This window comes from Phycicoccus sp. Soil748 (genome assembly GCF_001428025.1).
Lineage (GTDB): Bacteria > Actinomycetota > Actinomycetes > Actinomycetales > Dermatophilaceae > Pedococcus.
The window spans coordinates 94,987-322,180 of sequence record NZ_LMSC01000009.1 but is presented as its reverse complement, the minus strand read 5'-3'; the positions used below and the strand labels follow the sequence as shown (position 1 = coordinate 322,180).

Sequence of the window (227,194 nt, the reverse complement as noted above, 5' to 3'; positions counted from 1 at the left end):
GGGGCATCTTCGACCCGGCGGACCTCGTGGGCGTCGACCCGACCACCTACCCGGACACCAACCCGCTGCTGCGCGCCGACCACCCGATCGGCCCGACCGCCGCGGAGGTCGCCGCGGGTGCACTGGGCGGCGACAAGGGCACGTCGACGACGACGAGCTCGCCCTCCGCCACCAGCACGGCGACGCCGAGCACCGTCGCCGCAGCACCGGGGCAGTCGGCACCGCAGGGTTCCGGGCAGGGTTCCGGGCAGGGTTCAGGGCTCCCCGCATGGGTGTGGGCCCTGGTCGCCGTGGTCGTCATCGCCGCCGCAGGTGGCGCACTAGCAGTCAGTCGCAGGGGTGCCGGGACGAGTCCGGCGACCACAACAGGGGAGGGAAGCTGATGGGCGCCAAGGAGTCCGAGCTCAGGAAGATCAACCAGGCGGCAGGCAACATCGAGGCCCAGGCGAAGGAGTGGGACCTGGCAGCCGACGACATCGACCGCCTGGTCGACAGCATCAAGACGACGAAGAACGACCTCTCGGTGGACTGGGAGGGCGAGGGGGCTTCGGCTGCCTACGCGGCCATGGACACCCTGGTGACCAACCTCAAGGACCACGCCAAGGCCCTGCGGGAGGTCAACACCGCCCTGACGTCGGCCAACACCGCGGTCCAGACGGCGCAGACCGCCCTGGCCACCCAGGTGGAGTCGGTCGACACCTCCCCGGACCGCCAGGCCTTCGTGCGGCAGGAGGGGCTCGACGGTTCCGGGCCCATCGGCAAGACCTTCGACCAGGACGCCTACGACGCCGCGGTCGCCGGCCAGGAGGCTGCTCGCGAGGCGGCCGCCGAGAAGGCCCTCCAGAAGCTCAAGGTGGACATGGCCGTCGCCACGCAGGCGCTGCCCGTCGACGCCAAGGACGACTACAACCGCGACCAGACGGCCCTGCCCCCGAGCGGGGGCGGCGGGGGCACTGGTGGTGGGGGTGGCGGCATCCCCTCGGGCGGTGGCACGTCCGGCACCGGGTACTCCGGCAGCAACAGCGGTCCCGTCCCGACCATCGGCACCACGGGCTTCTCGCCGACCGTCACCTGCACCGGCTACCAGCCCGTTGCGCAGGACCCGACGCTGCCGCAGATCATCCCCGACGACGGCACGACGGGGAGCAACGGCACCGTCGACTACGACTTCTCCACGAGCGTCGACGGCACGGTGACAGGCTCTGTCCCGTCCGGTGGCGTCAACGGCACCACCTCGGCCAGCGGCCTCGGCGGCCAGGGCGGCGTCGGCGGCGGCTCCGGCCTCGCGGGCACGGTGGGCGGCCTCGGCATGGTCGCCGGCGGTGCCGGCGTGGGCGGCGCCCTGCGCGGTGGTGTGGGCGGACTGTCCTCGGCCACGCGGGCTGCGGGCGGTGCCGCACGCGGCGCGCTCGGCGGCCTCGGTGGCACCTCGGCCGTGCCCGGCGGTTCGGGCGGCGGGGCTGGTGTCGCCGGCGGCGGAGCCGGTGGCCGTGGCGGTGGCATGGTCCCCGCCGGTGGTGGTGGCGCCTCCGGTGCCGGTGGCCGTGGCTCCTCGTCCCTGACGGGTGCCTCGGGATCGGGCAAGTACGGCGTGCCCAAGTTCGACGGCGCGCAGGGCGGCCGCGCAGGCTCCTCGGTCGTCGGCGGGGGCCAGGGCTCCGGCGCGGGTGGCCGTGGCTCGGGCGCCGGTGCCTCCGGGCGCGGCGGCCGGGGCGGCGCCGTCGGCTCAGGTGGGTCGGCGGGCCGTGGCGGCTCCTCGGAGGAGGAGAAGCAGGACCGCGAGTTCCTCACCCACGAGGACCAGGAGAACTGGTACGACGAGGCCGAGGCGAGCGACTCCGTCTGGGAGTAGGTCGACGAGAACGAGGGGGAGGAACCATGGCACCGAGGATCAAGGTCGAGATCGCCCAGATGGACCTCATCGGGCAGGTCTTCGACAGGCAGCAGACCCACATGCAGGGGGTCGGGCAGTTCGTCCGCGCCAACTGCGGGGCGCAGGGCGCCTTCACCGGCGTGCTCGGGCTGCTCGAGGGCCACTACCGGGGGGCGTACGACGCCGGCACGCGGGGCATGTCCAACGGCGCGACCATCGCCGGGGTCTGCTCGGAGAAGACGGCGGCCACGCGCAGCACCTTCGTGGCCCGGGACCAGGCCGCCTACGAGCGCATCGCCGCGAAGCAGGGCATCAACGCGCCGTACGAGGCCCCTCGCGGGGGCACCGTGCAGCCCGGGGCGCCGATCGGCGGCCCGGGGGCGGGTGGCAAGAGCAGTGGCCCGTTCGACTTCATGAAGCAGTTCAAGGACTGGGTGGGTCTCGGCGACAAGGTGACCCAGCCGTTGCACAGCAACGTCAAGAACCTCTGGAAGGTCAAGGACCGCGACCACGACCTGTCCGACATGACCGACCCCAAGTACTGGATCCAGCGCAAGATCACGCAGCGTTTCAACGACTGGAGCCACGGGATGGACGGCATGACGCCGACGGAGCGGGGCAACGAGCTGCGCCGCCGCCAGCGCGAGGCCTACGAGAACGGCCAGGACTGGTCCCGCGACCACGTCCCGGGGCGCGAGGACGACCGCGGCTCGCGCAGTCCCGCCGGCGGAGCCATGACCGACAAGGACGCCGGCCGGTTCAACACCGCGACGAAGGTGCTGCAGCTGCCGGGGGCGGTGGTCGGTGAGGGTGAGGGCCTGCACGACACCTGGGACCGGCTCCACGACATCGAGGACCAGCAGACGGCCGTGCGCCAGGCAGAGGCTGGACCCAAGAACGACGGCGCCATCAAGTGGGCCACCAAGGACAAGGGAGGCACGTGGTGAGCGTCGTCGAGAAGGTCGACCCGTCGTCGTTGATGTGCACGCCGACCGTGCCGACGGGTGACGACTTCGTCGAGGAGTTCGAGTCCAGCTGCGGCTTCCTGATCGGGCACCTGCTCGGGTTCTGCCGGTCCGCGTTCGACGTCGACCCGGTCTACGAGCTGGTCAAGCCGCTGTGCGGTGACTGGGGCCTGATGGGCAAGGCGCAGACCGGCTGGGGCATCGCCGGCAAGATGTGCACCGGCGTGGGCGAGAACTTCACCGCGCTGAGCACCAACACCCTCGACGTCTGGGAGGGAGAGGCGGCCGACGCGTTCCGGACCCAGATGGTCTCGCTGGGCAAGAACTACTCGACCTACTCCGAGGGCTGCGACCTCATCGGCGAGCTCACCGGCAGCCTCATCGAGGTGGCCAAGTCGGCGGCCCTCGGCATCGCGACGCTCATCTCGTTCCTCAGCGACATCCTGGAACGACTCGTGGTGGAGGCCTCCGTGCCGGTCGTGGGCTGGCTCGTCGGGGCTGCCGACATCGCCATCCACATCCGCAGCTTCTGGTCGAAGTTCGACCGCGCGATCACGCTGCTGCGCAAGGTGCTCGACGCGATCGAGAAGGCCGTCGACGCGATCTACGCCGTCATCAACATCATGCACGCCATCAAGGTCGCGCTCGCCACCATCGCGGGCAGCGCCGCCGCCATCAACGCCACGCACATGGACGGCGCGGCCAGGAACCAGTTCGGGGTGTGAGCAGGTGAGCGAAGCAGACCGCATGATCGCCCAGGTCAGGGCCATGCTCGGTGAGATCCAGAGCATCTCCGACGACATCCAGAAGGAGACCCGCGAGGCGATCAAGGAGCACCAGGACTACCTCAGCAAGGCGGAGGACAGCGACGAGGAGCGGGCCAAGAAGGCCCGGGCAGGGGAGCTGGGGCCGGACTGGCAGAAGATCCAGCGTCGCATCGACCTCGGGGAGACCTCGCCCGGCGCGGTCGCCCTCGCCGCCGACGACTCGACCGCCGCGCAGAACCTGCGCCGCACCGCGGCGGAGCACACGGACGCCATCGCCACCTACCAGCGCGAGCAGCTCGACAGCACCGACGACTCGGCGCAGGACCTGCAGGTCGCGTACGGCGCCGCGCAGGCCCACCTGCGGGAGATCCGCGAGCAGGTGGCCCGGATCCAGGCCCGCCCACTCCCGATCCTCGACTGACCGGCCGCCCGCAGCGACAGGTTCGGCGGCCGGCTCAGGCGCGACGGCGCCGGGTCGGCTTGTCGTCCATGGCCTCGAGCTGGCTGCGGCGCCGCGTCAGGGCCGAGACGCAGGCGGCCTCGGTGACCAGCACCGGCAGTGCCGCGAGGGCGGACCAGCGCCAGGCGTCGTCGCGGTGGTCGGCCGGGTCGTAGCCGAGCGGCTGGAGCATCGGCACCTGCAGCCCGGTGGGGTCGGTGGTCAGCAGGTATCGGTCGCCGACCGCGATCGTCGCGAACGAGTAGTCGTTCACGTTGCGCCGGCCGAGCGTCGACCACGCTGTCGTCCCGACACCGTGGTCGTCGCGCACCCGGACCCGGCTGGAGCCGTTGAAGAGCCGGTCCGACTGGGTGACGACGACCTCGCCACGGGTCTGGACCACCTCCGTGGTCCACAGCCGGAACCCGGCGTACTGGACGAGGAACGTCGCAAAGGGCACGAGGGCGAACACGGCGCACAGGGCCTTGAACGGCACCCTGGCGCTCACCTGCATCACCACGGCCCAGAACACGAGGGTCGCAGCGGCCGTGAGCAGGAGGTTGACCCGTCCCGGCACGGTGTTGCCATCGCCCACCCGGGGGTGCAGCGACCACCAGATGGCGGCGAAGAGTGTCGCGTGCGCAGCGAGGACCAGCAGCACCCGGCCCCAGAGCCGCATCCCCCGGTAGGACTTCTCGGCCGGGTCGACGGCGGGGGCGGCACCCGAGCTGGTGTCCGGGGTGGCGCGGGTGGGCTCCTGGCTGCTCATCGAGCCGTCACCCCGAGGTCATCCGGCGCATGGCCTCGAACCCGTCGGCGGCCAGGGCGGCGGCCGGAAGGCTGAGCACGACCGCGAGCCCCTGGAGCATGTCCGCCAGCCGCGAGAGGCGCGTCGAGTGCCAGCCCCGGGCCAGGGCGATGGCCGAGACGATGGCCACCACCCCGAGGACCACGGCGACGCCGACCACGCCGAAGCCGGGGCCGGCGCCCAGCCGCTGGCCCGCTGCATACGTGCCGAGCAGGGCGGAGAGGGCTGCTGCGGTGAGCAGGGCGAAGCGGGGGAGGCGGTCACGAACGGTCCGCGACTGGAACCCCAGTGCCGTCGTCACGGTGGCGCACAGGCCGACCGTGCCCCACGCCGACCAGGCGGAGCGGCCGGGCGTGGCCACGAGCACGGCCAGGCCGACGGGGGCCACCAGGCACGCCCACACGGTGCCGGCGGCGACCGCCTCGCGGGCGGCGAGGAAGACGCCGTCGATCTCGGTGGGGCGCAGGCGGCGGAACCGGCGGCGTCGCTGCTCGCGGGCGGTCCAGATGGTGGTGGACAGGCGCTCCACGTCGACGAGCTGCTCGTCGGGCACCTCGAAACCCATGGACGGCAGCAGCCGGGTCGCCGCCGGGACGAGTCCGGCCGCGACGGCGGCGACCGCGAACGCCGGCCAGCCCAGGACGATCCCGGCCACGCCGAGCGCCCCGAGCCCCGCGAGGGTGGTCAGGGCAGCGCGGGACGCCCGGTCCACGGGGCCGCCGGTGATGCGGGCGACGCCCGCGAGCGTGGTGGCGAGGGTGCAGGCCGCGATGACGGCGATGCGACCGGAGCTGGGGGACTGGGCCACCGGGAGGGCGAGCCCGGCCCCGAAGCCGAACACGGGGGCAACCAGCCGGGACAGGCGCGCCGCGGACGACTCGGCCGCGTCGGTCGCCAGGGCGAGGCCGGCGAGGAAGAGCGCGCCGGCGGTGACCGCGGCCAGCGCGACGTCGGGCGTGGTGTGGTCGCGGAAGGCGCCGGTGCCGAGGACGACGACCGCGACAGCGGCGAGCCCGGCGCCGGACCAGCGCAGGAGGGTGTCGGTGGAGACCGCGGCCGTGGTCGGGGTCGTCGTGGGGACCACCACGACCGTGCCGCCCGGCTCGACCGGCAGTGCCAGCTCGTCGCGGCGGCGGGTGACCTCGCTGAGCTCACGGCGGGCGATGGTCGCCTCGGACGGCGGGGTGTAGCGGCCGCCCTGGCCCTCGGGGGAGCGGGCGCCACCGGCCACGGCCGAGCGGTCGAGGTTGAGCACGTCGCGCGTCACCTCGTGCGTCGTCGCCCGGATGACCGTGAGCAGCGTGCCCTCGGGCACCGCGTCGCCGAGCACCTCGCCGAGGGCGATGACCCGACCTGCCGGGGTGGCCACGGCATACGGGCTGTTGCGGGGTGCGATGCCGAGGGCTGCCAGCAGGTCTCCGACCTGCGCGTTCGCCGGGGCGACGAGGTCGTATCGTCGGTCGTCGGCGAGCAGTGAGATGCGGTGCGACGACTCGTCGTTCACCTCGGTCCTCCCCTTCTGACGACGCTCCCCAGCGGACTCCCCGCGAACAATAGTGCCTGATTGTCCCGTGAGTACGCGCCTGCGCCCTTCGTCCCGGTCGGACACGGTACGTTGGGGCCCGCTGTGGACGGGAACCGGCCGACTTCGGGGGAGGCCGGCGACGCGGCGCGACGGGCTCGAACGCCGAGGAGGGCGCACACCACCATGTCAGTGACCTTGCGGAGGGGACCTCGCGAAGAGGCGCCCGAAGTACCTTCCGGCCGCATCGTGCTCCAGCCTCCGCCGGAGATCACCCCGAGCGAGGGCGCCGGCGGCCTGCTGCTCAACGCCGTGCCCATGCTCGGCAGCGTCGGCTCGATCGCCTTCGTCGCGCTCTCCCAGCCCGGCGTCAAGGGCTACATCGCCGGCGGCATGTTCCTCATCGCGTCCCTCGGGTTCGTGGGCGTCAACGGCTACCGGCAGCGCCAGCAGCACGCCGCAGGGATCAGCGAGGCGCGGCGGGAGTACCTGGCCTACCTCGGCGAGGTGCGCCAGACCGTCCGCGAGGCGGCCAACCGCCAGCGCGCCGCCGCGCTGTGGAACAACCCCTCGCCGGACGCCCTGGCGGCCCTCTGCGAGGAGCGCACCCGCGTCTGGGAGCGCTCGGCGAGCGACGACGACTTCCTGCGGGTCCGGTTCGGCCGCACCAACCAGCCGCTGTGCATCACCCTCGAGGCCCCCGACACCCCGCCCATGGCGCAGCTCGACCCCGTGGCCGCCTCGGCGCTGCACCGCCTCATGTCCACCCACCGGGTGCAGCCGGACCTGCCGGCCTCGGTCTCCCTGTCCTACTTCTCCCGCCTCGAGGTGACCGGCGACGCCGAGCCCGCGCGGTCCCTGGCACGCGCCATCGTGACCGCCGCGGCGGCCCAGCACGCCCCCGACCAGCTCCAGGTGGCCGTGGTCTCGGCGAGCGACTCGCTGCCGGAGTGGGAGTGGGTCAAGTGGCTGCCCCACGCCCACAGCCAGCGCGAGCGCGACGGCGTCGGCCCCGCGCGCATGGTCGCCACCTCCCTGGCCGACCTCGAGCCGATGCTGCCCGCCGACCTCGTCGAGCGCCCGCGCTTCGGACGCGCCGACCAGCGGACCCTGCCCCACGTGCTCCTCGTCGTCGACGGCGGCGAGGTCCCCCCGGGCAACGCCATCGTCACCGACGAGGGCGTCATGGGCATCACCGTCCTCCACCTCCCCGAGCGGTGGGACGAGCTCAGCCACGAGGGCCGCATGCGCCTGGCCCTCGGCCAGCCGCAACGCTCCGGTCCCTACGAGGGCCGCGTCCCGATGCAGATCATCACCCTGACCACCGAGCCGGCCCAGGGCTTCGCCGACACCCTCTCGATCGTGCAGGCGGAGGCGGCCGCGCGACGGCTCGCCCCCCTGTATGCCGGCGCGGAGCCGGAGCGCCGCGACGCCATGACGAGCTCGACCGAGCTCGTCGACCTCCTCGGGCTCGGCGACGTCCGCGACTACGACCCGGAAGCGGCGTGGCGCCCGCGCCTGCAGCGAGACCGCCTGCGCGTGCCCATCGGTCTCGGCGCTCAGGGGCAGGTCGTCTCGCTCGACATCAAGGAGTCCGCCCAGCAGGGCATGGGTCCGCACGGGCTGGTGATCGGCGCCACCGGCTCCGGCAAGTCCGAGGTGCTGCGCACCCTCGTGCTCGCGCTCGCGATGACCCACTCGTCCGAGGCGCTCAACTTCGTCCTCGTCGACTTCAAGGGTGGTGCGACCTTCGCGGGCATGGCCGACATGCCGCACGTGTCGGCGGTCATCACCAACCTCGGCCAGGAGCTCAGCCTCGTCGACCGCATGCAGGACGCCCTGCACGGTGAGATGGTGCGCCGCCAGGAGCTGCTGCGCTCGGCCGGCAACTTCGCCAACGTCACCGACTACGAGAAGGCGCGCCTCGCCGGCGCCGACCTCGAGCCACTGCCCGCGCTGGTCATCGTCGCCGACGAGTTCAGCGAGCTGCTCAACGCACGGCCCGAGTTCGTCGAGCTGTTCGTGGCCATCGGCCGGCTCGGCCGGTCGCTGTCGATGCACCTGCTGCTCGCCTCGCAGCGGCTGGAGGAGGGGCGCCTGCGCGGCCTGGAGTCGCACCTGTCCTACCGCCTCGGCCTGCGCACCTTCTCGGCCGCCGAGTCCCGCACCGTCATCGGGGTGCCGGACGCCTACGAGCTGCCGGCCGTCCCCGGCCTCGGCTACCTCAAGCCCGACCAGACCACGCTCATCAAGTTCAAGGCCGCCTACGTCTCCGGGCCGCCGCCGGCTCGTCGCCGCATCGCCAGCGACCGCACCAGCGCGACCAACGACATCGTGCCCTTCTCCGCGGCCCCGGTCCTGCGCCTCAACGACACCCCCGAGCCCCAGGTCGTGGACGCCGGGCCGCGCGAGGAGCGGGCGACGTTCGACATCGCCGTGTCCAAGATGCGCGGCAAGGGTCGCCCGGCCCACCAGGTCTGGCTGCCCCCGCTCGACGTGCCGGACGCGCTCGACACGCTGATGGGCGACCTCGCGCCGGACCCCGAGCTCGGCCTCGTGTCGCGCCGCTGGCGGGACGCCGGCTCGCTCGTCGTGCCGATCGGCATCGTCGACCGGCCGCTCGAGCAGCGCCGCGACACCCTCAGCGTCGGCCTCGGCGGAGCGGCCGGGCACGTCGCGATCGTCGGCGGCCCGCGCAGCGGCAAGAGCACGCTGGCCCGCACCCTGGTCACCTCGCTCGCCCTCACGACCACCCCGCTCGAGACCCAGTTCTACGTCCTGGACTTCGGTGGTGGCACGTTCTCGCCGATGGTCAAGCTCGCGCACGTCGCGGGTGTCGCCAGCCGCAACGAGCCCGACGTCGTGCGCCGCACGCTCGCCGAGCTGCGCGGGATCGTCGACAAGCGCGAGGCCTACTTCCGTGCGGAGGGGATCGACTCGATCGAGACCTACCGGCGCCGCCGCGCCGAGGGGCGTGCCGACGACGGGTACGGCGACGTGTTCCTCGTCGTCGACGGCTGGCCGACCATCCGCGCCGAGTTCGACGAGCTGGAGATGCAGATCCAGGAACTCGCGGGACGCGGCCTGACGTTCGGCCTGCACCTCGTGGCCACCACCAACCGCTGGATGGACTTCCGCAGTGCCGTCAAGGACGTCTTCGGCACCCGGCTGGAGCTGCGCCTCGGCGACCCGAGCGACTCCGAGATCGACCGCAAGGTCGCCGCCAACGTGCCCAAGGGACGCCCCGGCCGAGGCATCGAGGCGACCCGGCACCACTTCCTGTCCGCCATCCCGCGCATCGACGGCAGCGGCGACGTCGGCAGCCTCGGCTCCGGTGTCGACGACATGGTCGACCGGGTCAACGCCGCCTGGCAGGGCCCGTCCGGTCCCAAGCTGCGGCTGCTGCCCGACGAGATCCGCATCGACCGGGTCCGGGAGATGGCAGGTCCGGGCGACCGCCGGATCCTGCTCGGCATCGACGAGAGCAACCTCGCGCCCATCGGCCTCGACGTCGTGGAGGAGCCGCACCTCTACCTCTTCGGTGACAGCGACTCGGGCAAGACCGGCATGCTGCGCACGGTCGCCCACGAAATCATGCGCCTCTACACGCCGGAGCAGGCCCAGATCTTCGCCGTCGACTACCGGCGGTCCCTGCTCGGGGAGATCCCGGACGAGTACCTGCGGGACTACTTCACCACCGAGGAGCAGGCGACCCAGAACATCGCCGAGCTCGCGACCTACCTGCGCAGCCGTCTGCCGGGGCCGGACGTGACGCCCGAGCAGCTGCGCAACCGGTCGTGGTGGACCGGCGCCGAGGTGTTCGTCCTCGTCGACGACTACGACCTCGTGGTCACGTCGGCGGGCAGCCCGCTCGCGGCCCTCGTCCCGCTGCTCGCGCAGGCCGGCGACGTGGGACTGCACCTCGTTCTCACCCGGCGTTCCGGTGGTGCGTCGCGGGCGTCGTACGAGCAGGTCATGCAGACCCTTCGTGACCTCGCGACCCCCGGCATCCTGCTCTCGGGCAGCCCCGACGAGGGCCCGCTCATCGGCAACATCAAGGCCGTCCCGGCGGTCCCCGGCCGCGGCCGCCTCGTGTCGCGCGAGACCGGCAACAACGTCGTCCAGCTGGCCTGGACGCCGTCGCGCCACGGGTGACGGGTTCCCTGCGCCCGACCCCTAGGCTGGGCGCATGGAACCCGTCTACCGCACCGTGATCGGCGCCGCCCGCGGGCTCTTCGCCGCGCAGGGGCTCAAGATCCGGATCAACGGCCTCGAGAACGTCCCGCGGCACGGTGGCGGCGTCATGGCGATCAACCACACCGGCTACTTCGACTTCACCTACGCCGGGCTGGTGGGGGTCGAGGTCGGACGCCTCGTGCGGTTCATGGCCAAGAAGTCGATCTGGTCCAACCCGGTGGCCGGACCCCTGATGACGGGGATGAAGCACATCCCCGTCGACCGTGAGGCCGGCACCGAGTCGTTCGCCACGGCGCTGTCGGCCCTGCGTCGCGGCGAGCTCGTGGGCGTGTTCCCCGAGGCGACCATCTCGCGGTCCTTCGAGCTCAAGGCGTTCAAGTCAGGGGCTGCGCGGATGGCCCAGGAGGCCGGGGTGCCGTTGCTGCCGACGACGATCTGGGGCTCGCAGCGGGTGTGGACCAAGGGCCAGCCCAAGCGCATGGGGCGGCACGGGTTCCCCCTGTTCATCACGGTCGGCGCCCCCATCACCGTGGGCGCGGACGAGGACCCCGCCGCGGCGACGGAGCGGATGAAGGCGGCCATGCAGGCGCAGCTGGACGCCGACCAGGCTGCGTACCCGGCGTGGCCCGAGGCCGAGAAGCACCTCCTGCCGGCGCGGCTCGGCGGCACCGCCCCGACCATCGAGGAGGCCGACGAGCTCGACCGCATCGACCGCGCCAAGCGCGTCCGCAGCCAGCGTCGCCCGGCGCGATGAGCCCCCGCGCGGCCTCGCTGCGCACCTCCTAGGGTGAGTCGGGCAATACCGACACCAAGGGGGAAACGCCATGAACCGACTGACGACCGCTGCCGCCGGGGTGACCATCGTCGCGGCACTCGCGGCCTGCGCAGGAGGCTCCACCGGCTCGTCCGACGCGACGGTGCAGGCCAGCCGACCCGCGTCGAGCAGCGCCGCGAGCCCGTCAAGCTCGAGCTCCAGCAGCGCGGCGGGCGAGGCCGCGAAGCTGCCCGACGGGTTCCCGCTGCCGGACGGCGCGCAGCAGCAGGGTGCCGCCACCTCCAGCGACACGCTCACGCTTGCCGACTACACCGTGCCGGACGGCAAGAAGGCCTACGACGGCCTCGTCACCGGCCTCCCGGGTGCGGGCTGGACCATCAGTGCCAAGTCGTGGAGCGACAGCCTGGGTTCGGGCACCATCACCGCGTCCGGCAACGGCACGGACGTCAAGCTGCTCGTCCTCGACCAGGACCTCAGCCTCAGCATCAAGAAGAGCTGACCCGCCCGGTCACCGCCGCGGCGCGACTCGGCGCCACCACTACTGGCACGACGCCACGCGTGGTGGCGATCCGGTCCTCTGCGCCACCACTACTGGCGGGACGCCAGCTCTGGTGGCCGAGGACGAGCCCGTGCGCCGACGGCCGTCCCGGTCAGACGGGGTGGCCGAGGTGCGCCAGCGCCTGGCGCAGCAGGACGCCGTGCCCGTTGTCCATCTCGGCCAGCAGGCCGGGGGCCATGGCCTCCTGGGGCGTGAGCCAGGCCAGGTCGAGGGCGTCCTGCTGCGGGCGGCAGTCACCCTGCACGGGCACGACGAACGCCAGGGACACCGCGTGCTGGCGCGGGTCGTGGAACGGCGTGACCCCCGGGGTGGGGAAGTACTCGGCGACGGTGAACGGCTGGGGGCTGGCGGGGAGCTGGGGCAGCGCCATCGGGCCGAGGTCCTTCTCCAGGTGCCGCACCAGGGCGTCCCGCACCCGCTCGTGGTACAGCACCCGGCCCGAGACGAGCTCGCGGTTCATCTGGCCGTCCTCGGAGGCGCGCAACAGCAGGCCGACCGCGGTGAGGACGCCCCGGTCGTCGACGCGCACCGGCACGGCGTCGACGTAGAGGATCGGCACGCGCTGCCGGGCGGCGTCGAGCTCCTCGTGGGACAGCCAGGACTCACTGCGGTCGAGTTCGAGGGGGCTCATGTCCTCGTTTCTACCAGTCCGGTGGGGTGCAGCGGGTCGCCGCCCCGCCCTGTCGAGACGCCCCGCCCCTGTCGACCCGCCTGACGGGACGACGGCGCGGGCGGCCCGTCAGGACCAGTACACGCGTCCGGGGTTGAGGATGCCGCGGGGGTCGAAGAGCGCCTTCACCGCGCGCTGCCGCTCGAGGGAGGCGGCGCCCACCTCGTCGGGAAGCCAGCGGGACTTGAGCGAACCCACCCCGTGCTCGCCGGTGATGGTGCCGCCCATCGAGAGCGTGACCGCGACGAGCTCCCCGAAGGCCTCCTCCGCGCGGTGGCGGCTGGCCTCGTCGGCGGGGTCGTAGAAGAAGGACGGGTGCAGGTTGCCGTCGCCGCCGTGCCCCGACATCGAGATCTCGACGCCGGTGCGCGCTGAGATCTCGTGGCCCGCGGCGATGAGCTCGGTGAGCCGGCGCACCGGGACGCAGACGTCCTCGATGAAGTGGGTGCCCTTGGCGACGAGCCCGTGGTGCAGGGCGCGCCGTCCTGCGAGGAGGGCGTCGCTCTCCTGCGCGTCGTCGGCGACGGCGACCTCGGTGGCGCCCGCCGCCTCGAGCAGCGTGGCGTAGCGGGCGATGTCCTCGGTGGTGTGCCCGGGCCGGTCTGCCTGGACGATGAGGACGGCCGCGCAGTCGCCCGGGAAGCCGAAGTCGGACACCGACTGCACGGCCGCGATGGACACGTCGTCGAGGAGCTCGAGGAGGCTCGGCCGGTGCCGCTCGCGTCGCAGGGCGACGATCGCGTCGCTGGCCGAGGACAGGGTGCCGAACGTCGCGAGTGCCGTGAGGGCCGGGTCCGGGGCGGGCACGAGCTTCACCACGACCTCGGTGACCACGCCCAGCGTGCCCTCCGAGCCCACGAACAGCCCGGTGAGGTCCAGGCCCGCCACGCCCTTGGCGGTCCGGCGCCCGGTACGGATCACCTCACCGCCGGCGAGGACGACCTCGAGGCCGCGCACGTAGTCGGCGGTGACGCCGTACTTGACACAGCACAGGCCACCGGCGTTGGTGGCGACGTTGCCGCCGATGGTGCAGAACGCCGACGAGGCGGGGTCCGGCGGGTAGAACAGCCCCTCGGCAGCGGCCGCCGCCTTGAGGTCGGCGTTGAGCACCCCCGGCTGGACCACGGCGGTGCCCTCGACGGGGTCGAGGTCGGTCACCGCGGTGAGGCCGGCCAGGCTGAGCACGATGCCGCCGCTCAGGGCGACCGATCCGCCGGCGAGGCCGCTGCGCGCGCCCTGCGGCACGACCGGTGTGCCGGTGGCCTGGGCGTGGGTGAGGACCTCGACCACGTCGGCGAGGTCGCGGGCACGGACCACCTCGAAGGCGTCCGGCGCCGTCGCCCCCACCGACTCGTCGACGGCGTAGGTCGCCTTGACGTCGGGGTCGGTGACGGTTCGGTCCAGCAGCGAGGGTGGCAGGGTCACGCAGACAGCGTATGCCGCGGTGCCGGCTCGGGCTCGAAGGTCACCTCCGCGTCGAACGCGGCCCTGCGTGACGCCCGGCGCAGGGTCGCGAGCACGGCGCGGCCCGTGACGGCGATGAGCACGACGTTGGTGACGGCCCGCCCGAGGTCCCACCAGGCCGACGTGGCGAGGGAGAACAGGGCGAAGCGGCGCAGGTTGTCCCACGGGGCGGCGCCCGCCACGAACGACAGGTGGCTGCCGAGCCCGGTCGAGAACGGCCAGAACGAGAAGTTGAGGGCCACGCCGTACAGCAGGCCGGCCAGGGCGCCGTACACGGCGAGGAGCGGCACCTCCCACCGGTCACGCACCCGCGGAAGCAGCCCGGCTCCGAGGCCCACCCAGGAGGCGCCGAGCATCTGGTAGGGCAGCCATGGTCCGACACCCCCTGTGACGAGGGCGGAGGCGAACAGGGTCGTCGAGCCGAGGACGAAGCCGAAGCCCGGGCCGAAGACGCGGCCGCCGAGCACGAGCAGGAAGAAGACGGTCTCGAGTCCGGCCGTCCCGGCGCCGAGGGGCCGCAGGGCCGCGCCGACGGCCGACAGGACCCCCAGCATCGCCACGGCCTTGACGTCGAGGCCGCCCTCGCTGATCTCGAAGAGCACGACCGCGAGCAGGAGGGGCAGCAGGAGCGCGAAGAGGAGGGGAGCATCGGCGCTGTGGCCCAGGCGGGAGTCGGCGCCGGCGAACAAGGGCCACAGGAACGCCATCACCCCGGCCACCGAGACGAGCACGAGGGCGATGGTCGACCGCGGGCGCAGGGCGACGGCACCCAGGCGTGAGGAGCTCATCGGCCACCGCCGGCGGTCACGGACGGCTCGGGCCGGGCCGCGGCGAGGGCGTGGTCCACCTCGGCGACGGTGAGCAGGCGCAGGGGTGCGAGCACCTTGGCCACCTGGGGGGCGAAGGCGGGGGAGTCGCACAGCACGTCACGGGCGGCGCCGTCGGCGACCACCCGGCCGCCGGCCATGACGACGACCCGGTCGGCGACCCCCGCGGCGAACTCGACGTCGTGGGTCGCCACCAGCACCGCAGACCCGTCCGCGACGAGCTGGCGCAGCAGGCGCGCCAGGGCGTCCTTGGCGGGGTAGTCCAGGCCACGGGTGGGCTCGTCCAGCAGGAGGACCCCCGGGGCGGCGGTGAGCTGGACGGCGACCACGAGCGCGAGGCGCTGGCCCTCGGACAGGTCCCGGGGGTGGCGGTCGCCGGGCACGCCCGGGGCCAGGCGGTCAAGGTGGCTGCGTGCCGTGCCCTCGGCCGCGCCGGCCTCCTGGTCGGCCTGGCGGCACTCCGCCTCGACGGTGGGCAGGTAGAGCAGGTCGCCGGCGCTCTGGGGCACCAGCCCGACGTGGCGGCGGCGCTGGGCCGGGGACTCCCGGGCCGGGTCGACGGTGACAGGGGCGACGCTGACAGGGGCGACGGTGACAGGGGTGACGGTGACAGGGTGTGGCCCCGCGCTCCCAGACCCTGCGCGGCACGACCGGACCTCGACGGACCCGTCGCTGCGGGTCCCGGTGCCGTGCAGGGCCCACAGGAGCGAGGACTTCCCGGAGCCGTTGCGTCCCATGAGGGCGACCACCTCGCCGTCGGTCAGCGCGAGGTCGACACCGTCGACGGCGGTCACGTCGCCGTGGCGCACGGTGACGCCCGAGCCTTCGAGCAGGACGTCCTGCGCGGGGGCGCGGCCGTGCGCCCCGTCCGGCACGGGCACGGTCTCCAAGGTGGTGCGCAGGTCGTGGGCGGCACGCCGCGCGTCACGGACGGTGAGGGGCAGGGGGTCCCAGCCGACCCGGCGGCCGAGGTGGACGACCGCAGGCGCGAGGGGCGAGGCGGCCAGCACCGACGCGGGGTCGCCGTTGGTCACCGTGCCGTCGTCGTGCACGAGCAGCACGTGGTCGGCGAGGCCGACGATGCGTTCGAGCCGGTGCTCGGACACCACGACGGTGAGGCCGAGGTCGTGAACCAGGCGCGAGAGCGTGGCGAGCACCTCTTCCGCGCCGGCGGGGTCCAGGGCGGAGGTGGGCTCGTCGAGGACCAGGACGCGGGGGCCGGCGGTGAGCACCGAACCGATGGCCACGCGCTGCTGCTGGCCCCCCGAGAGGTCGGACAGCGGGGCGTCGCGCAGGTCGGCGATCCCCAGCACGTCGAGCACCTCCTCGACCCGGCGCCGCATCGCCGGCGGGTCCACCGCGAGCTGCTCCAGGGTGTAGGCCAGCTCCTCCTCGACGGTGTCGGTGACGAAGCCGGCCAGCGGGTCCTGCCGGACCACGCCCACGACGTCGGCGAGGTCACGGGGACGGTGGGTGCGGGTGTCCAGGCCGGCGACGGTGACCCGTCCCGAGAGGTGGCCGCCCGTGAAGTGGGGGACCGTGCCGTTGACGGCGCCCAGCAGCGTGGACTTCCCCGCCCCGGTGCGCCCGGCGACCACCGCGAGCTCGCCCTCCTCGACCACGAACGACGCCGCGCGCAGGGCGGGAGCCGGGCTGTCGGCGTACCGGATGGTCACCCCGTCGAAGACCACGGCCGCGTGCGGGCTCACCGCTGCCCCCGGACGGGGGGAGTGGGCGCGGCGAACGCCGGGAGCGCGGCGACGAGCAGGCCCACGACGGCGAGCGGGGGCAGCGCGGGAGGGGCGAGGGGGCCCAGCGGCAGCACGACGGCGGACGGCTCACGGTGCGCGACGACCAGCATGGCGGCCGCGGCGAGGACGCCGGAGCCGGCGACGACCCACTCGGGCCCGGCCCACGGGTCGGGGCGGTAGGAGGTGCGCCGGACGGCCCGGCCGCCGACCGTGAGCCCACCGCCGCAGAGCAGGAGGCCGACGGCCAGCACGGGCAGGCCGACCAGCGGGGGTGTCGTCGCGTCGAGCAGCCCGTAGGTGCCGACCGCGGCCCCGAGCAGCCCGGTCAGGGTCAGTGCCCCGGTGAGGCGCCGTGCCGACGCGGCCTGCTCGGGGCGGCGGCCGTACCCGCGCGAGTCCATGGCCGAGGCCAGCAGGAGCGACCGGTCGAGGGTGTCCTGCAGGACGGGCAGCGCCACTCGGCCCACGGAGCGCAGGCCCTTGCCGCCCTCACCGCGCAGGACGCGGGCCCGGCGGACCCGTTGCACGCTGTCGGCCAGCTGCGGCGCCACGGTGACCGAGATGACGACGGCGGTGCCGATCTCGTGCAGCGCTCCGGGCAGGGCGCGCAGCAGGCGCTTGGGGTTGGCCAGCGCGTTGGCCGCCCCGATGCAGGCGATGAGCGAGGCGAGGCGCAGGCCCTCGACCGCCGCGGCGAGCAGGCCCTCGAGGTAGAGCGGGCCGAGCAGGGTGATGCCCGGCAGGTCGATGCTGGGCAGCGAGTAGAGGCGCGTCTGGCCGACTTTGTAGCCGACCAGCACATGCAGCACGACCCGCAGCACGACGATCCAGGCCCCGAGGAAGAGGTAGAGCCGGAAGGCTCGTGCCCACGGCGAGGAGCCGCGCCGGGCCGCGACGACCAGTGCCGCCACGCTCACCGCGAGGAGCAGCAGCAGCGGGTTGGTCGTGCCCGAGCAGGCCACCGCCAGCCCCACTGCCCACACCCACCACGCCACCGGGTGGAGGTGGCGTGGCAGGGCGCGGGGCAGGAGGGAGGCCATGGACGGACGGCGTCAGCCGTGGGCGCGGCGGCGGAGGGTGAGGTATGCCGCGCCGGCACCAACGACGCCGACGAGGCCGAGCCCCGCGAACAGCGACGTGGGCGAGCCGGAGTCCTCGGCCGCCTGGGCAGCCTGGGCGGTCTGCTCGTCGGACGAAGGGGAGGCCTGGCCACCCCCCGGGGTCTCCGTGGACGCCGTGGTGGTCGTCGCGGACGCGCCCGGCTTCGCCTTCGTGGCGGTGGTGGCGGCCTTGCCGGTGGAGGCGGGGGCGCCCGGGGTNCCCCCCGGTCCCACCCCCGCCGGTGCCCGTGGCGCGCGGGGACGTGGCCCGCGGGGTGCTCGGCGTGCTCGACGACGGCTTCGGCGTGGAGCTGGGGCTCGGCCTCGGGCTCGGCTTCGGGACGGGGGTTGCCGCAGGAGGGGCCGTGCTCGGCGCCCCACCGGAGCCGAACGCGAACCCGACCACGGACCCCGATGGCGGGTCGTACTCCGCCACGCCGCTGCTGCTGTAGGTCCACGAGCCGCCGCGCGAGGCGTGGAAGAAGGCCCAGTAGGCGCTCGACGGGGGCATGCGGTTGCAGGTCTGCGCGGGCACCGAGTTGATCTGGCAGACCACCGTGCCCTGGTACTGCGGCGGGTAGGTGACGTTCGCGACCGCGGTCAGCGCCCTGATGGCGCTGGAGGAGTCGGGGGCGCAGAGGGTCGAGGAGGACGAGCCGTAGTCGATGACCACGGTGACACCGGATGACCCCGAGCAGGCCGCCGCGTCCGCCGCCCCACCCGGGAGGGTGAGGCCGCCGGCGAGGACGAGCCCGGCGGCTGCAGCGAGGCGCCCCAGGGTGCGGATCACGCGTGCACGCCCTTGCGCCGTGCCAGGACCAGCGCTGCAGCACCGACGAGGAGAAGGAGCAGGCCGGCCAGGGCGGTCATCGCCACGTCGGCCCCCGTGAAGGCAAGGGCCTCCGGGGTCGCCGAGGCGGCAGGCGCCCCGGCGGGTGCTGCGGGTGCGTTCGTGCCGGCGGCCGAGCCCGTCGGCGCACCCGTCGTCGCCGTGGCGGTCGAGGTCGTCGACGTCGCTGAGGTCGGGCAGGTCGGTGCCGGGACCACGGTGGTCGCGCCGTCCGAGCCGGCCGACAGCAGGGTGCCGCCGGCGAGGCCCAGGGTGGCCTGCGGCGTCGCCCGCAGCGCGCGGTCGAGGGCCGCGGTGTCGCCGGGCTTTGAGGCGAGCGTCGAGCGGTCGGCGGCGGTGAAGGCGATGCCGCCGCGCAGGTCGCTGGCGAACGTGCAGTCCAGCTGAAGGGAGGCCAGGAACCCCTGGGCGCGCGCGAGCTCGGCGTTGCGGCCACCGGCGGCGAAGGCCTGCGCCGCCACCCCCGCGGTGTTGGCGTTGTACTGGCCGTCACCGTTGAGGAAGCCGCCGTTGGCAGCCTGCTTGCCGGCGAGGAACGTCAGGGCGCGGCTGACCGCCGGGTCGACGGTCCCCCGCAGGCCGATGGCGGCCTGGACCGCGAAGGCCGTGGCGTCGACGTCGCTGGTGCACGAGCCGCCGGCAGCCCCGAGGTCGCCGCGGAAGCCACCGTCGGCGCACTGCTGGGCCAGCAGGTAGTCGACCGCCTCCTTCGGCGCGGACCCGGTGGCCCGACCGACGCCGATGATGTCGAGCGCCTGGCCCGTGGTGTTGGAGTAGTCGCAGATGTCGTACCCGCAGCCGGTCGCCGGGAGGTCGGAGTAGCGGCCGGGCTCGGCCGCGCCGAGCGAGGACTGGAGCTGGGCGAGGAGGTCGACGTGCTTGGGCCCGACGTCGCGCGGGTCGCCGCCGTGGGCCACGACGGCGAGGAGCACCTTGCCGGTCGGACCCGCGTACAGGGAGGAGTAGTCGGTGCCGATGTAGCCGCCGACGTTCTGCTCGAGATAGGCGAAGGCCGCGTCGGCCTCGGCCTTCCCGACCTTGGCACCGTCGAGTCCGAGGACGGCGTCGACGGTGTTGCCGCCGTCGAAGTAGGTGCCGCCGGGGTAGTCGTAGTGGTCGCCGCGGGCGGCGAGCGTGCGCACCATGAAGCCGGCGGCATACCCGGCCTGCTCGGCAGTGCTGCCGGACAGGCGAGCCTGGCTCGCGGCGTTGCTGGTGTCGAAGGGGACGGTGGCGGTGGAGGCCGCCCGGGCCGCCGCCGACGTGGCGGTGCTCGCGGCCGGGGACGTCGCCGTGCTGGTGGTGGTGCTGGCCGACGTGCTCGTGCTGGACGAGCCGGTGGTCGAGCCGCTCGCGGTGCCGGTGGTCGTCGGCGCCGTACCGGTCGGAGCCGTGGTCGTCGGCGCGCCGGTGCTGGTGGTCGTGGTGCCGCCGGTCGACGTCGTGCTCGTCGGGTCGGCGGTGGTGGTCGAGATCGGCGACGTGGTCGTGGCCGGTCCGGTGGTGGTTGCGGGGGTGGGTTCGGTCGTGGCGGCGGTCGCCGCGCCTGGCGCGAGGAGGGCCGCGGCCAGGGCCAGGGCGAGGACAGCGGCCGGACGGGCGCTGCGGGCTGACGGGTGCATGGTGCCTCTTGGTGAGCGAGCGGTGTCGCGACGGTGGCACCGGCACCCGGTGGGGAAAGACAAACCCCCGCTGTCGCTCGCGCGACAACAGGGGGCGGCCTCGGACCCATCGGTGTCCGGGCTCCGCCCCGCGTACCTCGACGGAAATGGAGCCGCTCCGCGTCCCAGGCATTCCGGCTCCCACCTCGAAGGTGGCTCACGGTTGCGGGTCAGCGCCGGATTCGGACCGGCTTCCCCTGGGGCACGTCGTGGTGTCACCCGAGGGCGACGCTGCCGACTGTACACCTGCGGCGCAGGCCGCCCGGAAACCCGGACGAGTCGTCCGTCACAGCCCGCTAGACTGTGGCGACAGGCATCGACCCGGTCATCACCGGTGAGCCTCCGGAAGAACGGGACCACCGCCTCGCGGCGGTCCTCACTAGACCCGGACGGGTGGGCCCGTCATCGCCTTCGGCAAGAGCGGTCGTACGCCGTGTGCCCCGGCACGCGGAGGGCGGCAAGCGAGGTGGCACCGCGGTGTCGCCGGGAGAGCCCGGCGCCGTCGTCCTCGTGCGAAGCAGCACGACACGACGTGAGGACCGCCGACACCATGGCCTACCCCAAGGTCTCCAGCGCCACCCCAGGCACCGATGCCGCGACCCCTTCGCAGGGTGTCGCCGCCTCCCCGAGGTTCCCCGAGATCGAGGAGCGCATCCTCAGGTACTGGGACGAGGACGGCACCTTCATCGCGTCGGTGGAGAACCGCCCGGCCGGCGAGGACGGTGACAACGAGTTCGTCTTCTACGACGGGCCGCCGTTCGCCAACGGCCTGCCGCACTACGGCCACCTGCTGACCGGCTACGTCAAGGACCTCATCCCGCGCTACCAGACCATGCGCGGTCGCCGTGTCGAGCGCCGGTTCGGGTGGGACACCCACGGCCTGCCCGCCGAGCTCGAGGCCATGAGCCAGCTCGGCATCAAGACCAAGGACGAGATCCTCGAGCTGGGCATCGAGAAGTTCAACGCCGCCTGCCGCAGCTCGGTGCTCAAGTACACCGACGACTGGCGCGACTACGTCACCCGCCAGGCGCGCTGGGTCGACTTCGACCACGACTACAAGACGCTCGAGCCCGACTACATGGAGTCGGTCATCTGGGCGTTCAAGCAGCTGCACGACAAGGGCCTGGTCTACGAGGGCTTCCGCGTGCTGCCCTACTGCTGGAACGACCAGACGCCGCTGTCCAACCACGAGCTGCGCATGGACGACGACGTCTACCAGAACCGCCAGGACCCGGCGGTCACCGTCGGCCTGCGCCTGGAGACCGGCGAGCTGGCGCTGGTGTGGACGACCACGCCGTGGACCCTGCCGGCCAACCTCGGGGTCATGGTCGGCCCCGACATCGACTACGTGGTCGTGGAGTCCGACGTCACCGGCACGACGCAGCGCTACGTCATCGGCGAGGCCAGGCTCGCGGCGTACGCCAAGGACCTGTTCGGCCCCGACGAGAAGGACCCGGAGTCGCGGGTCGTCGAGCGGCTCAAGGGGAGCGACCTCGTCGGGCGCTCGTTCACGCCGCCGTTCGACTACTACCTCGGGCACGCCAAGGCGCACCGGGTGTTCCCGGCCGAGTTCGTCACCACCGAGGACGGCACCGGCCTGGTCCACACCGCCGGCGCCTTCGGTGAGGAGGACAAGATCGTCACCGACGCGGCCGGTATCGAGCCCGTCATCCCGGTGGGCCCCGACGGCTGCTTCACCTACCCCGTCACCGACTACGAGGGCGTGCAGGTCTTCGACGCCAACCCGATGGTCATCGAGCACCTCAAGAACCGCACGCGCGGTGAGGGCGAGACCGGCGCGGTCACCGAGGGCACGGTGCTGCTGCGCCGCGAGACCTACGACCACTCCTACCCGCACTGCTGGCGCTGCCGGCAGCCGCTGATCTACATGGCGGTCTCGAGCTGGTTCGTCGAGGTCACCAAGATCAAGGCGCGCATGCTCGAGCTCAACGAGCAGATCACCTGGGTGCCGGAGCACGTCAAGCACGGCCAGTTCGGCAAGTGGCTGGAGAACGCCCGCGACTGGTCGATCTCGCGAAACCGCTTCTGGGGCAGCCCGATCCCGGTCTGGAAGTCCGACAACCCGGAGTACCCGCGCGTCGACGTGTACGGGTCGTTCGAGGAGCTCGAGCGCGACTTCGGGGTGGAGGTGAAGGACCTGCACCGCCCCTTCATCGACGAGCTGACCCGGCCCAACCCTGACGACCCCACCGGGCAGTCGACGATGCGCCGTGTCGAGGACGTCCTGGACGTGTGGTTCGACTCCGGCTCGATGTCGTTCGCGCAGGTGCACTATCCGTTCGAGAACGCCGACTGGTTCGAGCACCACTTCCCGGGCGACTTCATCGTCGAGTACATCGGCCAGACCCGTGGCTGGTTCTACACCCTGCACATCCTGGCGACCGCGCTGTTCGACCGGCCGGCGTTCTCGTCGTGCGTGAGCCACGGCATCGTCCTGGGCTCGGACGGCCAGAAGATGAGCAAGTCGCTGCGCAACTACCCCGACGTGCGCGAGGTCTTCGACCGCGACGGGGCCGACGCGATGCGCTGGTTCCTCATGAGCAGCCCCATCCTGCGCGGCGGCAACCTCGTCGTCACCGAGCAGGGGATCCGCGACGGCGTGCGCCAGGTGCTCATCCCGCTGTGGAACACCTGGTACTTCTTCTCGTTGTACGCCAACGCCTTCCGTGGCCCGAACGGCCGGCAGGGCTATGAGGCGAAGTGGTCCACCGCCTCGACGGACCCGCTCGACCGCTACCTGCTGGCCAAGCTCGGCCAGTACGTGCAGACGATGCAGAGCCAGCTCGACGGCTACGAGGTCGCCAACGCCTGCGAGACGACGCGCGGCTTCCTCGACGTCGTGACCAACTGGTACGTCCGGCGGTCGCGCGAGCGGTTCTGGGACACCGGTGCCGGCGCGCAGACGGGGACTGGCGGGGGAGCGGGTGCCGAGCAGGCGTTCGACACCCTCTACACCGCGCTGGAGGTCGTGTGCCGCATCGCCGCGCCGCTGCTGCCGCTGACCACCGAGGAGATCTGGCGCGGCCTCACCGGAGGGCGCTCGGTGCACCTCACCGACTGGCCGGACGCCTCGGACCTGCCGCACGACGAGGCGCTCGTCGCCGGCATGGACCGGGCCCGCGAGGTCTGCTCCGTCGCGTCGTCGCTGCGCAAGGCCGGTGGCCTGCGGACGCGCCTGCCCCTCGCCGACCTCACGGTGGTCGTCCCGGATGCGTTGTCCCTCAAGGACTTCGGCGCGATCGTGGCCGACGAGGTCAACGTGCGCACGGTGACCCTGCGCGACATCAGCGAGGCGAGCCAGTCCGACTTCGGCATCACGCAGCGGCTCACGGTCAACGCCCGTGCGGCGGGCCCCCGTCTGGGTCGTGACGTGCAGCAGGCCATCAAGGGCAGCAAGTCCGGCGACTGGTCGGTGGCCGAGGACGGCACGGTCACGGCCGGCGGCCTCGACCTGGTCGAGGGCGAGTACACCCTCGAGACCGTGGTGGACTCGGGTGCCCAGGGTGGCTCGCAGGCCACGGCGATGCTGCCCGGCGGCGGGTTCGTCGTGCTCGACACCGAGGTGACGCCCGAGCTGGCCCAGGAGGGCCTGGCCCGTGACGTCGTCCGCGCCGTCCAGCAGGCCCGGCGCGACGCCGGGTTCGAGGTCACCGACCGCATCTCGCTCACCGTGACCGGAAGCCAGGCGGTGTGGGAGGCCACGGTCGCCCACCAGGCGCTCATCGTGGAGGAGACGCTGGCCACGCAGTTCGGCAGCGCCCCGCAGTTGGAGGCGCTGCCCGAGCGGGCCGACGTCGCGCAGGCGACGGTCGGCGACGGCGAGCCCGTGCGGATCAAGGTGATGAAGCTCGCCTGAAGCCACGCGGTACGGCCCGGCGCGAGACCGGGTTCGCCGTGAGTCTTTGAGCGGTTGGCCCGGCCCCCACCGGGTCAACCGCTCAAAGACCGACGACCGGCTGGAGGTCGCGGGCGGTGCGGCCGGCTCAGGCGCGCTCGAGGGCGGACTTGAGGCCGGACAGGACCCACGGCCAGCCGCCTGCCCCGTGCTGGTCGGCAGCGCTGTTGCCGGAGACCTCGAGCGCGGTCGACGGTGCGCCCGTGAGCTCGTGCACCAGCGTGAGCCGGGTGGTGCCGTCGAACGCCGGCTCGACCTCGTAGGTGAGGGTCGTCTCGGGCTCGTCGTTCCAGACCGGGTTCCAGGTCTGGACCAACCTGCGCGGCGGGTCGCACTCGAGGACGCGCCCGGTGACCACGACGTCGGGCATGCCCACGCGCTTCATGTCGTCGGAGGCGGTGTGGCGGAACGTGCCGCCCGGGGTGAGGTCGAACTCCACGTCGCCGCCGTACCCGTACTGCCGGGAGAACTCCGGTGACGTGATCGCCTCCCAGACGCGCTCCGGCGTGGCGTGGATGTAGATGCGGAACACCTGAGTGGTGCCCTCGGCCCCAGGTGTAGCGGCCGGTGTCGCGGTGGCGGTGGTGGTGGTGCTCTGGTCGGTCATGGCTTCTCCTCGAGCTGGCTCTTCAGGGTGGTCAGCGCCGTGAGCCGGCGCTCGGTGTACTTGTCGATCCAGCGGTCGTGGACCTGCTGGATGGGGACGGGGTTGAGGTGGTGGAGCTTCTCCCTGCCGCTGCGCAGGGTGACGACGAGGTTGGCCTCCTCGAGGAGGCGCAGGTGCTTGCTCACGCCGAACCGCGTCATCGGCGTGTGCTCGACCACGACCTCCTCGAGCTCACCCAGGGTGCGCCCGCCCCGTTCGCGGAGGGTGTCGAGCAGCAGGCGCCGGGTGGGGTCGGCCAGCGCCTTGAACACCAGGTCGTCCTGCATGGGCCGAGGTTAGGTGACCATTTGGTCACATGTCAACGGGTGGTCGACGCGGGGATGATGGGGACATGCCTGCCCCTGATGCCGCCCAGCGCGAGGCCGCCCGCAAGCTCGAGCTCGTCAAGGGCATGCGCGAGGTCGAGGAGGCGATCCTCGCCCGCGCCCCCGAGCACGACCTGCAGCCGAGCCTCGACCGGATCGCCGCCGTGATGGAGCTGCTCGGGGACCCCCAGCGCACCTACCCCGTCATCCACCTCACGGGGACCAACGGCAAGACCTCGACGACCCGCATCATCGACACCCTGCTCACCGAGATGGGCCTGCGGACCGGGCGGTTCACCTCGCCGCACCTGCACAGCGTCCGGGAGCGGATCGCCCTGGCGGGGGAGCCGATCAGCGCCGAGAAGTTCATCGCCGCCTACGAGGAGGTGCTGCCGTTCATCGAGATGGTCGACGCCCGCTCGGTCGCCGAGGGCGGCCCGCGCATGACCTACTTCGAGGTGCTCGTGGCCGTCGCGTATGCCGCGTTCGCCGACGCCCCCGTCGACGTCGCCGTCGTCGAGGTGGGCCTCGGTGGGAGCTGGGACGCGACCAACGTCGCGGACGGCTCGGTCGCCGTGGTGACGCCGATCTCGCTCGACCACCAGCACTTCCTCGGCAACGACGTCGTGGCCATCGCCACCGAGAAGTCGGGGATCATCAAGTCCGAGGCGGTCGCCGTCATCGGCACCCAGGAGCCGGACGTCGCCCAGGTGCTGCTCGAGCGCGGCGAGGAGGTCGGCGCGCGGATGACGTTCGAGGGCAACGACTTCGGGCTGCTCAGCCGTGAGGTCGCCGTGGGCGGCCAGCAGATCTCGGTGCGCGGTCTCAGCGGCGACTACGAGGACCTGTTCCTCCCGCTGCACGGCGCCCACCAGGCCCACAACGCCACGCTGGCCCTCACTGCGGTCGAGGCGTTCCTCGGCGGCGGGGAGCAGCGGCTCGACCCCGACATCGTGCGGGCCGGCCTGGCGCGCGCGGCGTCCCCGGGGCGGCTGGAGATCGTGCGCCGCTCGCCGACGGTCATCGTGGACTCGGCCCACAACCCGGCGGGTGCCCTGGCCCTGCGCCAGGCACTGGAGGACTCGTTCACCTTCGCCAAGGTCGTCGGCGTCGTCGCCATCCTCAAGGACAAGGACGCCACGGAGATGCTCGAGGCGTTCGAGCCGGTCTTCGACCACGTCGTCGTCTCCCGCACCACGTCACCGCGGGCTATGCGTCCGGACGACCTCGGCGAGCTGGCTCGCGACATCTTCGGCGACGACCGGGTCACCGTCGTCCAGGACCTCCCCGACGCGCTCGACGTCGCCGCCGGTCTGGCCGACGAGGGCGGCATGAGCGGCGGCGTGGTCGCCACCGGGTCGGTGACCACGGCCGCGGAGGTCCGGATGCTGCTCGGCAGCACCGACGCCTGAGGCGCAGCGAAACCGGGGAGGCCTGCCGGCCGAGGCAATGCCGGCCGGGGCAGGCGCCGTGGGGAGCCCGCCCCCGGGGTCGGCTACCTCTTGCCGATCTGCCCTACTTCGCCCTGGTGGGTCTTGGCGTCGGCCTTGGCGTGCTTCTCGGCGCGCTTCTCCTTGATGGACTTGCTCGCCTTCTTGGCCAGGTGTTGTCGGGGTGACTTGTCGGCCATGGCTGTGCTCCCAGCGCTAGGAAGCCTGAGTGGCTCCGTGCACCGACACTACGCCCGCCGGCACCGAATACCCTCGTCCCATGACCCCTCTTGCCAAGCTGGTCCTGCTGGTGGCCCTGGTCGCCCTGGCGTTCTGGCTGCTGACGAAGTTCCGGGACAACGGACGGAACCGCCGGTGAGGGGAGTCGTCCTCTACGGCAGCCTCGGGAAGTTCACCTGGCGCATGCTCGCCACGGTGCTCGCGGGCCAGGGGATCGTGGTGTTCCTCGGCGCCCTGGTCGCGCGTGGCATCGCGGATGCGCAGGGCGACGCCACCGGGTCCGCCTGGTTGTGGGTGGGCATCGGCCTCGCGGTGCTGTGCTTCGTCGCCGCCGGGCTCATGCGGCGGCCGTGGGGCGTGACGCTGGGCTGGCTCATCCAGGTGGCGACCTTCGCCGCCGGGTTCGTCGTGCCCGCGATGGTCGTCGTCGGGTTCGTCTTCCTCGTGCTGTGGGTGGGTTCGCTGGTCGTGTGCCACCGGGTCGAGCAGGAGCAGGCGCGACGTCAGCGTGAGGCCGCTGCGGCCGAGGGTTAGGGGAGCCCGAAGGCTCGGCGCCGGCTGCGGAGCTGGGTGAGCGCGGCAAGGGGGAGCCACAGCTTCGCCGGCCAGATGGCCAGTCGTTCGGCGGTCCCCGACCAGCTGTCTGCGCCGAGCAGCACCGCGAACGCCACGGCGCCGACGACGGCGGCCACCCCGAGCGCCGTACCGCTGACCCGGACTCGCCCGGTGGTCAGCCAGCGCGCGTGCAGCAGTACGGCGAGGGGCTGGGCCACGAACACCGGCAGGGCCACGAGCGAGTGCAGGGTCGGGTGAGCGTCGACCGGCGCCAGCCCGACGCCGACCGAGAAGGTGCCTGCGACCACCCAGAGCCAGCCGACCACCCTCGCCCTTGCGGCGTCCTGGCGCAGCAGCGGTACGGCGCCGACGGCCTGGAGTGCGCCGAAGACGACGAACACGAGGTTCATGGCCCACGAGGCGGACGAGCAACCGGTCGATGTGGGGGAGTCGCAACCGGTGCCCAGGGCGCTGATCGTGTCGTCGGCCAGGGAGTAGTGGACACCGGCGAGCAGGGCGAGCAGCACCTCGGCGGCGAGGTAGCCCGGCTGGCCCAGCCAGGCGGCATACGGCACCCCGTCCTCGCGCCCCCTGCTCCGGCCTCGCACACCGCGACGGTAGTGCCTGCGGAGGCTGGGTAGGCTGACGCGCGTGACGACGCAGATCGAACGTTCCCTGGTCCTGGTCAAGCCCGACGGTTTCGCCCGCGGCCTCTCCGGTGAGGTCCTCCGGCGCATCGAGGCCAAGGGCTACACCCTGGCCGCGCTCGCGGTGACCACCCCCACCCGCGAGCAGCTGGCCGAGCACTACGCCGAGCACGAGGGCAAGCCGTTCTACGAGCCCCTCGTCGACTTCATGTCCAGCGGCCAGGTGACGGCAGTCGTCATCGAGGGCCACCGCTGCATCGAGGGCTTCCGCGCCCTGGCCGGGGCCACCGACCCCACGGCCGCGCTGCCCGGCACCATCCGCGGCGACCTCGGCCGCGACTGGGGCAAGAAGGTGCAGGAGAACATCGTGCACGGCTCGGACTCCCCGGAGTCGGCCGCCCGCGAGATCGCGATCTGGTTCCCGAACCTCTGACCCCCTCGAGGGGCTGACCCCCTCGACAAGCCCTACCCGGTCTCGACGTCGTCGAGGCCGCTGATCACCACCTCGAGGAGCGCGGCCAGCTGGTCGCGCTCCTCGCGCTTGAGCCCTGCGAGCACGTCCGACTCCACGACGTTCGCCTCGCGCACCGCCGCCTCGAACAGCTCCCAGCCCTGCCTCGTCAGCTCGACCAGGACCCGGGTGCGGTTGGCCGGGTCGGGTGAGCGGCGGACCAGCCCGCGCTCGGTCATCTTGTCCAGCCGGTGCGTCATCGACGAGGCCGCCACGTTGCCGGCGTCCGCGAGCTGCGACGGGGTGACCGGGGCGCCCTCGGACGTCGCGAGGAAGGCGATGACCGACCACTCGCCGTGGGAGAGGTCGAGGTCGGCCAGCTGGCGCGTGTACCACTGGTCGAGCTTGTGGCTCAGTGAGTTGACCGCCGTGATGACGCGCTGCACCGACTCGTCGCCGCCTGCGGCCACATAGCTGGCCACCGCGTCCTGGTACTGCTCGCGGACCGTGCGGGCCTGCCGCTTCCTCGCTGCCATGGCGGCATCCTCGCATGCTAATATTTCGAAATCGAAATATTCGAACTCGAAGAACTGTTGAAGAAGCAATGCGCACCCGTCTGTTGATCCTCGCCTCCGCCGTGGCCACGCTCGGCTGGGGCACCGTCCTGCCCTACCAGTACGCGTATGCCGCTAGCACGCGCGGCTGGGGCTCCCTTGTCGCCGCCGCGGCGTCCAGCCTGTTCTCGGTGGGCGCCCTGCTGGCCGCCCCCATCGGCGGGCGCCTCGCCGACCGCCTCTCGCCGGTGCTCGTCGCCGTCGCCTCCAAGGTCGTGGCCGCCGCCGGTGCGGTCTCGCTGGTCTGGGCCGACGGCCCCACCGCGTTCCTGGTCGGGATGTTCGTCTTCGGCCTCGGCATCACCGCTGCCGGTCCGGCCCAGTCGGTGCTCGTCCTGCGCTGGGTCGGCGGCCAGGACCGCCGCCGCGTGTTCGCCTGGCAGTTCACGGGCCAGGCCCTGGGCATGGCCGTGGGCGCCTTCGCCGCCGGGTACGTCGTCGACCTCGACAGCCACGACGGTATGTGGCCGGCCTTCGTCACCGCCGCGGGTGGGTTCCTGCTGTCCGGCGCCCTGCTCGTGCTGGCGGGCCTGCCGCGCTGGGGCCGTGAGCCGGGCACGCACGACGACTCCACGCTGGTGCCGGACGCGACCGGGTCCGTCGGCCCGCGCGCTGCACTGCGTGCGGTCTGGTCGATCCCGGCCCTGCGCTGGACGGCCCTGGTCACCGTGACCCTCGCGCTGGGCTTCTACGCCCAGTTCGAGTCCGGGCTGCCGGCCTACGCCCTGACCGTGCTGCACGTCGAGGAGACCACGATCGGACTGGCTGCGGCCGTCAACTGCGTCGTCATCATCGCCCTGCAGATGCTCGTCGTGCGCCTCACCGCCCGCCGCAGCGGCGCCGCGCTGCTCATGGGCGTCGGCGCCGTCTGGACCCTGTCGTGGCTGGTGCTGGCAGCGGCCTCGATGGCTCCCGAGCTGGCCGCCGTGCTGTTCGTGACGACCTTCGGCATCTTCGCCGTGGGCGAGACGATGTATGCGCCGGTGCTCAACCCGCTCACCGCCAGCCTGGCCCCGTCCGGCCTCGTCGGCACGACGCTGGGCATGTTCACTGCGCTGCAGACCGGGTTCTCCGCCGTGGGACCGCTGGTCGCCGGCGTCATCCTGGGCGCGGGCCTGGGCAGCCTGTTCATCGGCGTGCACGTGGCCATCAGCCTGCTCGCGGTGTTCGCGGCCTGGCGGCTGCGCGCGGTGCTCAAGACCCCCGCTGCGGCCCCTCGCCCGGTCGAGACCGCGCAGCTCGTCGCCTGACGCGGCTGCGCGCCGTACCCGCACCGGCACGCCGTACCCGCACCGGCGCGGCTGCGGGGTGGGGCGCCGCGCCCCGCGTAGCATCGCGGCCGTGGGCACGACGAGGAGCTGGACGTCGCTGGGCAGGGACCTGGCGATCGACCTCGGCACCGCCAACACCCTGATCTACGAGCGCGGCCGCGGTGTCGTCCTCGACGAGCCGTCGGTCGTCGCCCTGGAGGCCGGGACGTCGTCGCTGCTCGCGGCCGGCACCCGTGCGAAGGAGATGCTCGGGCGCACCCCCGGCCACGTCCGGGCCGTCCGGCCCCTGCAGGACGGCGTCATCAGCGACGCCGACGTCACCGAGCGGATGCTGCGCTACTTCGTCGACCAGGTGCGGCCCTCGCGGCTGTTCCGGCCGCGCATGGTCGTGTGCGTACCCAGCGAGGTCACCGGCGTGGAGCGGCGCGCCCTCGAGGACGCCGCGGTGCGTGCGGGGGCCCGCCGGGTCTACGTCATCGAGGAGCCCATGGCCGCCGCGATCGGCGCCGACCTGCCGGTCAACGACACCGCCGCCTCCATGGTCGTCGACATCGGCGGCGGCACCACCGACGTCGCGGTCATCAGCCTCGGCGGCATCGTCACCTCGCGGTCGCTGCGCGTCGGCGGTGACGAGATCGACGAGGCGATCATCGCCCACGTCAAGAGCGAGTACTCCCTGCTGCTGGGCGAGCGCAGCGCCGAGGACATCAAGGTGCATGCCGGGTCGGCGTTCCCGCTGCGCGAGGAGACGAGCACCCGGGTCCGCGGCCGCGACCTGGTCACCGGGCTCCCCAAGACCGTGACCATCACGAGCAGCGAGGTGCGCCGGGCCATAGAGGGTCCGCTGCTGCAGGTCGTCGAGCTGGTCAGGGCCACCCTCGACGTGTGCCCGCCGGAGCTCGCCGGCGACGTCCTGGACCGTGGCGTCACGCTCACCGGTGGGGGAGCGCTGCTGCCCGGCCTCGACGTGCGACTGCGCCACGAGCTCGGCGTGCCGGTCCGCGTCGCCGACGACCCCCTGCGGGCCGTGGTCCGCGGGTCCGGGCGCTGCGTGGAGGAGTTCGGGACCCTCGAGCGCGTCCTGGTCGACTCGCGCCGCTTCTGACCCATGCCCCGACCTGCCCTGCGACCCGACCCCCGTCCACGCCGTCGCCTCGCGACCGCCCTGGTGCTGCTGACCGCGCTCGCCGGTGCGCTCGACCTGGCCGGTGCGCCCGGGCCCGGCGCCGTGCGAGCGGTGGGGGGTACGGTCCTCGGCCCGCTCGAACGCGTGCTGTCCCACGGCACCTCGGCGCCCCCCTCGGCGGCCGGTGAGGCCCTCGAGGCAGCCACCGACGCAGAGCTGGACCGCGCGCAGGGTGTCCGGGCCGCGGCGTACGCCCGGCTGGTGGCAGCACCCGAGACCCGCGGTCGCCAGTTCGTCGCGGCCCGGGTCGTCGCGGTCGGCCGGGTCGGCGCCGCAGGACCCGAGCGGGTCACCATCGACGCCGGGACCCGCGACGGCGTCCGGGCAGACACCGCCGTCGTCAGCGCCGACGGGCTCGTCGGACGCGTCGTCTCGGTGTCGCCGTGGACCGCGGACGTGCTGCTCCTCGGCGCGGCCGACCTGACCGTCGCCGTCCGGGTGGCACCGTCCGGCGTCCTGGGGTCCGTTGGCAGCGGCGCGCAGGGCAGCCGCCGACGCCCGGCCACACAGCTCGACCTCAGCGCCGTGCAGCGCGGTCGCCTCACCCGTGGCGCCGCCGTCACCACCCTGGGCGGCCTCGACGGCGGACCGTTCCCGCCCGGGTTGCGGGTGGGCACCGTGGCCGACGTCGACACCGACCCGGCCCAGCTCGTCCCGGGTGCCTCGGTGACCCCTTCAGCCGACCTCGCCGCCCTCGACGTCGTCGGGGTCCTCGTTGGGACGGCCCGCACCACGCCGCGTGCACCCGCGACCGGAACCGCGACCGGCCCTGCAGGGGCCGGGGCCGGGGCGGGGACCGCAGGATGAGCGCGCCGGCCGTCGTGCTGCGCGCGCTGCTCGTCGTCGTGGTGGCCCTCGCCCTGGCCACCCTCGGGTCGCGGACCTCGGTCCTGCTGCCCGACCTCGTGCTCCCCGTCGTCGTCGCCGGCGCGCTGCTCTCGGGCACGACCGGTGGCCTGCTGCTGGGACTTGCTGCCGGGTGGGTGGTCGACCTGGTGCCGCCCGGTGCGGCGGTGCTCGGCGCCGGCGCCCTCGCCTATGCCGCGTGCGGGCTGCTCGCCGGCGCCGGCCGCCGGGAGGGCCTGGTGCCGTGGGGGTGGGTGGCCGCCGTCGGCGCAGCCGCCTCCGCCCTGCTCGCCGGGTGCCGCGTGGCGGTCGCGGTGGCCACGGGGGCGCCGGTCTCGCTGCCGGGTGTGGCCGGCTCGTTCGTGCTGACCGCCACCCTGTGCGCCCTTGTCGTTCCGCTGCTCGTCAGGGCCGAGCGGCGCCTCGCCTCCGGGCGGACGGCGTGAGGGGCGTGGGGCGCCGGCGGCCATGGCACCGGCGTGCCCGCGTGGTCCGGTCCCGGCCCGTCGGCGTGGGAGGGGTGGGACCGGTCCGCCGGCCGGACCAGCACCTCGGCCGGGTGTGGGTCTTCGGGCTGGTCGCCCTCAGCCTCATGGGCACCCTCCTCGGGCGGCTCGGCCAGGTCCAGGTCGGCGAGCACGAGGACTACGCGCGTGCCGCCACGACCGTGAACACCCGCACCGTGAGCGAGCCGGCGGTCCGCGGCCGGATCCTCGACCGCCACGGCACCCCGCTCGTCGACAACGCGACCGAGACCGTGGTCACGGTGGCGCGCAAGGTGCTCGCCGACGCCCCCGAGGGCGGCCGCGCGCTGGTGGCCCGCGTGGCGGACGCCCTGCACCTGCCCGTCGAGCAGCTCTGGGGGCGCACCCAGCTCTGTGGGACCGCGGGCGCCCCGGCTGCTCCGGTGTGCTGGGGCGGCTCCGCCTACGTTCCCGTGCCCCTCGTCACCGGTGCCGACCCGAAGCTGGCGCTGGGGCTGCTCGAGCGTCCGGACCTCTTCCCGGGGATCAAGGTCGCGGCGCAGCCGGTGCGTGACTACCCGGCGGTGGCGACGGTCAACGCAGCGCACCTCCTGGGCTACCTCGGCCGCTCCGACGCCGAGGAGGTGGCCCGGTCCCACGGCGCGGTGGGCGACCTCGACCTGGTGGGCCGCGCAGGCCTGGAGGAGCAGTACGACGCGCAGCTGCGCGGGGTGCCCGCCCACGAGACCGTGGCCGTGGACCCGCGCGGCGTCGCGACCTCGGTCGTCTCCACCACCCCCGCCGTCCCCGGCCGCGACCTCGTGACCAACCTCGACGCCCGGGTCCAGGCGGGCGCGGAGAAGGCGCTGCTGGATGCCGCGGACGCCGCGCACCGCCGTGGCCTCGCCGCCGACTCGGGTGCCGCGGTCGTCCTCGACGTGCGCACCGGTGCCGTGGTCGCGGCAGCCAGCTACCCGGCATACGACCCCAGGGTCTGGACGGGCGGCATCTCCAGCCGCGACCTGGCCGGGCTGACCGACCCCGCCGCGGGCACGCCGCTGGTCTCGCGCGTCACGGCGGGGGCCTACCCGCCGGCGTCGACGTTCAAGGTCGTCAGCCTGCCGGCGGCCGTGGCTGCCGGGAACCCGCTGCGCGGCACCTACGACTGCAGCTCCAGCTACACGATCGGGACGCGACGGTTCGCCAACTTCGAGTCCCGCGCCTACGGCCGGATCAGCCTGCGCAAGGGGATCGTGGTCTCCTGCGACACGATCTTCTACGACTTCGCCTACCGCTCGTGGCTCGCCCAGGGCGGGCTGTCGGCGAGGACCGACGCGGCCGACCCGTTCGTCGGCGAGGCAACCGCCTTCGGGCTCGGGTCCCGCACCGGGGTGGACCTGCCCGACGAGCAGGCAGGCCGCATCCCCGACCGGGCGTGGAAGCTGCGGACGTGGGAGGCGACGAGGGCGGACACCTGCGCCCGCGCCCGGTCCGGCTACCCGGAGGTGGCTTCGAAGGACCCGAGCCGCGCGGCATACCTGAAGCAGCTCGCGATGGAGAACTGCGCGACGGGGTTCCAGTTCCGGGCGGGCGACGCCGCCAACTTCGCCATCGGCCAGGGCGACACGACCGTCACGCCGCTGCAGATGGCCCGCGTGTATGCCGCGATCGCCAACGGCGGGACGCTGGTCACGCCGCGGGTCGCCGCCGGGTTCGAGGCGCCGGGCGGACCGCTCGAACCCCTGCCCACGCCGTCCAGCAGCCAGGTGCAGCTGCCTCCCGGCACGATGACGTTCCTGCACGACGCCCTGCGGGGAGTCGTCGAGGAGGGCACGGCCAAGGAGGCCTTCCACGGGTTCCCGTTGCGGCAGTGGCCGGTGGCGGGCAAGACCGGCACGGGCGAGGTGTTCGGCAAGCAGGACACCTCGTGGTTCGTCTCCTACGCGCCGGCGGACCACCCCCGCTACGCAGTCGCGGTCGTCGTCGCCCAGGGCGGGACCGGCGCCACGACCGCAGCACCCGCGGCACGGGAGATCCACGACGTGCTCCGGACGCTGCCCTCGCCGTAGGACGGGCGCTGCTCGTCCCGGCCGAGGTGGGAGCGTGCCGCAGCACTCAGTAGGCTGCCACCCATGGCTGACTTCGATCTCGTGGTTCTCGGTGCTGGTCCTGGTGGGTACGTCGCGGCGATCCGCGCCTCGCAGCTCGGTCTCAAGGCCGCGGTGGTCGAGTCCAAGTACTGGGGCGGTGTGTGCCTCAACGTCGGCTGCATCCCCTCGAAGGCGCTGCTGCGCAACGCCGAGATCGCCCACATCATCACGCAGGAGAAGGCCACGTTCGGCATCTCGGGCGACGCGACGATGGACTTCGGGGTCACCCACTCGCGCAGCCGCAAGGTCGCCGAGGCCAGCGCCAAGGGCGTCCACTTCCTCATGAAGAAGAACAAGATCGAGGAGATCGACGGCTGGGGCACGCTCACCGGCCCGACGTCGATGGACGTCGCGCTCAACTCCGGTGAGAAGCGCTCGGTCACCTTCGACAGGCTCATCATCGCGACCGGCGCCACGACCCGGCTCATCCCCGGGACGTCGCTGTCCGACCGCGTGGTCACCTACGAGGAGCAGATCCTCACCGACCAGCTCCCGGAGTCGGTCGTCATCGCGGGCTCTGGCGCCATCGGCGTCGAGTTCGCCTACGTCATGAAGAACTTCGGGGTCGACGTGACCATCGTGGAGTTCCTCGACCGCATGGTGCCGACCGAGGACGCCGACGTGTCCAAGGAGCTGCTGAAGCAGTACAAGAAGCTCGGCGTCAAGGTCATGCTCTCGACGAAGGTCGAGTCGATCGACGACAGCGGCGAGAAGGTCAAGGTGACCGTGTCGCCCGCGGCCGGCGGAGAGTCCACCGTCCTCGAGACCGACAAGGTGCTGCAGGCCATCGGGTTCGCCCCGAGGATCGAGGGCTACGGCCTCGAGAGCACGGGCGTCAAGACCACCGATCGTGGGGCCATCGCCGTCGACGAGCGCGGCCGCACGAACGTCGAGAACGTCTACGCCATCGGCGACGTCACCGGCAAGCTCATGCTGGCGCACACCGCCGAGGCCATGGGCGTGGTCGCAGCCGAGACGATGGCCGGCGCCGAGACCATGGAGATCAACTTCGACATGATCCCGCGTGCGACGTTCTGCCAGCCGCAGATCGCCTCGTTCGGGTACTCCGAGGAGCAGGCGAAGGAGCGCGGCTACGACGTCAAGACCGCGTCGTTCCCCTTCTCGGCCAACGGCAAGGCACGCGGCATGGCCGAGGGCGTGGGCTTCGTCAAGATCGTCGCCGACGCCAAGCACAACGAGCTCCTGGGCGCGCACCTGATCGGCCCGGAGGTCACCGAGCTCCTTCCCGCGCTGACGCTGGCGCAGCAGTGGGACCTCACCGCCGACGAGGTCGCCCGCAACGTCTTCGCCCACCCGACGCTGTCCGAGGCCGTCAAGGAGGCCATCGAGGGCATCGCCGGCCACATGATCAACCTCTGAGCACGCCCGTCCACATGCCTCGCGTCAGCCTGCCCATCACGACCGAGCGGCTGACCCTGCGCAGCTTCCGCCCCGGCGACGAGGACGACGTCTTCGCCTACCGGTCGGTGGAGTCGGTCGTCCGCTACATACCGGGCGACCCCAAGACGCGCGAGCAGGTGGCCGACCTCGTCGCCGAACGGGCCACCAACGGCCGGATCGACCCCACGTCACCCAACCTCACCCTCGCGGTCGAGCTCGACGGCCGCGTCATCGGCGACGTGCTGATCCTGCTCGAGGGCCTCGGCGGTGCCGACGGGCGGCAGGCCGAGATCGGGTGGGTGTTCGCCCAGGACGTGGCTGGGAAGGGCTACGCCACCGAAGCTGCTCGCGCCATCACCGACGCCGCCTTTCGCGAGGTCGGCGTGCACCGCGTCTGGGCCGAGCTCGAGCCCGAGAACACCGCGTCGTCCCGGGTCTGCGAGCGCCTCGGCATGCGGCGGGAGGCCATGTTCGTCAAGGCGTCGTGGTTCAAGGGGGAGTGGACCGACCTCGCGGTCTACGCGCTGCTGGCCGATGAATGGCCCGCGGGACGGCAGTCCTGAGCCCGGCCACCCCGGAGGCGGTCGACGAGACTGTCGGTGGGGCTCCCGCGACCGACCGCGCCGCCACCCCTGCGGCGCGTCCCCGCAGACGGCCTCCGCTCCCGGCGCTGACCGGGCTGCGCGCCCTGGCTGCCCTGTGGGTCGTGCTGTTCCACTACCGCACCGACCTCGAGGCGCTGGCCCCGTGGCTCGCGCCGTTCCACCGTCTGCTGGGCGCCGGCTACCTCGGCGTCGACCTGTTCTTCCCGCTCAGCGGCTTCGTGCTGGCCTACAACTACGCCGACGTGCTGCGCTCGTTCTCCTGGCGCTCGACCCGTGCCTTCGTGCAGAACCGGTTCGCTCGCGTCTGGCCCGTGCACGTCGTCACCCTGCACGTCGACCTGGCGATGGCGGTCGCCGCCGGCACGCTCGGCGTGGGGGAGGGTGGACACCGACGGACGGTCGAGGCCTACGTCCAGAACCTCTTCATGGTGCACAACTGGTGGAACGACCGCCCCAGCTTCAACGGCCCGGCCTGGTCGATCAGCTCCGAGTGGTTCGCCTACCTGCTCTCGCCGCTGCTGTTCCTGGCCGTCGGCCGGGTCCGGCGGGCGCGGGTGCTCGTCCTGCTGGCCGCGCTGGCGTATGCCGCGATGCTCACCACCTACGCCCTGTTCGCCCTGCCGAACGGCAACCTCGAGCACCTGTTCTTCGTGCGGATCATGGGCGAGTTCCTCGGTGGCGCCTTCCTCTGCCTGGCCTGGGTGCGGGGAGGGTTCTCGGTGCGCCGGCTGCTGCCGCTCTTCCCGCTGGGCCTCGTTGCGGTCGCGCTGGTGCCCGCGGCGTCGTCCGGCGACTACTGGCTGGCTCCCGTGCTCGGTCTCTCGGTCGCGGCCCTCGCGGCATCCTCAGGCTGGGCGACGCGGTGGCTCTCCACCTCGTGGATGGTCGCCGCCGGCGAGGCGTCCTACTGCCTCTACATGACGCACTACCTGCTCCAGCCGCTCGTGCGCGGCCTGCGCGAGTGGGGCGACGGAGCCTGGTGGTCGGCGGCGCTGGCGCTCGCGGCCATCGTGGCGGCCCTCGGTGCCGCGGCGTGGCTGCTCCACATTGCCGTCGAACGCCCGGCCCGCCGCCGTCTCTACGCGCGCGCCTGACCCGCGCCCCCGACGGCAGCCCGCGTCAGCGCCACCACAGCTGTCGCGGTGCCAGAAGTGGTGGCCGAAAGCCCCGGATCCCCACCACTACTGGCAACGAGCCTCCAGTGGTGGCCTGCAGTCCTCGACAGTCACCACAGCTGGCGCCACAGCCGGCGAGGCGGCAGACCCAGTGGGGCTGTGGATGACGCGGATCGCCCTCCCGCGGCGTCGGTCACGCTGGGCTCATGGCCGTGTTCGACCCCACTGTCCCCTTCCGCCGCAGCGATGCGCTGGCTGCGGGGGTGTCGGCGTGGGGGCTTCGGGCCTTCCGGCGGCTGCACCGCGATGTGTACGTCGCGCCGGAGGTCGGGCTGGACGCGCGGGTCCGTGCGCTGGCCGCCCTGACCACGGCGCCTGCCGGCGCCCTGGTCGCGAGGCACACCGCCGCTGAGCTGCTCGGAGGGGTGGTTCCGTCGAGCCCCCACGTCCACCTCGTCCTGCCGAGGGGCAGCCGGGTCCGTGCTGCGGGCATCGAGGCCAGGGTAGGGCGACCACTCTCCAACGCCCGGATCCGCGGGGTTCCCGTGACCACCGCCGAGGACACGTTCGTCGACCTCGGACCCGAGCTCGGTCTGGTGGACCTCGTCGTGCTGGGCGACAGCCTTGTCAGGGCGGGACGGACCACCCCAGCGTCGCTCGTCGCGGCCGCGGCGTCCGCCACCGGGGCCCAGACGCCGGTCCTGCGCCGGGCGGCAGCGCTCGTGCGCACGGGCGTGGACTCACCGATGGAGACCCGCCTCCGCCTGCTCCTGGTCCTGGCCGGGCTGCCGGAACCGGTGGTCAACCATGTCGAGTACGCCGAGGACGGCCGCTGGTTGCGCAGGTTCGACCTGTCCTACCCGGAGCTGAAGGTCGCGGTCGAGTACGACGGGCGTCAGCACGCCGAGTCGCAGCGGCAGTGGGAGCGTGACGTCGAGCGGCGCGAGGGCCTGGACCGCGACGGGTGGCGGTTGGTCGTCGTCCTCGCCAAGGGGGTCTACCGCGAGCCCGCGACGACGCTGGACCGGGTGGTGGCCGCGCTCGCCGCGGCGGGGTCGACAGCCCGGGTCACCAGCGACGAGTGGCGGGCGCACTTCCCCGGGTACTGACCCACCGGGAGCGCCGAGGCGGCAGAAGTGGTGGCGGCGCCGCCCGATACGCCACCAGGTGTGGCAGCGCGGCAGAAGTGGTGGCGGCGCCGCCCGATAAGTCGCCATGAGTGGCGCCACGGCAGAAGTGGTGAGGCGTCACTGCGTCAGCGGTGGAGGCCCACGCACCGCGATTAGGGCGGGGGAGCGGGCCGCTGGTAGCCTTGGGACCGCCGTAGACCGGCCGCGGATCCAGAGCGCCCAGGTGAACCAGCCCTGAGGCACCGCGCAACGATTCCATGAAGGAGCAGTGTCGACCCATGCCGTTGAGCACCGACGTCAAGCAGAAGATCATGTCCGACTACGCCACGCACGAGGGCGACACCGGTTCTCCCGAGGTCCAGATCGCCCTGCTGACGCAGCGCATCCTCGACCTCACCGAGCACTCGCGCCAGCACAAGCACGACCACCACAGCCGCCGCGGCCTGCTCCTGCTGGTCGGCCAGCGCCGCCGGCTCCTGCGCTACCTCGAGAGCGTCGACGTCGAGCGTTACCGCTCGCTGATCAAGCGCCTCGGTCTGCGCCGCTGAACATCCGACAGGGACGGTCCTCCACGAGGGCCGTCCCTGTCGCATGGGGCCGGCACGACGCCGGCCACCCGCACCACCCAGCACCACCAGAAGAAACCCGCGCACAACGACGATGCGCGTGGATGCAGAGATAACAGAAGGAGGGCCCAATGGAGGGTCCAGAGATCCAGTTCGCCGAAGCCACCATCGACAACGGCAAGTTCGGCACCCGCACGGTCCGGTTCGAGACCGGACGCCTGGCCAAGCAGGCCGGCGGCGCCGTCGCCGCCTACCTGGACGAGGACACGATGCTCCTCTCCACCACCACCGCGGGGAAGAGCCCCCGCGAGGGATTCGACTTCTTCCCCCTGACGGTCGACGTCGAGGAGCGGATGTACGCCGCGGGCAAGATCCCCGGCTCGTTCTTCCGTCGTGAGGGCCGCCCCTCCACCGACGCGATCCTCACCTGCCGCCTCATCGACCGCCCGCTGCGCCCGACCTTCACCAAGGGCCTGCGCAACGAGGTCCAGGTCGTCATCACGGTGCTCGCGCTCAACCCCGACCACCAGTACGACGTGCTGGCCATCAACGCGGCCAGCGCCTCCACGCAGATCTCGGGTCTGCCCTTCTCCGGCCCGATCGGTGGCGTCCGCGTCTCCCTGATCGACGGCCAGTGGGTCGCCTTCCCGAACTTCAGCGACATCGAGCGCTCGACCTTCGACATGGTCGTCGCCGGCCGCGTCGCGGGTGACGACGTCGCGATCATGATGGTCGAGGCCGAGTCCACCGAGCAGACCTGGGACCTGGTCAAGAACGAGGGCAAGCAGGCCCCGACCGAAGAGGTCGTCGCGGAGGGCCTCGAGGCCTCCAAGAAGTTCATCAAGGTCCTCTGCGAGGCCCAGGCCGAGCTGGCGAGCAAGTCCGCCAAGCCCGTCCAGGACTTCCCGATCTTCCTCGACTACGAGGACGACGCGTACGCCGCCGTCGAGGCTGCGACCTCTGCCGACCTGACGCAGGCGCTCACCATCGCCGGCAAGCAGGAGCGCGAGGAGCGCATCGACGCGATCAAGGACGCCGCCAAGGCGTCGCTCGCCGGTGAGGGCAAGGAGTTCGAGGGCCGCGAGAAGGAGATCTCCGCTGCCTACCGCTCCGTGCAGAAGAAGCTCATCCGCCAGCGCATCCTGCGCGACAAGGTCCGCATCGACGGCCGTGGCCTCGCTGACATCCGCGCCCTCGGCGCCGAGGTCGAGGTCCTGCCCCGCGTGCACGGTTCGGCGCTGTTCGAGCGCGGCGAGACCCAGATCATGGGTGTCACCACGCTCAACATGCTCCGCATGGAGCAGCAGCTCGACACCCTCTCCCCGGTGACGCGCAAGCGCTACATGCACAACTACAACTTCCCGCCCTACTCCACCGGTGAGACCGGTCGGGTGGGTTCGCCGAAGCGCCGCGAGATCGGCCACGGCGCGCTGGCGGAGCGGGCGCTCATGCCTGTCCTGCCGACGCGTGAGGAGTTCCCCTACGCGATCCGCCAGGTGTCCGAGGCCCTCGGCTCCAACGGCTCGACGTCCATGGGCTCGGTGTGCGCCTCGACCCTGTCGATGCTCAACGCCGGTGTGCCGCTGCGCGCCCCGGTCGCCGGCATCGCCATGGGCCTGGTGTCCGACGAGGTCGACGGCCAGACGCAGTACGCCGCGCTGACCGACATCCTCGGCGCCGAGGACGCGTTCGGTGACATGGACTTCAAGGTCGCCGGCACGCGCGAGTTCGTCACGGCCATCCAGCTCGACACCAAGCTCGACGGCATCCCCGCGTCGGTCCTGGCCGGTGCGCTGACCCAGGCCCGCGACGCGCGCCTGCACATCCTCGACGTCATGAACGAGGCCATCGACACCCCGGACGAGATGAGCCCCTTCGCTCCCCGCGTCATCGCGGTGCAGGTCCCGGTCGACAAGATCGGCGAGGTCATCGGGCCGAAGGGCAAGATGATCAACCAGATCCAGGACGAGACCGGCGCCCAGATCTCGATCGAGGACGACGGCACGGTCTACATCGGGGCGACCGACGGCCCGTCGGCCGAGGCGGCGCGCGCGATGGTCAACGCCATCGCCAACCCGCAGATGCCGGAGGTCGGCGAGCGCTTCCTGGGCACCGTGGTCAAGACCACGACGTTCGGTGCGTTCATCTCCCTGCTGCCCGGCAAGGACGGCCTGCTGCACATCTCCGAGGTGCGCAAGCTCGTCGGTGGCAAGCGGATCGACAACGTCGACGACGTCCTGGCCGTCGGCCAGAAGGTCCAGGTCGAGCTCAAGGAGGTCGACCCGCGCGGCAAGCTGTCGCTGGCCGCCGTCCTGCCCGAGGGTGAGAGTGGCGAGTCCGCCGCCGAGTCCTCGGACGACGACGCGGCCGCGGCCACCGGTTCCACCGACTCGCACGACTCGGGCGAGGACCGTGGCGAGCGTCGCGAGGGCGGCCGCAGCCGCAACCGTCGCCGTCGTGGTGGCGACCGTGCCGACCAGGGCGACGCCCCCGAGGGCGCGGCCACGGCCACGTCCGAGGACGCCAGCTGACGTCCGATCCACAGCACGTCCCGAACGGGCCGGCACACCTCACGGTGTGCCGGCCCGTTCGGCGTCCTGGGTGTCGGTAGTCCCGGGGGTTGCGCTCCGGCCCCGGGCGTCGAAGGCTGTGCCCATGGCTGATGAGCGGACGTTCGTGGTGGTCGGTGGCGGGCTGGCGGGAGCCAAGGCCGTGGAGGCGTTGCGGGACAAGGGTTTCGAGGGGCGGCTCGTCCTGCTCGCGGGGGAGGACCACCTGCCCTACGAGCGACCGCCGCTGTCCAAGGACTACCTCAGGACGGGCGAGGGCCTCGACGACGCCTTCGTCCACGACGCGCAGTGGTACGCCGACCACGACGTCGACGTGCGCACCGGCACCGTGGTCACCGCCCTGGACCGTGACGCGCACGAGGTCGTGACCGAGAGCGGCGAACGGCTCCACTGGGACCGGCTGCTGCTCGCCACGGGCAGCTCGCCGCGACGCCTCACGCTGCCGGGCGCCGACCTCGACGGGGTACTCAGCCTGCGCACCATCGAGGACAGCGACCGGCTCCGTGCCGCGATGGGCCCCGGTCGCCGGCTCGTGCTGGTCGGCGGCGGGTGGATCGGTCTCGAGGTCGCGGCAGCCGCGCGGGAGGCCGGCGCCGAGGTGACGGTGCTCGAGGCCCTGGACCTGCCCCTCGTGCGCGTCCTGGGGCCGACCATCGCCCAGGTGTTCGCCGACCTGCACCGGGAGCACGGGGTCGACCTGCGCACGGGGGTGACCGTCGAGGAGATCACGGGTGAGGGCGGCAGTGTCACCAGGGTACGCCTGGGCGACGGGACCACCGTGCCGGCCGACACGGTCGTCGTCGGCATCGGCGCCGTTCCCAACGTGGGGCTGGCACAGGAGGCCGGTCTCGACGTCGACAACGGAGTGCTCGCCGACGCCGGGGGGCGCACGAGCGACCCCGACGTCTTCGTGGCCGGCGACGTGGCCAACGTCGAGCACCCCTTCCTCGGGCGCCGCGTCCGCGTCGAGCACTGGGCCAACGCGCTCGACCAGCCGCCGCTGGTCGCCGCGGCGATGCTCGACCAGCCCACCCCGGAGCCGCAGCTGCCGTTCTTCTTCAGCGACCAGTACGACCTCGGCCTGGAGTACCACGGCCTGGGCAGCCCCGACGACGAGGTCGTGGTGCGGGGCGACCTCGCCGGACGGGAGTTCCTGGCCTTCTGGCTGCACGACGGGGTCGTCTCGGCCGGCATGAACGTCAACGTCTGGGACGTGGGCGACGCCGTCAAGGGCCTGATCCGCTCCCGTGCCCGTGTCGACCGGGCGAAACTTGCCGACACCGACGAGCCCCTGGAGAACCTGACCTGACCTTTACCTTCTGGACGCCTTCCATACCTCCACAAGGTCTTCCCACCATGTTTGACTGCACCCTTGGCGCCGGGCCCGCATCCATGGGCGGCGCGACTTTCTTCGGGAACAACTCGGGTGTGGAGGACTGCTGTGCGCGAACGCCGCAAGCAACTGATTGGGGCGGCGGGCGCGGTAGCGCTCACCGCTGGTGTGGTCTCCGTGGCGACGGGTGCGCAGGCCGCGCCGTCGCCGACGGCCAGTGTCGTGGTCAACGAGGTGTACGGCGGTGGCGGAAACTCCGGCGCCACGTACAAGAACGACTTCATCGAGCTCGTCAACACCGGTACCGCGCCGGTGAAGGTCGACGGCTGGTCGGTGCAGTCCACCTCGGCCACCGGCACGAGCTGGCAGACGACGGCCGTCTCGGGCACGATCCCCGCGGGCGCGTCGTACGTCGTCCGCGAGGCGGCGGGGAGCGGTGGCACCACTGACGTCCCGGCCGACGCCACCGGCTCGATCGCGATGTCCGGCACGGCCGGCAAGGTCGCGCTCGTCAGCGCGGCGGCGCCGCTGGCGGACTGCGGCGCCAAGTCGACCGCCACGGCGTGCTCGAGCCTGCCGCAGGTGGTCGACTTCGTCGGCTTCGGCACCACGGCCAACGACTACGCCGGGTCCGCCCCGACCGTGGCTCCCAGCAACACCGTGTCGGTGTCGCGAAACGCCAATCACACCAACACGGCCGACAACAGGGCCGACTTCGCGACCGCGGCGGCGACCCCGGTCGCCTGCGGCGACGCCTGCGTCCCGGCCCCGACCGGGCCGCGTACGGCGACTATCGCGGAGGTCCAGGGGACCGGCGCGACGTCGCCGCTCGCCGGTGAGACCGTGGTCGTCGAGGGGGTCGTCACCGCGGCCTACCCGACCGGCGGCTTCAACGGCTTCTTCCTCCAGACCCAGGGCACCGGCCCCGAGCCGCGCCCCGACGGCGCCTCGGACGGCGTCTACGTCTTCCAGCCCGGGTCGCTGTCCCCCGAGGCCGTCGTCGGCAACTTCGTGAAGGTGACCGGCAAGGTCAGCGAGTTCGGCGGCCTGACCGAGATCTCGACCACCGCGGGTGACGTCGTCGACGCGGGTGCCCAGTTCAGCCCCGTCCAGGCCCTGACCACCGGTTGGCCGACCACGGACGCCGGGCGCGAGTCCATCGAGGGCATGCTGTTCCAGCCGACCGGTGCCTACACGGTCACCAACACCTTCGGGACCAACCAGTACGGCGAGGTGGGCCTCGCGGTCGGCACCACGCCGCTGCTGCAGAACACCGAGGTCGCCAAGCCCGGCAGCGCCGAGTCCGCAGCCGTGGTGGCCGACAACGCCAAGCGCCTGGTCACCCTCGACGACGGAGCCTCGACCAACTTCACCGCGAGCAGCTACAGCACCTCGACGTGCAAGCTCCGCCCGGTGCCGTGCCTGCTCAACGCGGACACCACCCCGGCCTACGTCTCCACGACCAAGCCCGTCCGCGTCGGCGCCCCTGCGACCTTCACGGCCCCCGTGGTCGTGGACTACCGCTTCAACCTGTGGCGCTTCCAGCCGAGGGCCCAGGTCGTCGGCCCGGACAACGCAGCCTCCCCGGTGACGTTCACCAACACGCGCACCGCGGCGCCCGACGAGAAGGACCTGAGCCAGCTCGGGACCCCGGACCTCAAGGTCGCCTCGTTCAACGTGCTCAACTACTTCACCGACCTCGGCGACGCCGACCCGTCCTGCCTCGCCTACTACGACCGCGACAGCAGCGGCGACACCGTCCGTGACGGCTGCGACCGTCGCGGCGCCTGGGACGCGGGCGACCTCGCCCGCCAGACCGAGAAGGAGGTGTCGGCGATCAACGCGCTCGACGCCGACGTCGTCGGACTCATGGAGGTCGAGAACTCGGCGCAGTTCGGGCACTCTCGTGACGAGACGCTGTCCCGCCTCGTGGCAGCGCTCAACGCCAAGGCGGGCGCCGGTACCTGGGCGTTCGTGCCGTCGTCGACGGACCTCCCCCCGGTCTCGCAGCAGGACTTCATCACCACGGCGATGATCTACAAGCCGGCCACCGTGATGCGCGTCGACCGTTCGCGCGCGCTCGGCGACCAGAGCGGCACGGGCCAGGCGTTCGTCAACGCCCGTGAGCCGATCGCGCAGACCTTCAAGTCGAAGTACGGCAAGGGCGACAAGTTCCTGTTCGTCGTCAACCACTTCAAGTCCAAGGGCTCGGCCGGCCCCTTCCCCGGGGACGCCGACTCCGGTGACGGCCAGGGCTCCTCGGTGACCAGCCGCATCCTGCAGGCGCAGGCGCTGCGTGACTGGGTGCCCGGTGTCGCGGCGGAGTACGGCGCCAAGGCCGTCGTCNGACTACAACTCCTACACGATGGAGGACCCGCTGGACGTCCTCTACAAGGCGGGGTACACCGACGTGGGCTCCACCTTCGACCCGGGCCAGTACTCGTACTCCTTCTCCGGGCTCTCCGGCTCGCTCGACCACATCCTCGTCAACGCGGCGGGGCTGAAGATGGCGACGGGTGCCGACCACTGGAACATCAACTCGGGTGAGTCGGTGGCGCTGGAGTACAGCCGCTACAACTACCACTCGACCGACTTCCACGACCCGGGTCCGTACCGGTCCTCCGACCACGACCCGGTGGTCCTGGGCCTCAAGGCCTTCGTGAAGTAGCCGGTCGCTCCTCGCCCCGGTGGCGAGGAGCAGCGGACCGTCGATGACGGGTCCGGCCCCACGGGGTCGGGCCCGCCATCGCTACGCTGGCCGACGTGAGCGCGACGACGAAGGTGGCAGTCATCGGGGCATCGGGCCGCATGGGTGGTGAGGTGTGCCGGGCCGTCGAGGCAGCCGACGACCTCGAGCTGGTGGGCCGGTTCGACCAGGGAGACGACCTCGGCGACCTCGCCGGGGCCGACGTGGTGGTCGAGTTCTCGGTCCCCGACGCGTCACCGGCGAACGTCGCCCACTGCGTCGAACGCGGCGTCGACGTCGTCGTCGGCACGACCGGCTGGGACGACTCCCGGCTCGAGTCGCTGCGCGCGACGCTCGCCGAGCACCCCGGGGTCGGCGTCCTCATCGCGCCCAACTTCGCCATCGGCGCGATCCTGATGATGCGTTTCGCCCAGGAGGCGGCGCGCTTCTACGAGTCGGTCGAGGTCATCGAGCTGCACCACCCGGCCAAGGTCGACGCACCGTCGGGCACCGCCGCGCGGACCGCGGTGCTGATCGGCGCCGCTCGCGCCGAGGCCGGCCTCGGCGACGTCCCCGACGCGACGACCCAGGACCCCGACGGGGCGCGCGGCGCCCGGGTCGACGGGGTGCCGGTGCACTCGGTCCGCCTGCGCGGGCTCGTCGCCCACCAGGAGGTGCTGTTCGGCGGGGTGGGGGAGATGCTCACCCTGCGCCACGACAGCTTCGACCGCAGCAGCTTCATGCCGGGCGTCCTGGCCGGGGTGCGGGCCATCGCCGACCACCCCGGCCTCACGGTCGGCCTCGAGCACGTCCTCGGCCTGGACGACTGAGTGCGCGAGAAGGTCACCGCCCTCGTCACGCTCGTCGTCCTCGCGTTCTACGCGGCGACCATCGGCTGGCGCGGGGTCGAGCTCATCGCCGACGGTCGCCCGGTGCCGGTCCTGCTCGGCGTCGCCGTCATCCTCGTGCCCCTGGTGGCGCTCGCGGCGATGCTGCCGCTGGTGCGGCTGGCCCGTGACGGTGCGCGGATGATGGCGCAGGCCAACGCCTCCGGCGCTCACGGCGACTGGGCGCGCGAGCTCGAGCGGGCCGAGGAGTGCCGTGTCGCCCGGGACCGCAAGGGTGAGCAGGCGCACTACCGGGCCGCGGTCCGGGCCTGGCGCGCCGAACGGGGCTGAGCAGACGAGGCGCTCAACGGGGCGCCGCGGCATACGGTGGGCCCATGCACCGTTCACGCATCGGCATCGTCCTCATCGACCACGACGGCGAGCACTACGACGAGAGCCTGGCGTTCTGGGCCGGTGTGCAGGGGACCCGCCCGCGGCAGGACGGCCCGTATGCCTCGGTCGGCGAGGTGGGCACGCTCAACCTCGAGGTGCAGCGGCTCGAGTCCGGCGGCCCACGCATCCACCTCGACATCGAGTCGGACAACGTGGCGGCCGAGGTGCACCGCCTGAGAGGCCTGGGGGCGACGGTGGTGCAGGAGCGGGAGGGCTACGTCATCATGCAGGACCCGGGCGGCGTGGTCTTCTGCGTCGTGGGCATCCAGACGGGCGACCGGTTCGTCGAGGACGCGCTCGAGTGGCCCTGACGAACGGCCTGACCCGCTGAGGAGTTCGCCACCTGCCGAAGCCGTCAGGGGAGGCCGAGCAGCCTCAGCCCGGCGGCGACCGCGGCGGCGAGCACGACCACGACGATGAACGGTGCCCGCAGCACCAGGGCGACGACGGCCACGCCCACGGCTGCGGCGCGCGAGTCCACGACGACTGCCCCCGACGACGACGTCAGTGTCTGCACCCCGACCAGCGCTGCGAGCAGGGCGATCGGCAGCGCCGAGGTGATACGCGTGGTCCGGTCGCCGTCGAGCCACGACGCGGGCACGAGGTGGCCGGCGTACTTGAGGGCGAAGGCCAGGGCGGAGGCGAGCAGCACCGCGGTCCACGTGCTCATCGGTCGGCCCCCTCGTCGGCCCAGTGGTGCGGCGGTGCGGGGTCGTGGTGGGCGCGACGCCAGGCGCCGGCGGCCAGGGCCGTGGTCGCCGCGACGAGTACCGGGACACCGGCAGGCGCGTGCGGCGCGAGGACGACCGCCACGACCGCGGCCGCAGCGGCGATGGCGAAGGCGTCCGCTGAGCGCAGCCGCGGCCACAGCAGGGCGCAGAAGGCTGCCGCCGCTGCCGCGTCGAGACCGTAGCGGCGCGGGTCACCCATGGCGTCGCCTGCGAGCGCGCCGAGGAGGGTGGTGAGGTTCCACAGCACGAACACACCGACGCCGGTGGCCCAGAAACCCAGCCGTCCCGCGGCCGCCTCGGGCTGGGCAACCCCGACCGCCGTGGACTCGTCGATGGTGAGCTGGGCCGCCGCCAGGCGGCTCGGTCCCCGGGCGTCCAGCAGCCGGGAGACCTGCAGCCCGTAGAGGCCGTTGCGCACCCCGAGCAGCGTGGAGGTGGCGATGGCGGCGGGCGCTCCTGCCGGCCCGGCTGCCAGGACCCCGACGAACGCGAACTGCGAGCCTCCGCTGAAGAGCAGCAGCGACAACGCCTGGGTCTGCAGGAGGTCGAGTCCAGCGGCGATGGACAGGGCGCCGAAGCTCACGCCGTACGCCCCGGTCGCCACGGCGACGGACAGCGACTGGCGCAGCACGGCACGGCGACGTGCGGGGGCGAGCGCGACGGTCACTGTGCCTCGGTCACGGGGCGTCGGACGACCCGTCGGGCGACGGCTCAGGCGTCCCGTCGGGACGGATGTCGGCGATCAGGCGCACCTCGCGGGCGGTGTCGCCAGCGGGGGAGACGATGCGGTCGCGGAAGGCGCCGTCGGGGTGCAGGCCGGACGCCACGAGGAACGCGCGGGTCTGCTCGTCCGTGGCCAGCACCCACGCGTGCAGCGTCTCGGCACCCGCCCCACGCAGCGTGTCCACCGCCGCGTTGACCAACCGTGAACCGTGACCCGACCGGCGCGCCTGGGGGTGCACGGCGAGCGCCGAGACCTCGCCGGTCGCCGGGTCGGCGTCGGGGTCCTGGCTGGGCCCTATGGAGGCGAAGCCGACCACCTGGTCGCCTGCGCACGCCGCGAGCAGGCGGTAGACGCCCTGGGGCGGGTTGGCCAGCGACTGGCGCCAGGCGCTCGCGAAGGCCTGCGGCTCGAAGGCCTCGAGCACCTCGGCCGGGACCACGCGGTCGTACGCCTCGCGCCACACCACGGCCTGCACGAACCCGACTGCCGGGGCATCGGTCTCGCGCGCGATGCGGACGCTCGCGTCGGCGAGGGGCCCGGTGGGGTGGGTGTGCGGGTGGTCGTGCCCGTGGTCGTGCCCGTCGTGGTGCGTGGAGCTCATGGCTGCCATCCTCGCACCCGGCCGCGAGACGCCCGTACGCGCACGCAGGTCGCCCGGGGTCGGTCCTGGGTCGGTCCGGGTGGGTGCGGGATGGTCGTCGGCGGTTGCTACGTCACTGAGCGCGTTGTGAGCTCAGTGACGTAGGAGCTGTGAGAGGTCCTCAGACCCGCTCGTAGGTGACCCAGCTGAACCCGTCGCGGTCCTCGCGGGCGGTCTCCTGCCACTGCGCCGGGTCGATCGCGGGGAACCTCACGTCGCCCTCGGGGGACTGGTCGACCTCGGTGATGAGCAGGCGCTGGGCCCACGGCATGGCCTCGGCATAGACCTGGCCGCCGCCGCACACGAAGACCTCGCTCGCGGGACCGGCGAGCGCCAGCGCCTCGGTGAGGGAGTGTGCGGTCTCGACGTCGGGGTGCGACCAGTCCTGCTGGCGCGTCACCACGATCGTGCGCCGACCGGGGAGCACCCGCCCGATCGAGTCGAACGTCTTGCGGCCCATCACCATCGGGTGGCCCATGGTGGTCCGCTTGAAGAACGCGAAGTCCTCGGGAAGGTGCCACGGCATGTCGTTGTCGGCGCCGATGACGCCGTTGCGGCCGACGGCGGCGATGAGGGTCACGTTCGTCATGACCGACAGCGTAGGCCGTGACCGCACCCCGCCCGCCAGCCAGGATGCGTGGGGGCGCACACCTCAGACGGCGATGGGCGCCTTGATCGAGGGGTGGGCCTCGTAGCCGACGAGCTCGAAGTCGCCGAGCTCGAACTCGTCGATCTGCTTGCCGGGTGCGATCCTCATCCGCGGCAGCGGCAGGGGGGTCCGGGTGAGCTGCAGCCGGGCCTGCTCGACGTGGTTGGAGTAGAGGTGGGCGTCACCGAGGGTGTGGACGAAGTCGCCCGGCTCGAGGTCGCACACCTGCGCCACCATCATCGTGAGCAGCGCGTAGGAGGCGATGTTGAACGGGACGCCCAGGAAGATGTCGGCCGAGCGCTGGTAGAGCTGGCACGAGAGCCGGCCGTTCGCGACGTAGAACTGGAACATCGTGTGGCAGGGGGGCAGCGCCATCGAGTCGACGTCGGCGACGTTCCACGCTGAGACGATGTGGCGGCGGCTGTCGGGGTTGGTGCGGATCGACTCGATCACCTTGGCGATCTGGTCGACGTGGCCGCCGTCGGGCGTCGGCCAGGAGCGCCACTGGTAGCCGTAGACCGGTCCGAGGTCACCGTTCTCGTCGGCCCACTCGTCCCAGATCGTGATGCCACACTCCTGCAGCCACCGGACGTTGGAGTCGCCGCGCAGGAACCACAGCAGCTCGCCGATGATCGACTTGAGGTGCAGCTTCTTGGTGGTGAGCACCGGGAAGCCCTCGGAGAGGTCGAACCGCATCTGGTAGCCGAAGACCGAACGCGTGCCCGTGCCGGTCCGGTCGGACTTGTCCGTGCCGGTCGTCATGACGTGGTCGAGGAGGTCCAGGTACTGCTGCACGACGGCAACCTAACACCGCCCGCCGACGGTGGCGGCGCCGTACCGCGGGGTGGAGGGGTGGTGGACGGATGGGGTGGGCGACGGGGTGGAAGGATCCGGCCACGCAGGGCTGGGATGGCGCCATTCCCGTCCGCCTCACGCGCCGGGGACCGGGGCGCACCCGGCGGGGCGATAGCCTGCGGTCATGAGTACAGCCTCGCCGTTCGGTCGACTCCTGACCGCCATGGTCAGCCCCATGCACCCCGACGGGAGCCTGGACCTCGACGGGGCGCGCCGGCTCGCGGAGCACCTGGTCGACACCGGCCACGACGGCATCGTGGTCAACGGCACGACCGGCGAGTCCGCCACGCTCAGCGAGGACGAGAGCATCGAGATGGTCCGCCTCGTCGCCGACACCGTCGGCGACCGGGCCAAGGTCGTCGCGGGCGTCGGCTCCAACGCCACCGCGCACAGCGTCGCCATGACCCGGCGCGCCGCGGACGCCGGCGCCACGGGCCTGCTGCTCGTCACGCCGTACTACAACAAGCCGACCCAGGCCGGGGTGGTGGCGCACTGCCGCGCCGTGGCCGAGGTCACCGACCTGCCGGTGATGCTCTACGACATCCCCGGCCGGACCGCCATCCCGTTCACGACCGAGACGCTGCGCGAGCTGGCCACCGTGCCGAGCATCGTCGCCGTCAAGGACGCCAAGGGTGACCCGTGGGCCTCCACCAAGGTCATGGCCGCCACCGACCTCCTCTACTTCTCCGGCGACGACGCGACCACGCTGCCCTGGCTGTCCCTCGGGGCCGTCGGCACCGTCAGCGTCGTCGGGCACGTCGCCGGACGCGAGTACGCCGCGATGATCGAGGCGGTGGACCGGGGCGACCTGGCCGCCGCCCGTGACATCCACCGGCGGCTCGTCCCTGCGGTCGACGCGATCATGAGCACGTCCCAGGGGGCCATCATGGCCAAGGCCGCGCTCGTCGAGCTCGGCATCATCGAGCACCCGACGGTGCGGCTCCCGCTGCTGGAGTCGCCGCCGGAGCACCTCGACATCCTCCGTACAGGACTCAAGGAGTCTGGTCTGCTGTGAGCCACCCCCACCCCGAGCTCCACCTGCCCCCCAAGCTCGCGGCCGACGGCGTGCGCGTCGTGGCCCTCGGCGGCCTCGGCGAGGTCGGCCGCAACATGGCGGTCATCGAGCACGCCGGGCAGCTGCTCATCATCGACTGCGGGGTGCTCTTCCCCGAGGACCACCACCCGGGCGTCGACCTGATCCTGCCCGACTTCCAGTACATCGAGGACCGGCTGGACCAGGTCCAGGCGATCGTCCTCACCCACGGCCACGAGGACCACATCGGGGCGGTGCCCTACCTCCTCAAGCTGAAGAAGGACATCCCGATCGTCGGCTCGATGCTGACGCTGGCCCTCATCGAGGCCAAGCTCAAGGAGCACCGGATCACTCCTTACACGCTCGGCGTGAAGGAGGGCATGCGCGAGAAGCTCGGCGTCTTCGACTGCGAGTTCGTCGCCGTCAACCACTCGATCCCGGACGCGCTCGCGGTCTTCGTCCGCACCCCGGCGGGCACGATCCTGCACACCGGCGACTTCAAGATGGACCAGCTGCCCCTGGACAACCGGCTCACCGACCTGCGCGCCTTCGCCCGGCTGGGGGAGGAGGGCGTCGACCTGTTCATGACCGACTCGACCAACGCCGAGGTCCCGGGGTTCACGACCCCCGAGAAGGACATCGCCCCGGCGATCGACAAGGTCTTCCGCGACGCCGAGCGCCGCATCATCGTGGCCTGCTTCTCCTCGCACGTGCACCGCGTCCAGCAGGTGCTCAACGCCGCCGAGAAGGCCGGCCGCAAGGTGGCCATGGTCGGTCGCTCGATGATCCGCAACATGGGCATCGCGGCCGAGCTCGGCTACCTCAAGGTGCCCGACGGCGTCCTGGTCGACGTCAAGAAGCTCGACACGTTCCCCGACCACCAGGTGGTGCTGATCTGCACCGGCTCCCAGGGTGAGCCGATGGCCGCCCTGTCGCGCATGGCCAACCGTGACCACCGCATCGACGTGGGCCAGGGCGACACCGTGCTGCTGGCGTCCTCGCTCATCCCGGGCAACGAGAACGCCGTCTACCGGGTCATCAACGGCCTCATGCGCCTCGGCGCCAACGTCGTCCACAAGGGCAACGCCAAGGTGCACGTCTCCGGCCACGCCAGCGCGGGCGAGCTCCTCTACTGCTACAACATCGTGAAGCCCCGCAACGTCATGCCGGTCCACGGCGAGTGGCGCCACCTGGTCGCCAACGCCGAGCTGGCCGTGCAGACCGGCGTCCCTCGCGAGCGGGTGGTGCTGGCCGAGGACGGTGTCGTCGTCGACCTCGTGAAGGGCCGGGCGAAGGTCGTGGGCGCGGTCGACTGCGGCTACGTCTACGTCGACGGCTCGTCGGTGGGCGAGTTCGACGAGGCGCTGCTCAAGGACCGCCGCATCCTGCGCGACGAGGGCTTCATCTCGGTCATCGTCGTCATGGACTCGGCCACCGGGAAGGTCGCGGCGGGTCCGGAGATCCAGGCCCGCGGCTTCGCCGAGGACGACGAGATCTTCCGCCAGGTGCGACCCAAGATCGAGCAGGCGCTCGCCGACGCCACGGGCAACGGCGTCACCGACTCCTACCAGCTCGAGCAGGTCGTCCGCCGCGCCGTGGGCAGCTGGGTCGGGGGCAAGATCCGCCGCCGCCCGATGATCATCCCGGTCGTCATCCAGGCCTGAGGCGCCGGCGGGCCTGAGCCCGCGCCGTCCGGGCCCGAGGCGCCGGCCGGGCCCGAGTCNGGGGGGGGGGCGGGGGCGAGGTCGCGGGTGTCGTCGACCGGCACCCAGCCCTCGCCCGTGTGCACGTACTCGTGCCGCGGCCCGTGGGCAGCGAGGTCGGCGACCGCGGCGAGCAGCCGCTGGACGTGGGCGGCGGTCGTGGCCAGGCCGATGCTGGCGCGCACGGCGGTGTCGGGGCCCTCGGCGTACGGGTCGTCGAGGAGCGTGTCCACGCACAGGTGCGCGCAGAACTTGCCGTCGCGCACGCCGATCCCGTGCTCGGCCGACAGGACCGCGGACACGAGCGAGGAGTCGACCCCGTCGACCGTGAACGTCGCGACCGCGACCCGCTCGTGGCCGTCACCGAACAGCGAGTAGGTCTGCACGCCGTCGATGTCGCGCAGGCCGTCGAGCAGGGCCTTGCCCAGGAGCTGCTCGTGCGCCTCGACGGCGTCGCCGTGCTCGCGCAGCGCGTGGCAGGCGGCGGCCAGCGCGATGGCCCCGATGACGTTGGGGCTGCCGCCCTCGTGCCGCGCCGAGCCCGTGTGCCACTGCACCCCGTGCTCGGTGACCGCCTTGGTGGCGCCGCCGCCGGGCAGGTAGGGGGCCGCGGCGTCGAGCCAGTCGGCGCGACCGGCGAGGACGCCTGCCCCGAAGGGCGCGTAGAGCTTGTGCCCCGACAGGACGACGTAGTCGACGCCGAGCTCGCCGAGGTCGATGCGGCGGTGGGGGGCGTACTGCGCGGCGTCGAGGACGACGCGGGCACCAGCGCGCCGCGCGACCGCCGCCAGCTCGCGGATCGGCCAGACCTCGCCGGTCACGTTGGACGCGCCCGTCAGGACGACGAGACGGTTGCGGCCCTGGCGGGTCCGCAGGGCCTCCCGGAGCAGGACGACCGCGTCGGCGGCGCTGCCGGGCACGGGGATCCGGACCGTCTGGCGGGCCTTCCACGGCAGCAGTGCCGCGTGGTGCTCGGACTCGAAGACGAACACCGAGGTGTCGCGGGGGAGCGAGCGGGACAGCAGGGTGAACGAGTCGGTGCTGTTGCGGGTGAAGACGACCTCGTCCCCCTCGCGCGCCCCGACGAAGGCCGCCACCTCCGCGCGGGCCTGCTCGTACCAGCCGCTCGTCACCGCGGAGGCGTAGCCCTTGCCGCGGTGCACCGAGGAGTAGGTCCGCAGCGCCGTGTCGACGGCGGCCTTCACGCTGACCAGCGCCGGGGTCGAGGCGGCGTGGTCGAAGTTGGCGTAGTCGGTCGGGCCGTCCAGGGTCGGGACGGGCAGCCCGCCGGACACGACGGCGGGCAGTGCTGAGGCGCTGAGGGAGCGCACGGGCAGGGGCGGGACTGCGCGCAGGTGCTCGCGGGCGTGGGCCAGGGGAGCGGTACGGCGCGTCGCCGCCCGGGAGGCCTCGGGAGTGGTGGGCGGGGTGCTGGCTATCGACACGGAGGTCAGCTCCTGGGTCCGGTGGACCCGGGCTGGGCTCGGGTCCGCGCTTGCCACCTGCTCCTGCAGGCGGCCCGGTCGTCACCCGGAGCACCCCACCGCGGTGGAGGGTTGCTGGTCAGCAAGCCGGGGCTGTGCGCTGACACTCATGACCTTGGTCGACGACGGTAGCGGCCGGCTCGGGGCGGCTCCAGCAGGTGGACCGACCTTCCCGTCATCTGAGACGTGCGGCCGGCTGGTGCGCCTGCGCCGACGCCCGGACGGTGTCCCGGAGGATCCGTGGTCGTCGGCGCAGGCCCCGCCAGACGCCCGCCCAGAGTGGCACCGGCACGCCGTATGGCGACAGGGGTGAGCCCCGTCCGTGTCCGAAGTGATGCACCGGCCTCACCCGTTCGGGGGAGGGGCGGCCCGCGGTCGGAGGGACAGATTGGGCGCAGTGCGACGCGTGTGACGCGTGTGTCCGGTGTGGCCGTCGCGTAGCCTGCGGACCATGGCCACACGTCCGTCCACCTCGACGCGCTCCTCCTCGGCCCGGCAGGCGCGCAAGGGCACCACCACGCGCCCTGCCAACCGCCGTTCCCCTGCGCCACGCAAGCAGCCCGCGCGGGGCAAGGCCAGCGGCGGCGGCCTGCCCCTACCGCTGCGCGCGGTCCGGGGGACGTGGATGGGGATGGCGCACGTCGCAGGCGGCGCCGTCCGCCGGGTCGGCAGCAGCGCCCGCGACCTCGAGCCGGAGCACCGTCGCGACGGCCTCGGCTTCACCCTCCTCGGCCTCGCCATCCTCGTCGCCGCCCGCGAGTGGTGGGCCTTCGAGGGTGCGCTCGGCGACGTCGTCCACGCGGTCGTGGCCGGCACCTTCGGCCGCGTCGCCTACGCCGTGCCGCTGGCCCTGCTCTTCCTCGGCCTGCGCCTGCTGCGGGCGCCCCAGGACGACGGCGCGACGTCGCGCATCGGCATCGGCCTCGGTGCGCTCGCCTTCGCCGCCTGTGGCCTGGCCCACGTGTCACAGGGGATCCCTACCCCACCGCAGGGCGCCGACGGCATGCGCGAGGCCGGCGGCATCATCGGCTTCCTCGCCTCCAGCCCGCTCGAGGCGGCGGTCTCCGTGTACGGCACGGTCCCGATCCTGCTCATGCTCGGCTTCTTCGGCCTCCTGGTCATGACGGCCACGCCGGTGCACATGATCCCCGAGCGCCTCGCCGAGCTGCGCGACCACCTGCTGCACCGCGCGGCCGTCGAGCCCGAGCCGGTCGAGGTCGTCGAGGACAAGCCGCGCCGCCGTCGCCGCGTGATCGAGCCCGAGGGGCCCCTCGACGGCGACGAGGCCTTCGAGAAGGCCGCCGTGGTCGTCCCGGACGGCAAGGGCCTGCGCCCCGGCGAGAAGCGACCCACCGCTCCCGGCGTCCTCGCGCCCGGTGCCGCGGGGGCCGCCGCTGCGGCCGCGCCGACCCGCCCGCCCGTGGTCGAGAAGGCCACCCTCGAGGCGCCGCCGACGACCCCGCTGCCGCAGCGGGTCGAGCAGCTCGCCCTCGCCGGCGACATCACCTACACCCTGCCGGACAACGCCCTGCTCGAGCCGGGCTCGCCCCACAAGTCGCGCAGCGCGGCCAACGACCGTGTCGTCGAGGCCCTCACCCAGGTGCTCGACCAGTTCGACATCGACGCGCAGGTGACCGGCTTCAGCCGCGGCCCGACGGTCACCCGCTACGAGGTGGAGCTCGGCCCCGGCATCAAGGTCGAGCGCGTCACCGCCCTGTCCAAGAACATCGCGTACGCCGTCGCCTCGGCCGACGTCCGCATCCTGTCGCCCATCCCGGGCAAGTCGGCCATCGGCATCGAGATCCCCAACACCGACCGCGAGAAGGTCAGCCTCGGCGACGTCCTGCGCAGCCAGGCGGCCCGCGGGAACGAGCACCCGATGGTCATGGGCGTCGGCAAGGACGTCGAGGGCGGCTACGTCATCGCCAACCTCGCGAAGATGCCCCACCTGCTCGTCGCGGGTGCGACGGGCGCCGGCAAGTCGAGTTTCGTCAACTCGATGATCACCTCGATCCTCATGCGCTCGACGCCCGACGAGGTCCGCATGGTCCTGGTCGACCCCAAGCGCGTGGAGCTCACGGCGTACGAGGGGATCCCGCACCTCATCACCCCGATCATCACGAACCCCAAGAAGGCCGCCGAGGCCCTGCAGTGGGTCGTGCGGGAGATGGACACGCGCTACGACGACCTCGCCCAGTTCGGGTTCAAGCACGTCGACGACTTCAACAAGGCGGTCAAGGCCGGCAAGGTGAAGCCGCTGCCCGGCAGCGAGCGCGTCATCCACCCCTACCCGTACCTGCTGGTCATCGTCGACGAGCTCGCCGACCTCATGATGGTCGCCCCGCGCGACGTCGAGGAGTCGATCGTCCGCATCACCCAGCTGGCGCGCGCCGCCGGCATCCACCTCGTCCTGGCGACCCAGCGCCCGTCCGTCGACGTCGTCACCGGCCTCATCAAGGCCAACGTGCCGTCGCGCATGGCCTTCGCGACGTCCTCGCTCGCCGACAGCCGGGTCGTCCTCGACCAGCCCGGCGCGGAGAAGCTCATCGGCCAGGGCGACGCGCTGTTCCTGCCCATGGGCTCCAGCAAGCCGATGCGCGTCCAGGGCGCCTGGGTCACCGAGTCCGAGATCCAGGACGTCGTCAAGCACGTCACCGACCAGCTCAAGCCCAGCTACCGCGAGGACGTCACCGTCGTCGCGGCCAAGAAGCAGGTGGACGACGACATCGGCGACGACCTCGACCTGCTGCTGCAGGCGACCGAGCTCGTCGTGACGACGCAGTTCGGGTCGACGTCGATGCTGCAGCGCAAGCTGCGCGTCGGGTTCGCCAAGGCCGGCCGCCTCATGGACCTGCTCGAGTCGCGCGGTGTGGTCGGGCCGTCGGAGGGCTCCAAGGCCCGCGACGTGCTCGTCAAGCCCGACGACCTGGCCACGACGCTCGCGCTCATGCGCGGCGACGAGGTGCCCGACCCCGAGCCGGTCTTCGACGGCCAGGCGGCTCCCGACCTGCAGGGCGCGGCTGGCGACGTCGAGCGGACCGACGCGGTGCCGGTGGTGGGGACCTACGCCCCCGGCTACGCGCCCGACGCGCGCTACGCGAACGACCCCGTGGCGGCGCAGTACGCCGGCCGCGAAGAGGTCGAGGAGCCGGCCGACGCCTGGGAGCTCACTGGCCGGGACTGAGTCTGCGCCAGGGCGTCGGCGGGCACGGCCCGGACCGGCGCTGGGGATCGTGCTGGGCGCGGCCGTCGTCCACGTCGCCCGCGCCAACGCCGTCGACGTGGCGGTCTTCCTCGGCACCGCCGTCCTCATGCTCGTGGTGCTACGGCGCGACCTGCCGCCACGGACGCCGCCCCGGTGGCTGTCCGGGAGGTGGGCCGGACCGGTGGCGGCCTCGGTCGTGGGGCTGGTCGTTGCCGTGCAGCCGCGGGCGTCAGTCGCCGTCCAGCTGACGCTCGCCGTGGTCGGCTTGGTGGGCCTCGTGGTGGTGCTGCGGGCGGGGGAGGGCGCGCCCGTGCCGCGGCTGCCCACCGCACGCGCCTGGGTCTGGACCGTCCCACTGCTGGCCGGCTGCCTGCTCGAGCTCGCCGACCTCCTCTCCCAGCCGGACGCGCAGACCGACAACCCCGACCACCCGACGTTGAGCACCCTGGTCGACCCCCTGCTCGAGGGACGGCCCATCCGGGTGGTCGTGGCGGTCTGCTGGGCCCTGGCCGGATGGGTCCTCCTGCGGGCCCTCGCGGAGCGGGGGAGCCGGCGGTGACGGCCCGGGCCCTGACCGCCGCGGCCAACGTCGCGCTGCTCGCCTGCCTCGTGGTCCTGGCAGCGGTCGCGCGGCGTCGTCCCGACGTCGTGCCGCGGGTGTCGGAGGTCGTGCGGGAGGCCGCGCGCACCCGGGCGGGCCAGCTGCTCCTGCTGCTCGTGTGGTGGTGGCTGGGGTGGCACTTCCTGCTCGCGGCGTGAGACCGGCGCCCCCGCCGGAATGGATGGCGCACGTCCCGTCGTTGCGAACCCTGTGACCGCAGCCCCCGAGACCGCAGCCCCCGACACCCTCGTCCCGACGCCGGACGGCGTGCCCGTCGACGCCGCTGCCGTCGATGTCCGCACCCCGACCGTCCCTGCCCCGGGGACGGCGCCGACCGGTCGGGCCTACCTGCGCTTCGTCCTGGTGCTCGGGGCCCTCATCGCCATCGGGCCCCTGACGATCGACACCTACCTGCCCGCGCTGCCCTCGATCACGCGCGACCTCGGGGCGTCCGAGTCGGCCGTCCAGCTCACCCTCACCGGCATCCTGCTCGGTATGGGGCTCGGGCAGCTGCTCGTCGGGCCGCTCGCCGACGCCGTGGGCCGCCGCCGCCCCCTCATCGCCGGACTGGCGCTGCACATCGCGGCCTCGGTGTTCTGCGCCTTCGCGCCGTCGATCGAGCTGCTGACCGTCGGTCGCGTCCTGCAGGGCCTGGGCAATGCCGCCGTCGCCGTGGTCTCGATGGCCATGGTGCGGGACCAGTTCGCCGGGTCGGCCGCGGCCACCATGCTGTCGCGCCTGATGCTCGTGATGGGCCTGGCCCCGGTGCTGGCGCCGACCCTCGGCGGAGCCATCCTGCAGGTGACCTCGTGGCGCGGGGTGTTCGTCCTGCTCGCCGTGGCCGGAACCATGATGGTGACGCTGGCGTCGTTCGCCCTGCGCGAGACCCTGCCGGCGCACCGCCGTCGCAGGCTGGCGTTCCGCCCGGTCGTGGCGACCTACGGCTCCCTGCTGCGCGACCGCACCTTCGTCGGGCTGGTGCTGATCAGCGGCCTGATGTTCGCGACGCTGTTCTCCTACATCGGCGGCTCGTCGTTCGTGCTCCAGGACATCTACGGCCTGAGCGTCGCGCAGTTCGGCCTGGTGTTCGGGCTCAACTCGCTCGGCTTCCTGACCGGTTCGCAGGTCAACCCGTTCCTGCTGCGGCGGTTCGAGCCGCAGCTGCTCGTCCGCGCCGGCGTCACCATCGGCGCCGTGGCGGCCCTGCTCATGGTCACCTCCGCCGCCACCCGGTTCGGTGGACTGCCCATGGTGCTGGCGCCGCTGTGGTTCATCCTCCTCGCGTGCGGCCTGACCCTGCCCAACACCCCGGCCCTGGCACTGACGCGTCACGGCGAGGCGGCAGGCACCGCCGCAGCGCTCCTCGGCGCCGCCCAGTTCGTCATCGGCGGCGCGGCTGCGCCCCTCATCGGCGCGATGGGCTCCGACTCGGCCCTCCCGATGACGCTGGTCATGGCGCTCACCGCCTCCCTGGCCCTCGTCGTCGCGACCCTGACGCTGCGCGGAAGGCTCACCCCGGCCTGACGGTCCGCGTCGCCCTCAGCCGGTCCCGGCGAACGGTCGCACCGGCGGCCCGGCAGGGGGCTCGGCGAGGCCGGCCCGGATGTGGCCCACGAGGGCGGCCAGCGGGGCCGGGACCTGGGAGGGCGTCAGGGCTGAGGCGAGCGCCTCTGCCACGACGAGCTTGCGCCCCGAGGTGGTTCCCGCGAACCGCCGCAGCTGGTCGTGCACCGGCCGGCCGTCCCACGCGGGCTGCCGCCGGAACGCCAGGAAGCGGTCCAGGAGGCCGAGCCCGGCCAGCACCTCCTGCACCCGGGCCGTGCCGAGGGCGCGCACCAGCTCGTCCTCGAGGTCCAGGTCGCAGACGTGGAAGCCGAGCGCGGCCATGTCGGCCCGCGTGCCCACCGCGTGACCGACCGCTGCCAGGGCGCGGGACAGGAACGGTGCCTCGGCGGCGTCACCGAGGCCGAGGACCCGCGGCCCGGCGCCCTCGGACGCGTCTGCCACGAGTCGGACGAGGTGGTGGCGCACGTTGGTGACGCCCCCCATGTCCACGAGCTGCACGTCGTGGGCGCGGCCGTCCCCGACGCGGCCGTCCGCGAGAGACCCGACCCCGGAAGGCGCGTCGAGGGCGAGGAGGGCCCGTACGGCGGCGACGTCGCTGCGGCCCTCGAGCAGGACCACGACCCGCGGAACCCTCGGCACGGGTCTCAGTTGCCCTCGAGGTCCTGCCCGCGCGAGCCACGGGCGGCATACACCTGGCAGTCGCTGCCGGTCGACGCCGCCAGGCGGGTGACGAGGTCGGCCCTGCCCTGGGCGGCGGCGATGACGCCCAGGAGGTAGCAGGTCTCCGGGTCGGGAGTCAGAGGGGCGGTCGACGAGACGCCGGCGGACGCCTCGACGGCCTCCAGCCGGACGGACTGACGGTGGTCGACCCAGCCGAGCGCGACCAGGACCACCGCGACGAGCACGAGCGCGAACCCACGGCTCACCGGGCGTCCCAGCTCCATCGCCACGGCGAGCGGCTCGAGCGGCGAGGGCGGGCCGAACGGGCTTGGCTCGGACGGCGTCCCCGGCACGTCACCCGGCTCCTGCGTCCCTGCGTGCGTCGGTGTCCCCATGTCTCCCCCTGGTCGCTGGTCCTGCGGACGAGGGTAGGGGGGTCGCCCCGCCCGCGGGGCCGGAAGAGTGGATCTCCGAGCGGCTCAGTGGTCCTGGGTGCTGGTGTCGAGCAGGGCCGACAGCTGGTCGGCGAGCAGGACCGCGACCCGGCGCTGCTGCACGCTCGGGCGGGAGACGCGCGAGGCGGCGGTGAGGGTGAAGTAGCCGCGCTGCCGACCGCCCACGTGCACCGGCAGGAGGATGACCTCGTCGATGGGCAGCCCGCTGCGGTCGACATCGAGGGTGAGCCCGGACCGGGTCACCGAGCCGTCCCGCCCCAGCACAGGGCCCCCGGGCAGGTGGGTCGACGCGTGGTACTCGCACGAGTCGAGGCGGAGCACGTCCCGGAGGCGGGCCGCGACCGCGGCGATCACGCGCTGGGGCTCGCCTCCGGGGGTCGCCACCGACTCGGCTGTCGCCATCACGCCGTCGAGGTACCCACGGGCGCGGCCGAGCTCGGCGCGCTGGCGCTGTCCCCACAGCGCGAGCTCGTTGACGGCGAACCCGACGAGCAGCAGCAGGACGGCCACCTGGACGTCCTCGGAGTCGTGGATGGTCAGGCTCTCGTAGGGCTTGGTGAGGAAGTAGTCGAAGCCGACCGCACTGGAGACGGAGGCCGCGAGACCTGCGGGTCGCAGCCCGGTCGCGGAGGCGGCGACGATGAGCAGGGCAAGGGCGACGACGGCGCTGGCGTCGGGCAGCGGGCGGCCGGCTGCGGCCAGCACCCCGCACGCCAGGAACGGGACGACCAAGGCCACCGCGGTCACGGCACCACGTCGCGCTTCCAGGACCTCCTCGAGCTTCACGACTCCATGACGCCCACCGATCCCGCTGCAGGTCAAGGGACTTGATGCCTTGTTGACGCTGTGGGCCGCCCTGCGGCGCCGCCGCCTCGGGCAACGCCGTCAAGAACGCGTCAACGCCCGTCACCACGACGTCAAGGGGAGCCACCAGGCCGTCCGCCTGTCCTTCACTGGAGCCGTGATCGAGAACATCATTGCCGCAGTCGCCGGCATCGCCCTGCTCGTGTACCTCGTGTACGCGCTCGTCCGACCGGAGCGCTTCTGATGTCCGGGACCGTCAGTGGCCTGCTGACCATCGGACTGCTCCTCGCGCTCCTCGCCGTGTGTTACCACCCGCTCGGCGCCTGGATGGCCCATGTCTACGGCGACACGCGCCACTGGCGCGTCGAGCGGGTCCTCTACCGGCTCGTCCGGGTCGACCCGGACTCCGAGCAGGGGTGGCGGACCTACGCGGTCAGCGTGGTGGCCTTCTCGGTGGTGAGCATCCTCCTGCTCTTCGGGCTCATCCTCGTGCAGCTGCGACTGCCCCTCACGCAGGGTTCGCAGGGAATGGGTGCCACCACCGCCCTCAACACCGCGGTCTCGTTCGTCACCAACACCAACTGGCAGTCGTATGCCGGTGAGGTGGGAGCCACGCCGATCGTGCAGACGGTCGGGCTGACCGTCCAGAACTTCGTCTCGGCTGCGGTGGGCATGGCCGTCGCCGTGGCCCTCATCCGCGCCGCGGCGCGTCGTTCGGCTCGCGACATCGGCAACTTCTGGGTCGACCTGGTCCGCGGCTCGGTGCGCATCCTGCTCCCGATCGCCGCCGTCGCCGGCGTCGTGCTGCTCGTGGGCGGCGTCGTGCAGAACCTCAGCGCACCGGAGACCGTGAAGGCGCTCGCCGGTGGCGACCAGGTGATCCGGGGCGGCCTGGTCGCGTCACAGGAGGCGATCAAGGAGCTGGGCACCAACGGAGGCGGCTACTTCAACGCCAACTCCGCGCACCCGTTCGAGAACCCGAACGCCGTGACCAACCTGCTCGAGATCTTCCTCCTCCTGCTCATCCCGTTCGCGCTCACCCGGACCTACGGCATCCTGGTCGGCGACCGGCGCCAGGGCTGGGCCCTGCTCGGGTTCGCGGGCGTCCTCTGGGCCGCAGGTGTCGCGGCCACGACCGCCTCCGAGGTCGCCGCCTCGGGTGGGCTCGGCGGCGCGATGGAGGGCAAGGAGCAGCGGTTCGGCCTCTGGGCCTCCACGCTCTTCGCCGCCTCCACCACCGGGACGTCCACCGGTGCGGTCAACTCGATGCACGAGAGCTACAGCCCACTCGGCGGGGGAACCGTGCTCACCACCATGGTGCTGGGCGAGATCTCGCCCGGAGGCGTCGGGTCCGGGCTCTACGGGATCCTCATCGTGGCCATCCTCGCCGTCTTCATCGCCGGTCTCATGGTCGGCCGCACACCGGAGTTCCTCGGCAAGACCATCGGTCGCCGAGAGGTCACGTGCGCAGCCCTCTACATCCTCGTGATGCCCATCCTCGTGCTGGTCTTCACCGGCCTGTCGCTGGTGCTGGACGGGCCCAGGTCGACGATGCTCGCCTCTGGTCCCCACGGCCTCACCGAGGTGATGTACGCGTACGCCTCGGGCAGCAACAACAACGGCAGTGCGTTCGCCGGCCTCACCGCCGACACCCCCTGGTACAACCTGACCCTCGCCGCCTGCATGGTCCTCGGCCGGTTCGTGCCGATGCTGCTCGTGCTGCGGCTCGCGGGCCTGCTCGTCGAGCAGCACCCGCGCCCCGCGACGGCCGGCACCATGCCGACCCACACCCCGCGGTTCGTGGGGCTCCTGACGGGTGTCGCCCTCATCGTCGCCGGGCTGACCTTCTTCCCTGCTCTTGCCCTCGGGCCCATCGCGGAGGCTCTTTCATGACCAAGCACACGATCACCGGCGGGCACTCCCTCAGGGAGGTCGTCCCGCAGGCGCTCCTCAAGCTCGACCCGCGCCACGTCTGGCACTCGCCGGTCATCTTCGTGGTCTGGGTCGGTTCGGTCCTCACGACCGGCCTGGCCGTCAAGGACTCCAGCGTCTTCAGCTGGTCGGTGGCGGTCTGGCTCTGGGCGACCGTGCTCTTCGCCAACGCCGCCGAGGCCGTCGCGGAGGGGCGGGGCAAGGCCCAGGCAGCCTCGCTGCGGGCCACCAAGAAGGAGACCATGGCACGGCGCCTGCGGGAGGACGGCACCGAGGAGCAGGTTCCCGGCTCCGGGCTCCGGATCGGCGACACCGTGGTCGTCGAGGCCGGACAGGTCGTTCCCGGCGACGGCGACGTCGTCGAGGGCGTGGCCACGGTCGACGAGTCGGCGATCACCGGGGAGTCGGCACCGGTGATCCGGGAGTCCGGTGGCGACCGCAGCGCCGTCACCGGCGGCACCACGGTCCTCTCCGACCGCATCGTCGTGCGGATCACCACCAAGCCGGGCGAGAGCTTCATCGACCGGATGATCGCGCTCGTCGAGGGGGCGCAGCGGCAGAAGACCCCCAACGAGATCGCCCTGACGATCCTGCTCACCACGCTGACGATCATCTTCCTCGTGACCGTCATGGCCCTGCAGCCACTGGCCGTCTACTCGGGTCGCTCGCAGTCGGTGATCGTCCTGGTCGCCCTGCTCGTCTGCCTCATCCCCACGACCATCGGCGCGCTGCTGTCCGCGATCGGCATCGCCGGCATGGACCGCCTCGTGCAGCGCAACGTCCTGGCGATGTCGGGCCGCGCCGTCGAGGCCGCCGGCGACGTGTCGACCCTGCTGCTCGACAAGACCGGCACGATCACGCTCGGGAACCGCCAGGCCAGCGAGTTCCTCGGCCTCGACGAGTGCGACGGCCGTGCCCTGCCCGAGGCGGCGCACCTGTCCTCGCTGGCCGACTCAACCCCGGAGGGTCGCTCGATCGTGGAGCTGGCCCACACGGCATACGGCGTCGACGGCTCGCAGACCGCGGAGGCGCTCGCCCTCCAGGGGGCGACGTTCGTCGAGTTCAGCGCGACGACCCGGATGTCGGGGGTGGACCTCCCGGACGGCTCCCGGGTCCGCAAGGGCGCCGGCTCGGCAGTGGCCGCATGGGTGCGCGAGACGGGCGGGACGGTCGACGAACGCGTCACCACCCTCGCCGACCGGATCGGCGCCTCGGGCGGCACACCGCTCGTCGTGGCGGAGCAGGAGGACGGCCGTCCCGCGCGCGTCCTCGGCATCGTGCACCTGAAGGACATCGTGAAGCCGGGCATGCGCGAGCGCTTCGAGCACATGCGTCGGATGGGCATCCGCACGGTGATGATCACCGGCGACAACCCCCTCACCGCCGAGGCCATCGCCCGGGAGGCCGGTGTGGACGACTTCCTGGCCGAGGCCACCCCGGAGGAGAAGATGCGCCTCATCAAGGCCGAGCAGGAGGGTGGGCGGCTGGTCGCGATGACCGGCGACGGCACGAACGACGCGCCCGCGCTCGCCCAGGCCGACGTCGGCGTGGCCATGAACACCGGCACGTCGGCAGCGAAGGAGGCCGGCAACATGGTCGACCTCGACTCGGACCCGACCAAGCTGATCGAGATCGTCGAGATCGGCAAGCAGCTGCTCATCACCCGGGGCGCGCTCACGACGTTCTCGATCGCCAACGACATCGCGAAGTACTTCGCGATCATCCCCGCGATGTTCGTCGTCCTGTTCCCCGGGCTCGACGCCCTCAACGTCATGGGTCTGGCCTCGCCGGAGTCCGCCATCCTGTCCGCGGTCATCTTCAACGCCCTCATCATCCTCGCGCTGATTCCCCTGGCCCTGCGCGGGGTGGGCTACCGACCGAGCGGCGCGAGCAGCCTGCTGAACCGCAACCTGCTGGTCTACGGCCTCGGCGGCATCGTGGTGCCCTTCGTCGGCATCAAGGCCATCGACCTCGTCGTCTCCCTTCTCCCCGGATTGAGCTGAACATGTCGTCGTCAAACACCCGCCAGCTCCTGGCCGCCCTGCGGATGTTCGTGGTGCTCACCGTGCTCCTGGGCGGGCTGTACCCCGCCGCCATCTGGGGGGTGGGCCGGCTCGGCCTCTCGCACCAGGCGGACGGCTCGCGCGTGGAGCGGGGCGGTGTCGTCGTCGGGTCCAGCCTGCTTGGCCAGAACTTCACGGACGACCGCCACTTCCAGGGACGCCCGTCGGCGAGCGAGTACGCCGGCGACGTGAGTGGCGGGACGAACCTGTATGCCTCGGCGCAGGACCAGCAGAAGGCGCTCGCCGACCGGCGCGCGGCCTACGCCGCCGCCAATGGTGGCGCCGCAGCTCCCGCGGACGCGCTGACGGCCTCTGCCAGCGGGCTCGACCCCGACATCTCCCCGGAGAACGCGATGGCGCAGGCTCCTCGGGTGGCTCGGGCCAACGGCCTCGACCGGGGTGCAGTCGTCGACCTGGTCAGGGACCACACCGAGGGTCGCACGCTGGGATTCCTGGGCGAGCCGCGCGTCAACGTCGTGGAGCTCAACCTGGCGCTCGACCAGCTGGTCGCGCGGTGACCAGGCCCATCCGCGTCGTCGACTGACCGCCAGGACAGGGACCAGAATCGCTGCCATGGCCAGGGGGAAGCTCCGCGTGTACCTCGGTGCAGCACCGGGCGTCGGGAAGACCGTCGCCATGCTCTCCGAGGGGCACCGACGCCGCGACCGCGGGACCGACGTCGTCATCGGGGTGGTCGAGAGCCACGGCCGGGCCCACACGGCTGCGCTCGCCGAGGGGCTCGAGCAGGTGCCCCGGCGCACGGTCGAGCACCGTGGCTCCACCCTCACCGAGCTCGACGTCCCCGCAGTCGTCGCCCGCCGCCCGCAGGTGGTCCTCGTCGACGAGCTGGCTCACACCAACGTGCCCGGGAGCCCGCACACCAAGCGGTGGGAGGACGTCGAGGAGATCCTGGCCGCAGGGATCGACGTCATCTCGACGGTCAACATCCAGCACCTGGAGTCGCTCAACGACGTCGTGGAGTCGATCACGGGGGTCCGGCAGCAGGAGACCGTGCCGGACGACGTCGTCCGACGGGCCGACCAGATCGAGCTCGTCGACATGTCGCCGCAGGCGCTGCGGCGGCGCCTCGCTCACGGCAACGTCTACGCCGCAGAGCGGGTCGACGCGGCGCTGGCCAACTACTTCCGCGAGGGCAACCTCACCGCCCTGCGCGAGCTGTCGCTGCTGTGGCTCGCCGACCGGGTCGAGGAGGGGCTCGACCGTTACCGCACCGACCGAGGCATCACCGAGCCGTGGCCGACCCGCGAGCGGGTGGTCGTCGCGCTCACCGGCGACGCCGAGGGCCGGACGCTGCTGCGCCGGGCCGCCCAGATCGCCGCACGGGGCGCCGGCGGCGAGCTGGTCGCCGTCTACGTCACCCCGCCCGACGGCCTCGTCGACGCGCGGCTCGAGCAGCTCGAGGAGCTCCGGCGGCTGACGGCCGAGCTCGGGGGGACGTTCCACACCGTCAAGGGCGACGACATCGCCACCGCGCTGCTCGTCTTCGCCCGCGGTGTCAACGCCCGGCAGATCGTCATCGGCGCGTCGCGGCGCAGGCGCTGGCAGGAGGTGCTCTCGCCCGGCGTCGGGCAGAAGGTCGTCGAGGGCTCCGGCGAGATCGATGTGCACCTGGTCACCCACGAGCTCACCCGGTCGGTCCGGGCGCCGTGGCGGTTCGGGCCGGAGCTGGGCCGCCGCCGTACGGCGCTCGGCTGGGCTCTGGCCGTCGTGGGGACCGCGGTGCTCACGGCTGTCCTGCACGTCACCCCGGCCTGGCACGACCTGCCCCTCGAGGTGCTGCTGTACCTGTTGCTCACCGTGGGGACGGCCCTGGTCGGTGGTGTCTGGCCGGCGGTCGCCGCCGCGGTCCTGGGCAGCACCACCATCAACTGGTTCTTCACCCCGCCGGTCCACACGTTGACGATCTCCGACCCCGAGAACCTCGTCGCGCTCGCGGTATTCCTGCTCGTCGCCGTCGCCGTCTCGTCCGTGGTGCACCTCAGTGAGCGCCGGGCCGCTGCCGCCCGCGAGGCCCAGCGCGAGGCTGCGGCGCTCGCGGCCTCGGCGGAGTCGCTGCTGGGGGAGCGCGACCAGCTGCCGGCGGTCCTGCGCCAGGTGGTGGAGTTCTTCGGAGTGGACTCCGCCGCGGTGGTGCGCCGTCCGACGGTGCGTGACCCGTGGCAGGTGCTCGCCGCCACCAGCGGGTTCGACGTCGCGGCGGTGCGGGACGCGTCCGTGCGCGCCCCGGTCGACGACACGACCTCACTCGTCCTCGTCGGTCGGGTGGTCTCGGCCCAGGACCGGCGGCTGGTGTCGGCGTTCGCGGTGCGGGTGGGCGCCATCCTGCGCCGCGAGGAGCTGGTCCGGCTCGCCGACGCAGGTCGGGCGCTGGCCAAGGACAACCGCGCGCGGACGGCCCTGCTCGCGGCCGTGTCGCACGACCTGCGCACGCCGCTGGCGAGCATCAAGGCCGCGGCCTCGAGCCTGCGCCAGCCGGACGTGGTCTTCGGCGAGGAGGACCGGGCCGACCTGCTCGAGACCATCGAGGAGTCGACCGACCGCCTCACCGTGCTCGTGACCAACCTGCTCGACATGTCACGGCTGCAGAGCGGGGCCGTCGTGCCGCGCCTGGCTGCGGTGCACCTCGACGAGGCCGTGACCGCGGCCGCTGCGCTGCTGCCGGGAGGAGGCCGCGTACGGCTCTCGATGGACGCGGGCCTCCCGCCCGCCTCCGCGGACCCCGGGCTGCTCGACCGTGTCCTCGCCAACGTGCTCGAGAACGCCCTGCGGCACTCTGGCGGGGAGGTGGTGGTGGCCGCGTCGGCGACGGCCGACCGCGTGCAGGTACGGGTCGTCGACCGCGGTGTCGGGGTCCCCGAGGGGGCCAAGGAAGCCATCTTCGCGCCGTTCCAGCGTTTCGGCGACGCGCCCCGCGGCACCGGTGTGGGGCTCGGGCTGGCTGTCGCGCGGGGCCTCGTGGAGGCGTTGGGCGGCACGATCGTCGCCGAGGACACCCCGGGGGGTGGGCTGACCGTGGTCCTCGACCTGGCGCGCCACGAGGCGGCCGCCGGGGAACCGCACGGCACGGACGCGCCCACGGTGCCTGACAGGATGGCGACGTGAGCACGGTCCTGGTGGTCGACGACGAACCCCACCTCCTGCGGACCCTCGCCATCAACCTCCGGGCCCGCGACTACACCGTCGAGACGGCCGGTGACGGGCGCAGCGCCCTGCAGGCGCTGCACGACGGGTCGATCGACCTCGTCGTCCTCGACCTCGGGCTGCCCGACCTCGACGGGGTCGAGGTCCTGCGGCGGCTGCGGCAGTCCTTCGACCTCCCGGTCATCGTGCTCTCCGCCCGCACCGACTCCATCGACAAGGTCGAGGCGCTCGACCTCGGCGCGGACGACTACGTCACGAAGCCGTTCGCCATGGACGAGCTGCTCGCCCGCATCCGGGTCGCGCTGCGGCGGGGCGTCACGGGCGCCCCGTCGACGGTGCCGGCGTTCGCCACCGACCACTTCACCCTCGACTTCGCCGAGCGCCGCGCCGTCGTGGCCGGCGCCGAGGTGCGACTCACCCCCACCGAGTGGAGCCTGCTGGAGGTCCTCGCGCGCAGCCCCGGGCACCTGGTGTCCCAGCGCGACCTGCTGCGAGAGGTGTGGGGCCCGGGCTACGGGCGCGAGTCCAACTACCTGCGCGTCTACGCCAACCAGCTGCGCCGCAAGCTCGAGCCCGACCCCACCCGACCACGCCACCTGCTCACCGAACCGGGTCAGGGCTACCGGCTGGTCGCAGCGCAGGGCTGACCGGGCCCACCTAGGGTGTTCGGCATGCGCCGCTGGTTCAACGCCGTCAAGGGCCACCCGAGCGGGGTCCTCCTGGTGGCCCAGCTGCTCGAGGTGCTCGCCTACCCCTTCGCCGGGGACACCCCGCTCGGACGCACGCTCATCGGCCTGTTCGGGGTGCTCGTGCTGGCTGTCGCCGTGTACGCCGTGCGCGCCACGCCCGCGCTGACCTGGGTGGCCGTGGTGCTGGGGATCCCGGTCGTCGGCCTCACCATCGCCGAGGGGTTCCTCCCCACGAACCAGCAGGTGGTGTTCTGGTCGGCGGTCCTGCACGCCGCGTTCTACGGCTACACCGGGTACGGCCTCATCCGCTACCTGTTCGACGACTCGTGGGTGACCCGCGACGAGATCTTCGCCGTGGGGGCCAACTTCACCGTCGTCTCGTGGGTGTTCGCCTACCTGTTCATGGCGCTGCAGGTCGTCTACCCGGGGTCGTTCATCGCCTACCAGGGGGAGGGGCACCGGACGTTCCTCGAGCTGCTCTACCTGTCCTTCGCCAACTTGACCAGCGTGGGGCTGTCCGACGTCACCGCGGTCCTGCCGCACGCCCGGTCGGTGGTCATCGTCGAGCAGGTGGCCGGCGTCATGTACGTCGCGCTCATCATCGCCCGCGTCGTCGGCCTCACCATCACCCGCTGGCGCAACGGCTAGCAGGGACAGGCTCAGAGCTGAGCCGGCTCGGTGGCTGCGACGAGGTCGAGCAGAAAGGTCGCGATGGCGGCCCGTTCACGGGCGCGGGCGAGCACCTCGGGCGTGGGCTCGTGGTCGAGCAGCTCGAAGGGCATGGACGACAGCGCGTTGAAGATCAGCATGTGGAGCGCGTGCGCCCTGCGGATGGTTGCCTCACTGACCGTCGCGCCCTCCTCGTGCAGGCCACGGACGTACGCCGGCACGATGACCGCCTCGACCTCGGCCAGGCTGCTGGCGGGCCGGCGGCCGATCTGGACGTCGCCGAGCAACAGCTGCCCCAGGTCGAACCCGAGCGGCTGGCTGCTCCAGAAGCCGAAGTCGATGAGGACCACGTCCGAGGAGTCCGTCGTACGCAGCAGGTTGTTGGGGCACGCGTCGCCGTGGGCCGTCCCGAGGGGGACCGACTCGAGCTCCGTGACGTACGCGTCGACCGCCTCCACCTGCGCCAGGAGGCGGGTGCGGAGCTCCTCCCCGAACGTCGCCCGCAGGACCGGGTGCGCCCACAGGCGGTCGTCGCGGAGCATGGGCACCACCTGCACGGTGAGCCGCCCGTCCACGTAGTCGCGCACCGTTCGCCTCCGGTCGCCCTCACCGACGCAGGCCAGTGGGCGCACCCGCTCGCTGGCTGCCAACCGCCCCAACAGGTGGGCCGCATGCGCGAACTCGTCCACCGTCCACGGGGCGTCCCGGGTCGACACCGCCTGCAGCCAGACCGACGCAGACAGCTCGTCGAGGTCGCGCACGGCCACCACGCCCGGCATGGTGAGCCCGTCCGGGAGGCGGTCGACGAGGTCGCTGCGGTAGACCAGCGGTTCGGTGCGCCACGGGACGCTCGCCGCCGCGAGCTCCTTGAACTCCGGTGGCACCGNGTGGGCAGTGCCGGAGACCCAGTAGCGCCCGGCAGTCGTGATGGCCTGCAGGTCGTAGTCGACCACGTCCCACCGCGACCCCAGGATCGACACCTCCTCGCGGCAGACGCCCAACCACCGGGCCACGATGGACGCCAGCTCCGAGTCGGGGACGTGCACGGGACCGAGCTCGGACCGTCCGTCCATGGTCACCACCCCAACCGGTAAAGCAACTTTCCCACCTAGAAAAAGGTAAACTGCCTTTATGACCAGGGTCAAGGGGCAGGACGGTGCAGATGCGCACGTCCTCGAGCTCATGGGTGGGGTCCTCGGGCACTTCCGCGCCCTCGTCGCGCACGAGGACTGGGGGCATCCGTTACGGAGCTCGCACCTCCGGGTGCTGGGTCAGGTCCCCGACGAGGGCATCGCGATCACCGACCTCTCCGAGCGGCTCGGCATGACCAAGCAGGGCTGCGGACAGCTCGTCACCGGCATGGTCGAGCTCGGCCTGGTCGGCGACGGCAAGGACCCCCGCGACGGCCGGGTGCGCCTCGTGACGCTCACGCCCCAGGGTCGACGGACACTCGAACGGTTCGAGCAGCGGGTGGCCGAGACCGAGCGCGCCTGGGCGGGGGCCGTGGGACCGCGGCGCTACGCCACGTTCCGCGCGGTACTGCGTGAGCTGGCCGAGGACGACGCGCGCCGTACCGGCTGACCGGCCGGGCCCGGGTCCGTGGCGCTCAGGTCAGGGCCGACGCCGACGCGTCGGCGCCGTCGAGCTCGGCGATGGTCGCGAGGCTGGGGCCGCGCTGTTCCTGCAGGGCGTGCGCCCCGTCCTCGGCGTCCTGCATGACCCGCAGGATGTTGCCGCTGGTGAGCTTGGCCAGGTCGTCGTCGGACCAGCCGCGGTCGGCCAGGGCCGTCAGGAGCCGCGGGTAGCCGGTGACGTCCTCCAGCCCCTCGGGCAGCTCGGCGACACCGTCGTAGTCGCCGCCGAGCCCGACGTGGTCCACGCCTGCGACCTCGCGGACGTGCTCGATGTGGGCCACGACGTCGTCCAGGGTCGCCTTCGGGGTCGGGTGCTCGGCCTTGTAGGTGTCGTAGAAGGCCGAGTACGCGTCAGCATCGGCCGGCGTGACACCGCGCTCGGCGGCGACGGCGTTGAGCTCCCGGCGCCAGGCCGCGGCCGCCGGGTTCACGAAGGTCGGGACGAAGGTGACCATGCAGACGCCGTGGTTGTCCCGCAGCGACTCCAGCACGTCGTCGGGCGCGTTGCGGGGGCTGTCGCAGACCGCCTTGGCCGAGGAGTGGCTGAAGATGGCCGGCACCTCCGCGACACGCAGGGCGTCGCGCATGGTGTCGGGGGAGACGTGCGAGAGGTCGACGAGCATGCCGATCCGGTTCATCTCGCGGACCACCTCGACCCCGAACGCACTGAGCCCGCCGAGGACCGGCTCGTCGGTGGCCGAGTCGGCCCAGTCGACGTTGCTGTTGTGGGTAAGTGTCATGTAGCCGACGCCGAGGACCCGCAGCATCCGGAGCGTCGCGAGCGAGTTGTTGATCGAGTGACCGCCCTCGGCGCCGAGCAGCGAGGCGATCCGTCCCGACTCCCACGCGGCCCGCACGTCCCCGGCCGTCCGCGCGAACGCGAGCTCGTCGGCATACCGCGCCACGAGCTGGTGCCCCGCATCCACCTGCTCGAGCGTCGCGCTGACCGCGTCGTCGCCGGCCAGCGAGGCCGGGACGAAGACCGACCAGAACTGGGCGCCGACGCCGCCGCGGCGCAGCCGGGGCAGGTCGGTGTGGGTCGGGGTGCCCCCGGCGCCGACGTCGAGGCGGTCGAAGTCGTAGCCCACCAGCTGCCGCGCCTCCCACAGCAGGTCGTTGTGCCCGTCGAGGACGGGCTGGCGCGCCAGCAGCGCTGCCACGCGGTCGGAGGTCGTCTTCGGCGTGCCGCTCGTGGTGGTCATGGCGCCACGCTACCCACCCGTAGAGTGGTGGGCATGAGCTCGACCGTGCAGCGCAGTGTGGCCCTGGTGACCTTGGGGTGCACCCGCAACGAGGTCGACTCCGAGGAGCTGGCCGGCCGACTGGCCGCCGAGGGGTGGCTGCTCGTCGACGACGCCGACGAGGCCGACGTCGCCGTCGTCAACACCTGCGGGTTCGTCGAGCAGGCCAAGAAGGACTCCATCGACGTGCTGCTCGAGGCCTCCTCGCGCAAGGGGCAGTCGAAGACGCAGAAGGTCGTCGCCGTGGGCTGCCTGGCCGAGCGGTACGGCGAGCAGCTCGCCGCCGAGCTCCCCGAGGCCGACGCCGTGCTCGGGTTCGACTCCTACGCAGACATGTCGTCCCACCTGCGCGCGGTCCTCGACGGCCACGCCCCGGCACCGCACACCCCCGGCGACCGCCGCCGCCTCCTGCCCCTGTCGCCGGTCCAGCGCCAGGAGGGCAGCGCCGGTGTCGCGCTCCCCGGCCACGGTGAGGTGTCCAGCGAGCCCGTCGACGTGACCATCGAGGGCCCGGTCCCGGCTTCAGGGCCGCGCGTCATCCGCGCCCGGCTCGACGGCCGTCCGTGGGCGCCGCTCAAGATCGCCAGCGGCTGCGACCGCCGGTGCGCGTTCTGCGCCATCCCCATGTTCCGCGGGGCCTTCGTCTCACGCCGCCCGCACGACATCGTCGCCGAGGCGCGCTGGCTGGGGGAGCGAGGCGTCAAGGAGCTGTTCCTCGTCAGCGAGAACTCCACGTCCTACGGCAAGGACCTCGGCGACATCGGCCTCCTCGAGAAGCTGCTTCCCGAGCTCACCTCGGTGCCCGGCATCGAGCGCGTGCGCGTGTCCTACCTTCAGCCCGCCGAGATCCGTCCCGACCTGCTCGACGCCATGGCCTCGGTGCCGGGCGTCGTCCCGTACTTCGACATCTCGTTCCAGCACGCCTCGGCGCCGCTGCTGCGCTCCATGCGGCGGTTCGGTGGCCGTGAGGCCTTCCTCGGCCTGCTCGAGCAGGTGCGCGCGAGGGTGCCGCTGGCCGGGATCCGCAGCAACGTCATCGTCGGCTTCCCCGGCGAGACCGAGGACGACCTCGCCGAGCTCGAGGCGTTCCTCGTCGCTGCGCGCCTCGACGTCACCGGCGTGTTCGGCTACTCCGACGAGGACGGCACCGAGGCCGAGACCTACGGCGACAAGCTCCCCGAGCACGTCGTTGCCGAGCGGGTCGAGCGCTTCACCGCCCTCATCGAGCAGCTCAACCTCCAGCGCGCCGAGGAGCGCATCGGTGAGGTGCTGTCGGTGCTGGTCGAGTCGGTCCCGGGCGACGCCGAGGACGACGAGCTCATGGTCGTCGGCCGCGCCGAGCACCAGGGCCCCGACGTCGACGGCGTCACGCTGCTCGCGCCCGAGGACTGGCCGCACGTGGCCGTCGGCGACATCGTGCGCGCGACGGTGGTGGCAACCGAGGGCATCGACCTCGTGGCGGAGCCCGCATGAGCGAGTCGGCGCCGCGGCCCGACCCCATGACGCAGCCGGTGCCCACGCCGGCGCCGAGCGCGTGGAACCTCGCCAACGGCCTGACCGTGTCGCGCATCCTCCTCGTCCCGGTCTACGGCGTGCTGCTGCTCGCCGAGGGCGGCGACAGCGCGGCCATGCGCTGGTGGGCCGCCGCCGTGTTCGTGATCGCGACGGCCACCGACCGCGTGGACGGCGACATCGCCCGCGCCCGCGGCCTCATCACCAACTTCGGCAAGATCGCCGACCCCATCGCCGACAAGGCCCTGATGGGTATGGCGTTCGTCGGGCTCGCCGTGCTCGGTGAGCTGCCGTGGTGGGTCACCGTGGTCGTGCTGGTCCGCGAGTGGGGCATCACCGTGATGCGGTTCGTGGTCATCCGCCACGGCGTCATGCCGGCCGGCCGCGGCGGCAAGGTGAAGACCGCGTTGCAGAGCCTGGGGCTGACGCTGTTCACGCTGCCGCTCACGACCTTCCCGGGCGCCCACGCCTGGCAGCTCGTGGCCGACGTGGTGCTCGCGCTGGCGGTCCTGGTGACCGTCGTGACGGGGCTCGACATCGCCCTGAAGGCCCACCGCCTGCGGCAGACCAGCGAGCGCGCGCAGCGCAAGCGTGCGGCGCGGGCCGCTCGTCGTCGATGATGGCCCGATGACCACAGTGCCCATCGAGCCCATCGAGCCCGTCGAGCCTCCGGCCGCCGAGTCGCCGCACGACGCGGCCGAGCGCACCCTCGACGCGCTGCGCGACGCGTCCCTCACCGTGGCCTCGGCCGAGTCGCTGACCGGTGGCCTGGTCACGGCCACCCTCACCGACGTACCCGGGGCCTCGGCGGTGGTGCGCGGTGGCGTCATCAGCTACGCGACCGACGTCAAGGCGCAGGTGCTCGGGGTGGACGCCCAGCTGCTCGACGCGGGCGGTGCGGTCCAGGCCGACGTCGCCCGCCAGATGGCCGTCGGGGTCTGCCGGCTCTGCTCCTCCGACCTCGGGGTGGCCACCACGGGGGTCGCGGGACCGGACGCCCAGGACGGCCACGCCGTCGGCACGGTCTTCGTCGCCGTGGCCCGCAAGGGACAGTCGTACGAGCAGGTCGAGGTGCGCCCGCTGGTGCTGCTCGGCGACCGGCAGCAGATCCGCCGGCAGACGGTCGCGGCCGCGCTGGGCCTGCTCACCGAGGTCGTGGCCGACGTGGTCGCCGAGACCGGGACGGGTGCGACCCCTGGGACGGAAGATTCCGGCTCGGGTGGTCGTTGACGATCCCGAGCACCTGTTTCCCGAATCCTGCGCGCGTGGCGTCAGGGGCTCGGGGTACCGTGGTCACGTACTCGTCCAGCACCAGAGCGTCCGGGCCCCGGACTCTTCGCACCGCACCACTGAGGGAGGCGCCTTGATCCTGCTTCGACGTGAACTCGGGGACGTCCTCCGCGAGCAGCGCCAGTCCCAGGGACGCACCCTGCGCGAGGTCTCGGCTGCGGCGTCGGTGTCGCTCGGCTACCTCAGCGAGGTCGAGCGCGGCGAGAAGGAAGCCTCCTCGGAGCTGCTGTCCTCCATCTGCGGGGCCCTGCGCCTGCCGCTGTCCGAGGTGCTGGGGCAGGTCTCCGAGCGTGTCGCCGAGACCGAGGCGCTGACGGCCCCCGTGGCCCTGCCGCTGCCGCCCGCGGCGATGGTCTCCGCCTCCGCCGCCTGAACCTTCTCCGACCGGTGTCGCAGGACCCTCCGCCCCCTGCCGCGGTGGTGGGCGAGTTGCGCCCGTACTCCGTCCCCGTCGTGGTCGTCGACCCCGACCCCACATGGCCGGGTACCTACGCGCAGGAGCGCGACCGGGTCGTGAGTTCGCTCGGGCCCGTGGCCCTTGCCGTCGACCACGTGGGGTCGACCTCGGTGCCGGGGCTCCCCGCGAAGCCCGTCATCGACATGCTGCTCCAGGTGCCCGACTCCGCCGACGAGGCGAGCTACGTGCCCGCCCTCGAGGCAGTCGGCCTCGTCCTGCGCATCCGGGAGCCCGCCTGGCTCGAGCACCGGGTCCTCTACCGACGTCGCCTCGACGGTGCGCCGCACGACGTCAACCTGCACGTGCTGTCGCCAGACCTGGGGGCGGCTGAGATCCACAGGATGCTCGCGTTCCGCGACTGGCTGCGCAGCCACGACGAGGACCGCGCGCGGTACGCCGCCGTCAAGCGTGAGCTGGCGCAGCGCCGGTGGCGCTACGTGCAGGACTACGCCAAGGCCAAGACCGCAGTCGTCGAGGAGATCCTCGCGCGGGCGGGGGCCTCGGCCGCGCCCTGAGGCGTGGCGCGTGAGTCGGCCGCACGGGCGTGCAGGTTGCGCGTGCTCGTCAGGCGCGACGGTAGGCGTTGGCGCGGCCGCCGGCCGAGCCCATGGGGCGCTGCAGGCGGCCGTCGTCGGTCGGGCCGAGCCCGCCCTGGCACCCGGGGCAGTAGAACATCGTCCGCTCCTGCCCGGGCGGCCCGATCATCGCCACCCGGATCCCGGTGCCGCACCGTCGGCAGGGCCGGCCGGAGCGCGCGTGCACGTAGCTCTCCTCGCCGCGGCGACGGTTGCCGGTGCTCGACTGCACCGCGTGGTGGCGGGCGGTGTCGAGGAGCCGGTGCGCCCGGGCGACGAGCCGCTCGACGACCTCGGGGGCGAGGTCGGCGGCCGGCGTCCACGGCGGCACCCGTTCGATGAAGAGCGACTCCGACGCCCACAGCGTGCCGACACCGGCGAGGTTGCGCTGGTCGAGCAGGGCGGCGCCGATCGTCGTCGGCGAGGCGACGAGTTTGCCGACCGCGGCCCCCGCGTCCCAGTCGGGGCCAAGGACATCAGGGCCGAGGTGGCCGACCAATTCGTCCTCACGGCTGGTGGGGACCAGGTCGAGCATCCCGAGGCGTAGGCCGAGGGCGCTCCAGCGCGTCGTGCCGACTGCAGCTCGCAGGTCGGCGCGGCGCAGCCACCGCGGCAGGTCGGCGGGTGCCTCGACGCGCCACTGCCCCTCCATCCGCAGGTGGGAGTGCAGGGTCATCCCGGCGTCGAGGCGGTGCAGGATGTGCTTCCCCCGGCTCACGACCTCGGTCGTCGTGGCTCCGCGCAGGTCGGTGGTGGCGAGCTCGGGGAAGCGCAGGTCCCAGACCTCGACCCGCTCGCCCGCCAGGGCCTGGTGCAGCCGGTGCGCGGTCCGCCAGACCGTGTCGCCCTCAGGCACGGGTCACCGGCGCAGCCTCAGGCCCCGGGGGGTGGCGTGGAAACCGGCGTTCGCGAGGGCGGACACGAGGGGGTGCTCGGACCCCAGCAGTGCACCGCCGTCGGCCTTCTCCACGGTGAGCCGCCCGAGCGCGCCCTCGCGGACGGCCAGGGCCAGGGCGTCAGCAGCAGCCTGCAGACGGGACGGGTCGTCGGTCCAGGACAGCAGCGTCTTGCCGCCCCGTTCGACGTAGAGCACGAGCTCACCGTCGACGAGCACCACGAGGGCGCCCGCCTTCCGGCCGGGCTGGTGCCCCTTGCGGGCGGGGGTCCCGGCCTCGCTCTGGGCGTCCTCGTCGCCGGCAGCGCGCTCGGGCCACGGCAGCGCCGCGCCGTACGCGTTGGCCGGGTCGGTGGCGGCGAGCACGAGCGCCGGCCCGGTGGGCGCGTCGGGGTCGGTGCCCGGCGTCCTCGCCCCGGCGCGGATGCGGTCGACGGCGCCGGTGGTCGAGAACTGTGCGGCGCCCAGCGACTCGACGAAGTAGCCGCGACGTACGCGGCCGGACTCCTCGGCGGCAGCCAGTACCCGGTAGACGCCGGCGAAGCCTCCCGGGACGTCCTCGGCGACGACGGCGCCGCGCGTGACCACCCCGTAGCGGTCGAGGAGGACCTCGGCGGTTGCGTAGGCGCGCACCGTGGCGTCGTCCTCCACCGGTGGCAGCAGGGACCAGCGTCCTGCCCCGGCGGGGGGACCGGTGCGCGTCGGCAGCGAAGGACGGCCTGGTCCTCGCTGGCCCGAGAGGGTGCCGAGGGACCCGCGGCGTCCTGCGTAGCGCGACGACCGCGGCCCCGAGGAGGTGCGGCGGTGCGCGGCGCGGCCGCCGGAGAGCAGGGCGCGCAGGGGGGCGATGGTGTCGCCGGACACCCGCCCGGCCCAGACCAACCCCCACAGGTCAGTGAGCACCTGCTCGTCGTCGGTGGCACCCACGGCGTCCGACAGCGTCCTGAAGAAGTAGGCGCCGCCACCGGACAGCGCGTCGACCATGACCTGCTGGGTGTCGGTGAGTGGCTCCGTCGACGGTGGGGCCATGGTCAGGTGGGCCGTGTCCGCGAGGTGCAGCGACACCCACCCGTCGTCGCCCGGCAGGGAGCCGTGGCCACGCCAGAGGACCTCCCCGCTGCTGGTCAGCTCGTCGAGCAGGGCCGGGGTGTAGCCGACGACCCGCGACGGCAGGACCAGCGTCTCCAGAGCACTGGCCGGCAGCACGGCGCCGGCGAGCTGCTCCACCGCCCGCACGAGTCCGTCACGACCGCGCAGGCCGCCGCCCACTGACTGCCACTGGGGCAGGAACCGGGCGAGCTCGACCGTCGCCACCGGCTCCACCTCGGCGCGCAGCGCTGCCAGCGAACGCCGCCGCAGCATGCGCAGCACCTCGGCGTCGCAGTAGTCGAGCCCGTGCCTGCCCCCGCCGTTCTCGAGGGGGAGGAGCTCGCCCTCCACCACGCGGCCCGAGGAGACGAGGCGACGCAGGGCGTCCAGGGCCACCGCCGGACCCACACCCCACCACGTCGCGACGGTGGTGACGGGGAACGGTCCGTGGGTGCGGGCAAAGCGTGCGACGAGGTCGCCCAGCGGGTCGGGCACCGGTTCGAGGAACGCCTGGGGCACCCCGACCGGCAGGGAGCAGCCGAGGGCGTCGCGCAGGCGGCCGGCGTCCTCGATGGCGGCCCAGCGCTCCTCACCGGCGACCCGCACCCGGATGAGTCGCCGGGCGCCCTCGAGCTCGACCAGCCACCCGCCGACGTCCTGGTGGGTCAGCGACTCCAGTGACCGGCGCTGGATCTCCGCGAGGGTCAGGGGTCCGAGGACGCGCAGGAGGTCGGCGACGTCCTCGGCGTCACGGCAGGCGCGCTCGGGGACGAGCCGCTGCAGCTCGGACTCGGTGCGCGCGACCTGGGCCGGGTCGAGCAGGTCGCGCAGGGACAGGCCCTCACCACGGCCGAGGAGCTCGGCGAGCAGGGTCGGGTCGAGCGACAGGGCGGCGGCCCGCTTCTCGGCGAGCGGCGAGTCGCCCTCGTAGAGGAACTGGGCGACGTAGCCGAACATCAGGGACCGGGCGAACGGCGAGGGCTGGCGCGACTCGACGTCGACGACCGTGACCTCGCGGGACGCCACCGCCCGCATCAGGCCCTCGAGGCCGGGGACGTCGAAGACGTCCTGCACGCACTCGCGCACCGTCTCGAGGATGATGGGGAACGAGGCGTACTGGCTGGCCACCTCGAGCAGCTGGGCGGCGCGCTGGCGCTGCTGCCACAGGGGCTGGCGGCGGTCGGGCCGTCGCCGGGGGAGGAGGAGGGCGCGCGACGCGCACTCGCGGAAGCGGGCGGCGAACAGGGCCGACCCGCCGATCTCGGAGGTGACTCGGTCGTGGACCTCCTCGGGGTCGAGCCGCACCAGCTCCAAGAGCTCGGCACCCACCCCGCGGCCGTCCTCGAACTCGAGGTCCGGCAGCCGGAACACGATGCCGTCGTCGCCGTGCATCGCCTGGACGTCGACCCCGAACCGCTCGCGCATCCGCGCGGAGACGCACAGCGCCCACGGGGCGTGGACCTGGCCGCCGAACGGAGAGTGCACCGCGACCCGCCAGTCGCCGATCTCGTCACGGAAGCGCTCGACGACGATGGTGCGGTCGTCGGGCACGTGGCCCGTGGCCTCCTTCTGCTCGCGGAGGTAGGCGAGCAGGTTGTCGGTGGCCCACTCGTCGAGCCCGGCGGCGGTGACCCTTGCCCGCGCCTTGGCGTCCGAGAGCCCCACGACCTCGCGGACGAACCCGCCCACGGCCCGGCCCAGCTCGGCGGGGCGGCCCAGCTGGTCGCCCTTCCAGAACGGCAGCTTGCCGGGCAGCCCGGGTGCTGGCGTCACGAGGACGCGGTCGTGGGTGATGTCCTCGATCCGCCAGGTGGAGGTGCCGAGGGTGAAGACGTCACCGACCCGCGACTCGTAGACCATCTCCTCGTCCAGCTCGCCGACCCGCCGACCGGCACCCTCGGAGGAGGCGAGGAACACGGCGTACAGGCCCCGGTCGGGGATCGTGCCGCCGGAGGTGACGGCGAGACGCTGCGCGCCGGGTCGGCCGCTCAGCACGCCGGTGACGCGGTCCCAGACGATGCGGGGCCGCAGCTCGGCGAACTCGTCGCTGGGGTAGCGGCCCGACAGCATGTCGAGCACCGACTCGAGGATGGACCTCGGCAGCGAGGAGAACGGCGTCGCCCCCCGCACGACCTTCTCGAGGTCGTCGACGGTCCACTCGTCGAGGGCGCACATGGCCACGACCTGCTGGGCCAGGACGTCGACGGGGTTGGCCGGGACCTTCAGCGACTCGATGTCGCCGGACCGCATCCGCTCGACGACCACCGCCGTCTGCACCAGGTCGCCGCGGAACTTCGGGAACAACACGCCCCGGGACACCGCGCCCACCTGGTGGCCGGCACGCCCGACCCGTTGCAGCCCGCTGGCCACCGATGGCGGCGACTCCACCTGCACGACGAGGTCGACCGCACCCATGTCGATGCCGAGCTCGAGGCTCGACGTCGCCACGACGGCGGGGAGCCGCCCTGCCTTGAGGTCCTCCTCGATCAGCGCCCGGTGCTCCTTGCTTACGGAGCCGTGGTGGGCCCTGGCCAGCACGGCGGGGGCACCGGCCGAGGCGCCGGCCTGGGCCATGAGCTGGGCAGGGGTGCGTGCCTGGCCGGAACGGGGTGGCCTCGACGCCGCGGATCCCCTCGACCCCTCGACCGTCGCGGCCTCGTCGGCGCTGTCCCGGGTGGAGGTCTGTTCCGCGGCAGCGGCCTCCTCGAGGCGCTCCTCCCAGATCTCGTTGAGCCGGCTGGTGAGGCGCTCGGCGAGCCGGCGGGAGTTGGCGAACACCAGTGTCGAGCGGTGCGCAGCGACGAGATCGACGATGCGCTCCTCGACGTGCGGCCAGATGGAGGCGCGTCGCTCCGCGCCGGCGGCCGGCCCGGACAGGTCGCCCTCGATGACCTCGCCGAGGCTCGACATGTCGGGGATCGGCACGACGACGTCGAGGTCCCACTCCTTGGTGGAGGGTGGCCGCACGATCTCGACGGGCCGGCCACCCGCGAGGTAGCGGGCCACCTCGTCCACGGGCTCGACCGTCGCCGACAGGCCGATGCGCTGGGCGGGCCGCTCGAGCAGCGCGTCGAGGCGTTCAAGGGTCAGGGCCAGGTGTGCTCCCCGCTTGGTGCCGGCGACGGCGTGGACCTCGTCGAGGATCACGGTCTCCACGCCGGCCAGGGCCTCTCGCGCCTGCGACGTCAGGATGAGGAACAGCGACTCGGGCGTGGTGATGAGCACGTCGCTGGGGGTCCGCGCGAACGCCCGTCGCTCGTTGGCCGGGGTGTCACCCGAGCGGACGGCGACGGTGATGTCCGGCTGGGGCAGGCCGAGTCGGGTGGCCGCGTGCCCGATACCGACCAGCGGTGACCGGAGGTTGCGCTCGACGTCGACGGCCAGCGCCTTCATGGGGGAGACGTAGAGCACCCGGCACCGCTTGAGCTTCTCCTCGGGCGGCGGGGTGCTCGCGAGGCGGTCGAGCGCCCAGAGGAACGCCGACAGCGTCTTGCCCGACCCGGTGGGGGCGACGACGAGGGCGTGCTGCCCGGAGCTGATGGCCTGCCAGGCGCCCGCCTGCGCGGCCGTGGGCTCGCTGAAGGAGCCGCGGAACCACTCGGCGGTGGCGGCGGAGAATCGGTCGAGCACGTCGCTGGTCATGTGCTGGACAGCCTGCCACCTGGCACCGACAGCCACCTCGCCGAACCAGGCCTGTCACCGCAGGTCGTCCGGTGTCGCCGGGCGTGCCTAGACTCGCGGGGTGCGACTGAGCAAGTTCTGGGACCTGATGAACGACGAGTTCGGCGAGGCCTACGCCAGCTCGTTGGCCAGGCACCACGTCCTGGGCGTTCTGGGTGACCGCTCACCGCTGGAGGCCATCGAGGCGGGCGAGAGCCCTCGTGTGGTGTGGGCGGCCATCTGCGACGCGATGGACGTGCCCGAGTCCCGGCGACTCGGCGTGGAGCGGAAGCCGGCGCGGTGACGGCGCCGGACTGGGCGGCCCGTCCGCTCGTCCTGGCCCCCATGGCGGGTGGCCCCAGCACCGTCACCCTGGCCGCTGAGGTGGCGCGCGCCGGCGTCTTCCCCTTCCTCGCGGGCGCCTACCTCTCGCCCCAGCGCCTCGCGGACGACGTCGCCGAGCTGCGCTCGCGGTCGTCCGGCCCCTTCGGCGTCAACGTCTTCGCCCCCTCACCGGACCACCCGTCGATGCTCGAGGACGCCCGGGCGTATGCCGCGAACCTGGCACCGTGGGCGGCCGCAGCCGGTGTGGTCCTCGGGGAGCCGCGCTACGACGACGACGCGTTCGACGCCAAGGTCGAGGTCCTCGTGGCGGCCGCGCCGGCCGTTGTGAGCTTCGCGTTCGGCTGGCCACCTGCCGAGGTCGTCGCACGCCTCCAGGCGGTCGGCTGCCAGGTGTGGGTGACGGTCAACGACCCGCAGGAGGCCGACTGGGCGCGCGAGCTGGGGGTGGACGGGCTGGTCGCCCAGGGCTGGGAGGCCGGTGGGCACCGGGGTGGCCCGGTCGACTCGGGCGGCGAGCAGCTGCCGGTGCGCGAGCTGGTGAACGCCCTGCGTGCCCGGTCCGACCTGCCGTTGATGGCGGCCGGGGGAGTGGTGTCCGGTGCCGCTGCGGCCGAGCTGCTCGAGCTGGGCGCCACCGCCGTCGCGATGGGCACGGTGTTCCTGGCGTGCCCCGAGGCCGGCACCGCGCCCGTGCACGTCGACGCCCTGACCCGTCGCGACCGCACGGTCGTCACGCGCGCCTTCACGGGCCGCAGCGCCCGGGCCCTGGCCACCACGTGGACCGACCTGTTCACCGAGGCCGCCCCCGCGGCATACCCGCACGTGCACCACGTGACCGCGCCGCTCCGGGCGCACGGGAAGGCCACCGGCGAAGCGGAGCTCGTGCACCTGTGGGCGGGCGCCGGTCACGCCGAGGTCCGTGCGCTGCCGGCCGCCGAGCTGGCGGCGCTCCTGGTCGCCGAGCTCGCGGCGGCGAAAAGCCGGTGAGGTCTGTCGGCACCTGTCGATAGGTTTCTGCGAGTGAGTGGCGACGACGACATCCTCCTGCGGGCCAGCGGGCTGACCAAGCGCTTCGGCGACTTCGTGGCGGTCGACGGGGTCGACTTCGAGGTGCGCAAGGGGGAGTGCTTCGGGTTCCTCGGTCCCAACGGCGCGGGCAAGTCCTCGACGATGCGGATGGTGGGCTGCGTGTCGCCGGTCAGCGGTGGCGAGCTCCGGCTCTTCGACCTCGACCCGGCCACCGACGGCCCCGCGATCCGCGCCCGGCTGGGCAGCTGTCCCCAGCGCGACACCCTCGACGAGGAGCTCACCGTCGAGGAGAACCTCTGGGTCTACGGTCGCTACTTCGGGTTGTCCCGCAAGGAGGTTCGCGCGCGGGCAGCCGAGCTGCTCGACTTCGCCCAGCTGACCGAGCGCGCCGGCGACAAGGTCGAGCCCCTGTCGGGTGGCATGAAGCGGCGCCTCACCATTGCGCGCTCGCTGATCAACTCGCCCGAGATACTGCTGCTCGACGAGCCGACCACCGGGCTCGACCCGCAGGCTCGACATGTGTTGTGGGACAGGCTGTTCCGGCTCAAGCGGTCCGGGGTGACGCTCGTCCTCACCACCCACTACATGGACGAGGCCGAGCAGCTGTGCGACCGCCTCGTGGTCATGGACCACGGCCGGATCGTCGCCGAGGGGTCGCCGCGCGAACTCATCGAGCAGCACTCGACGCGTGAGGTGTTGGAGCTGCGGTTCGACGTCGACGACCACGCACGTCACGCCGAGCAGGTGAGCGGGATCGGCGAGCGTGTCGAGGTGCTGCCCGACCGGCTGCTCGTCTACGCCCACGACGGGGACCGTGCCTCCGCCGACGTCCACGCCCGCGGGGTCGCGCCGCTGTCCTCGCTCGTGCGCCGCTCGACCCTCGAGGACGTCTTCCTGACCCTGACCGGCCGGACGCTGGTCGACTGATGACCGCCTACGACGACCGTTCCGTGCGGGGCCCGAGGGCGCCACTCTCCGCCGTCGAGCGGGTCCTCGCCGTGTGCGGCTACCACGCGACCGTCTACGCGCGGACCTGGCGCGGCAGCATCGTCACGCGGGTGCTGTCGCCGGTGCTGTTCATGCTCTCCATGGGCATCGGCCTCGGTGCCCTCGTCGACGACCGGGCCGGGGGCATCGACGGCAGGCCCTACCTGCACTTCGTCGTGCCGGGCATCGTGGCCACGCAGACGATGTGGGTGGCCTGGAGCGAGTCGAGCTACCAGGTGCTCGGCTACATCAAGTGGAACATGGGCTACCACGCCCAGCTCGCGACACCGTTGCGCGTCCGCGACGTGCTGGCCGGACACTTCCTGGCGATCACGGGTCACCTCGTCGTGGCGACGAGCCTGTTCATGGTGGTGGCGAGCCTGTTCGGCGGGTTCGACTCGTGGTCCGCGGTCGCGTGCCTTCCGGTCGCGGTGCTGACCGGCCTGGCCTTCGTCACGCCGATCTTCGCTTTCACTGCGACTCAGGAGGGCGACAACGGCTTCAACATCCTCTACCGATGGATCATCACGCCGCTGATGCTCTTCTCCGGCACGTTCTTCCCCGTCGACCAGCTGCCGGGGTGGATGCAGCCCGTGGCGTGGGTGACCCCGCTGTGGCACGGCGTCGAGGCCTGCCGCGCGGTCTCCGGCGGGTGGTCGGCCTCGGGCGGCACGGTCCCCTTCGTGGGCCACCTGCTGGTGCTCGCTGCGTACGCCGTCGCGGGCTGGCTCCTCGCCGAACGCACCTTCACGCGGAGGTTGGCCTCATGACCACGACCCAGCAGGTGCCGGTCGCCAGCCGCCTCGCGAGGGCGCTGCCCATGCCCGCGGGCGCCGGCCTGGCGCGGATGCTGGTGGAGCGCAACATCACCTCGTTTAGGCACGGCTGGATCGCCCTCGTCACGGGGTTCGCCGAGCCGGTGTTCTACCTCTTCTCCCTCGGCATCGGCATCGGCGCGCTGGTGCGGACGGTCACCACCGACTCCGGCATGGTGGTCACCTACCCGCAGTTCGTCGCCCCGGCCCTGCTGGCGGCGTCGGCGATGAACGGCGCCGTCATGGACTCGACCTTCAACGTCTTCTTCAAGCTCAAGTACGCCAAGCTCTACGACGCAGTCCTCGCGACGCCCATGGGGCCCCGCGACGTCGCGGTCGGCGAGATCAGCTGGTCGCTGCTGCGCGGCGGCATGTACTCGGCGGCGTTCCTCGTCGTCGCGCTGCTCGCCGGTGCCGTCCGGTCGTGGTGGGCGCTGCTGGCGCTGCCTGCTGCGGTCTTCATCGGGTTCGCGTTCGCGGCGGTGGGCATGTTCGCGACGACGTTCATGCGGTCCTGGGTGGACTTCGACTACGTCACCCTCGCGGTGCAGCCCATGTTCCTGTTCTCTGCGACGTTCTTCCCGCTGTCGACCTACCCCGACGCGCTGCAGTGGCTGGTGCGCCTCACCCCGCTCTACCACGGGGTCGCGCTCGAACGGGCGCTCGTGCTCGGCGACGTCGGCTGGGGTGTGCTGGGGCACGTCGCCTACCTGCTCGTGCTCGGGGCCGTGGGCGTCGTGGGTGCGGCCCGCCGCCTCGAACGGCTGCTGCTGTCGTGACCCGTGGGCCCGTGACCCGTACGTCCGTGACGCGGTCGCCGCCGCCTAGCATCGCGGCCATGGACGAAGCACCGGACGAAGCCCGGGACGAACCTCAGGGCGAACCCCAGGGCGAACCCCAGGGCGAACCCCAGGACGAGGTGCGCTCGGCTGCCTTCGCGGACCTCGACGCGCTCACGGCATACCGGCTCTGGGCGCTGCGGTCCGACGTCTTCGTGGTCGAGCAGGACTGTCCCTACCTCGACCTCGACGGCCGCGATCTCGAGCCTGGGACCCGCCACCTGTGGCTCGAGCGCGGCGGGGTGCCTGTGGCCACCCTCCGCGTGCTCGACGACCCCGGCGCCGACGGTGGGGCACTGCGTATCGGTCGGGTCGCCACGGCGCGCGCGTGGCGGGGCCGGGGGTTCGCGGCACGGCTCGTCTCGGCAGTGCTGGAGGGGACGGCCCTGGAGGGAGTGCGGGAGCGGGACGTGGTGCTCGACGCGCAGTCCCACCTCGTCGACTGGTACGCGGCGTTCGGGTTCGCCCCGAGCGGCCGCGGCTTCGTCGAGGACGGCATCCCGCACACCCCCATGCGCCGGCCGTCCGGCGGGTAGCCCAAGCCGCTCACGCCGTGGTGAGCGAGCGGCGCAGCCGGAGCGTGGCGGTGCCCAGCAGCGCCACGGCGAAAGCGGACAGGACCGCAAGCGGACCGAGGATGTCCGAGAGCCCACCGCCGCGGGACAGCAGTGTGACCCACGCATCGACGGCCCAGGCATGCGGCGTGAGGTGGCCCGCGGCCCGCACCCCGGCCGGCACGATCTCCAACGGCCACATGCAGCCACCCAGCATCCCGAAGGCGATCCCCACGGCCGGGCCGATGGCGCTCGCCTGCTCAGGCGTGTGGAAGAGGGTCCCGCTCACGAGTCCCGCGCCCGTGCCGACGAGGCACCACACCGTCACCAGCACCGTCGCGGCGAGCGGGTTGCCCCAGTTCACCCCGAACACCAGGCCGCCCACCAGGACGATGAGGGCGGCCTGGGCGACGGCGAGGGTCAGGTAGCACAGCCCCTCGCCGAGTACGAGGTCGCGCGGGCGCACCGGGGCGGCCAGCGCCCTGGAGAAGATGCCCAGCCGACGGGTCTGGATGATGGCCGCCCCGCCGGCGGTGGCGTTGATGAACACGAACAGGACCAGCATCGTCGGTGCGCTGTAGCTGAACCCCAGGGGCAGGTAGCTGCTCGCACTGTCGACGACCTCCGTGCGCACCCCGGCCGTCGGCGACTCGCGCTGCAGCGCCAGGGCCCGGGCGTGGTTCTGGTCGAAGGTTCCGCTGACGCTGCGGGTCGCGAAGGCCGCAGCCTGCACCGTGGCCGCCTGCCGCGCCACGACCGACCGGATCGTCGTGAGCGTCGACCCCCCGGACCCGACCTCACCGGTGCTCAGGACCGGGACGACCACCGAGCCGCCCGACTGCAGAGTGGAGGAGAAGCCGGCCGGCACGAGGACGACGGCCGTCACCTCACCGGACCGCAGCCGCTGCACGCCCGCGTCCCGGGTGGTGGCCCGGACGACCCGCAGCCCCGGTGCCGCGTCGAGACCGGCGACCAGCGCGTCCGCCATGGCGCTGCGGTCAGCCTGCACGACCGCGACGCGCTCCTGCGTGAACCCCGACGTCGTCACCCCGATCAGCAGGATCACCATGAAGGGCAGGAACAGCACGAAGAACAGGAACGTGCGGTCGCGGGCTGCCCGCCGCAGCTCGGTCCAGGCCAGCGTGACGGCGGTCATCGGGCCAGCACCCGCCGTCGCAGGGCGAAGGCCAGCGCCGACGTCGCCACCGCGAACGCCAGCACCGCCAGCAGCGGTCCGACCGCCGCCGTCCACGGCGCACCGCCCGCCAGGTCGGTGAACGCCCGCAGCGCCCAGCCGTTGGGGGTGAGGCGGGCGAGGGCGCGGACGGCGTCGGGCGCCTGCCCGATGAAGACGAAGTTGCCACCGAGCAGGACGAGGCCGAAGGTCAGGATGGAGGCGATGCCCTCGGCCTGCCGCTCGGTCCGGGCCAGGGTGATGACGAGGGCGGTGAGGCCGACGAGGGTGAGGGCGAGGGCCAGGACCAGGGCCGCGACCACCGGAGGTGGACCCCAGTCCGCGCCGAACAGCAACGAGCTGACCACGGCGACGGTCCCGAGGCTCGCCGCCCCGTAGACGAACGTCGCGAGCGACTTGCCGGCCAGGACGGCACCGATACCCAGGGGAGCGACGGAGAGTCGTTCGAGGGTGCCGCCGCTGCGTTCGAGGAACCACCCTCGCGAGCCGAAGCCGATCGCGAAGAACATGAAGAAGGTGCCCATGGCCGGCGCGTAGTAGCTGACCGCCGTGAGGGTCCTCGCCCCGGACGCCTGGGGCTGCACCTGCTCGGGGAGCGGCTGCGCCGACGCCTGCGCGGCCAGCGCGGCGACCGACGAGGCCGGCGCTCCGGCTGCCACCGCGGTGCGCACCGACAGCTGCACGCCCTCGAGGTGGGCGGTGAAGGACTCGGCGAGCGACCGGGCGACCTGTGCGGCGACGGTGGCGTCGACGCTGCCCAGCACCGTGATGGGCTCGCTGCTCCCGGCGGTGACGGCGTCCGAGAAGCCTGCCGGGATGACGAACGCGGCACCGAGGACCCCGTCGGCCACCTTGGACTGCGCGTCGGCCCGGCTCGAGACGGTCCGCACGGTCAGCAGGTCGTGCAGGTCGGGGCTGCGCAGGAACTGGGTGAAGCCGGTGGCGATCGCGCCGTGGTCGTCGTCCACCACCGCCACCGAGGTGTGGAACGACTGGGCTCCGCCGAACGCCACGCTGATCAGCCCGGCAACGGCCATCGGCGCGATGAACCCGAGGACCCATGCCGAGCGGTCCCGCAGCCGCTGCCGCAGGTCCTTCAGCGCGATGGCGACGACGGGGTGCACGTCACTCCCGCAGGGCCGTGCCGGTGAGGTGCAGGAAGACCGCCTCGAGGTCCGGCTCGACCACCTCGACCGAGCGCACCGACGCCCCCGCGCTGCTCGCGGCCGCCAGCACGGTGGGAAGCCGCAGGCGGCCGTCCCTGGCGAGCAGCTCGACCGTGGAGTCGGAGACGTCGACGCTGTCGATGCCCTCCATCGAGCGGCAGGCGGCGGCGAACGACCCCAGGGACCCGCTGGCGGACAACAGGATCCGGTCCCGCTCGCCGACCCGCGCGACCAGCTCGCGCCGGGTGCCCTCGGCGACCAGGCGGCCGCGGTCGATGATGCCGACGCGGTCGCAGAGGCGCTCGGCCTCCTCCATGTAGTGCGTCGTGTACAGCACCGCCAGACCGCTCGAGCCGAGGGCCCGGATGCTCTCCATGATGGCGTGGCGGCTCTGCGGGTCGACCCCGACGGTCGGCTCGTCGAGCACGAGCAGCTCGGGCCGGTGCAGCAGGCTGGCGCCGATGTTGAGCCGGCGCCGCATACCCCCGCTGTAGGCGTCGACCCGGTCGTCCGCACGGTCGGTGAGGTCGACCAGCTCGAGGACCTCGTCGACACGGGCGCGCAGCGCCGAGCCCGAGAGGCGGTAGAGCCGGCCGAAGAACGCGAGGTTCTCGCGCGCGGTCAGGTCGGGGTAGAGCGAGACCTCCTGCGGCACGTAGCCGATGCGCGCCTTGGCCCGGGTCGCGCCGGCCGTCACGTCGATCCCGGCCACCTCGATGGACCCGTCGTCGGGGCTGAGCAGGCCGCACACGAGCCGGATCGTCGTGGTCTTGCCGGCCCCGTTGGGGCCGAGCAGCCCGTAGGCCTCGCCAGGGGCGATGTGGAACGACACGTCGTCGACGGCCACCCGGTCACCGAAGCGGCGCGTGAGGTGGCTGGCGACCAGGACGTCCTCGTACGCGTCGCCGCCGCCGCGTGCGGGCTCCCGGGCACGGGCGGCTGCCGAGGCCGGCGCGGCACCGGTGGACGGTGCAGGTGTCATGGCGTCCCCTCTCCGATGGCCCTCCGCGCCCACGCTGCGCCGCCCGGTCGCCCAGGGGCAGGGTCCGAGGTCCCTGTTCGGGTCGCTGTGGCCGCGCCGACGATGGACGCGAGGCCCATCGGAGGGCGATGGACCGGACGAGGAGCAGGACGATGGCCGCAACCACGAACGACATGACCCTGCCGGAGCGCATCGAGGCGCTGGAGGTGCAGATCCTCGCGCTGCGGACCGAGCTCGCCCGCACCCGGCTGGAGCAGTGGACCGGGCGGCTGGAGCACCTGGAGGTGCAGTACCGCCTCGGCCGGATGGAGACCGACGAGCGGATCGGCTCCCTGCTGACCGACCTCCGGCACCGGATCGCCAAGGCGCGCGCTCGTGCCGAGTCGCGCGGCGAGGCGGCGGGCGAGGCCGTCGACACGCTGGCGACCGGGGTCGAGGTGGTCTTCGCCGACCTGCGCGAGGCGATGGCGCAGGCCCGGGGCGTCGTCACCCGCTAGTCGGGACACGGGGTGGCCGGGCTGCCCGGACGGTGCCTCACGCCGCTCGTGGTGTGGTGGCTGCGCTCAGCCCGGCTGCCCGTGGGGGACGGCGGCCATCGCCTCGACCTCGACGAGCTGGTCGGGCCAACCGAGCACGGTGACCCCCAGCAGGGTGCTAGGGGCCCGGTGCGGGCCCATCCGCGCCTGCACGACCTCCCAGGCGGCGACGAGGTCCTGGCGCCGGGAGCTCGCGACGTAGACCGTGCTCTTGAGGACGTCGCCCAGCCCCGCGCCCGCCGCGCGCAGTGCGGACTCGAGGTGGTCCATGACCACCTTCGCCTGGGCGGCGACGTCACCCGGGGCGACGACCCGTCCCTGCGCGTCGAGCGGGCACGCGCCGGCCGTGAGGACCAGCCGGGTACCCGGTGGCTGCGTCGCCGCGTAGGCGTAGGGGACGCCCGGGTAGAGCCCTGGCACGTCGACGAGCTGGGGTCCGGACATGGCGCCATGGTGGCACGCGCACGGGTTGCGACACGCGCCCGCGTGTCGCGCGCCGGGTCTGCTGCTTCGAACACGTGTTCGGTATGCTCGTCCACAGGTGGCACCACCTGCGGCACCACCGTCCACAGGCTGTTCCTCGGCCCGGGACGGCTGTCGGTGGCGGCACCTAGCGTCTGACCCGACAGCAACTGACAGCGACAGGGTCGAAGGCAGGCGCGCCCGACTCGACAGTGGAAAGAAGGAAACGTGGCCAGGATGCCCGGTGGCAACACTGCAGGTGACCAGAAGGCGAAGTCGCTCGACTCCGTCATGGGACAGATCGAGAAGAACTTCGGCAAGGGCGCGGTCATGCGCCTCGGCGACGACGTGCGTCCCCCCATCGACGTGATTCCCACGGGATCCATCTCCCTCGACGTGGCCCTGGGTATCGGTGGCCTTCCGCGTGGTCGGGTCGTGGAGATCTACGGACCGGAGTCCTCCGGCAAGACCACCGTCGCGCTCCACGCGGTCGCCAGCGCCCAGCGGGCCGGCGGCATCGCGGCGTTCATCGACGCCGAGCACGCCCTCGACCCCGAGTACGCCAAGAAGCTCGGTGTCGACACCGACGCGCTCCTCGTGAGCCAGCCCGACACGGGGGNCTCCGTGGCGGCCCTCGTGCCCCGCGCCGAGATCGAGGGCGAGATGGGTGACAGCCACGTCGGCCTCCAGGCCCGGCTCATGTCCCAGGCCCTGCGCAAGCTCACGGGTGCGCTCAACACCTCGGGCACGACCGCGATCTTCATCAACCAGCTCCGCGAGAAGATCGGCGTCATGTTCGGCTCGCCCGAGACGACGACCGGTGGCAAGGCGCTGAAGTTCTACGCCTCGGTGCGCCTCGACGTCCGCCGCATCGAGACCCTCAAGGACGGCACCGAGCCCGTCGGCAACCGCACCCGCGTCAAGGTCGTCAAGAACAAGGTGGCCCCGCCGTTCAAGCAGGCGGAGTTCGACATCCTCTACGGCCAGGGCATCTCCCGAGAGGGTGGCCTCATCGACATGGGCGTCGAGCACGGCTTCGTGCGCAAGGCCGGCGCCTGGTACACCTACGAGGGCGACCAGCTCGGCCAGGGCAAGGAGAACGCCCGCCAGTTCCTCAAGGACAACCCCGACCTCGGCAACGAGATCGAGAAGAAGGTCAAGGAGAAGCTCGGCATCGGGCCGCAGGTCGACAAGCCGGCCGACGCGGTCCCCGAGGTCCCGGTCGAGTTCTGAGCCATCCCGCATGACTGATCGACACGCTGCGGCGAGGGCGGCCTTCGAGGCTGCCCTCGCCGCGACGTCGTCCGAGGCCGTGGCAGGACACCGGCCCACCGTTGCCCCACGGCGTCCGGAGGCGTGGCAACCCATCCCCGGCGACCCCGAGAGCGACCTGCAGTCGCGGGACGCCGAGCCGGACGCCCACGACGTCGCCCGGCAGATCGTGCTTCGACAGCTCGCGATGGCACCCAGGAGCCGCCAGCAGCTGCGCGACAAGCTCAAGCAGCGTGAGTGCCCCGACGACGTCGCCGAGGCCGTGCTCGACCGCATGACCGAGGTCGGCCTCATCGACGACGAGGCGTTCGCTGGGATGCTGGTGCGGTCGCAGCAGGCCGGGCGTGGGCTGGCCAAGCGAGCGCTGGCCCGCGAGCTGCGCACCAAGGGGGTCGACGACGAGACGGCCCGTGCCACCCTCGACGCCATCGACCCGCACGCCGAGCGCGACCAGGCCGAGCGACTCGTCGCCAAGAAGCTGCGGTCGATGCACGGGCTCGACGTCCTCGTCCAGAAGCGACGGCTGGCAGGGATGCTGGCTCGCAAGGGCTACCCCGCCGACCTGTCGATGTCCGTGATCCGAGAGGCTCTCGCGGAGGCTGCAGAGCACCGGCGGGACTGACCTCCGTTCCCCGGCCGAACCCGGCCCCATCCCTGCTGCAGCGTGGGCAGGCACAGCTGCGCTGGCCGGCCGGCCTCCCTCGACGGGATGGGCTGCTCCGTCCGCTCTTCGGCGCAGCGCGGGTACGCCGCAGTGGTGAAGTCAACCCGCTGCCCGCCTTCCTAGGGTTGACCTGCAGGGTGCCGCAACCCTTGCGAGGGAAAGACAACTGGGTGTCCGCACCACACAGTCGATGAGGGGGATTGCGATGCGCACGTCAGTGAGGCAGCTGGCGGCTGCCACGGTTGTCGGTCTGGCGGCCCTGGTGCCGGCGGTGGTGCTCGCGGCGCCACACGCCCAGGCCGCGACGGGTCCGTCGGGTCTGTGGAACTTCACTGTCGCGGCCGGCAGCGCCACGGTCGCGGACCTCGACGGCAACCCGCAGAACATCTCGCTCAAGGGCAGCTGGAGCCGCGGCACCGGCTACGTGAGCTTCAACGCGGCCCCCGCCTACGGCCAGGCGAACGGGTCGACCTTCAGCCCGGGCGACCTCGAGTTCGCCTTCGGGGCAGTCCTGCGTACGAACAGCCTGGTGGCAAAGTCCAACCCCAACGTCATCCAGGGCGGCATGGGCAACGATCCCGCCCAGTTCAAGATCGCGCTGCAACCGGTCAACGGCGGCACGGCGATCTGCGTCCTCAAGGGCACCAAGGGCTACATGGTCGCCAAGTCCACCCGCACCTCACTGGCCAACGGGGCCTCGCACGAGGTCGTCTGCAGCCGGCAGTCCGGCTCGATCAGCATCGCGGTCGACGGGTACGTCAACACCTACGCGCTGTCACCGGGGACCATCCGGCTGACGTCCGGCCGTCCCCTGTACGTGGGGGGCAAGGGCTCGACGACCACGTGGACCGACCAGTTCCGGGGCCAGCTCGACTGTGCCGGCGTGGTCTCCGGTGCTGGCGCCAGAGCCGCGCTGATGGCCAAGATGCCCTGCTGACGTCGGCTGCAGACCGGATCGGCACGGGGCGTGGCGCCCCTGCAACCAGCGACCTACTGACCTCTGCTCACCCCGGAGGACTGCGCCGGTAGCCTCGCACTCGTGCAACCGCAGCCGTCCGCGCCGCGCTTGACCGCGCTCTCGGCGCGCCTGGTCACGGTGGCCGGCGCCACGCGCACACCTCGGCGCAACCGTTACCTGGCCGACCTGCTCGCCTTCATCGCAGGGATGCTGAACTCCGTGGGGTTCGTGGCCGTCTCCGTCTACACCTCCCACATGACGGGCCTGACCGCATCCGTCGCCGACCACCTCGTGCTCGGGTCGATGCGCCTGGTCGGCACCGGGGTGGAGGCCATCACCTGCTTCGTCCTCGGAGCGATGACCTGCGCGATGCTGTTCAACTGGGGCCGTCGGCGCCACCACGAGGCCCGGTTCGCCAACGTCCTGGTGCTCGAGGCCCTGCTGATCCTCGCCTTCGGAGGGCTGGCCGACCAGCTCACCTGGCGACACCGCGACCTCGTGTTCGTCGCGGTGCTGTGCTTCACCATGGGTCTGCAGAACGCCATCATCACCAAGATCTCCGCCGCGCAGATCCGCACCACGCACGTCACCGGCATGATCACGGACATCGGCATCGAGCTGGGCAAGGCGGCGTACCGCAGCCGGACGGTCGGCCTGCCGCCGGTGCGCGCAGACCTCGGCAAGCTCGGCATGCTGGCCGGGTTGGTCGGTCTGTTCTTCGTCGGCGGAGTGGCCGGCGCCGTCGGCTACCTCGCCCTCGGCTTCACCGTGCTGGTCGCGCCCGCCCTCGTGCTCCTCGTGGTCGCCGCCCCGCCGCTCGTCGCCGACCTCCGGACGCGCTGACGGCGCGCCTCCGGGGCTGCATGCGGGGCCACGCGCCCGCGCGGCATACCAGCCGTGCGCAGCACGTACCCTTGTCGATGCGATGACCACACAGATGACCCCGAAGACCTACGACGTGCGCACCCACGGGTGCCAGATGAACGTGCACGACTCCGAGCGGCTCGCCGGCCTGCTCGAGACGGCCGGCTACGTCGACGTCAACAGCGTCCCCGCGACGGCTCGGCCCGACACCGCCGACGTCGTCGTCTTCAACACCTGCGCCGTGCGTGAGAACGCCGACAACAAGCTCTACGGCAACCTCGGGCAGCTGCGACCGGCGAAGACCGCGAACCCCGACATGCAGATCGCCGTCGGTGGCTGCATGGCCCAGAAGGACCGCGACACCATCGTCGCGCGGGCGCCCTGGGTCGACGTGGTCTTCGGCACCCACAACATCGGCAGCCTCCCGGCGCTTCTCGACCGTGCCCGCCACAACCGCGAGGCCCAGGTCGAGATCCTCGAGAGCCTCGAGGTGTTCCCCAGCACCCTGCCCACCCGACGCGACTCCGCCTATGCCGGCTGGGTCTCGATCTCGGTGGGCTGCAACAACACCTGCACGTTCTGCATCGTGCCGAGCCTGCGCGGCAAGGAGGCCGACCGGCGTCCCGGCGACGTCCTGGCCGAGGTGCAGGCGCTCGTCGAGCAGGGCGTCGTCGAGGTCACCCTGCTGGGCCAGAACGTCAACACCTACGGCGTCGAGTTCGGCGACCGGCTCGCGTTCGGCAAGCTGCTGCGTGCCTGCGGAGAGATCGAGGGCCTCGAGCGGGTGCGCTTCACCAGCCCGCACCCGGCGGCCTTCACCGACGACGTCATCACCGCGATGGCCGAGACGCCCAACGTCATGCCGTCGCTGCACATGCCGCTGCAGTCCGGCTCCGACCGGGTCCTGAAGGAGATGCGCCGGTCCTACCGCAGCGCCAAGTTCCTCGGGATCCTCGACAAGGTCCGCGAGCAGATCCCGGACGCCGCGATCACCACCGACATCATCGTGGGGTTCCCGGGCGAGACCGACGCCGACTTCGAGGAGACGTTGAGGGTGGTCCGCGAAGCCCGCTTCTCCAGCGCCTTCACGTTCCAGTACTCCATCCGCCCCGGGACCCCCGCGGCGACCATGCCCGACCAGCTGCCCAAGGCCGTCGTCCAGGAGCGCTACGAGCGCCTCATCGCAGTGCAGGAGGAGGTCTCCTGGGCCGAGAACCGTGCCCTCGAGGGCCGCGAGGTCGAGGTCCTCGTCGCCACCGGTGAGGGTCGCAAGGACACCGAGACCCACCGGCTCTCGGGCCGGGCGCAGGACAACCGGCTCGTGCACTTCGCCGTGCCCGAGGGCGCAGAGCGGCCCCGGCCCGGCGACATGGTCACCGTCGGCGTCACCTACGGCGCCCCGCACCACCTCGTCGCGGATGCGGCCCTCGCGGGCGGTGTCTACGCCGTACGGCGCACGGCCGGTGGCGACGCGTGGGCCGCCGCGCAGGACTCGCCCGTGCCGGGCAAGCCCGCTGTCTCCCTCGGCATGCCGGGGCTGGGTCGTCCCGCCCAACAGGCCGCCGCCCCCGCCTGTCGCTAGCCACCCTCCGTCAGTCACCCCGACCGGACAACAGGCGTCGCCACACCTCGCGTCCGATAGCGTCCCGACCCACCTCGTCGATCTGGAAGACTCCCCGCATGACCATCCGCCCCATCGTGATCACGGGCGACCCGGTGCTGCACCGCCGCGCCGAGCCCGTGCAGGCGTTCGACGCCGAGCTGGCCGAGCTGATCGCCGACATGTTCGAGACCATGGACGCCGCCAACGGCGTGGGGCTGGCCGCCCCGCAGGTCGGCGTCGGCCTGCGCATCTTCACGTGGCAGATGGACAACGACGACGACGTGCCGGCCCTTGGCGTCATCGTCAACCCCTACGTCACGGCCTCGAAGCCGGCGCAGGAGGACCCCGACCCGCACGAGGAGGTCGAGGGGTGCCTGTCCGTGCCGGGGGAGAGCTTCCCGCTGAAGCGCGGTGAGCGGGCCAGCGTCACCGGGTACGACGCCGACGGCCGGGAGATCTCGTTCGAGGCCACCGGGTGGTTCGCCCGCTGCATGCAGCACGAGTACGACCACCTCAACGGCTTCCTCTACGTCGACCGGCTCAACGACAAGTGGGGCAAGAAGGCCCGCAAGGCCGTGAAGAAGGCCGGCTGGGGCGGCCCCGGCCAGAGCTGGATGCCGGGCGTCGACCCCGACCCGTTCGGTCACGACAGCCCGGACGAGCACGACCTGTGAGCGACTCCCGGTGCCTGCACCGGTGATCGTCGCCGTCGTCGGGCCCACCGCGACGGGCAAGTCCGACCTCGCGCTCGACCTGGCCGAGGTGCTGGGCGGCGAGGTCGTCAACGCCGACGCCAGCCAGCTCTACCGCGGCATGGACATCGGCACGGCCAAGCTGGCGCCGCACGAGCGGCGCGGCACACCCCACCACCAGCTCGATGTGCTGGACGTCACCGACGAGGCGTCGGTGGCTGCCTACCAGGTGGCCTCACGCGCCGACATCGACTCCATCTGCCGGCGCGGGGCGCGGCCCGTGCTGGTCGGCGGGTCAGGCCTGTACGTCCGGGCGGCCCTCGATGTCCTGGACATCCCCCCGACCGACCCGGCGGTCCGGGCCCGGCTCGAGGCGGAGGCCGACGAGCTCGGGACCGGGGCGATGGCGGAGCGCCTGCGCGCCCTGGACCCCGTCGCGATGGAGCAGATCCAGCCCAACAACGTCCGGCGTATCGTGCGTGCGCTCGAGGTGGTCGAGCTCACCGGGCGGCCGTTCTCGGCGACCATGCCCCGGCGGGAGTTCGTCCGCCCGACCGTGGTGCTCGGGCTGCGGGTCGGCCGCCCCGAGCTGGACGCGCGGATCGGAGCGCGGGTCGAGCACATGTGGCGGGCCGGCCTGCTCGACGAGGTGAGGGGCCTCGACGAGCTGGGGCTGCGCCGGGGTCGCACCGCCTCCCGCGCCCTCGGCTACGCCCAGGCCCTCGCCCAGCTCGACGGGACGCTCGACCAGGAGCAGGCGAAGGAGCAGACGGCCACCCTGACCCGCCGGTTCGCCCGCCGGCAGGAGTCGTGGTTCAACGCCGACCCGCGGATCCACTGGCTCGACGCGTCGGCCGACGCGCGGGACGGGCTGCTGGCGCGGGCCCTGGCCGTCGTCAGGGACAATGGCGCCCATGGCTGACCAGACCCCCTTCACCAAGGGCCACGGCACCGAGAACGACTTCGTGCTGGTGCCCGACCTCGAGGGGTCTCGGCCGCTCTCCAGCGAGCAGGCCGCCCGGCTCGCCGACCGCCACGCCGGCATCGGCGGTGACGGCGTCATCCGCGTCGTACCGACCGCCCTGGCGACAGAGGCGCTGGTGCTGCAGCAGGCCTCCGGAGCCCGGTGGTTCATGGACTACCGCAACGCCGACGGCAGCGTCGCCGAGATGTGCGGCAACGGCACCCGGGTCTTCGCGGCCTACCTGCGTCGCGAGGGTCTCGAGACCGCCGACGAGTTCGCCATCGCCACCCGCGCCGGCACGAAGCTCGTGCGGTTCGAGGGGCCGGACCTCATCGCGGTCAACCTCGGTCCGTGGCGGCTGACCCAACCGCACATCGCCGACGCGGAGGGCTTCGACGCCCTCGTCCACGTCGCGGGCCACGACCCGTTCTCGGCCCTGAGCGTCGACCTCGGCAACCCGCACACCGTCGTCGCGCTCCCCGAGACGGTGGACCTCGACGACCTCGACCTCTACCACCACCCCGTCGTCAACCCCGAGCCCGAGCACGGGACCAACATCGAGTTCGTGCGCCCGATCGGGCCCGGCCACGTGCGGATGCGCGTCCGCGAGCGCGGCGTCGGCGAGACCCGCTCCTGCGGCACGGGCGCGGCGGCCGCGGCGATCGCGACCCGGTTCTGGGCCGGTGACATCGGCGACTCCTGGACCGTGGACGTGCTCGGGGGACGGCTGCGCGTGCGCATGCTGCCCGACCAGGAGGTCGAGCTCGCCGGTCCAGCGGCCCTGGTGGCCGACGGCACAACCACCCTCGCCTGAGCTCAGGCCGTGCGGCGGACCTCGAGGACCCGGAAGCCCTTGTCAGAGGCGAAGCGGGACACGGCATACGCGTCTGCGGGGAGCTGGTCGGTGAGCCAGTGCTGCAAGGAGTCGGAGCCCAGGTTCTTCTGGACGACGAGGTAGGCGGCACCGCCGACCACGAGCCGGGGAAGCCAGGTGAGCAGCATGTCGTGCAGCACGGCCTTCCCGACCCGGATGGGCGGGTTGGACCAGATGGCCTCGAACGACAGTGCGTCGGGCACGTCCTCGGGGCGGCAGGCCTGCACCGACTCCAGGCCGAGCGAGGACGCCGTGGTGCGGAGCAGGTCCAGGGACCGCTCGTTGACGTCGACACCCCACACCTGTGCCCCTGGCGAGCGAAGCGCCAGCGTGAGGGTGATCGGACCCCAGCCGCAGCCGAGGTCGAGCAGGGCGCCGGTCGTCGGGGGAGCAGGAGCCACGCGCAGCAGGACGGCGGTGCCCTTGTCCACGCCCTCGGGGCTGAAGATGCCGGAGGCCGTCTGCACGGTGACCTCGCGCCCGGCGAGCTCCACCGTCATCGAGCGTCGCTGGGCAGCGCTGGCCGGTGCGGCGGTGAAGTAGTGGTCGTCGGCGCTCATCGGGGCCAACGGTAGAGCGCGTGGCGTGTCAGGACATAAAGCGGTCGCCCAGGTGGTTGCAGCAATGAGACCCTGAGGGAGATATGACACCACGCTCTGACATCTTCGACTTCCGCGCCGCCGCCCTCGCCGAGGAGACCGCCACCCCGAGGACCGGTGGCGACCTCGGCCCCCAGGACGGCCAAGGCTTCGACGGCGACCAGTACGACCGCGAGGAACGCGCCGCCCTGCGTCGCGTCGCCGGGCTGTCCACCGAGCTCGAGGACGTCACCGAGGTCGAGTACCGCCAGCTGCGCCTCGAGCGCGTCGTGCTCGCCGCGGTGTGGACCGAGGGCACGGCCGAGGACGCCGACAACTCCCTGCGCGAGCTCGCCGCGCTCGCCGAGACGGCCGGCTCGACCGTCCTCGCCGGGCTGGTCCAGCGACGCGACCGTCCGGACACCGGCACCTACCTCGGGTCCGGCAAGGCCCAGGAGCTGCGTGACGTCGTCATCGCCGAGGGTGCCGACACCGTCATCTGCGACACCGAGCTGACCCCGTCGCAGCGCCGCGCGCTGGAGGACGTCGTCAAGGTCAAGGTCATCGACCGCACCGCCCTGATCCTCGACATCTTCGCCCAGCACGCGAAGTCCAAGGAGGGCAAGGCGCAGGTCGAGCTGGCCCAGCTGCAGTACCTCCTCCCCCGCCTGCGCGGCTGGGGCGAGTCGATGTCCCGGCAGGCGGGTGGCCAGGCCGCCGGCGGCCAGGGCATGGGCTCGCGTGGTCCCGGTGAGACGAAGATCGAGCTCGACCGCCGCCGGATCAACACGCGGATGGCCAAGCTGCGCCGCGAGATCAAGGAGATGAAGACCAGCCGCGACACGCGCCGCCTGAGCCGCAAGGCGCACGAGGTGCCCAGTGTCGCGATCGCGGGCTACACCAACGCCGGCAAGTCCTCGCTCCTCAACCGCCTCACCGGCGCCGGGGTGCTGGTGGAGAACCAGCTCTTCGCCACCCTCGACCCGACGGTGCGCCGGGCCGAGACCGAGGACGGGCGGCTCTACACCCTCGCCGACACGGTGGGGTTCGTCCGGCAGCTGCCGACGCAGCTCGTCGAGGCGTTCCGCTCGACGCTCGAGGAGGTGGCCGACGCCGATCTGCTGCTGCACGTCGTCGACGGTTCGCACCCCGACCCGGAGGGCCAGATCAGCGCCGTCCGGGCCGTGCTGGCCGATGTCGACGCCGCTGACGTCAAGGAGGTCGTGGTCGTCAACAAGGCCGACGCGGCCGACCCCGAGGTGCTCGACCGGCTCCGTCGCCACGAGAAGCACTGCATCGTGGTGTCGGCGCGCACCGGCGCCGGGCTCGCCGAGCTGCGCGCGCTCATCGCCGACGAGCTGCCCCGTCCGGACATCGACGTCGAGGTGCTGCTGCCCTACGACCGCGGCGACCTCGTCAGCCGCCTGCACGAGGAGGCCGAGGTGCTCTCGAGCGAGCACACCGAGCGGGGCACGCACGTGAAGGCCCGGGTGCACCCCGAGCTCGCCTCCGAGCTCGCCGACTTCGCCGCCTGACGACACCCCGATGGAGGTCCGCTCCGGGGGCCTGGACACCCCGCAGGTCGCGGCACTGCTGGCTGCCCACGTGGCCGACATGCGCCGCTACTCTCCACCCGACAGCGTGCACACCCTCGACCTCGACCGCCTGCGCACCCCGGACCTCAGCTTCTGGAGCGTCTGGGAGGGCGAAGAGGGGCTCGGGTGCGGGGCACTGCGCGAGCTCGACCGCCGGCACGGCGAGCTGAAGTCGATGCGCACCGCCGCCGAGCACCGCGGACGCGGCGTGGGCGCTCTGGTGCTGGAGCACCTCGTGGCGCAGGCCGTCGCTCGCGGCTACTCGAGGCTGAGCCTCGAGACCGGTTCGCCTGCGGAGTTCGCCCCTGCCCGGCGCCTCTACGCGCGGCGGGGCTTCGTCGAGTGCGGGCCGTTCGGGCCGTATGCCGCCGACGAGTTCAGCGTGTTCATGACCCTCGCCCTGCCTGCGGGCGACGCCCCGCGCGGGTAGCGTCGCCCCATGACTGACGTCGTGGGCATCACCGGAGTGACCGGCGCGGTGGGTGGTGCCGTGGCGAGCCGGCTCGCCGACCTCGGCGACCAGCTGGTGCTGCTGGCCCGACGCCCGGAGGCTGCACCCAAGGTCCCCGGCGCAGCCGTGCGCCGCGCCGAGTACGCCGACACCGCCGTGGTGCGTGCGGCGCTCGCCGGCATCGACACGCTCCTCATGGTGTCGGCGGCCGAGGACGTCGACCGTCGCAGTCAGCACCTCGCCTTCGTCGACGCGGCAGCCGCCGCCGGGGTGCGGCACGTCGTCTACACGTCGTTCCAGGGCGCGGCCGCCGACTGCACCTTCACCCTGGGGCGCGACCACTTTGCCACCGAGAAGGCGATCCGGGCCTCGGGGATGGCCTTCACCTTCCTGCGCGACAGCTTCTACGCCGACTTCCTGCCGCTCATGGTGACCGACGGCGCGATCCGCGGACCGGCCGGTGACGGCAGGGTCGCCGCGGTCGCCCGCGACGACGTCGCCGCGGTCGCCGCCGTCGTGCTCGCCGACTCTGCGGCGCACGCCGGCGCGACCTACGACCTGACCGGGCCCGAGGCGCTCACCCTCGCAGAGGCCGCCGCCACCATCACCGAGGTGACCGGGACGCCCACCCGCTACGTCGCGGAGACGGTGCCCGAGGCGTATGCGTCACGGGCGTCGTACGGCGCCCCCGACTGGCAGGTCGACGCCTGGGTGTCGACCTACACCGCGATCGCCGCCGGTGAGGTCGAGCACGTCAGCGACGCCGTCGAGCGGCTGACGGGCCACCCGGCGACGAGCCTGCGCGAGCTGCTCGAGCGCTCGAGCCGGTAGGGGGCTGCTCGCTGCCCCTGTCGGCTCGGTCGGGGCTCAGGTCAGGTCGCAGTGAGCCGGTAGACCGACACGTGGGAGCGGGAGTCCGCCCGCCGTGAACGCGGACCGGTCCCAGTCGGCATACCTCGCCTCGAGCTCGAACCCCGCGAGGCGTCCCATGAGGTCGAGCTCGGCCGGCCAGATGTAGCGGTGCGGGCTGATGCCGTGGGTGGCCTCGCGCCCGCGTCCGTAGCGGAAGTGGTGCGAGACCACCCGCTGGTGCAGCACGTCGTAGTCGTCGAGGCCGACGTAGCCGGGCTCGCTGGCGAACACCGTCGCGGGGGAGCCGGGCGGGAGCTGGCGCAGCTGGGGCACCCACAGCTCGATGACGAACGCGCCGCCGGGGGAGAGGTGCCGCGCCGCGTTGCGGAAGCACTCGACCTGCTCGTCCTGGGTGAGCAGGTTCGAGACGGTGTTGAACACGAGGTACACCAGGGAGAACTCGCCGGGCGCCCGCGTCGTGGCCATGTCACCGACGACGACGGGTATGGCGTCGGCGCCCACCTTCTCGCGCAGCCTCGCCACCATGGGCTCGGACAGCTCGATGCCCGTGACAGGAACGCCCCGCTCGGCGAGGGGTATGGCGACGCGGCCGGTGCCGATCGCGAGCTCCAGGGCCGCGCCGGTGCCCGCCAGGTCCGCGAGCTGGTCGACGGTGGGCCCCAGGACGTCGTCGGCGAACATGCCCTCGCCGGGGGTGTCGTAGAGGGAGGCGGTCGTCTCGTCCCAGATCTCATCAGGGTGCACGACCTCGACACTGGCCGCCGAGCACCGTTGCTGTCCGCCGGGTTTCGGCTGCCCGGGGTCAGAGTCGACCCGGGGTCAGAGCCGGCGCAAGGCCGTCGTGAGGACGACGGGCTCGCCGGCCTCGTCGGAGGCGTCGAGGTCGACGGTCGCCTCGATGACCCAGTCGTGGTCGCCCTCGGGGTCCTCCAGGGTCTGACGGGCCAGCCACAGCCGGTGCTCACCCTCGGGCTCGTTCTCGCCGGGCGCGGGGCCCGTGGCGGGGGAGAGGTGCAGCAGGCGCGGGCCGCGGGCCGCACCGTCGGTGCCGATCGTGTCGTGCTCGGCGTAGTAGGCGCCGAGTGCCGCGTCCCAGGCCGACTCGTCCATGAGGGGGTGGCGCGGGGGCTCGGGCAGCGCCGCGGCAGCCTCCTCGAGGGCGGCGAGCTCCTCGAAGCGGTCGCGCGAGGCGAGCTCGACCCGGCGGAACATGGCGTTCCTGACCATGACGCGAAAAGCCTTCTCGTTGAACGTGATCGGGCGGCCAGCGCGGGTGCCGCCATGCGCAGCCAGCCGCTCGAGCTCGTCGAGCCGCGCGTTGGCATCGGGATCGGTCAGGGCCTCCCACTCATCGAGGAGTGAGCTGTCGGTCTGGCGGACGGTCTCGCCGAGCCACTCGTGCAGGTCCTCGAACGCCTCGCTGCGGTGCGCCTCCGGGACGGTGTGGCGCAGCGTGCGGTAGGCGTCGGTGAGGTAGCGCAGGACCAGGCCCTCGCTGCGGGCGAGCTGGTAGTACGCGACGAACTCGGTGAACGTCATCGCCCGCTCGTACATGTCGCGCACGACCGACTTCGGCGACAGGGCCGACTCCGACACCCACGGGTGGCTCTGCCGGAAGATCTCGAACGTCGCGTCGAGCAGCTCGGCGAGCGGCTTGGGCCACGAGACGTCCTCGAGCAGCTGCATGCGCTCCTCGTACTCGACGCCGTCGGCCTTCATCTCGGCGACCGCCTCGCCGCGCGCCTTGTACTGCTGCTGCAGCAGGACCTGGCGGGGGTCGTCGAGGATCGCCTCGATGACCGAGACCACGTCGAGGGCGTAGGTCGGCGCCTCCGGATCCAGGACGTCGAGCGCGGCCAGGGCCAGGGGTGCGAGGGGCTGGTTGAGCGCGAAGTCGCTGGCGAGCTCCTCGCGGACGGCGATCGTGCGTCCGCCGGGGCCGGGCGGGTCGACGCGGTGCAGCACACCGGTGTCGAGCAGGCTCCGGCCCAGGGTGATGGCCCGCCGCGCGAGTCGCGCCTGGTTGCGCGGTGACTCGTGGTTGTCGCGCAGCAGACGGCTCAGCGCCGCGACCGGGTCGCCCGGGCGCTGGACGACGTTGAGGATCATCGAGTGGTCGACACGCATGCGCGACACGAGGGGCTCTGGCTCTGCGTGCACGAGCTTGTCGTAGGTCTGCTCGGTCCAGGAGACCTCGCCGTCGGCAGGTTTGCGGCGCTGGACCTTGCGGCGCTTCTTGGGGTCGTCGCCGGCTTTCGCGAGCGCCTTCTCGTTCTCGATCACGTGTTCCGGCGCCTGGACGACGACCGAGCCGCTGGTGTCGAACCCCGCGCGGCCGGCCCGGCCCGCGATCTGGTGGAACTCGCGCGCCTTGAGCACCCGTTGCCGCGACCCGTCGAACTTCACCAGTCCGGTGAAGAGCACCGTGCGGATCGGCACGTTGATGCCGACGCCCAGGGTGTCGGTGCCGCAGATGACCTTGAGCAGGCCGTCCTGGGCGAGCTGCTCGACCAGCCGCCGGTAGCGGGGGAGCATCCCGGCGTGGTGGACCCCGATGCCGGACCGCACGAGCCGGGACAGCGTCTTCCCGAACCCCGCGGTGAACCGGAACCCGCCGATGCGCTCCGCGATGGCCTCGCGGTCGGCCTTGATGACTGACTTCAGGCCGACCAGCGCCTGGGCCTGCTCGAGCGCGGCGGCCTGGGTGAAGTGGACGATGTAGACCGGCGCCTGGTGGGTCGACAGCAGCTCCTCGATCGTCTCGGGCAGCGGGGTCATGGCCCAGGAGAAGCTGAGGGGCACCGGCCGCTCCGTACCCGTCACCAACGCCGTCGACCGGCCGTTGCGGCGGGTGAGGTCCTGGGCGAGCTCGCTCATGTCACCGAGGGTCGCCGACATGAGCAGGAACTGTGCCTGCGGCAGCTCGAGCAGCGGCACCTGCCAGGCCCAGCCGCGGTCGTGCTCGGCGTAGAAGTGGAACTCGTCCATCACGACCAGGCCCACGTCGGCCCGGTCGCCCTCGCGCAGGGCGATGTTGGCCAGCACCTCCGCGGTGCAGCAGATGATCGGGGCGTCGGGGTTGACCGAGGCGTCACCGGTGAGCATGCCGACCTCGCCGGCGCCGAACACCTCGCAGAGGGCGAAGAACTTCTCGCTCACCAGGGCCTTGATCGGCGCGGTGTAGAAGCTGACGCGGTCGTCGGCCAGCGCCGCGAAGTGCGCGCCCGTTGCCACCAGCGACTTGCCCGACCCGGTCGGGGTGGAGAGGACGACGTTCTCGCCGGCGAGCAGGGACAGCAGTGCCTCGTCCTGGTGCGGGTACAGCGGCGTCCCCTGAGCCCTGGCCCAGTCGGTGAACGCGTCGTACGCGGCGTCGGGGTCCTTCTCGACGTGGTCGAGCAGCTCAGGCAGGGACGGGGAGGTGGCGGCTGCCTGGTCGGTGCTCATCGCCGACAGTCTCGCAGGCAGCCGCGCTGAGCGGTCGGGTCAGGGCCGGGTGGCGGGGACCGTGGCGGCTCCGGCTCCGGCTCCTCGACGCGCCGCCCAGCGGGCGAGGTCCACGCGGTTCGCCGTGCCGGTCTTGGCGAGCAGGTGGCTGACGTGCGTGCTCACCGTCTTCTCGCTCACCACCAGCGTCCGGGCGATCTCCCCGTAGGTCCGCCCCGCCACGACGTGCGCCAGCACCTCCTCCTCCCGGGCGGTCAGGTGCGCACCCGCGTGCGGTCGTCCGTCCACGGCCGCGGTCACCAAGGGCTCGGCCAGGGGTACGCGGGCCGACCTGGCGAGCGAGGCCACCTGCTCGAGGATGGGGACCGCCTGCAGGTCGAGCGCGAGCTGCTGGGCCCGGCGCAGGGCCTCGACGGCCTCGCCCCGACGGGTGGGACCCGCGTCGAAGAGCGCCTCGGCCAGCCGCCACCGCGCGTAGCACTCGTCCCACGGCAGCACGTCCCGGAGCAGGTCCGCCGTCACCTCCCACGCGTGGACCCGGTCGGGCGCGAGCCGCGCGCGGGCCCGTTCCGCGGCGTACAGCGCGTCGAGCCCCTCGAGCTGTCGGTAGTAGGCCTCGTCGCCACCGGCGTCCTGGATGGTGTGGGGGAAGCGCTGCTCCAGCGCGTCCACCTCGCGCACCAGCGGTCCAGGGTCGGCGCGGGCGTCGTGTTGCTCCTGGGCCAGGTCGGCCAGCGCACGGACGGCCAGGGGCAGCAGCCACTCCGCCATGGTGGGGGAGACGCCGGGCGTGGTCGCCCCTACCAGCGCGGCGTCGACGCACCCTCGCAGGTCGCCTCCGGCGAGCCGCACCCTGGCCCGCACGGCGTCGAACTCGAAGGGGAGGAAGGTGGAGGTCTCGGCGAACAGCTCGTCGGCCCGGGCGAGGTGGCCCTGCGCCTCGTGCACCCGTCCCTGCAGCGCGGCGAGCTCTGCTGCCTGCAGGCGGGCGCCGACGTCGACGAGCGCTCCAGGGGTGCGACCGAGGGCGGAGCGCAGCAGCGCCTGACAGGCCCTCCAGCTCCCGCGCTGCAGCTCTCCCTGGGCCTCGCCGACCGCCAACCACGCCAGGTACGGGTGGGGGAGCCCGAGGTCCTCGCCCTGGGACCGGCGTGCGGCCACGCTGGCGCCCCAGCGCGGGTCGGCCGGGCCGCCCATGGCGTTGGCCTCCCACATGGTCGCGTGGCCGAAGGCGAAGCCGTCGCCGGCGAGGGCGGCGCACGCCACACCCTCCGACCCCCACGCCCGTCCCCTCGCCATGTCCTCGGTGATGACGGCGTGCATGGCGTTCGCCGTGAGGGCGTAGGACAGCGCGCGCGGGTGGCCGCAGGCCCTCGCCCGGGCAAGGGACTCGACCGCCATCCCCGGCGCCGCGGGGTCCTCGGCCCACAGTGCCGCGTGGGCCGCCTCGGCCAGCGCGAACGCGTGCTGCCAGGAGTCGGGTGCGGTGCCGGAGAGCTCGACCGCCCGCGCCAGCTCCTCGCGGTCGAAGAAGCCGCGACCGGTCATGAAGCGCAGGTGCTGGCGCCGGACCACCAGCTCTGCCGCCACGCGGGCCTCGGGGGCAGCATGGTCGAGGAGGGCCTCGGTGGCCTCCAGCTCGCCGTCGAGGTCCCCAGCGCGGAGGGACGCGTCCCGAAGCCTCTCCCACAGGGCGCAGGCCTCGGTCTCGGGTCGACCCAGCTCCGCCAAGGCCTCGACGGCGCGGTGCAGCAGACGCACCACGTCGCCCCACGAGCCGTCGTGCTCGGCGGCGTCGGCAGCCCGCACGGCCCAGGCGTACGTGCCGTCCTCGTCACCGGCCCGGTGGAGGTGGTCGGTCATGAGGATGGCGGTCGCCAGGTCGGCAGCCTCCGTGTGGTGCCTGTCGCAGAGGGCCTCGGCGAACGCGGCGTGCAGCCTGGTGCGTTCGGGCGCAGCCAGTCCCGCCTCCAGCGCCTCCGCCTGCAGCGGGTGGTGGAACCAGTAGCCGTCGGAGTCGTGCACGTCGAGGATGCCCGCCTCCACGCACTCGCGCAGCAAGGGCCCGGCCTCCTCGACGCCGGCCAGCCGGGAAGCCGTGGCGAGCGTCGGCCCCCTCGCCACGGTGCCGCCGACTGCCAGCACCCGGGTGAGCTCTCGAGCGGCCGGTGACAGCTGGAGCCAGGCCCTGAGCACGGCGGAGGTCAGGTCCTCGGGCAACGCCCTGCCGGACAGGCTGGTCGCCGTCGGCGAGAGCCCGGCCACGAGCAGCTGGTTGAGGTAGGCGTTGCCTCCCGTGCGGTCGTGCACCTGCCGGACCAGGGCGTCGTGCGGCTCGTCCCCGAGCAGCGTCGAGAGCTGTTGCCTGGTCTCCTCCAGGGCGAGCGGGCCGAGGTCCTGCCGCACGAACCCCGGCAGTCGCCGCACGTCCGCGAGCCACCGGGTCATGGGGTGCTCCGGGCCGACCTCGCCCCTGCGCACCGTGGCGAGGATGGCCAGCCGCCGGTTCGCGAGCCCCGAGACGAGCCACATCAGGACGTCCAGCGTCCCCTGGTCGGCCCACTGCAGGTCGTCGACGACCAGCGCGACCGCCCCCTGCCGGCACCGTGCCTCGAGCCACCGGTCGAGCCCCTCGGCCGCGTCCTCGCCGGACAAGCCCTGGGAAGCCGTGTCTGCGCCGCCCTCGGCCCAGCCCGCGAGCGCCGACCGCAGGGGCAGCAGCGGGATGCTGAGCGTGGACAGCGGCAGGCAGGCTCCCGCGAGCACGAGGACGTCGTCGGCCGTCGCGCAGGCACGGTGAACGAGCCTGGTCTTGCCGACCCCTGCCTCCCCGGACACGAGTACCGCGCGACCGTGGCCCGCGCGCGCGGACGCGAGTGCCGAGTCGAGCACCTCCAGCTCCTCGACACGACCCACGAAGGCGTCGTCGGCGACGCCCTGCGGCAGCGTCACGTCCTCAGTGTGTCCTCTCGACGCGGCCCGGGGGAAGCGACTTTCAGGGGGTTCCGGGCCGCACCTCAGGGGGTGTGCCCGATGTGGCTCAGGTGGCTGTCGCCGGACCGTGGAGGAGTCAGCACAACACCTCCGCACCCACCACTCCAGGAGCACACCGTGAACACCAGCCAGCACCGTCGAACCGCCTTCGTCCTCTCGGCCACCGCGCCCGTCCTCGCCCTCCTGCTCGCCGTCGGGACCCTCCCGGCCGCGGCCCGGCAGGAGGCCGGGCCCTCCAACCCCCAGCCGGCATCGACCCCCTTCTGCGCCATCGAGCGCGTGGGCAGTCAGTACGTCGCGTGCGACAACCTGACGGGGAACGGGGTCCCGGCACCCGCCTGGGTGGACGAGAGGTGACCTGACCCGGGACCCACGACCGTGACCCCGGCGCCGCGCGCGCCGGGGTCACGGCCGTGCGAGGGCCTGGGGACGCCGCCGTGCGAAGCCCGCGAGCCGTCGTGCGCAGGGTTGGGGACGCCGGTGCCTGGGCCTGCCGCCACGGCATACCCTGTGCGCGTGGCTTCCCTCGACGAACTCCTGCACGCGGCCGTCCAGGGAGTCGGGGGCGTCGAGCGGCCCGGCCAGGTCGAGATGGCGCACGCGGTCGCGGACGCGATCGAGAAGGACGAGCACCTGCTCGTGCAGGCCGGCACCGGCACCGGCAAGTCCCTCGCCTACCTGATCCCGGCGGTCATGCACGCCCAGGCGGTCGGCAAGCCGGCGGTCGTCGCAACGGCGACCCTGGCCCTGCAGGCGCAGATCGTGGACCGCGACATGCCGCGACTGGCGGAGGCCATCACGCCGGTCCTCGGGCGCCGCCCGACCTACGGGCTGGTCAAGGGGCGGCGCAACTACCTGTGCGCGCACAAGCTCGAGGGAGGCTTCCCCGACGAGGACGAGGGGCTGTTCGGCGTCGGCGAGGTCGACAAGGCGGCCTCCCGGCTCGGGCAGGAGGTCGTCCGACTCCGGGAGTGGGCCGACACCACCGAGTCCGGCGACCGCGACGAGCTCGTCCCCGGCGTCAGCGAACGCGCCTGGCGCCAGGTCTCGGTCAGCGCCCACGAGTGCATGGGCAGCAAGTGCCCCGCGCTGGCCGACTGCTTCGTCGAGCGGTCCCGGGAGGCGGCCAAGGACTGCGACGTCATCGTCACCAACCACTCCTTCATGGCGATCGACTCCTTCGAGGGCCGCCAGATGCTCCCCGAGCACGACCTCCTCGTCGTCGACGAGGGCCACGAGCTCGTCGACCGCGTCACCTCCACCATCACCGACGAGCTGACCGCCTCGATGGTGAGTGCCGCGGCGAAGCGTGCCGGCCGGCTCGCCGACTCCGCCGAGGCCGTCGAGGACGCCGCGGTGTTCCTGCAGGGCGTCCTCGACGAGCTGCCCGAGGGCAAGCTCGGCGGGATCCCCGACTCGCTCGCACTGGCGCTGGCGCGCGTGCGCGACACGAGCCGGCAGGTGCAGTCCGAGCTCAAGCCCGAGAAGGGCGTCGAGCCCGACGGGAGCCGCAAGGTCGCCCAGGCGGCGGTCGACGAGATCTTCGAGAACTCCTCACGCATCCTCGAGCAGCGCGACCTCGACGTCGTCTGGGTCAACCGCGACCCACGACGTGGGTCGGTCCTGCGCGTGGCACCGATGAGCGTGGCGATGCTGTTGCGCGACAAGGTGTTCGGTGACCGCACGGTCGTCATGACCTCGGCGACGCTCGAGCTCGGCGGCACGTTCGACGCCGTGGCCGGCACCATGGGGCTGCGGGGCGACGGGGCGCCGGAGTGGCGCGGCCTCGACGTCGGCAGCCCGTTCGACTACCCCCAGCAGGCCATCGCCTACGTCGCCCAGCACCTGCCGGCACCGGGTCGCGACGGCATCAGCGAGCAGACCCTCGACGAGATCGAGGCCCTCGTCCGGGCGTCCGGCGGCCGGGCGCTCGGGCTCTTCTCCTCGATGCGGGCGGCACGCGACGCCACCGAGGCGATGCGCGAGCGCTTCGACGGCGAGATCGGGTTCCTGTGCCAGGGCGAGGACCAGATCACCACGCTGGTGCGGCAGTTCGCCCGCGACCCGAAGACCTGCCTGTTCGGCACGCTCACCCTCTGGCAGGGCGTCGACGTCCCCGGGTCGTCGTGCCAGCTGGTCATCATCGACCGCATCCCGTTCCCGCGCCCCGACGACCCGTTGGCGTCGGCGCGCTCGCAGGCGATCGCCCGGATGGGCGGCAACGGCTTCATGGCGGTCACCGCCACCCACGCCGCGCTGCGGCTCGCCCAGGGCGCCGGCCGCCTCATCCGCCGGGCCGACGACCGGGGCGTCGTCGCCTTCCTCGACTCCCGCATGATCACCGCGCGGTATGCCGGGTTCCTGCAGCGCTCGCTGCCCCCGTTCTGGCCCACCACCGACCGTGACCGGGTGCTGGCCGCCCTCAAGCGGCTCGACGAGACGGCACCGCCGCCGCTGGCCGTCCACGAGCCCGCCCTGCGCGGCGCCACCGGTGCGGTCGTGGGAACGTCGATGGGGCGCACGGGGGAGGACGCCGCCGAGCACCCGCGCCCCGCTGCGCCCGACCCGCGCCCGGTGGCTGCCGACCCGCCGCCCGGCGACTCGTCGCGCACGGCCGTCACCCAGGGACATGCCTGGACACCGGAGTCCGACGAGGAGCTGCGCGACGGGGTCGAGCTCGGGCTGACCCTGGCCGAGCTGGCCGAGAGCCTCGAGCTGCCCCAGGACGTCGTGGCGGCCCGGCTCGCCGGGCTGGGCCTCGAGGCCGACGGCGCCACCGCGATGCAGCTCGACTGACCGGGACGAGCGGTCCCGGGCACCCAGGCGTGCCGGGGCGCGATACTCGTCGCATGGAACGCTCCCCGCACCTGCTCCTGGTCGGTGACGGCCCCGTCGTCGAGGCGCTCGAGGCCCTGTGCGGGCCGTTGGGCTGGACCACCACCGTGTCGGCGCAGCAGGTGCCGGTCGGTCCCGAGCACGACGCCGTCGTCGTCACGAGCCACCACGACGACGTCGACGGGCCGGTGATCCGCGACGCCCTCGCCGCCGGCGCACCGTACGTCGGCGCCATGGGCTCCCGTGCGACGCAGGCGCGCCGGCGCGAGTGGCTGCTCGACCACGGCGTCAGCCAGGAGGCGCTCGCCGCCCTGCATGCGCCCATCGGGCTGGACATCGGTGCCCAGGACCCCGGCGAGATCGCCGTGGCGATCCTCGCCGAGGTCGTGGCGGTACGCCGCGGCGCGGCCACCACGGTGGCGTCGGTGTCCGACCGCGGGGGTGCCATCCACCCCGACCTGGCGCCGGGGGAGGCGTACTGCCCCGGAGGCTGACGGTCGGCGCAGGACTGTCGCCGGGACGTGTCGCACGGTCATGGCAGGCTGACCCCGTGACCGCCACCGCCACCCGATCCGTGCCGCCCCTCGTCCTGGTGACCGGGCCTGAGCAGGTCATCGCAGACCGGGCGCTGGCCGCCACCCTCGAGGAGCTGCGGTCGGCCGACCCCGAGGTCGAGGTGGTGCGCCTCTACGCCGCCTCCTACGAACCGGGCGCCGTGGGCGTGCACGCCAGCCCGTCGCTGTTCGGCGGGGCCAAGGCCATCGTGGTCCACGACCTCGACGAGGCGCCGGACGAGCTGCAGGAGGACCTGCTGGCCTTCCTCGCCGCGCCCGAGCCGGACGTGACGCTGGTCGTCACCCACAAGTCCGGCCAGCGCGGCAAGAAGGTGATCGACACCCTGAAGAAGTCGCAGGCGAGGGTCCTCGAGGCCCCGGCCATCAAGTCCGACCGTGACAAGGCCGACTTCGCCACCAACGAGTTCCGCAGGGCCGGTCGCAAGGCCAGTCCCGACGCCGTCCGCGCGCTCATCGAGGCCGTGGGCAAGGACGTGCGCGAGCTCGCCGCGGCCTGCCAGCAGCTGGTCGCCGACACCACCGGCACCATCGACGAGCAGCTCGTGGCCAGGTACCACGGCGGCAAGGTGGAGGCGACGGGGTTCCGTGTCGCCGACGCAGCCGTCGCCGGCCAGGCCGGCGAGGCACTGAGGCTGCTGCGGCACGCCATCGCGACCGGCGTCGACCCGGTGCCGATCGTCGCGGTGCTCGCCCAGCAGCTGCGCCAGCTGGTCAAGGTGGGGGCCGCCGGCCGCGGGCGGTCCGCCGACGTCGCCCGCGACCTCGGGATGGCGCCGTGGCAGGTCGACAAGGCCCGGCGCGGGCTCAGCGGGTGGGGTCCCGAGGGGCTCGCGGAGTCCATCCAGGCCGTCGCCCTCGCCGACTTCGAGGTCAAGGGAGGCGGCCGCGACCCCGTCTACGCCGTCGAGCGCGCCATCCTCACCATCACCGGAGCGCGCACCGGCCGCTGAGCAGGACGGGCGTGTGCGGCGCGTTTTGGGGGAGCGGCCCAGTCGCTGGTAGATTTGCCCATCGCGTGCGCGCATGGTCGTGCGCGCATGCTGCACCACCCAGAGCGTCTCAACCACGGGTGCCCCACGCCCGGTCCCGAGATGCTTCTGCCGCCCTCTAACGGCAACTACCGACCAACCAAGAGAGACACACCTGTGGCAAACATCAAGTCCCAGCTCAAGCGGATCAAGACGAACCGCACGGCGACCGAGCGCAACAAGGCCGTCAAGAGCGAGCTCAAGACCTGGATCCGCAAGTTCCAGGTCGCCGCGGCGTCGGGCGACGCCACGGCCACCCAGGAGGCGCTGAAGGTTGCCTCCACCAAGCTCGACAAGGCCGTGAGCAAGGGCGTCATCCACGCCAACCAGGCCGCCAACAAGAAGTCGGCCATGGCGAAGAAGGCCAACTCGCTCTGAGCGAGTCACCCTGACATCGCGAAGGGGCCGGTCACCGCGAGGTGACCGGCCCCTTCGTCGTGCCCGGGGCGTGCCCGGGTCGTGCCCGGGTCGTGCCGGTCTCAGCCGAGGGCGAGCGCCTTCAGCCGCGTCAGGTCGCCGTTGAAGTAGTCCTGGTCCAGCGGGGAGTCGGTGTACTGCCAGAACGTGTAGTAGTCCCACCCGGCCGGGAGGGTGCCGGGGGAGGTGTTGTACCGCGCGATCCACAGCGGGTTGGTCGCGGAGAACTGGCTGGTGTTGCCGGTGCACGTCGTCCACCAGCTGGTCGTGGAGTAGATGACGGCGTCGCGACCCGTCCGGGCCTTGTAGCGGGAGGTGAACGCCGCGATCCAGCTGCGGATCGACGCCTGGCTCAGGCCGTAGCAGGTGGCGCCGTAGGGGTTGTACTCGATGTCGAGCACGCCTGGCAGGGTCCTGCCGTCGCCGGACCAGCCGCCGCCGTGGTTCACGAACCAGTCGGCCTGCGCGGTCCCGGTCGAGTTGTCGGGTAGGGCGAAGTGGTACGAGCCACGGATCATGCCGACGTTGTAGGAGCCGTTGTACTGCTGGGCGAAGTAGGAGTTCTGGTAGGTCGTGCCCTCGGTCGCCTTGACGTAGGCGAAACGCTTGCCCTGGCCCCAGTAGGAGGCCCAGTCGACGTTGCCCTGCCACTTGGAGACGTCGATGCCCGAGGTCTGGGCGGCGGCGGCCAAGGTGGACGCCTGCGAGGCCTGGCGGGGTGAGGGCGCGGGACGCCCGCTGCCGTCCTGCGACCAGCCCATCCAGGCGTCGCCACCCGAGCGGATGCCCGCCGAGCGGGCCGACTGGTTCGGTTGGTGCGCGGTCGCGGCGGCCGAGGAGGCCGGGGCGGTCGAGCCATCCGCGCCGGCCGCGGCAGCTGCCGTTGCGGAGGCGGTGAGCAGCATCGCGGCGACGGCCGCGGCGAGCACAGCGGCGGGGCGACGGCGAGGTCGCGTCATGGTGGTTCCCCTTGAGGTCCTGGGGCCGCGGGCGCGGCCCCGCACAAGGTACAAACTGCCTCTGCGGGCACGGGTCAAGCCAGCGTGCCGGGTTACCCTGCGGCAGGGCAAGACTCGACCAAGGTCCGGCCGCTCCTCGGGCGCTGGCGCGGGGGTCAGCCCAGTGCCCGCACCGCGGCGGCGACCTCCTCGAACCGCGCCCGGTCGAGCGTGGCGCCCTCGCGGCGCACCGCGGCCGGGTCCACGCGCAGTACCCGGTCGAGCCGGACCTCGCTGGGACGTCCGGCGCGGTCCCAGGCGCCGGAGCCGATGTCCAGCCAGTGCCGTCCGTACCGCGCCTCCTGGTCGGCGTCGCGGTCGTGGTCCTTGCTGGTGAGCATGAGCCCCAGCAGCCCGTCGCCGTCGTGGCCGACGAGCAGGACGGGTCGGTCCTTGCCCTGCTGGTGGTCCTCCTCGTAGGGCACCCAGGTCCACACGATCTCGCCCGGGTCGGGGCGGCCGTCGGGGTTGGCCGCGTAGGCGAGGTCGGGGACCCCGGTGAAGTCGCCCGGGTAGGCGTGCGGCGCGGTGGCACCACCGGTCGCCCGGCTACGAGGGCGGTCGCCCGGCCGAGGCGCGGCGGGACGCGGGGATGGTGCGGGGTGCGGGGGGCGTCCACCCGTCGCAGGCGTCGAGGGCCTGCGGGTCCTGCTGCGCAGCCACGCCCGTATGCCGTCGCGCGCCGCCCGCCCGACGACCTGGGCCAGCTGCTCACCGAGTCCGCGTCGCGCCATGGCCGTCACGCTACCCGGAGCATCCAGTGCTCAGGCACGGTCCTTTGGACGCCACAGCAGCCGGCCCGGTCGGCGGCGGTCTCGCAGGGCGTGCGAGCGCCACAGCAGCACGGGGTGGCTGGCGAGGGCGTTGACCAGCCACACGAAGAACCCGCGTTCGGTGGTCGCCCGGTCGGCGAGGGCGTTCACGTCGACGCTGCGGTTGAGGTACTTGCCGGCCGCGAGGGTCGCCATGGCGCCGGCGCTGCCGTGCGGGACGAGGGCGTAGCCGAAGTTGTCGGCCGTGTACTCCTGGCTGCGGCTCAGCGTCGACCCCAGGAACGGGATCCACTGCGCGCCGCTGATGGCCAGCACGCGCCAGTAGCTGGTGTGGCCGGCCGCGATGTGACCCACCTCGTGGCCGATGATGAAGCGCAGCGCATCGGGGTTGCGGGCCTGGCCGCCGATCTCGAACAGGTCGCTGTAGATGAAGATGAACCGGCGGAACCCGTGCCCCGAGGCCGCGGCGTTGATCATGCCGTTGCCGAGGACGACGTACGCGTCCGGCACCTTCGGCAGTCCGTGGTGGGCGCAGGAGTCGAGGAGCATCTGGTACGCCTCGGGGTACTGCGTGGGGCTGATCTTCACGCCGTTCAGGCGCTGCTGCGCGTAGAGCTGCCCACGCAGGAAGTAGATGAGGACCGGGGCCGCGAGCAGGATCACGGCATACGGGTCGGGCTGGCGGCGCTCCACCACGGCCGAGGCGACCTCGTAGCCGCACACCGTCCACACGACGAACGACCCGAGGATGACGAGCACCAGGCACAGGTTCTCGAGGGGGTGGCGCAGGTGCGAGCGCACCGACCTGCGGTAGCCGTTCGGGGGCATCGGCGGGTACGGCTGGTAGGGGCCCGGCGCGGGCTGGTACGGGCTGGGCGGAGGCGCCGTCGGGTGGTACGTCTGCTCGGCCATGGGTCCCCTCGCTCGGCGGTCGGCGTCGGGACCGATGCTATGTCTCGACCGGTGGCCCCCCGCACCGAAGGACCCCTGTGGCGTGGGACAGTCCGGGAATGCTCGACCGCGCTCCTGCCGTTGCACCGCTGTGAACGACCCAGCTCCCACCGCGCCGACCGTCGAGGACGCCCTCCTGAGCACCCAGCAAGCGGCTGAGGACCTCGCCCCGGCCGTCCGCCCAGCCCACACCCGCCTGGCCCTGCTGGCGCTGGCGATCGGGGGGTTCGCGATCGGCACGACCGAGTTCGTGACGATGGGCCTGCTGCCCGAGGTCGCCCGGGGTGTCGGCATCTCGATCCCGACCGCCGGGCACGTCGTCTCCGCCTACGCGGCCGGCGTCGTCGTGGGCGCGCCGGTCCTGGCCACACTGGGGTCGAAGATGCCGCGCAAGCAGCTGCTGCTGTGGCTCATGGGTGGCTTCGCCGTCGCCAACGGCCTCTCCGCGCTGGCGTCGAGCTACGGCTTGCTCATGGGAGCCCGCTTCCTGTCCGGGCTGCCGCACGGCGCCTACTTCGGTGTGGGCTCGCTCGTCGCCGCCTCCCTCGTCCCCGCCCACCGCCGCACGTGGGCGGTGTCGATGATGATCACCGGGCTCACCGTGGCCAACATCGTGGGGGTCCCCGTGACCACCCGCATCGGGCAGGCCTACGGGTGGCAGTGGCCGTACGCCGCGGTGTCCGTGATCGCGCTGGTCACCGTGCTCGCCGTGTGGCGCTGGGTGCCGTTCTGCCCGCCCGACGGGGGAGTCACCATGCGCTCGGAGCTGTCGGCCCTGCGCCGGCCCCAGGTGTGGTTCGCGCTCGCGATCGGCACCGTCGGGTTCGGCGGCATGTTCGCGACCTTCTCCTACATCTCCCCGACCATGACCGAGCTCGGCGGCTTCGGCACCAGCGCGATCCCGTTCATCCTGGCCGTCTACGGCGTGGGCATGACCGCCGGTGCCATGCTGTCCGGCCCCGTCTCCCGGATCGGGCTGCTGCGTGGCATCTGCGCCGTCATGGCCACCATCGCGGTGATGCTCGTGGTCTTCGGTCCTGCGGTCCAGGCCGCGAAGTGGCTCGCCGTCGTCGCGGTCTTCATGCTCGGGCTGCTGCCCAGCATCCTCGTGCCCATGCTGCAGACGCGGCTCATGGACGTCGCCCACGAGGGCCAGTCGCTTGCTGCCGCCCTCAACCACTCCACACTCAACATCGCCAACGCCCTCGGCGCCTGGCTCGGCTCGATCGTCCTGTCGGCCGGGCTCGGGTACGAGTGGCCCTCGCGCATCGGCGCGATCCTCGCCGTGCTCGGTGTCGGCATCGCGCTCGCCTCCGGGCTCGCAGGGCGTCGCTCCGCACGGCGTCCCGCTCCAGGCGCCCAACCCGCCTCCGCCTGACGACGCCGGCCGTCCGGGCGTGACAGCCACGGCCGCAGCCTGGCTGCCGCAACGGCTGCGCGGCCGGTCACGGGCAGTGCCGCGCGCATGGGAGGATGAACCGTTCCCGTCCGCATACCCGTGAGGTCTCGAGTACCCGTGTCCCCCCTGGCCCGCACCGCGCTGCAGCCGCACGCAACGCCGCCGGAGCTGATCCGGAACTTCTGCATCATCGCCCACATCGACCACGGCAAGTCGACGCTCGCGGACCGCATGCTGCAGATCACGGGCATCGTCGACGCGCGGGCGATGCGCGCGCAGTACCTCGACCGGATGGACATCGAGCGCGAGCGCGGCATCACCATCAAGAGCCAGGCCGTGCGCATGCCCTGGGAGCTCGAGGGCAAGACCTACGCGCTCAACATGATCGACACCCCGGGACACGTCGACTTCACGTACGAGGTGTCCCGGTCGCTGGCGGCCTGCGAGGGCGCCGTCCTGCTCGTCGACGCGGCGCAGGGGATCGAGGCCCAGACCCTGGCCAACCTCTACCTCGCCATGGAGAACGACCTGGCGATCATCCCGGTGCTCAACAAGATCGACCTGCCGGCGGCACAGCCGGAGAAGTTCGCCGAGGAGCTCGCTGGGCTCATCGGCTGCGAGCCCGAGGACTGCCTGCGGGTCTCCGGCAAGACCGGCGAGGGTGTCGAGCCGTTGCTCGACCAGATCGTCCGCCAGCTGCCGGCCCCGGTCGGGGACCCCGACGCGCCGGCCCGCGCGATGATCTTCGACTCGGTCTACGACACCTACCGCGGCGTCGTCACCTACGTCCGCGTCATCGACGGCAACCTCAACCCGCGCGAGAAGATCGCGATGATGTCCACGCGGGCGACCCACGAGCTGCTCGAGATCGGCGTGAGCTCGCCCGAACCGACCCCGGCGAAGGGTCTCGGCGTCGGCGAGGTGGGCTACCTCATCACCGGGGTGAAGGACGTCCGCCAGTCACGCGTCGGCGACACCGTCACCAACGCCGCCAAGCCGGCCAAGGACGCCCTCGGCGGCTACCGCGACCCCAAGCCGATGGTGTTCTCGGGGCTCTACCCGATCGACGGCTCGGACTACCCCGACCTGCGCGACGCGCTCGACAAGCTCAAGCTCAACGACGCCGCGCTGGTCTACGAGCCCGAGACGTCCGCGGCGCTGGGCTTCGGCTTCCGCATCGGCTTCCTCGGCATGCTGCACCTGGAGATCGTGCGCGAGCGGCTCGAGCGCGAGTTCGACCTCGACCTCATCTCGACACTTCCCAACGTCGTCTACCAGGTGACGATGGACGACGGGAAGGTCCTCGAGGTCACCAACCCGAGCGAGTTCCCGTACGGCAAGGTCTCCTCGGTGACCGAGCCGGTCGTGCGCGCCACGATCCTCGCGCCGAGCGAGTTCATCGGCGCCATCATGGAGCTCTGCCAGCAGAAGCGCGGCAGCCTGCGCGGCATGGACTACCTGTCAGAGGACCGCGTCGAGATGCGCTACACGCTGCCGCTCGCCGAGATCGTCTTCGACTTCTTCGACCAGCTGAAGTCCCGCACCCGCGGCTACGCCTCGCTCGACTACGAACCCGACGGTGAACAGGTCGCCGACCTGGTCAAGGTCGACATCCTGCTCCAGGGCGAGACGGTCGATGCGTTCAGCTCGATCGTGCACAAGGACAAGGCCTACGCGTACGGCGTGATGATGGCCAGCAAGCTCAAGGACCTGATCCCGCGCCAGCAGTTCGAGGTGCCGATCCAGGCCGCCATCGGCGCGCGCATCATCGCCCGCGAGAACATCCGCGCGATCCGCAAGGACGTGCTCGCGAAGTGCTACGGCGGTGACATCAGCCGCAAGCGCAAGCTGCTCGAGAAGCAGAAGGCCGGCAAGAAGCGGATGAAGAACATCGGCTCGGTCGAGGTGCCGCCCGAGGCCTTCATCGCAGCGCTGTCCAACGACGGCGAGAAGGCCAAGAAGTAGCGCTCGCCACAGCGTGGCCCCACGAGGGCTACCCGCCGGTAACCTCGGCGCATGGTCGACACCTACGCGCTCTACCGGCGACTCTCGACGCTGCCCCGGGGGCGCACCCTGTTCTCGCTCGTCTTCGAGCAGGCGGCGCCGTACTTCCGCACCGCCAGGCCGCGTTTCGTCGAGCTCGGGCCGAACCGGGCCGAGCTGAAGATCCGCAAGCGCCGCCGGGTGCAGAACCACCTCGGCACGGTGCACGTCATCGCGATCTGCAACGGCCTCGAGGCGGCGATGGGCGCACTCGCCGAGGCCACGATCCCGGCCCACCGCCGGTGGATACCGCGCGGCATGGAGGTCGACTACGCCGCGAAGGCGACCACCGACATCACCTGCGTGGCCACGACCGACCCGGCCGACTGGACGCGCACCGGTGACGTCGAGGTGCCGGTCCACGTGGTGGCGACCCGTGCCGACGGCACCGCGGTGGTGGAGGGCACGATCCGGCTCTGGGTGACCGACAAGCCGACTCGCTGAGAGCCGGGGCGGCGCACCGGACCCCGCGGCGCACAGGACCCCGCGGCGCACAGGGGCCCGCGGTGCGCGGATTCAGCGGGCACTGCGGCCGAGGCGGCCGCGGACCGCGAGGCGGGCGCAGGCGATGACGGCCACGCCGCCCTCGACGTCGTCACCCAGCCCGCCTGGGCCACGCACCTTCGCGGTATGCGGCAACAGCTCAGGACGTGGCGCGACGTCCTGCTCGAGTCACTGCGAGCGAGTGCACCGGAACTGCACGTCGAGCACGTTCCCCGCGGCGGCCTGAACCTCTGGGCGAGGCTGCCCGATGCCGTCGACGTCGCCCGGGTCGTCCGCGGCTGTGAGGCCCGCGGAGTGGTCATCGCCCCCGGCACCGAGTGGTTCCCGGCCGAGCCGTCGGGACCGTTCGTCCGGCTGAACTTCGCTGCCGAGGAGCCGGCCCCCTTCGCCGAAGCCGCGCACGTCCTGGGTGAGGTCATCCTCCGCGCCGGTTGACCGAGATGGGTGGTCCTCGCGCGTGGGGGGAAGGCGCGCGGCGCGCTGGGCGCGCCGCCTCAGGCGGGGTCGACCGTCTTCACCATGACGCAGTTCTTCAGGCCCTTGGGCCGGTCGTAGGTGAAGCCGAGCCGCTCGTAGAGGCGCCGTGTCCCGTTGTAGAGGAACGACGACGACATCTTCTTGGTCTGGTCGGTCAGGTCGTGCGGGTAGCTCTCGACCGTCCCGCCGCCGGCCTGCGCGATCTGGTCCAGCGCCCCGGTGATCGCCAGCTCCGTGACGCCCTGACGTCGGTGGCTCTTGTCGACGAAGACGCAGGTGATCCGGTAGTCGGGGTCCGCGGTCTTGGTGGCGTCGTACTCCTTGCGATGGTGCAGGGAGGGCAGCTCGACCGGGGTGCCGTACTCGGCCCACGCGATGGCCTCGTCGCCGTCCATCACGAGCGCGGCGTGCGCCTTGCCTTGCTCCACGTAGGACTTCTTCAGCGCCCGGTTGGCCTCTGCACCCTGGCCGCGCTCGGGGCCGTCGGGGTGGAACCAGATGCACCAGCAGCCACCGAAGATGCCGTTGTGGCGCTGGACCAGAGCATCGAACGCGGGCCAGGTCTCGGTGCTGAGGGGCGCGACGGTGTACGACGACTCACTGGCCATGCGGCACTGTATCCCGCCGTCGGCGCCTCGTCGCCGGTCGAACGTACTGGCGCCCTAGTCCGTCTGCGCCGCGAAGACCTCGGCCTGTGCGGAGGCGGAGACGTCGGCACAGACGACTCCGGTGTTGCCGTCTTGGTCGGCGACCACCGTGAGCCCGGGCGCCTCGCTGTCGTCGACGACGGTCCCACCCGCCGCCAGGGCAGCAGCGATCCGCTGCTCGACGACCTCCGGCGGCACGTAGACCTCGAGGTGGAACCGCTGCCTCGGCGTCCCCTGGTCGTCAGCCTCCCCGAACCACAGGTTCGGGACCCGTCCCGTGGCGTCCCGGACCTCGTCACTCGGTGACCCTCGTCCCTGCGACTCGGCGCTTCCGGTCAGCAGGGCCGCCCACACCGGGGCAATCGTCGCCGAGTCGGCCGTGTCGAGGCCCAGCTCGACCTCGCTGACCGAAGCCGGGTCGGCCTCGAGTCCTTGGTCGGCGGCGATCTCGCTGATCCGGCGGGCGAGGTCGACGTCCTGCTGGGTCACCCACTCGACCACGTGCTCGGTGCCCTCGTCGTCGCGGTAGATGGCGTCGGCGGTGACCAGCTCGAGGTCGACGTACGCGGCGCCGATCCTCACGCGCGGGTGGTGGCCGAGGTCGTCGCCCGCCTCGCCCACCGCAGTGACGAACCGCGCACCTGCTCCGAAGTCGTCTACCAGGTAGCGCGCATGAAGTCCCTGGGCCAGCTTGCGCCAGTCGGTCAGCCCGGCCTCGGCGATCTGTCCACCCCTCAACATGTCCATGGGTGGCGACCCTATGCCTGGGCCCGCCCCCAGGGTGGGCGAAGCGGACAACCGCATCTGCCCACGGTCTCAGGCGGGCAGGACCCACCGCGCCACCCCGGCTTGTCCCCCTGCTCGGGGGCGGTTGCGCCGTGGCGACACCACCCCGAGCAGGGGGCCGGACGAGGACCGGAGGGTCAGCCGGCCGTCGCGCGGACCCTGCGGCGAGCGACCAGCAGCCCCGCGCCCGCAGCGGCTGCAGCCGCACCGGTGAGGACCAGCAGCTCGACCCCGGCCGCCCCCGTGAACGCCAGCCTGCTCGGCAGCGCGCTCGCCTGTCCCGCCGCCGAGACCGAGGCGGGCGAGGCCTGGCCCGGGGCCGGGTACGCACTGCTCATCGGCGCCTGCAGGAAGGCCCCTTCGGCCCCGACCGACACGGAGGAGGGCTGGGCAGGTGCGGGAACCTCGGGCTGTTGGCCCGGGAGGGCACCGTGAGGCGGCTGCCCGCTGTCCTCGAATCCACCGGTCTCAGGCTGGGTCTCAGGCTGGGTCACCGGCGGCTGGGCTCCACAGGGCGCCAGCCACAACACCTTCTGCTTCGCGCCACCCGGAGCCTCGAGCGAGTCGACGGTGACCTTCAGGTGGTACCCCTGCTTGGGGTGCGGCGTGACGGCGCCGAGCCCGAGGTCGTCGGCCGTGATGACGCGCGTGGCACCGTCGTAGTCGTGGGCGGCGCCCGTCGCCCGGTCGTCACTGGTCGGTACGGCGGTCTCGTGCAGCAGCACGCCGCCGCCGGTCGGGGCGTGGCCCGTGACGGTGATGTCGGCGGTCTGCCCCTCGTCGAAGCCGAAGAACGTCACGCGGAAGGCGCAGGAGGTGTGCGGCTCGTTGTCGACGCGGGCGTCCCACGCGGCGCCGTCGATCTTGATGGTGCCGTTGTTGCCACGCGGGTCCTTGCTCCGCCGGGGTGCCGGGGTCGCCGCGGTGGAGCCCTTTGGCCGGTGGGCGGCAGCGGCGTGCTGCGACCCGGTGCTCTTCTTCGCGCCTTCGCGCTTGGCCGTCCCCTGGGTCTGCGACGCCGTCCTGTCCTTCCCAGCCCCCGGCTGACGCTTGTCGGTGCGCTCGGGCCGGGCCTTCTTCGCCGACTTCTGTCCAGAGGCGTGCCCCTGGTGCTCCGCACCGTGAGAGGCGCCGCGGCTGGCGGCGTCGGGACCGCTGGCAAGGGCCGCCCCCGCGGCACCCAACGACAGGGCTCCGGCGAGGCCGCAGCTGAGGGCCGCGCGTCCGACCGGCCGGGCCGCCAGCCGGATGGAGGCGGGACGGGATGAGGCGGAATGGTGCACAGCGCTGTTGAGCTTCATGTTTTGGTCTCCCCTAGGTCAAGAACTGTTCAAGTTCAGTGACCCGCTCAACGGGAGACCTCTTCGGAAGTTACGCATTCGGTCATGAAAGTGAATAACTTAAGGAAGGGGCAGCCGCCATTCCGATCGCCGGTCCTCGTCCGGGCTGGTCGGACCAGGGACTTGCGCCCCTCCACGGTGCTGGCAGCGCGAAGGACATTGGGGCGAGGCAGCCACGCACCGAGCCGCGACCCGCTCAGAGGAGGTTGCCGTGTCGGCGAGCCACGTGGGTCATGAGGCCGCTGCGCGGTGTGCGGTTCGAGATGTTCGGCGTCTTCACGGAGTTCGTCCCGAACGAGCGGATCATCGACAGGTGGTCAACGGCCGTCGAAGGGAGCGAGACCTACAGCTTCGAGCGCGAAGGCTCTGGAACCCGGCTGACGCTGAGCCGTGAACGGCGATCGCTGTGGCGGCTCAGCGTCCTCGACAGGCTGTTGGCCCGCTTCGAGGGGCGCGAGGACGAGCAGGCTCTCACGCGCTTGAAGACGCGCTTGGAGTCGGATCGCTTGGAGTCGGATGGGGGCCCGTAGTCGGATGGCCCGTAATCGGATGGCCCTGTGTCGGATGGCCCTGCCGCCGACCGGACAGCAGGAACAGCACGCCCGAGGCCACCAAGGGTGCAAGCAGCAGCCCCACCGACAGGGGCTCGTAGAAGCGGGAGGCTGCGCCGGCCGCTTCCAGCAGGAGGGGCACCACACTCACGGTGAGAATGAGGTAACCGGCCGCACGTGGACGGAACGGGCCCGCCGCTGCAGCCGGTGCGCACACGAACATGACCAGCACGAGCGAGAGCGGGCCATGCCTGTCCTCCCAGCCGTGGGCCGCGCCGTAGTCCACCAGCGACCACACCCCGAAAGCCAGGGGTCCGCACGCCGCGACGGCCAACGCCACGATCGCGCCCCTGGGGCGAGCCAGGGCCAGCAGGGACAGTCCGAGCATGACCAGCACCCCGATGACAGTGCCCCCGATTCCTGCCCAGCCTCCGGGATCTGTCACGGCATAGCCGCCCACGACGAGGGACACCAGGCCGACGAACCCCAGCGTGACCGCCGCGGCGCTCCATCGAAGCGCATCCACACCCTCGACCCGAGCCACCAACCTCGGACGGAACTCGTTCATGGTTCTCACCTCGGATCAAGGCTTGCAGGTGCCCATTCGAGGCGGCTAGGACCATTGGACCTGCTCGTCTGCTGGCGGTCTCGCTGCAAGACTCCGCCCATGGCCAGGTACCTCGTCGCGCCCAGCATCTGGCTCGCCCTGGGCCTGCTCGGCGTGTTCATGCCGGCCCATCTCGCCTCCGAGAGGTTCTTGGACAAGCGCACCGAGCAGCAGCGACAGCAGGTGCGGGACTCCGTCAGCCACCGGCTGCAGTACCTGATGAACGGCGCGATGGGTCTGTTCTGCCTGGTCAGCGCCATCGCGTCGGCCTGGACCGGGCGTGGCTTCTGGTGGATGTGGATGCTGGCGACGATGGCCCACGGCGGCGCGCTGGTCTCCCGTGAGCGGGCTGTGAACCGGTTCATGGTGCGCGCCGGGGAGAAGCGCGAAGCCCTGACGCAGCAGGATCGCACGAGGCAGCGCTACGTCGTCGCCTACGCCACGGTGTCCGTGCTCGCCCTGTCCATCGGCCAGGCAGTGTTGCCGCCGCCGGACCGCGCAGCCGTGTGGGCCTTCAGGAGCAGCGGTCTCAGACGGCCTCCAGGACGAAGAACAGGAAGCACATGAACGACCCGGACCCCATGTCGGGTGGGAGCAGCTCGGCGGGAGTGTCCGGGAGGGCGGTGGTTCGCTGATCGTGGCGAGGCGGAAGCCTGAGGCCGGACTCGTTCTCAGTTCGCGTAGGCCTCCGCGAACTGGTCGTAGTCGGTGGTCGTCATGACGGGCTCCGCTCTGGTGGGACGGTGGACTCCTCGACGGTGCCCAGGTCACGTGGGGCAGAACCGTCACCGCGGGAGGACGACTCGGCCAGCGACCACAGCTCGAGGACGTCCCGTGGCCACACCTCCTCGTCGGTGGTGGCCAGCTCGTCGCGGGACCACCAACGGTGTGCCGTCATCGTGAGCAGCTCCAGGTCGGTGTGCCCGACGGTGCTCACCTCGAACGCCGGCACCCGGACGGACCAGAACACCTCGTCCTGGGTGGTCACCACGTCGCTGTAGCCGTGGACCACGACACGCGTCGCGAGCGGACCCGCGAGGTCTGACGGCGTGACGCGGATCCCGGTCTCCTCGAACAGCTCTCGCACCGCCGCGTCGACGTCGGCCTCGCCGGGTTCGACCCCACCGCCGGGCGTGATCCACCAGCGCGGGACCGGGGACAGTCCGGGATCGCTGTCCTGGAAGAGCAGCAACCGGTCACGGTCGTCGACGAGCAGCACCCGCATGGCCCGGCGCCGGCGGCGGGGCCGCGTGTCCGCGGTGGTCACGCGCGCAGCCGCTTCCTCAGCTGCTCCACCTGCTCGTCGCTCCAGCCCTGCTGCTGCAGCCAGCCGGCGGCGCCCCCGTGACGCTCGGCGAGCACCGTGAGGATGCGGGCCATGGTCTCTGGACGGGGTCGGTGGTGCTCCATCGGCTGGTCCTCCAGCGCCTCGCCGTACGCAGGCCGCGCCCGGAGGCGCTCGACCACCCGCTCGATCCGCTCGCCGGTGGCGACGTAGTCGGCGACGACGTCCTCGTCGGCGACGCCGGCCACCGACAGGGCCAGCCCCACGACGGTCCCCGTGCGGTCCTTGCCGGCGGCGCAGTGCACCACCGTCGCGCCCTCGGCCCGGGCGACGACCTCGAGGGCGCCGAGCACCGAGTCGGGCCGGTCGGCCAGGTAGCCGAGGTAGTGGCTGGCCCAGTGGTCGTCGTCCCGCCGGGGCTGGGGCTGCTGGGCGTGCCGCGACTTCTTCGACCACGGCACGACGAGTGCCTCCTCGGCGGAGATGTCGTGGTCGTCGTCGCGGAGCAGGGAGTGCCGGTGGTGGTTCGCCAGGCCCCGCACCTGCAGGGGAGCCGGGCCCTCGATGTGGACCTCGACGTTGCTGCGCAGGTCGACCACGTCCGTGAGCCCGACGACGTCCACGAGGTGCCGCATGTCGGCCTCGGTGAGGTCCTGGAGGTTGTCCGAGCGCAGCAGCCGCCCCGTCGCGATGGTGTCGCCGTCGGTGGTGGGCAACCCGCCCACGTCACGCATGTTGACGACGCCGTCGAGGTGTATCCAGTGCGGTGGGGTCACGCTGCGACCCTACGCGGCGCCGGTGTCCAGGAGCTGTCCGACACCGGTCGACTCGGCGGCATCGGCCACCGCGGCAGCGACGACGAGGTCGCTGAGGCCGTTGCCGAGGTTCTGGCAGACGACCCGGCCTGCCGGGCGTGGGGCAGCGAGCAGCTCACCGGTCCATGCGCTGGCGGGCGGGTAGTCGCCGAGGCTGCCGATGGCGCGCACCGCCTCGAACTGGGGGAGGTGGTCGGCGACCAGCAGCGAATCACGAGCCAGCTCCGGCCCCACCGAGCTGGCGTAGTCGAGCGGCAGCACGAGCGCATCCGGTGCGACCCAGGATGGGTCGAGCTCGACCCCGGTGAGCCCGATGGACAGCGCGGTGACGACGACCGAACGTCCCTCGACGGCCGAGCGCGCGTCGCCGGTCACGGTGAGGCGCACGTCCGGCACGTGTTCCCCCGCCCAGGCGAGCAGGTCGCGCCGTGCGGCCTCGCGGCGCGCATACACGGCGACGTCGCGGTGACCCAGTGCGTCCAGGACCCGCAGGTGGGTGCGCGCCTGGACCCCGGCCCCGGTGAAGGCGACGAGTGCCCCAGCCGGTGCAAGGGCTGTGATGCAGGCGCCGGTGACCGCCGCCGTGCGGGCGGCGGTGAGCACACCTGCGGCCATGAGGGCGCGAGGGAGCCCGGTCTCCCCGTCGTTGACGACCACGAGCCCGCTTGCGGTCGGGAGTCCCTGCGCCGCGTTCCTCGGGAAGATGCTGATCCACTTGCAGCCCAACAACTTTCGCGCCGGGTATGTCGCGGGCATCGCGTTGGCGAACGCGCCGTCCGCCGCATGCACGGCCGGCTTGGGTGGCACCTCCGCCTCGCCGCGCGACAGCGCGACGAGCGCCTCGCGCACCAGTCGGACGGCCTCCGACGGAGGGGGCAGCAGGGCCTCGACGTCGGCGTCGCTCAGGTAGCGCATCCGACGACCGTAGCCGCGGCTGGGGCTGAGAGGATGGCGTCATGCCCAGTGCCCTTCCCGACGGCGACCCCGCGCCCGCCGACGGACGCCTGCCCGAGTCGGCGCTGGCGACCCTGACGGACCGGTCGTTCGGCATCTACCTGCACGTGCCTTTCTGCTCGGTCCGGTGCGGCTACTGCGACTTCAACACGTACACGCTCACCGAGCTGGGCACCGACGGCGCGAGCGTCGACACGTTCGCCGGCGCGGCCGCGCGCGAGCTCGACCTGGCGCGGTCCGTCCTCGGCGGCGACGTGCCGCAGGTGCAGACCGTCTTCGTGGGCGGGGGCACCCCCACAATGCTCGCGGCGGCTGACCTCGCCGCCATGCTGACGGGCGTGCGCGACCGCTTCGGCCTCGCACCCGGCGCCGAGGTGAGCACCGAGGCCAACCCGGACTCGGTGACCCCCGAGGGCCTCGAGCTGCTCGCGGAGGCTGGTTTCACCCGGGTCTCCCTGGGCATGCAGTCGGCGGTGCCGCACGTCCTGCGCACCCTCGAGCGCACCCACGACCCGGCCAACGTCGCCAAGGCGGTCGACGCCGCCCGCGCGGCCGGGCTGCAGGTCAGCCTCGACCTCATCTACGGCACACCGGGGGAGAGCCTGGACGACTGGCGCACCAGCCTGCGCACCGCCACCGACCTGGGTCCCGACCACGTGTCGGCCTACGCGCTCGTCGTCGAGGACGGCACCAAGCTGGCCGCCCAGGTGCGTCGAGGTCAGGTGCCGGCCCCCGAGGACGACGACGAGGCAGCCAAGTACGAGCTCGCCGACGAGCACCTCGCCGCCGCCGGCTACGGCTGGTACGAGGTGAGCAACTGGGCGGCGCGCGAGGACGCCCGCTGCCGCCACAACGAGGGCTACTGGGCCGACGGCAACTGGTGGGGGATCGGGCCGGGTGCGCACAGCCACGTCGGGGGCGTGCGGTGGTGGAACGTCAAGCACCCCAACGCCTACGCCTCCCGCGTCGCCGCCGGGACGAGTCCCGCGCACGGGCGTGAGACGCTCACCGACGAGCAGCGGTACGACGAGCGGGTGCTCCTCGGCGTACGCCTGGTCGAGGGGCTGCCCATAGAGGAGCTGCGCCCCGAGGGCAGGACCGCGGTGGCGGGCCTCATCGCCGACGGGCTCGTGGACGCGACAGCGGCCCTGCGCCGCCAGCGGGTGGTGCTGACGAGGCAGGGCCGCCTGTTGGCCGACACCGTGGTGCGCCGGCTGCTCGGTCTTCGCTAGACGGAAGTCACTTCACGAAGCGGATGGTGAAGGGCGGGTCGTACCACTCACCCGCGTTGGCCCGCACCGCAGCGATGGCGTGGATCACGACGGCAGCCACCACGATGATCGGGTAGGTGATGAAGCCGACCAGGACCAGCATCAGGATGCCGGACACGATGAGGCCGACGAGGGCCGTGAGCTGCACGTTGACGGCGTTGGCCGCGTGCGCCCGGACGAATGGCCCCCGGTCGCGGTAGACGAGGTAGATCACGAGGCTGGCGACGAAGCCCAGCGTGCCGGCGCTGACGACCATCGCGGCGCCGGAGATGACGTGGGTCAGGGTTGCCCAGGTCTTCTCCTCCTGCTGCGACATCGGCTGGGTCGGCTGCTGCGGGTACTGCGGTGAGGCGGTCATGGTTTCCCTCCGTGAGTGGTGCCTGGCGTCCAGTGAAACGCATCCGGCAGTCCGCGCACAGGGCTTTCGGGGTCGGCGCAGGGCCCGGTCAGGGTCGCGTCAGGGACGACCCCGACGCCGACGGCCGGCCGAGGGCGGCGGGCGAGGCCTCAGTGCCAGCGCTCAGTGCCTCCGCTCAGTGCCTCCGCTCAGTGCCCCGGCTCGGTGACGAAGTCGATGAGCTCCTCGACGCTGGCGAGCAGCGTCGGCTCGAGGTCGGCGTAGGACCGCACCGTCCCGAGGATCTGCTTCCAGGCCCGGGCGATGTCGGCCTGGCTGTCGGCCTGCCAACCCAGGTGGTGGCAGATGCCGTGCTTCCACGACTGCCCGCGGGGGATGACCGGCCACTGCTGCAGCCCGAGCCGCTCCGGCCGCACCGACTGCCACACGTCGACGTAGGGGTGGCCGAGGATCTTGACGTGCGCGGCATACGGGCCCTTGCGGCACGCCTGGACGACCTTGTCCTCCTTGGTCCCGGGCAGGAGGTGGTCGACGAGGACCCCCATCCGCTGGCCCGGTCCGGGGGCGAAGTCGCGGATCGCCCCGGCGAGGTCGTCGACCCCGTCGAGCATCTCGACGACGACCCCCTCGATGCGCAGGTCGTCACCCCAGACCTTCTCCACGAGCTCGGCGTCGTGGCGCCCCTCGACGAAGATGCGCGAACCGCTGGCGACGCGAGCCTTGGCGCCCTCGACGGCCCGGGATCCCGAAGCAGTCCGCGACGTCACGGCCTTGGCCGCGGCGAGCTGGGCGCGGGCGGCGGCGGTGGGCGGGGTGAGGATGACGGGTGCGCCGTCGAGCAGGAAGCCCGGCCCCATCGGGAAGCCTCTGGTGCGTCCGCGGCGGTCCTCGAGGTGCACGACCCGCATGCCGCCGGCCTTCTCGACGCGCACGACGGCCCCGCACCACCCGGTCTGCACGTCCTCGACGACCAGGCCGGTCTCGGCCTCCACCTCGCGGGAGCGTCCCCGCGGGGGGACCTTCCAGTCGCCGGAGAGGACATCGGAGCCATAGCGGTCGGACACCGAGGCAGGGTATGCCGCGGGGTCGCCGACGTTCGCAAGGGCGCGCCGCCGGTGCGGCCGAGAGGTCGGGAACACCGTAGACTTGGCACTCGCTGACCATGAGTGCCAGCGGTGCGGCGGTGGTCGCCGCCGCACCACGACAGACTCACAGGAGGTGTCTGATGAGCGAGGAGCGCCGTCTCGCCGTGCTGCGCGCGATCGTGCAGGACTACGTCGAGACCTCCGAACCCGTGGGGTCCAAGGCCCTCCTCGAGCGCCACCAGCTCGGGGTCTCGGCCGCCACGGTACGCAACGACATGGCCGCCCTGGAGGAGGAGGGGCTCATCGCCGCCCCGCACACCAGCGCCGGGCGGGTGCCGACCGACGCCGGCTACCGGCTCTTCGTCGACCGGCTCAGCTCGGTCAAGCCCATGTCCGCCGCCGAGCGGTCGGCCATCGGCCAGTTCCTCGAGGGCGCCGTCGACCTCGACGACGTCGTCGACCGCACCGTGCGCCTGCTCGCCTCGCTGACCCGGCAGGTCGCGGTCATGCAGTACCCGTCGCTGACGCGCTCGTCGGTGCGGCACATCGAGTTCGTGCCCATGGGCAGCACCCGCCTGATGATCGTGCTCATCGTCAACACCGGCCGGGTGGAGCAGCGAGTCATCGAGACGACGCACGACCTGTCCACGCCCGACGGGGAGGCCACGCTCGGCCTGCTCCGGGCCAAGGTCAACGCGCGAGCGGTCGGCGCTCGACTGGTCGACGCGGCCGACTCCCTCGGCTCGCTGCCGGAGGAGTTCGAGCCGGCCGACCGCGACCTCGTCCGGGCCGTCCTGCGCTCGCTCGACGACGCCCTGGTCGAGGAGCGGGAGGAGCGGGTCGTGCTGGCCGGCACCTCCAACCTCGCCCGCGTCGGCACGGACTTCCCGCTCACCATCGGCCCCGTGCTCGAGGCGCTCGAGCAGCACGTCGTGCTGCTCAAGCTGCTCGGCACCGCCCGTGAGACCTCCGACGCCGTGTCGGTGCGCATCGGCCACGAGAACCCGTTCGCGGGGCTCCAGTCGACGTCGGTCGTCTCCACCGAGTACGGCCACGGCTCCGAGCTGGTCGCCGGGCTCGGCGTCCTCGGACCCACCCGCATGGACTACCCGACCACGATGGCTTCGGTCCGGGCCGTCGCCACCTACGTCTCCCGAATCCTGGCGCAGTGACCGTCGTCCCCGACGGCACCGCGCGACCACGCACCACTGACAAGGACACTCGTTGAACGACTACTACCAGGACCTGGGCGTCTCCAAGGACGCGTCGCCGGAGGACATCAAGCGGGCCTACCGCAAGATGGCGCGCAAGCTGCACCCCGACGTCAACCCCAGCCCCGAGGCCGAGGAGCAGTTCAAGAAGGTCTCCCAGGCCTACGACGTGCTCTCCGACGCCGAGAAGAAGCGCGCCTACGACATGGGCTCCGACCCCTACGCCGCAGGCGCGGCCGGCTTCGGCCAGGGCTTCTCCTTCAGCGACATCATGGACGCCTTCTTCGGGGCGGGCGCCGGGCAGGCCCAGCGCGGCCCACGCTCGCGCCAGCGCCGCGGCCAGGACGCCCTCGTGCGCCTCGACCTCGACCTCGCCGACGCGGTGTTCGGGGGCGAGAAGGAGCTCACCGTCGAGACCGCGGTCGTGTGCTCCACCTGCCACGGTGACGGGGCCCAGCCGGGCACCTCGCGCCGTACCTGTGACGTCTGCGGCGGTCGCGGCGAGATCCAGCAGGTGCAGCGGTCCTTCCTCGGCCAGGTGATGACCACCCGCCCCTGCATGACCTGCCAGGGCTACGGCGAGGTGCTGGTCAGCCCCTGCTTCGAGTGCTCCGGCGACGGCCGGGTCCGCACCCGGCGCACCCTGAAGATCAAGGTGCCCGCCGGCGTCGACACCGGCACCCGTATCCAGCTCGCCGGCGAGGGCGAGGTCGGCCAGGGCGGCGGCCCCGCCGGTGACCTCTACGTCGAGGTCGCGGTGCGTCCGCACCAGACCTTCCAGCGGCGCGGCGACGACCTGCACTGCACGGTCGAGCTGCCCATGACGGCCGCGGCGCTCGGCACGACCCTCAAGCTCGACACCTTCGACGGTGTCAACGAGCTCGAGATCAAGCCGGGCACCCAGGCGGGCGACGCGATGACCCTGCGCGGGCTCGGGGTCACCCACCTGCGCGGCACCGGTCGCGGCGACCTGGTCATCCACGCCAACGTGGTCACGCCGACGCGCCTCGACGACGCCCAGGAGGACCTCCTGCGCCAGCTCGCCGTGCTCCGCGGTGAGGAGCGCCCCGAGGGTCGTCTCTCGCCGGCCCACCCGGGCCTGTTCGGCAAGCTGCGCGACGCGTTCAAGGCCAAGTAGCCGCGCCGTGACGCTGCCCCTGTTCCTCGTCGACGAGGCGGTGCTCGCGGGTGCCGCCTCGGGAGCCCGGGTCGTCCTGGACGGGGCCGAGGGCCGCCACGCCGCGACGGTGCGCCGGATCGGGGTGGGGGAGCACCTCCTGCTCGCCGACGGCGGGGGCCTGGTGGCCACCTGCGTGGTGGAGGCCGCCGCCCCCGCCCGGCTCGACCTCCGGGTCGAGGACATGGCGGTCGAGCCGGAGCCGCAGCCCCGCTTCGTCCTGGTGCAGGCGCTCGCCAAGGGGGAGCGCGACGACCAGGCCATCGAGACCGCCACCGAGCTCGGCGTCGACGAGGTCGTGCCCTGGCAGGCCTCGCGCAGCATCGTGCAATGGCGGGGCGAGCGGGGCGAGAAAGCCCGCCGCAAGTGGGAGTCGACCGTCCGTGCCGCGGCCAAGCAGTCGCGGCGCCCGCGGACCCCTGTCGTCTCCGAGCTGGTGACGTCCAAGGGACTCGCCGGGCGCCTGGCCGCGGCCTCCGCGGCGTTCGTGCTCCACGAGGACGCCACCGAACCCCTTGCCGGACAGGACCTCCCGGCCTCCGGCGAGGTCGTCGTGGTCGTCGGCCCCGAGGGCGGCATCACCCCCGACGAGGTCGCTGCCTTCGAGGCCGCCGGGGCACGCACCGTACGCCTGGGGTCGAGCGTGCTGCGCTCCTCCAGTGCCGGCCCCGCGGCGCTCGCGGTGCTCAGCGCCGGTGCGCGCTGGCGCTGAGCCGGTCCCGCGAGGGCGATGCCCCGCGCGTCACCGCACGGTGAACGTCACCGAGTCCTCGGCCGCGACCGTGCCGTCCTTGGGGCTCGCCGACCTCACCCGGACCGTGTAGGTGCCTGCGCTGAGCCGGCCGAGGTCGACCGAGTAGGTCCCGCGCGACGGCGCCCCGATGGTGGCCATCGCCGTACCGCTCCCGACCGTGGTCGTGCCGCGGTCGAGCTCCCACTGCAGGGTGGCCTCGAAGACGGTGGCCTCGCCCCTGAGCGTGACCGGCGTGCCGGCCGGGAGGACCTGGTCGCGGGTGGGGGCGGTGACCCAGATCGGTGCGAGGTCGCGCCAGGAAAGATCGGCGGACGGCCGGGTGAACAGCTGGTCGGTCGGGATCGACCCGAAGAGGGTCGTGACCCCGCCCGCGACCTGGAAGCGCACCGGGATCGCGCCCCGCCCCAGGGCGGCCTGGGCCGTCCACACGAGCTCCTGCACGGCGAGCCGCTGGACCTCGGGCGTGAAGCCCTCGGCGCCGGGCCCGCTGAGCTCCACCTGGATCGTGTCGGAGGTGACCTTCACCGACGAGACGGTGGTGCCCGACCAGGGCTGGAGGTAGCCGTCGGTGTTCGAGTAGGGCTGGGCGTTCATGGCCACCGCCAGGGCGGCCTGCACCCGGTCGGCGTCGGTGGCTGCCCGGGGCAGCTCACCACGCACGAACTCGCGGAACAACCTGTAGGTGGGCGTGGTGTCGCCGATGGGGCCCACGAAGTAGGCAGGCAGGGCAGCCTGCACGGTCGCACCGGTTCCGCTGGTGGTCGACCCCGTCGGCGAGGTCTGGGCGGTCGGGGGCGCCGTCGTCGGAGCTCCGGTGACGGACGGGGCCGACGCCGACGGCGAGCCGGCAGGAGGACCGGGCGTGCCGCTGGTGTCCTGGGTCGCCCACCAGGCGCCTCCGGCGATGGCGGCGACCAGTGCCGCGGCAGCCACCGGCGCGAGCCAGTGCCGAGAACCGGTCCCACCGGTCGCGGGGCCGACCTCGTGCGCCTCCTGCAGGATCGCGTCGAGGCGGTCGCCGGGGCGCATCTTGCGGGCCTCGTGCGCCAGTGACTGCCGCAGCCGCCGCTCCACGCGCTCGAGCTCGCCCGGCTCGAGGTCGGGGTGAAGGAAGTCCGTGCGGTCGCTCATCGCCCGACCTCCACCCGGTCGCGCAGTGAGGCGAGCCCACGGTGGGCATGGGCCTTTACCGAGCCCGCGGAGATGCCGAGGGCGTCGGCGATCTCGGCCTCGCTCAGGTCGAGGTAGTAGCGCATGGTCAGGACCTCTCTCTGGCGCTGGGGGAGGCGTCCGAGCGCCTCGATCATCGAGCTGGTGGCCTCGGCCTCGAGGGCGTGGGCCTCGGCGCTCGACTCGGTACGGCGGGCCGGGCCTCCGGGCTCGGCCCGCTCCCGGGTGAGGTATCGCTCCTCGACGCCGCGGTGGCGCAGACCCGAGCGGGCGCCGTTGACCACGGCCCGGCGCAGGTAGGCGGCTGCGCTCTCGTGGCTGCGCAACGTGTCCCAGCGCCGGTGCACGGCGATGAACGCGTCCTGCACGACCTCCTCGGCGGCGAGGTCGTCGCGCAGCAGCAGCCAGGCCAGGCGCACCAGGCCCGTCCAGTGCGCCGCGTACAGCTCGGCGATGGCCTCGTCGGCGGCTGGGCGGGTCTCCCCGCCGGGGTCGCGTTCTGCCACGCTCAACAGTCTCACGCCCCCTTGACGCGCAGCCGACCCCGCCGGTTGACGCGCCGGGCGGATAGTGTCCGAGCCATGGCCGACTGCATCTTCTGCTCGATCGTCGCCGGGGACGTCCCCGCCGAGGTGGTCCGCGAGGACGAGCACACCGTGGCGTTCCGGGACCTCGACCCGCAGGCCCCGACCCACGTGCTCGTCATCCCGAGGCGTCACGTCCCGGACGTCGGTGCTCTTGCCCTGGAGGCGCCTGAGGAGGTCGCCCCGCTCGTCGACGCGGTGCGCGCGGTGGCCGAGCAGGAGGGGGTGGCGGACGCGGGGTACCGCAGCGTCTTCAACACCGGAGCGCAGGCCCACCAGACCGTCTTCCACGCCCACGTGCACGTGCTCGGGGGCCGGGCAATGACGTGGCCACCCGGCTGAGCGGCACCGTAGACTGGGACGACCATGCCTGAAGACGATCATCCGACCACGCCGGGGGGCGCAGCCGACGGCGCTCGTCCCCTCCCCATCCACACCGTCGAGATCCCTCCGCAGGTCCAGATGGTCACGCTGCTCGGCCCGCGCGACGAGCTGCTGCGGACCATGGAGCGGGCGTTCCCGCAGCTGGAGATCCACGTCCGTGGCAACGAGTTCCACCTGTCCGGCCCCAGCGCCGAGGTGGCCCTGGCGGAGCGGACGATCGACGAGCTGCTCCTGGTGATCGAGGGCGGTCAGCCGCTCAACCGCGACGCCGTGGAGCGTTCGATCGGCATGCTGCGCGAGCAGACCAAGGAGCGTCCGGCCGACGTCCTGACGATGAACATCGTCAGCTCCCGCGGTCGCACCATCCGGCCCAAGACGCTGAACCAGAAGCACTACGTCGACGCGATCGACGAGCACACCGTGGTCTTCGGCATCGGCCCTGCCGGCACCGGCAAGACCTACCTCGCGATGGCCAAGGCCGTCGCTGCCCTGCAGGCCAAGCAGGTCAACCGGATCATCCTCACGCGGCCGGCCGTCGAGGCCGGTGAGCGCCTCGGCTTCCTGCCCGGCACGCTCAACGACAAGATCGACCCCTACCTGCGGCCGCTGTACGACGCACTGCACGACATGGTCGACCCCGAGTCGATCCCGCGCCTCATGGCCGCCGGCACCATCGAGGTCGCGCCGCTCGCTTATATGCGCGGTAGAACTCTTAATGATGCGTTCATCATCCTCGACGAGGCCCAGAACACCTCTCCCGAGCAGATGAAGATGTTCCTGACCCGTCTGGGGTTCGGCTCCAAGATGGTCGTCACCGGTGACGTCACCCAGGTCGACCTGCCGGACGGCACGCGGTCCGGGCTGCGGGTCGTCCGCGACATCCTGGCCGGCGTCGAGGACATCCACTTCTCCGTGCTGACGCCGCAGGACGTCGTCCGGCACCGGCTCGTCGGGGCCATCGTCGACGCCTACGGCCGCTGGGACGACCAGCAGGGCGAGACCCACGGGCAGCAGGGACGGGGGCCGCGTGAGCGTCGACGTTCTCAATGAGACCGACTACCAGCTCGACGAGCTCGAGCTGGTGGCCCTGAGCAAGTACGTCATGGGCGAGATGCGGGTCCACCCGGGCGCCGACCTCTGCCTGCGCCTCGTCGACGAGGCCGCCATGGAGGTCCTGCACGTGCAGTGGATGGACCTGCCCGGCCCGACCGACGTCATGTCGTTCCCGATGGACGAGCTGCGCCCCGGCCGCGAGGGCGAGGAACCCGAGGAGGGCGTCCTCGGCGACATCGTGCTCTGCCCGTCGGTCGCGGCCAAGCAGGCCGCCGAGGCCGGTCATGCCACCGAGGAGGAGCTGCTGCTCCTCACCACCCACGGCATCCTGCACCTGCTCGGCTACGACCACGCCGAACCCGAGGAGGAGCGCGAGATGTTCGAGCTCCAGCGCCAGCTGCTGCTGACGTTCCTCGCGGGTCGCGGTCGCCGCAACCCCTGATGGCGCAGCGATGACCCGCCTCGTGCTGGCCGCGCTCCTCAGCATCGCCGTGGCGTTCCTGCTCACGGCCGCTGAGGCCGCGATCTGGCGCATGTCCCGGGTGCGGGCGCACGAGCTGCTCGAGGAGCGCCGCCCCGGGTCGAAGTCGCTGGACCGCATCGTCAGCGACAGCGCTGCCTACCTGTCCGTCACCGCGTTCCTGCGCGTCGTCGCCGAGGCGACGACCGCGGTGCTCATCACCCTCGGGGCGGTCGACCTCGTCGACGGCTTCTGGAAGCCGCTGCTCATCGCGATCGGCGTCATGGCCCTCGTGTCGTTCGTCGTCGTGGGCGTCTCGCCGCGCACGCTCGGACGGCAGAACGCCGACGCCGTCGCGCTCGTCGCGTCACCGGTGATCGTCGGCCTGCGCACGTTCCTCGGACCGGTCGCGCGCGTCCTCGTCGCCCTCGGCAACGCGGTGACGCCGGGGCGCGGCTACCGCGACGGGCCCTTCCAGAGCGAGTCCGAGCTGCGCGACCTGGTCGACCTCGCGGGGGAGAGCGCGGTCATCGAGGCGGGCGAGCGCGAGATGATCCACTCGGTCTTCGAGCTCGGCGACACGGTGGCCCGCGAGGTCATGGTGCCGCGCACCGACATGGTGACGATCGACGGCGAGAAGTCGCTGCGCTCGGCCATGTCGCTGTTCCTGCGCTCGGGGTTCTCGCGCATCCCGGTCGTCGGCGACGGGTCCGACGACATCCTCGGGCTGCTCTACTTCAAGGACGTCGTACGCCGCGTCAACGCCGACCCGGAGGCCGGCTCGCTGCCGGTCACGGCGCAGATGCGCCCCATGCACTACGTCCCGGAGAGCAAGCCGGTGGACGACCTGCTGCGCGAGATGCAGCGCGACCAGAGCCACTTCGCCGTCGTCGTCGACGAGTACGGCGGGACCGCAGGCCTGGTCACCATCGAGGACATCATCGAGGAGATCGTCGGCGAGATCGCCGACGAGTACGACCGCGAGGCTCCCGGCGTGGAGGACCTGGGGGACGGCACCGTACGCGTGCCGGCCACCATGGACATCGACGACCTGGCCGACCTGTTCGAGGTCGAGATCGACGAGGACGAGGTCGACACCGTCGGCGGGCTCATCGGCAAGAGCATCGGCCGGGTGCCCATCGTCGGGTCCCGGGCCGAGGTGGCCGGGCTGTCGCTCACCGCGGAGCGGATGGCCGGCCGGCGGCACCGCATCGCCTCGGTCATCGTCGAGCGGCTGCACGCCGTCGAGGAGGGCGGGACCGAGGACGGCGCCGAGCGCACTACGGTGGAGGCCGAACGCGAGGGAGTGTCATGACAGCGAGTGGTCCCGGTCCCACCGGTGCGCAGGCCGACGGGCCCGAGGCGACCCGTCCCTACCTGGCCGGTTTCGCCTGCCTCGTCGGGCGGCCGAACGCCGGCAAGTCGACGCTGACCAATGCCCTGGTGGGGCAGAAGGTCGCGATCACCTCCTCGAAGCCGCAGACGACCCGCCACACGATCCGCGGCATCGTCACCTCGCCGCGCTCCCAGCTGGTGCTCGTCGACACCCCCGGCCTGCACAAGCCGCGCACCCTGCTGGGGGAGCGGCTCAACGACGTGGTGCGCGAGACCCTGCTCGAGGTCGACGTCATCGGGTTCTGCCTGCCGGCCGACCAGAAGATCGGGCCGGGGGACAGCTTCATCGCCCGCGAGCTCAAGGAGATCCAGCAGGGCAAGCGACGGCCGGTGGTCGCCATCGCGACCAAGACCGACCGGGTCGACCGCCAGCGGCTCGCCGAGCACCTCATGGCCATCGACCAGCTCGGCTCCTGGGACGCGATCGTGCCGTGCTCGGCCGTCGACGGGTCGCAGGTCGACGAGGTCGCCGAGGTGCTGGCCTCCTACCTGCCGACCTCCCCGGGACCGCTCTACCCCGAGGGCGTCCTCACCGACGAGCCCCAGATGGTGATGATCGCCGAGCTCGTGCGCGAGGCCGCCCTCGAGGGCGTGCGCGACGAGCTGCCGCACTCCCTGGCCGTTGTCGTGGAGGAGATGGTCCAGCGCGAGGGGCGTCCGGCGGACAAGCCGCTGCTCGACGTGCGGGTCAACGTCTTCGTCGAGCGCTCGTCGCAGAAGGCCATCATCATCGGGCGGGGTGGGTCGCGGCTGCGCGAGGTCGGGACGACCGCCCGCCAGGGGATCGAGAAGCTCCTCGGCCAGAAGGTCTACCTCGACCTGCACGTGAAGATCGCCAAGGACTGGCAGCGCGACCCCAAGCAGCTGCAGCGACTCGGGTTCTGAGCCGGGTTCCGAGACCTGTTCCTAGCCCTGATCCGAGCCAAAGCTCACGTGGCGAGACTCACGTCTCGTCGAGATCCGTTGCAGTGCAACGGTTTCGATGCACTTCTGAATTGGTTCCCGGTAACCACGATTTGAGATCGCGCCTCGTTCTCGGCAGGCTGGGCGGTCGACCGACACGGTTTTGATACGCAACTGACCAGGACAGCGAAGGAGCGGCGCCCTCCCCAAAGAGGGCGCCTACACCACGTGGACACGACACTGACCAAGACGGGCCCAGCCGCTCCGGCTGAGGCCACGGGCGAGCACACAGCCCTCGACAGCCCGCACCCCGCCCTCGACCCCGTCATCGAGGAGCACCCGGCCGAGGAGCCGCAGAAGGTCGACACGATCGTCTTCGGCGTCACCGCCGCCATCGCGATCGCGTTCGTGCTGTGGGGGTTCCTCAGCACCGACACGCTGAGCTCGGCCTCCGGCGCCGGCCTCGAATGGGTCGTGCACAACATGGGCTGGCTGTTCTCCCTCGTCGCCTCGGGCTTCGTCCTGTTCGTGATCTGGCTCGCGGCAAGCAAGTTCGGCCGCATCCCCCTCGGGCGTGACGACGAGGAGCCGGAGTTCAAGACCGTCTCGTGGATCGCGATGATGTTCTCCGCGGGCATGGGCATCGGCCTGATGTTCTACGGCGTCTCGGAGCCGCTGTCGCACTTCGTGAAGCCGCCGCCCGGCACCGGTGCCGCAGGCAACCCGCAGGCCGTGCAGAACGCCATGGCCACCACGCTGTTCCACTGGACGCTGCACCCGTGGGCCATCTACGCGGTCGTCGGCCTCGCCGTGGCGTACGGCGTCTTCCGCAAGGGCCGCTCGCTGCTCATCAGCTCGGCGTTCGCCCCGCTGCTGGGCAAGCGCGCCGAGGGCCCGGCCGGTCGCGTCATCGACATGCTCGCGATCTTCGCCACCCTGTTCGGCTCGGCTGCCTCGCTCGGCCTCGGCGCCCTGCAGATCGGCTCCGGCCTGACGATCGTCGCCGGCATCGGCAAGGCCGGCAACATGGTCCTCGTCGCGATCATCGCGGTACTCACCGTCTGCTTCATCCTGTCGGCCGTCTCCGGCCTGGCCAAGGGCATCCAGTGGCTGTCCAACATCAACATGGTGCTGGCGCTGGCCCTCGCGGTCTTCGTCTTCGTCGTGGGCCCGACGGTCTTCATCCTCAACCTCGTGCCCACCGAGATCGGTTCCTACTTCCAGAACCTGGCGATGATGTCGGCCCGCACCGACGCCGCCGGTGGCGACGCCATGAAGACCTGGTTGTCGGGCTGGACCATCTTCTACTGGGCCTGGTGGGTCAGCTGGACCCCCTTCGTCGGCATGTTCATCGCCCGCATCTCGCGCGGCCGCACCATCCGCCAGTTCGTCACCGGTGTGCTGCTCGTCCCGAGCGTCGTGTCGCTCGTGTGGTTCGCCATCTTCGGTGGTGCCGGCATCGACATGCAGCGCGGTGGCACCGACCTCGCGGGCGCGGGCTCGACCGAGGGCACCCTCTTCGAGATGCTTTCGCACATGCCGCTGTCGACGATCACGTCGGTCCTGGTGATGGTGCTCGTGGCGATCTTCTTCGTCTCCGGCGCCGATGCCGCGTCCATCGTCATGGGCACGCTCTCCGAGCGCGGCACCCTGGCCCCGAGCCGCAAGACGGTGATCTTCTGGGGCGCGGCCACGGGCGCGGTCGCGGCGGTGATGCTGCTCGTCGGTGGTGAGGATGCGCTGTCCGGGCTGCAGAACATCACCATCGTGGCTGCCCTGCCGTTCCTGATCGTCATGGTCGGCCTCGCGATCGCCCTGGTGAAGGACCTGAGCAACGACCCGCTCATCGTGCGCCGCGCGTATGCCGTCGCCGCGATCGAGCAGGCCGTCGTGGCAGGCGTCACCGAGCACGGCGACGACTTCACCCTCACCTACGAGGAGTCCGCCCCCGGCGAGGGCGTCGGCGACCTGGTGCCCACCGCGCCGGTGACCGGGCACGCGGGCCATGACGAGCTCGATACGGCCGATGTGCGTGCAGGATCCGCCACATCGTGAGCCGCTGAGCCGGTGCACGACCGGGCCGACCTATCCTTGGTCCCATGAGAGTTGGTGTCTTCGGGGCCACCGGGCAGGTCGGCTCGGTCATGCGTGCACTTCTCGCCGAGCGGGCGTTCCCGGTCGACGAGATCCGTTTCTTCGCGTCGGCGCGCTCTGCCGGCACGACGCTGCCGTGGGCCGGTGGCGAGGTCACCGTGGAGGACTCGGCCACCGCTGACTTCTCCGGCCTCGACATCGCGCTGTTCTCCAACGGGGGAGCGGCCTCCAAGGAGCTCGCGCCCAGGGTCGCCGCAGCCGGAGCCGTCGTCGTCGACAACTCCTCCGCCTGGCGCAAGGACCCCGAGGTCCCGCTGGTCGTGAGCGAGGTCAACGCCGACGACCTCGACACCATCCCCAAGGGCATCGTCGCCAACCCCAACTGCACCACCATGGCCGCCATGCCGGTCCTCAAGCCGCTGCACGACGAGGCCGGTCTCGTGCGCCTCACCGTCGCGTCGTACCAGGCCGTGTCCGGCTCCGGTGGCAAGGGCGTGCAGGAGCTCGACGGACAGCTGCGCGGCGGGTATGCCGCCGGCGAGCCTGCCGGCCTCGCCCTCGACGGTCGCGCGGTCGAGGTCCCTGCGCCCAACGTCTACGCGGTGCCGGTGGGGTTCAACGTGATCCCGCTGGCCGGCTCGATCGTCGAGGACGGCTCACTGGAGACCGACGAGGAGCAGAAGCTCCGCAACGAGTCGCGCAAGATCCTGCACATCGACGACCTGCGCGTCTCCGGGACCTGCGTGCGCGTGCCGGTGTTCACCGGGCACTCGCTGGCGATCCACGCCGAGTTCGACCGTGAGATCAGTCCCGAGCGCGCACTGGAGCTGCTGGCGAAGGCGCCTGGCGTCGTCGTCACCGACGTGCCCAACCCGCTCGAGGCCGCCGGCCGCGACGACGTCTACGTCGGCCGAGTGCGCGCCGACCAGGCGGCCCCGGAGGGCAAGGGGCTCGTGCTGTTCGTCGTCGGCGACAACCTGCGCAAGGGTGCCGCCCTCAACGCGGTGCAGATCGCCGAGGAGCTGCTCAAGCGTCGGTGAGCCGGTCCCACCGCGCGAAGGGTGGCGATCTGCCGCTTCAACTCCACCCGAGGCGGCAGATCGCCACCCTTTCGTCGCGTCGGGGCCGCGGCCCCACTGACCCGTCAGACGTCGGTCATCCAGTGCTGGTAGGTCTTGCTGACCTCCATGCCGACGTGCTGGTAGAGCGGTAGCGCGCCCGTCCGTGAGTCGGTCGACAGCTCGCTACGGGTGGCGCCGTGCTCGCGGGCGCGCTCGAACGCGTCGACGAGCAGCGCCCGGGCGAGGCCCTTGCCGCGCTGGTCGGCGCGCACCGCCAGCTGGTCGACGTAGCCGCACCCCTCGGTGACGATCATGAAGGCGACGCCGACCGGTGTGCCGTCGGGGTCGACGGCGAACCTGATCTGCCAGGGCTCGAAGCCGGGCCGGCGCACCGTGCGGGCTGCCCAGTCGTCGAACGCGCTCGGCTGGCGGTCCGGCCACTCGTTGAAGGCATCCTCGACGAGCAGGTGGGCGACCTGTTCGTCCGCCCCGGGGACGAGGTCGCGCAGGAGGTAGCCGTGGGGGAGGGGCTGCGGCTCGATGGCCGCCCCCTCGGGCACGACGAGCACCCACGAGGTCCAGCCCTCGCGGTAGCCGAGGGTGGTGAAGAGCCGTTCCGCCGAGCTGCCGAGGGGCACGGTCTGGCCGACCAGCGTGCCGCCGCGGCGACGCGAGCAGTCCTCCACCCAGGCCGCCAGCCACGTGCCGATGCCACGCCCTCGGTGGTCGGGGTGCACCGTGGCCTCGGCACGACGGGTCTTGTACACCTCCGCCGCCGCGACCAGGGTCGGTCCGTCGAACACCCCGACACTCTCCTGCTCGAGGTCGAAGCTCGGCCGCTGCCAGTCGCCCTCGATGTCCTCGGGCTCGATGGCGACCTCCCCGGCGTCCGCCTGCTCGGAGGTGGCGAACAGCTCGTACATGGCGCGGGCGTCAGACATCCGCAGCGGGCGGGCGGTGAGGCCGTCGGGCAGGTCCATGGGGCTCATGGTGGCGGGTGCGCCCGCGCTCGCGCACGGCCTTTTCGGCGACTTCGTGGTCCCGGTCGCGGGGGGATGGCCGGATTGCGGCCATTGTGAGAGAGTCCTCTCGAAACAGTTCTCTCACATCGAGGTGACCCGGTGACCAACCCCTATGGCGACGTCGAGCTCACGCCGCGGGACATCCGCGCCCTGGCCCACCCCACGCGCCTCGCCATCCTGGCCCGGCTCCAGCAGCACGGCCCGAGCACCGCGACCGCACTGGCCCCCGAGGTGGGGGCCACCCCGTCGGTCACGAGCTGGCACCTGCGCCACCTCGCCGGCCACGGCCTCGTCCGGGACGCCCAGGTCGCGTCCGACGGTCGCCAGCGGTGGTGGGAGGCGGTCGGCCGCGGCTTCCGCTTCACCCCCTCGGAGGACGAGACGGGACGTGACGCCGCCGTGCTCCTGTCGCGCGTGGTGTTCGACCAGGCCCGCGACCTGCCGGACCGCTGGGCCGCGGAGGCCGAACCGCTGCTCGAGGACGACTGGCGGGCCTCGGCAGGGCTGTCCAACACCCGGATCGTCGTGACGTCCGAGGAGCTGGCCGAGGTGGAGGCAGCCATCGAACAGGTGCTCGCGCCGTACGTCCTGCGCAAGTCCGAGCCCGACGTGGTGCCGGGCGCGCGCTCGGTGCGGATGCTCCGCTACGTGCTGCCCGAGGCCGCGACCGACGAGGGGGAGCCGGCATGAGCGAGCCCCTGTGGCGGGACCGGCGGTTCGCGACCTACTGGGTGGGGCAGGGGATCTCGCAGTTCGGCGACCGGATCACCGGGCTCGCCCTGCCGCTCATCGCGGTCACCACCCTGCACGCGGGGGCCACCACGGTGGGCCTCCTCACGGCTGCGGTGTGGGCGCCGAACCTGCTGTCCCTCTTCGTCGGCGCCTGGGTCGACCACCACGTGCGAAAGCGGCGGCTGCTCATCCTGGCCGACCTGCTGCGCTGCGCCGTGCTGCTGACGCTGCCGGTGGCGCACCTGGTGGGGGCGATGACCCTCGGCCAGCTGTTCGCGGTCGCGCTGGTGGCCGGCCTCGGGCAGGTGCTCTACCAGACGGCGTACCCGAGCTTCTTCGTCGCGCTCGTGCGCCGCGACCAGTTCGTGGAGGCCAACAGCCTGCTGAGCGGTACCCGGTCGGCCTCGTTCGTGGCCGGTCCCGCCGTCGCCGGCGGCCTGGTCCAGGCAGTCACGGCACCGATGGCCATGCTCGTCGACGCGGTCACCTTCGCGGTGTCGGCCGTCCTCATCGGGCGGGTGAAGGTGCCCGACCTGCCGGTGGACGGCGCCGAGGGGACGAGCCTGCTGCGGCGGGCGCGGGACGGGATGGGCCTGGTGCTCCACGACGCCTACCTGCGGGCGGCCCTCGTGTGTGCCACCACGATCAACCTGTTCAACCTCATGGCGGGCGCGCTGGTCGTGCTCTTCGCGAGCCGGCAGCTGGGGATGTCGGCCGGGCTCATCGGGCTCGCCCTCGGGATCGGGGCGACGGGCGGCCTCCTCGGCACGGTTCTCGCCGGGCCGCTGTCGCGAAGGATCGGCATCGGGCGCACCATCGCGGTGGGCGCTGTGGTCTTCTCCGCCCCCTTCGCGCTGATGCCGCTGGCGCAGGGCCCGATGTGGGCGCGCGCCGGGGTGGTGGCGGCCGTCGAGCTCGTCTCCTCCGTCGGCGTGATGTGCCTCGACATCCCGCTCAACGCGCTCATGACGGCGGTGACCCCCGACGGCGTCCGCAGCCGGGTGACCGGCGCGTTCTCGACGGTGAACTACGGGATCCGTCCCGCCGGCGCGGTGCTCGGCGGCGTGGTGGGGGAGTGGATCGGCTTGGGGCCGACCATGGTGGTCGCCGCGGTGGGTGGCTCGCTGTCGGTGCTGTGGCTGCTGTGGTCACCCGTCATCTCGACCCGCACCCTGGACGACCTCCGCGGTGCGACCATCTCGTCGCCCGCGTGACACGGACCTCTGGCCCTAACGCGGCCCGCCGGTGCACGGTGACCTGAGGGGACACCCACACCACGGGGGAGGTCCGCAGTGTCCCAGCCACAGCTCCGCGCCAGCCGTTCGACCAGGACGTCGAACGCCGCAGCCCGACGGTCCGACGTCGGCCGCAGGGTCGGGTTCGTCATCGGCGCCGTCGTCAACGCCGTCCTGCTCTGGTGGGTCAACATCGCGCCCGGATGGCAGGTGGTGCCGTTCCTCACCGACGACACGCGTCAGGTGCTCGGCCTCGTCAACGCCTCGCTCGCGGTCGGCCTGGTGTCCAGCCTCGTCTCCGCGGTCCTGCTGTGGTTCCGGTTGCGGGCCTTCGGTGACCTGGTGCAGAACGCTGTCGGCCTCGCTGCCCTGGTGCGCCTGTGGCAGGTCTTCCCGTTCGACCTCGGCGGACAGGGGTTCGACTGGGACCTCGTGGTGCGCTGCGCGCTCGTCCTCGGCATGGTCGGGTCGGTGATCGGCGCACTGGTGGCCGTGGTGCGCCTGATCCGCGGCCGCTGAGCGGGGCCGCGCCGCCCCGTGCCGCCGAGACCGGCTGACGGGGGACCGTCCGGATCGTGAGCGACGAGTCCCGTGCGATGGACGTACCGCGACGACGCGGCATATCCTCCGAGAGTGCGTATGCAGCGCCTCCTCCTTCGCCGCCGCGGCGGGGCCTGACCGATCAGCCGCCCCTCGTCGCGGAGTAGCGTTGCCCTGGCTGAGCCTCTGACAGAGCCACCAGCGACGAATCGATAGGCGAGACACCATGATCCACCCGCAGCAGCCCTCGGGCATGCCGGTCGCGAAGTACGTGCCCTTCCAGGACCAGATCGTGGTCGACCTCCCCGACCGCACGTGGCCGACGAAGGTCCTCGACAGGGCGCCCCGGTGGTGCGCGGTCGACCTGCGCGACGGCAACCAGGCACTGATCGACCCGATGAGCCCGGACCGCAAGAAGCGGATGTTCGAGCTGCTCGTGCGCATGGGCTACAAGGAGATCGAGGTCGGCTTCCCCTCGGCCAGCCAGACGGACTTCGATTTCGTGCGGATGCTCATCGAGGACGACATGATCCCCGACGACGTCACGATCCAGGTGCTGACGCAGTGCCGCGACCACCTCATCGAGCGGACCTTCGACGCGATCCGTGGGGCCAAGCAGGCCATCGTGCACTTCTACAACTCGACGTCGGTGCTGCAGCGGCGGGTGGTGTTCGGGCTCGACCAGGACGGCATCGTCGACATCGCGGTCCAGGGCGCGCGGCTGTGCCGCAAGCTCGAGGAGACGGTGCCCGACACCGTCGTCTACTACGAGTACAGCCCCGAGTCCTACACCGGCACCGAGCTCGAGTTCGCCGTGCGGATCTGCAACGAGGTCATCGACGTCATCGACCCGACGCCGGACCACAAGATGATCATCAACCTTCCGGCGACCGTCGAGATGGCGACGCCGAACGTCTACGCCGACTCGATCGAGTGGATGACCCGCCACCTCGAGCGCCGCGAGTCGATCGTGGTGTCGCTGCACCCGCACAACGACCGCGGCACCGGCGTCGCGGCGGCCGAGCTGGGCTACCTCGCCGGCGCCGACCGCATCGAGGGCTGCCTGTTCGGCAACGGTGAGCGCACCGGCAACGTCGACCTGGTGACCCTCGGCATGAACCTGTTCAGCCAGGGCATCGACCCGCAGATCGACTTCTCCGACCTCGACGAGATCCGGCGGACCGTCGAGCACTGCAACCAGCTGCCGGTGCCCGAGCGGCACCCCTGGGGCGGCGACCTGGTCTTCACGGCGTTCTCCGGCTCGCACCAGGACGCCATCAAGAAGGGCTTCGAGGACATGGACCGCCAGGTGGCGGCCACCGGCAAGAAGATCGACGACCTCGTCTGGGGCGTGCCCTACCTGCCCATCGACCCGCACGACGTCGGCCGGTCCTACGAGGCCGTCGTCCGCGTCAACAGCCAGTCCGGCAAGGGCGGTGTCGCCTACATCCTGAAGGCCGAGCACCAGCTCGACCTGCCGCGCCGGCTGCAGATCGAGTTCAGCGGAGTGGTGCAGGCCAAGACCGACAGCGAGGGTGGCGAGGTCAGCCCCGCCGAGCTGTGGAGCGTGTTCCAGGACGAGTACCTGCCCGCCGTCGACGGTGCGGCCAACGCGTGGGGGCGGTTCACTCCGGTCAGCCACGCGCTGGAGAGCCAGGCCGACGGCGCCGACCGCATCGTCGCCACGATGCTCGACCAGGGTGTCGAGGTGCAGGTCGAGGGCACCGGCAACGGCCCGATCGCTGCCTTCATCGACGCCCTGTCGACGCTCGACATCGACGTGCGCGTCCTCGACTACGCCGAGCACGCACTGTCCGCCGGTGGTGACGCCCGGGCGGCGGCGTACGTGGAGTGCGCCGTCGGTGACCGCGTCCTGTGGGGCGTCGGGCTGCACAGCTCGATCGTCAAGGCGTCGCTGACCGCGGTGCTGTCCGCCGTCAACCGCGCCCTGCGTGAGGCCGCCTGACTCGCTCGGCCGTCCACGAGGGACCGCTCAGCGCACACCCTGTGGCCGGAACTGGATGGAGATGCGCGGGCCCACGGCCTTGGTCGACTTGGGGATGCAGTGGTCCCAGGTGCGCTGGCAGGAGCCGCCCATGACGACCAGGTCACCGTGCCCGAGGGAGAAGCCGATCGACTCGCCACCACCGCGGGGCCGCAGCATCAGGGGCCTGGCGGACCCGATCGACAGGATGGCCACCATCGTGTCGAGGTCCTTCGACCGGCCGATGCGGTCCCCGTGCCACGCAACCGAGTCGCGGCCGTCGCGGTAGAGGCACATGCCCGCGCTGACGAACGGCTCGCCGAGCTCGTTCGCGTACCAGCGGCTCAGCTCGTCGCGCGCTTGGTCGAGGACGGGGTGGGGGAGTGCCTCGCCCTCCCCGTAGAACTTGAGGAGCCGGGGGACGTCGACGACGCGCTCGTACATCTCACGCTTCTCGGCGTGCCACGGCACCTCGTGGTGGAGGGCGTCGAACAGCTGCTCGGCGCCGGTGAGCCAACCCGGTCGGTAGTCGACCCAGGCGCCGCGGCTCAGCTGCGTGCGGGTGAGCCGGTGGTCGAGGCCGTGCAGCTGGATCTCGTCGGCGGTGTCGAGGAGCGAGCCCTGGAGTGCCATGCCCATGCCCGGAGCATAACCCACGTTCGAACAGGTGTTCTACAGGTGTCGCTGGTCTTGCCATTTCCTCAGGTCAGGGGCCTAACCTCGAGAGGGCGAGGGAGGAGGCGATGTCCGTGTGGGCTCCATACGGTCTCGAGCGAGCCGTGGGCGCTGTGGTCTCCAAGGTGCTCGGCATGGTCCTCCTGGCCGCGGTCGTCGTGGCGCTGCTCGTGCCTCGCGAGCCCAACATCCCCTACGACCACGTCTGGGTCTGGGTCGGGTTCGGGGCGTTCGCGGGTCTGTGGCTGACGCTGGTCGCCGGCCGACGGCGGTTGGCGGCCTCCCGGCCGTTGCGCTGGCTGGCGCGGCGGGCGGGCTGGGTGTCGTGGTTCCTCACCCTGCTCGGGACCGCCGCGTGCCTCGTGGTGGCGCTCAACCTCGTCTATCCGGTGGGCTGGGACGCCAAGGCGATGTCCAACCTCGGCAGTCGCCTCGCCCAGGGCCCGGCACCGCTCTTCTACTACCGCTACCTCTCGCGCTACCCCAACCAGATCCCCTTCGCCGCCATCTCGCGGATGAGCTGGGAGCTGAAGGGGCTGCTGGGCTGGGACCAGCGGACCGTCTTCGCGCTGGTCAACGCCGCGTGCGTCGGGGTGTCGCTCCAGAGCCTGTACGTCGTGGTGCGCCGGGTACGCAGTGCGCCATCCGGCCTCGTCGCGCAGGTCGCGGGGATCGCCCTGGTCGCCCTGTCCCCCTGGGTGACCGTGCCCTACACCGACATCGTGACGCTGCCGTGGCCCATCCTCGCCACCGCACTGGCCCTCACCGCCGCCACCCGGTCCTCGCGGGTGGCGGGCGTGGCCCTGGGCGTTGCCGCCGTCGCCGCGCTGGCGGTGGGGTTCGTGCTCAAGACGACTCCGGTGGCGACGATGGCGGGGGTGCTGGCGCTGGGCGTCGTGGTCGTGGCCAGCCTCCTGCGCCGGCCGCGTCGCGCGGCTGCCGCCGGTGCCGTGGTGCTCGTGGCGGCGGGGGTGTTCCTCGGCGCGTCGGCGGGAGCCGATGCGGCCCTGTCCAGGGCATCGGGCCTCGACCTGACGCGGGTGGACACGAGCCGGACGCCACCGCTGTCCTGGTGGGTGGCCATGGGCATGACGTCGACGCAGGGCAACACCAAGCGGTATGGCGCGTACAACGCGACCATGGTGGCCAGGACCGTCCACCTCGACCACACCGAGCTGGTGCGCTGGTCGGACCAGGCGCTGCGGCAGCGACTGCACGAGCTCGGGCCGACGGGGTACGCCACGTTCGCCGCCAACAAGGTCACCTGGAACCTCGGCGACGGCATGTTCTGGGCCTGGGGCGAGGGCAGTGACGCGACGACACCGGTGCCTCGACACGGGCCCCTGACTCCGTGGATCGTGTCGTGGAGCCATCCCCAGGGCACCCACTACGCGCTCCGGGCCGGGCTCACCCAGGGACTGTGGCTGGTCGTGCTCCTGGCCGCCGGGCTGGGGCTGCTGGTGCGCCCCTACCGTCGCGACGTGGCGCTCGTCGTGGCGTCGGTGTTCGCCATCATCCTGTTCACGCTGGTGTTCCAGGGGCGGTCGCGCTACCTGCTCGTCTACTCGCCGGTGTTCGTGGCGCTCGCCGCGGCGGTCGCCCCTGGCGGCCGCAACGGCCTGGTGCAACCGGCCCGGCTGGCCCTCAGTCGCGTGCGCTCGCGCTCAGCCGGTCGACCTCGGCTGTGAGCTCTCGTCGCAGCTCGTCGTGCTGGGGGCCGAGCACGGTGTCGGCATCAGGCTCGCGCCACCGCTCGATCGGGTGCAGGGCCACCGGGCGCCAGGTGTGGTCGGGACCCTCCCACTCGTAGCGCGGCCAGACGTGGGCGTGCAGGAACGCGTCGTGGTTGCCCTGGATCTCCAGGTTGATGCGCCGGAACGCCGGGTCGCGACGGGCGCACACCGTCTGCACCGCCTCGCCGAGCAGCTCCATGTCGGCCAGGAACTCCAGGCGGCGGGACAGGGGCAGGTCCGTCAGCCGGTCTGCGCCGGGGGTGTCGGTGACGAGCACGCAGTACCCGGGCAGGAACTGCACGTCGTCGATCACCGCGAACCCGGCGCGGAGCCGTCGCAGCACCGTGGGGTTCTCCCCGCGCAGTGCCGCCCCCACCCGGTCCTGCCTCCAGTCGCCCATGGCCGGCGACCCTACGGCACCGCCTCCCGGCCGCAGCCCCGCTGTGGGGGAGAATGGCGTCATGCCCCTGTACCGCGACGAAGGCATCGTCCTGCGCACCCAGAAGCTGGGCGAGGCCGACCGCATCGTCACCCTGCTCACGCGGGGGCTGGGCAAGGTGCGCGTGGTGGGCAAGGGCGTACGGCGCACGAAGAGCCGGTTCGGGGCGCGGCTGGAGCCGGCCATGTGGGTCGACGTCCAGTGCTTCGAGGGCCGCACGCTCGACACCGTCACCCAGGCGGAGTCGCTCGCCTCCTGGGGCGACGTCCTGGCCCGCGACTACACGACCTACACGGCCGCGGCGGCCATGCTCGAGACGGCGGACCGGCTCACCGAGGAGCGCGAGCCGAACGTCCAGCAGTACCTCCTGCTCCAAGGGGCCCTGCGCTCGATGGCCGAGGGTCTGCACGACCCGGGCCTGGTCCTCGACGCCTACCTGCTGCGGGCCCTGGCCGTCGCCGGCTGGGCACCGAGCTTCCACGACTGTGCGCGCTGCGGTGCCCACGGCCCGCACCGCGCCTTCAACCTCGCCGCGGGCGGCACGGTGTGCTCGGCCTGCCGCCCACCGGGCTCGGCGGCCCCGGCCCCGGAGACGTTGTCGCTGCTGGCGGCGCTGCTCGCCGGTGACTGGTCCGTGGCCGACGCCTCGAGTGGACGCCACCGCCGCGAGGGGAGCACCCTGGCCAGCGCCTTCCTGCAGTGGCACCTGGAGCGGGGTGTGCGATCGTTGCGCCTCGTGGACCGACGAGACCCCGACGCCCCGACCCAGGTGGACTCCCGCGTGACGTGGTCGGCCGTGCCGCTGATCGCGGCGGTGGAGAAGGTCGACCAGGCGCACGCCGCAGCCCAGGCGGCCCAGGCGTGAGCGCTGGATACGCCAAGCCCTTCCCGCATCCGAGCGGAGCCCAACCTCCTTCTCTCCCCAAGGAGCTCGTGCCGCGACACGTGGCGGTGGTCATGGACGGCAACGGCCGCTGGGCCAACCAGCGAGGCCTTCCGCGCACCAAGGGCCACGAGGCTGGGGAGGCGGCCCTCCTCGACGTCGTCGCCGGGGCCATCGAGATCGGCGTGACGCACCTGTCGGCCTACGCGTTCTCGACGGAGAACTGGAAGCGCAGTCCCGACGAGGTGCGCTTCCTCATGGGGTTCAACCGTGACGTCATCCGCCGCCGCCGCGACCAGCTCCACGAGTGGGGCGTGCGCATGCGCTGGGTCGGGCGGCGCCCCCGGCTGTGGGGCTCGGTCATCAAGGAGCTCGAGACGGCGCAGGAGCTGACCAGGGACAACACCGGGCTGACGCTGTACTTCTGCGTCAACTACGGCGGCCGCGCCGAGATCGCCGACGCCGTGCAGCGCATCGCCGAGCAGGTGCAGCGCGGCAAGCTCAAGCCGGGCTCGATCGACGAGAAGACCATCGCCCGCCACCTGCCCGAGGCGGACATGCCCGACGTCGACCTGTTCGTGCGGAGCTCGGGGGAGCAGCGCACCAGCAACTTCCTGCTGTGGCAGAGCGCCTACGCCGAGATGGTCTTCCAGGACACGCTGTGGCCCGACTACGACCGTCGACACCTGTGGCAGGCCATCCAGACGTATGCCGAGCGCGACCGCCGCTACGGCGGCGCAGTCGACCTGCCGACGGGCTGAGTCAGCGGGCGCAGCCGGCGCAGGTGCCGAAGATCTCCAGGGTGTGGTGGACGTCGGTGAAGCCGTGCTCGGCGCTGACCCTGGTCGCCCAGGCCTCGACGGTGGGGCCCTCGACCTCGACGGTGCGACCGCAGTCGCGGCACACCAGGTGGTGGTGGTGGCCGGTCGAGCAGGCCCGGTAGACGGCCTCGCCGTCGTCGGTGCGCAGCATGTCGATCTCGCCGTCGGCGGCCATGGCCTGAAGGTTGCGGTAGACGGTGGCGAGGCCGACCTTGTCGCCGCCCGCGCGCAGCAGCGCGTGCAGCTCCTGGGCCGAGCGGAACTCGCCCGTGCCGGCGAGCAGCGCAGCCACCGCGGCCCGCTGGCGGGTGGGACGGCGAGGAACGTCCACCGCCTCGGTGGCCGAGCGGTTGGTCGCGCTCGCGGTGCGGTCCTGGACTCCGGTCATCGCGGTGCCGTCTCCTTCGGGGTGGTGCCGCCGGTCGGCTCGCCGTGGGTGTGGCCGCCGGGGGCGTGCTCGTCGTAGTGCCCCTCGTGGGGCGCGTGCAGGTGGCCGTCGTGGACGTAGTCGAGGTGGTCGTCGTGGGCGACAGCCGCGTGGCCGCAACCCGGTCCGTGCTCGTGGTCGTGGCGCTCGGCCCGGCGGTGGCGGGCCGCCCGCGCGGTGGCGACCGCTCCGCTCAGGCTTGCGACGACCACGAAGAAGCCGATGGCCAGCAGGACGATGGTGCCGCCGGACGGGGTCTCGGCGTAGAACGACGCGACGACACCGCCCACGCTGGAGACGACGCCGACCAGGACGGCCCAGCGCACCGAGGCCCGGAAGCTGCGCCCGAGCAGCTGGGCCGTGGCGTTGGGGATGATCATCAGGGCGCTGATGAGCAGCAGGCCTACCACCCGCATCGAGACGACGACGGTGACGGCGGTCAGCACCGCCAGGGCGATGTTGAGGCCGGTGACCGGGAGGCCGCTGGCGCGGGCGTACTCCTCGTCGTTGGCCACCGCGAACAGCCAGGGCCGCAGCAGCCAGGTCGCCAGCAGCACCACGAGGGCGAGCCCGGCGAACACCCACAGGTCCTTCTGGTCCGCGGTGGTGATCGCCCCGAAGAGGTATGCCGTGAGGTTGGCAGGGCTGCTGCTCGGCGACTTGGCGATGATGACGACACCGGCGGCGATGCCGCCGTAGAACATCACGGCCAGGGCGATGTCGCCGCTGGTGCGGCCCCGGCCGCGGATCACCTCGATCGCGATGGCGGCGGCCACCGCGGCGAGCAGGGCCGTGAGCACGGGCGCCTGCCCGGTGAGCAGGCCGACGGCCACACCGGCGAGGGCGACGTGCCCCATGCCGTCGCCGATCAGCGACAGCCGCCGCTGCACGAGGAACACGCCCACCAGCGGCGCGGCGATGCCGACGAGCAGGGCCGCGAGCAGCGCCTGGCGCATGAAGTCGAGGGAGAGGAGCTCAGTCACCGGATGCCTCCCCTCGGGTCGAGCGGGCCGGACGCCGGCGTGCCCTGCACGCGGGTCCTGGGCGCGACCTCGTCGTGGTCGTGCTCGTGGTGGTCGTGGTGGTCTGGCACGAACTGCCCTGTGCGCGTGGCGAACTCGTCCGGCGTGCCGTCGAACGCGATCCTGCCTCCCTGGACCAGGACGATGCGCGAGACGATGCCCGCCAGAGCGGTCAGCTCGTGGGTGACGATGACCATGGTCGTCCCGCGCCGGCGCAGGCGGGCGAGGACCGTCGACAGCACGTGCTGGTTGGCGGCGTCGACGCCGGCCGTGGGCTCGTCCATGAGCAGGACGTCGGGCTCCGAGGCGAGGGCGCGGGCGATGAGCACCCTCCGCTGCTGGCCGCCCGACAGCGTGGACACGTCGGCGGCGGCGCGGTCGGACAGCCCGACCACCTCCAGGGCGCGGTCGATGACCTCCTGGTCCCGCGGCGTACGGCGCACCGGCCACCACCACCGCTGGTGGGGGAGCCGTCCGACGGCGACGATCTCCTCGACCGTGGCCCGCACCGAGGCGGAGAGCGTGTGCCGCTGGGGCACGTAGCCGAGCCGTGCGTGCTCGTGGAAGGACTCGCGCGGCGTGCCGAACAGCCTCACCTCGCCGCCGAGCCGGTCGTTGAGCCCGAGCATCCCCCGCACGAGCGTCGACTTGCCCGAGCCGTTGGGCCCGAGCACCGCGACGACCTCGCCGGCGCGGACGGTGAGGTCGGCGCCCTGGATGACGGCCTGGTCGGCGTAGCCGAAGGACGCGCGGTCGAGCTCGAGGACGGGCGTCCCGGCGGGTGCTGTGGTGGTCACGAACACTCCTGTCCTGCTTCGAGGGTGGCGAGGTTGGCCCGCATGACGCTGGGGTAGTCGCGACCGGCGGATGCGGTGGTGATGCCCTCGAGGGGGTCGAGCACCGCCAGTCTCGCACCGGTCTCGCGGGCCAGGGTCCTGGCGACGTCCTCGCTGACGAGGGTCTCGGCGTAGACCGTCGCGGCGCCGCTGCGCCGGATGCGGTCGGTGATGTCCGCCAGCGCGGCCGGGCTGGGTTCGGCGTCCGGCGTGAGCCCGGTGATGCTCTGCTGGGTCAGCCCGTAGGCCCGCGCGAGGTAGCCGAACGCGGCGTGCGCGGTGACCAGGTCCTTGACCCTGCACTGCTCCAGCCCGCTCCGGAACTGCCGGTCGAGTGTCGTCATGGTGGCGCGGAACGCCTTGGCGTTGGAGGTGTACTCCGCTGCGTGCGCCGGGTCACGCCGGCCAAGCTCCGCGCCGATCGCGTCCCCGACGTCGGCGTAGCGCAGCGGGTCGAGCCAGAAGTGGGGGTCCTTCGCCGCATGGTCGTCGTGCTGCGCGTGGGCCGACTCGGTCTCGTCCGCGGCGGTGAGGTCGAGTCGGGCGGCGGCAGAGACGTCGAGCGCGGTGTGCCTGGCCTCGCTGCGCACGGCGTCGTCGACGGCAGGCTGGAAGCCCTTCTCGTAGACGACCAGGTCGGCCAGGGCGACGTGGGCGACCTGACGGGGGTTGAGCTCGAGGTCGTGCGGCTCCGCGCCGGGCTTGGTGAGGGACTGCACCTCGACGAGGTCCCCGCCGACCTGGCTCACGGCGTACTCGAGGGGGTAGAACGCGGCCGCGACGGTGACCTTGCCGGAGTCCGCGCTTCCACCGAGTCCGCTACCGCACGCGCTGGTGAGGACCAGGGCGACCAGGGCAGCGGCTGGGCCGAGCAGACGGCGGGGTGACATGACCATGATTCTCAACTGAAATGAGAACCATTGTCAAAACCTCCCGGGTCAGCTCCGGGGGAAGGCCTGCGTGATCGTGATCGCCACGGCCATCAGCAGGATGGTGGCGCGCATGAGGCGGGGCACCGGCTCGAGGACGGGCCACGACAGGTAGAGGGTCCAGAGCAGGAACAGCACGACGAGGAGCAGCAGGACCCAGCCCCACCCCGGCACGAACAGGCCGGCGACCATCAGAGCCAGGATGGCGAGGAAGGGGACCGGCCGGGGGAGCGCGTTCAGCCGCTGGAGGGCGGGCAGGCTGGCTCGCTGGATGGACTCACGCAGGGAGGACACGCGCCAAACCCTAGATGGTGGGCCTGGGGTGGCTCGCGCGCCATACCCCGTCGAGGCTGCGGCGACCGCACAGTAACCTTCTGCGCATGGCCGCACCCTCCACCGTCGACACCGTCGTCTCCCTCTGCAAGCGCCGCGGGTTCGTGTTCCCGTGCGGCGAGATCTACGGCGGCACGAGGTCCGCCTGGGACTACGGCCCGCTGGGTGTGGAGCTCAAGGAGAACATCAAGCGGCAGTGGTGGAAGTCGACCGTCACCGGCCGTGACGACGTGGTCGGGCTCGACTCGTCGGTGATCCTGCCGCGCCAGACGTGGGAGGCCTCGGGCCACGTCGCGACCTTCTCCGACCCGCTGGTCGAGTGCCTGTCGTGCCACAAGCGCTTCCGCGCCGACCACCTGCAGGAGGCCGTCGCCGAGAAGAAGGGCATCGCCGACCCCGACGAGGTCAAGCTCGTCGACATCGCCTGCACCAACTGCGGCACCCGAGGCCAGTGGACCGAGCCGCGCCAGTTCTCCGGCCTGCTCAAGACCCACCTCGGTGTCGTCGAGGACGAGTCGGGGCTGCACTACCTGCGCCCCGAGACCGCCCAGGGCATCTTCCTCAACTTCCTCAACGTCATGCAGTCAGCGCGCAAGAAGCCGCCGTTCGGCATCGCCCAGACCGGCAAGAGCTTCCGCAACGAGATCACCCCGGGCAACTTCATCTTCCGCACCCGCGAGTTCGAGCAGATGGAGATGGAGTTCTTCGTCAAGCCGGGCGAGGACGAGGAGTGGCACCAGTACTGGATCGACGAGCGCACCCGCTGGTACACCGACCTCGGCATCGACCCCGACAACCTGCGCCACTACGAGCACGCCCAGGAGAAGCTGAGCCACTACTCCAAGCGCACCGTCGACATCGAGTACCGCTTCAACTTCGCCGGCAGCGAGTGGGGCGAGCTCGAGGGCATCGCCAACCGCACCGACTTCGACCTCAAGACCCACAGCCAGCACTCGGGCACCGACCTCGTCTACTTCGACCAGGCCAGCGGGGAGAAGTACACGCCCTACGTCATCGAGCCGGCGGCCGGCCTGTCGCGCTCGCTCATGACGTTCCTCGTCGACGCCTACACCGAGGACGAGGCCCCCAACACCAAGGGCGGCGTCGACAAGCGCGTCGTGCTCAAGCTCGACAAGCGGCTGGCGCCGGTCAAGGCCGCCGTCCTGCCGCTGTCGCGCAACGCCGACCTGTCGCCCAAGGCACGCGACCTCGCGGCCACGCTGCGCCAGCACTGGAACATCGACTTCGACGACGCGGGCGCCATCGGCCGCCGCTACCGCCGCCAGGACGAGATCGGCACGCCGTTCTGCATCACGGTCGACTTCGACACCCTCGACGACCAGGCGGTGACCATCCGTGAGCGCGACACCATGGCGCAGGAGCGGGTCGCCCTCGACCAGGTCGAGGGGTACCTCGGGTCGCGCCTGCTCGGCTGCTGACGTCCGGACCCGGCGGCCGCTCGACCCCGCTCTGCCCACTTCACTGCGCCCTGCCCACGAAAGCTTCGTGGGCAGGGCGCACTGTTGTGGGCTGAGTCGCGGCGCGCCCCGACCCATCCGTGGGTCAATGGGGTGACGAACCCCGGTGGCGCCTCGATGTCGTGGGCGCACCGGAGCCCCAGGGAGGTGTCGTGCAGCGCGAGGTGGACGCCGACTTCGCCCGGTACGTCCGGGCCCGTCAGCACCAGCTGCTCCGTGCCGCCAACCTGGTCTGCGGCAACGGCCCGCGTGCCGAGGAGGTCCTCGAGCAGGCCCTCGCCACGGCTGCCGGGCGCTGGCACCGGATGCGGGACGAGCCGGACCTCGCCGTCCGCCGGCTCCTCTACCGCGACGCAGTCTCCTCCCGGGGTGGTCGCGTCGACGCCCACGGGGTGCTGGCCGCGCTGACGCCCGGGCACCGGGCGCTGCTGGTCCTGCGGTACTTCGAGGAGCGCAGCGAGCCGCAGGTGGCGGAGGTGCTCGGGGGCACGGTCCCCGAGGTGGCGCGCGAGACCTCGGCGGCGGTCACCCGGCTGCACGAGCTGTACCCGGCCCACGACGTGACCGAGCTGCTGGACGACGCGAGCGGCGGTGTGGACGAGGTCGACCTGGCCCAGCGCGCCTGGGACGCAGCGCTCGCCGGCCGTCGACTGCGGCGACGACGGGTCGCCTCCACGGTCGCGGGTCTCGCAGCGGTGGGGGTGGTGGTGGCGGTCGCCCAGGGTGCGGGACGTGTCGGGCCCGTGCCTGCTCCGTCACCCACCACGACGACGAGCAAGCCTGCGCTGCAACGTCTTCCGGACGGCACGATGTATGCCGCGATGCCGCTGGAGGGCGAGGAGGATGGCCTGCCCGACTTCGACGCAGGACTGCCGTCGGCCATCGACCCCGAGGGGAGAACGGTGCGCCTGTCGACGCTCTCCTCCCCGCCGGGCTCCGTGGTCGCGGTCTACCTGCGCAGGGCGGCCACGCACTACCGCGCCGTGCTGGTGCCCGCGGACCGCACGCAGGTCCTCGTCGACACCCTCGACCTGCTGCCGACGCGCGACTCCGGCGGCAACGAGGGAGAACCGTTGGGGGCGAAGGCGATCAGCGCCGACGGCCGGTACGTGGTGTTCGCCCAACCCCGTGCGGTCGTGCGGCTCGACCTGCGCACCGGCGCGGTCGACCGGTATGCCGTGCCGGCACCGGACCTGCTCGTGGCCGGCTGGCGCGCCGGGAGCACGGTGGTTGCGCGCACGGCGGGGGAGGCGTGGAGCCTCGACCTGTCCCAGCCGTCACCGACGGCCGCGCGCAGCGCCGTGCCTGTGGCGCTGACGCGAGGCGTCGCCGTACCCGTCACGGACCTGGCCGGCGAGACCGTCACCGCGGGCCGCTGGGCCGCCAGCGGCGCGTACTTCGACCAGGACGTCACCTCACCGGTGATCGTGCGCGGCAACGGCCCGATCTACCAGGGGCTCGTCGCCGTCGACCAGGACGCGCGCGCCGGGCGGGTGCTGCTGGCACCCGAGTCGCCCGACGGCCGGACCGGACGGGTGAAGGAGTGCTGCACCGTGCTGGCGTGGGCCGACCCGTCGACCGTGCTCTTCCGGTCCAGCGGCTACGACGGGTCGTGGGTCCTGGCCTGGAACGTGGAGACGGGTCGGGTCTACGACGTCACCCGGCTCGACGAGGGCGGCGGCGTCGACTACCCGCACGCCGTCGCGCTCGCCGTCGGCAGCCGGGGCTAGGTGTGGCTCAGGCCAGGGTGGCCGTGTCGATGACGAAGCGGTAGCGGACGTCGGAGGCGAGGACGCGCTGGTTGGCCTCGTTGACCTGGTCCGCCGAGATGACCTCGACCTCGGCGCCGATGCCGTGCAGGATCAGCGTCCCGCCACCGACGAGGTCCCGAACCAGAACGGCACTCCTCCATCTCCCGTCACGACGCACGAACCGTCTCCGCCACGCCCGCGGCGACGTACAGGACCGCGAGGCACAGGGCCAGGATGTCGGCCAGCCTTCGCCGGGCCATGGCTTGTTGTCCGAGCCGGGGCGTGGCGCGGCAACAGACCCGGAACCTGAACGGAACCTGACAGACGTCATGGTGATCTCGTGACGCCCGTCGCAGGTTCACGCCTGTCCGGTCCGGCAGGCTCCTGCCATGACCCAGACCCGTACGCTGCGCCGGCCCACCGGGGGAGCCGTCGCCGACACCCTTCCCGCGATCGAGCTCGTGGGGCTCACCAAGAGCTTCGGCGCCGTCCGCGCCGTCCGCGGCATCGACCTGACGATCGCTCCCGGTGAGGTGGTGGCCTTCCTCGGCCCCAACGGCGCCGGCAAGACCACCACCGTCGACATGCTGCTCGGCCTGTCCCGGCCCGACGAGGGGTCCGTCCGAGTCCACGGCCTGGAGCCGGGGCACGCGGTCCGCCGCGGCCTGGTCGCTGCCGTGATGCAGACCGGTGGCCTGCTCAAGGACCTGACCGTCGAGGAGACGCTGCGGCTCACCGCGAGCCTGTTCGCCGACACCCGTCCCGTCGGCGAGGTGCTCGAGCGTGCCGGCATCGCCGACATCGCCGACCGCCGGGTCGGGAAGTGCTCTGGCGGCCAGCAGCAGCGGCTGCGGTTCGCCATGGCCCTGCTGCCCGACCCGGAGCTGCTCGTCCTCGACGAGCCGACGACCGGCATGGACGTGGGGGGCCGGCGCGAGTTCTGGGCAGCGATACGGGAGGACGCGTCCCGTGGCCGCACCGTCGTCTTCGCGACGCACTACCTCGAGGAGGCGGACGCCTACGCCGACCGCGTCGTCCTCGTCAGCCATGGCCGGGTCGTCGCCGACGGGACCGCGGCGCAGGTGAAGTCGCTGGTCTCGGGGCGCACCGTGCGAGCAACCCTCCCCAACGCCGATCAGGCTGTCCTGCAGGCGATCCCGGGAGTAGAGACCGTCGAGGTGCGCGGCGACTCCGTCATCGTGAGCTCGACCGACAGCGACGCCGTGCTGCGCCACCTGCTGACCCGCACGGCAGCGCGTGACCTCGAGGTCACAGCTCGCGGCCTCGAGGACGCCTTCATCTCGCTGACCTCCGAAGGAGCACAGTCATGACCACCGCCGACCTGGCCGCCAATGAGCGGTCCGTCCCACGCTTCGGGAGCTTCAACTCCACGCTGGTGCGCCTCGAGCTGCGCCGCATGCTCCGCAACCGCCGCACCGTCATCTTCTCCGTCGTCATGCCGGTGCTGTTCTTCCTGCTGTTCGGCACGGGCAAGTCCTACTCGGACGAGAGCGCCGGCCACGGCAACGTCGCCGCCTTCATCATGGTCAGCATGGCCCTCTACGGGGCGATGCTGTCGACGACCGGCGGCGGGGCGATGGTCGCGGTCGAACGCAGCCAGGGCTGGAGCCGCCAACTGCGCCTCACGCCGCTGAGCTCCACGGCATACATCTCGGTGAAGGTGCTCGTCGCCATGCTGCTCGGGGCCCTGTCGGTGGTCGTGACCTATGCCGCCGGCGCCCTCACCGGGGCGCACATGGACACGTCGGTGTGGCTCGTCACGGGGGTCGCCGTGTGGGTCGGGTCGCTCGTCTTCGCAGCGTTCGGCGTCTTCATGGGCTACCTGCTGCCGAGCGAGAACGTGATGCAGATCCTCGGTCCCGGCCTCGCCCTGTTCGCCTTCCTCGGTGGGCTCTTCCTGCCGTTGGAGGAGATGAGCCCGACGTTCCGGACGATCGCCCACTTCACGCCGATGTACGGCCTCAACGAGGTGGTGCACGCACCCCTGACCGGCGACGCACCGGGCTGGGCCGCCGTGGTGAACGTCCTCGTCTGGTTGGCCGTGTTCGTCGGGGGCGCGGTATGGCGCTTCGGCCGGGACACCGCCCGCGTCTGAGCCTCCGTCCCGCCACGGCCCTGGGGGATCATCGTCTCCCCGCCCGGGCGCCTCGGCCAGGCAGCACGACGAGTCGCTCGGGAGGTGCCGCCGGCGCCGAGGTGTTTGGATCGGGGTATGCGGATCTTCTTCACCGGAGGCAGCGGCAAGGCCGGCAAGCACGTGGCGCCATACCTGGCCGGACAGGGCCACCACGTCACCAACGCCGACCTCGTCCCCCTCGGGCACCCCGGCATCACCGACCTCAGGGTCGACCTCACCGACACCGGCGAGGTGTACTCGGCCCTCGCCGGGCTGGCGACCTTCGAGGAGCTGGAGCTCCCTGAGAAGCCCGCGTACGACGCGGTGGTGCACTTCGCGGCGGTGCCGGCGATCCTGCTCACCTCCGACGCGAGGACGTACGCCACCAACGTCCTGAGCACCTACAACGTGCTGGAGGCTGCGACCCGGCTCGGCGTGCGCAAGGTGGTCTTCGCGTCCTCGGAGACGACCTACGGGATCTGCTTCGCCCAGGGCGAGCGACGACCGCTCTACGTGCCGGTGGACGAGGAGCACCCCACGGTGCCGGAGGACTCGTACGCGATGTCGAAGGTGGCAAACGAGGTGACCGCCCGGTCGTTCCAGGCGCGCACCGGTGCCGACGTCTACGGCCTGCGCATCAACAACGTCATCGAGCCGCACGAGTACGCCGAGAAGTTCCCTGACTTCCTCGCGGACCCGGCCCTGCGGCGACGAAATGTGTTCGCCTACATCGACACCCGTGACCTTGGCCAGATGGTGCAGCGCTGCCTGGAGGTCGACGGACTCGGCTACGAGGTGTTCAACGTCGCCAACGCCGACCTGTCGGTGGCGGCCACGTCGCAGGAGGTCGTGGACCGGTTCTACGACGGCGTCGACGTGCGTCGCGAGATGGAGCCCGACGAGACGTTCTACTCCATCGACAAGGCTCGCCGGCTGCTCGGGTACGAGCCCCAGCACTCGTGGCGCGACGTGCTCACGGACTCCGGGGACCGTCGACTGGAGGGGTGAGGCTGAGCGCGCGCGCCCGCCGCTGAGTCGGGGCGCTGCGCGCCGACGTCAGCGGGGAGGGCAGGAGCGCTCCGATGGTGAGCCCCGCCAGGCCGGCGAGGTACTCGTTGACCTGTTGGCCCCGCACCGACAGGTAGATGACTGCTCCCAGGGTCGAGAGGGCTGACACGATGACGGCCAGGCTCGAGACCCGGGCTGTGAACTCGTCACGCATGACGACCTCCAACCTGGGGTGGGCGGGTTGCCCAACCTCTTGTCGTCAAGGAGGTGGCGTGGTGGGCTGCTGATACCCGGAACGGGTGCTGGTCGCTGGGAGGAGGCGCGGTGCAGGAGGCGTTGGACCTGGCGTTCCCGTTCCACGGACGGTGGCTGGTGCAGAACAGTCCTGCCGACCGCGTGCCCAGCCACGGCACCACGGCGTTCGCCAGCTCGTTCGCCATCGACTTCGTGCCCGTGGACGCCGGGGGAAGGTCTGCCCCCGTACGGTTCCGTACGCTCGTGGTTACCGAGCCGCCGCAACGCTTTCCAGGCTTCGGCCGGGAGGTTCTGGCCCCGGTCGAGGGACTGGTCGTCGCGGCGGACGACGGTCAGGAGGACCATGCGGCACACCGCGGGCTCCCCTCTGTCACCTATGCCCTCACCCAGGGACGGCGAGCGGCGGCAGGCTGGGCCGCCCTCGCGGGCAACCACGTCCTCGTCCAGACGCGTCCCGGCGCCGTCGTCGCCCTGTGCCACCTGCAGCAGGGCAGCGTCGACGTCCGGGTGGGGGAGGTGGTGCGGGTCGGGCAGGAGGTGGGTCGGTGCGGCAACTCCGGCAACAGCACCGAGCCACACCTGCACGTCCAGGCCCTCGACCGCGTCGACGTGGAGCAGGCCCGACCGGTCCGCGTCACCTTCCTGGGCTCCCTTCCGCGCACGGGAGAGGCGGTCGGGGCGTAGGCCGGCCGCCGGGCGGTCCTGCGACGGTGCCGGGCCCGGCGACGAAGACGTGCGGAGGTGGCGCCAGAGCCGCCACGAGGACCACGTCACCAGGACGGCCCACACGACCGTGGACGCGCCCGACTCGTCGTCGCCTCCTGGCTGGGATCTCCAGAAGTGCTGCGGTGGGTGGATGAGCGTGTGGCGGATGCCGACGGCGAGGTAGGCGAGCAGCACGACCCATCCCCAGCGAGCCGTGACCACGGACCCGATGAGCACCACCGACGCGAGCGCGACCCAGTACCGCAGGCCCCTCGGACGGGCGGGCGTCCACCGCGCCGCGTCGTCGATCTGACGAGGACCCCGCACTCGCGCCAGCTTCACGGAGCGGACCGTACAGCACGGAGGCTGGGGCGGGTCAGCCGTCGACGAGCCCTCGGGCCAGCTGGGCAGCGCCGACCGTCACCACGCCCACGCACACCAGGTACGCCGCGAGGTGCCCGGGGGAGAGGGGCAGCCGCTCGTGCAGCAGGGAGGCGCCGAGCAGCACGGCGACGACGGGAGCGGTGGCTTCGTTGGCCGGGAAGCTCGCGGCCAGTGGTCCCACCTGGAAGGAGACCTGCGTCAGCACGAGTGCGGAGGCGCCCACCAGGAGAAGGCACCCGAGCGGCACCCACCCCTCGGGGTGCACGAGGGTGGACGGACCGGAGCCCTGCCAGAGCGTCGCCACCGAGTCCAGCAGCACCCCGACGAGACCGAACCAGGCCCCGGCCAGCGCACCGTAGGCCGCGGCCCGGACCTGCGGGGACGAAGCCCTGACGGCGAGGACCACGACGGTCCCGACGGCGGCCGCACACGCCACGGACCAGGCTGCTGCGGCCGCCGAGAGCGGGGACGCCCGGCCGGGGTCGCCGACCAGGGCGAAGAAGACGGCGAGGGAGCCCAGGATGCCGACGCAGGCGGCATAGTCACGCAGGCCGGGGACAGGTCCGCCGAGCCGGTGCCCCACGGGTAGCGCCACGGGAACCGCGAGGACGAGCAGCGGCTGGACGAGCAGCACAGGGCCGGTCGCCAGGGCGACGACCTGCAGGGCCAGTCCGACGGTGTCGCCGCCCGCGGCGGCCAGCCACCGCGGGTCGCGCAGGAGGGCGACGACGCCGCGGGCGTCGGCGCGGCCGCTCCCGCGGTGCGCCACCCGGTGCTGGACGGCCGTGGCCGTGCCGTACGCCACCGCGGACAGCACGGCACAGGGCACTGCGACGGCCAAGGACACCTCGCGACCGTATCCCTCGGACGAGGTCGACGGCTGAAGGCGGGGGTGTGCTGGCTTCGCAGAGGCCTGGGTGCGGGCTCGCGCTACGGCACGTCAGCGCGAGGGACGGCACGTCAGCGGGCCGGCCGAGAGCCGCGGCCGCGGTGCGCAACCTCCATCCGGATCCCGGTCACACCGAGCGCCAGCAGCAGCACGGACGGCAGCAACAGCGGTGAGCGCCATGGCGCGATCTCGCCATAGCTGGTCGTCGCGACGACCAGCCCGACGGTCGTGGCCGTCCCGGCCACGAGCTCTATGGTGCTGAGGATCAGCGACAGAGGACCTGCGCGGCCTGCCTGCGGCCGTGCCACCACGCGCAGTGCCGCAGCGGTGAAGGCAGCGGCTGCCAGCGCGAGCACGATTCCGGGGACCAGGAAGACGCCTCCCAGCTCGGCACCCGGGCCTCGTGCGGTGATGATCATCGATCCTGCGAACACCAGTGCAGCGGCGCCGACCACCAGGTGGCCGTAACCCATCCCGAGATGACTGGTGTCCCGCCCACGCTGTCCTGGTCCCACGAGCCAAGGGAACCATCGATCAGGGGCAGCACACCTGAGCACCAAGACCTAGCTCTGACCAGACGGAAGGCTGACGAGGCAACCCGAATGGCTGCGGCTACGCGACCGCCCTGCGGGAGAACGTGAGGTGCGTGACGCCGTTGGGGGAGGAGACCGTCTCGACGTCGAACGCCTCCTCGACGGCCTCGAGCCCGTCCCACAGGCGCACGCCGCGGCCGAGCACGATGGGCACCTGGACGAGGTGCATGTGGTCGACGAGGCCAGCCAGGAGGAACTCGCGCACGACCGTGGCACCCCCGCCGATGCGGACGTCCAGCCCTCCGGCTGCCTCCCGGGCGACCTCGAGCGCCTCGGCCGGTGTCGCGTCGAGGAAGTGGAAGGTGGTGCCGCCCTCCATCTCCATCGGGGGCCGCGGGTGGTGGGTCAGGACGAAGGTCGGTGTGTGGAAGGGCGGGTTCGGACCCCACCAGCCCTTCCAGTCCGGGTCGTCCCCCCAGCCGGGCGGGCCGAACTTGTTGGCGCCCATGATCTCGGCCCCCACGCCGTGGTCGAAGCGTCGGGCGAAGGCGTTGTCGACACCGTCGCTCCCGCTGGGATCCCAGTACTGCGTGGCGAACATCCAGGTGTGCAGCCGCTGGCCGGCATGGCCGAACGGGGTCTCGAGCGTCTGTGGCTCGCCCGTGGCGAAGCCGTCGAGCGAGATGGCGAAGTTGTGGATCCGTGTGCGTGACATCGGCGCTCTCCTCGGTCGGCAGTCGGGCGGGCTGGTCCTGCGAGGACTGACCCGACCGACCGAACATACTCATCGGCCGGGGTGGGGGGCCGAGTTCGCCTCTTCCGTCGTGGCCGACTTCGGGGAGACTGTCTGCCATGACCGCTGACGAGGTGGACGCCTACCTGGCACTACTGGAGGAGCCGAAGAAGAGCACCCTCGAGGCGCTGCGCCGGTCGATCCTCGAGGTCGTGCCGGACGCGCAGGAGTGCATCTCCTACGGCATGCCGGCGTTCCGGGTCGGCGGGAAGGTGGTCGCCGGGTTCGCGGCGTTCACGAACCACCTGGCCTACCTGCCCCACAGCGGCACCGTGCTGGCGGACCTGGGTGACGCCCTCGAGGACTACGAGCACACGAGCGGCTCCCTGCACTTCGCGGTCGACCAGCCCCTGCCCGACGAGCTGGTGCGCAGGCTCGTCGAGGCCAAGCTCGCTCGTCTGGGCTAGCGCCGGGCCTGCGAAGAAATGTCGTGGTGGCTGTCAGCCCCCTTCCCTAGGGTGGGCGCATGCCTTCGGTGAAGCAGGTCCAGATCACCTTCGACTGCGCCCAGCCCGAGCGGGTCGCCCGCTTCTGGTGCGAGGTACTGGGGTACGTCGTCCCGCCCGCACCGCCCGGGTTCGAGTCGTGGGACGACTTCAACGCGTCCCTGCCGCCAGAGAAGCAGGACTCCGCCTTCGCCTGCGTCGACCCGGACGGAGCGGGTCCACGGCTGTTCTTCCAGCGAGTCCCCGAGGGCAAGGTCGTCAAGAACCGCGTGCACCTCGACGTCCGCGTCGGGACGGGCATGGTGGGTGAGGAGCGCCTCGCCGCGCTTGAGGCCGAGTGCGCTCGCCTTCTGCCGCTGGGCGCGACCAGGCTGCGCCTGCTGGAGGCCGACGAGGAGAACGAGTCGTGCCTGGTCATGCAGGACGTCGAGGGCAACGAGTTCTGCCTCGACTGACCACGAGCCCGGCAGAGGAGGAGCCGTCGTGGCCGTGAGCACGGGCGCCGACGAGTGGCAGGCCGACGGCCTCGACCTGGCCGGTTACCTGCACCGTCTCCAGCTGCCGGCTGTGGCCCCGAGCTGGGGAGCGCTCGCCGAGCTGCACGAGCGGCACGTCCGCACCTTCACGTTCGACAACATCGACGTGTTCCTCGGCCAGCACCCCGGCGTCTCCCTCGACCGGGTGCAGGAGAAGTTCGTCGGCCGGGGCCGTGGCGGCTACTGCTTCGAGCACAGCACGATCTTCGCCGCCGCCCTGCAACGCCTCGGCTACGACGTCAGGCGCCACCTGGGACGGGTTGGCGACCCGACGACCGGCAGCCAGCAGGGCCGCACGCACATGGTCGTCGATGTCGTCCTCGACGGGGAGCGACTGCTCTGCGACCCGGGCTTCGGCATGAGCCTGCGCCGCCCGATACCGATGGTCGACGGGGCCGAGGACGACTACCTGCCGGGCTGGCGCTACCGCATGCGCCACACCCGAGGTGGCTGGGCCCTGGACCGGCACCGCGACGGGGGCTGGGAGGTGACCCACACGACCGACGAGCTCGAGGTGCGGCCTGTCGACGTGGTCATGGGCCACCACTTCACGAGCACGTTCCCCGGGTCCCACTTCACGCAGGGACTCATCCTCACCAAGCACCTGTCCGGCAGCCATGTCGCGGTGACCGAGGAGACCCTGACCATCCGCACTCCCGGGCAGCCGACCGAGCACCGACCCCTGCGCCCCGGAGAGCACGACGAGTGGCTCACCGCGCTGGGCGTGCCGCTGACGGCCGACGAGCGCAGCCGCCTCCTGGACAAGCTGAAGGATCCCTGACAGACGTCACGGCCAGGTCGTGACGCGCGTCGCGGGTCCCACCGGGAGGCCGGCGGCACGGTGGGGTCATGACCACGCGAGGATCGCTATGGCGCCCCGGCCGACGCTCCGTTCGCGCCTGATCGCCGCACTCGCCGCCGCGACGGAGGTCGACTCTGCGAGGCTTGGGGCTGTGAGCACGCACCCCGAGCCCCGGCCTGCCGAGGAGTTCGCCGAGCCGCGTCCCCGGCTGCTCACCGGCGACGAGGACCAGCCGCTCAGCGGGCGCCTGCTCGGCGTGTTCTTCGCCGGCATCTGGCTCGTGTTCCTCTCCGACGCCTTCTCCGCGGCGTGGAGCGACCGGACCGAGCTGCGCGGGGACACGGCGCTGACGGTGCTCGTCGCGTTCGTCGTCCTCTACCTCGCCCACTTCCTGCACCTGCGTCGAGCCGTCTGGGGGGCGCTGGGCACTCCGCCGCGCACCTGGTACGTCTCCCGGGTCGGGCTGTTGTCCTGGGTGGGCCTGGCGGTGCTGGCCGCCCTGTCGACCGTCACGGTGGGACAGGAGGGCGCCAGCACCTGGGTCTTCCTCGCGGTCTCGGGGCTGTGGACGTTCCGGCTGCGGCTGGGCCTGGTCCTCGGCCTGGTCCTGGTGGTCCTCTACGAGTTCCTCACCTTCCACGTCGACACCTGGACCCACGACGCGAGCATCAGCATGTCCATGGTCCTCGCCATGGCTGCCGTCACCGGGGCCATGGTGGCGGCGCAGCGCCAGCGCGCCCTCGCCGAGGCGCGCCAGGAGAACGCGCAGCTGGCCATCCAGGAGGAGCGCAACCGGATGGCCCGCGACGTCCACGACATCCTCGGCCACAGTCTGACCGTCATCACGGTCAAGGCCGAGCTCGCCGCCCGACTCCTCGAGGTCAGCCCCGAGCGGGCCCGCGCCGAGGTCGCCGACCTCGAGCGGCTCGCGCGCGACGCCTTGGCAGACGTCCGCCAGGCGGTGGTCGGGTTCCGCGAGATGTCCCTGCCGGCCGAGCTCGCCCGCGCGCGGGCAGCCCTCGCCACGGCCGGGATCGAGGCCGACCTCCCCACCGCCGTCGACGCCGTACCCACCCGGCTGCGCGAGGTGTGTGCCTGGACCCTGCGCGAGGGCGTCACCAACGTGATCCGGCACAGCGGAGCCACCACCTGCAGCGTCACCCTCGACGAAACCGGAATCTGCGTGCGCGACGACGGCACCGGGCCCGTGCCCGGCACACCCGGCACGGGCCTGCTCGGCCTCACCGAGCGCGCCGAAGCGGCGGGGGCGCACCTGCGGACACGGGGGTTGGTGCCGCACGGGTTCGAGCTCGCCGTGCGCACGGCGGCCCGACCCGTCGGCGGCGGAGTCGACCCCGGTGAGAAGGTGGACGCGTGACGATCAGGCTGCTCCTCGCCGACGACCAGGCCCTGGTGCGCGGCGCCCTCGCGACGCTGCTCGGGCTCGAGCCCGACATGGAGGTCGTGTCCGAGGTGGGCCGCGGCGACGAGGTGGTCGAGGCTGCCCGTCGCACCTCACCGGACGTCGCCCTCGTCGACGTGGAGATGCCCGGCCTCGACGGGATCGCCGCCACCGCCGCGCTGCACGAGGCGCTGCCGGGGGTACGGGTGCTCATCGTGACGACGTTCGGCCGCCCGGGGTTCCTGCGGCGCGCCCTGCAGGCCGGCGCGAGCGGGTTCGTCGTCAAGGACACCCCGGCGCGCCAGCTCGCGGAGGCGGTACGCCGCGTCGCCGCAGGGCTGCGCGTGGTCGACCCCGCGCTCGCGGCCGACTCGCTCTCCGGCGGGGAGTCGCCGCTCACCGCCCGGGAGACCGAGGTGCTGCTCGCCGCCCGGGGGGGTGGTTCGGTCGCGGACATCGCGCGCCACGTGAGCCTTTCGGAGGGCACCGTGCGCAACCACCTGTCCTCGGCGATCGGCAAGACCATGGCGCGCAACCGGGCTGACGCGGTCCGCATCGCCGACGAGTTCGGCTGGCTCTAGGAACCGCTGCGCACCTCGATGCGCAGCCACGTGAACGCACCGAGGTCCTCGACCGTCAGCGACCGCGGACCCGCCAGGTCGTCGGCCAGGAACCTCACCGAGGTCCCCGACCTCTCGCCCGGCGTGACCGGCCCCTCGCCCGGCGTGACCGGCAGCAGCTCGTCGTCGGGGAGGCCGTGGCGGTAGGTCTGCGACCACGCGCCGTCGACCCGGTGGTTCTCGTGCACGAGCGCCGAGCTGAGGGCGGCCACCGTCGACATCCCCCGCCTGGGTAGGCCGTCGGGCAGGCGGGGCCCGTCGACGGCGTCGAAGAACCTGACGTCCCGCGTCGCCATCACCGGCTTGCGGACGACGCGACCCTCAGCGTCCACCCGGGTGTCGGTGCCACGCCCGTCGTCGGCCACGGTGACCGAGCCGTCGCCGTGCTCCGTGACCACCGCACGGCCCACCCGACCCAGCGCCTGCGCCTCGTCGTCGGCGTACGCGAGCACCTCGAGGAGCAGGTGCCTTCGGCCGCCGACCTCCCACGCCTGCCCACCGACCTGCCCTGTCCGCGCACCGCGACGCACATCGGCGAGGTGCTCGACGTCGAGGTCGCAGGCCCAGTCGTGGGTGGTCACGGTCCACGTCGATCGCTCGCTCACGACCTCGACCCTAGGCCCCTGGCGCCGCCTCCTCGGCACCCGCGCCGGACCCACCCGACGGCGTCCCGAACCACGTCGTGAGCGCCTGCACCAGCCCGGCACCCGTCCCGTCGCCGACCCACGCCACGTGCCCGTCAGGCCGCACCAGCACCGCGGGGGGCGCCTCGACCGCACCGACCACCGGCAGCTCCCATGGCCCTGTGTACGACGCGTCGACGAGCTGTACCCGGTCGGCCCAGCAGCCCACGTCCAGGGCTCCGGGCCGTCCGAGGTTGACCAGCACCGGACGCGCCGAGTGCAGCAGCGGGTAGACGCGCACCACCTCGTCGCCGACCTGCAGGTCGAGGTCGGGCATCCGCCGCCCCAGCAGCGGGTGTCCTTCGCCGAGGTCGTAGCGCACGTCGAGGCCGGAGATGATGCCCACGACGTGGCGCCGCGGCTCGTCCATGGCCACCAGCTCGTCCAGCAGCTCCCGCACCGCCGCGATGCGGGCGTCCTGTCGCTGGAGCGCGCTGACCGACTTGCTGTACTCCAGCGCACGGGCGTCCGCCGGGTGGCGCTCGGCGTGGTAGGTGTCGAGCAGTGTCTCGGGCGAGACGCCGTGCACCACCTGCGCGAGCTTCCAGCCCAGGTTCACCGCGTCCTGGACCCCGAGCCCGATGCCCTGACCGCCGGCGGGGGAGTGGATGTGGGCAGCGTCGCCGGCCACCAGGACCCTGCCCTTGCGGTACGTCGCCGCCTGGCGGGTCGCGTCGGTGAACCTCGAGATCCACGTCGGGTCGTGGACGCCGAAGTCGGTGCCGTAGACCGCCTGCAGGTTGGCGCTGAGGTCGGCCAGCGTGGGTTCGGTCGTGGCGCCCAGCTCTGCCTCGCCGGAGACCACCCGCACGGTGTGCCCGTTCTCCATGAAGCTGAGCCCGTGCACCCCGTGGGCGTCGAGCTTCACGCCCTGGGGCAGCTCCTCGGTGACCTCGACCTCGGCGATGAGCGCACTCTGGGTCGCCTCCCACCCGGGGAACTCGATCCCGGCGGCCTTGCGGACCGCGCTGCGCCCACCGTCGGCGCCGACGACGTACTGCGCCCGCACCCCCTCACCGCCGTTCAGCCGCACGTCGACACCGTCGTCGCCCTCGACGAGGCCCGTGACCTCGACCCCGCGACGGGTCGGCACGCCCAGCTCCTCGACCCAGCCGGCCAGGATCCGCTCGATGTGGTTCTGCCACAGGCCGAGCGTGTACGGGTGCCGGGTCGGGAAGTCGCTCATGTCGAGCATGAGCCGCCCCGAGTACGGCACGTCGTAGGTCTTGCCCTCGGCCAGGAACCGTTCGGCGATGCCCCGCTGGTCGAGGATCTCGATCGTGCGCGCGTGGAAGCCACCGGCGCGTGACCCCAGCAGCTCGGCTGTCGGCCGACGCTCCAGGACCACGACGTCGACGCCTGCCAGGGCGAGCTCACCAGCCAGCATCAGGCCCGTCGGACCGCCGCCCACGACCGCCACGTCCACCATGTCCACCACGTTCATCTCCCCCTGCTCGTCACCGCCCGTCGCCGGGCACGGCCGCCCAGTGTGGAGCACCCCGGGGGCCTTGCCGCAAGCCCCCGGTCGCGCTATACCTTGGTAGTGGCGAGGAGCAGTGCCCCTCGCCTTCGTCGTGGGTGGGGTGGCGGACGAGGCGCCGGCCGCGCGGCGTCGCCCAGGTGCCGGTCAGGCCGTGGCGACCGGGCGGGCAGGGTCGGTGATCCACTCGCTCCACGACCCGACGTAGAGCGCGGCGTCGATGCCCGCCTCGTGCATGGCCAGCAGGGCGTGCGCGGCAGTGACGCCCGAGCCGCAGTAGACGCCCACAGGTGCGCTGGCGGTGCCGATCCCCAACCGGGAGTAGTGCTCCCGCAGCTCAGCCGGCTCGAGGAACCTGCCGTCGGGTCGGGCGTTGTCGGTCGTCGGGGCATTGACCGCGCCGGGGATGTGGCCGGCCACCGGGTCGATCGGCTCGGACAGCCCTGCGAACCGTTCCGCCGCCCTCGCGTCCACCAGGGTCCCCGTGCGGGCGACCTTCGCGGCTGCGTCCGCGTCGAGGACGGGTAGCGATCCCGGCCGTGCGGTGAAAGCGCCTGCGCCTGCCACCGGGACCTCGGCCGTCGTCGGCCCGCCGTCCTCGACCCACGCGGACAGCCCGCCGTCGAGCACCCGCACGTCCTGGAGCCCGACCCAGCGCAGCACCCACCATGCGCGTGCCGCCGCGAAGGACGGCCCCTGGTCGTACACGACCACCCGGCTGTCCTGGTCGACCCCGGCACGCCGCAGCGCCGCCGCGACGACCTGGGGATCGGGCAGCGGGTGCCTACCACGGGGTCCTGGCGGGCCGGCGAGCTCGGCGTCGAGGTCGACGTACGCGGCCCCGGGCAGGTGCTCCGCGGCATACCGCTCACGGCCGCTCGGCCCCTGCGCGCCGGTGAGGACCCACTGCACGTCGATGACGACGGGCGGGGAGGGCTGGGCGAGCTCGGCTCGCAGGTCGGCGGCATCGACGAGGGCGCTCATTCGGCCAGTCAAGCAGCAGATGGGACACTGGTGCCGCCATGACCGCCACCACCGCACCCCAGACCCACGCGCCGCGCCCCGGCACCGCGACGCCCGGCACCGCCGTGCTGCCGCCGCTGCAGATCGGGCGCCACACCATCGGGTCGCCCGTCGTGCTCGCGCCGATGGCCGGCATCACCAACCGGGCGTTCCGCAAGCTGTGCCGCGAGTACGGCGAGAACGGGCTGGAAGCGGGTGGCGCGAGTGGCGCCACGTCGCTCTACGTCAGCGAGATGATCACCTCCCGCGCGCTGGTCGAGCGCACCCCGGAGTCGATGAGGCTGATCGAGCACGACCCGGAGGAGTCGCCCCGGTCGATCCAGCTCTACGGCGTCGACCCCGCGACGGTCGGGGCGGCGGTGCGGATGCTCGTCACCGAGGACCGGGCCGACCACATCGACCTCAACTTCGGCTGCCCGGTCCCGAAGGTCACCCGCAAGGGTGGCGGCGCGGCGCTGCCGTGGAAGAAGGATCTCTTCGAGGCCATCGTGACCACCGCGGTGCGGGAGGCGAGCCCGTACGACGTGCCGGTCACCGTGAAGATGCGCAAGGGCATCGACGACGACCACCTGACCTACCTCGAGGCCGGCCTCACCGCCGAACGCGCAGGCGTGGCCGCCGTTGCGCTGCATGGCCGTACGGCGTCGCAGGCCTACTCGGGGCAGGCCGACTGGAGCGCCATCGCCCGGCTCAAGGAGACGGTGCGGACCGTCCCGGTCCTCGGCAACGGCGACATCTGGTCGGCCGAGGACGCGGTGCGCATGGTGCACGAGACGGGGTGCGACGGCGTCGTCGTCGGCCGCGGGTGCCTGGGGCGGCCCTGGCTGTTCACCGACCTCGCCGCGGCGTTCGCCGGCACCACGGCGCGGGCGCAGCCCACGCTGGGGGAGGTGACGGCCACGATGCGCCGTCACACCGAGTACCTCGTCGACTTCTACGGTGACGAGTACAAGGCCTGCCGCGACATCCGCAAGCACATCGCCTGGTACCTCAAGGGATTCCCCGCCGGCTCGACGGTGCGGCACTTGCTGGCGCTGGTCGACTCGCTGGAGGCGCTCGACGCGCTGATCGCCACCATGGAGGCCGACGCCCCCTGGCCGGGAGAGGCCGCCGAGGGGCAGCGGGGGCGGGCCGGTTCACCCCGACACGTCGCGCTGCCCGACGGCTGGCTGAGCTCCCGGACCCTGGACGACGCGTCACGCGAGGCGGTCGCGCAGGCCGAGCTGTCCGTCTCCGGGGGCTGACCGGGCAGGGGGGAGCCCGCTGTCCCTCGACCGGCCTGGGACATACCCCTCGTCGAGGGACGAACTCCTCGTCATGGACACGCTTTTCGGCTCATCCCCTCCACGGGCCAGGTCCCTACGGTGAGCGATGAGCCATCCGTACTTGGCTCATCCCGATGGAGGAGAGCACAGATGCGACGATCCCGCACGGTCGCCATCACCGGAGCGGTGGCCCTGGCCACGTCGGCTCTGGCTGGGACGACAGCAGCCGCGGCCACACACACCGCGACGACGCAGGTCGGTGCAGCCGCCAGCACCCGCTACGTCATCCTCGCCGACCGCGCAGCCGACGCGGACACCCTGGCCGAAGCGCTGCGTGGCGCGGGTGGCCAGGTCAGCTCGGTCAACCGGGCCATCGGCATGGTCGCCGTGGAGTCGACCTCGAGCGTGTTCCTCGCCCGCGCCCGTGCCCTGCCCGGCGTCCAGGTCGCCGGTCGCGACGGTGTCGTCGGCAGGTCGCCCGACGCGGCCAAGGTGAAGGTCGCCGTCCTCAAGGAGCACCAGTCGTCCCTGCGCACCTCGGCGGGGGCGAGCGCCGCAGGAGCGCGGAGTGCGCAGTCGGCGGCTGCCACCAAGGGGCCCTCGGACCCACTGGACAGCCTGCTGTGGGGCATGGACATGATCAAGGCCCCCGCCGCCCACGCGAAGCAGCTGGGAGACAAGCGGGTGCGGGTCGGCGTCATGGACACCGGGGTCGACGGCACCCACCCTGACCTCGCCGCCAACTTCGACCGGACGCTGTCCCGCAACTTCACCAAGGACATGCCCGTCATCGACGGTCCCTGCGAGGTCGCGTCCTGTGTCGACCCCGCCGACGTCGACGACGACGGCCACGGCACCCACGTCGCCGGCACGATGGCGGCAGCCATGAACGGCATGGGCGTGTCGGGCGTCGCACCGGACGTGGGCATCGTCAACGTCCGCGCCGGCCAGGACAGCGGCTACTTCTTCCTCGCTCCCACGGCCAACGCGCTGACCTACTCGGGCGACGTCGGCATCGACGTGGTGAACATGTCCTTCTACGTCGACCCCTGGCTCTACAACTGTCGGGGCGGTGCCCCGGAGGACACACCGGAGCAGGCGGCCGAGCAGGACCTCATCATCGAGACGATGACCCGGGCGCTGAACTACGCCCACCGCAAGGGCGTCACCCTCGTGGCTGCGCTGGGCAACGACCACGACGACGTCTCCCACCCGCGCACCGACGTCTCGAGCCCGGACTTCCCGGTGGGCACGGAGCACTCGCGCACGATCGACGACGCGAGCTGCCTCGACCTCCCGGTCGAAGGTCCCCACGTCATCGGCGTCTCCGCCCTGGGGCCGTCGGCGCGCAAGGCCGACTACTCCAACCACGCCGGCAACCTGCGCTCGGGTGAGCTCGAGGTGTCGGCTCCCGGCGGCTGGTACCGCGACGGTCTCGGCACGGACTCGTACCTCACCAACGAGAACCTCATCCTGTCGACGGCCCCGCGCAACGTGATGGTCGCCGAGGGACAGGTCGACGCCAACGGCGACGTCACACCGCTGGGGGAGTCGCTGGGCACCATGAAGGCCTGCACGAGCCGTCCCGCCCCGGGCGCGAGCGCCTGCGGCTACTACCAGTACCTCCAGGGCACGTCGATGGCCTCACCGCACGCCGCAGGAGTTGCGGCCCTCGCGGTCTCGGCGCACGGAAAGGTCGTGGGCGGCAGCGGGTTCGGGCTCGCGCCCGACCGTGTGCGCCGGCTCCTCATGGACACTGCGACCAACCACGCCTGTCCCACCCCCGCGCTCCAGTCGTACGTCGACGTGGGCCGGACGGCAGAGTTCGACGCCCTGTGCGTCGGGAGCCGTGCCTTCAACGGCTTCTACGGGGACGGCATCGTCAACGCCCTGGGCGTCGTGAGGTAGCGACAGGGGCGGTGGAGGCTCGCCACCGGGCGAGCGTCCACCGCCTCGTCGTGCAGCGGTCCCTGCGGGCTGTCAGGCCTCCTGCGCCGCCGCTCCGTGGGCCAGCGACTCGAGGAGCTGGCTGTTGAAGGCCGGCAGGTCGTCGGGGTTGCGGCTGGTGATGAGGTTGCCGTCGACGACGACCTCCTTGTCGACCCACTCGGCGCCGGCGTTGCGCAGGTCGGTCTGCAGGCTGGGCCAGCTCGTGACGGTGCGCCCCTTGAGGACGTCGGCCTCGATGAGGGTCCACGGCGCGTGGCAGATGGCCGCCACGGGCTTGCCGCTGGCGACGAAGTCACGGACGAACGCGACGGCGTCGTCGTCGGTGCGCAGGGCGTCGGGGTTCGCCACACCGCCCGGCAGCACGAGGGCGTCGTAGTCGTCGACCGAGGCTGACGACACGGTCTTGTCGACCGGCCGCGTCTCGGCCTTGTCGAGGTGGTCGAAGGTCTGCACCTCGCCGGACTCCGGGGAGAGCAGGACGGGCTGGGCACCGGCGTCCGTGACGGCCTGCCACGGGTCGGTCAGCTCGACGCGCTCGATGCCCTCGGAGGCGACGAGGAAGGCGATGGTCTTTCCACTCAGATGGCTCATGTCTCCACCCTGCGGTGAGTGGCTGCGCGCCGCAATCGGAGCAGCCGTCCCGGGCTCCTTGTCGGTGGGCCGTGGCACGCTGTGCCCATGATCGGGACACCCGGTGGGACCCCGGAGCGGCCGGCGACCTTCTTCTCGGGGCCACAGGAGTTCTGGGCGTGGCTGGAGGCCAACCACGACTCGGCGACGGAGCTGTGGATGGGCCTGTACAAGAAGCACGTGCCCGAGCGCGGCCTGACCTGGGAGGCCGCCGTCGTCGAGGCCCTGTGCTGGGGGTGGATCGACTCGGTCGCCCAGCGCGTCGACGAGCACTCCGTGCGCCAGCGGTGGACGCCGCGCAAGGCCTCGAGCAACTGGAGCACGGTCAACATCACCACCGTCGAGCGCCTCCTCGTCGAAGGGCGCATGCAGCCGCCGGGGTTGGCTGCCTACGAGCGCCGCAGCCCAGAGCGGTCGGGGGTCTACGCCTACGAGAACCGCGAGCGTGAGCTGCCCGCGGCGTACGCAGAGCAGCTCGCCGCCGACCCGCGCGCGGCCGCGTTCTGGGAGGTGGCCACCCCGTCCTACCGCAAGCTCGCCGTCAACTGGGTGCTCACGGCCAAGCAGGAGGCCACGCGGCACAAGCGGATGACCCAGCTCGTCGACGACAGCTCGCACGGCCGGCTCATCCCGTCGCAGCGCTACGGCGAGCAGCCCCGGTGGGTGGAGCGCGCGGCAGCGGCGGCCGAGGCGGCTGCCGCCGCCGGGGGAGCCGGAGCCTAGAGTTCCCCGCGTGGGATACACCGAGGCCGACCGCGAGCGCTGGGTCCGCGAGGACCCGGTGCTCAAGCGCGCCGACCGTGACGACTTCGCCCGGGACCGCGCCCGACTCGTGCACTCGGCCTCCCTACGACGGCTGTCGGCCAAGACGCAGGTGGTCCAACCCAGCGACGACGACTTCGTCCGCAACCGGCTGACGCACTCCCTCGAGGTGGCCCAGATCGGTCGCGAGTTCGGCGCAGCCCTGGGCTGCAACGCCGACGTCGTCGACACCGCCTGCCTGGCCCACGACCTCGGTCACCCTCCCTTCGGCCACAACGGTGAGCAGGCGCTCGACGCGGTGGCCACGGACATCGGCGGCTTCGAGGGCAACGCCCAGACCCTGAGGCTGCTCACCCGGCTCGAGCCCAAGCGCACCCACGCCGACGGCCGCCCAGCAGGACTCAACCTCACCCGGGCGAGCCTCGACGCGACGACGAAGTACCCCTGGGCCCGAGGAGCGGCGCCGGTTGCGGTCGGGCCCACGGTGAAGTTCGGCGTCTACGCCGACGACCTCCCGGTGTACGAGTGGTACCGCGCAGGCCGCGAACCGGGCACCCGCTGCATCGAGGCCGACGTCATGGACTGGTCCGACGACGTGGCCTACTCCGTCCACGACGTCGAGGACGCCATCGCCTCCGGGCGCCTCGACGTCCGGCGGCTGCGCGACGCCACCGACGTCGACAGCGTGGTCGCCGTGGCCACGGGGCTCTACGCCGCCGACCTCGGCTCCGACGCCCTCGGCGCCGCCCTCGAACGCGTCCTCGCGAGCGGTGCGGTCCCCACGACGTACGACGGCGGGCGCAGCGACCGGGCAGCCTTGAAGGACATGACCTCCCGGCTCATCGGCCGCTTCGTCCTCGCCGTCGAGGTGGCCACTCGCGAGCGCCACGGTTCGGGCTCGCTGACCCGCTACGACGCCGACCTCGTCGTCCCCGACGACACCAGGGCGGAGTGCGCCGTGCTCAAGGCGGTGGCAGCCCACTTCGTCATGCACGCCCAGGAGCGCGTGACCGTCATGGCCGGGCAGCGGCAGGTCGTGCGCTCCCTCGTCGAGGCCTACCAGGCCGATCCGCCCGGACGGCTCGACCCCGACCTGCTCGCGGACTGGAAGGCGGCCGCCTCCGACGCCGAGGCGTTGCGCGTCGTGGTCGACCAGGTGGCCTCGCTCAGCGACGTGCGGGCCCTCGCGCTGCACGAGCGCTGGTGCTGAGGCGTCACCGGCGCCGCCGCCCCTGACGCCGGCGACGACGCCGGGAGCGGGACGGACCGCGTCAGGCGGGGGTGAAGGCGCGGGCCTCGCCGATGACGCTGAGCCCCACGATCGTGCCGGTGGAGGGCACCTCGGTGCCGTGGATGCGCGCAGTGACGACCGTGTGGTCGCCCTGCAGGCGCAGTGCCACCAGGGCGTCGTGGCCGAAGTAGGTCGTCGAGAGGACCTCGGCGCAGGGGTGGCCGGGGGCGACGCTGCCGAGCTGGATCTGCTCGGGCCGAAGCAGCACGTCGACCGTGCCGGCCGGGGCGGGCTGGTGCACCTTGAGCCGTCCGAGTGCGGTCGCCACGGACGTGCCCTCGGCGCGTCCACGCAGGAACACCGCGTCACCGAGGAACGCCGCGGCGTGCCGGTCGGCCGGCGTGGCATACACCTCCGTCGGGGCGCCCACCTGGGCGAAGCGGCCCTCGTGCATGATCGCCACCTCGTCGGCGAACGACAGCGCCTCGGACTGGTCATGGGTCACCAGCACCACGGTCACGCCCTCGTGGGCCAGGGCGTCGGCGACGGCCTGGCGCGTCGAGGCACGCAGGCCGGCGTCGAGGGAGGAGAACGGCTCGTCGAGGAGCACCACGCTGGGCCGGCGGGCCAGCGCCCGGGCCAGCGCGACGCGCTGCTGCTGGCCGCCGCTCAGCTGGTCGGGGCGGCGCTTGGCGAGGTCGGGGGTCAGGCCCACCAGCTCGAGCAGCTCGCCGACCCGGGCGCCGGTGCGCCGCGCCGCACGGGGGAGGCCGTAGGACACGTTGGCGCCGACCGACAGGTGGGGGAAGAGGTTGCCCTCCTGCGGCACGTAGCCGATGCCACGACGCTCCGGGGGGACCCAGGTGTCGGGTCCGACGACGGTGCGGTCGTCGAGCTGGACCGTCCCTGCGTCGGGGGTCTGGAACCCGGCCACGACCCGCAGCAGCGTCGTCTTGCCGCAGCCCGAGGGGCCGAGGATGGCCGTGGTCGTCCCGGAGGGCACCACGAGGTCGATGCCGTGCAGGACGGGACGCGGTCCGTAGGACGCGTCGACCCCGGCAACACGCAGGGTGGTCACAGCGCAGGCTCCTCATCGGGTCGTCGCAGCAGCAGGTAGGTGAGCGGGGCGGACACCAGGACCATCGCGGCGGCGTACGGTGCCGCGCCCGCGTAGTCGATGCTCTCACTCGCACTCCAGAACGCGGTGGCCAGTGTCTGGGTGCCGGTCGGCGCGAGCAGCAGGGTGGCGGTGAGCTCGGTCGACACGGCGATGAACACCATGGCGAAGCCGGCCAGCGTGCCCGGCAGCGTCAGGGGGACCAGGACGCGGGTGAAGGCGCGCCACGGGCTGTCGCCGAGGGCGCGGGCGGCGTCGGTCAGCTCCTCGGGCGCGTGGGCCATGGCCGCGCGGATGCTGACCATGGCGCGGGGGATGAACAGGATCGCGTAGGCCGCGACGAGGACGACGCTGGTCTGGTAGACGGCGTTGGCGTACTTGACCGACAGGGTGACCAGGGCGAGCGCGATGACCACACCGGGCAGCGACGAGGCGACGTAGGTGGCGCGCTCGACCAGCACCGACAGCCAGCTGCGGCGGCGGGCGATGAGCCACGCGATGGGGAACGCCGCGACGACGGTGACGACACCCGCGCCGAGACCGAGGCCGAGCGTGCTGCCCAGGGTCCTGGCCACCTGGGCCGGGTCGACCTGCGCGCTGCCGGCAGCCAGCCAGTAGACGAGGCTCCCCAACGGCACGCCCAGCGACAGGGCGGTCAGGGCCGTCATCGCCAGCAGGGACGGGACCGTCCAGCGGCCGAGCCGGGCCGGGAGCGCGCGACGGGCGGCGCCGCGGCCGAACCTCGCGAGCCGGACGGTGCCGCGCAGCAGCGCCTCCACCGTGAGCAGCCCCAGGCAGAGGGCGATGAGCACCAGGGCCAGGACGCTGCCGGCGCTGTTGCTGAACGCGACCTGGAACTGCTCGAGGATCGCGGTGGTGAAGGTCGGGAAGCGAAGCATCGCCAGCACGCCGAACTCCGAGAGCAGGTGCAGCGACACCAGCAGCATGCCGCCGAGCATCGCCGGGCGCAGCTGCGGCAGGACGGCACGGAAGAAGGTGCGCCACGGGCCCTGCCCGAGCGAGCGCGAGGAGTCCTCCATGGCCTGGTCGAGCCCGCGCAGCACCGCCGCCACAGGCAGGAAGACGAACGGGAAGTAGGACAGCGTGGTGACCAGCACGGCGCCGCGGAGCCCTTCGAGGTCCGGGCGGACGGTGACCCACGCGTAGCTGTTGACGAAGGCGGGGACCGCCAGCGGCGCGACCATCAGCACCCGCCAGTACTTCGCTCCCGGGAGCGAGGTGCGCTCCACGAGCCAGGCGGTCCCGATACCCAGCACGGTGGTGAGGGCGACGGTGACGACCACGAGCGAGGCGGTGTTGCGCAGCAGCTCGCCGACCCGCGGACGCCACAGCAGCGACCACGCCTGGCCGAGGCCGGTGTCGAACGCGGTCGACACGACCACGAGCAGGGGCAGCACGCACAGCGCCGCCACGGCCAGGCTGGCCGTGACGACTGCGGTGGGCGCGGAGGGGCCGCGCCGGCGACGAGCCACCTAGAGGATGCCCGCGGCGGTCATCAGCTCGATGACCTTGGGGCCGTTCAGGGTGTAGGGGTCGACCTTGGGCGCCTGCAGCGACTCGAGCGGCTCGAGGGCCTTGTCGGACGCGACACCGTTGCCGACGGCGTACTCCTTGGCGTCGCTGGTGGCGAGCATGGTCTGCCCCTCCTTGCCGGTGATGAAGGCGAGGAACTTCTGCGCGTTGGCCGCGTGCTTGCTCGACTTCAGCACCGCACCGCCGGAGATGCTGACGAAGGCACCCGGGTCCTGGTTGCGGAAGTAGAGGAGCTTGGTGTTCTTGCTGCCGGCCTTGGTCAGGGCCTGGTCGCGGTACCAGTAGTAGTGGTACATGATCCCGACAGGGACCTGGCCGGCGTTGACGGCCTTCATCACGGCGATGTTGTTCTGGTAGATCTTCGCGCCGTCCTTGAGTCCCTTGAGCCAGGCCTGCGTCCTGGCCTCGCCCTGGGTCGCCAGGATGGCGCTGACGATGGCCTGGAAGTCGGCGCCGCCCGCGGCAGCACCCCACTTGCCCGACCACTTCGGGTCCTGCAGGTCCATGATCGACTTCGGCAGCTCGGCCGCCGAGATCTTGTCGGGGTTGTAGACCAGGACGGTCGAGCGCGCGGCGATGCCGACCCAGTCCTTGGAGGACGGCGCGTAGCCGGAGCCGACCTGGGCGATGGTCGAGGCGTCGACCGGGGCGAGCAGCCCGGCGCGCTGCACCGTGGTCATGGCGGGCGAGTTCTCGGTGAGGAAGACGTCGGCCGGCGACCTGTCGCCCTCCTGCACGATCTGCGATCCCATCGAGGAGTCGCTGCCGTAGCGGATCTGGACCTTGATGCCGCTCTCCTCCTGGAACTTCTTGGCCCAGGCCTCGGTGAGGTTCTCGTGCTGCGCGCTGTAGATCGTGAGCTTGTCCGGGTCGAGGTTCTTGCCGGCCTCGAGGGTCCCGCCGCCGCAGCCGGCGAGGCCGAGGGCGGCAGTCGCCGCCAGGGCGACGAGGACGGTGCGTCGGGGCATCACGGTCGGGTACTCCTGGGGGTCGGCTGCAGGGAAGGGGCGCGCGTCTGGCACCGTGGTCGGTGGTCGCGCGCTGGGCGTCCTCGCCGTTGAGAAGGCAAGGCTTACCTTACTCTCGCCTCCGGCTCAGTCGAAATCGGCATTCCGGACGACGGAACGTCGGGGGGTGCCTCGCTCCGCGCCGCACCGCCCAGGGCCTCGGTTGCGCTCGCGCCACGTACGCCGCTGTGGAGCATCTGGCGCGCCGTCCACCCGAGCAGCAGCGTGCCGCCCACGGGGACCTCCATGCCGATGACGAAGAACCGGTAGAGCAGGACTCCGGCGGCCGCGGAGGCCGGGTTCGCGCCCATCCGCACGAGGTAGGCGGTCATGCCGAGCTCCACGAACCCGGTGGCGCCCGGGGTGACCACCGCGAGGGAGAGCACCCGCTCGACGGCGAACGCCGCGAAGACGACGGAGGCTGCCGGCGGGGTGCCGACCGCTGCGAGGCACAGCCACAGCAGGGCGGCCTGCGCGGCGGCGTACAGCAGCTTGCCCGCCGTGAGGCGTGGCCACGCGTGCCGGACGAGCTCGATGATGGCGCCCCGCATCTCCACGGCGCGGGCCTCCTGGCCTCCCGCCGTGCGGTGCAGACGGACCTGGAGGCGGTCGGCGGCCGCGCCGAGCCGCCGCGCCCCGACGTCGGTGCGGAGCAGGAACGCGGTGAGCGCGGCTGCCGCGAGGAGTGCGGCGACCGACCCGAGGCCGGCGCTGAGGAGCAGGTCGCCCTCACCGCGCCCTTCGAGGCCGAACCACCCGAGGGCCACCGCAGGCACCACGAGCCGCCCGAGGACGTCCCAGATGTTCGTCACCAGGGCCCACCGCACGAACGCGGTCGTGGTGAAGCCCCACCGCCGGCAGGACCACCAGTTGACGGCCGTGCCGAGGGCGCCACCGAGGGGCACGACGTTGGACACGCTGCTGCCGGAGATGTTGAGGAAGAAGGCGCGCCGGTGGCTGAGCCCCGGGAGGGCAGCCACCAGCACGATGGTGTGGACCCACAGCCCCGCCAGCCACACCGCCGCGAGCAGGACGAACCAGGGCAGCGGCACGGAGCCGAGCACCGTGCCGATCTCCGTCCACGTGGCATTGGCGATCCGCGGCAGGCCGAGGGTGAGCAGCACCACAGCCGTCGCGACGGCGGCCAGCGCCTCGACGGCCCGGCGGGCGACACGACGACCCTCCCCGGTCATGACTGCAGTCTGCGGCCGTGCAGGCGTCCTCGGCCGGGCCCAAGGTCCCCCGCCTGCGACGGGACTGTGGGGGAGCGCCACGACGGCATCGGCGGACCACCTAGACTCGGCCGCGACAAGGAGGGCCAGTGGCGGGTCGGATCAAGGCCGAGGACGTCGCGCTCGTCAAGGAGCGGTCGTCGATCGAGGACGTCGTGCGCGAGCACGTGACGCTGCGACCCGCGGGCCCGGGCTCGATGAAGGGGCTGTGCCCCTTCCACGACGAGAAGACGCCCTCCTTCAACATCCGGCCCACCGTCGGCGCCTGGCACTGCTTCGGCTGCGGCGAGGGCGGCGACGTCATCTCGTTCGTGCAGAAGGTCGAGCACCTGACGTTCAGCGAGTCGGTCGAGCGGCTGGCCCAGAAGCTCGGGATGGAGCTGCACTACGAGGAGGGTGGGCGCCCGCGCGACGGAGAGAGCCTCGGCCGGCGCTCGCGCCTGCTGGAGGCCCACCGGGCGGCGCAGGAGTTCTACCACCACGCGCTGCTCAACTCCCCGGAGGCGCGGATCGGGCGCGACTTCCTGCGCGAGCGGGGGTTCGACAGCGAGGCGGCCAAGCGCTTCGGCGTGGGGTTCGCCCCCCGCGGCGGCGAGGAGCTCTCGCGCCACCTGCGGTCCAAGGGCTTCACCGACGACGAGCTGACCATCGGTGGCCTGTCGGGCCGGGGGAGCCGGGGGCTCTACGACCGGTTCCGTGGACGGCTGGTCTGGCCCATCCGCGACATCACCGGCGACACGGTCGGCTTCGGCGCGCGCCGCCTGTTCGACGACGACCGGATCGCCGCGAAGTACCTCAACACCTCCGAGACGCCCATCTACAAGAAGTCCACCGTCCTCTACGGCCTCGACCTGGCGAAGAAGTCGATCGCGGGGGACCGCAAGGCCGTGGTCGTCGAGGGCTACACCGACGTCATGGCCTGCCACCTCGCCGGCATCGAGGGTGCGGTCGCCACCTGTGGCACCGCGTTCGGTGTCGACCACATCAAGGTGCTGCGCCGCATCATGCGCGACGAGGCCGACCTCGCCCCTGCGCGCGTCGTCTTCACCTTCGACGGTGACGCCGCCGGGCAGAAGGCGGCCATGAAGGCGTTCGGCGAGGACCAGCGCTGGGCCTCCCAGTCGTTCGTGGCCGTGGCCGACGGCGGAATGGACCCGTGCGAGCTCCGGATCGCCAAGGGCGACGACGCCGTGCGCCACCTCGTCGACGACGCCGTGCCGATGTTCGAGTTCGCCGTGCGCACCACCATCGCACGGTTCGACCTGTCGACGGCGGAGGGCCGGGTGCAGGGGATGCGCGCGGCGGCGCCGATCGTCAACAGCATCCGCGACAGCTCGATGCGCCCGGAGTACATCCGCACCGTGGCCGGGTGGATCGGCGTCGAGGTGGAGCAGGTCCAGGCGGAGGTCTCCCGCGCGCAGCGCCTCGCCGCCCGCGACGCCAAGGCCGACGGCGACGCCAGGCCCGGTGCCGGTACGGGTGGCGGAGCCGGTCAGGCTCCGGGTCACCCCCAGCGCGGCCAGCGCGCGGACGCCGACATGGTCCCCGAGCCGTCCTTCGAGGAGGCGCGAGCGGCGCTGCCGGCCCCCGACCTGCGGGACCCCGTGGTGTTCGCCGAGCGGCAGCTGCTGCAGACCCTGTTGCAGTACCCCGACAGCTTCGAGCCCGCCGACATCGACAGCCTCGACGCGGAGGCCTTCACCGCGCCGGCCCACCGGGCGGTCTTCGACGGCATCCGCGCCGCGGGTGGCCCCCGTCGTGGGCTGTCGACCCAGGCCTGGGCCGACACCGTGGCCGAGGCCGCCCCGTTGTCCGTACGTGGCCTCGTCTCCGAGCTCGCCGTGGCGCCCCTGCCCACCCGTTTCGACAAGGCGACGGGGCTGCCCGAGCGCCGCTACGTCGACGCGCTCCTCGTGCGCGTCCAGGAGGTCTCCTTGACCCGCAAGATCGGCGACGCCATGTCCGCGATGCGCCGCATGGCCGCCGACCCCCATACCGACCCCGCGCAGGCGCGCGACCTCAGCGGCGAGCTGCAGGACCTCCAGCGCGAGCTGGCCCGGCTGCGCGACCGGGCGAGCTGATGGGCATCTCGCTGCGCCGCGGCGCCAAGCTCCCCGAGGCGGTCAAGCAGGCCCTCGCGCTCGGTCCGCGCGAGAGGGTGCTGTCCTTCGCCGCCGAGGAGGCCGGTGGCCGGCCGACCGGCACCACCGTGGTCGCCACCACCCACGGCCTGTATGCCGTCGACGCGACGGGGACGCGCGTCGTCGCCCGGCCGTGGCACGAGGTCGACGCGGGGTCGTGGTCGGCCGAGCTGCACCAGCTGACGGTGACGTGGGTCGACCGCGCCGCACCGGCGCAGTGGGTGCTGGGCGATTCGTCCCTGCTGCCGGAGACGCTGCGCGAGCGGGTGCAGGCCAGCGTGGTGCTGGCCCAGAAGTTCGAGGTGGGTCCGCGCCGCTCCGCCCGGGCCGTGATCCGCCAGGACCTCGCCACCGGGGACCTTGTCGAGCAGGTCGTCCTGGGCAGGAACGTACGGGCCGACGACCCCGAGGTGGCGCTCGCCGCCGACCAGGCGCTGGACTACCTGCGCGAGCAGGTCGGCCTCTCCTGAGCCCGCGCAGCGGTGCCCCCGAGCGCGGCAGGAAGCCGGTTCCGCGACCATCTGGGGAGGTGCCGCCGACCCNCCCGCCGAAGCACTTTCCCCTGTAGCTCAATTGGCAGAGCAGCCGACTGTTAATCGGCAGGTTGTTGGTTCGAGTCCAACCGGGGGAGCAACCACGAAGGCCCGGGTCACAGGACCCGGGCCTTCGTCGTGTCCGAGCTCGGACCGTCAGGTGTTGGTGGCGTCGGTGTTGACGACGCCCTCGCCGCCCAGGGTGGACTGCTCGGCCGTCGTGCCGGTCACCGGGCCGCCACCGCCGACCACCGCGCGACCGCGCCGCGACAGCCGGCGCTGGACCCGTGAGGCGACGACGGTCAGGGCGTAGTTGATGACGATGAACAGCAGTGCCGCGACGAGGTAGGCCGGCACGGTGTTGGCGAACGCCGACCCGAGCGTCTTGCTCCAGTTCAGGAGCTCGAGGTAGGTCACCTGGTAACCCAGCGCCGAGTCCTTGAGGATGACGACGAACTGGCCGATCAGGGCCGGCAGCATCGCGGTCAGGGCCTGCGGCAGCTGGATCGAGCGCATCACCTGCGAGCGCGTCAGCCCCAGCGACAGGCCGGCCTCGGACTGGCCCTTGGGCAGGGAGAAGACGCCGGAGCGGACCAGCTCGGCGATGACGGAGCCGTTGTAGAGCGTCAGGCCGGTGACCACGGCGGCCAGCGGGGCGGTCTCCGCGGAGAACAACGTGCCCCGGGCATACAGCCCGAAGTAGGCGAAGATCATCATGAGCAGGACGGGTACGGCGCGGAAGAACTCCACGACGACGCCACAGGCCCAGCGCAACGAGGTGATGGACGACAGGCGCCCGACGCCGAACACGATGCCGAAGACCCCGGCCAGGACGATGGAGATCGCCGCGGCCTTGAACGTCCCGAGCAGGCCGGGCACGAGGTAGTCGCGCCACACCGCCCGGTCGGTGACGAACGGCTTCCACAAGGCGCCCTGGAGCTGGTTGGCGTCCTTCATCTTGAGCACGACCAGGACGAGGACCCCGATGGCCACGACGAGGCCCAGCGCGGCGAGGACGGCGTGGCGGCGACGGGCCCGCGGGCCGGGGGCGTCGAAGAGGACGGAGGCGCTCACCGCTTCACCGCCAGGCGTCGCGACAGGTGGGTGAACAGCAGGCCGAGCGGCAGGGTGAGGATGACGAACCCGATCGCGAAGATGGCGAAGACGGAGAAGGACCCGGTCTCGTTCTCGATGACCTCCTGCATGAGGCCGGCCGCGTCGGCGGTGCCGATGACCGCGGCGACGGTGGTGTTCTTGATGAGGGCGATGAGGACCGAGCCGAGCGGCGCGACCGAGCCGCGGAACGCCTGCGGCAGGATGACGTTGACCATGCTCTGGCCGAACGTCAGGCCCACCGCGCGTGCGGCCTCGGCCTGGCCGGCCGGCACGGTGTTGACGCCGGACCGCAGGGCCTCGCAGACGAACGCCGCGTGGTAGACCGACAGGACCACGATCGCCCAGCGGATGGCGTTCTGCTGCACGTCCTGCGACAGCGGCAGGCCCATGATGTAGGTGACGCCGAGGACGCTGAGGACCATCATCAGCGTGAGCGGGACGTTGCGGAACACGTTGACGTAGCTCGTGCCCAGCAGGCGCAGCACGGCCACGGGGGAGACGCGCATGACGGCGACGACGGTCCCGAGGACCAGCGCGCCGAGGGCCCCGAAGAAGGCCAGCCGGATCGTCAGCCAGAACGCGCCGAGCACGTCGTAGCTGCCCAGGATGTCGCCCATGCAGGGAACCTTCCGTCGCAGGGTGGGGGCAGGGGTGAGGCGGTACGCCGCCCGCTCGCGCTCCACGCGGAGGGGAGCGGGCGGCGTACCCGGCGCTCAGGCCGTCAGGCGCAGGCGTCCTGCTTGGGCGGGTTGGTGGCGCTGTCGACCTTGAACCCGGCGGGGCCGAGGTTCTTGTCGACGGCCTTCTGCCACTCGCCGGAGCTGATCATCTTGGCGATCGCGGTGTTGACCTTCTCGCACATGGCCTTGTCGCCCTTCTTGAGGCCGATGCCGTAGCGCTCCTCGGAGAAGGTCTTGCCGACGACCTTGAGCTTGCCCTTGTACTGGTCCTGCGAGGCGTAGCCCGCGAGGATCGTGTTGTCGGTCGTGAGGGCGTCGACGCCCTTGGAGACCAGCGCCGCGACGCACTCGGAGTAGGTGCCGAACTCCTGGAGCTGCACGCCCGGGTACTTGTCCTTGACCTTCTGGGCAGAGGTCGAGCCCTTGACCGAGCACAGGCGCTTGCCGGTGAGGGTCTCGGGGCCGGTGATGGTGCTCTCGTCGCTGCGGACGAGCAGGTCCTGGCCGGCGATGAAGTAGGGGCCGGCGAAGGACACCTTCTGCTTGCGCTCGTCGGTGATCGAGTAGGTCGCGACGACCATCTTCACCTGGCCGGTGGAGATCAGCGTCTCGCGCTGGGCCGACGGGGCCTGGACCCACGAGATGTCCTTGGCGTCGTGGCCGAGCTCCTTGGCCACGTAGGTCGCGACGTCGACGTCGAAACCGGTGTAGCTGGAGCCCTCCTTGAGGCCGAGACCGGGCTGGTCGAACTTGATGCCGATCTTGAAGTCACCGCCGCCGCCACCGCCACTGTCCTTGGCGCTGTCCCCGCACGCGGTCAGGCTGAGCGCGATCACCGATGCGGCGGCGATCGCACCAAACTGGCGAACCTTCATGTGTTTCCTCCTGGGTGTGGTCGCGACGCCGGTGCGACGCGGTCGAGCAGGTCGAGCGAGGTGCGGCCGTCCAGCGAGCTGGCCGGACCGTTCAGTGGGTGAGGATCTTCCCGAGGAAGTCCTTGGCGCGGTCGGACTTCGGCGCCGTGAAGAACGCCTCGGGCGCCTGCTCCTCGACGATCTGGCCGTCGGCCATGAAGACGACACGGTTGGCGGCCTTGCGGGCGAAGCCCATCTCGTGCGTGACGACGACCATCGTCATGCCCTCCTTGGCCAGCTCGACCATCACGTCGAGGACCTCGTTGATCATCTCGGGGTCCAGGGCCGAGGTGGGCTCGTCGAAGAGCATGACCTTGGGGTCCATGGCGAGGGAGCGCGCGATCGCCACGCGCTGCTGCTGCCCGCCGGAGAGCTGTGCCGGGAACTTCTGCGCCTGGTGGGCCACCCCGACGCGCTCGAGCAGCTCCATGGCGCGCTTCTCGGCCTGTGCCTTCGGCGTCTTGCGCGCCTTGATCGGGCCGAGGGTGACGTTGTCGAGGATCGTCTTGTGGGCGAAGAGGTTGAACGACTGGAACACCATGCCGACGTCGGCGCGCAGCTGCGCGAGCTCCTTGCCCTCCTCGGGCAGCGTCTTGCCGTCGATGGTGATAGAGCCGGTCTCGAAGGTCTCGAGCCGGTTGATGGTGCGGCAGAGCGTGGACTTGCCGGACCCCGAGGGACCGATGACCACGACGACCTCGCCGGCCCCGATCGACAGGTTGATGTCGCGCAGGACGTGCAGGTCGCCGAAGTGCTTGTTGACGTCCTTGAGGACGACGAGTGGCTCCGTCATGTCCGGCAACCTACCGCTACGCGCCCCTCGCGGGACCACCCGCACCGGGACCGTCACGCAACGGCAACCTGCCGAAGTGGTGCTCAGGCGGCGTCGACGCCCCGTCGCGCAGGGGCAGTCGGCAACGGCCTGAAGTCCTCTCGACGGCCCTGCCCGGACAGCGTCCGCCACTGCTGCCAGCCGTCGACGTCGCGGCGCTGCAGCAGGAAGTACCAGGCGTAGCGCGCCTCGTCCGGCCAGCGGCGCCACCGCAGCCCCGGCTGTGCGGTGAGGTAGCCCAGGTTGCGGAACGTGCGCTCGCGCCGGGTGGTGTCCCGGGGCACGAGGACGGTGAGCCGGCCCCCGGCCAGCGGCGCCCAGTCGTCGTGGCCGGCCGGGTGCAGGTAGGTGGCGGGGCTGCACGTGCCGAACCGCAGCCGGCTGCGACGCAGCCGCCGGTGGATCTCGACCTCGTCCCCGCGGACGAACAGCCGCGGGTCCGGGACGCCGACCACGTCGAGCGCCCGGGCGGAGAACAGCGCGCCGTTGAAGAGGTTGGCGACGTCCGGCACGAGCACGTCGGTGCCGAGCCGGTCGCGGCGGCGCACCCAGGTCAGCCCCCGGCGCAGCGGGAACGCCAGCCGGTCGGGGTCGTCCTCGTCGACCACGAGCGGGGACACGACGTCGAGGGCGTGGTCGGCGGCGCACGTCAGCAGCCGTCCGAGGGTGTACGGGGAGCCGGGGCGGCCGTCGTCGTCGGCGAGCCACACCCAGTCCGCACCGAGCGCCCGGGCCGCGAGGACGCCGTACGCGTAGCCGCCCGCCCCGCCGAGGTTGGTCTCGGAGCGCAGGAGCGTGTGCTGGGTCCCGCTGCCTGCCAACGCCTGTGCCAACGCGTCGGCCACGCCCGGTTCGGTGCCGTTGTCCACCACGACGAGGTGGTCGGGGCGGTGGTGCTGGGCGGCGACGGCCTCGAGGCACCGGGTCAGCAGGGCGACCCGGTCACAGGTGACGACGACGCAGACCACGCGCGGCTGGCGAGCTCTCACGCCAGGCAGGCTAGGAGCGGCAGGCGCCCACCGGACACACGGCAGGGGCCGGGCAGGTGAACGCCGGGTGCCGTTGCGGTGTCGGGCCTCCCGGCGTCGCCCCGGTCCTTGGCGCACGCTCCGCCTCGTGGTCACGGCGAGTTCACCGTCGCGTCGCGCACCCTCCCTAGCGTCGCCGGCGTGAGCACTCCCTTCTCCTTGCTGCTGCCCGTCTACCGCGGCGACCGCGCCGACCACCTCGCACGGTCGTTCCAGAGCACGGTCCACGAGCAGGTGCGACGACCGTCGGAGGTGGTCGTCGTCCAGGACGGCCACGTCGGGCCCGAGCTCGCCTCGGCCCTCGAGCGCCTCGAGTCCGCCAGCCCGGTGCCCGTGCGACGGCTGCGCCTGAAGCACAACGTCGGCCTCGCCCAGGCACTGCAGTGCGGGCTGTCGGCCTGCTCCCACGAGGTCGTCGCGCGGATGGACGCCGACGACATCAGCCTGCCGCACCGGTTCGCCGTCCAGCTGCCGCTGGTGGAGGCGGGCGCCGACCTCGTGGGCGCGGGGATGCGCGAGTTCGGCGAGTCGACCCCCGTCGCGGGCCTGCTGCGCGTGCCGCCCACCGACCCGGCCGGGATCGCCGTGGAGGCCCGCCTGCGCAGCCCGTTCAACCACCCGACGGTGGTCTACCGGCGGTCGGCGGTGCTGCAGGCCGGCGGCTACCGGGAGCTGCCGCTGCTGGAGGACTACTGGCTCTTCACGCGCATGATCGAGTCCGGGTCGGTGGTCGCCAACCTGCCCGAGCCGCTGGTGCTCTACCGCGTCGACGCCGGCTCCTACCAGCGCCGCGGTGGGCTCCGGCTGCTGCGCTCGGAGCTGGGGCTCCAGCGGCGGCTGCGGGCGGAGGGCTTCACCTCCCGCGCGGAGATGGCCCGCAACATCGCGGTCCGCGGTGGGTACCGGGTCATCCCTGTCGGGCTGCGGAAGTCGTTGTACCGCAACCGGTTCACCATCGAGGCGGGGACTCTCGGCGAGACGGTCGAGCGAGAGGCCGGTCCACTGGGGCACCGACAGGACACGCAGTCGTGCACCCGGCCGGAGCCCCGGCTGGATACGCGGCCCGGCGCCGGGCGGGAGCTCGCATGAGGGCGGACCTCGTTGTCGTCGGCTCGGGCCTGTTCGGGCTGACGGTCGCCGAGCAGGCGGCCGAGCGCGGGCTCGACGTCGCGGTGGTCGAGCGCCGTGACCACGTCGGCGGCAACGCCTGGAGCGAGACCGACCCCGACACCGGCATCGAGGTGCACCGCTACGGCGCGCACCTGTTCCACACCTCCAACGAGCGGGTCTGGGAGTACGTCAACCGGTTCACGGCCTTCACCGCCTACCAGCACCGCGTCTGGACCGTGCACCACGGCGAGGTCTACCCGCTGCCGATCAACCTCGGCACCCTCAACCAGTTCTTCAGCGCCAACCTCGGGCCTCAGGCGGCTCGTGACCTGGTGGCCTCGCAGGCTGCCGAGCTGACGGGGGAGCCGCGCAACCTCGAGGAGAAGGCGATCTCGCTCATCGGGCGCCCCCTCTACGAGGCGTTCATCCGCGACTACACCGCCAAGCAGTGGCAGACCGACCCGCGGGAGCTGCCGGCGGAGGTCATCAGCCGGCTGCCGGTGCGCTACACCTACGACAACCGCTACTTCAACGACCGCTACGAGGGCCTCCCGGTCGACGGGTACGCCGCGTGGCTGACCCGCATGGCCGACCACCCGCGCATCTCGGTGCACCTCGGCGTCGACTTCCTCGCCGACGACCACGGCTTGTCGCGGGAGGCGGTGACCGGCCAGGTCCCGGTCGTCTACACGGGCCCGGTCGNGCTGCCGGTAGGCGACTTCCAGGGCGCGCCGGTCATGAACTACGCCGATGCCGACGTCGACTTCACCCGCATCCTGGAGTTCCGCCACTTCCACCCAGAGCGTGACTACCGCAGCGACCGGACGGTGGTGGTGCGCGAGCGTTCGAGGGCTGCCGGCCCCGGCGACGAGCCCTACTACCCCGTCAACACCTCCGAGGACCGTCGCCGGCTGCTCGCCTACCGCGAGCTCGTCGCCGACGAACAGGGCCGCGGAGTGGCCTTCGGCGGGCGGCTCGGGACCTACCAGTACCTCGACATGCACATGGCGATCGCCTCCGCGTTGCGGCTGGTCGACGACCTCGCCTCGCTGGTGCACACCCGTCCGCGGCCACGGCGCGGGCGCGAGGTGTCGGCGTCCGCGGGGGTGGCGTCATGACGACCTCCGACCGCCCGCTCGCCCGCGTGGTGTTCCCAACCGACGGCGACCTCGACGTGCTGCCGCTCTACGTCGACGGCCAGCAGGTGCCGGTCGCGGTGGAGGACGGGACGACGGTGCCGGTGCCCTACGACCAGAACCCCGACCAGGTGCTCAGCCGGCGCTCCTACCGCATCGGCCACGGGGAGCGGGTGTCCTTCGCGACGTACTTCAACGCCTTCCCGGCCGGGTACTGGCGCCGGTGGTCGTCGCTGGCCGGCGTCCGGCTGTGCGTGCGCACCACCGGTCCCGGGACGCTGGTCGTCTACCGCTNCGTGGCGCTGCCACTGGACACCTTCGCCGACGGCGGGTGGTACTGGTTCGACCTCGTCGCGGGGCGCGGCGAGCTGGTGCTCGACTCCGCGGACTGGCTGGCGGGGGAGCGGCTGGCCGGCGCCGACGCCCCGCGGAGGGGCACGGTCACGGTGGGCATCACGACGTTCAACCGCCCCGCCTACTGCACGGCCCTGCTGACCCAGCTCGGCGAGGCGGAGGAGCTGCGCGACCTCGTGGACGAGGTGGTGGTGGTCGACCAGGGGACGAAGGCTGTCCGCGCCGACGAGCAGTTCCCCACGGCTGCAACGGCTCTCGGATCGCGGGTGCGTGTCATGGAACAGCCCAACCTGGGCGGCTCGGGTGGCTTCGCCCGCGCCATGATGGAGACCCTGGACGCCGGGGTGAGCGACCACGTCCTCCTGCTCGACGACGACGTCGTCTGCGAGCCCGAGGGGATCGCCCGCGCCGTCGCCTTCGCCGACCACGCGCGTACGCCCACCGTCGTCGGCGGCCACATGTTCTCCATGTACGAGCGCTCGGTGCTGCACGCCTGGGCCGAGCGCGTGCTGCCGTGGCAGTTCCGGTGGAGCCCGGCGGCCGCCACGCGCCACGACCACGACCTGTCGACCTCCAACCTGCGGTCGACGCCGTGGCTGCACCGCCGGTCCGCTGCCGACTACAACGGTTGGTGGATGTGCCTCGTCCCGACCACGGTCCTGCGCGACGTCGGCCTGTCGCTGCCGGTCTTCATCAAGTGGGACGACGCTGAGTTCGGGCTGCGCGCCCGCGAGGCCGGGTACCCCACCGTGTCGCTCCCCGGTGCGGCCGTGTGGCACGTGCCGTGGACGGACAAGGACGACTCGGTCGACTGGCAGGCCTACTTCCACGCGCGCAACCGCTTCGTCGCCGCCCTGCTGCACTCGCCGTTCGAGCACGGCGGCCGGATGGTGCGGGAGAGCCTCGCCATCCAGCTCAAGCACCTCGTTGCGATGCAGTACTCGGCCGCCGACCTGCGCGAGCAGGCGCTGCTCGACGTCCTCGCCGGGCCCGGGAGGCTGCACGAGCAGCTGCCCACCAAGCTGGGGGAGGTCCGGGCGCGTCGCGCCGGCTTCGACGACGCGCAGGTGGTCGCCGACCCCCGCGAGCTGGCGCCGGTGCGACCGGGACGGCCTCGCAAGCGGGACCAGCGCGCCGAGCAGCCACGGGACGGCGCGGGTCGGCTGCTGGCCGCGGTGCGTGGTGTGGCTCGTCAGGCCATGCCCGTCCCCGAGTCGGCCCGGCAGGCGCCGGACCGCGAGGTGGCCTCGGCCGACGCGGGCTGGTGGACCCTGTCCGGGCTCGACTCCGCCCTGGTCTCCACGACCGACGGGACCGGCGTCTCGTGGCACCGGCGCGACCGTCGCCACGTCATCGCCGCGGCACGCCGGTCGACGGCGGTCCACCGGCGGCTGCTGCGCGAGTGGCCGCGGCTGGCGGCCGAGTACCGCGCTGCGCTGCCCGACCTCGTGGGCGTCGACGCGTGGCGCAAGACCCTGGACCAGCCGCTGCCGGACGACGCCGTCCGGTGACCTCGACCATGAGCACCTCCGCCGGAGTGCCGGATGCCGTGCAGCCGGACCTCGGGCAACCGGACCTCGGGCAACCGGACCTCGGGCAACCGGACACCGGCGCGCCGTTCGTCGTGCAGGGACGGGGAGGGGGCCTGCGCGAGGTCGCACGCCGCCGGTTCCTGCTCTCCCTGCTCGTGCGCAAGGAGCTGCGGGTCCGCTACCGGGCGTCGGTGCTCGGCCTCGGCTGGTCCTACGTCAAGCCCGCCGTCCAGTTCGGCGTCTACTTCATCGGGCTCGGGATGGTGTTGCGGCAGAATGCCATCGGCGACTATGCGGTCTACCTGTTCGGTGGTCTCGTGGTGATGACCACCTTCGGCGAAGCCCTCGGCAACGCCACCCGCTCGGTCGTCGCGAACGCCGACCTGGTGCGCAAGATCTACCTGCCACGCGAGCTCTTCCCCGTCTCGAGCCTGGCCGTCGCGGGCGTGCACCTGGCGCCGCAGCTGCTGGTCCTAGTGGTCGGTGCCGTGGTCGCGGGATGGACGCCCGACCCGGTCGGGGTGGTCGCGCTGCTTGCCGGGCTGGGGCTGACCGGCATCCTCGCGCTGGGGCTCGGGCTGCTGCTGGGTGCCGCCAACGTGCTGTTCCGTGACGTCGAGAACGTCGTCGACCTCGTCCTGGTGGTGCTCGTGTGGACGAGCCCGGTCCTCTACCCGTGGCAGCGGGTGGCAGACCTCCTGGGCGCCGACTCCTGGTGGTTCCGCCTCTACCAGTCCAACCCGCTCACCGTGGCCGTCGAGCTCGTCCACCGGGGCACCTGGGCGCAGGCCTCGCCGGGCAACGCGTTGGCGATGCCGCCAGGGCTGGGCGGAAGGTGCGCCGTCGCGTTCCTCGTCGCCCTGTCCACGGTCGTCGTGGGGCAGTGGGTGTTCGGGCGGCTGTCCGGCCGGTTCGCGCAGGAGCTGTGATGACCACCAGCGCCCTCGTCGACCGGGCCGCCGTCGAGGTGTCGGGCGTCTCCAAGCACTTCCGGCTGCGCCACACCCATTCCCTCAAGGAAGCCGTCGTCTGGACCGTGCAGGGGCGGGCGCGCACCGACGACTTCACGGCACTGCACCCGTTGGACCTGACCATCGAACCGGGGGAGACGCTGGCGCTCCTGGGCCGCAACGGTTCTGGCAAGTCGACGTTGCTCAAGCTGCTGGCGGGGGTGATGGCGCCCGACAGCGGGCAGGTGCGGGTGCGCGGCAGGGTGGCTGGCCTGCTGGAGGTGGGTGCCGGCTTCCACCCCGACCTCACCGGGCGGGAGAACGTCTTCCTCAACGCGGCGATCCTCGGGCTGTCGCGCGAGCAGGTGCAGGAGCGCTTCGACGGCATCGTGGCCTTCGCCGACATCGGCCGGTTCCTCGACACGCAGGTGCGGTTCTACTCCTCGGGGATGTTCCTGCGGCTCGCCTTCGCCGTGGCCGTGCACACCGAGCCGGACGTCTTCCTCGTCGACGAGATCCTCGCCGTCGGTGACGAGGCGTTCCGCGCGAAGTGCCTCGACCGCATCGAGCGGCTCGCCCACGAGGGGCGCACGCTGGTCGTCGTCAGCCACGACCTGCCCCTCGTCGAGCGACTGTGCAGCCGAGGGGTCCTGCTCGACCAGGGGCGCCTGGTTGCCGACGGCCCGGTCCGGCTCGCGGTGGAGCGGCTGAGGGCTGCCGGTTGAGCGCATGGCTCGAGCTGCTGCCGGTGGTGCTGGTGGCAGCCGGCGTCCTGCTGGTCCCGGGGGTCGCCATCGCCTGGGCAGCCGGACTGCGCGGGACGCTGGCGCTGGGGGTGGCGGCGCCGCTGTCGGTGACGACCATCGCGATGACAGCGGTCCTCGCAGGCCGGATGGGAGTGCCCTTCGGACCGGTCCCGGTGCTCGCGGCGACCACGGCCGGGGTGGCCCTGGCGCTGGCCTCGTCGGGACTCGGTCGCCGACCGTGGCGCGCCGGGCAGGCGCGGCCCAGCCGCCGCACCGTACGTGGGGTGACCCGGCCTGCGCCTGCCACCGTCGCAGGCGTCGCCGGCGCTGCCGTGGGTGGTCTCTGCGCGGCGGCAGCGGTGGTGCGGGGTGTCGGCGACCCTGCGCGGTTCCCCCAGACGTTCGACGCGGTGTTCCACCTCAACGCCGTCCAGCGTGCGCTCGAGTCCGGCAACGCCTCCTCGCTGTGGCTCGGCACGGTCGCCGCTCCTGAGCGCGCCTCGGTGTTCTACCCGGCGGCGTGGCACGACGTGGTGGTCCTCGTGGTGCAGGCGAGCGGGGCGCCGCTGGTGGCGGGAGTGACCGCGGTGTCCGTCATCGTCGCCGGGGTGCTCTGGCCGCTCGCCTGCACCGCCCTGGCCGCTGAGGCGTTCGCAGGACGGACGGGCACGGTGGTGGCCGCAGGGGTGCTGTCCGCCGCCTTCGGGGCGACGCCGTTCCTGCTGCTGTCCTACGGCACGCTCTGGCCCAACGCCTTGGCGACCGCCCTGCTGCCGGGCATCCTCGCCTGCGTGTTGGGTGTGTGGCGCGGCGGGCCGATTGCCAGGGCAGGGGCGGGCATCGACGCCGAGGTCTTGGCCGGGGCGCGTCCTGTGCTGGGCCTGCCGGCGCGGAAGAGGGTCCGACCTGCCCTCGTGGCGGCTGGCACGCTGCCGGGCCTGGTCCTGGCGCACCCCAACGCCGTGCTCAGCCTGCTGTTCTACCTCACGGTGCTCGGCGCGGTCGCCGGCCTCGTCTGGGCCGCCCGGCTACGGGTCTCCTGGCGGCTGCGGTGGGTCGTGGCGGCCGCCGGTCTGGCGCTGCTGTCTGCCGAGGCGTGGCTGGTCGCGGCGTCGCCGGTGTTCGCCACGACCCGGCGCACGAGCTGGCCGGCACGTCAGAGCCTGGCGCAGGCAGCGGGGGAGTGGCTCCTGTCCGCCCCCATGCGCACCCCCGTGCCGTGGCTCGCCGCTGCCCTCGTCCTGGTCGGCGCGGCTGCTGCGCTGCGACGCCGAGACCACTGGTGGCTCCTGGCCTGCCACGCCACCGCGGGGGCGCTGTTCGTCCTCGTCGCCGGGAGCGACGGGAGGCTGGCCCGCGCGGTGAGCGGGCCCTGGTACGACGACCCCTTCCGCCTCGCGGCCCTCCTCGGATTGACGGCGGTTCCGTTGGCCGCCCTCGGCCTCGAGTGTGTGGTCGACGCCGCGCGCGGGCGCTGCGTCGAACGGTTGCGGCTGCCCGACGGCCTGAGCCACGGCGTCCTCGTCGCGCTCGCAGCCGTGCTCGTCGCGGGCGTCACGGGCGGTGCGTACGCCGGCGCCAACAGCCGCGTGGTCGCGACGTGGTACGGCGGGCATGGCCTTGCGGGCCCGGCGGAGCTGGCCCTGCTGCAGCGCCTTCCCCGATGGGTGCCGAGAGGGCAGGTGGTGGCCGGGAACCCTTGGAACGGCTCGGCGCTGGCGAGTCCGGTGGCTGGCGTGCCCACCCTGTTCCCGCACCTCAACGGCGACTGGGGCACTGACCGCGACCTGCTCGCCGGTCACCTCGAGCAGGCCGCCACCGACCCCAGCGTCTGCCCGGCTGTCGAACGGCTGCACGTGGGGTTCGTCCTCGACGGCACGGTCGCGTTCTGGCCCGGGGACCGGCGACAGGCCCGGTACGCGGGGCTGTCCGTCGAGGGCGTGCAGGGCTTCGAGCCGGTGGACAGCGGCGGACGCCTGACCCTCTACCGGGTCGTGGCCTGCGAGCCGCGGGGGTCTCGGCCGTCCTGACACCGCAGGAGCACCCGGCGGACGACAGCGCTCCCGTCCACCCACAGGGCGGACGGGAGCGCTGGTCTGCGGTCCGTCCCTCGAGTCGGACCGCGGCCCGGCGAGTGGATGAGCTCGGACGGGCGGTGTCGGCGGGCTCGGCTGCTGGAGTGGGGGTGCGCTGGGCGGTGCCGACCTCACGAAGGTAGCGCGGCCGAGGGCACCGGCGACATGGGACTTACCGGACCTTTGCCAGGAGGGGACGCACTCCTTACCGCAGCCGCCCGAAGTGTCCGGTCCGTCCCGGTTGCCGGTCTCAGCTCGTCCGGCGGCGCAGGTAGCCCCAGGCGAGGGTCGCGCAGGCCAGCCCGTTGACCGCGCCCACGAGGATGTCGGTCACGTGGTGCATGCCCCGGTAGAGGCGCGCATAGGCCACGAGCACGGGTACGAGCAGGAACAGCGTCGTGAGCACCCGGCGCAGCCAAGACCGCTCGATGCGCTGGGCGAGCAGGGCGAAGGTGACGTAGAGCGCGGTCGATGCGCCCACGTGCCCGCTCGGGTAGCTCGACGTGGGTGGCGCCGGGTCGAGGTGCGGCACGGTGGGGCGCTGCCGGCCGACCACGGTCGTGGCGATGACGAAAACCGTTGCCTGCAGGGCGATGGCGAGCGCAGGCGTGACCGCCACCCACCACTGCCGGGTGCGCCACCAGAGGATCGCGACCGCGACCACGCAGACGCCGATGACGATCTCGGTGTTGCCGATGTGCGACCAGACGGCGGTGATGTCGTCCCAGGTGGGCGTGCGCGTCTTCTGCACGTCGCGGCTCACGGCGTTCTCGCTGTTGAGGCCGCCGAGGGGGCCGCGGATCAGCTCGCCGATGCCGACGATGGCCGCCCACAAAAGGACGGCCGGGGCAACGGCTCGCAGGGCCGCGTCGCGCAGCGCCTCGCCGATGCCGGGGGTGCTCTGGTCATCGGAGTATCGGGTGAGGAACGGCACGCGGAACTTCCCTCGTCAGCAGTGGCCAGAGCTGGGTGGGCTCGAGCCGGTGGTGCTCGAGCGGGTCGGGCTCGAGCCGGGTCGACCCAGGGCGGTCGTGCCCGGGCGTGAGCGCAGGCTATAGCCGGAGGCGGGTCCTCGCGCGGGCGAGCGGCACGACACGCGAACCTGCCCGCGCGGCCTGAGGACCGGCTGAGAACCGGCTGAGGACACTGCTACTGCAGCAGGCTCACGCCGCGCGAGATCACCAGCACCGAGAGCATGAGGGCCGACACGGACTCCACTGCCATGAGCATCTTGGCGCGAGGCGAGAGCGGCATGGTGTCGGTGGGGCTGAAGGCGGAGGAGTTGGTGACCGACACGTAGAGGTAGTCGATGAAGCCGGGCGTCCACCCCGACCTGGCGGCGGAGCGAGCGGCGACCTCGGTGATGGCGTCGTGGTCCTCGTCCTGCGGGAACCGGAAGTCCGCCACGGGTAGGCGAGGACGCGGCTGCCGGCTACGGGTCACCGGGCCGCCTCGGTCCAGCTCCCAGTAGGCCAGCGCGAAGACGATGACGTTGGTCAACCACACCTGCCCGGCCGCCAGCAGGAGGCGAGGCCCCTGCTTGGCCTGACCGCTGACCAGGGCGTCGACGAGCAGGACCAGGGATGCGGCATTGGTGGCCGCGATGAGCAGCACCAGGGCGATCGACAGGTTGCGCAGCCACCGGTTCTCCCGGGTCATGCGGCGGGGGTTCGCGGCGACGAGCGGGAGGAACAGGACGACCTCGAGCACCGGCACCGCGATCCGGGGGCCGAGGTGCAGGCCCTCGGGCAGCGCGGCGTACAACGCGATGGCTACGACCACGGCGATGGCTGCGGGCAGGCGGGGTTCGCCCGCGTGGTTGCGGCGAGGCGGTCGGTCGGTCACGGTCCCGGTGTAGTCCGTGCGCGCCCCGTCGTGGAGGCGACACACCGTGGGGTCCTCACCGCAGATCGTTGCCCCTGCTCAGGAGACGGCGGCCCGCACCAGCTCGGTCACGCGCTCCTCCACGGACGGGCTCCACCTCATCAGTGCGTAGGACACCGGCCAGAGGTCGCCGTCGTCGAGGTTGGCGGCGTCCTGGAAACCGAGCGTGGAGTAGCGGTAGCCGAACTTGCCGGAGTCCTGGAAGAAGACCACGACCTTGCCGTCCTCGTTGGCGTAGGCGGGCATGCCGTACCAGGTCTTGGGCAGCAGGCCGGGAGCTGCCGTGGTCACCGCCACGTGGACGCGCTCTGCAAGGGCGCGGTCGTCGGGGTCCATCTGCGCGATGCGCTCGAGCAGCGCGTCGAGGCCGTCGGCTGCCTTGGCGCCCTTCTTGCCCGCGGCGCGCAGCTCGGCAGCTCGTTCCTTCATGGCCGCGCGCTCCTGGGCGCTGAAGCCGTCCGTCTCGGTCGTGGTCGTCTTCGTGGGCATCTGGCGCTCCCCTCTCGGTGGTGTGGCGGCGGTCTGCCGCCCTCCCCTGGAGAGGCTAGGACCCCGGAGCCGACCGGTGCTTCTCGATTCCTGCTCGACTTGAGCCCGGGTCGGGAGCGACCTCGACCGACCGTGCGCCTCCGCCACACGGCTACTGTCGGTGGCATGGATCTGGAGCCGGAGGGGTTCGTCGAACAGGGGTATGGCGCTGTGGGCGACGCCTTCCGTCGCAACTTCCAGGACCCGGGGGAGGACGCCGCGGCAGTGGCGGTGTTCCACGGGGGTCGGCTCGTCGCTGACCTGTGGGGTGGGGAGGACGTCGTGAACCGGCGGGCGATGCCCCGCGACGGCCTGATGATGGTCGCCTCCTGCAGCAAGGGGATCACCGCGACGGTGCTGGCGATGCTGGTCCAGCAGGGGCGGATCGACCCCGACGAGCGCGTGGGCACCTACTGGCCCGAGTTCGCGGTCAACGGCAAGGAGCGTGCCACGGTCGGGATGGTCGCCTCCCACACCGTGGGCCTGCCATACCCACCGCTCGGCACGGGGCTGCAGGGCCTCGACCTGCACCGCGGCGAGGCGGTCACCCGGGCGCTCGCCGCCGCAGAACCGCTGTGGGAGCCCGGCACGGCGATGGCCTACCACCCTGTGACCTACGGGACCTTGCTCGACGAGATCGTCCGCCGCGCAACGGGTTCCACGATCGCGTCCCACGTCCGCCGGATGGTTGCCGAGCCCCTCGGCGTCGAGATGTGGATGGGCCTGCCCGCGGAGCTCGACGGCCGGGTGGTGCCCGGGCTGTGGGAGCAGGCGAGCCCGATGGCACCGACCGGCGAGGAGGATGCCGAGCCGGGCTCCTATGCCGCACGGAGGCTGGCGTTCCTGCGCGAGAACCCGCCGATGGACCCTGACTTCACCGACCCGCAGGAGGTGCGCGCCCACTACGCCGCCGAGCGGCCGGGCATCGGTGCGATCACCAACGCCCGGGCGCTCGCCACGATGTATGCCGCCGTGCTCGGTCCCGTCGACGGGACCCGCCTCGTGGACGAATCGACCTTGGAGCTGGCCCTCACGCCCCGCACGGACGACGTCGAGACCCTCATCGAGAGCGGCACGGCGGGGCCGGACATCCGCTTCGGCCTGGGCTACCAGCTGGCCTCGCCGAGCATGCCGGGGTTCGGGCCGAGCTCCTTCGGGCACACCGGTGCCGGGGCACGGCTCGGCATCGCCGACACCGAGCACCAAGTGGCGTTCGGCTACGTCTGCAGCAGGATGCGCAACATCGGACCCCACGGCGACCCGCGCTGGGCAGCCCTCGTCGAGGCCATCCGCGGCTGCCTCTGAGGACGCGCACTACGTCGGATGGACGGTGCTGCCGCCTCAGGCGGCGACCACACTGGGACGACACCACCTGCGCGGTCCCCAGCGGCCAGCGTCTCGTGGTGCCGGGGAGCTGGCACCAGCGGGGTGACACCGTGATTGCGTTCGAAGACCTCTACCTCACCGAGTTCGCGCGCCCCGCGTTGGACGTGAGCGACCTCGGCCCTTCGTGGCAACCCCGCGCCGCCAGGACGGTGGAGCGCACGCAGTCGCCTGACGCTGGACCGCGAGACGCCGCCCAGCCCAGCCCCTGGGCCATCGCCGGCGTGGTCGTCCTCACGGCGCTGGCCGTCATGACCGGCCTGCAGAACCGGTCTGCGGCCCTCATCCGACCAGCGACCGACAGGTTCCTGGAGAGCAGCTCGCAGCTGCTCGTGACCTCGTTGACCGGCCAGTGCGCGGTGGCCGCGCTGACCCTGGTCGGACCCACCAATTCTGCGACCTGCGCGGCATCCCTGGCCGCACGCGCGCGTGCCCTCGAGTTCGACCCACTCAGGTGACGACAGCCGCATCCGTTGCAGCACAGCCGAACTCAGCAGCAACCGACGGTTGGGGTGGCCGCGTCGCAGCAGGCGCGCGGGCCCAGCTCTGCCACCGCCATACCGGCCACCACGAGCAACCCGCCCAACCAGCCGAGCCACCCCAGAGCCCTCTCGCCGGCAGCGACGGCGATCACCGCTGCGAACACGGGTTCCATCGTCATCGTGCCCGCCGTGGTCGTCGCGGTCAACATGCTCTGCGCCCAGGCCTGGACGGCGAGGGCGAGGCACGTGGCCACCACGCCGAGGTAGAGCACGGAGGTCCACGCGGCCGGCGTGGGCGGGAACCTCACACCCCGGACGATGGCAGTGACGAAGCACAGGGCGGCCGCCACCGAGACACTCAGCACGGTCAGCCCGAAGACGTTGCCGGCTGTCGACCGCTGGCTGAGTCCGGCGATGTGGACGGCGAAGCAAGCTGCACCCTCGAGGGTGAGGGCCGCTCCGAGCAGTGATGGCGCTGTGCTGCTCTCTGCGATGCCCGCGATCCCGGCCGTGGACCGGGCGACTGCCTGCCAGCCTGTCCGACCGACGTGCTCCTCGAACACCAGCGCCGCGACGACCGGGGTGAGGACGACGGCGGCACCGGTCAGGAACCCGGACAGCCCTGCTGGAGTGTGTTGCAGGCCGGTGGTCTGCAACAGGAAGCCTGCGGCCAAGGCGCCTCCCAGGACCATCCCGTGCCTGCCTTCAGCTCGACTGAGGCGGAAGAGGGCGCCAGGACGGAACAGGAGCAGGACCGCAGCGCCGATCCCGAAGCGCCACATGAGGAAGGTCGCCGGCGTCGAGAGGGCGTGCCGTCTGCTCACGACCGAGAGCTGCGTGGCTGCGTTCTGGCCCGCCGCGATACGAATGCGGACACCGAGCGCACGGGGGGGTGAAAGTCCGTTAACGGAGTCAGGTCCAAGCTGGGCAGGCTCCCGCTCGCGTGTAGTGCTCGCGACTCAGGTATCGGCGGTTTGGCTGCGGTTCGTTCTGCGTTCCGCGACGATGGTGGTGGCGGAAGCAGGGGCGTTTGAGGTGGGGGAAAGCATGCGCCGTGCAAGGAGTGATCGCGGCGCCTGGGTCATCGCCGCGGCTTGGATCCTCGCCAGTTGCTCAGGCGCGCAGGGCGAGGGCGCGAGACATGCCTCGTCGGTAGCCCCGCCAACCACCCCCACGAGCTGTGACGGGGGAGCCATCTCGGATGCTCCCAAGCTGCTGCTGACCAACGCCGAGCAGTTCCGTGGCAAGGGCCTGACTGCCTGCGATGTAGACCGAGCCACGGATGGGTCGCTGACCTTCACGACAACCTCGGGACGCCCTGATTCGCTAGGGCGTCATGACCTCGCCCCACTCATCGCCTTCGACGGGGGTCCGCTCCCGGCGGATTGTCATATCTCGACGACGAGCCGCCTGTTCGTCCTCATCGACGAGCAGTGGTGGGAGGGACGCCAGGTCGGGTGCGACGGCTGACGTGATGGCTGCACGGGATAGGACACGTGGAGACACCATGCCGATGCGCGCGCACGGTTCGGTCGACTCCAGGTGGGCTCGGGTATGGAGGCCGTTGCCTACTCCTTGGTCGCCACGACCATGTAGTTCTCGGCCTGCGGGTCGAAGGTGCTTCTCTCGACCGTGAGTCCGACGCCCTGCATTTCCAAGGTGAGGTCCTCATACCGATATGGCCACGACGACAACAGCTCAGAGCAGACATCGACCGATCCATCGGCCCCGAGCCTCGCGACGGCTATCTCGATGTGGTGCTCCTGTTCCCAGTGCTCCGGGATTTCCCAGCGATAAGCGACGACAGCATCGCGGTCATTCCTTCGCACCAGTCGATCCCGGATGTCCAGCCGGGACCCACCGGCGCGCACGAGCTCCCAGTTGCGTGACGTGAGAACCAACCGTCCGCCGGGACGCAGCAGCCGCGACATCGACTCCAGTGCAGCTGACCTGGCTCGGGCCCCCTCTGCATGGTGCAGCGAGTTGCCGACGCAGAACACCATGTGGAAGCTCGCGTCGTCGAAATGATCAGGCAACTCATTCCAGGCGGCGCGAACCGTTCGCAACGATGCACCGAGTTCGTCAGCCAGCTCCGCAGTGCGACGGACCATCGCGGCGCTGGCGTCGGTCGCCACCACCCGCATGCCCAGGCCGGCGAGGCCGACCGCCAGTTGTCCGGTGCCGCACGAGGAGTCGAGGACCCGGGCGTTGGGCGGAAGGAGCGTGACCACGTCGTCGAACGCGGAAGCGAATGCGGACGGGGTCGCTTTCGCATCGGAGATGAGCCACTCGTAGACCTCTGCGAGCGCGCCGTAGCCCGCCACCACAACCACCTCCGTCAGCTCGGCAGATTCAGAAATGCTGCCTCCAGTAGATCAGCGCGGCGGCCCAGTCAACGATCGGATTTTCATGAGGGCAAACGTGCGACCATGCCGCGATCCGCGCGCGCCCGTCTGCAGACCACCTAGGTGCGATCTCGGGATACGGGAGCAGGGGTCTCAGCGGCTCAGTGCCACCGCGAAGGCGATGAAAAGAACGGCCGCACCCAAGGTCAGGAGATGATCCCGCAAGGGGTGGGTGGGGTATTCATCGAGCTTCAGTGGCGTCATCATGGGCAGCCTCGGCGGACCAGCCGGTGAAGGAGCAGCCATCGGACCTCCCAAGTCGAGGCATCAGATGCACTCGTGACAAGGGTAGGGCCCCGACGAAGTCGAGGAAAGGTCCCCACCCAGGGACGCTTGGGCGGCGGGCGCTAGGCCGGTTGTCTCAGTGGGCGTGGCCGAGTCTCTGCGTGCCGCCAGCGCCGTCGGTCCACCTCTCGGCTGCGGCGACCGCCAGGAAGACCATCGCCAGCACCAGGAACGGCAGAACCATCACCCCTGTCGACCCGCCGAAGGCGGACCACAGACTCTGTCCGCCAGCACGGTCCATGCTTGCCACGGTCGCCACGAACTGCGCGGCGGCACCGGCCAGCAGAAGCCACCCGGCTTCAGCCGCTCGGTGGACACCCAGCAGGCCGCAAGGGATCAAGACCGCGAACATGGAGACGACACCGACCGGACCCCGGACGTCTCGGTCGATGACGTGGGCGAGAGCGTCCACGATCACCCACCCAGCCACCAGCGCCAGCACGACAGGGAGCACCTTCGAGCTCCGGCCGGGCCACACCAGCGCCAAGACACTCAGCGCGATCAGGGGCAGGGCCCATGCGGCGGTGAGGACCACGGCTTCCCACCCACCGGGGTCGGCAAACGTCTCGCCTGCGATGAAGAGCCCGGCGAGAGTGCCGAACAGCGTCAGCAACCCCACGGCGACGACTCGAAGGACACGACCGAACATGCCGACCTCCTTCATCACTCGCACGATCTCTCACCATGCGCGGGTGAGGTAGAGGCGCAGGTCCTTCGGGGTATGTGATGAAAGGCGCTCACATGCCGCGCATTCGGTGTTGTCTCATTGGATGCAACTCGACCGCGACATGTCCGTCTGTGTCAAAGGATCAGCCGAAACAACTGTCAACCATCAGGCGAACCACCGTCAGGCATCAACCGAAGACCAAACGTCCGACATCAGCCGAAGTCATACACGCGTCTGGTGGGGCAGGTCGGGCTTGAACCGACGACCGACGGATTATGAGACGTCCGGAAGTCGCAGGACAGACGGCGATCTGAGCCAATTCGTGCTCAGTTGGTGGTCGTTCGCTGACGTGCTCCGAGGACCATTTTCAAACTGGTGTGCCACCCCTGCGCCACAGCAGCCGTACCGAGGCACGCGGGCCTGCGCAGTGACCTCGAGCTCGGACGGCTGGGAGGTGTCCGGCTGCGATGCCGGTACGGGAGCCCGCCGAACGGGTCTGAGGACGGAAGTTGGGTGTGGGGTGAGGGCTGGGGGCTTGCGGCAGCCAGGCACGCGCCGGCCCCTGCCGTCACCAGCGCAGTAGCGGTGATGGTCGCCTGAGCTGAGAGCAGAGTCCTGGTACTGGTCCGGGGCGCTGCTCTTGTGCGTGGGCGTGGGGTGCGGTGGGGTGCGCGAGGACGGCGCGCCAGCGCCGCCCGCAGCGTGGGGCCCCAGCGCGGGGTCCCACGCCGCCGCGGCGGAGCCGCGGCCTTGAACCAGTGAAGAAACTCCTCACCGAAACCCAGGAGCTTGGCCGGGCTGAACGTCCTCTCATGCCGAGATGAGTACGACTGCTGATCCACAGACACGCGGTGATTCCGTGGGTGGTGAGGTACCTGCTTTGAGGTGGTTCCGAAACTGGTCGATGAAGGTGTGGGCCCTTGTGGTCCTCGGGGCCTCTGTGGCCGTTGCAACGGGATGGGGGTCCTCTGCCAGTAGTTGATGCGATGCCCAGGCGGGGGTCGAAGGGTTTCGCGAAGGTCAATCCGGCGGTGCACAGGACCGCAGTGGTCGGGTCGTCTTTGCGTGAACGAGCGGGTCAGGCGGTCTTCGAACGGGAAGCGGCAAAGCGCTTGTCGTGTCACCTGTTCGGTCAGAGTGTTGTCACCGGGTGCCGCCCACCGTGCGGATAGTTCACGCGTGAAATACGTTGCTGATGGCCGACAAGGGAGTGCCAATGAGCAGGTCCAGCAATCTGCGACTGAACGACCAGCTGTGCTTCGCGTTGTACGCCGCGACGAACCAGGTGACCCGGGCGTACCGGCCTCTGCTGGAAGCCGTCGGGCTGACGTATCCGCAGTACCTGGTGATGCTGGTGCTGTGGGAGTCCGATGACCAACCGGCCCACGAGATTGCCGACCGGTTGCAGCTGTCGCCGGCCGCGGTCAGCCCCATCCTGGGGCGCCTCGAGGAGGCTGGGCTCGTCGTGCGCGACCAGGACCCGGATGACGCTCGAACCCGTCGAGTTCGCCTCACACCCAAGGGTGCTGCCGTCGAGCTGGGCGCGTCACGGGCGCAGCTGAACGTCGTCGAGCAGACCGGGTTGTGCGGCGATGAGCTGACCGGGTTGCGCGATGACCTGCACGACCTGGTGATGCGGATGTCGGTGCGAACCTCGTGACCGCGCACAGCGCACCACTCGACGGCTGGAACGGCGAAGGCGACGACGCGCAGTCGTTGGGCGATTTGCTAGTCCGCTGCGCATCCGGGGACGAGGCCGCCTTCGCGCAGGTCTACGCGGCGACGGCGCCGCGCGTGTTCGGGCTGGTGCTGCGGGTCGTGGTCCAGCACGCCCTCGCCGAGGAGATCACCCAGGACGTCTTCGCTTACGTGTGGGCCGAGGCCGGCCGGTACGAACCGTCGCGGGGCAGCGCAGCCGGCTGGATTCTGACCATTGCGCACCGGCGCGCGGTGGACCGGGTCCGCAGTGTCAGCGCGAGCCGCACCCGTGAGGACGTGTGGACACGGAAGGTGACGCCGGCACCATTCGACTCAACCGCCGAGTCGGCACACTCCTCCTTCGAAGCCGCCAGAGTCCGAGGCGCCCTGGCAGCGCTCACGATGAAGCAGCGCACCGCCGTCCAGCTCGCGTACTTCCACGGCCTGACATACACCGAGGTTGCTTCGCACCTGGACATTCCGCACAGCACCGCGAAGACCCGCATCAGGGACGGGTTGCGCTCACTGGCGCACGCTCTAGACCCAGGGGTTGCCAGCGCCTAGAGGAGCCCACGTCGGGTGCGCGATTCCGTGGCTGGTCCTACAGGCGCCGACCGAGTGCGCCGGATGTCAGACCTGCACCTCGCGATCTCGAGCCACAAGCGTCGGGCACATGCAGACCTTCCGTCCCATGGAGGCGTTGCTGTTGGGAGATGATGGGCTGGTGAGCGTTGATGTGAGGGTGGAATGCACGATCGAGCGGCCCTCCGCGGAAGTAGCGACCTTTGCCGGTGACCCGGGTAGGGCTCCGGAGTGGTACGCCAACATCGTGTCTGTGCGCTGGCTGACACCAGAGCCCCTGTCCGTGGGGTCGAGGATGGACTTCGTCGCCCACTTCCTCGGGCGGCGACTCGCCTACACCTACGAGGTCGTCGAGCTCGTGCCTGGGCGCAGGCTGGTGATGCGCACTGCTGATGGCCCGTTCCCGATGGAGACCACGTACGAGTGGGAGCCGGTGCACGAGGGAGCGACGCGGATGACGCTGCGCAACCAGGGCTCCCCGTCAGGCTTTGCCAAGATCAGCGAGCCGATGGTGAAGCGCGCCATGACGCGCGCCACGACCAAGGACCTGGCCAGGCTCAAGGGCATCCTCGAAGCGTCCGGCTAAGAACCCGAACCTCTGCCGGACCGCCTCGTTCATGCGGGAAGTCGGACGACAAAACGGCAGCCCCCGCCGTGGTTGCTGACGGTGACCGTGAACCAAGGCATCAACATCATCTGGCCCAAGCGTTAGTCAAGTGAGAGCCGAGCGTCCGCTCATGCCGCGTTGAGGGATCTGCAAACGCTTAGTCGTTACGCAGCACCAGCACCCGACCCTGGCCCGTTGAGCCGCGCCACATTTCCGCGCGGTAAGGCTGGGCGCCGGGCGCGCCGGGAGGGGGACGCCAACCCGCAATATCCTCGAAGTCGGCGCTTACGACAGCCCACGCCTGCCGCCCCTCGGCCGCCACGTGCCAACGCACCCCCTCGCCACAACTGTGGACGGCGACAGGAAGCTCGCGTGTTCGGAAGAGGTCGTTGATTTCTTTGCGGTCCAGCTCAACCTCAGATGGCTCGTATTCCGCCCCGGTGGGGTCGAAAAGACGTACGCCCCCAGTTCCCCAGCGCCATCGAGCGATGCCCTGCTGGGTGGCGGGCCGCCGTCGCTTGGACATGCATTGATTCTCGCAGGCCGCAGGCCGCATGCCGGCACGTCCGGATCTGCCGCGATCCGCGCGGTGATGCCGATTAGCGGTCGACCCATCCGCCCATGCCATGGAACCCGACCTATTGACGTTGTCGGCGGGCCGCTCTGAACTGGGCTCGGTACATCTCCTTTGTGCCCTCGGGTAGCGATTCCCACGACCTGAAGAAGCCCACGCCGCCGACCGAGGCATCCCCTCGATGTAGGCGGCGGGCTTGATCTTCGACTTCTTCCGCCTCATCTGGCCGCTTCTGTTCGGTAGCCATGCTCCACGATAGGACTTGGTGTCCTCATCTGCCGCGATCCGCGCGGGCTCTGCCCATATCCGGTCGTGCGGGCGCCGGCCTGTAGTCGATCCGGACTATGAGCGATTGCGATGTCCCGGTCGTTCGGTTGACCGAGGAGGCAATGCAGACCGTCCAATCCGGTAGGCCCCCTCGTCTCGAATACGGGTCAGGCGTCGTGCGACTGCACTGCAGGGGCGCCCGAGCGAAGAGGATCCTCCATGAAGAAGCGATTTGCCGTGCTGCTCGCAGCGCCCCTCGCCGTGCTCGTGTCGGGCGGTGCTGCTATGGCCGTCGGTGCCAGCCACTACGACGCGACGCTGCGACCCGTACCCCACCGCCACTCAGCAGACGGCGGCTCTCAGGTGCACGGCACTGCGGTGCTGCGGTTGAGCGGCCGAACGCTCGACATCAACCTGAAGGCATCCGGTCTGACCCCCAACGAGCCCCACGCGATGCACATCCACGGCCTCGTGGACTCCAGGAACGAGTGCCCGGACATCTCCGCCGACGTCAACACTGGAGACCCGATCGACCCCTCCACCTTCGTGGCGGGCAAGCCCGACGGGCTGATCTCGCTGTCGGAGGGCGCTCCGTCCTACGGGCCCATCGACGTGTCGCTGACCGCGCGCGGCGACACCAGCCCGGCCAGCGGCCTGACCCTCGAGCGGTTCGTTAAGGCGGACTCGCGCGGGAACCTGACGTATCACCGCTCGGTCGTGGTCCCCAAGGACATCGCGACGAACCTCTCTGACCTGCACATTGTGATCCACGGTGCCGACCTGCCCTCGGACAAGGACCACTCCTCGCTCAGCAACCTGTTCGAGGCGACCCTTCCTGTCGCCTGCGGCGCGATCAACAAGTCCAGCTGACCCGAAGGGTCGTCGCTAGGACACACCGGCTCAGGTCCATGCGACAGTCCGCATTGGACCTGAGCCGCTGTCACGGGCAGCGGAACGGGTTCGACCAGCCGCCGGGTCGGTAGGTGGTTCGACATGAGGGTCACCACAGCATCGTCAGTGTTCGGTCCGAACGTGTCGTGGCCGGGCGCGCCCTCAAGGTCGTAAGCGAGGTCGCGGGTGTCGCAATGCCGGTCAGTGTGGGTGCCGCCGGCCGGCAGCCCGGAGGCGGACCGCGCCCAGGAATAGTCCTTGCCGGAGTGTGCGTACACGGCCCGCTCCTCGTCCTGGGACCGGTGTCCGTTGTCCGGATCCACCTGGGGCGCGTCCGTGACGTTGTCCTTGGTGAACGGCACCGTAAGGCCCCGGCCACCGACGCTGGAGTTCGGGAGCGGGATGAAGCTCTCGTTCATGCCGCACAGGCCGGTGTTGACGGTGACCCACTCGGGGCGGCCGGTCTGGTCGTCGAGGTAGACCTGACCGGCACGGTCGATCTTGTCGCCGTTGATGTCGTAGGCGTCGGCCCCTTGGACCTGCGGGATGTCCTGCTCTGCAATCGTGCTTCGCACTGCTGTCTCTCAGTGTGGGTTGGGGTTGAGGGGCGGGGGTCGGTTGTGAAGGCGGACCCCCGCCCCGGTCGTGCACGCGCGCGGACGTCGCCCGGGCGGGTCGCTAGACCTGGCCGTAACCGTTGCCCGAGCCGTCAGCCCGCGTGGCGCCACCAGCTGTCTGGTCGAAGACGGCGGTGTCGTCGCCGACGTAGGCGGTGCTGGTGCCACCCTGGGGCGACATGGTGGGGTCCTCCTCGGAGGAGTACCGGTCCTTGGCCGCCTGGGCCTGCGCCTTCACCGAAGGAGCGCTGGCGGCCTCGCGGCGGATGGCGCCGGCCTCCTGCGCAGCAGTGTTGAGGTAGCCCTCCCAGCGCGACTGCATGGGCTTGATCAGGCCGCCGCCGACTCCGACGATGAGGATGCCGCTGATCGTGGCGAGGACCGCGACGAGCACCGGCAGGGTCACCGTGGTGGCGATGCCGACCTGGTTGAGCGCGGCGATGACGCCGAGGCCGATGATGAAGAAAGCGGCGATGTTGGCCAGCGTCCGGCCGTACGAGAGCCCGCCGAGGGTGTTGGTGAGCAGCTCCTTGACGGCGGCGGCGATGGCGGCCGTCACGACGATGATGATGACGGCGACGATAGCCTTGGGCAGGAAGGCGATCACGCCGGTGAGGAGCTGGCTGATCGGGTTGGGACCGAACACGCCGAACGCCATCTGCAGGACGAAGAGCAGCAGGGCGTAGTAGATGAGCTTGCCGACGATGTCTGAGGCGTCGTACTTGCTCTGGGACAGGGCCTTCTTCACGCCTCCGCGCTCGACGGCGCGGTCGAAGCCGACGCGCTCGAGGACCTTGTCGACGGCCTTCCCGATGAGCTTGGCGACGAAGTAGCCAATGATGAGGATGGCCAGGAAGGCCACCAGTTTGGGGACGAAGAGGGCGACGCTGCGTAGCGCGTCGTGGAGCTCGTTCGACATTGAGGTTCTCCCTAACGAGGTAAATGGGACGTTTGCCAGCCTTACGCCATAAGGCTATGTCCGCAACTCGAACGGCGATCTTCCCGTGTTGGTCTCGTTGTGCCCACCGGCGTCTGATGCGAAACAATCAGGCATCACCGGACGCATGGAGGGCACCATGGACGAACACTTCTCCGGGGGGCCCGACTCGGCCGCGACGGGCTCCGTTGGCAGGCAACCCCTGACGCGTCGGCTGGTGCTCAACACCGCCATCAGCCTCATGGATGCCGAAGGCGCGCAGCAGCTGACCATGCGGCGCCTCGGTGAGGCCCTTGGGGTGGAGGCTATGTCGCTCTACCACCACGTCAACGGACGCGAGGACCTGCTTGAAGGTGTGGTGGACCTCCTTGTCGACCAGATCCGGGTGCAGCCGGAGGACACCGGGACCCGGCACACGGGGTGGCAGGCGGTGCTCCAGCTGCTGGCCCACCAGGTCCGCGACCTCGCGGTCGCTCACCCCAAGATTTTTCCCCTCATCGCCACCCGGCACCCCGCCGCTCCATGGCTGCGTCCACCGTTGCGGAGCCTGCGCGTCGTGGAGGACTTCCTCGAGTCGCTGACGTCTCTCGGCTTCTCGGGCGCTCAGGCAGCCAGGGTGTACCGGGCCTTCACCAGCTTCCTGCTGGGCCACCTGCTCTTGGAGGCGGCGAGCGCTGGCGCCGAGACGTCACCGGTGGAGGAGCCCCTTGACGAAGGTGACGCAGACCTTGCCAACGAGGACGCCGAGCTGTCCCTGGACGACTTCCCGACCGTGAAGCGACTCCGCCCGATGCTGTCCCAAGACCGCAGCAAGGCAGAGTTCGAAGAGGCCCTCGAGGGGCTCCTGAACAGGCTTGACCTTGAACTGGCGCAGTAGCGGGCCCGACTGGTCGTTCTATTACGACAACCCTTGATGGTCGGCGGCTTTAAGAAAGCGTCGTAGATTCGGCGGCGCTTGCATGTCTCCGCTTATGCCGCGACCAGGCGCGGTCTTGCCGATGAACGGATGTAGGGCGCGTCGACGACAGACTGCGCAGTCCGGCTGTCATGCGACGGTGCGAAGCCTCCGCTCATGCCGCAATCTGCGTGCTCGCTCGGAACAGGGCCGGGACGACTATCGTGCGCGCGTGGCGGGCGACGACCTGCAACTGACTAGCGCCCAGGCATATGAGGCGGCCCATCGTTTCGTGTGGCTCCCGTGCTTGGCGGCAGTCCCATGCTCGTGCTTGTTGGGCACAAGAGAACGGCTTTCGGGTGCTGCGCCGTGTCCTTCTCAGGAGTCCCAAACGCAGACGCGATGGCCTTGGCACAGGTGTGGGGACAACTGCGGGTAGGACTCGGGCCCAGGGTGAGATCTGTGTGCGCTGCCCGACGTGGCTCGCCCCGGCGCCATGACAGAACGTGATGGCGCAGGGGCGAGAGGAGGTTGTTAGTTGGTGACGGTTGCTTCGTAGGTGAGGATCTCGGTGCCGTTGCCTTCATCGCCGTTGTCGGGGGCGACGCGCATGGTGAGGTGGTTGCCGTCGGCGGACATCTTGAAGGGGTTGCGGGTGGCGACGTGTCCCGCGGTGGACCACTTTTGGAAGGGGACGTCTCGGGTGACCTGGTGGGACTTGAGGTCGATCAGGGCGACCCCGCCGAGTTCGTAGGTGGCGGCTGTTCCGCCCGCGGTAGGGGTCTGGGGCAGGTTGGTGACGCCGGCGCAGAGCATCTTGCTGTTGGGCACGTACTGGCAATCTTGGTAGTCGATGAAGAAGTTGGGGTTGTCCCACGTCTTCAGTTGCTTGCCCGTGTTGCTCCATTCGGCGAAGCGGCGCGAGCCCCAGGTGTTGCCTACGAGGTGACCAGTTTGCTTGTCGAAGACGATGCCGCCGAAGTGGTCCTTGACCTCGAACTGCTTGTGGACCTGGAGGCTGTCGGCGTCGACGCGGTAGATGATCGCGCTGGAGTTGGGGCGGTATTGGGCGACCGGTACCCAGACGTTGGTGCCGTCGAAGTCGATGCCGCCGGGGTGGTACATGTCGCCCTCGCCGAGGGTGATGTCCTTCTGGAGGTTGCCCGCGCGGTCCATGACGAAGAGGTGTCCGATGCCCTTGCCGGGGGTGCGGTCGTAGCCACCTTGTGGGGTGGGGTACTTCACGGTGGGCTCGAGGATCTGGACCGAGGAGAGGAAGATGTGGTCGGGGGTGAAAGCGATTCCCTCGGTGTGGAAGCTAGGAAAGTTCAGTTTCAGCTTGTTCGTCAGTTGCCAATCGCTGTTGCGGGTGACCTTGCTGAAGCTGCTCGCGAGTTCAGAATTCGCGGTGTGCTGCTCGGGGCGTTCGGCGGCGTGGGCGGTGGCGACTGCAGCGCTGCCGGTGGAGACGGCGAGGACGGCGGCCAGGACTGCGCCTTGGATGCGGTTCATGAGAACCCTTTCGGTCTTGGGAGGACAGGGGCCCTGTGACGCTAGAAAGGGTTCGTGAATGTGACACGTCGGGAGCCCGCACTCCGTGTGAACACCGTTCCTGCCTGTCGACCGGGAGGGGCCCGCGAGCCCGAAGCGGAGCAGCGGAGCCTGCTGGAGAGGTCAGCAAGGGTGGCCGCAGGCCATCACGCAGTAACGCTCAGCGCCCTTGAGGCGGGCGGAGTGGAGCGCCGGGTCGAGGGCGGTTGGGCTCCTCGAGTTCACTGACACCAGTGGTTGCGCCCCGGTTCACCCGGGGGTCGTCGACTCGTTGATCGCTTCTCCTAACTTCCGGCGTATGAGACCTCTACGTTCTGTTCTGACTGCAGCCAGCGCCGCGACGTTGTGCCTGTCCGCGGCTGGCGCCGCTTCCGCGACGACGTCCAGCACTCCGGGGCCCGGCGTCCTTCCACAGAAGACCCAGTTTGACCTGCAGGCGCACCGTGGCGGTATCGGCATGACCACCGAGGAGTCCCTGCCGGGATTCGCGAAGGCGCTGCGGCTGGGCGTCAGCACCCTGGAGCTTGACACCCACATCACCAAGGACGACAAGGTCGTGGTCAACCACGACCGTCAGATCAGCGCTCAGAAGTGCCGGGACACGGCCGCGGCCTTCGCGGGTGACCCGATGTACCCGTACGTCGGGAAGTACATCAAGGACCTGACGCTGGCCGAGATCAAGACCATGGACTGCGGGTACCAGCAGTTGCCCGGCTTCCCGCAGCAGGAGCAGATCAAGGGCTGGCGCATGGCTGAGCTCAAGGATGTTCTGAACCTCGTGAAGGACTACCACGCCAACCAGGTCAAGCTGAACATCGAGACGAAGGTCGAGGCGGGCGCCCCTGAGCAGACCGCTCCGCGTGAGCAATTCGTGCGACGGGTCTACGAAGAGATCCACGCCTCGGGCATTGAGCGCCAGGTCACGATCCAGTCCTTCGACTGGGGCGCACTCAAGCTGATGCACAGCTACGCGCCGACTTGGCCGCTGGTCGCCCTGACGAACTACGACTTCCTGCAGGTCGGCAAGCCCGGTGCGTCGCCCTGGCTGGGCGGGATCGACTCCGACACCTACGGCGGTGACCTCATCCAGTCGGCCAAAGCTGCCGTTCCTGGGCTTACGGCGGTGTCACCGAACTACGGCTTTCCGCAGAACGGCAAGGTCGGCGACCCGGGTTTCCGCTTCTACCCCGACGAGCAGATGGTCACCGAGGCCCACGACAACGGCCTGAAGGTCATCCCTTGGACCTGTGACGACAACGCCACCATCGAGGCGCTCATGGACATGGACGTCGACGGCATCATCACCAACTACCCCAACCACGTCCGCGACATCATGGCCAAGCGCGGCATGCGACTGCCGANCGCGACATCATGGCCAAGCGCGGCATGCGACTGCCGAAGGCGTCCCCCGCTCCCTGAGGCCCGTCGAGTCGAGGCGGGGCACCTCGTATCGAGGTGCCCCGCTTCGTCGTCAGGGTGGGATTCGGTGAGGTGCGCAGCTGAACGGTGGCCAGGATGTGCAGTACCCGGTTGATCTGTCGGTTCCTGCCACGGGACAGGCGGTGGCACATGGTCGCCAGAGCACGCGTCGATGGGTGCAGTGCCGGTCCAGGAGGCGAAGTGGTTGTGGTCGGGGAGCGGGTGATGTCACCGACCTCGACGAGCAGCCGGGCTGCGCCGGAAGGCCCGCAGGCGTATGGCCGCCGAGCTTGAGTGAACACCACACCCGGATGATCTGCCAGCGCGCGGCGCCGGTCGATGAGCACACGCAGGACGGCCAGGTTGACGACCGGCCGCAGGCCGCTCATCCGGGTGCCGACCAAGGCGATGGAGTGCGCGTCGGTGGCGTCGGCCTTTCGGCCTTGGCCGGTGACGAGGGCGCGCACCCTCGCGGACAGCTTCGGTGGCACGTCGATGACCTGTTCACCATCGGCCAGCGGGCGCAGGGCGATGTGCTGGCCGATGCCGTTGCAGCCCTTGGTGGCCACAGCCGGGCCGGCCCCTGCTTCGCAACCGTGACCATGGCGCGGTCGCCGTCGCTGTCGGTGCCGAACCGGCCTGACCCGACGATGCGCTCATCGCCGTGCTGACCTCAATCGTTACTGACCGCTTGTGCGGGTCCATACCGATCACGACCCGTGCCGACGCTTGGTCCATGCCGTCCTCCTCTGCTCGTAACTGTGTGGTTGTCGAGCTAGGAGGGCCGAGCTGCTTCGAGCTGGGCACGCCCCTCTTGAGCCTCTCCCGCTCTGGAGACCGACGCCCGGGACTGCGCTGGCCAAATGAGAGCCACACCAAGGTGGGCAGCCGATGTGAGAGCGACAGCCCGAACGCCTGGGCCGAGCCTCGTCAGGCACCGGCCGTACGCCGACGAAACAAGCAGCCGATGAGCGGACGTGATGAGATTCCAATCGGCTGGCTGCACCCTTGCTGGATGGCAGACCTTCTGCGCACAACGCGCCGGGCAACCGCAGTGACCTTGGCGATGATGCTGCCGATCTGAGGAGTGGCGCAGCAGTACGGACCCGGCCGGTTCTCTGCCGCACGAGGGGTCGTACCCGCGGCGTGGCGGCACAAACTTCGCGCCCCACGCTCGCCCCGGTGGCTAGAGTGCGGCCCGTGACAGGACCTCCCGGGCGGCGCCCCGCAGTGACATGGCTGGTCGGCACGCTCATGGTGCTGACTGGATGCTCCGGACAGGGCAACGCCGAGAACCACAACGCCGAAGCGGCGGCTGTGGCCTTCGCCTCGTCCGCCAAGAGCTCGCCGGGCACCGCCTGCGACCTGCTCGCCCCGCATACCCGCAAGGAGCTGGAGTCCACCGACGGGCCTTGCGAACGCTCGCTGCCCGGGCAGGCCGCCTCGGGTGGCGCGGCCGTGCGCGGGGTCCAGGTCTACGGCAAGGACGCTATCGTCCACCTCTCCACGGACACGGTCTTCCTCGCGCGCTTCAGGACCGGCTGGCGCGTCACGGCGGCAGCCTGCACGCCTCAGGGCGACCGCCCCTACGACTGCAAGATCAAGGGGAACTAGGTGCGCGCACTCTTCCTGGGCTACCTCGCGCTCATCGTGCTCGGCCTCGCCTACTGCATCGCCATCGGGATGGCGCACCGATGAGGCGCCGGCTGCGGGAGAACAGCCTGACTCTCGCCTTCACGCTGCTGCTCCTAGTCGCCCTCGTTGGACAAGCCGTGTCGGGCCACGCGCTGTACAACGAGAGCGCGCAGGACGCAGGGCTGCCCACACTGACGATGGTCGAGTACCTCACCTCGTCACAGTTCACCGTCGACGTCGCCGAGAACTGGCAGTCCGAGTACCTCCAGTTCCTCCTCTACATCCTGCTCACCGTCTGGCTGCTGCAGAAGGGCTCGCCGGAGTCCAAGCCGCTGGACAAGGCCGGCCGTGAGTCCGACGCGGACCAGAAGGTCGGACGCTACGCCGAGGACACGTCGCCGCGCTGGGCCCGGGTCGGGGGCTGGCGGACCGCCTTGTACTCGCGGTCGCTCGTGTTGGTCATGGGCCTGGTGTTCGTGGGCTCGTGGAGCGCCCAGCTGGTGGCCGGCCGCAGCGCCTTCAACGCCGACCAGCTGCAGGACTTGCAGGATCCCCTCGGCTGGACCGCCTACCTGGTCGCCCCGGACTTCTGGAACCGCACGTTGCAGAACTGGCAGTCGGAGTTCCTTGCCGTCGCCAGCATGGTCGTGTTCAGCATCTACCTGCGGGAGCGGGGCTCGCCCGAGTCCAAGCCCGTGGGCTCCCCCCACACCGCCACCGGCGTGGAAGGGTAAGCAACCTGGATCCTCGGCGCTACCCCAGCTAGCGCAGCGGTTGTGAGGTGTGCGACGGCGTGCTGCGCGGGGACAGGCCCGACGCCGTCCGATTCGTAGGCGGGTGGCCGCCCGCTGTCCGGCGGGCCACGACGAGGTGACCGCCGAGGAACCCCGGCACCCCCGTGATCGCCGTGCCGGGAGCCATGAGCGTCAGGCCGTCGTGCCGTCCCTCTTCGGAGTGCTTTGCCCGTACCCAGCATCGCTAGCGGGCACTTTGGATGTGCCGTTGCCGAGTCGTAGCGTTGTCACGGCCCCAACCTACAAGTGGTTGGCGAAGGCGCCGGGATGCGTGGTTGCGACCGTGCTGGACGGGCCGCACGCTTGGCGCCCTCCATCACGTGTTGACTGATGCGTAAACCATCGGCACGGAAGGGGGTCGGCGGCCCCGCAACGACCGCCCGGAGGGTTGGCGAGACCCCTCGGGTCTCCACCAGGTCCCGCGCGACCCTCCCAAGTTCCTCCAGGCCCTGCGCAGAAGTCACTCATACCCGCACTGGCAACCCCAGCTTTCGATCGCGAAAGGGGCGACGACTGCCTGACGGCCAGCTCTGTTGGAGAGGCCGGGGGCAGTCCCTCCGCCACCGTGTTGCAACGCTCGTTGGGTCGCACCGAACCGGGTAAGCGAAGCTCAGTCCATCTCCCAGCTGAACGTCACGATCACCACGTGCGGGGGCATCGATTCCTCGGCGATCACCACGGCAGGCTCCTCGGCTAACGCGTGATCGGCGGCGAGGCCCAACTGTGTCAGGCGGGCTCGGGCTTCCCCGACAAGGCGGCTGTGAGACTTCGAGTCTCGAACGGCGGATTTGGGCACGATTACCGCGGTCGCGACGCGCATGGTCGACTCCTTGGCTCAGGCGCTATTTCGCGCCTTCACCGTTTCCGCGAGTGTTCCTGCGGGCGCAAAACCCAACTGCATCTCAGCATGCGCCTTGCCGTTTGGGCTTGCCATAGCTCGTCGGAGCCACGAGACGAGTTAGCACAACAGGGGCGCCCTCAACTTCTTCCCTCACCGCCTGCTCGGTGGGACCATCAGGCGGGCCGTCGCTACGACGTGAGGTCGAAGGGCGACGTGACCGCCCGCTCTTCTTTTCGGCGAACCTCAGGAGAGCTGGGCGGTCAGGGGGCGGACCTGTCGCCTCTGTGCGAGCAGCCCGGCCTTGAGTAACTCGGGCTCGANCTCTTGTCACCTCAACAGCACAGCAGCCTCTGCGGTGAGGGGGGAGGTCGCGGGGACCGCTGTGGCTCGACGGTAGGCGCGGCGGCGTGAGCAGCGCTTCGGTCATGATGCGTAGGGGCAACCAGCCGGATGGGGTAGGCCCCCTGGGGTCTCGCCCGCGAGTGTCACCGGGACGCTTTCGTTCTGGGCGAACGTAGGGACGAAGGTCCCTCGTCAACTCGAGTCGAACCTCGCACGCTGGGCCTCTGGGCGCCTGGCGGGAAGGGCGTCGCGCCTACTTGGACGCCGCGAGAAGTCCCCATCGTGGCTAACGGGGGCGTCGGGATGTGTAGCCGTGCCCGGGCCGCACGCCCGGCGCCCTTCGCGAAAGCACCCCCGCCCGGTAGCCGTCCGGGCGGGGGCACTTCGTTCGGCCCGCGGCCACCGCGACCCCTGTGTGGGATGGTCTTGAAAGGAGTCGTTTCCCTGCGTCGCGTCAACCTTGCTGGTCGAGGGCCCAACGCTACTCCTGCCCGCCGGGTCCATGACGCAATCTCCCTCGTCTTTCCGCGCGTGGACGACGGCACGTGTAGCAACTGCGAGCAGGGGCCCTCGCCTAAAGCTATCCGGGAGCAACGCAGTAGCTTCGTGCTGTCTTGGGGTGTTTGGTGTGATTAGGCTGCGGGTACCGAAGCGTCGTGACTTGGACGTCGCCCTTAGACGAGGATGGCCTCTTGCCCGCCACCCAGCCCCCGGAGTATGAATCGTCGCCATTGCGCACGGTCATTAGCGCAGCCGAGCTCGCCACTCGTTTGGACAAGCGGCTGTACGCGTCGGGCATCACCGACTCCGCGGTGCATCAGGGATGTGTGGCCGCGGTGCGCCAGGGCGTCGCGGCGGTGATCACCCGTCCAGAGCACCTGGAGCTCGCCTCAGATGTCCTGAGAGGTTCGGGTGTGGGGCTGGCGACCGCTATCCGGTGGCACGGACGCGACGATGAGCTGCTCGTGGTCGACGATGTGGTGAAGGAAGCCGAGTCCCTGGTGGGCAGCGGTGCCACAGAGGTCGCCTACATCATCACGCCGGCGCGCCTTGAGCCTGAGGAGGGTCGGCAGGTGGCCAATCACGTCGCCAAGGTGGTTGAGACAGTCGTGCCCCGGGGAGCCAAGGTGCGGACGATCATGGCGTCCGAGGACCTGACCGAAGACGAGATCCAACGCACCTGCCAGCAGGTTGCGGCCGCGGGGGCGTGGATGGTTCAGGGCGGATCTTGGCGGCCCGGACGGACCGGTCTGAACCACGTCGAGACGATCCGAGCCGCCCTACCTCCTGAGGTACTGGTCAAGTGGACCGAGCCGATCAGGGCTCTGAGCACGATGCTGCTGTGCATGTCGCTGGGCGTCGACCGCTTCAACTGCGATGTGGACCAGATCCTCAGCGACGCCAGGCGCGCGGAGTGGCTGGCGCCGCTCACCATTCCGGCCAAGGGGCTCGACTACTAGGACGACAGATCTGGGTGCGACGGGCTGGAATCGGGATCGCCCCCGTCTCCACGCGCGGAGGCGGGGGCGACCGTTGCAGGTGAGGACCAGGGGGCTCCTCCGCAACCGCCCAAGCCTAGAACACCGAGCCGAGCGGAGGAATCCACTGTCGGAGCCTGGCTCAGCCAGCGGTGCGACCGACGGCGGCGCCCCCTGGGGAAGCGTCGTTCCCAGCGCCGCCGCGGCCGCTCACGCTAGAGCCTGCCGACCGGGGGATGGACCAGGCGGACCCTTACGCGATGCAGAGACCCTACGACCGGCTCGATACCCCCCGCGTCCCCCCGATGGCGTAGGTCCCACCTCAGCGCAAGGTCATCGCCGAGAGGGCAACTGCAATGGCTGTCGCGAGCAGCCAGACCGAGACCAGCCACTCAGCCAGCAGTGCTCGACCCGGCCGCACGCGACCACATCCTGGGCATGACGCCAAGTCGCCTGCGTAACGGCACGCGAGACAGGGTGGGGGCACCCTCGGACGTTATGAGGCACGCAGGGTGGCGCGCGAATCGTCAGGAAGACATTGTCCGTTCAGTCGACCCACGGTGTGCGTCTTTCGGCTCGTGCGTGATGACGCTCCGGGCACCCCGCCCGGGCACGAAAGGCATGGCCACCCCTGTGCGTCTGGTTACCCTGCCGCCGACGCCAGAAGCTACCTCGCCGCCAACGCGAAACCGAAGATCGCCACGTTCCTCGCGGAGTGGACGGGCCTTTCCGCGCCAAAGGCCAGGGGGTCAGATGAGACCGAAGGAACCAGCGAGGTAGCCCAACGCCGTCGCCAGCCCCACTAAGACCAGCCACACAAGGCCGCGCTTCAACACGTGCATGACGTGAGGCCCCTTAGACGCTGCCGGCGACCTTGTCGAAGATCCCGGACAGGTTCCCTCCGAGCAGGGCGACGGCGACAACGATGACGATGGCGATGAGGGCGACCATCAGGCCGTACTCGACTGCGGTAGCGCCTCGTTCGGCGACTCGCGCGTGAAGCCTAATGACGTAGTTGCGCACGGGGAGTTCCCTTCGTGAAGGTGGATCGGCTGACTGCGGAGCCCTGAGCGTTCCAGCCGACCGGCGGGGCGCTCATCCACCTTCAGCACTGTTCGCCCTAACCGAACGGTTCGTCCGCACCGCCACCCGCGCGGGTTGACATCGAAGACTTTTGGTCGTAGCAAACGCGACACGGGGAGATTGCCCACCATTCTTGGGCAGAGAATGGGGGCACTCCATCGGCCGATGGCTACCGACCCCTTGAAGCAGTGGCCGGAAGCGGCATTGCCCTGCATCGCGTCAACCTCGCTCGCTCATGCCGCGATCTGCGCGGTCATGCTGATGAGCGAGCGCTTGGCATGTCGATGGATGGCGCCGACAACGAAAGTCCGACTCCCTCGTGTACCGAGGAAGGGTCAGGCTGGCTTGCTGCATTGACCAGCGCTGGAGTAGGGCAGCATCGGCTGACACAAACGGCACTAGGAAATTGTGGGGAAGTGCTCGAAGGTGCGCGCTCCTAGCCTCGTGCACATCGTCAGGGATTTGCGCACTACTTCGAGGTGAACATGCCACAGCGACGACGGGCGGCCTCAGGTCTGATAGCCGTAATCGTGGCGGCGTCAGTGTGGGTGAGCCATGAGGGCGTCGAGGTGGGCCGCACAGTGATTCTGGACTGCCACCTCCTGTGTCCGGAGGTCATCGCAAATCCGGCCGCCAGGGACGCAGTCAGCCAAGGCAGGAACATCTTCAAGGCTCTGCGCGCCGGTGAGCCCGACGAAAGGGTCGTAGCCAAGGCAGGTTGTGCCGTCATGAACGCAGGGCTCAGTGAAGATTCTGGTCAACAGGCCTTGGCCGATCAGATCCGCGGGTACGTTGTTGATTCCGCCGGCGATGAGGTGGCAAACGCAGTCGATAAGCCCATCAAGAAGGCGGCGAGCGCGATCCGAGCGGCGCAGCTTCACGGAGGAGTCGGTCGCTGGTACTTCGAATACTGCCTGACTTAACACGCTCCGTCCGTGCCTGTCACCGCTGCCTGCTGTCATGAGCATGACCCTCAGTTCACCCCTGTCTGCGCAGACGTCATGGACTGCGTTGACGGGAACGGCACGGGCTGGTCAACCCGGCTGCTTATGAGTAAAGGCTGGGTCAAATCTTGACCCCCAGACTGACGNCCCGCCGAGCCTGCCTGAAACGGGGCTCGGTGGTGGCGGTCAACCGTTCAACCCAGTGCCGGTGCGGCTGCTGACCTCGCACTGCCCGGCTCCCTCCAACACACAGTGGGGCCGCCCTTGGACAGGGTGTGCCGTGTGGCGCGAGGTCAGCACAGAGGCCGCACGGCACACCCTCACCAGGGAAGGGGGTGGCCGTTCATGTCGCAGGAGACACGCAACGCGTTGTGGGCCGGGCTGCCCCGCCCCCAGTTCGACGACAACAACCAGCTGCACCTGCCCGGGTACGACCAGCACCAGTCCAAACAGATCCTGGCGCGGATGCTGTCGGATAACCTGGACGGGTGGTCGGTCGCCGCCTCCCGGGTGGGGTTCTGCTCGAACCCGGTCCACCTGGTCGGGGCTTCCACCACCCTCGACCGCGCCACCGGCGAGATCCTGTCCACGTACTCCTCAGCGGACGAGCCGTTGGGGTCGACCGTGGTGCGGTGTGGGAACAGGCGAGAGGCCGCCTGCCCGTCCTGCTCCCGCCTGTACGCCGCGGACATGTTCCAGCTGATCCGGGCCGGCGTCAGGGGCGGCAAGACCGTCCCCGATACCGTGGCGGACAACCCTTTGGTCTTCGCCACCCTCACCGCACCATCCATGGGATCGGTGCACGGCACCCGCGACAACAGCCGCCGCTGCCGCCCCCACGCCACCGGCCAGCCCCGCTGCCCGCACGGACGCCCGACGACGTGCCTGGCCGTCCACGCCCAAGATGACGAAGCGCTGGGGCAGCCGCTGTGCCGGGACTGCTACGACTACGCCAGCCATGTGGTGTGGCAGTGGTGGGCCCCGGAGTNNGTGGCGCCGGTTCACCATCACCCTGCGCCGCACCCTCGCCCACCACCTCGGCATCCCCGCCACTCAACTGCACGAGGTGGTCACCGTGCAGTACGCCAAGGTCGCCGAGTACCAACGCCGCGGGCTGGTCCACTTCCACGCCCTGATCCGCCTCGACGGCCCCCGCACCCCAGACGGGTTCGCCCCCGCACTCCGCCAGGTCACCGCCACCAACCTCGCCCGCCTGGTCCGCGAGGCCGTGGCCGCGGTCCGGTTCACCGCCCCACCCGTCCACGAAGATGACGTGCCCCGGGTGCTCGCGTTCGGACGCCAGGTCGACGCCCGCCCCGTCACCGGCGCCCGCCGCACCGACGACCCCTCGAATGCCCTGTCGCCGGAGCAGGTGGCCGGCTACCTGGCCAAGTACGCCACCAAGGCCGCCACCGACACCACCGACCACTCCAACGCGCACCTGCGCCGCATCCAGCACACCGCCGACCAGCTCGGCCGGCGGGTCGAGGACGACTGGGTCGCCACCGGCCGCCAAGGACCCCTGGCCGATGTCCCGTACGGGCTGCTCNCTCCGTCACCCTCGGCCAGCTCCGCCGCGCCAGACGCCGCGCCCAACAGCTGCTCGCCGACGCCAACCGACGCGGCGACACCATTGACCTGGCCGCGATGGAGGCG

General features: G+C 71.9%; 210 protein-coding genes, 1 tRNA gene, 11 pseudogenes and 2 riboswitches (1 of these 224 cut by a window edge). Of the genes and pseudogenes, 135 read left to right on the top strand and 87 right to left on the bottom strand.

The genetic code is table 11. The features are described 5' to 3' along the window. The 5 genes in view from ASG70_RS15495 to ASG70_RS15475 are tightly spaced (at most 26 nt apart) and all read left to right on the top strand, a layout consistent with a single transcriptional unit that may run on beyond the window. Positions 1-383, top strand: partial view of a S8 family serine peptidase gene (locus tag ASG70_RS15495; protein ID WP_056884736.1) — the final stretch only. It extends 1,036 nt beyond the left edge of the window; only the last 383 of its 1,419 coding nucleotides appear in the window; the start codon falls outside the window, past its left edge; its stop codon occupies positions 381-383. Continuing rightward, positions 383-1,852, top strand: a complete 1,470-nt coding sequence (locus tag ASG70_RS19415) for a WXG100 family type VII secretion target (RefSeq protein WP_056884735.1) — start codon at positions 383-385, stop codon at positions 1,850-1,852. The genes ASG70_RS15495 and ASG70_RS19415 overlap by 1 nt, the downstream gene beginning before the upstream one ends. Positions 1,853-1,878: 26 nt before the next feature. Beyond that, positions 1,879-2,820 carry a hypothetical protein gene (locus tag ASG70_RS15485; protein ID WP_056884734.1) on the top strand — a complete coding sequence of 314 codons (942 nt, stop codon included), beginning with the start codon at positions 1,879-1,881 and terminating at the stop codon, positions 2,818-2,820. Beyond that, positions 2,817-3,563: a hypothetical protein gene (locus ASG70_RS15480; protein WP_156400041.1), complete on the top strand. Its 747-nt coding sequence runs from the start codon at positions 2,817-2,819 to the stop codon at positions 3,561-3,563. Before ASG70_RS15485 ends, ASG70_RS15480 begins: the two co-directional genes overlap by 4 nt. Positions 3,564-3,567: 4 nt before the next feature. Further along, positions 3,568-4,026, top strand: a complete 459-nt coding sequence (locus ASG70_RS15475) for a hypothetical protein (RefSeq protein ID WP_156400040.1) — start codon at positions 3,568-3,570, stop codon at positions 4,024-4,026. 34 nt (positions 4,027-4,060) lie between these two features. Here ASG70_RS15475 and ASG70_RS15470 read toward each other — a convergent pair whose 3' ends face one another. Next, on the bottom strand, positions 4,061-4,813 hold the full coding sequence (locus ASG70_RS15470) for a hypothetical protein (RefSeq protein WP_056884731.1): 753 nt from the start codon (positions 4,811-4,813) through the stop codon (positions 4,061-4,063). 7 nt (positions 4,814-4,820) lie between these two features. Next, positions 4,821-6,356, bottom strand: coding sequence for a hypothetical protein (locus tag ASG70_RS15465; protein WP_056884730.1), 1,536 nt, complete (start codon positions 6,354-6,356; stop codon positions 4,821-4,823). Between the two features lie 267 nt (positions 6,357-6,623). Between ASG70_RS15465 and eccCa the strand changes: the two genes are divergently transcribed. From eccCa to ASG70_RS15450, 3 genes are all read left to right on the top strand, one after another. Next, positions 6,624-10,529 (top strand): type VII secretion protein EccCa, encoded by a 3,906-nt coding sequence (gene eccCa, locus ASG70_RS15460; RefSeq protein ID WP_369818927.1) that lies wholly within the window; start codon positions 6,624-6,626, stop codon positions 10,527-10,529. 34 nt (positions 10,530-10,563) lie between these two features. Beyond that, positions 10,564-11,325, top strand: coding sequence for a 1-acyl-sn-glycerol-3-phosphate acyltransferase (locus ASG70_RS15455; protein ID WP_056884728.1), 762 nt, complete (start codon positions 10,564-10,566; stop codon positions 11,323-11,325). A 70-nt stretch (positions 11,326-11,395) separates the two neighbouring features. Next, complete coding sequence (locus ASG70_RS15450) at positions 11,396-11,845, top strand: hypothetical protein (RefSeq protein WP_056884727.1); 450 nt, start codon at positions 11,396-11,398, stop codon at positions 11,843-11,845. A gap of 151 nt (positions 11,846-11,996) precedes the next feature. Here the strand turns inward: ASG70_RS15450 and ASG70_RS15445 are convergent, their stop codons facing one another. From ASG70_RS15445 to ASG70_RS15410, 7 genes are all read right to left on the bottom strand, one after another. Continuing rightward, positions 11,997-12,536 (bottom strand): NUDIX hydrolase family protein, encoded by a 540-nt coding sequence (locus ASG70_RS15445; protein ID WP_056884726.1) that lies wholly within the window; start codon positions 12,534-12,536, stop codon positions 11,997-11,999. A gap of 108 nt (positions 12,537-12,644) precedes the next feature. After that, the gene (locus tag ASG70_RS15440; RefSeq protein WP_056884725.1) at positions 12,645-14,000 is read right to left on the bottom strand and encodes an FAD-binding oxidoreductase; all 1,356 of its coding nucleotides are present in this window, start codon (positions 13,998-14,000) and stop codon (positions 12,645-12,647) included. After that, a complete protein-coding gene (locus tag ASG70_RS15435; RefSeq protein ID WP_056884724.1) occupies positions 13,997-14,827 on the bottom strand; it encodes an ECF transporter S component in 831 nt (276 codons plus the stop codon). Before ASG70_RS15435 ends, ASG70_RS15440 begins: the two co-directional genes overlap by 4 nt. Then, complete coding sequence (locus ASG70_RS15430; RefSeq protein ID WP_235531531.1) at positions 14,824-16,575, bottom strand: ABC transporter ATP-binding protein; 1,752 nt, start codon at positions 16,573-16,575, stop codon at positions 14,824-14,826. Before ASG70_RS15430 ends, ASG70_RS15435 begins: the two co-directional genes overlap by 4 nt. Beyond that, positions 16,572-17,657 carry an energy-coupling factor transporter transmembrane component T gene (locus tag ASG70_RS15425; RefSeq protein ID WP_056884723.1) on the bottom strand — a complete coding sequence of 362 codons (1,086 nt, stop codon included), beginning with the start codon at positions 17,655-17,657 and terminating at the stop codon, positions 16,572-16,574. Before ASG70_RS15425 ends, ASG70_RS15430 begins: the two co-directional genes overlap by 4 nt. Before the next feature lie 280 nt (positions 17,658-17,937). After that, the coding region (locus tag ASG70_RS20140; RefSeq protein ID WP_235531530.1) for a hypothetical protein at positions 17,938-18,507 on the bottom strand (570 nt) is incomplete at its 3' end. Beyond that, entirely contained in the window at positions 18,504-20,189 is a 1,686-nt protein-coding gene (locus ASG70_RS15410) for a prenyltransferase/squalene oxidase repeat-containing protein (RefSeq protein ID WP_056884720.1), read from the bottom strand. The genes ASG70_RS15410 and ASG70_RS20140, both read right to left, overlap by 4 nt. A gap of 145 nt (positions 20,190-20,334) precedes the next feature. Next, positions 20,335-20,471: riboswitch (cobalamin riboswitch) on the bottom strand. 307 nt (positions 20,472-20,778) lie between these two features. On the opposite strand from ASG70_RS15410, the gene ileS reads away from it, so the two are divergent. Then, positions 20,779-24,105, top strand: coding sequence for an isoleucine--tRNA ligase (gene ileS, locus ASG70_RS15405; RefSeq protein WP_056884847.1), 3,327 nt, complete (start codon positions 20,779-20,781; stop codon positions 24,103-24,105). A gap of 127 nt (positions 24,106-24,232) precedes the next feature. Here ileS and ASG70_RS15400 read toward each other — a convergent pair whose 3' ends face one another. Continuing rightward, a complete protein-coding gene (locus ASG70_RS15400; protein ID WP_082590875.1) occupies positions 24,233-24,751 on the bottom strand; it encodes an SRPBCC family protein in 519 nt (172 codons plus the stop codon). After that, positions 24,748-25,077 (bottom strand): helix-turn-helix transcriptional regulator, encoded by a 330-nt coding sequence (locus ASG70_RS15395; RefSeq protein WP_056884719.1) that lies wholly within the window; start codon positions 25,075-25,077, stop codon positions 24,748-24,750. Before ASG70_RS15395 ends, ASG70_RS15400 begins: the two co-directional genes overlap by 4 nt. Positions 25,078-25,142: 65 nt before the next feature. Here ASG70_RS15395 and ASG70_RS15390 point away from each other — a divergent pair, with 65 nt between their 5' ends. Beyond that, positions 25,143-26,528: a folylpolyglutamate synthase/dihydrofolate synthase family protein gene (locus ASG70_RS15390; RefSeq protein WP_056884718.1), complete on the top strand. Its 1,386-nt coding sequence runs from the start codon at positions 25,143-25,145 to the stop codon at positions 26,526-26,528. Between the two features lie 83 nt (positions 26,529-26,611). Here the strand turns inward: ASG70_RS15390 and ASG70_RS20225 are convergent, their stop codons facing one another. Then, a complete protein-coding gene (locus ASG70_RS20225; RefSeq protein WP_255353853.1) occupies positions 26,612-26,746 on the bottom strand; it encodes a hypothetical protein in 135 nt (44 codons plus the stop codon). A 175-nt stretch (positions 26,747-26,921) separates the two neighbouring features. On the opposite strand from ASG70_RS20225, the gene ASG70_RS15385 reads away from it, so the two are divergent. Next, positions 26,922-27,320, top strand: coding sequence for a DUF4233 domain-containing protein (locus ASG70_RS15385; RefSeq protein WP_056884717.1), 399 nt, complete (start codon positions 26,922-26,924; stop codon positions 27,318-27,320). Here ASG70_RS15385 and ASG70_RS15380 read toward each other — a convergent pair. Continuing rightward, positions 27,317-27,949, bottom strand: a complete 633-nt coding sequence (locus tag ASG70_RS15380) for a DUF998 domain-containing protein (RefSeq protein WP_162253923.1) — start codon at positions 27,947-27,949, stop codon at positions 27,317-27,319. The genes ASG70_RS15385 and ASG70_RS15380 overlap by 4 nt on opposite strands. A 43-nt stretch (positions 27,950-27,992) precedes the next feature. Between ASG70_RS15380 and ndk the strand changes: the two genes are divergently transcribed. Continuing rightward, entirely contained in the window at positions 27,993-28,421 is a 429-nt protein-coding gene (ndk, locus tag ASG70_RS15375; protein ID WP_056884715.1) for a nucleoside-diphosphate kinase, read from the top strand. Positions 28,422-28,453: 32 nt separating this feature from the next. Here ndk and ASG70_RS15370 read toward each other — a convergent pair whose 3' ends face one another. Continuing rightward, positions 28,454-28,975, bottom strand: coding sequence for a MarR family winged helix-turn-helix transcriptional regulator (locus ASG70_RS15370; protein ID WP_056884714.1), 522 nt, complete (start codon positions 28,973-28,975; stop codon positions 28,454-28,456). A 68-nt stretch (positions 28,976-29,043) separates the two neighbouring features. Between ASG70_RS15370 and ASG70_RS15365 the strand changes: the two genes are divergently transcribed. The 17 genes and pseudogenes from ASG70_RS15365 (at position 29,044) to ASG70_RS15290 (ending at position 47,967) form a co-directional block, all read left to right on the top strand. Then, a complete protein-coding gene (locus ASG70_RS15365; protein WP_056884713.1) occupies positions 29,044-30,303 on the top strand; it encodes an MFS transporter in 1,260 nt (419 codons plus the stop codon). Positions 30,304-30,385: 82 nt separating this feature from the next. Then, entirely contained in the window at positions 30,386-31,429 is a 1,044-nt protein-coding gene (locus tag ASG70_RS15360; RefSeq protein ID WP_369818937.1) for a rod shape-determining protein, read from the top strand. Positions 31,430-31,432: 3 nt separating this feature from the next. Continuing rightward, positions 31,433-32,317, top strand: coding sequence for a rod shape-determining protein MreC (gene mreC, locus ASG70_RS15355; RefSeq protein WP_056884711.1), 885 nt, complete (start codon positions 31,433-31,435; stop codon positions 32,315-32,317). Beyond that, the gene (locus ASG70_RS15350; RefSeq protein ID WP_056884710.1) at positions 32,314-32,802 is read left to right on the top strand and encodes a hypothetical protein; all 489 of its coding nucleotides are present in this window, start codon (positions 32,314-32,316) and stop codon (positions 32,800-32,802) included. Before mreC ends, ASG70_RS15350 begins: the two co-directional genes overlap by 4 nt. Positions 32,803-32,876: 74 nt before the next feature. Beyond that, positions 32,877-34,889, top strand: a complete 2,013-nt coding sequence (gene mrdA / locus ASG70_RS15345) for a penicillin-binding protein 2 (RefSeq protein WP_235531529.1) — start codon at positions 32,877-32,879, stop codon at positions 34,887-34,889. 63 nt (positions 34,890-34,952) lie between these two features. Then, complete coding sequence (gene lpdA, locus ASG70_RS15340; RefSeq protein WP_056884709.1) at positions 34,953-36,350, top strand: dihydrolipoyl dehydrogenase; 1,398 nt, start codon at positions 34,953-34,955, stop codon at positions 36,348-36,350. Between the two features lie 14 nt (positions 36,351-36,364). After that, complete coding sequence (locus ASG70_RS15335) at positions 36,365-36,934, top strand: GNAT family N-acetyltransferase (RefSeq protein ID WP_056884708.1); 570 nt, start codon at positions 36,365-36,367, stop codon at positions 36,932-36,934. Next, positions 36,910-38,070 carry an acyltransferase gene (locus ASG70_RS15330; protein ID WP_056884707.1) on the top strand — a complete coding sequence of 387 codons (1,161 nt, stop codon included), beginning with the start codon at positions 36,910-36,912 and terminating at the stop codon, positions 38,068-38,070. The genes ASG70_RS15335 and ASG70_RS15330 overlap by 25 nt, the downstream gene beginning before the upstream one ends. Positions 38,071-38,297: 227 nt before the next feature. Further along, entirely contained in the window at positions 38,298-39,200 is a 903-nt protein-coding gene (locus ASG70_RS15325; RefSeq protein ID WP_200949302.1) for a DUF559 domain-containing protein, read from the top strand. Positions 39,201-39,499: 299 nt separating this feature from the next. After that, complete coding sequence (rpsO, locus tag ASG70_RS15320) at positions 39,500-39,769, top strand: 30S ribosomal protein S15 (protein ID WP_056884706.1); 270 nt, start codon at positions 39,500-39,502, stop codon at positions 39,767-39,769. Between the two features lie 149 nt (positions 39,770-39,918). Beyond that, positions 39,919-42,318 carry a polyribonucleotide nucleotidyltransferase gene (locus ASG70_RS15315; RefSeq protein ID WP_056884705.1) on the top strand — a complete coding sequence of 800 codons (2,400 nt, stop codon included), beginning with the start codon at positions 39,919-39,921 and terminating at the stop codon, positions 42,316-42,318. 124 nt (positions 42,319-42,442) lie between these two features. Continuing rightward, complete coding sequence (locus ASG70_RS15310) at positions 42,443-43,666, top strand: NAD(P)/FAD-dependent oxidoreductase (protein WP_056884704.1); 1,224 nt, start codon at positions 42,443-42,445, stop codon at positions 43,664-43,666. A 117-nt stretch (positions 43,667-43,783) separates the two neighbouring features. Further along, positions 43,784-46,036 (top strand): annotated as a pseudogene (locus tag ASG70_RS15305) (ExeM/NucH family extracellular endonuclease); the annotation flags it as partial. A 1-nt stretch (position 46,037) separates the two neighbouring features. Further along, positions 46,038-46,358 (top strand): annotated as a pseudogene (locus tag ASG70_RS20135) (hypothetical protein); the annotation flags it as partial. A gap of 95 nt (positions 46,359-46,453) precedes the next feature. Next, positions 46,454-47,206, top strand: coding sequence for a 4-hydroxy-tetrahydrodipicolinate reductase (gene dapB, locus ASG70_RS15300; protein ID WP_082590870.1), 753 nt, complete (start codon positions 46,454-46,456; stop codon positions 47,204-47,206). Further along, the gene (locus tag ASG70_RS15295) at positions 47,207-47,554 is read left to right on the top strand and encodes a hypothetical protein (protein ID WP_056884701.1); all 348 of its coding nucleotides are present in this window, start codon (positions 47,207-47,209) and stop codon (positions 47,552-47,554) included. It abuts the gene before it with no gap. A 44-nt stretch (positions 47,555-47,598) separates the two neighbouring features. Further along, positions 47,599-47,967, top strand: a complete 369-nt coding sequence (locus ASG70_RS15290) for a VOC family protein (RefSeq protein ID WP_056884700.1) — start codon at positions 47,599-47,601, stop codon at positions 47,965-47,967. Positions 47,968-48,011: 44 nt separating this feature from the next. Here the strand turns inward: ASG70_RS15290 and ASG70_RS15285 are convergent, their stop codons facing one another. The 5 genes from ASG70_RS15285 to ASG70_RS15265 form a co-directional block, all read right to left on the bottom strand. After that, complete coding sequence (locus ASG70_RS15285; RefSeq protein WP_056884699.1) at positions 48,012-48,326, bottom strand: AzlD domain-containing protein; 315 nt, start codon at positions 48,324-48,326, stop codon at positions 48,012-48,014. After that, positions 48,323-49,054 carry an AzlC family ABC transporter permease gene (locus ASG70_RS15280; protein WP_056884698.1) on the bottom strand — a complete coding sequence of 244 codons (732 nt, stop codon included), beginning with the start codon at positions 49,052-49,054 and terminating at the stop codon, positions 48,323-48,325. Before ASG70_RS15280 ends, ASG70_RS15285 begins: the two co-directional genes overlap by 4 nt. A 10-nt stretch (positions 49,055-49,064) precedes the next feature. Continuing rightward, the gene (locus tag ASG70_RS15275) at positions 49,065-49,712 is read right to left on the bottom strand and encodes a GNAT family N-acetyltransferase (RefSeq protein WP_056884697.1); all 648 of its coding nucleotides are present in this window, start codon (positions 49,710-49,712) and stop codon (positions 49,065-49,067) included. Between the two features lie 160 nt (positions 49,713-49,872). Continuing rightward, positions 49,873-50,340 carry a dihydrofolate reductase gene (locus tag ASG70_RS15270; protein WP_056884696.1) on the bottom strand — a complete coding sequence of 156 codons (468 nt, stop codon included), beginning with the start codon at positions 50,338-50,340 and terminating at the stop codon, positions 49,873-49,875. Between the two features lie 63 nt (positions 50,341-50,403). Beyond that, the gene (locus ASG70_RS15265) at positions 50,404-51,195 is read right to left on the bottom strand and encodes a thymidylate synthase (RefSeq protein ID WP_056884695.1); all 792 of its coding nucleotides are present in this window, start codon (positions 51,193-51,195) and stop codon (positions 50,404-50,406) included. Between the two features lie 184 nt (positions 51,196-51,379). Here ASG70_RS15265 and dapA point away from each other — a divergent pair, with 184 nt between their 5' ends. Together dapA and ASG70_RS15255 are read left to right on the top strand one after the other, a co-directional pair. Next, positions 51,380-52,270 carry a 4-hydroxy-tetrahydrodipicolinate synthase gene (gene dapA / locus ASG70_RS15260; protein ID WP_056884694.1) on the top strand — a complete coding sequence of 297 codons (891 nt, stop codon included), beginning with the start codon at positions 51,380-51,382 and terminating at the stop codon, positions 52,268-52,270. Further along, positions 52,267-53,952, top strand: coding sequence for a ribonuclease J (locus ASG70_RS15255; protein ID WP_056884693.1), 1,686 nt, complete (start codon positions 52,267-52,269; stop codon positions 53,950-53,952). Before dapA ends, ASG70_RS15255 begins: the two co-directional genes overlap by 4 nt. A 60-nt stretch (positions 53,953-54,012) precedes the next feature. Here the strand turns inward: ASG70_RS15255 and ASG70_RS15250 are convergent. After that, on the bottom strand, positions 54,013-55,196 hold a 1,184-nt coding region (locus ASG70_RS15250), incomplete at its 3' end, for an aminotransferase class V-fold PLP-dependent enzyme (protein WP_235531542.1). Positions 55,197-55,477: 281 nt separating this feature from the next. Next, positions 55,478-55,590, bottom strand: a riboswitch (SAM riboswitch). A 336-nt stretch (positions 55,591-55,926) separates the two neighbouring features. Here ASG70_RS15250 and ASG70_RS15245 point away from each other — a divergent pair. From ASG70_RS15245 to ASG70_RS15230, 4 genes are read left to right on the top strand one after another with little or no spacing between them, the layout of a single operon-like run. After that, the gene (locus ASG70_RS15245) at positions 55,927-58,659 is read left to right on the top strand and encodes a DNA translocase FtsK (protein ID WP_082590866.1); all 2,733 of its coding nucleotides are present in this window, start codon (positions 55,927-55,929) and stop codon (positions 58,657-58,659) included. A 49-nt stretch (positions 58,660-58,708) separates the two neighbouring features. Further along, the gene (locus tag ASG70_RS15240) at positions 58,709-59,239 is read left to right on the top strand and encodes a hypothetical protein (RefSeq protein ID WP_056884691.1); all 531 of its coding nucleotides are present in this window, start codon (positions 58,709-58,711) and stop codon (positions 59,237-59,239) included. Then, positions 59,236-59,439: a DUF6186 family protein gene (locus tag ASG70_RS15235; protein ID WP_056884690.1), complete on the top strand. Its 204-nt coding sequence runs from the start codon at positions 59,236-59,238 to the stop codon at positions 59,437-59,439. The genes ASG70_RS15240 and ASG70_RS15235 overlap by 4 nt, the downstream gene beginning before the upstream one ends. Positions 59,440-59,491: 52 nt before the next feature. Then, positions 59,492-60,805 (top strand): multidrug effflux MFS transporter, encoded by a 1,314-nt coding sequence (locus ASG70_RS15230; RefSeq protein ID WP_235531528.1) that lies wholly within the window; start codon positions 59,492-59,494, stop codon positions 60,803-60,805. A 15-nt stretch (positions 60,806-60,820) separates the two neighbouring features. Here ASG70_RS15230 and ASG70_RS15225 read toward each other — a convergent pair whose 3' ends face one another. The 3 genes from ASG70_RS15225 to ASG70_RS15215 all read right to left on the bottom strand — a co-directional run bounded on the left by ASG70_RS15225 (position 60,821) and on the right by ASG70_RS15215 (position 62,748). Continuing rightward, the gene (locus tag ASG70_RS15225; RefSeq protein WP_156400038.1) at positions 60,821-61,486 is read right to left on the bottom strand and encodes an ATP-dependent endonuclease; all 666 of its coding nucleotides are present in this window, start codon (positions 61,484-61,486) and stop codon (positions 60,821-60,823) included. Positions 61,487-61,491: 5 nt separating this feature from the next. After that, the gene (locus ASG70_RS15220; RefSeq protein ID WP_156400037.1) at positions 61,492-61,902 is read right to left on the bottom strand and encodes a hypothetical protein; all 411 of its coding nucleotides are present in this window, start codon (positions 61,900-61,902) and stop codon (positions 61,492-61,494) included. A gap of 84 nt (positions 61,903-61,986) precedes the next feature. Beyond that, a complete protein-coding gene (locus tag ASG70_RS15215; protein WP_162253921.1) occupies positions 61,987-62,748 on the bottom strand; it encodes a DUF4118 domain-containing protein in 762 nt (253 codons plus the stop codon). Between the two features lie 49 nt (positions 62,749-62,797). Between ASG70_RS15215 and kdpF the strand changes: the two genes are divergently transcribed. Genes kdpF through ASG70_RS15180 form a run of 7 tightly spaced genes read left to right on the top strand, consistent with a single transcriptional unit; the run spans position 62,798 to position 71,260 of the window. Then, positions 62,798-63,010 (top strand): K(+)-transporting ATPase subunit F, encoded by a 213-nt coding sequence (kdpF, locus tag ASG70_RS20130; RefSeq protein ID WP_235531527.1) that lies wholly within the window; start codon positions 62,798-62,800, stop codon positions 63,008-63,010. After that, complete coding sequence (gene kdpA, locus ASG70_RS15205) at positions 63,010-64,659, top strand: potassium-transporting ATPase subunit KdpA (RefSeq protein WP_056884686.1); 1,650 nt, start codon at positions 63,010-63,012, stop codon at positions 64,657-64,659. Before kdpF ends, kdpA begins: the two co-directional genes overlap by 1 nt. Then, a complete protein-coding gene (gene kdpB / locus ASG70_RS15200; RefSeq protein WP_056884685.1) occupies positions 64,656-66,701 on the top strand; it encodes a potassium-transporting ATPase subunit KdpB in 2,046 nt (681 codons plus the stop codon). The genes kdpA and kdpB overlap by 4 nt, the downstream gene beginning before the upstream one ends. A 2-nt stretch (positions 66,702-66,703) precedes the next feature. Further along, positions 66,704-67,279 (top strand): K(+)-transporting ATPase subunit C, encoded by a 576-nt coding sequence (gene kdpC / locus ASG70_RS15195; RefSeq protein ID WP_056884684.1) that lies wholly within the window; start codon positions 66,704-66,706, stop codon positions 67,277-67,279. A 55-nt stretch (positions 67,280-67,334) separates the two neighbouring features. After that, on the top strand, positions 67,335-69,884 hold the full coding sequence (locus tag ASG70_RS15190) for a DUF4118 domain-containing protein (protein ID WP_056884683.1): 2,550 nt from the start codon (positions 67,335-67,337) through the stop codon (positions 69,882-69,884). Continuing rightward, a complete protein-coding gene (locus ASG70_RS15185; protein ID WP_056884682.1) occupies positions 69,881-70,570 on the top strand; it encodes a response regulator transcription factor in 690 nt (229 codons plus the stop codon). Before ASG70_RS15190 ends, ASG70_RS15185 begins: the two co-directional genes overlap by 4 nt. Before the next feature lie 24 nt (positions 70,571-70,594). Next, entirely contained in the window at positions 70,595-71,260 is a 666-nt protein-coding gene (locus tag ASG70_RS15180) for an ion channel (RefSeq protein ID WP_056884841.1), read from the top strand. An 11-nt stretch (positions 71,261-71,271) separates the two neighbouring features. On the opposite strand, the gene ASG70_RS20465 is transcribed toward ASG70_RS15180, so the two are convergent. Continuing rightward, a complete protein-coding gene (locus ASG70_RS20465; protein WP_369818935.1) occupies positions 71,272-72,060 on the bottom strand; it encodes a phosphotransferase in 789 nt (262 codons plus the stop codon). Positions 72,061-72,168: 108 nt separating this feature from the next. Beyond that, positions 72,169-72,354 (bottom strand): hypothetical protein (locus ASG70_RS20125; protein ID WP_235531526.1); only part of this gene is annotated, 186 nt, incomplete at its 3' end. A gap of 58 nt (positions 72,355-72,412) precedes the next feature. Between ASG70_RS20125 and ASG70_RS15170 the strand changes: the two genes are divergently transcribed. Next, a complete protein-coding gene (locus ASG70_RS15170; RefSeq protein WP_056884680.1) occupies positions 72,413-72,862 on the top strand; it encodes a MarR family winged helix-turn-helix transcriptional regulator in 450 nt (149 codons plus the stop codon). Positions 72,863-72,887: 25 nt separating this feature from the next. On the opposite strand, the gene ASG70_RS15165 is transcribed toward ASG70_RS15170, so the two are convergent. After that, on the bottom strand, positions 72,888-74,117 hold the full coding sequence (locus tag ASG70_RS15165; protein ID WP_056884679.1) for a dipeptidase: 1,230 nt from the start codon (positions 74,115-74,117) through the stop codon (positions 72,888-72,890). A gap of 33 nt (positions 74,118-74,150) precedes the next feature. On the opposite strand from ASG70_RS15165, the gene rimO reads away from it, so the two are divergent. The 5 genes from rimO to ASG70_RS15140 all read left to right on the top strand — a co-directional run bounded on the left by rimO (position 74,151) and on the right by ASG70_RS15140 (position 77,930). Further along, positions 74,151-75,629, top strand: coding sequence for a 30S ribosomal protein S12 methylthiotransferase RimO (gene rimO / locus ASG70_RS15160; RefSeq protein WP_056884678.1), 1,479 nt, complete (start codon positions 74,151-74,153; stop codon positions 75,627-75,629). Continuing rightward, complete coding sequence (pgsA, locus tag ASG70_RS15155; protein WP_235531525.1) at positions 75,626-76,288, top strand: CDP-diacylglycerol--glycerol-3-phosphate 3-phosphatidyltransferase; 663 nt, start codon at positions 75,626-75,628, stop codon at positions 76,286-76,288. The genes rimO and pgsA overlap by 4 nt, the downstream gene beginning before the upstream one ends. 7 nt (positions 76,289-76,295) lie before the next feature. Continuing rightward, positions 76,296-76,898 (top strand): CinA family protein, encoded by a 603-nt coding sequence (locus tag ASG70_RS15150; protein ID WP_082590921.1) that lies wholly within the window; start codon positions 76,296-76,298, stop codon positions 76,896-76,898. A 133-nt stretch (positions 76,899-77,031) separates the two neighbouring features. Further along, complete coding sequence (locus ASG70_RS15145) at positions 77,032-77,331, top strand: helix-turn-helix domain-containing protein (protein WP_056884677.1); 300 nt, start codon at positions 77,032-77,034, stop codon at positions 77,329-77,331. A gap of 44 nt (positions 77,332-77,375) precedes the next feature. Continuing rightward, a complete protein-coding gene (locus tag ASG70_RS15140; RefSeq protein WP_235531524.1) occupies positions 77,376-77,930 on the top strand; it encodes a GrpB family protein in 555 nt (184 codons plus the stop codon). 49 nt (positions 77,931-77,979) lie between these two features. Here ASG70_RS15140 and ASG70_RS15135 read toward each other — a convergent pair whose 3' ends face one another. Beyond that, complete coding sequence (locus ASG70_RS15135) at positions 77,980-78,846, bottom strand: Fpg/Nei family DNA glycosylase (protein WP_056884675.1); 867 nt, start codon at positions 78,844-78,846, stop codon at positions 77,980-77,982. Positions 78,847-78,849: 3 nt separating this feature from the next. After that, positions 78,850-83,616, bottom strand: a complete 4,767-nt coding sequence (locus ASG70_RS15130) for an ATP-dependent helicase (protein WP_056884674.1) — start codon at positions 83,614-83,616, stop codon at positions 78,850-78,852. Positions 83,617-83,716: 100 nt separating this feature from the next. On the opposite strand from ASG70_RS15130, the gene ASG70_RS15125 reads away from it, so the two are divergent. Genes ASG70_RS15125 through ASG70_RS15100 form a run of 6 tightly spaced genes read left to right on the top strand, consistent with a single transcriptional unit; the run spans position 83,717 to position 88,185 of the window. Beyond that, the gene (locus tag ASG70_RS15125; protein ID WP_056884673.1) at positions 83,717-83,938 is read left to right on the top strand and encodes a DUF3046 domain-containing protein; all 222 of its coding nucleotides are present in this window, start codon (positions 83,717-83,719) and stop codon (positions 83,936-83,938) included. Continuing rightward, positions 83,935-84,966, top strand: a complete 1,032-nt coding sequence (locus tag ASG70_RS15120; RefSeq protein WP_235531523.1) for a nitronate monooxygenase family protein — start codon at positions 83,935-83,937, stop codon at positions 84,964-84,966. Before ASG70_RS15125 ends, ASG70_RS15120 begins: the two co-directional genes overlap by 4 nt. 27 nt (positions 84,967-84,993) lie before the next feature. Continuing rightward, the gene (locus ASG70_RS15115; protein ID WP_200949309.1) at positions 84,994-85,935 is read left to right on the top strand and encodes an ABC transporter ATP-binding protein; all 942 of its coding nucleotides are present in this window, start codon (positions 84,994-84,996) and stop codon (positions 85,933-85,935) included. Then, positions 85,935-86,765, top strand: a complete 831-nt coding sequence (locus tag ASG70_RS15110; protein WP_056884671.1) for an ABC transporter permease — start codon at positions 85,935-85,937, stop codon at positions 86,763-86,765. Before ASG70_RS15115 ends, ASG70_RS15110 begins: the two co-directional genes overlap by 1 nt. After that, positions 86,762-87,589 carry an ABC transporter permease gene (locus ASG70_RS15105; protein ID WP_056884670.1) on the top strand — a complete coding sequence of 276 codons (828 nt, stop codon included), beginning with the start codon at positions 86,762-86,764 and terminating at the stop codon, positions 87,587-87,589. Before ASG70_RS15110 ends, ASG70_RS15105 begins: the two co-directional genes overlap by 4 nt. Positions 87,590-87,648: 59 nt before the next feature. Beyond that, a complete protein-coding gene (locus tag ASG70_RS15100) occupies positions 87,649-88,185 on the top strand; it encodes a GNAT family N-acetyltransferase (protein WP_082590857.1) in 537 nt (178 codons plus the stop codon). A gap of 10 nt (positions 88,186-88,195) precedes the next feature. Here the strand turns inward: ASG70_RS15100 and ASG70_RS15095 are convergent, their stop codons facing one another. The 3 genes from ASG70_RS15095 to ASG70_RS15085 are packed head-to-tail and all read right to left on the bottom strand — an operon-like array spanning position 88,196 to position 91,546. After that, positions 88,196-89,359, bottom strand: coding sequence for an ABC transporter permease (locus tag ASG70_RS15095; protein WP_056884668.1), 1,164 nt, complete (start codon positions 89,357-89,359; stop codon positions 88,196-88,198). Then, entirely contained in the window at positions 89,356-90,522 is a 1,167-nt protein-coding gene (locus tag ASG70_RS15090) for an ABC transporter permease (protein WP_056884667.1), read from the bottom strand. The genes ASG70_RS15095 and ASG70_RS15090 overlap by 4 nt, the downstream gene beginning before the upstream one ends. Position 90,523: 1 nt before the next feature. Beyond that, entirely contained in the window at positions 90,524-91,546 is a 1,023-nt protein-coding gene (locus ASG70_RS15085; protein ID WP_082590854.1) for an ABC transporter ATP-binding protein, read from the bottom strand. Between the two features lie 152 nt (positions 91,547-91,698). On the opposite strand from ASG70_RS15085, the gene ASG70_RS15080 reads away from it, so the two are divergent. Next, positions 91,699-92,043 (top strand): hypothetical protein, encoded by a 345-nt coding sequence (locus ASG70_RS15080; RefSeq protein ID WP_056884666.1) that lies wholly within the window; start codon positions 91,699-91,701, stop codon positions 92,041-92,043. A gap of 66 nt (positions 92,044-92,109) precedes the next feature. Here ASG70_RS15080 and ASG70_RS15075 read toward each other — a convergent pair whose 3' ends face one another. Further along, positions 92,110-92,526 (bottom strand): RidA family protein, encoded by a 417-nt coding sequence (locus tag ASG70_RS15075; protein WP_056884665.1) that lies wholly within the window; start codon positions 92,524-92,526, stop codon positions 92,110-92,112. A gap of 309 nt (positions 92,527-92,835) precedes the next feature. On the opposite strand from ASG70_RS15075, the pseudogene ASG70_RS20120 reads away from it, so the two are divergent. From ASG70_RS20120 to dapF, 9 genes and pseudogenes are all read left to right on the top strand, one after another. Then, positions 92,836-93,163: pseudogene (locus ASG70_RS20120) on the top strand (ATPase domain-containing protein); the annotation flags it as partial. Between the two features lies 1 nt (position 93,164). Beyond that, positions 93,165-93,777, top strand: a pseudogene (locus tag ASG70_RS20115) (DNA recombination/repair protein RecA); the annotation flags it as partial. Positions 93,778-93,787: 10 nt separating this feature from the next. After that, positions 93,788-94,438: a regulatory protein RecX gene (locus tag ASG70_RS15065; protein ID WP_082590852.1), complete on the top strand. Its 651-nt coding sequence runs from the start codon at positions 93,788-93,790 to the stop codon at positions 94,436-94,438. Positions 94,439-94,685: 247 nt separating this feature from the next. Beyond that, entirely contained in the window at positions 94,686-95,417 is a 732-nt protein-coding gene (locus tag ASG70_RS15060; protein WP_162253920.1) for a LamG domain-containing protein, read from the top strand. A gap of 102 nt (positions 95,418-95,519) precedes the next feature. Then, the gene (locus ASG70_RS15055; RefSeq protein WP_082590850.1) at positions 95,520-96,281 is read left to right on the top strand and encodes a YoaK family protein; all 762 of its coding nucleotides are present in this window, start codon (positions 95,520-95,522) and stop codon (positions 96,279-96,281) included. 82 nt (positions 96,282-96,363) lie between these two features. After that, entirely contained in the window at positions 96,364-97,884 is a 1,521-nt protein-coding gene (gene miaB / locus ASG70_RS15050) for a tRNA (N6-isopentenyl adenosine(37)-C2)-methylthiotransferase MiaB (protein ID WP_056884662.1), read from the top strand. Positions 97,885-97,982: 98 nt separating this feature from the next. Then, positions 97,983-98,579 (top strand): peptide deformylase, encoded by a 597-nt coding sequence (gene def, locus ASG70_RS15045; RefSeq protein ID WP_056884661.1) that lies wholly within the window; start codon positions 97,983-97,985, stop codon positions 98,577-98,579. A 10-nt stretch (positions 98,580-98,589) separates the two neighbouring features. Further along, positions 98,590-99,519: a tRNA (adenosine(37)-N6)-dimethylallyltransferase MiaA gene (gene miaA / locus ASG70_RS15040; RefSeq protein WP_056884660.1), complete on the top strand. Its 930-nt coding sequence runs from the start codon at positions 98,590-98,592 to the stop codon at positions 99,517-99,519. Then, entirely contained in the window at positions 99,512-100,375 is an 864-nt protein-coding gene (gene dapF, locus ASG70_RS15035) for a diaminopimelate epimerase (protein ID WP_056884834.1), read from the top strand. Before miaA ends, dapF begins: the two co-directional genes overlap by 8 nt. A 2-nt stretch (positions 100,376-100,377) precedes the next feature. Here the strand turns inward: dapF and ASG70_RS15030 are convergent, their stop codons facing one another. Then, complete coding sequence (locus ASG70_RS15030; RefSeq protein WP_056884659.1) at positions 100,378-100,995, bottom strand: class I SAM-dependent methyltransferase; 618 nt, start codon at positions 100,993-100,995, stop codon at positions 100,378-100,380. An 83-nt stretch (positions 100,996-101,078) separates the two neighbouring features. Between ASG70_RS15030 and hflX the strand changes: the two genes are divergently transcribed. From hflX to ASG70_RS15015, 3 genes are read left to right on the top strand one after another with little or no spacing between them, the layout of a single operon-like run. Further along, a complete protein-coding gene (gene hflX, locus ASG70_RS15025; protein WP_056884658.1) occupies positions 101,079-102,548 on the top strand; it encodes a GTPase HflX in 1,470 nt (489 codons plus the stop codon). A gap of 10 nt (positions 102,549-102,558) precedes the next feature. Then, the gene (locus ASG70_RS15020) at positions 102,559-103,038 is read left to right on the top strand and encodes a GNAT family N-acetyltransferase (RefSeq protein ID WP_056884657.1); all 480 of its coding nucleotides are present in this window, start codon (positions 102,559-102,561) and stop codon (positions 103,036-103,038) included. Positions 103,039-103,047: 9 nt separating this feature from the next. Further along, positions 103,048-103,890 (top strand): NAD(P)H-binding protein, encoded by an 843-nt coding sequence (locus tag ASG70_RS15015; RefSeq protein ID WP_056884656.1) that lies wholly within the window; start codon positions 103,048-103,050, stop codon positions 103,888-103,890. Between the two features lie 36 nt (positions 103,891-103,926). Here the strand turns inward: ASG70_RS15015 and ASG70_RS15010 are convergent, their stop codons facing one another. The 3 genes from ASG70_RS15010 to ASG70_RS15000 form a co-directional block, all read right to left on the bottom strand. Further along, entirely contained in the window at positions 103,927-104,676 is a 750-nt protein-coding gene (locus ASG70_RS15010) for a class I SAM-dependent methyltransferase (protein ID WP_369818926.1), read from the bottom strand. Positions 104,677-104,751: 75 nt separating this feature from the next. After that, entirely contained in the window at positions 104,752-107,379 is a 2,628-nt protein-coding gene (locus ASG70_RS15005) for an RNA helicase (protein WP_056884655.1), read from the bottom strand. A 39-nt stretch (positions 107,380-107,418) separates the two neighbouring features. Then, on the bottom strand, positions 107,419-110,331 hold the full coding sequence (locus ASG70_RS15000) for a helix-turn-helix transcriptional regulator (RefSeq protein WP_056884654.1): 2,913 nt from the start codon (positions 110,329-110,331) through the stop codon (positions 107,419-107,421). 159 nt (positions 110,332-110,490) lie between these two features. On the opposite strand from ASG70_RS15000, the gene ASG70_RS19405 reads away from it, so the two are divergent. From ASG70_RS19405 to rpsT, 5 genes are all read left to right on the top strand, one after another. Next, on the top strand, positions 110,491-110,730 hold the full coding sequence (locus tag ASG70_RS19405) for a hypothetical protein (protein ID WP_056884653.1): 240 nt from the start codon (positions 110,491-110,493) through the stop codon (positions 110,728-110,730). Between the two features lie 159 nt (positions 110,731-110,889). Then, the gene (locus ASG70_RS14990) at positions 110,890-113,169 is read left to right on the top strand and encodes an ATP-dependent DNA helicase (RefSeq protein WP_056884833.1); all 2,280 of its coding nucleotides are present in this window, start codon (positions 110,890-110,892) and stop codon (positions 113,167-113,169) included. A gap of 53 nt (positions 113,170-113,222) precedes the next feature. Then, on the top strand, positions 113,223-113,702 hold the full coding sequence (locus tag ASG70_RS14985; protein ID WP_056884652.1) for an XdhC family protein: 480 nt from the start codon (positions 113,223-113,225) through the stop codon (positions 113,700-113,702). A 56-nt stretch (positions 113,703-113,758) separates the two neighbouring features. Continuing rightward, positions 113,759-114,733: a DNA polymerase III subunit delta gene (holA, locus tag ASG70_RS14980; RefSeq protein ID WP_056884651.1), complete on the top strand. Its 975-nt coding sequence runs from the start codon at positions 113,759-113,761 to the stop codon at positions 114,731-114,733. Between the two features lie 195 nt (positions 114,734-114,928). Next, positions 114,929-115,189: a 30S ribosomal protein S20 gene (gene rpsT, locus ASG70_RS14975; protein WP_056884650.1), complete on the top strand. Its 261-nt coding sequence runs from the start codon at positions 114,929-114,931 to the stop codon at positions 115,187-115,189. A 101-nt stretch (positions 115,190-115,290) separates the two neighbouring features. Here rpsT and ASG70_RS14970 read toward each other — a convergent pair whose 3' ends face one another. The 3 genes from ASG70_RS14970 to ASG70_RS14960 form a co-directional block, all read right to left on the bottom strand. Further along, a complete protein-coding gene (locus tag ASG70_RS14970) occupies positions 115,291-116,187 on the bottom strand; it encodes a lysozyme (RefSeq protein ID WP_235531522.1) in 897 nt (298 codons plus the stop codon). 155 nt (positions 116,188-116,342) lie between these two features. Further along, positions 116,343-116,960, bottom strand: a complete 618-nt coding sequence (locus tag ASG70_RS14965) for a type II toxin-antitoxin system PemK/MazF family toxin (protein WP_056884831.1) — start codon at positions 116,958-116,960, stop codon at positions 116,343-116,345. Between the two features lie 30 nt (positions 116,961-116,990). Beyond that, a complete protein-coding gene (locus tag ASG70_RS14960) occupies positions 116,991-117,911 on the bottom strand; it encodes a M48 family metallopeptidase (protein WP_056884649.1) in 921 nt (306 codons plus the stop codon). A 130-nt stretch (positions 117,912-118,041) separates the two neighbouring features. Here ASG70_RS14960 and ASG70_RS14955 point away from each other — a divergent pair, with 130 nt between their 5' ends. The 4 genes from ASG70_RS14955 (at position 118,042) to ASG70_RS14940 (ending at position 122,331) form a co-directional block, all read left to right on the top strand. Next, entirely contained in the window at positions 118,042-119,328 is a 1,287-nt protein-coding gene (locus ASG70_RS14955; protein ID WP_369818925.1) for an MFS transporter, read from the top strand. 147 nt (positions 119,329-119,475) lie between these two features. Then, the gene (lepA, locus tag ASG70_RS14950; protein ID WP_156400055.1) at positions 119,476-121,314 is read left to right on the top strand and encodes a translation elongation factor 4; all 1,839 of its coding nucleotides are present in this window, start codon (positions 119,476-119,478) and stop codon (positions 121,312-121,314) included. A 51-nt stretch (positions 121,315-121,365) separates the two neighbouring features. After that, positions 121,366-121,836, top strand: coding sequence for a hotdog fold domain-containing protein (locus tag ASG70_RS14945; protein WP_056884647.1), 471 nt, complete (start codon positions 121,366-121,368; stop codon positions 121,834-121,836). A gap of 186 nt (positions 121,837-122,022) precedes the next feature. Further along, on the top strand, positions 122,023-122,331 hold the full coding sequence (locus tag ASG70_RS14940; protein ID WP_056884646.1) for a hypothetical protein: 309 nt from the start codon (positions 122,023-122,025) through the stop codon (positions 122,329-122,331). Positions 122,332-122,390: 59 nt separating this feature from the next. Here ASG70_RS14940 and ASG70_RS14935 read toward each other — a convergent pair whose 3' ends face one another. The 4 genes from ASG70_RS14935 to ASG70_RS19400 all read right to left on the bottom strand — a co-directional run bounded on the left by ASG70_RS14935 (position 122,391) and on the right by ASG70_RS19400 (position 126,265). Further along, entirely contained in the window at positions 122,391-122,981 is a 591-nt protein-coding gene (locus tag ASG70_RS14935) for a GNAT family N-acetyltransferase (RefSeq protein WP_056884645.1), read from the bottom strand. Positions 122,982-123,035: 54 nt separating this feature from the next. Further along, positions 123,036-123,767 carry a VOC family protein gene (locus ASG70_RS14930; protein WP_056884644.1) on the bottom strand — a complete coding sequence of 244 codons (732 nt, stop codon included), beginning with the start codon at positions 123,765-123,767 and terminating at the stop codon, positions 123,036-123,038. Between the two features lie 176 nt (positions 123,768-123,943). After that, on the bottom strand, positions 123,944-125,107 hold the full coding sequence (locus ASG70_RS14925) for a hypothetical protein (RefSeq protein ID WP_056884643.1): 1,164 nt from the start codon (positions 125,105-125,107) through the stop codon (positions 123,944-123,946). Between the two features lie 510 nt (positions 125,108-125,617). Next, entirely contained in the window at positions 125,618-126,265 is a 648-nt protein-coding gene (locus ASG70_RS19400) for a hypothetical protein (RefSeq protein ID WP_156400033.1), read from the bottom strand. 99 nt (positions 126,266-126,364) lie between these two features. On the opposite strand from ASG70_RS19400, the gene ASG70_RS14915 reads away from it, so the two are divergent. Then, positions 126,365-126,871, top strand: a complete 507-nt coding sequence (locus ASG70_RS14915) for a hypothetical protein (protein WP_056884641.1) — start codon at positions 126,365-126,367, stop codon at positions 126,869-126,871. A gap of 148 nt (positions 126,872-127,019) precedes the next feature. On the opposite strand, the gene ASG70_RS14910 is transcribed toward ASG70_RS14915, so the two are convergent. Genes ASG70_RS14910 through ASG70_RS14900 form a run of 3 tightly spaced genes read right to left on the bottom strand, consistent with a single transcriptional unit; the run spans position 127,020 to position 129,319 of the window. After that, complete coding sequence (locus tag ASG70_RS14910; RefSeq protein WP_235531521.1) at positions 127,020-127,571, bottom strand: NUDIX hydrolase; 552 nt, start codon at positions 127,569-127,571, stop codon at positions 127,020-127,022. Beyond that, complete coding sequence (locus ASG70_RS14905) at positions 127,568-128,365, bottom strand: tyrosine-protein phosphatase (RefSeq protein ID WP_156400032.1); 798 nt, start codon at positions 128,363-128,365, stop codon at positions 127,568-127,570. The genes ASG70_RS14910 and ASG70_RS14905 overlap by 4 nt, the downstream gene beginning before the upstream one ends. A 9-nt stretch (positions 128,366-128,374) precedes the next feature. Continuing rightward, a complete protein-coding gene (locus ASG70_RS14900) occupies positions 128,375-129,319 on the bottom strand; it encodes an ornithine cyclodeaminase family protein (RefSeq protein ID WP_056884640.1) in 945 nt (314 codons plus the stop codon). 41 nt (positions 129,320-129,360) lie between these two features. On the opposite strand from ASG70_RS14900, the gene hemW reads away from it, so the two are divergent. Further along, positions 129,361-130,590, top strand: coding sequence for a radical SAM family heme chaperone HemW (gene hemW, locus ASG70_RS14895; protein WP_056884639.1), 1,230 nt, complete (start codon positions 129,361-129,363; stop codon positions 130,588-130,590). A 7-nt stretch (positions 130,591-130,597) separates the two neighbouring features. Here hemW and ASG70_RS14890 read toward each other — a convergent pair whose 3' ends face one another. Further along, positions 130,598-130,987 (bottom strand): DUF4870 domain-containing protein, encoded by a 390-nt coding sequence (locus ASG70_RS14890; RefSeq protein ID WP_235531520.1) that lies wholly within the window; start codon positions 130,985-130,987, stop codon positions 130,598-130,600. Between the two features lie 188 nt (positions 130,988-131,175). Continuing rightward, on the bottom strand, positions 131,176-132,051 hold the full coding sequence (locus ASG70_RS14885; RefSeq protein WP_056884638.1) for a DUF3097 domain-containing protein: 876 nt from the start codon (positions 132,049-132,051) through the stop codon (positions 131,176-131,178). Positions 132,052-132,212: 161 nt separating this feature from the next. Here ASG70_RS14885 and hrcA point away from each other — a divergent pair, with 161 nt between their 5' ends. From hrcA to ASG70_RS14870, 3 genes are read left to right on the top strand one after another with little or no spacing between them, the layout of a single operon-like run. Then, on the top strand, positions 132,213-133,244 hold the full coding sequence (gene hrcA / locus ASG70_RS14880) for a heat-inducible transcriptional repressor HrcA (RefSeq protein WP_056884637.1): 1,032 nt from the start codon (positions 132,213-132,215) through the stop codon (positions 133,242-133,244). A 52-nt stretch (positions 133,245-133,296) separates the two neighbouring features. Beyond that, positions 133,297-134,421, top strand: coding sequence for a molecular chaperone DnaJ (dnaJ, locus tag ASG70_RS14875; RefSeq protein WP_056884636.1), 1,125 nt, complete (start codon positions 133,297-133,299; stop codon positions 134,419-134,421). A gap of 7 nt (positions 134,422-134,428) precedes the next feature. Further along, the gene (locus tag ASG70_RS14870; RefSeq protein ID WP_056884635.1) at positions 134,429-135,172 is read left to right on the top strand and encodes a 16S rRNA (uracil(1498)-N(3))-methyltransferase; all 744 of its coding nucleotides are present in this window, start codon (positions 134,429-134,431) and stop codon (positions 135,170-135,172) included. A 30-nt stretch (positions 135,173-135,202) separates the two neighbouring features. Here ASG70_RS14870 and ASG70_RS14865 read toward each other — a convergent pair whose 3' ends face one another. Further along, entirely contained in the window at positions 135,203-136,345 is a 1,143-nt protein-coding gene (locus tag ASG70_RS14865; RefSeq protein ID WP_056884634.1) for a Gmad2 immunoglobulin-like domain-containing protein, read from the bottom strand. Further along, on the bottom strand, positions 136,342-136,890 hold the full coding sequence (locus ASG70_RS14860) for a SigE family RNA polymerase sigma factor (RefSeq protein ID WP_082590846.1): 549 nt from the start codon (positions 136,888-136,890) through the stop codon (positions 136,342-136,344). The genes ASG70_RS14865 and ASG70_RS14860 overlap by 4 nt, the downstream gene beginning before the upstream one ends. A gap of 75 nt (positions 136,891-136,965) precedes the next feature. Here ASG70_RS14860 and ASG70_RS14855 point away from each other — a divergent pair, with 75 nt between their 5' ends. The 7 genes from ASG70_RS14855 (at position 136,966) to ASG70_RS14825 (ending at position 144,297) form a co-directional block, all read left to right on the top strand. Beyond that, on the top strand, positions 136,966-137,310 hold the full coding sequence (locus ASG70_RS14855) for a histidine triad nucleotide-binding protein (RefSeq protein ID WP_056884632.1): 345 nt from the start codon (positions 136,966-136,968) through the stop codon (positions 137,308-137,310). A 24-nt stretch (positions 137,311-137,334) separates the two neighbouring features. After that, positions 137,335-138,402, top strand: coding sequence for a PhoH family protein (locus ASG70_RS14850; protein WP_056884631.1), 1,068 nt, complete (start codon positions 137,335-137,337; stop codon positions 138,400-138,402). Further along, entirely contained in the window at positions 138,380-138,847 is a 468-nt protein-coding gene (gene ybeY, locus ASG70_RS14845; RefSeq protein ID WP_056884630.1) for an rRNA maturation RNase YbeY, read from the top strand. Before ASG70_RS14850 ends, ybeY begins: the two co-directional genes overlap by 23 nt. 10 nt (positions 138,848-138,857) lie before the next feature. Then, positions 138,858-140,180 carry a hemolysin family protein gene (locus ASG70_RS14840; protein WP_056884629.1) on the top strand — a complete coding sequence of 441 codons (1,323 nt, stop codon included), beginning with the start codon at positions 138,858-138,860 and terminating at the stop codon, positions 140,178-140,180. After that, positions 140,177-141,145, top strand: a complete 969-nt coding sequence (era, locus tag ASG70_RS14835) for a GTPase Era (protein ID WP_082590844.1) — start codon at positions 140,177-140,179, stop codon at positions 141,143-141,145. Before ASG70_RS14840 ends, era begins: the two co-directional genes overlap by 4 nt. A 246-nt stretch (positions 141,146-141,391) precedes the next feature. Continuing rightward, on the top strand, positions 141,392-143,218 hold the full coding sequence (locus tag ASG70_RS14830; protein WP_082590842.1) for a BCCT family transporter: 1,827 nt from the start codon (positions 141,392-141,394) through the stop codon (positions 143,216-143,218). Between the two features lie 44 nt (positions 143,219-143,262). After that, positions 143,263-144,297 carry an aspartate-semialdehyde dehydrogenase gene (locus ASG70_RS14825; protein ID WP_056884628.1) on the top strand — a complete coding sequence of 345 codons (1,035 nt, stop codon included), beginning with the start codon at positions 143,263-143,265 and terminating at the stop codon, positions 144,295-144,297. 104 nt (positions 144,298-144,401) lie between these two features. Here the strand turns inward: ASG70_RS14825 and ASG70_RS14820 are convergent, their stop codons facing one another. Continuing rightward, complete coding sequence (locus tag ASG70_RS14820) at positions 144,402-145,298, bottom strand: GNAT family N-acetyltransferase (protein ID WP_056884627.1); 897 nt, start codon at positions 145,296-145,298, stop codon at positions 144,402-144,404. 141 nt (positions 145,299-145,439) lie between these two features. On the opposite strand from ASG70_RS14820, the gene ASG70_RS14815 reads away from it, so the two are divergent. The 4 genes from ASG70_RS14815 (at position 145,440) to leuA (ending at position 149,813) form a co-directional block, all read left to right on the top strand. Next, complete coding sequence (locus ASG70_RS14815) at positions 145,440-146,030, top strand: helix-turn-helix transcriptional regulator (protein ID WP_056884626.1); 591 nt, start codon at positions 145,440-145,442, stop codon at positions 146,028-146,030. Beyond that, positions 146,027-147,286 carry an MFS transporter gene (locus tag ASG70_RS14810; RefSeq protein ID WP_056884625.1) on the top strand — a complete coding sequence of 420 codons (1,260 nt, stop codon included), beginning with the start codon at positions 146,027-146,029 and terminating at the stop codon, positions 147,284-147,286. Before ASG70_RS14815 ends, ASG70_RS14810 begins: the two co-directional genes overlap by 4 nt. A gap of 78 nt (positions 147,287-147,364) precedes the next feature. Beyond that, positions 147,365-147,826 carry a hypothetical protein gene (locus tag ASG70_RS14805; protein ID WP_056884624.1) on the top strand — a complete coding sequence of 154 codons (462 nt, stop codon included), beginning with the start codon at positions 147,365-147,367 and terminating at the stop codon, positions 147,824-147,826. A gap of 247 nt (positions 147,827-148,073) precedes the next feature. Further along, positions 148,074-149,813, top strand: a complete 1,740-nt coding sequence (leuA, locus tag ASG70_RS14800) for a 2-isopropylmalate synthase (RefSeq protein ID WP_056884623.1) — start codon at positions 148,074-148,076, stop codon at positions 149,811-149,813. A gap of 27 nt (positions 149,814-149,840) precedes the next feature. Here leuA and ASG70_RS14795 read toward each other — a convergent pair whose 3' ends face one another. Then, positions 149,841-150,470: an alpha-ketoglutarate-dependent dioxygenase AlkB gene (locus ASG70_RS14795; RefSeq protein WP_056884622.1), complete on the bottom strand. Its 630-nt coding sequence runs from the start codon at positions 150,468-150,470 to the stop codon at positions 149,841-149,843. 110 nt (positions 150,471-150,580) lie between these two features. Here ASG70_RS14795 and ASG70_RS14790 point away from each other — a divergent pair, with 110 nt between their 5' ends. Next, the gene (locus ASG70_RS14790) at positions 150,581-152,194 is read left to right on the top strand and encodes a hypothetical protein (protein WP_156400031.1); all 1,614 of its coding nucleotides are present in this window, start codon (positions 150,581-150,583) and stop codon (positions 152,192-152,194) included. Here ASG70_RS14790 and ASG70_RS14785 read toward each other — a convergent pair. Further along, positions 152,151-152,639 (bottom strand): HIT family protein, encoded by a 489-nt coding sequence (locus ASG70_RS14785; protein ID WP_056884620.1) that lies wholly within the window; start codon positions 152,637-152,639, stop codon positions 152,151-152,153. The two genes, ASG70_RS14790 and ASG70_RS14785, sit on opposite strands and share 44 nt — an antisense overlap. A gap of 61 nt (positions 152,640-152,700) precedes the next feature. On the opposite strand from ASG70_RS14785, the gene recO reads away from it, so the two are divergent. Together recO and ASG70_RS14775 are read left to right on the top strand one after the other, a co-directional pair. After that, positions 152,701-153,543 (top strand): DNA repair protein RecO, encoded by an 843-nt coding sequence (gene recO, locus ASG70_RS14780; RefSeq protein WP_082590840.1) that lies wholly within the window; start codon positions 152,701-152,703, stop codon positions 153,541-153,543. Continuing rightward, positions 153,540-154,322 carry an isoprenyl transferase gene (locus tag ASG70_RS14775; RefSeq protein ID WP_056884619.1) on the top strand — a complete coding sequence of 261 codons (783 nt, stop codon included), beginning with the start codon at positions 153,540-153,542 and terminating at the stop codon, positions 154,320-154,322. Before recO ends, ASG70_RS14775 begins: the two co-directional genes overlap by 4 nt. A gap of 1 nt (position 154,323) precedes the next feature. Here ASG70_RS14775 and ASG70_RS14770 read toward each other — a convergent pair whose 3' ends face one another. The 5 genes from ASG70_RS14770 to ASG70_RS14750 are packed head-to-tail and all read right to left on the bottom strand — an operon-like array spanning position 154,324 to position 157,890. Continuing rightward, on the bottom strand, positions 154,324-154,770 hold the full coding sequence (locus ASG70_RS14770; protein ID WP_082590836.1) for a Fur family transcriptional regulator: 447 nt from the start codon (positions 154,768-154,770) through the stop codon (positions 154,324-154,326). Next, complete coding sequence (locus tag ASG70_RS14765; RefSeq protein WP_056884618.1) at positions 154,767-155,792, bottom strand: metal ABC transporter permease; 1,026 nt, start codon at positions 155,790-155,792, stop codon at positions 154,767-154,769. The genes ASG70_RS14770 and ASG70_RS14765 overlap by 4 nt, the downstream gene beginning before the upstream one ends. Further along, on the bottom strand, positions 155,789-156,628 hold the full coding sequence (locus ASG70_RS14760; RefSeq protein WP_056884823.1) for a metal ABC transporter ATP-binding protein: 840 nt from the start codon (positions 156,626-156,628) through the stop codon (positions 155,789-155,791). The genes ASG70_RS14765 and ASG70_RS14760 overlap by 4 nt, the downstream gene beginning before the upstream one ends. Then, positions 156,625-157,557, bottom strand: coding sequence for a metal ABC transporter solute-binding protein, Zn/Mn family (locus tag ASG70_RS14755; protein WP_235531519.1), 933 nt, complete (start codon positions 157,555-157,557; stop codon positions 156,625-156,627). Before ASG70_RS14755 ends, ASG70_RS14760 begins: the two co-directional genes overlap by 4 nt. A gap of 48 nt (positions 157,558-157,605) precedes the next feature. After that, positions 157,606-157,890, bottom strand: a complete 285-nt coding sequence (locus ASG70_RS14750; RefSeq protein ID WP_056884617.1) for a DUF6703 family protein — start codon at positions 157,888-157,890, stop codon at positions 157,606-157,608. An 86-nt stretch (positions 157,891-157,976) separates the two neighbouring features. Between ASG70_RS14750 and ASG70_RS14745 the strand changes: the two genes are divergently transcribed. Together ASG70_RS14745 and ASG70_RS19715 are read left to right on the top strand one after the other, a co-directional pair. After that, the gene (locus ASG70_RS14745) at positions 157,977-159,368 is read left to right on the top strand and encodes a glycine--tRNA ligase (RefSeq protein WP_056884616.1); all 1,392 of its coding nucleotides are present in this window, start codon (positions 157,977-157,979) and stop codon (positions 159,366-159,368) included. Between the two features lie 191 nt (positions 159,369-159,559). Further along, complete coding sequence (locus ASG70_RS19715; RefSeq protein ID WP_056884615.1) at positions 159,560-161,137, top strand: sigma-70 family RNA polymerase sigma factor; 1,578 nt, start codon at positions 159,560-159,562, stop codon at positions 161,135-161,137. Between the two features lie 7 nt (positions 161,138-161,144). On the opposite strand, the pseudogene ASG70_RS19390 reads toward ASG70_RS19715, so the two are convergent. After that, positions 161,145-161,264, bottom strand: a pseudogene (locus ASG70_RS19390) (NAD(P)-dependent alcohol dehydrogenase); the annotation flags it as partial. Between the two features lie 283 nt (positions 161,265-161,547). On the opposite strand from ASG70_RS19390, the gene ASG70_RS14730 reads away from it, so the two are divergent. The 3 genes from ASG70_RS14730 (at position 161,548) to ASG70_RS14720 (ending at position 164,303) form a co-directional block, all read left to right on the top strand. Next, positions 161,548-162,489, top strand: coding sequence for an ABC transporter ATP-binding protein (locus ASG70_RS14730; RefSeq protein WP_056884613.1), 942 nt, complete (start codon positions 161,548-161,550; stop codon positions 162,487-162,489). After that, entirely contained in the window at positions 162,486-163,274 is a 789-nt protein-coding gene (locus ASG70_RS14725) for an ABC transporter permease (RefSeq protein WP_056884612.1), read from the top strand. Before ASG70_RS14730 ends, ASG70_RS14725 begins: the two co-directional genes overlap by 4 nt. A gap of 117 nt (positions 163,275-163,391) precedes the next feature. Continuing rightward, positions 163,392-164,303 carry an NAD(P)-dependent oxidoreductase gene (locus tag ASG70_RS14720; protein ID WP_056884611.1) on the top strand — a complete coding sequence of 304 codons (912 nt, stop codon included), beginning with the start codon at positions 163,392-163,394 and terminating at the stop codon, positions 164,301-164,303. Here the strand turns inward: ASG70_RS14720 and ASG70_RS14715 are convergent. Then, positions 164,269-164,517, bottom strand: a complete 249-nt coding sequence (locus ASG70_RS14715; RefSeq protein WP_056884610.1) for a hypothetical protein — start codon at positions 164,515-164,517, stop codon at positions 164,269-164,271. The two genes, ASG70_RS14720 and ASG70_RS14715, sit on opposite strands and share 35 nt — an antisense overlap. Before the next feature lie 110 nt (positions 164,518-164,627). Between ASG70_RS14715 and ASG70_RS14710 the strand changes: the two genes are divergently transcribed. After that, the gene (locus tag ASG70_RS14710) at positions 164,628-165,242 is read left to right on the top strand and encodes a peptidoglycan DD-metalloendopeptidase family protein (RefSeq protein WP_056884609.1); all 615 of its coding nucleotides are present in this window, start codon (positions 164,628-164,630) and stop codon (positions 165,240-165,242) included. 397 nt (positions 165,243-165,639) lie between these two features. Here the strand turns inward: ASG70_RS14710 and ASG70_RS14705 are convergent, their stop codons facing one another. From ASG70_RS14705 to ASG70_RS14695, 3 genes are all read right to left on the bottom strand, one after another. Further along, positions 165,640-166,494 (bottom strand): DMT family transporter, encoded by an 855-nt coding sequence (locus ASG70_RS14705; RefSeq protein ID WP_156400029.1) that lies wholly within the window; start codon positions 166,492-166,494, stop codon positions 165,640-165,642. 113 nt (positions 166,495-166,607) lie between these two features. Then, the gene (locus tag ASG70_RS14700) at positions 166,608-167,009 is read right to left on the bottom strand and encodes a hypothetical protein (RefSeq protein ID WP_056884607.1); all 402 of its coding nucleotides are present in this window, start codon (positions 167,007-167,009) and stop codon (positions 166,608-166,610) included. Positions 167,010-167,148: 139 nt separating this feature from the next. Then, positions 167,149-167,784: a dihydrofolate reductase family protein gene (locus ASG70_RS14695; protein ID WP_056884606.1), complete on the bottom strand. Its 636-nt coding sequence runs from the start codon at positions 167,782-167,784 to the stop codon at positions 167,149-167,151. Positions 167,785-167,921: 137 nt separating this feature from the next. Between ASG70_RS14695 and ASG70_RS14690 the strand changes: the two genes are divergently transcribed. The 5 genes from ASG70_RS14690 to ASG70_RS14670 all read left to right on the top strand — a co-directional run bounded on the left by ASG70_RS14690 (position 167,922) and on the right by ASG70_RS14670 (position 171,629). Beyond that, entirely contained in the window at positions 167,922-168,269 is a 348-nt protein-coding gene (locus ASG70_RS14690) for an iron chaperone (protein ID WP_056884605.1), read from the top strand. 59 nt (positions 168,270-168,328) lie between these two features. Continuing rightward, positions 168,329-168,763 carry a VOC family protein gene (locus ASG70_RS14685; protein WP_056884604.1) on the top strand — a complete coding sequence of 145 codons (435 nt, stop codon included), beginning with the start codon at positions 168,329-168,331 and terminating at the stop codon, positions 168,761-168,763. A gap of 28 nt (positions 168,764-168,791) precedes the next feature. Further along, positions 168,792-169,625 (top strand): arylamine N-acetyltransferase, encoded by an 834-nt coding sequence (locus ASG70_RS14680; protein ID WP_200949300.1) that lies wholly within the window; start codon positions 168,792-168,794, stop codon positions 169,623-169,625. A 172-nt stretch (positions 169,626-169,797) separates the two neighbouring features. Further along, positions 169,798-171,024 (top strand): sensor histidine kinase, encoded by a 1,227-nt coding sequence (locus tag ASG70_RS14675; RefSeq protein WP_235531518.1) that lies wholly within the window; start codon positions 169,798-169,800, stop codon positions 171,022-171,024. After that, a complete protein-coding gene (locus tag ASG70_RS14670) occupies positions 171,021-171,629 on the top strand; it encodes a DNA-binding response regulator (protein ID WP_056884602.1) in 609 nt (202 codons plus the stop codon). The genes ASG70_RS14675 and ASG70_RS14670 overlap by 4 nt, the downstream gene beginning before the upstream one ends. Here the strand turns inward: ASG70_RS14670 and ASG70_RS14665 are convergent. The 3 genes from ASG70_RS14665 to ASG70_RS14655 form a co-directional block, all read right to left on the bottom strand. After that, a complete protein-coding gene (locus tag ASG70_RS14665) occupies positions 171,626-172,273 on the bottom strand; it encodes an ATP-binding protein (protein WP_056884601.1) in 648 nt (215 codons plus the stop codon). The genes ASG70_RS14670 and ASG70_RS14665 overlap by 4 nt on opposite strands. A 10-nt stretch (positions 172,274-172,283) precedes the next feature. Next, on the bottom strand, positions 172,284-173,885 hold the full coding sequence (locus ASG70_RS14660) for an FAD-dependent monooxygenase (RefSeq protein ID WP_082590834.1): 1,602 nt from the start codon (positions 173,883-173,885) through the stop codon (positions 172,284-172,286). Positions 173,886-173,978: 93 nt separating this feature from the next. Further along, positions 173,979-174,815 (bottom strand): sulfurtransferase, encoded by an 837-nt coding sequence (locus tag ASG70_RS14655; RefSeq protein ID WP_056884599.1) that lies wholly within the window; start codon positions 174,813-174,815, stop codon positions 173,979-173,981. Between the two features lie 38 nt (positions 174,816-174,853). Here ASG70_RS14655 and dusB point away from each other — a divergent pair, with 38 nt between their 5' ends. After that, on the top strand, positions 174,854-176,098 hold the full coding sequence (gene dusB, locus ASG70_RS14650; protein WP_056884598.1) for a tRNA dihydrouridine synthase DusB: 1,245 nt from the start codon (positions 174,854-174,856) through the stop codon (positions 176,096-176,098). 171 nt (positions 176,099-176,269) lie between these two features. Continuing rightward, complete coding sequence (locus ASG70_RS14645; protein WP_056884597.1) at positions 176,270-178,027, top strand: S8 family serine peptidase; 1,758 nt, start codon at positions 176,270-176,272, stop codon at positions 178,025-178,027. A gap of 72 nt (positions 178,028-178,099) precedes the next feature. Here ASG70_RS14645 and ASG70_RS14640 read toward each other — a convergent pair whose 3' ends face one another. After that, positions 178,100-178,660 carry a type 1 glutamine amidotransferase domain-containing protein gene (locus ASG70_RS14640; RefSeq protein WP_056884596.1) on the bottom strand — a complete coding sequence of 187 codons (561 nt, stop codon included), beginning with the start codon at positions 178,658-178,660 and terminating at the stop codon, positions 178,100-178,102. An 87-nt stretch (positions 178,661-178,747) separates the two neighbouring features. Here ASG70_RS14640 and ASG70_RS14635 point away from each other — a divergent pair, with 87 nt between their 5' ends. Further along, positions 178,748-179,422 carry a YdeI family protein gene (locus tag ASG70_RS14635; RefSeq protein WP_056884595.1) on the top strand — a complete coding sequence of 225 codons (675 nt, stop codon included), beginning with the start codon at positions 178,748-178,750 and terminating at the stop codon, positions 179,420-179,422. 10 nt (positions 179,423-179,432) lie between these two features. After that, complete coding sequence (locus tag ASG70_RS14630; RefSeq protein ID WP_056884594.1) at positions 179,433-180,671, top strand: deoxyguanosinetriphosphate triphosphohydrolase; 1,239 nt, start codon at positions 179,433-179,435, stop codon at positions 180,669-180,671. Between the two features lie 61 nt (positions 180,672-180,732). Here the strand turns inward: ASG70_RS14630 and ASG70_RS14625 are convergent, their stop codons facing one another. From ASG70_RS14625 to ASG70_RS14610, 4 genes are all read right to left on the bottom strand, one after another. After that, positions 180,733-181,770 carry an ABC transporter ATP-binding protein gene (locus ASG70_RS14625; RefSeq protein ID WP_056884593.1) on the bottom strand — a complete coding sequence of 346 codons (1,038 nt, stop codon included), beginning with the start codon at positions 181,768-181,770 and terminating at the stop codon, positions 180,733-180,735. After that, a complete protein-coding gene (locus ASG70_RS14620; protein ID WP_056884592.1) occupies positions 181,767-183,302 on the bottom strand; it encodes an iron ABC transporter permease in 1,536 nt (511 codons plus the stop codon). Before ASG70_RS14620 ends, ASG70_RS14625 begins: the two co-directional genes overlap by 4 nt. Then, entirely contained in the window at positions 183,303-184,331 is a 1,029-nt protein-coding gene (locus tag ASG70_RS14615) for an iron ABC transporter substrate-binding protein (protein ID WP_056884591.1), read from the bottom strand. It abuts the gene before it with no gap. Positions 184,332-184,435: 104 nt separating this feature from the next. After that, positions 184,436-185,563, bottom strand: a complete 1,128-nt coding sequence (locus tag ASG70_RS14610) for a lysylphosphatidylglycerol synthase domain-containing protein (protein ID WP_056884590.1) — start codon at positions 185,561-185,563, stop codon at positions 184,436-184,438. A 128-nt stretch (positions 185,564-185,691) separates the two neighbouring features. Between ASG70_RS14610 and dnaG the strand changes: the two genes are divergently transcribed. From dnaG to ASG70_RS14595, 3 genes are all read left to right on the top strand, one after another. Further along, entirely contained in the window at positions 185,692-187,683 is a 1,992-nt protein-coding gene (dnaG, locus tag ASG70_RS14605; protein WP_056884589.1) for a DNA primase, read from the top strand. After that, complete coding sequence (locus ASG70_RS14600) at positions 187,683-188,213, top strand: hypothetical protein (RefSeq protein WP_056884588.1); 531 nt, start codon at positions 187,683-187,685, stop codon at positions 188,211-188,213. Before dnaG ends, ASG70_RS14600 begins: the two co-directional genes overlap by 1 nt. 88 nt (positions 188,214-188,301) lie before the next feature. After that, positions 188,302-188,374, top strand: a tRNA-Asn gene (locus ASG70_RS14595). Positions 188,375-188,432: 58 nt separating this feature from the next. On the opposite strand, the gene ASG70_RS14590 is transcribed toward ASG70_RS14595, so the two are convergent. The 5 genes from ASG70_RS14590 to ASG70_RS14570 all read right to left on the bottom strand — a co-directional run bounded on the left by ASG70_RS14590 (position 188,433) and on the right by ASG70_RS14570 (position 192,807). Continuing rightward, positions 188,433-189,350, bottom strand: a complete 918-nt coding sequence (locus tag ASG70_RS14590) for an amino acid ABC transporter permease (protein WP_056884587.1) — start codon at positions 189,348-189,350, stop codon at positions 188,433-188,435. Continuing rightward, positions 189,347-190,009 carry an amino acid ABC transporter permease gene (locus ASG70_RS14585; protein WP_056884586.1) on the bottom strand — a complete coding sequence of 221 codons (663 nt, stop codon included), beginning with the start codon at positions 190,007-190,009 and terminating at the stop codon, positions 189,347-189,349. The genes ASG70_RS14590 and ASG70_RS14585 overlap by 4 nt, the downstream gene beginning before the upstream one ends. A gap of 104 nt (positions 190,010-190,113) precedes the next feature. Continuing rightward, positions 190,114-190,947 carry a glutamate ABC transporter substrate-binding protein gene (locus tag ASG70_RS14580; protein WP_056884585.1) on the bottom strand — a complete coding sequence of 278 codons (834 nt, stop codon included), beginning with the start codon at positions 190,945-190,947 and terminating at the stop codon, positions 190,114-190,116. Positions 190,948-191,038: 91 nt separating this feature from the next. Beyond that, positions 191,039-191,779 (bottom strand): amino acid ABC transporter ATP-binding protein, encoded by a 741-nt coding sequence (locus ASG70_RS14575; protein WP_156400028.1) that lies wholly within the window; start codon positions 191,777-191,779, stop codon positions 191,039-191,041. 83 nt (positions 191,780-191,862) lie between these two features. Continuing rightward, positions 191,863-192,807: a glycosyltransferase gene (locus tag ASG70_RS14570; RefSeq protein ID WP_056884583.1), complete on the bottom strand. Its 945-nt coding sequence runs from the start codon at positions 192,805-192,807 to the stop codon at positions 191,863-191,865. A gap of 180 nt (positions 192,808-192,987) precedes the next feature. Between ASG70_RS14570 and ASG70_RS14565 the strand changes: the two genes are divergently transcribed. The 8 genes and pseudogenes from ASG70_RS14565 to ASG70_RS14540 all read left to right on the top strand — a co-directional run bounded on the left by ASG70_RS14565 (position 192,988) and on the right by ASG70_RS14540 (position 200,704). After that, complete coding sequence (locus tag ASG70_RS14565) at positions 192,988-193,935, top strand: glycosyltransferase (protein ID WP_156400027.1); 948 nt, start codon at positions 192,988-192,990, stop codon at positions 193,933-193,935. Next, positions 193,932-194,658, top strand: a pseudogene (locus tag ASG70_RS20110) (FAD-dependent oxidoreductase); the annotation flags it as partial. The gene ASG70_RS14565 and the pseudogene ASG70_RS20110, both read left to right, overlap by 4 nt. 1 nt (position 194,659) lies before the next feature. Next, the coding region (locus ASG70_RS20105; RefSeq protein ID WP_304437981.1) for a UDP-galactopyranose mutase at positions 194,660-195,074 on the top strand (415 nt) is incomplete at its 5' end. Further along, a pseudogene (locus ASG70_RS20100) lies at positions 195,071-195,386 on the top strand (glycosyltransferase family 2 protein); the annotation flags it as partial. The gene ASG70_RS20105 and the pseudogene ASG70_RS20100, both read left to right, overlap by 4 nt. Positions 195,387-195,388: 2 nt before the next feature. After that, on the top strand, positions 195,389-196,957 hold the full coding sequence (locus tag ASG70_RS14555; protein WP_369818924.1) for a glycosyltransferase: 1,569 nt from the start codon (positions 195,389-195,391) through the stop codon (positions 196,955-196,957). An 8-nt stretch (positions 196,958-196,965) separates the two neighbouring features. Beyond that, entirely contained in the window at positions 196,966-197,907 is a 942-nt protein-coding gene (locus ASG70_RS14550; protein ID WP_082590909.1) for an ABC transporter permease, read from the top strand. Beyond that, the gene (locus tag ASG70_RS14545; RefSeq protein ID WP_056884580.1) at positions 197,907-198,653 is read left to right on the top strand and encodes an ABC transporter ATP-binding protein; all 747 of its coding nucleotides are present in this window, start codon (positions 197,907-197,909) and stop codon (positions 198,651-198,653) included. The genes ASG70_RS14550 and ASG70_RS14545 overlap by 1 nt, the downstream gene beginning before the upstream one ends. Beyond that, the gene (locus tag ASG70_RS14540; RefSeq protein WP_056884579.1) at positions 198,650-200,704 is read left to right on the top strand and encodes a DUF6541 family protein; all 2,055 of its coding nucleotides are present in this window, start codon (positions 198,650-198,652) and stop codon (positions 200,702-200,704) included. The genes ASG70_RS14545 and ASG70_RS14540 overlap by 4 nt, the downstream gene beginning before the upstream one ends. Before the next feature lie 295 nt (positions 200,705-200,999). Here the strand turns inward: ASG70_RS14540 and ASG70_RS14535 are convergent, their stop codons facing one another. The 3 genes from ASG70_RS14535 to ASG70_RS14525 form a co-directional block, all read right to left on the bottom strand. Beyond that, complete coding sequence (locus ASG70_RS14535) at positions 201,000-201,683, bottom strand: phosphatase PAP2 family protein (protein ID WP_056884578.1); 684 nt, start codon at positions 201,681-201,683, stop codon at positions 201,000-201,002. Positions 201,684-201,898: 215 nt separating this feature from the next. Next, positions 201,899-202,594: a DUF1345 domain-containing protein gene (locus ASG70_RS14530; RefSeq protein ID WP_056884819.1), complete on the bottom strand. Its 696-nt coding sequence runs from the start codon at positions 202,592-202,594 to the stop codon at positions 201,899-201,901. A 78-nt stretch (positions 202,595-202,672) separates the two neighbouring features. After that, positions 202,673-203,122, bottom strand: a complete 450-nt coding sequence (locus ASG70_RS14525; protein WP_056884577.1) for an iron chaperone — start codon at positions 203,120-203,122, stop codon at positions 202,673-202,675. Between the two features lie 165 nt (positions 203,123-203,287). Here ASG70_RS14525 and ASG70_RS14520 point away from each other — a divergent pair, with 165 nt between their 5' ends. Both ASG70_RS14520 and ASG70_RS14515 read left to right on the top strand, forming a co-directional pair. Further along, positions 203,288-204,466: a serine hydrolase gene (locus ASG70_RS14520; protein ID WP_082590832.1), complete on the top strand. Its 1,179-nt coding sequence runs from the start codon at positions 203,288-203,290 to the stop codon at positions 204,464-204,466. Between the two features lie 131 nt (positions 204,467-204,597). After that, a complete protein-coding gene (locus ASG70_RS14515) occupies positions 204,598-205,002 on the top strand; it encodes a hypothetical protein (protein WP_156400026.1) in 405 nt (134 codons plus the stop codon). Between the two features lie 32 nt (positions 205,003-205,034). Here the strand turns inward: ASG70_RS14515 and ASG70_RS14510 are convergent, their stop codons facing one another. From ASG70_RS14510 to ASG70_RS14495, 3 genes are all read right to left on the bottom strand, one after another. Then, entirely contained in the window at positions 205,035-205,850 is an 816-nt protein-coding gene (locus tag ASG70_RS14510) for a DMT family transporter (RefSeq protein WP_056884574.1), read from the bottom strand. Between the two features lie 744 nt (positions 205,851-206,594). Continuing rightward, positions 206,595-207,350: a class I SAM-dependent methyltransferase gene (locus ASG70_RS14500; protein ID WP_056884572.1), complete on the bottom strand. Its 756-nt coding sequence runs from the start codon at positions 207,348-207,350 to the stop codon at positions 206,595-206,597. A 442-nt stretch (positions 207,351-207,792) separates the two neighbouring features. Next, complete coding sequence (locus tag ASG70_RS14495) at positions 207,793-208,380, bottom strand: hypothetical protein (protein ID WP_156400025.1); 588 nt, start codon at positions 208,378-208,380, stop codon at positions 207,793-207,795. 1,219 nt (positions 208,381-209,599) lie between these two features. Between ASG70_RS14495 and ASG70_RS14490 the strand changes: the two genes are divergently transcribed. The 4 genes from ASG70_RS14490 to ASG70_RS20095 all read left to right on the top strand — a co-directional run bounded on the left by ASG70_RS14490 (position 209,600) and on the right by ASG70_RS20095 (position 212,981). Then, positions 209,600-210,043, top strand: a complete 444-nt coding sequence (locus ASG70_RS14490; protein WP_156400024.1) for a MarR family winged helix-turn-helix transcriptional regulator — start codon at positions 209,600-209,602, stop codon at positions 210,041-210,043. Further along, positions 210,040-210,645, top strand: coding sequence for a sigma-70 family RNA polymerase sigma factor (locus ASG70_RS14485; protein ID WP_235531516.1), 606 nt, complete (start codon positions 210,040-210,042; stop codon positions 210,643-210,645). Before ASG70_RS14490 ends, ASG70_RS14485 begins: the two co-directional genes overlap by 4 nt. 109 nt (positions 210,646-210,754) lie before the next feature. After that, positions 210,755-211,249, top strand: a complete 495-nt coding sequence (locus ASG70_RS14480) for an SRPBCC family protein (protein WP_369818921.1) — start codon at positions 210,755-210,757, stop codon at positions 211,247-211,249. Positions 211,250-212,330: 1,081 nt separating this feature from the next. Next, on the top strand, positions 212,331-212,981 hold the full coding sequence (locus tag ASG70_RS20095) for a hypothetical protein (protein WP_056884569.1): 651 nt from the start codon (positions 212,331-212,333) through the stop codon (positions 212,979-212,981). A gap of 374 nt (positions 212,982-213,355) precedes the next feature. Here ASG70_RS20095 and ASG70_RS20460 read toward each other — a convergent pair. After that, positions 213,356-213,577: pseudogene (locus ASG70_RS20460) on the bottom strand (PRC-barrel domain-containing protein); the annotation flags it as partial. Positions 213,578-213,680: 103 nt separating this feature from the next. After that, positions 213,681-214,538 carry a hypothetical protein gene (locus tag ASG70_RS14470; RefSeq protein WP_056884568.1) on the bottom strand — a complete coding sequence of 286 codons (858 nt, stop codon included), beginning with the start codon at positions 214,536-214,538 and terminating at the stop codon, positions 213,681-213,683. 157 nt (positions 214,539-214,695) lie between these two features. On the opposite strand from ASG70_RS14470, the gene ASG70_RS14465 reads away from it, so the two are divergent. Continuing rightward, entirely contained in the window at positions 214,696-215,433 is a 738-nt protein-coding gene (locus ASG70_RS14465; RefSeq protein ID WP_056884567.1) for a TetR/AcrR family transcriptional regulator, read from the top strand. 552 nt (positions 215,434-215,985) lie between these two features. Here the strand turns inward: ASG70_RS14465 and ASG70_RS14460 are convergent. Next, a complete protein-coding gene (locus tag ASG70_RS14460; protein WP_056884566.1) occupies positions 215,986-216,963 on the bottom strand; it encodes a DUF6454 family protein in 978 nt (325 codons plus the stop codon). 337 nt (positions 216,964-217,300) lie between these two features. On the opposite strand from ASG70_RS14460, the pseudogene ASG70_RS14455 reads away from it, so the two are divergent. The 3 genes and pseudogenes from ASG70_RS14455 to ASG70_RS14440 all read left to right on the top strand — a co-directional run. Then, positions 217,301-218,363 (top strand): annotated as a pseudogene (locus ASG70_RS14455) (glycerophosphodiester phosphodiesterase family protein); the annotation flags it as partial. A 1,258-nt stretch (positions 218,364-219,621) separates the two neighbouring features. Then, positions 219,622-220,035: a hypothetical protein gene (locus ASG70_RS14445; protein ID WP_200949299.1), complete on the top strand. Its 414-nt coding sequence runs from the start codon at positions 219,622-219,624 to the stop codon at positions 220,033-220,035. Positions 220,036-220,115: 80 nt separating this feature from the next. Continuing rightward, complete coding sequence (locus ASG70_RS14440; RefSeq protein WP_056884564.1) at positions 220,116-220,790, top strand: DUF6766 family protein; 675 nt, start codon at positions 220,116-220,118, stop codon at positions 220,788-220,790. A gap of 670 nt (positions 220,791-221,460) precedes the next feature. Here ASG70_RS14440 and ASG70_RS14435 read toward each other — a convergent pair. After that, on the bottom strand, positions 221,461-221,670 hold the full coding sequence (locus tag ASG70_RS14435) for a hypothetical protein (protein ID WP_056884563.1): 210 nt from the start codon (positions 221,668-221,670) through the stop codon (positions 221,461-221,463). Between the two features lie 1,055 nt (positions 221,671-222,725). Between ASG70_RS14435 and ASG70_RS14430 the strand changes: the two genes are divergently transcribed. After that, positions 222,726-223,493, top strand: coding sequence for a hypothetical protein (locus ASG70_RS14430; RefSeq protein ID WP_156400022.1), 768 nt, complete (start codon positions 222,726-222,728; stop codon positions 223,491-223,493). An 873-nt stretch (positions 223,494-224,366) separates the two neighbouring features. On the opposite strand, the gene ASG70_RS19380 is transcribed toward ASG70_RS14430, so the two are convergent. Next, positions 224,367-224,534, bottom strand: a complete 168-nt coding sequence (locus ASG70_RS19380) for a Flp family type IVb pilin (protein ID WP_056884561.1) — start codon at positions 224,532-224,534, stop codon at positions 224,367-224,369. A 590-nt stretch (positions 224,535-225,124) separates the two neighbouring features. Between ASG70_RS19380 and ASG70_RS14420 the strand changes: the two genes are divergently transcribed. The 3 genes and pseudogenes from ASG70_RS14420 to ASG70_RS20450 all read left to right on the top strand — a co-directional run. Next, entirely contained in the window at positions 225,125-225,517 is a 393-nt protein-coding gene (locus tag ASG70_RS14420; RefSeq protein WP_162253919.1) for a hypothetical protein, read from the top strand. 366 nt (positions 225,518-225,883) lie between these two features. Further along, positions 225,884-226,526 (top strand): annotated as a pseudogene (locus tag ASG70_RS20455) (replication initiator); the annotation flags it as partial. A gap of 2 nt (positions 226,527-226,528) precedes the next feature. Then, positions 226,529-227,087 (top strand): annotated as a pseudogene (locus ASG70_RS20450) (replication initiator); the annotation flags it as partial. Positions 227,088-227,194: the final 107 nt, after the last annotated feature.

Excerpts from the sequence above, each read along its gene's own strand:
- ASG70_RS19415 (WP_056884735.1), top strand. The coding sequence starts at position 383 with ATGGGCGCCAAGGAGTCCGAGCTCAGGAAGATCAACCAGGCGGCAGGC.
- ASG70_RS15485 (WP_056884734.1), top strand. The coding sequence starts at position 1,879 with ATGGCACCGAGGATCAAGGTCGAGATCGCCCAGATGGACCTCATCGGG.
- ASG70_RS15470 (WP_056884731.1), bottom strand. The coding sequence starts at position 4,813 with ATGAGCAGCCAGGAGCCCACCCGCGCCACCCCGGACACCAGCTCGGGT.
- ASG70_RS15455 (WP_056884728.1), top strand. The coding sequence starts at position 10,564 with ATGGAACCCGTCTACCGCACCGTGATCGGCGCCGCCCGCGGGCTCTTC.
- ASG70_RS15450 (WP_056884727.1), top strand. The coding sequence starts at position 11,396 with ATGAACCGACTGACGACCGCTGCCGCCGGGGTGACCATCGTCGCGGCA.
- ASG70_RS15445 (WP_056884726.1), bottom strand. The coding sequence starts at position 12,536 with ATGAGCCCCCTCGAACTCGACCGCAGTGAGTCCTGGCTGTCCCACGAG.
- ASG70_RS15435 (WP_056884724.1), bottom strand. The coding sequence starts at position 14,827 with ATGAGCTCCTCACGCCTGGGTGCCGTCGCCCTGCGCCCGCGGTCGACC.
- ASG70_RS15425 (WP_056884723.1), bottom strand. The coding sequence starts at position 17,657 with ATGGCCTCCCTCCTGCCCCGCGCCCTGCCACGCCACCTCCACCCGGTG.
- ASG70_RS15410 (WP_056884720.1), bottom strand. The coding sequence starts at position 20,189 with ATGCACCCGTCAGCCCGCAGCGCCCGTCCGGCCGCTGTCCTCGCCCTG.
- ileS (WP_056884847.1), top strand. The coding sequence starts at position 20,779 with ATGGCCTACCCCAAGGTCTCCAGCGCCACCCCAGGCACCGATGCCGCG.
- ASG70_RS15400 (WP_082590875.1), bottom strand. The coding sequence starts at position 24,751 with ATGACCGACCAGAGCACCACCACCACCGCCACCGCGACACCGGCCGCT.
- ASG70_RS15395 (WP_056884719.1), bottom strand. The coding sequence starts at position 25,077 with ATGCAGGACGACCTGGTGTTCAAGGCGCTGGCCGACCCCACCCGGCGC.
- ASG70_RS15390 (WP_056884718.1), top strand. The coding sequence starts at position 25,143 with ATGCCTGCCCCTGATGCCGCCCAGCGCGAGGCCGCCCGCAAGCTCGAG.
- ASG70_RS20225 (WP_255353853.1), bottom strand. The coding sequence starts at position 26,746 with ATGGCCGACAAGTCACCCCGACAACACCTGGCCAAGAAGGCGAGCAAG.
- ASG70_RS15370 (WP_056884714.1), bottom strand. The coding sequence starts at position 28,975 with ATGGCAGCGAGGAAGCGGCAGGCCCGCACGGTCCGCGAGCAGTACCAG.
- ASG70_RS15365 (WP_056884713.1), top strand. The coding sequence starts at position 29,044 with ATGCGCACCCGTCTGTTGATCCTCGCCTCCGCCGTGGCCACGCTCGGC.
- mreC (WP_056884711.1), top strand. The coding sequence starts at position 31,433 with ATGCCCCGACCTGCCCTGCGACCCGACCCCCGTCCACGCCGTCGCCTC.
- ASG70_RS15350 (WP_056884710.1), top strand. The coding sequence starts at position 32,314 with ATGAGCGCGCCGGCCGTCGTGCTGCGCGCGCTGCTCGTCGTCGTGGTG.
- lpdA (WP_056884709.1), top strand. The coding sequence starts at position 34,953 with ATGGCTGACTTCGATCTCGTGGTTCTCGGTGCTGGTCCTGGTGGGTAC.
- ASG70_RS15335 (WP_056884708.1), top strand. The coding sequence starts at position 36,365 with ATGCCTCGCGTCAGCCTGCCCATCACGACCGAGCGGCTGACCCTGCGC.
- ASG70_RS15330 (WP_056884707.1), top strand. The coding sequence starts at position 36,910 with ATGGCCCGCGGGACGGCAGTCCTGAGCCCGGCCACCCCGGAGGCGGTC.
- ASG70_RS15325 (WP_200949302.1), top strand. The coding sequence starts at position 38,298 with ATGGCCGTGTTCGACCCCACTGTCCCCTTCCGCCGCAGCGATGCGCTG.
- rpsO (WP_056884706.1), top strand. The coding sequence starts at position 39,500 with ATGCCGTTGAGCACCGACGTCAAGCAGAAGATCATGTCCGACTACGCC.
- ASG70_RS15315 (WP_056884705.1), top strand. The coding sequence starts at position 39,919 with ATGGAGGGTCCAGAGATCCAGTTCGCCGAAGCCACCATCGACAACGGC.
- ASG70_RS15310 (WP_056884704.1), top strand. The coding sequence starts at position 42,443 with ATGGCTGATGAGCGGACGTTCGTGGTGGTCGGTGGCGGGCTGGCGGGA.
- ASG70_RS15290 (WP_056884700.1), top strand. The coding sequence starts at position 47,599 with ATGCACCGTTCACGCATCGGCATCGTCCTCATCGACCACGACGGCGAG.
- ASG70_RS15285 (WP_056884699.1), bottom strand. The coding sequence starts at position 48,326 with ATGAGCACGTGGACCGCGGTGCTGCTCGCCTCCGCCCTGGCCTTCGCC.
- ASG70_RS15275 (WP_056884697.1), bottom strand. The coding sequence starts at position 49,712 with ATGAGCTCCACGCACCACGACGGGCACGACCACGGGCACGACCACCCG.
- ASG70_RS15270 (WP_056884696.1), bottom strand. The coding sequence starts at position 50,340 with ATGACGAACGTGACCCTCATCGCCGCCGTCGGCCGCAACGGCGTCATC.
- dapA (WP_056884694.1), top strand. The coding sequence starts at position 51,380 with ATGAGTACAGCCTCGCCGTTCGGTCGACTCCTGACCGCCATGGTCAGC.
- ASG70_RS15245 (WP_082590866.1), top strand. The coding sequence starts at position 55,927 with ATGGCCACACGTCCGTCCACCTCGACGCGCTCCTCCTCGGCCCGGCAG.
- ASG70_RS15220 (WP_156400037.1), bottom strand. The coding sequence starts at position 61,902 with ATGGGGACACCGACGCACGCAGGGACGCAGGAGCCGGGTGACGTGCCG.
- kdpA (WP_056884686.1), top strand. The coding sequence starts at position 63,010 with ATGTCCGGGACCGTCAGTGGCCTGCTGACCATCGGACTGCTCCTCGCG.
- kdpB (WP_056884685.1), top strand. The coding sequence starts at position 64,656 with ATGACCAAGCACACGATCACCGGCGGGCACTCCCTCAGGGAGGTCGTC.
- kdpC (WP_056884684.1), top strand. The coding sequence starts at position 66,704 with ATGTCGTCGTCAAACACCCGCCAGCTCCTGGCCGCCCTGCGGATGTTC.
- ASG70_RS15190 (WP_056884683.1), top strand. The coding sequence starts at position 67,335 with ATGGCCAGGGGGAAGCTCCGCGTGTACCTCGGTGCAGCACCGGGCGTC.
- ASG70_RS15180 (WP_056884841.1), top strand. The coding sequence starts at position 70,595 with ATGCGCCGCTGGTTCAACGCCGTCAAGGGCCACCCGAGCGGGGTCCTC.
- ASG70_RS20465 (WP_369818935.1), bottom strand. The coding sequence starts at position 72,060 with ATGCCGGGCGTGGTGGCCGTGCGCGACCTCGACGAGCTGTCTGCGTCG.
- ASG70_RS15170 (WP_056884680.1), top strand. The coding sequence starts at position 72,413 with ATGACCAGGGTCAAGGGGCAGGACGGTGCAGATGCGCACGTCCTCGAG.
- ASG70_RS15165 (WP_056884679.1), bottom strand. The coding sequence starts at position 74,117 with ATGACCACCACGAGCGGCACGCCGAAGACGACCTCCGACCGCGTGGCA.
- rimO (WP_056884678.1), top strand. The coding sequence starts at position 74,151 with ATGAGCTCGACCGTGCAGCGCAGTGTGGCCCTGGTGACCTTGGGGTGC.
- pgsA (WP_235531525.1), top strand. The coding sequence starts at position 75,626 with ATGAGCGAGTCGGCGCCGCGGCCCGACCCCATGACGCAGCCGGTGCCC.
- ASG70_RS15150 (WP_082590921.1), top strand. The coding sequence starts at position 76,296 with ATGACCACAGTGCCCATCGAGCCCATCGAGCCCGTCGAGCCTCCGGCC.
- ASG70_RS15130 (WP_056884674.1), bottom strand. The coding sequence starts at position 83,616 with ATGACCAGCGACGTGCTCGACCGATTCTCCGCCGCCACCGCCGAGTGG.
- ASG70_RS15110 (WP_056884671.1), top strand. The coding sequence starts at position 85,935 with ATGACCGCCTACGACGACCGTTCCGTGCGGGGCCCGAGGGCGCCACTC.
- ASG70_RS15105 (WP_056884670.1), top strand. The coding sequence starts at position 86,762 with ATGACCACGACCCAGCAGGTGCCGGTCGCCAGCCGCCTCGCGAGGGCG.
- ASG70_RS15100 (WP_082590857.1), top strand. The coding sequence starts at position 87,649 with ATGGACGAAGCACCGGACGAAGCCCGGGACGAACCTCAGGGCGAACCC.
- ASG70_RS15095 (WP_056884668.1), bottom strand. The coding sequence starts at position 89,359 with ATGACCGCCGTCACGCTGGCCTGGACCGAGCTGCGGCGGGCAGCCCGC.
- ASG70_RS15085 (WP_082590854.1), bottom strand. The coding sequence starts at position 91,546 with ATGACACCTGCACCGTCCACCGGTGCCGCGCCGGCCTCGGCAGCCGCC.
- ASG70_RS15080 (WP_056884666.1), top strand. The coding sequence starts at position 91,699 with ATGGCCGCAACCACGAACGACATGACCCTGCCGGAGCGCATCGAGGCG.
- ASG70_RS15075 (WP_056884665.1), bottom strand. The coding sequence starts at position 92,526 with ATGTCCGGACCCCAGCTCGTCGACGTGCCAGGGCTCTACCCGGGCGTC.
- ASG70_RS15065 (WP_082590852.1), top strand. The coding sequence starts at position 93,788 with ATGACTGATCGACACGCTGCGGCGAGGGCGGCCTTCGAGGCTGCCCTC.
- ASG70_RS15060 (WP_162253920.1), top strand. The coding sequence starts at position 94,686 with ATGCGCACGTCAGTGAGGCAGCTGGCGGCTGCCACGGTTGTCGGTCTG.
- miaB (WP_056884662.1), top strand. The coding sequence starts at position 96,364 with ATGACCACACAGATGACCCCGAAGACCTACGACGTGCGCACCCACGGG.
- def (WP_056884661.1), top strand. The coding sequence starts at position 97,983 with ATGACCATCCGCCCCATCGTGATCACGGGCGACCCGGTGCTGCACCGC.
- dapF (WP_056884834.1), top strand. The coding sequence starts at position 99,512 with ATGGCTGACCAGACCCCCTTCACCAAGGGCCACGGCACCGAGAACGAC.
- ASG70_RS15030 (WP_056884659.1), bottom strand. The coding sequence starts at position 100,995 with ATGAGCGCCGACGACCACTACTTCACCGCCGCACCGGCCAGCGCTGCC.
- hflX (WP_056884658.1), top strand. The coding sequence starts at position 101,079 with ATGACACCACGCTCTGACATCTTCGACTTCCGCGCCGCCGCCCTCGCC.
- ASG70_RS15020 (WP_056884657.1), top strand. The coding sequence starts at position 102,559 with ATGGAGGTCCGCTCCGGGGGCCTGGACACCCCGCAGGTCGCGGCACTG.
- ASG70_RS15015 (WP_056884656.1), top strand. The coding sequence starts at position 103,048 with ATGACTGACGTCGTGGGCATCACCGGAGTGACCGGCGCGGTGGGTGGT.
- ASG70_RS15005 (WP_056884655.1), bottom strand. The coding sequence starts at position 107,379 with ATGAGCACCGACCAGGCAGCCGCCACCTCCCCGTCCCTGCCTGAGCTG.
- ASG70_RS14985 (WP_056884652.1), top strand. The coding sequence starts at position 113,223 with ATGGAACGCTCCCCGCACCTGCTCCTGGTCGGTGACGGCCCCGTCGTC.
- ASG70_RS14970 (WP_235531522.1), bottom strand. The coding sequence starts at position 116,187 with ATGACGCGACCTCGCCGTCGCCCCGCCGCTGTGCTCGCCGCGGCCGTC.
- ASG70_RS14965 (WP_056884831.1), bottom strand. The coding sequence starts at position 116,960 with ATGGCGCGACGCGGACTCGGTGAGCAGCTGGCCCAGGTCGTCGGGCGG.
- ASG70_RS14960 (WP_056884649.1), bottom strand. The coding sequence starts at position 117,911 with ATGGCCGAGCAGACGTACCACCCGACGGCGCCTCCGCCCAGCCCGTAC.
- ASG70_RS14945 (WP_056884647.1), top strand. The coding sequence starts at position 121,366 with ATGGTCGACACCTACGCGCTCTACCGGCGACTCTCGACGCTGCCCCGG.
- ASG70_RS14940 (WP_056884646.1), top strand. The coding sequence starts at position 122,023 with ATGCGGCAACAGCTCAGGACGTGGCGCGACGTCCTGCTCGAGTCACTG.
- ASG70_RS14935 (WP_056884645.1), bottom strand. The coding sequence starts at position 122,981 with ATGGCCAGTGAGTCGTCGTACACCGTCGCGCCCCTCAGCACCGAGACC.
- ASG70_RS14930 (WP_056884644.1), bottom strand. The coding sequence starts at position 123,767 with ATGGACATGTTGAGGGGTGGACAGATCGCCGAGGCCGGGCTGACCGAC.
- ASG70_RS14925 (WP_056884643.1), bottom strand. The coding sequence starts at position 125,107 with ATGAAGCTCAACAGCGCTGTGCACCATTCCGCCTCATCCCGTCCCGCC.
- ASG70_RS19400 (WP_156400033.1), bottom strand. The coding sequence starts at position 126,265 with ATGAACGAGTTCCGTCCGAGGTTGGTGGCTCGGGTCGAGGGTGTGGAT.
- ASG70_RS14915 (WP_056884641.1), top strand. The coding sequence starts at position 126,365 with ATGGCCAGGTACCTCGTCGCGCCCAGCATCTGGCTCGCCCTGGGCCTG.
- ASG70_RS14900 (WP_056884640.1), bottom strand. The coding sequence starts at position 129,319 with ATGCGCTACCTGAGCGACGCCGACGTCGAGGCCCTGCTGCCCCCTCCG.
- hemW (WP_056884639.1), top strand. The coding sequence starts at position 129,361 with ATGCCCAGTGCCCTTCCCGACGGCGACCCCGCGCCCGCCGACGGACGC.
- ASG70_RS14890 (WP_235531520.1), bottom strand. The coding sequence starts at position 130,987 with ATGACCGCCTCACCGCAGTACCCGCAGCAGCCGACCCAGCCGATGTCG.
- hrcA (WP_056884637.1), top strand. The coding sequence starts at position 132,213 with ATGAGCGAGGAGCGCCGTCTCGCCGTGCTGCGCGCGATCGTGCAGGAC.
- ASG70_RS14865 (WP_056884634.1), bottom strand. The coding sequence starts at position 136,345 with ATGAGCGACCGCACGGACTTCCTTCACCCCGACCTCGAGCCGGGCGAG.
- ASG70_RS14855 (WP_056884632.1), top strand. The coding sequence starts at position 136,966 with ATGGCCGACTGCATCTTCTGCTCGATCGTCGCCGGGGACGTCCCCGCC.
- ASG70_RS14850 (WP_056884631.1), top strand. The coding sequence starts at position 137,335 with ATGCCTGAAGACGATCATCCGACCACGCCGGGGGGCGCAGCCGACGGC.
- ASG70_RS14840 (WP_056884629.1), top strand. The coding sequence starts at position 138,858 with ATGACCCGCCTCGTGCTGGCCGCGCTCCTCAGCATCGCCGTGGCGTTC.
- era (WP_082590844.1), top strand. The coding sequence starts at position 140,177 with ATGACAGCGAGTGGTCCCGGTCCCACCGGTGCGCAGGCCGACGGGCCC.
- ASG70_RS14825 (WP_056884628.1), top strand. The coding sequence starts at position 143,263 with ATGAGAGTTGGTGTCTTCGGGGCCACCGGGCAGGTCGGCTCGGTCATG.
- ASG70_RS14820 (WP_056884627.1), bottom strand. The coding sequence starts at position 145,298 with ATGGACCTGCCCGACGGCCTCACCGCCCGCCCGCTGCGGATGTCTGAC.
- ASG70_RS14810 (WP_056884625.1), top strand. The coding sequence starts at position 146,027 with ATGAGCGAGCCCCTGTGGCGGGACCGGCGGTTCGCGACCTACTGGGTG.
- leuA (WP_056884623.1), top strand. The coding sequence starts at position 148,074 with ATGATCCACCCGCAGCAGCCCTCGGGCATGCCGGTCGCGAAGTACGTG.
- ASG70_RS14795 (WP_056884622.1), bottom strand. The coding sequence starts at position 150,470 with ATGGGCATGGCACTCCAGGGCTCGCTCCTCGACACCGCCGACGAGATC.
- ASG70_RS14785 (WP_056884620.1), bottom strand. The coding sequence starts at position 152,639 with ATGGGCGACTGGAGGCAGGACCGGGTGGGGGCGGCACTGCGCGGGGAG.
- recO (WP_082590840.1), top strand. The coding sequence starts at position 152,701 with ATGCCCCTGTACCGCGACGAAGGCATCGTCCTGCGCACCCAGAAGCTG.
- ASG70_RS14770 (WP_082590836.1), bottom strand. The coding sequence starts at position 154,770 with ATGACCGGAGTCCAGGACCGCACCGCGAGCGCGACCAACCGCTCGGCC.
- ASG70_RS14755 (WP_235531519.1), bottom strand. The coding sequence starts at position 157,557 with ATGTCACCCCGCCGTCTGCTCGGCCCAGCCGCTGCCCTGGTCGCCCTG.
- ASG70_RS14745 (WP_056884616.1), top strand. The coding sequence starts at position 157,977 with ATGGCCGCACCCTCCACCGTCGACACCGTCGTCTCCCTCTGCAAGCGC.
- ASG70_RS14730 (WP_056884613.1), top strand. The coding sequence starts at position 161,548 with ATGACCCAGACCCGTACGCTGCGCCGGCCCACCGGGGGAGCCGTCGCC.
- ASG70_RS14725 (WP_056884612.1), top strand. The coding sequence starts at position 162,486 with ATGACCACCGCCGACCTGGCCGCCAATGAGCGGTCCGTCCCACGCTTC.
- ASG70_RS14720 (WP_056884611.1), top strand. The coding sequence starts at position 163,392 with ATGCGGATCTTCTTCACCGGAGGCAGCGGCAAGGCCGGCAAGCACGTG.
- ASG70_RS14715 (WP_056884610.1), bottom strand. The coding sequence starts at position 164,517 with ATGCGTGACGAGTTCACAGCCCGGGTCTCGAGCCTGGCCGTCATCGTG.
- ASG70_RS14700 (WP_056884607.1), bottom strand. The coding sequence starts at position 167,009 with ATGGGTTACGGCCACCTGGTGGTCGGCGCCGCTGCACTGGTGTTCGCA.
- ASG70_RS14695 (WP_056884606.1), bottom strand. The coding sequence starts at position 167,784 with ATGTCACGCACACGGATCCACAACTTCGCCATCTCGCTCGACGGCTTC.
- ASG70_RS14690 (WP_056884605.1), top strand. The coding sequence starts at position 167,922 with ATGACCGCTGACGAGGTGGACGCCTACCTGGCACTACTGGAGGAGCCG.
- ASG70_RS14685 (WP_056884604.1), top strand. The coding sequence starts at position 168,329 with ATGCCTTCGGTGAAGCAGGTCCAGATCACCTTCGACTGCGCCCAGCCC.
- ASG70_RS14655 (WP_056884599.1), bottom strand. The coding sequence starts at position 174,815 with ATGAGCGCCCTCGTCGATGCCGCCGACCTGCGAGCCGAGCTCGCCCAG.
- dusB (WP_056884598.1), top strand. The coding sequence starts at position 174,854 with ATGACCGCCACCACCGCACCCCAGACCCACGCGCCGCGCCCCGGCACC.
- ASG70_RS14645 (WP_056884597.1), top strand. The coding sequence starts at position 176,270 with ATGCGACGATCCCGCACGGTCGCCATCACCGGAGCGGTGGCCCTGGCC.
- ASG70_RS14640 (WP_056884596.1), bottom strand. The coding sequence starts at position 178,660 with ATGAGCCATCTGAGTGGAAAGACCATCGCCTTCCTCGTCGCCTCCGAG.
- ASG70_RS14635 (WP_056884595.1), top strand. The coding sequence starts at position 178,748 with ATGATCGGGACACCCGGTGGGACCCCGGAGCGGCCGGCGACCTTCTTC.
- ASG70_RS14615 (WP_056884591.1), bottom strand. The coding sequence starts at position 184,331 with ATGCCCCGACGCACCGTCCTCGTCGCCCTGGCGGCGACTGCCGCCCTC.
- ASG70_RS14610 (WP_056884590.1), bottom strand. The coding sequence starts at position 185,563 with ATGACCGGGGAGGGTCGTCGTGTCGCCCGCCGGGCCGTCGAGGCGCTG.
- ASG70_RS14600 (WP_056884588.1), top strand. The coding sequence starts at position 187,683 with ATGGGCATCTCGCTGCGCCGCGGCGCCAAGCTCCCCGAGGCGGTCAAG.
- ASG70_RS14585 (WP_056884586.1), bottom strand. The coding sequence starts at position 190,009 with ATGGGCGACATCCTGGGCAGCTACGACGTGCTCGGCGCGTTCTGGCTG.
- ASG70_RS14580 (WP_056884585.1), bottom strand. The coding sequence starts at position 190,947 with ATGAAGGTTCGCCAGTTTGGTGCGATCGCCGCCGCATCGGTGATCGCG.
- ASG70_RS14575 (WP_156400028.1), bottom strand. The coding sequence starts at position 191,779 with ATGACGGAGCCACTCGTCGTCCTCAAGGACGTCAACAAGCACTTCGGC.
- ASG70_RS14550 (WP_082590909.1), top strand. The coding sequence starts at position 196,966 with ATGAGCACCTCCGCCGGAGTGCCGGATGCCGTGCAGCCGGACCTCGGG.
- ASG70_RS14545 (WP_056884580.1), top strand. The coding sequence starts at position 197,907 with ATGACCACCAGCGCCCTCGTCGACCGGGCCGCCGTCGAGGTGTCGGGC.
- ASG70_RS14525 (WP_056884577.1), bottom strand. The coding sequence starts at position 203,122 with ATGCCCACGAAGACGACCACGACCGAGACGGACGGCTTCAGCGCCCAG.
- ASG70_RS14520 (WP_082590832.1), top strand. The coding sequence starts at position 203,288 with ATGGATCTGGAGCCGGAGGGGTTCGTCGAACAGGGGTATGGCGCTGTG.
- ASG70_RS14495 (WP_156400025.1), bottom strand. The coding sequence starts at position 208,380 with ATGAAGGAGGTCGGCATGTTCGGTCGTGTCCTTCGAGTCGTCGCCGTG.
- ASG70_RS14490 (WP_156400024.1), top strand. The coding sequence starts at position 209,600 with ATGAGCAGGTCCAGCAATCTGCGACTGAACGACCAGCTGTGCTTCGCG.
- ASG70_RS14480 (WP_369818921.1), top strand. The coding sequence starts at position 210,755 with ATGCAGACCTTCCGTCCCATGGAGGCGTTGCTGTTGGGAGATGATGGG.
- ASG70_RS20095 (WP_056884569.1), top strand. The coding sequence starts at position 212,331 with ATGAAGAAGCGATTTGCCGTGCTGCTCGCAGCGCCCCTCGCCGTGCTC.
- ASG70_RS14470 (WP_056884568.1), bottom strand. The coding sequence starts at position 214,538 with ATGTCGAACGAGCTCCACGACGCGCTACGCAGCGTCGCCCTCTTCGTC.
- ASG70_RS14465 (WP_056884567.1), top strand. The coding sequence starts at position 214,696 with ATGGACGAACACTTCTCCGGGGGGCCCGACTCGGCCGCGACGGGCTCC.
- ASG70_RS14460 (WP_056884566.1), bottom strand. The coding sequence starts at position 216,963 with ATGAACCGCATCCAAGGCGCAGTCCTGGCCGCCGTCCTCGCCGTCTCC.
- ASG70_RS14440 (WP_056884564.1), top strand. The coding sequence starts at position 220,116 with ATGAGGCGCCGGCTGCGGGAGAACAGCCTGACTCTCGCCTTCACGCTG.
- ASG70_RS14435 (WP_056884563.1), bottom strand. The coding sequence starts at position 221,670 with ATGCGCGTCGCGACCGCGGTAATCGTGCCCAAATCCGCCGTTCGAGAC.